Source organism: Psychrobacter sp. M4 (assembly GCF_055699795.1).
In genome coordinates this window covers 3114262-3344947 of the sequence record NZ_CM146740.1, presented here as the reverse complement: position 1 = coordinate 3344947, position 230686 = coordinate 3114262, and the positions used below count along the sequence as shown (strand labels likewise).

Sequence of the window (230686 nt, the reverse complement as noted above, 5' to 3'; positions counted from 1 at the left end):
TAACCTTTGGTAAGCATACCCAGCCACTGTTTGTAGCGGCCTACTAGTACTATATCGTTTTTAGCTTTACCTTCTAAGAATTTAATCTGATGAGTTATTAAATCTTGCCATGATAGATATGCAGCGCTCTGGCTATGCAAATTTTTATTGGCGCTATGCATGTTTTTATTAACACTATCAATCTGAGCTATTAAATCCGGACGGGTAACCGCGCCGCGCCCCAGCATCAGATGCTCTGTGCCTGCTTGCATCATACAGTCCCGCGCTTGCTCGTTATTCCAAATCTCACCATTAGCAATGACGGGTATCTTAAGACTATTAAAGCTTTGAATTTTGTCCCAGTAAGCAGGCGGTTTATAGCCTTGGGTTTTGGTGCGCGCATGGATGGTTAGCCAATCAGCACCGCTATCTGCGATAGCATTGCGAATATCGTCCATCTTTGCGGTATCGGTATAACCCAAACGAATCTTGGCCGAGACCGGAATATCAGCGGGCACGGAATAGCGTACTGCGCTGATGATTTCGTACATAACTTCTGGTTCATCAAGCAGTACGGAACCACCGCGATGGTTATTCACAGTCTTGGCAGGACAGCCAAAGTTAATATCAATAGCAGGAGCACCAAGCGTGCAAGCAAAAGCGGCGTTTTCTGCCATAAGCTTCGCATTACTACCCAGAAGCTGCACGTGGATAGGTGTACCCGAGGCAGTTTTGGCATCGTGATGCAGCTCTGGCACGTATTTATAAAACACATGCGCAGGCAAGACGGTTTGAGTCACCCGAATAAACTCACTAACTGACCAATCATAAGGCCGTCCCAAATCGTCAGCAATGTGGGTCAAAATCTGCCGCATCAAAGGATCGGTTAAGCCTTCCATCGGAGCGAGGAGGCGGACGGGATTGTTAAACAGCTGCTGTATCATAGGTATTGTTTGCTGAATACTATTATTTATTTATAAAGAGTGATTTGTAAAAGCTATATAGAAGAATAAAAGTTTATGGATAATAGGTATTTATTGAAAAAGTTACTTAAAAAGTTAGGACCCATAAATCACTTTCTTACCTGTCTGCAATCCTGATATCAGTGGCAAGATATTATGAATATCAAGATTGGCCTGCGCGCGAGTACAGGCGACATAGAGCAGGCGCAGCTCTTCGGGGCTAATCTTAATACCGTTAGTGGTAATATCATAATAAAAATCATCGTCCAGCTGCACGCGGCTCCATTCCAATCCTTTAGCCTTGTGGGCGGTGGAAATCACATAATCGGCATTTTCGATACGGGTCAAGCTATTGACGGCTTGGCTTAGTACTTTAGTACCATGATCATCTACCAGTTTGACCAAAGTTTTCAGATCGCTGCCCTCATTAGTTTCAGAGTACTCTTGCACGTCCGCCCAATTATAAAAGTAAGCCAGCTCAGGCACCCCATAAGCAGATTTACCGTTTTTTAGATTTTCGGCAGCTTGGCAGAATTTAAGCATGCGCTCAGTATCGGCTTGCAAAGCGACGCGGTGGCCAAGCTTAAGTCCTGTCAATAATTGCGACATGGCAGCAGCATTAGTACGGCATAAAATGGCGTCCTTTTTACTATGCACCATCCCTTTCTCTGTCGATGAGCGTTTATCGGGATTACCTTTTAACGGCACGTCTTCTTGTAAGGCTTTGAGCAAAGTATTAGCAATATCAGCGATAGGATCACCGAAACGAAACGACTGCGTCAATAGGGTTTGTGGTAGCGGCAATTTTTTCATCGCATTGACCGCACCGCGCCATTCATAAATTTGTTGATGCGCGTCGCCGACGTAAATCACTTGTTTTGATTGCTGCGTTAAAATACCCATCATAAGCGGGTCAGCGTCTTGTGCCTCATCAAATAAAATAAAATCAGCCGGGATGCTGGGTTTAGATAATGCCCATAATTTAAGGTAAATGTCATGACCAATACCAGCCGGATGACGTGCATCAATTGACTGTAACCAGCGCTGCTCAACAGCAGGGTAGAGCATCTCACGTAGCTGCTCAGAATCAGACTCATCAAGCCAACTTGGAAATGTTAAGTGCCTTGGTGCCGGATAACTAGCATGGGTACTACAAAAGTTACTGACCGCATCACTGACAAAGCGCGACAAGCGTGCTGGAGTTAATGTAATATATTTATTTATCCCATCCATCTGCCGACGCACTTGTACGGGCTGTAGTCCTAAATCATCACCCAGACGTTTGGGCGAAAAGCGCGGTAGCGAAAGCTTGGCGGTGATATCACGTGATACGTGCCGATAAGCTAGCGAATGAAAAGTGCGGCAATCGACATGAGATGGAAACTTTGCACGCGCATCGTTGGCAATGGCTTTGTTAAAAGCTAGATATAAACCGCGCCCACGTAGCCGCTCACCGATTAGCTTGAGCGTCGTTGTTTTGCCTGCACCTGCATAAGCTACCACTTTAAATGACTTTTGATCCATAGCCATGTTAAGGGCATTGAGCTGCTCATCAGTAGGATGACTCATATAAGCGGGCATTGATGCGGACATAAAAAGGCTACCTAACTGGTTAGATCACTGAAAACATAACTTATATGAAAATGTAATAAAAGTTGTGAGGCTAAAAAAAGCCACTGCATATACAATGGCTATTTAGCGGGTAGTGATTACTATAACGATTGCTAAAACTAAATAATAATTGCTAAAACTAAGTATTAAAATCCCAGTAAACCCGTGATCAAAAATCTCATCTATTTCTCGAACAACCTTGTTTAAGCGAGCTAAACCAATAGATTCATTAATTATCTGCAGACTCATTGGCAGCTAAAGCGTTCTCTGTTTTTTCTTTGATTAATACTTTAGCTAGTAACAAGCCCAGCTCAAACAATAGCCACATGGGAATGGCTAGCATCAACATCGAAACCCCATCAGGAGGGGTGACTACGGCGGCAATGGCAAAACAGCCGACAATAATATAACGGCGTTTATCTTCAAGGCTCTTGATGGAGACAATACCGACCAATATCAATAAGAAGGTAACTACTGGAATCTCAAAGGTGATGCCAAATACCATAAACAGCTTTAGAGCAAAACTTAAGTAACTGTCAATATCAGTCATCGGTAACACGTTTTGCGGCGCAAACATTATAAAAAACTTCAATACGCCTTTGAGGACGATAAAGTAAGCAAAGGCGACGCCGGCGTAAAACAAAATGATAGAAGATAGCAACACAGGAATGGCAATTTTCTTCTCTTTTTTGTACAGACCTGGCGCTACAAACGACCATACTTGATACAAAATATAAGGCATCGCAAAAAAGGCGGCAACGAATATGGTCAATCGAATGGGCGCCATGAAGTTGGATGTAATATCGGTCGCGATCATGGTGGAATTGGCGGGTAACTGTGCTACCAAAGGATCTGACAAAAAGTCATAAAGCTCGCGCGAAAAACCAACCAGCGCCAAAAATATAACCAATACAGCTAAAGATATCTTGATCAAATGCGAACGCAGCTCAATGAGATGCTCGGTGATGGGCATATCACTTAGCGTATCTAATATGCTATCAGCTTGAGTGTCTGCGCTACTATCTACAAAGGTCTCAGTATCTGCGTCCGCTATCTTTTCTTGACGGCTTTTTTGTCGTTTGAACAAACTCATTTGTCCTCTCCATCTTTATTTAACGAGAAGGAGGAGTTAGACGATTTATTTTGAGCATGGGTATGGTTAGAGTCAGTAGAGAATGTCGCCAAAGAGCTGTTGTCTACTGCCAGATCCTCTAAAGGTTCAAACTCTAATTCGTCAGCTTCGATAGCAGGCATCTTGGCGTCCAAATCAGGCTGTACAAAGCCGTTGTAGAGTAACGCATCGGCTTTATAATTGGGCAGAAGTGGCGGCGGTGGTAAGCGGCGAGCTTTGTCATAGGCACCCAGACGAAACCACATATTCTCCCATGGTCTAGTCAGTGCAGGCGCTATAGTGGTGCTGGCGGTAGCTAAGGTAGAGATAGTTTCTTTGCTGTTATCGTTATTGGCATAAAGCGTATCATCACCCTCGTCAGTACAAATATAACCTTCAGAGAATTCGTCAAAGTATTCTTCGTCTTTTTCTATCTCTTCATTAGATCCATAACTATAATCAGAAGTAGCAACATTCGGCTTTGATTGGTACCGTAAATGGTCTTTTTCATCTTCATCATACTGGGTAGGCGCTTTTTGATTGGCACGTAGACCCTCGTTTTGAGAAGATTCAAACTCTTTAAGACTACCGCGCATCTCGGCCATCTCACGTTTCATGTCAGCTTCGGTTTGCCGAATTTTAGCAAGCTCTTGCTGCATTTGTTGCCGAGTTTCAGCCAAATCAAGCTCAGCCTCTATTTCAGATTGCAATGTGGAAACAGTACGCCGCAGTTTGCCATACCATTGCCCAGCAGTACGCGCTGCCTGAGGCAGTTTTTCTGGCCCTAAAACGATTAGAGCAATGACACCAAATAGGAGTAATTCAGAAAATCCAATATCAAACATAATGGTTAAACATCACTATTTAAACGCTACACATATCATACTTTGTGCTTGTCTTCTGAAGAAGTAGAGGTAATGTCAACATCATCAATCTTTGTGCTTGTCTGTGGATTTGCCGCTTTATCTGATTGACGCACTTGGGTATCTGCAGGACGTACGCCAGCATCATGATCGAGAACGCGGTGCTTTCTTGCGTTTTCAGCTTCTTCATCTTTGACTGCTTCTTTAAAGCCTTTAACCGCGCCGCCTAAATCTTTACCAGCATTTTTAAGCTTGGAGGTACCAAATACTACGACTACCACCACTAATAAAATTAACCAATGCGTAATGGAAAAACTGCCCATAACGTTATCCTTATGTCTTGATGAAACCGGTGTTTATCTTGACACCATTATAACGTGCTCGAATGGAAAAAGGGAAAAACAACAGTAATTTAACAAACCAGATAGTCGAGATGGCAATTAAGACGAGCGAGCTGCTTTTTCATCAATACCCGAGAGTCCAAAACGGCGGGCCAGCTCATCTAAAATGGCGTCTGATTCAATGTCGAACCATGACAAACCCACTAGAGTATGAAACCAAACGTCGGCTACCTCATAAATAAGCTCGCGCCGCGCTGCATCATACTGAGATTTGTCTGTATGAAGATCGCATTGAGCAAGGTCTTTGGCAGCAATGATACTCTCTATAGCTTCTTCACCCACTTTTTCTAAAATTTTATTTAGGCCACGAGCGTATAAGCTAGCAACGTATGAGCTATCAGCATCAGCTTTTTTGCGCTCTATTAACACCTGATCGAGCTGCGACAGTATCTGTGTATGCAGGTTGTTAGTAGTCTTTTGATTGTTATTTTGGTTACTAGTATCTTGCCTAGTTTGTTCATCTTCTTTAGAGATAATATCTTGATAAGCGCTAGCAGATGTTTTATTTAAATCTTTATTGTAGGTATCGTGTTGCACTAAGCTGTGTGGTTTTGTGTGATAGATATCAGCTGGATCTTTAATAATTTTATCAACCGTTTGCCATACCGGCTCTGATCCTGATAAGTCTAAACGCTGATAAAAGCAAGATTCACGGCCAGTATGACAAGCGATACCGCCAACTTGAGTTACGCTCAGTACCAGCACATCAGCATCACAATCTAGGCGGATATCATGTATGTGCTGCGTATGACCTGAAGTTTCTCCTTTGTGCCAAAGTTGATGACGCGAACGCGAAAAGTACACCGCTGTCTGCGTATCTATAGTTAACTTTAACGATTCAGCGTTCATCCATGCCATCATCAAAATACGGCCAGTCTCATAATCCTGCGCTATCGCAGGAATCAGACCATCAGCGTTGAAATTTATAGCAGTTAGCCAAGCGGGTACAGTCATAATGGGTCATCTTATATAGTCGATATACTTTAAAGAGAATATAGTGCTGCTAGGATACTTTCTTTTAGAACATGGGTTACGCAGCCTCGAGAAAAACTTATGTAAACAACCAGCAAAAAAAATTTATACCAGCAGCATATTTAGATATATATACTAGTTTTGTTTTCAGCTGACTATGAAGAGGTCAATAGGATAAAAAATGATAGCAAAGGCTTATAGTAGTAAGCAATTTGATAATAATCAATTTAACACAAATCAATCCATATCAAGTGGGTTTTGATCTAGCACTCTTCTGACTGCATTATTAAAAGCTATAATCTTGTTTGAGCGATAATCAAATTGTACAAAACGCTTACTTGCCATAGCTACTAATGATCGATCAAACATACGTGTCACTTTGATAGCCATGTTACCACTTTTGTCAGAGATCTGCTCTATGCCTACTTCAAACAATAAAGTCTCTCTTGCTCGTACACGACTAACCACATTTAATTGCAAATTATCAACGATTAGTCCATGGTAATCTGCATCAATGTCTTTGATACCTTTAGAATATAAAAATCGGGTTCGTGCTTCGGCTAGCAGCGCAGTAAGGGACTCTATGGTTAAATACTGACCAACATCAATCTCAATGTTACGAACACGCATAACTGTTTCAAAAACAAATACAGCATCATCAAATTCTAGTTCTTGGTTCGTCAACGTCTTCTCCTATAGTAATTATTGGACGTCCCAAACGTCATTTTTATCAATAAAACACAACTTAGGTCGACATTCAACAAATTTAGGAGTAGGCGGTCGTATTATACAACTGACTGTAAATTTTTCTACAAACCTCTACTTAACTCTGTTGCTAAGTAATTAATAACACTCTATTTTTAATAACAATCTAAATTACTAGCTATAGAATATTTAAATACTAAATATTTGCGCATTAATAATAAGTAACTGGTACAAAAAAGATAAAAATAGAACATAGAAGCATTGTTGATATAATTTTTGCAACTAAAGGAATAAAACAAGTAAGAAATAGATATAAAGATGTAGGTAAAAATGTTCTTACTTAATAGATAGGGTAGGACAGATACTCTGAATCAAAACTTTGCTTGGCAATACGATAGTATTTCTGCTAAAATATCGCCTCCCACCTCAAGGCAAACCAAGAATAAGCTGTTGTTTGAAAAAACAGCTGCTATGAGGTTTGACAACCAGGTTCTAACAAAGATAAAGAGGCAAATCATCATGAAAGTTAAGATGAAAACTAAAAGCGGCGCTGCCAAACGCTTCAAGAAAACAGCGAATGGCTTTAAGCGTAAGCAAGCATTCAAAAGCCATATATTGACCAAGAAATCACCTAAGCGTATTCGCCAGTTGCGTGGTCTAAAGATGGTACATAAGTCTGACGAAGCTGCAGTTCGTCGTATGTGCCCTTATATCTAATTGATCTTTACAACCTAATATTGCTTAATATATTTAGAAAATCTTGGAGTAAATTATGGCTCGTGTAAAACGTGGTGTACAGGCAAATCGCCGTCACAAAAAAATCTTAAAGCGTGCAAAAGGCTACTACGGTGCCCGTTCACGTGTCTATCGCGTAGCAGTACAGGCAGTGACCAAAGCCGGTCAATATGCTTATCGTGATCGTCGCAACAAAAAACGCTCTTTTCGTCGTCTTTGGATTGCTCGTATCAATGCTGGCGCGCGCTTAAATGGCTTAAGCTATAGTCGTTTTATTAATGGTATCAAAAAAGCCAATATCGAAATTGATCGTCGTGTATTAGCAGACATTGCTATGCATGATGCTGCTGCTTTTAGCGCACTGGTTGAAAAAGCAAAAGCGGAATTAGCCTAACTATTAAATAGCTCTTAAATAGCTCTTTGACGGTCAACCGATCAGTTTAGGTCGGTTGCTAATTAAAGAATAGAGATAATATCGATTAATAAAAAGCTACCGCTAGTCGGTGGCTTTTTTTATAACAGTTATTTCTTGATCGGCTATAATGAATGATTAGCCGATCTTGAGCTCACTTATTATAGTAGAGCAGTGTTATACCAATGATAGCTTACGCTATTCAAAAAATTTGCAATATTTGCTTAAACCCTTACAATTACCAGATTGTTTAAATCAGGAATACTGTGTCTTATGACTACCCCTGCTGTCACCAACGATTTGCTACCAACTCTACCATCCCAGTTGAGTGAGCTTAATGAAGCCCAATTAAACGATTTTGCAACCGCTGCAGAGACTTCTATTGCCCAAGCCTTAGACATGACCACACTCCAAAGCTTACGAGTACAGCTTACGGGCAAAAAAAGCTTCTTAACAGGCTGGTCGAAACAGTTGGGTAAGCTTGATAGTCATGATAAAAAAACTTACGGCGGCTGGCTACATCAAGTGCGTAGCCGTATTCAAGAAGCCCTGACCTCCCAGCAGCAGCACTTAGAAGCCAAAGCGCTACAAACTAAGCTGGAAGCAGAGCGCATTGATATTACTTTGCCTGCGCGCGGTGCCCAAAAAGGTCATCTGCATCCTGTTACTATGATTACTCAGCGCATGCAGCAGTTTTTTGTACAGGCTGGTTTTAACGTAGCGACGGGGCCTGAGGTAGAAAGCGATTACTATAATTTTGAGGCGTTGAATATTCCCTCGCATCATCCTGCGCGCGCTATGCACGATACTTTCTATTTTGATGCTCATTATCTGCTACGTACTCATACCAGTCCGGTACAGATTCGTACCATGGAGCAAAATGCGCCGCCGATTCGGATTATCTGTCCAGGCCGTGTCTATCGTAATGATTCAGACCAAACGCATTCGCCCATGTTTCATCAACTAGAGGGACTTATGGTGACCGAATCGAGCACCTTCGCAGAGCTAAAAGGTTTGATCAATGAGTTTTTGCAAGCTTTTTTCGGCAAAGCGTTGACGGTACGCTTTCGTCCTTCGTTTTTTCCGTTTACGGAACCCTCCGCTGAGGTTGATATTTTGGATGACAACGGCAACTGGCTTGAGGTCATGGGCTGCGGTATGGTACATCCACAAGTATTGACTAACTGCGGTATTGATGCAGATAAATACACAGGCTTTGCTTTTGGTATGGGTATTGAACGCTTTGCGATGCTTTATTATGGTATCGACGATTTGCGTTTGTTCTTCCAAAATGATTTGCGCTTTTTAAAGCAGTTCAGCTAACGTCCATCTAAAAAAGTGTGGTTATTAGAAATATAAGCCTGCTGGCAAAGAACACTGATAAATACCAGTTACTTAGTGCTTAATCTTACTTTTTTACTTTGACATTTTTTGATACCTTTTTTGATACCTTGATCCGAGATATTTATGAAAATTAGTGAACAGTGGCTACGTCAATGGGCAAATCCGGCTAATACTAGTAAACAATTGGCAGAACAGTTGACTATGGCAGGGCTTGAGATTGACGATCGCTACGCCGTTGCCCGACCTTTTAACAATGTAGTAGTGGGAGAGGTCGTAAGCGTCCAGCCGCATCCTGATGCTGATAAGCTGCGTGTGACCAAAGTTGATATCGGCGCAGATGAACCTGTACAAATCGTTTGCGGGGCACCTAACGTCTATGTTGGTATGAAAGCACCAGTAGCAACTGTTGGCGCGGTACTGCCCAGCGAAGATGGGGCAGGCTTTAAAATCAAAAAAAGTAAATTGCGCGGTGTGGATTCTAACGGCATGCTGTGCGGCGCTTCTGAGATTGATCTTAGTGATGCGATAGATGGTTTGCTTGAGCTACCGAACGATGCGCCTGTAGGCAAAGATATTCGTGAGTACTTGGGACTGGATAATCAAATATTTGATATTTCTATCACCCCTAATCGTGGCGACTGTTTTAGTGTACGTGGTATCGCACGCGAGATTGCAGTTATCAATGATTTGCCAGTACAGACACCAGACCTTGATATTAGTACACCAACAACTGATGACTTTACCGCTACTGATTATCCTACTCCTTCAGTAATGGTTCAAGCAGTAGCCGCCTGTCCCCGTTACTTACTACAGTCCATTAGCGCGATTGATCGTAGTATTGAGACACCTAAATGGATGGTTGACGCTCTGATTCACTCAGGTCTGCGTACGCATAATTTCTTAGTTGATGTTACCAATTACATGCTATTAGAGCTTGGTCAGCCGCTACATGCGTTCGATGCCGACACCATCGTCGGTGATATCGTCGTACGTTTGGCTACGCCAGATGAAACCCTTACTTTATTAAATGATCAAACCATCAGCCTTACTGGCGATGAATTGGTCATTGCTGATGATCAAGGTGTGCTGGCATTGGCGGGTATTATGGGTGGTAAGCGTAGTAGTGTGACACCAAGTACTACTAATATCTTGCTAGAGAGTGCGTTTTTTAGCCCAATCGTTATTGCTGGGCGAGCACGTCGCTTTGGTCTGCATACAGACGCCTCACAGCGTTTCGAGCGCGGAGTAGATTTTGAGCTGCCAGCATTAGCTCTTGCGCGCGCTAGTGCTTTGATTGCTAGCATCACAGGCGGCCAAGCAGGGCAGCTTATCAAGATTGAAAATAGCGCTGAGCTACCTAAGCGTACCCCAATTAATTTGCCCATTGTTAAAGTTCGCGAAGTGCTTGGCATCGATATTGCACCTAATACCATGGTACGTATTTTGACCCAGCTAGGGTTTATGGTAGAAGAGGGCGCTGATAGTCTTCTTTGTACGCCACCCTCTTATCGTTTTGATATGAGTATTAAGGAAGATCTGATTGAGGAGATCGCTCGTATTTATGGTTATGAGAATATTCCTAGCACTTTACCATATCTACAAGTCAGTATGGACTACGATGATACAGCAGATCTGACTTACGAGATGAAGCTGGCTTTGGTTAACATCGGTTATATGGAAGCGATCAGCTTTAGTTTTAGTGATGCCAAACTTGAGGGCTTGCTAGATGATGACGCTTTAGGAGCAGTATTAGCACTTGCTAACCCAATATCAAGCGATCTGGCAGTCATGCGCCGTACTTTGTTATCAAGCTTACTACCATGTGTGCAGTATAATTTGAATCGTCAGCAGGCGCGTGTGCGTTTTTTTGAGACAGGTTTGAGCTTTGTAGGTCATAGTATTGCTGATTTGGTACAAACGCCAAGTATAGCTTTGGTTGCAGTTGGTGATATTTGGGATGAACAAGCTTATCAGAATCGCGCCATAGACTTTTATGATATAAAGCATGACATTGAGCAGTTGTTACCAGCACAGATCAATAGTGCCAGACTACGCTACGAGCGTAGTGAGCTTAGTTTTTTGCATCCTGGTCAAAGCGCAAAGCTGTATGTTGATGACCACTATATAGGCTGGCTTGGTCAACTGCACCCCTCTATAGCTAAGCAGCTTGATCTACCAACAACGTGGGTGGCGCAGTTAGATCTGGCGCCTTTGTTAAATTTAGCTCGTGAACAACAGCCTATTGCAACACCAAGTAAGTTCCCGCAAGTACGCCGTGATATCGCTATTTTAGTCGATAGCGATATTAGTTTGCAAACATTGCAAGCAGCTATACGTAGCGCGGCCGGAGAGCTTCTAACTGATTTGTGGTTGTTTGATGTTTATCAAGGTGAGAATGTACCAGCAGGTCAGCGCTCATTAGCTTTTACGCTGGTCTGGCAAGATAGCACCAAAACCTTAGCAGATGAAACAATAAAAGCATCAGCTGAAAACGTTATTGGAGTTCTAACTGAACAGTATGGTGCACAGCTACGTGATAGCTAACCTGCTTTGTAACTAATTTTGATTTATAGCTAATTTCGCTTCACGAAAAATAGTATAAGTTGGAATTTAACTAACAGGTTGTTAATGAAGGTTTTTTTGATTATCCTATGAATAAGTGAAAGCCCTTTGTAATAACGAGAATTATTTATTGTAAGAGGTTAAACGATAAATATCATATTAATATAGGAAGCATACTGTGAGTACTCTGACTAAATCTGACATGATTGAGCATTTGATGAGCCGCCTTAATCTGACACGTCAAGAAGGACGTTGTCTGGTAGAGAATTTCTTTGATGAATTATCAGAGAGCTTAATTGAGGGTAAAGAAGTCAAACTCTCAGGTTTTGGTAATTTTGAGCTCAAAGATAAAAGTAGTCGTCCAGGCCGCAATCCAAAGACAGGTGAACCAGTAGATGTATCTGCACGCCGGGTCGTTACTTTTAAAACTGGTCAGAAGTTCCGTCAAAAAGTTGATGAGCACATACTAGATATATAATCTAGTATATCCCTCTAATTTAGTATCAACTATAGCTATACTTCAAGTCTAATGAGTTAGAATTATTAAATGTACTTAGTGACGACTTTTCAAAAGTCGTTACGCCATTTCTTTATAAAACTGTTATATGAGCTGTACAAAGGCCAAATATTAATAAACATGTTCTCTATTTATATGAGCTTGTTTATTAATATTTGGCCTTTGTGTTTTCTGTTATAAGCTATTTGTACTTTAACTAATAGTTTTTGCACTCTGGCATACTCCTTGCACTAAACAAATATAGCCAGCTCACTATATTAGATAGATTCCTCTTAAAAATATTTGCAATCAGGTAGTTGAGCTGTTTTATATCTAAAGTATAAAACTATCTATATAGCCTATCTTTGCTTTAAGCTTCTGCAGTGGATTCTAAAATGAATAATAATGATATATACCAAAAAATGGAGCAAGTGCACTACCATCTCAAACTACCCAATCTCAAAGTAACCAATTTAATAGGTCTCAAATAGATAGCGAAGCTGAATTTGAAAAAACGTTTAACAATAAACAAGCGGATAATTCAGTGAGCTCAGCAGCCAACACTTCCAAACGCCTACAACCTGATGTTAACTATGAGACGCTAAAGTCAAGTCTAGCAACCTTTATTGAGAAAAATGCACCTCCGGAAGACGCTTGGGGATATTTGCTTGATCTAGAGCAGTGTAGTGAGACCTCACAACTACTAGCATTAGCAAAAAATATTCAAGGCTCTAGCAGCGGCAGTTTATCTCGCAGTATGGAAGATTTTCTTAGCAAGCATAACCGTCAATTCTGACATCATTTTGAACATCCTTAACGTAGCTATTGATTAGCTGCACGTTTAAACACAACTTGGCCTACAAATCATTGAATGTTGTGAGATTGAGCAGCGCCGTTGGAATAAATGGTCAATGAAATACTTGATTCCTAGCGATGAGAATAAAGGCTTAGCCCTTAAATATTCAACTGGTACTCAGTTTAACCCTTATTTGATGAGTGCCAATCAAATTATAATGTTGGTTGATACCATGGCAAAACTTCAAGAGCGTGAACAGGAAGAAAAAGAAAGTCCTAAAAAGAAAAAATCTTGGTTTTCAATGGGCTAATGCTAATAGTATTTAACAAATTTATATAAGAGACAGAATATGACACAATCAACTGCAGACGCTCACATTTTGGTCAGCATGACCTACGCTAGCCGTGCCAACCCAGATGTATCAGCCAAAGATTTCAATGAGATTTTAAAGCAAGCCCAAGAAAACAATACAGCAAACGGTATTACTGGCATGCTAATTTTTAATAAAAACTATTTTCTACAAACTATTGAAGGACCAAGAGCGCAAATTAATCGCCTACTTTATAGCCTACTAGCTGACCAGCGCCACCATGATTTACAAGTTATTGATACACATGAAATTACAAGTCGAAAATGGGCTAAATGGTCGATGAACTATGCTTCACCGACTCAAGATAACGCGGCTATCTATCTTAAATACTCTACCACCGTTGATTTCAACCCATATTTACTAAATGCTGGCTCTTCATCTGACTTGATGCGTGAGCTAAGTAGCCAAAAAGGTTAATCAGTAGAATCCTAAGTCGACATAGATATAGCGTGTTATCAAAATTTAAACATAAAAAAAGAGAGCATAGGCTCTCTTTTTTTATGTATTTTATAAACTTATAGCGTATGAACAATTCATACTTACTGAGCTGGTTCTTCAACAACGATAACTTCGTCAGCAGCAGCAACTGCATCAGGATTAGCAGGATCAGTTTCGCTAGCCATATCCATGCTGGTAGTTGTACCATCAACAGGAAATTCAGCGTCCATCTCGTCAGTAGCTGTAGCAGCTTGTGCTTCAGCAATATCAGCTTCAGCAGCAGCAACAGCAGCATCAGCGTCAGCAGGAACTACTTCACCGTCATCAACAGCTTCGTTTAATTCTTCTTGCGCGTCTTGCACTTCTTCTTGCGCATCAGATAAATCTTCAGCAGCATTCTCTGTATTACTATCACAAGCAGTTAAGCCCATAGAGGCAGTCATAATACCAGCTAAAGCAAGTAGTCTAAGTTTCATAGGTAATCTCCAAAAAAATGAAATGAGCAGCAGCTGTGTCAAAAGATTAGATCTTCAAATTGCTATGAAGATCAGACGCACTTGATCACAGCTACTCAGCTTCCACGCATTCTATATCTTTTCTTTTCAAATAAAAAGAGCCTGTACAATTGAATAACAATAAAAATATGAATGCCAATTGTAAAACTATATGTAACGCACGTTCTTCTAGAGCTTTAAGAAGTGGAATAATTATAATGAAGAAAATATACTTAACCAAGAGATAACTTATAAAAACACAAACGGTAAGATTATCGTTGCAAATAGTTTTAACAATCTACATGAGCGACAGTCTAGTGATAGTAATAAGCATTTAGTGGTCGTATATATCAAAAAAATATAAATCATTTTAGATTCTATATCAAAAAGAAAATTTACAAAAGTTTTTGGCTTTGGATGAGGTTTTTAATAAAGACTATATAATTAAATTATCTATTATTTGCTTTTATAAATATTTTTAAACCGATGAATAGTAAGTGAAAGAGGTTGAAAACAATGCAAGTTAAAAATTTAGATTCAACTTAAAGTTTGATTTGATAGCCTACTTCAATAGTGAACTGTTTGAAAATGAAAATAAAGTTTAGTAAATAAGTAGTCAAATAGAGGACTGATGTTTATAATCTATTAAAATTATGAACTTACAACAATTATTATTACAGATCTGAGGATAGACACATGAAATGGCGAGGTAGAAGAGGCAGTACTAACGTCCGTACCAGTAGCGGTGGCGGTAAAATGATTGGTGGCGGTATTGGCGGCATTATTATTGCTGGCATACTATGGTTAGTATTTGGTGTTAACCCTATGACCGCGCTACAAACAGGTCAAATGGTGACTGGAGGCGGTAGTACTTCTACAGCAACAGAGCCTGCAACAGGTGACGATCGCGATACTCAGTTTGTTAAAGTCGTGTTAGCTGATACCGAAGCGGTTTGGAACCAGATATTTAGTGAAGGAGGGCAAACTTATCGAGAGCCTATGCTTATATTATTTAGCGGACAAATCGGTTCGGCCTGTGGTAGTGCAACTTCAGCTACCGGACCTTTTTATTGTCCTGCTGATCAAACGGTTTATCTAGATACCTCGTTTTTTGCAGAAATGCGCCAAAATTTAGGAATTGCAGGCGATCAGCAGGGGTCAGGTGATCGCGAAAACCAAGGCAGAGCAGGCGATTTTGCCCAAGCCTACGTGATTGCTCACGAAGTAGGTCACCATGTGCAGACCTTATTAGGTATTACCCAGCAAATAAACGAAGCCAGCCGCCAAGTCAGTCAAACACAGGCCAATAAGCTGTCTGTATTACAAGAGCTGCAAGCAGACTGCTTCGCTGGTGTATGGGCCAATCGTAACCAGCAGCGCGTACAGTTTTTGGAGCCAGGCGATATAGACGAAGCACTCAATGCTGCTAGTCAAATTGGTGATGATCGTTTGGCGCGTGCTAGTGGCGGCGCAGTAGTACCTGATAATTTTACTCATGGTACTAGTCAGCAGCGCGTAGAGTGGTTCACCCGTGGTTTGGAGAGTGGTAACGTCCAGTCGTGCGATACCTTTAGCGGTGCGTTGTAACTTAATAGCTACTTAAAGATAAACTTTGGCTAGTAGACACTCCTCAACAAACAGACATAAAAAGAAGCCTACAATTAGATTGTAGGCTTCTTTTTTAAATTAAAACTCTAAACTAAGTTTAGGTTATAACAATAGAGGTTTAGTTCTTTTTGTTATTATCAAGAATATAAGCACCAGCGCCACCAACAGCAGCACCAGCTAAAGCGCCACGTGCGATATCTTTACTATCGCCGCCACTTCTAATAAGGGCACCTGCCGCTGCACCAGCTGCTGTACCTTTGGCCGTATTGCTAAGGCCACTATTGTAACCACCATAGCCACCAGTCGAATTACAACCAGTCATGATTAAAGCTGAGCTTGCAATAGCAGTCATTGCGATAGATTTAGCGAATTTCATATTATCACCTTTTAAATTATCAAATAAGTTATCAAAGTTAACATAGAACATCCTGTTGTAGTTTTCGCAACCACATTAAAGATATTATATTAAAGAACTATAATTAACACCTCAATATATAGCATCATATACTAATGTATAAAATCATCTTTTTGGAGATTTATAAGCTTAGATAGCTATAGACTACATTCGATTATAACTCATCAAATGTTAGCCATCTGTAGTAGAAACACTAGACTTTATAACCAAGCTGTAAACGATGTTGCTTCTATATATCATAGGTAGAGGTTTTGCTAGGTAGTCTTGTATTAACTATCTTAATACGCTAACTGTGCTGTGAGCCTTGTGCTTAAACTAGCTCTCGCTTCATGTGTAAAGTGTCTTTTTACATGAGAGGACACTCCTTGTTAGTATACTAAAAGTTATTAGTTACTAACAGCTCAATCAAACTAAAAAGCTAAGTCCGACTCTTAACAGCCTTTATTGTTAGTAGATATTATAGCTAGCGGATCTTTTAAAACATAGCAAAAAAACCGAACAAAAGCGATCTTTTACACTAGTAAATGAGAAAAATTAATTTTGTGATTTACGTTTCATCTGTTCAAAGAACTCATCATTGGTTTTAGCTTCTTTGAGACGATCAAGCAAGAATTCAGTCGCTTGTACCCCGTCCATAGGCTGTAGCAGCTTACGCAGTATCCAGATTTTACGCAGCTTATCTTCATCAAGTAAGCGCTCTTCGCGGCGCGTACCAGATTTTTTAATGTTGATCGCTGGAAAAACTCGTTTTTCAGCCAAATCGCGCTCAAGAATGATTTCTTGGTTGCCTGTCCCTTTGAATTCTTCAAAGATGACGTTGTCCATTTTGCTACCCGTATCAATAAGAGCAGTTGAGATGATAGTCAAACTTCCACCTTCCTCAACGTTACGCGCGGCACCAAAAAAACGTTTCGGTCGTTCAAGTGCGTTGGCATCAAGGCCACCAGTTAGTACTTTGCCCGATGATGGAATAACGGTGTTGTAAGCACGAGCAAGACGAGTAATGGAATCAAGTAAAATAACGACGTCTTGTTTATGTTCAACTAAGCGCTTAGCTTTTTCGATCACCATATCAGCCACTTGGACATGACGCTGCGGCGGTTCATCGAAAGTCGAGGCGACCACTTCGCCGCGTACCGTACGTACCATCTCGGTAACTTCTTCTGGACGCTCATCAATAAGTAGTACGATCAGATAACACTCAGGATTGTTGCGAGTAATAGACTGAGCGATAGTTTGCAGCAGTACAGTTTTACCGGCTTTTGGCGGGGCTACAATAATAGAGCGTTGCCCTTTACCAATAGGAGCCATCAGATCAATAATGCGACCCGTTAGATCTTCACTGGTGCCATTACCAAGCTCAAGTTTGAGCTGTTCAGTTGGAAATAATGGAGTTAAGTTTTCAAAAATGAGCTTGTGACGTGAACGATCAGGGGTATCAAAATTGATCTCGCCAACTTTTAGTAGCGCAAAGTAACGTTCAGAGTCTTTTGGCGGGCGAATAGTACCAGCAATACTATCGCCTGTCTTCAGACTAAAGCGTCTTATCTGACTGGGGCTGACATAAATATCGTCAGGTCCTGCCAAATACGAGCCTTCTGATGAACGCAAAAAGCCAAAACCATCAGGTAGCACTTCAAGTACGCCATCACCATAAATGGCTTCGCCATTACGTGCATGGGTCTTTAAAATAGCGAAAATAATGTCTTGTCTACGGCTACGCGCCATATTATCAAGACCCATTTCTTTGGCAATAGCCAATAGCTCAGCGATTGTTTTTTTCTTTAATTCAGTTAAATTCATAGATAGGTCATTAGCAATTTATCGAGCGAGAGATGCCATTAGCAGCACAACCTACATTGATTATAAAAGCGGTAGCGTTGCGATAGGATGTGTGCCCAAAGTTTAGTTTTGTATGATGCTGACTTTTATACATAAAATTATCAGCTGCATGAATCAATTGCAGAATGACAAAAAACAAATATAAGAAAAGCCAGATAAGAGTCTGGAATAAGAGCTCAGTATCAATAATTAAATTTAGTAGTTTTTAGTAGTTTCGTTCAGTAACTGTTTTAATAATAGCAACTGTTAACAGTAGCAACAGTGTTTTGTGTTGATAAACACTAGGAGAACAGCGACAAGACGCTTAGGAAAAATGTTATGTTTTTCTTGTCAGCAGACTATACGATTTTAAACTTAGCCTTGTCAATTATTTTTACTTAAAAAACTGTATAATTCACTTATTTAATGAAAAAACATAAGAAAGCCATCATCTTGTACAGATAATGGCCGATTTTGGTGAGTTATAAAAGCTTATTAATAATGTTAAAGATGATTTTACAGATGTTTATCAAGAACTTTAGCCAATTCAGCTTTTGGCTGTAATCCCATAACTGAGTCTACTTTTTCGCCATCTTTAAAAACAAAAAGTGTAGGGATGTTACGAATACCAAAACGGCTAGCCGCTTGTGGGTTATTATCGACATCGACTTTAACGATTTTGACTTTGCCTTGGTATTCAGTAGATAAATCTTCTAAGATAGGCGCGATGGCTTTACAAGGTCCACACCAAGCTGCCCAGAAGTCTACCAAAACCGGAGTATCGGCTTGAAGAACGTCCTGATCAAAGTTGGCATCAGTGGTATTAACGATAAGGTCTGACATAGTCTTTCTCTCTTATTTTATTCTCTCTATCTTCGCCTATTAATATATAGTTTGTCCTAAAAATAAGCTTTTTAAAAAGTTTACTTAGGCGCTCAAAATATATCAGCTCAGACAAAGAGTGGTGGAGTAGTGGTAAATATGTGTCATCATACTAACATGTTTGCCAAGTCATGGTAGACCGATACCGGTTGAAATGCTTAACAATTAGTATTAGTACAATAAATCGACACACAATTCAACATTCTTTGTATTGGCTCAAGCTTACTGCCTGCTTGTTTTTGTAACCATAGATAACTAACGATATGAAAGCTGATAGTATTTCTTTTTTATTAGTTGTCTAAACCAACCCCCTATTATAAGTCGCTATCTCTATGCTTTTTACTGATGATGCTATAACCGCTCTAAACGAACAGGAAACTCAATACTCAGATGGGTTTTTTACAGACTTTGCACAGCAAATCACAATCTATGAGGATGACGATATTTGGGTAGTCGATAAACCCGCAGGGCTGCTTAGTGTCGATGGTAAAACGCTAAAGGTCAGTTTGCTGGGGCGACTTGAACGTGCTAATCCACAGGTTAAGCTGATTCATAGGCTTGATATGGATACCTCAGGGCTACTTATATTTGCCAAAAACGCTGCCGCACAAACGCATATTAGTAAGCAGTTTATTGAGCGGCTACCACAAAAAGTGTACCAAGCAAGAGTATTTGGAGAGTGGAAAGCAGTAGGTATTACGGGTAAAATATCAGTGCCAGTACGCTATGAGCCGACCTTAAAACCGCGCCATATCGTTGATCCCAACTGGAGCAAAAACGCTCTAACTTTGTATGAAGTGCTCGGTTACGAAACATGCAGTGATCAGGTAGTCACACGTGTGGCGCTAAAACCAGTGACAGGGCGTAGTCATCAGCTGCGTGTCCATATGGTGCATGCTGGTCATGTCATTATAGGCGATCCTATTTATGCCGAAGGTCTGGCTTTAGATATGGCACCGCGATTAAACCTGCATTCACAGTACTTACGGCTCAAGCATCCAGTACTCGGCGCTTGGATGGATTGGGAGAGTCCCGTACCTTTTTAAGCTGATGGCTATTATTTAAGCTAGCGGCACTGCACCTGTTTTAAAGTGTCTTAACTATAGTGTACACCTGTGAACAGTGAAGTCAGATATTCTTTACTCAATGATTATTTATTGTCCTACTATTAGTGATTATATGGCTAATTACAAGAGGACGGCACCATGATAGGTATCAGATCTGCCAAAAAAAGACTCCAAAACCGTTTTACTCGTTCATCAGTACAGACGCCGCCTGCTGATTATGAGATGTTGATTATTGGTGCGGGTATTGCTGGTATTGGCATGGCGTGTCGTCTGCAACAACAAAAAGGCAATAAGTTTTTTGCCTCAGCAGGTGCTAGCAAACCACAGTATAAACATAAAACAAAACCTTCTAAAGGCTTCTTAATCGTAGAAAAACGTGCTGATCTAGGGGGCACTTGGGATCTGTTTAAGTATCCAGGTATTCGCTCAGACTCAGACGCACTAACCTTTGGCTATAGTTTTAGGCCGTGGCTGGATAATAGAATGCTGGCAGATGGTGAGAGCATTAAAAGCTATATTGCTGACACCGCTCGTGAGTTTAATGTGACAGAGCATATTCGCTATCGTCATGAAGTCCAGCAGCTATCTTGGTCAAGCACTACTCAGCAGTGGACAGCGATGATCAAAAATCATAGTAGTGGTGAGGTGTTTACTTTGAGCGCAAACTTTGTCGTTGGTGCGACAGGTTACTATGATTATGATCAAGGTTATCGACCGCATTTCGCAGGTGAAGAGCAGTTTGAGGGCCGTATTGTGCATCCGCAGCACTGGGTAGATGTCGATTATGACGACAAAAAGATTGTTATTATCGGTAGCGGGGCTACGGCAATGACGCTCCTGCCAGCTTTGGTCGATGAAGATAGCGATCAGTGTGCCGGTCATGTCACTATGCTTCAGCGCTCACCAACTTATGTGGCCAGCGTGCCTGGCGATGATCCTGCCCTTGATTGGCTGTCAGGTAAATTCTCACCCCTGTCTAAACAGCAAGCCTATACGCTGCTACGTACGCGTAATGTATTGATGCAGCAAGGGGTTTATCAAGCGGCGACCCATGCGCCAAAAATGGTAAAAGCCTTGTTAAAACATGGGGTTAAAAAAGAGCTAAAAGGTAGCGGCGTTGATGTGGCGCACTTTATGCCGTCTTATAATCCATGGGATGAGCGTCTGTGCGCGGTACCCGATAGCGATTTATTTACCGCGCTGCATAGCAAGCGTGCCGATGTTATCACCGATCAAATCAGCCACTTTACCAAAACCGGTATTCAGCTGCACTCCGGTAATCATATTGAGGCTGATATTATCGTAACGGCGACCGGTCTTAAATTGCAGATGCTAGGCGGTGCCGATTTATATATTGATGGCAAAAGCATTGATGTAGGGGCGCTTATGACTTACAAAGCGGTGATGCTTGAGGGCGTGCCCAATATGGCAGTGCTATTTGGCTACACCAATGCGTCTTGGACGCTAAAGATTGATCTGGCCTGTCAATACGTGATCAGACTGCTAAGCTATATGAAAAAGCATAAATACAGCGTCGTTTGTGCGCAGTCCAAAACGGAGCAAGGGCAAGTACAAACGCAGCCAGATACGGTGCTAGGATCTTTGAGTGCAGGGTATGTCAAGCGTGCCAAAGATGAGCTACCCAAACAGGGTGATCGCTATCCATGGCAAGTGACAAACAATTATTTAAGCGATCGGATAATGCTTAAACATCGTAAAATTGCTGATAACTGGCTGCGCTTTACTCACTAAAAACTATGCCCAGTTATTTTTAATCCCAGTTATTTTTAATCCCAGTTATTTTCAATCCTAGCTATTTTCAATAAAGTCAGAGACTTGGCGGCTTAAAATCTGCCATAATGTTTTTTGCGCGCTCTCGCTACCCCAAGCATTGTGCGGGCTAAAGATAACCCGAGGATGGTCTTTGATATCTAATAAGGGATCATCATGGGTAATAGGTTCTTGTTCAAAAACGTCGCTGGCATAGCCTAAGATTTGCTCGTTATTGACAGCGGTGACGAGCGCTGCACTATCAACAATACCGCCGCGAGCGACATTCACAAGTAGCGGCTGTTTGTCCATTTTGGCCAGCGTGTCTTTGTTAATTAGATGCTTAGTGTCTTCATTTAATGGACAGTGCAGACTAATGACATTAGCTTTTGCTAGCACTTCATCAAAAGCAGTATAGTCATCACTGCGCGGCGTGCGTCCTTGATGCTCAGCCCACAATACTTGCATTCCAAAGGCACGCGCGATGTCAGTGACACGCTTACCGATAGTACCAACACCAATAATACCTAGTGTCTTATCTTCTAAATCTATCAATGGCTTATCTAACAGGCAAAAATTACCATTATTATTCCATGATCCATCAATGACCTTTTGATGATAATGAAAGCTTGCGCGCATAGCATTTAACATAAGCATAAAGGTATGTTCAGGCACGCTTTTGACCGCGTAACCGGCCACATTGTACAGCGTGACATCATGCTGCGCGCAGGCGTCTTGATCGACGTTATTCATACCCGTAGCGGTGAGCTGAATGAGCTTTAATTTAGGTAAGCTGCTGATAACCTCGCTATTGATTTGCACTTTATTAGTAAAGATAATATCAGCGTCTTGACAGCGCTCGATAATGATTTTTGCGTCGGCGGGCGTGTCATCAAAGGTTACGTAATCGTCGATACCGGCCGGAGCTGGTAAATCTATACCTTCTGAGAAGGTACCTCGGTCTAAAAATACTGCTTTCATAAGGGTGCCTTTTATAGTCAATTGCTTTATTTATAATTCGCTACTTTGTTTATAGTCATAGATGTCAATAGTTATTGGTATCGGTAGTTATTAATGTTGGTAGTTGTCAATAAACGAGTTCACTTGCTCTCTGACAATCTCCCACAGTTTATGCTGAGAGTTCTTACTGTTGGCAGCCACATGCGGGCTAAAGACAACGTGAGGATGCTGCTGCTCGGCAAGTTTAAGTAAAGGATCATCTTTTGCTATAGGCTCTTCTTCAAAAACATCGGTAGCGTAGCCTAATACTTGCTCGTTTTGTACTGCTTCAGCCATGGCTTTGGATTCTACCACAGCGCCGCGTGCCACATTAACGATCAAGGGTTGTTTGCTCATCTTAGCAAGCGTGTCGCCATTGATCAGATGGCGGGTGTCCTCAGTTAATGGACAATGTAAGCTGATAATATCGGAGGCGGCCAACACGGTGTCAAAGTCAGTATAATCCTCACTGCGCGGTGTTTTGCCTTGATGCTCAGCCCACAATACGGTCATACCAAAAGCACGCGCGATTTCGGTGACCCGCTTGCCAATAGTCCCTACGCCGATGATTCCTAAGGTTTGATCTTCAATATCTATGGTAGGTAAAGTTTTGGTCTTAGCGCTTCCATCTTTACGCCAACTGCCGTCAACCACCGTATTATGATAATGAACGCCGGAGCGCATAGCGCTGAGCATGAGCATAAAGGTATGTTCAGGTACGCTTTTTGCAGCAAACTCAGGCACGTTTAACAGCTCGACGTTATTATCTTTACAAGCCTTATGATCCACCGCGTTCATACCGCTTGAGGTCAACTGAATGAGCTTTAACTGGGGTAAGGACTCTATAATGTCGCGCCCGATTTTAAGAGAGCCACTAATAATAATATCTGCGTCTCGGCAGCGCTCAATGATCACTTTTTGGTCATTTGGCGTTCTTTTGAAGGTAACGTATTGGCTCACGCGCTCAGGCATAGGCAGCTCAAGGCCCTCTAAAAATCTTGCTTCATCTAACAGTACTGCTTTCATAGGTGCTCCTTATTTAGCGTTTTCAATAAAGCTTAATGTAGCATGACTGGCATGAAACAAAAAACCTATAGAGCAGGGGGTCAGCTTTACTAAGTTTTATTTCTAATTTTATAATTATAAGTGTTGTAAAGAACTATCCAATCTATCCTCAGTTTTCAAGACGAATATACTCTTGAAAACTTAAGCTACCGCACGCATCTAACGGCTACTGTCTCTTGTGTTACTTGGCTCACAGGTTTAAAAATCTACCAAAAAACATACAAGACATTTGCTAAACTACGGTCCCCGCTTAACAAGGTAACAACGTTGCTATGTTAAGGTTGTTAGAACTCGTTTATTAGTATTTACCGCTTGTCTCCTTAACAATTGAGTATAAAAGATATTGCCCTATGACTATTTCTGCCGCTGCACTGCACAGTTCCGAATTCGCTGTTGGCCAACGCTATCTATCTGATACTGAGTCCGAGCTTGGCTTGGGCGTGGTTATCGATGTCGATGAACGCTGCGTCCATATTTTGTTTCCACAAAGCGAAGAGACCCGTGTCTATGCTAAAAGCTCTGCACCATTGTCTCGCGTAGTGTTTAAAGTTGGCGACAGCGTCTATGATCAAGAAGGCCATAACTACAATATCACTAGTGTCGACGAGGTGATGGGTGTTCTTAAATATGGCGTTGAAAATAACAATGATAATGGCGCTGCTAATAAAAGCATTATGGAAACCCGCTTGGCGGCCAATATTACGCTTGCCAAGCCGCTTGAACGTCTGCTTGCCGGAAGGGTGGAGCGTAGTGATTGGTATGAGCTGCGCCAAGATATCTTGCGTATGCAATCAGCAATCTCCGGTCATCCGCTAAGAGGGCTTATGGGTGCGCGCGTCGATATCATTGAGCATCAGCTGTATATCGCGCACGAAGTCGGTAAACGTATTGCGCCGCGTGTACTACTTGCTGATGAAGTGGGCCTTGGCAAAACCATTGAGGCAGGTTTGATTATCCATCAGCAGCTGCTCACGGGTAAAGCAAACCGGGTGCTGATATTAGTGCCTGATAGCTTGCAGTATCAGTGGATGATTGAGCTGCGTCGCCGCTTTAATCTAAACTTTGCGCTGTTTGATTTGGTGCGTACCGCCGCTATTAAAGAGCACGATCCTGAGCAAAACGTGTTTGCTACCGAGCAGTGTATTATTGCGGGTATGGATCTGCTGCTTGACCATCCTGATTTGCATGAGCAAGCGTTGGATGCCGGTTTTGATCTTTTAGTCGTCGATGAGGCGCATCATTTGCACTGGGATGAGGCCAATGGGGGTAACGAGAAATACGACTTAGTTGCAGACTTCGCTGAAGAAACCCCTGGCGTAATGCTGCTGACTGCGACTCCTGAACAATTAGGTATTCAAAGTCACTTTGCCCGGTTGCGCTTGCTGGATTCAGATCGTTTTGATGATTTGGACGAATTTATTGCTGGTCAAGAAGCTTTTGAACAAACAGCAGCTGTAGCGGGCGTATTAATTGAAGACCAAGCACTCAGCGCCAGCCAAATCACCGCATTGACTGAACTGCTAGGTTTAAGCGCGGATGAGCTTGCGACCATCAACGAAGATGACAAGCTGCGTACTTATGCGCTAAATGAGTTACTGGATCGGCATGGCACCGGACGAGTACTGTTTCGTAATACTCGCGAGAGCGTCAAAGGTTTTTATGGGCGTAGCAGCCAGCCCCATCCATTGCCACTACCTGAGGCGTGGGAAAACAGTTATCAGTCCATAGGTAAGCTGCGCGATCAGCTTTGGGGCGAGGAGAATCAGCCCGATGGCAGCTGGCTTGAGGACGATCCACGTGTGCCTTGGCTCATTAATATTTTAAAAAGTGATTTAAAACAACAAAAGGTATTGCTCATTGCGCGTAGTGGGGCAACGGTTGAGAGCCTAGAAGCAGTACTGCGTCTACATGCTGGTATCAAGACGGCTATCTTTACCGAGCAGATGACTTTGCTTGAACGCGATCAAGCCGCGGCGTTCTTCGCTGATAGTGAAGGGGCGCAGATACTGCTGTGCTCGGAGATTGGCTCTGAGGGACGCAATTTTCAATTTGCCAGCCAGCTAATCCTGTGGGATCTGCCAGCCAATCCGGACACTTTAGAGCAGCGCATTGGCCGCCTTGATCGTATAGGCCAGACGCAGCAAATTACTTTGCACGTCCCCTATGTACAAGGTACTGCGCAAGAGCGTCTCTATCATTGGTACGACAGCGCGCTGAACATGTTTAATCAGATCTCACCGACCGCTCAAAGCGTACAAGAGCAATACATTCAAACGCTCAAACCACTGCTTGAAGGTCCTGATACTGCTGACAATCGTGATGGTTTACAAGCGCTCATTAAAGAGGCAAAGCAGATGCGTTTGGCGTTAGAGGCGCAGCTACAAGCGGGCCGTGATCGTCTGCTTGAGTACAACTCTTGCCGTCCGCGCGTCGCGAGCCGTATTGCAGATGCGATGCGTGATTTTGATAGTAACAATATTTTGCCGCAGTTTATGGATCGCTTCTTAGCATCAGCCAACGTCGATTATAGTATCCAGCGCGATGGATCTTGGGTACTTGCGCCGCTTGATAGTACCGAGGTCAGTGAGTATATCGAAGGTTTGCCGCTCGGTGATGATGAAGAGGGCATGACGTTGACCTTTGAGCGCGAGCAAGCTTTGCAGCGTGAAGATATTGAGTTTATAACGCACGAGCATCCGCTGATGCGCTCAATCTATGAGCTGGCTAGTACCAGCACCTTCGGTAATACTACCGTTGCCATGCTTAAAAGCAACGCCATTCCTCAAGGTATGATTATGCTTGAGGTCAACTTTAGAGTTGAAGCTATTGCACCAAAAGTGCTTAACTTGCCAGCGACGCTACCGACGCAAAGTATTCGCGTGTTTATTAGTGAACAGGGCAGTGATTTATCTGCGCGTATCAGCAGCGACATGATCAAACCCTACATCACTCGTTTAGATAAGACCCGCGCAAGGCAAGTGGTCAAAGTGCGCGGAGCTGTGATTGAAGAGCGTTACTATGAAGCCGAAGCCATTGCACGCGAGCAGTTAGACGATATTGGCAAACAAGCAAGTAGCCGCTTTAGCCAGCAGTGGTCACGTGAAATCAAACGACTTAAACATCTGCAAACTATCAATCCAAACGTACGACCTGAAGAGATTGAGCGCTTAGAGCAGCTGCAAACGCAAGGTGAGCAAGCGCTAGCAAATCTCTCTTTGGTGCCAGATTCTATTCGCGTACTGGTAGCGGTAAAACCTTAAACCTTACCAGTAAAAGTATGTAAAGAGGTGCAAAATAGCGCCTCTTTTTGTTTAAGGTTCACTTTATTATTGCTATGTTGTGCAGAAATTTACTACAGCCTGGTAATAAAAATCTAACCTAAGTAGTCAAATTAATGACGGCAAGCTGACTGTTGAGCGCTGGTCAAAACTACTGATGTTAAGTAAGATATTCACTTTTGTAGGTGATTACTATTTATCTAATTATCTAACAGTGCTCGTCCTGTTTTAGTATTCGCTCGTATCAGAATCGATGTGATCGCTGCTGATGATTTTACCAATAAGGAGACTTACCGTCATGTCTGATTACCCACAACTGATCGATGAGCTACTCGCTACGGTAGCGCTTATCGAAGTCAGTCCTGATGTATTTGAAGGTAAAAGTCATGACTATGTAGGTGCACGTATCTTTGGCGGGCAAGTGCTTGCGCAGGCCATGATGGCGGCAGCGCATACTCTTAATGAAGATAAACCTTGTCATTCGCTACACGGCTATTTTTTGCGCGGCGGTGATATTACCCAGCCGGTTATCTATCAAGTGCGCCGTCTGCGTGATGGTCGTAGCTTGTCAGCGCGTGAAGTGACCGCTATTCAGTATAAACAAGTACGCGGTAAGCCGCCCGTCGAAGAGGTTATCTTTTCGATGATAGCCTCGTTCTCACCGATAGAAGACGGACTGGAATATCAACAAGATATGCCAGTTTACCCACCGCCCGAAGACCTGCTGACTGAGCAAGAGCTCAAAGAAAAGTACGTCGGCAAAGTACCAGAGGCACTAAAAGCACGCTTTATGCGTCGGCGGCATGTGGAGATTAAACCGATTAAACCGCGTGATCCGATACATCCAGAACCCATGAAACCCAAGCAGGCCAACTGGTTGCGCATTCGCGAACTTGGCGCGCAGCCGGTGGCTATCCAGCAGGCGCTATTAGCATTTTCATCGGATTTTTACTTAGTAGGCACGGGGCTGATGTCGCATGGTATTAGCTTTATGACCAGTGGTTTACAAGCCGCCAGTATTGATCATTCCATGCACTTTCATCGTCCGTTCGATCTTAATGACTGGCTACTTTACGATATGTGGAGTGATACCACCTCCAGCGCTAAAGGGCTCAATCATGGTCAGTTTTGGCAACATGGTAGATTGGTCGCTACGGTACAACAAGAGGGATTGATGCGACTTCGGGTACCGAAGTCTTAAGTTGTTTATAAAGTTTGTTTCTAAAGTACATCTAAATTTCTAAAACCTTTATCATAGCGCGCGGTAGTCCTAGACTATCTTGCGCTTTTTGCTTATCTAGCCATTTAAAATCTATATCCGCAGCATTTAACTTATTGTTTAATTCTAAAATCTGCTCACTATCAATAACCAAGCTTTGCGGCTGTAAATACCAATGAAAATGAGTCAGTGAGTGCTTAATAGGCGCATCATCAAGTAGCGTATTGCTTACAGGCTTGGCAGTTAAATTATTTTCTGTTAGCCAGTCATTAATAATTTGCTCAGCAGTGGTAAATTCTGTTTCATATACTTTTTCATTGCTACGTACGTCAAGCTTTTGCTTATCTGTCTTAACTTCATTATTCTGCTTATGCGTTCCTACATTACTATTAGTTTTACCATCGACTTTTTCTACGAATTGTAGCGGTAAGCTCCATAACCCGCCCCAAATCCCATTATCAGGGCGCTGTAGCCACAATATCTCATCCTCAGAATTTTCTATCATCAGCGCATTGCTAAGTTTACTCGGTTTGGGTTTTTTCTTGGCTTTGACCGGATACTCGGTTTCATTGCCCCGAGCATGAGCGATACAATCCTCTCGTAGCGGACATGAATGGCAAGCCGGGCTACGGCGCACGCATAAAGTTGCGCCCATATCCATCATCGCTTGCGCGAATAGTCCTGAATTCTCGATAGGCGTCAAGCGCTCTGCCAATGCCCAAAGCTCTTTATTAGTCACAGATTTAGTGATATCGCCATCGATAGCTGCCCAGCGCGTCAGTACCCGTTTGACATTACCATCGCAGATCACCCCATATTTATGCAAGCCCATTGCCATAATTGCGCCAGCCGTTGATGGGCCAACGCCTGATATCGCTTCCCAACCTGCTAGAGTTTGCGGAAAATCGCCAGTCTTGTTTATAATTTCGACCAATTGCTTCGCACCTTTATGCAAATTCCGCGCGCGCGCGTAGTAACCCATACCTGCCCAATGTTCGGCGATGGTATCCCAATCTGCTGCGGCTAAATCCTGCACGGTAGGAAACGAGTCCATAAAGCGCGCAAAGTAGGGCAGTACGGTAGTCACTTGCGTTTGTTGCAGCATGACTTCTGATAGCCAAACGATATAAGGGTTGGGGGTGTCCGTTTGGTGCTGTTGCCAAGGTAAGTCATGACGACCGTCAGTTTCGAACCAAGCGAGGAGGCGCGGGGCGAAGGTGTTTAGGGCTTGGGTAGAGTGAGAAAAGTTTTCTTCTGAATTTTCGATTTTTAGGCTAGCATTTTTTTGGCTCATAGATTTGGTCTTGGCAGTAGGGTGCGTCCCGCGCACCGATTATAAAATAGTAAATGATCATCGTAGAAATTCTTGTTTAAAAGATTATGCCTAGTTTTTACAGTTTCTAGGTGCGCTGGGCGCAACCTACGCGAGCTTTCCTAAGTATTAATGAGCTTTGAGGTCTAGGGCTGAGAGTAAACCAAGATGCTCTACAAAAGGATTAAAATCTTTGTCACTAAAGAGTAGAGGCATTTGGCTGTCAATACAAAACCCAGCAGTCATAACATCATTGGATTTACGAATAGTTATGCCTTTTTTGCGCAGTTGTCGATAATAAGACACATAACGAATAGCATTATCCTTACCTAAGATATCGTAACAAAAGAGCGTATTTAGCGCTGAAAACGCCTGCGAGTAATGCTTATCTTCTTTAAATCCTTGTAGAACTTCCATCAAAATAACGTCTGTAATACCGATTTTTGCTTGCGACAATAGGGTATCTAGGCGGTCGGTATGCGGCGTTACGATACCGTTAAAGTAATCTATCCACACACTCGAATCTACGATAATCGTAGGGATGATATTCAGTTTCATGCAGAAGGCTCAGTCGTATCGATACCTTTACGCATCTGGTCTAAATCACCCTCCCACTGTAGTTTGCCCCGTAGCTGCTTGATGCTCTGTTGTTCATGCATCTGCACCAGTAGCTTTAGTCCTTGCTCAACGGCTTCTTTTTTAGTTTTTGCGCCAGATAGACGCTGAGCGTCAGACATCAGATTATCATCAATATGTATATTAGTACGCATAAGAATAATCCTTAGATGAGTGTGTATAATATTTATATATTATACACCTAAATAGATGTTTTTGATTAAACTAGGCAGAATACTTTTGTGAAATTGAAAGAGGTAGCGACTGTTAGCGACTGGACGTTATCTATTCTTTTTGAGTAAGCAATATAAGGATTGGGCGTTTCAGTTTGGTGCTGTTGCCAAGGCAGATCGTGGCGACCGCTGGTTTCGAACCAAGCGAGTAGGCGCGGGGCGAAGGAGTCTAGGGCTGAATCAGGCTGAGGCAATGGGATAGGCAAGCGTATTCCTTGTAAATTAGTAAAAAATATCAGAATATAGAAGACTAGCTCCGTTCATGGGGTGAAATTCGCCGCTATGCAATAGTTTGTACTACTGATCAGCGCAATTGCTCATCGTTTTTATAATAGTGAAGATTGATTAGGGTAGTAGTTTTATAATTGGTTGAATAAAAAATATAAGTAGATCGAGTGTTATCATTAATAGTTTAGGAGAGAATATATTGCCAGCACAAACTTTTTTTGTCTGGGATATCCAGCAAGTTGCTTGTACACCAAGTAAAGACAGTTCATGGGAGCAAGCAACACAAGACTTTGAAGCTTTGAGCCAGCAGCCAGTGGATGAGATCAGTCCAAACATTATTGAGTTGGCAGATCGTCTCGTGGACGAAGCTAGCACCTTGGATTATTCAGAAGTTTTTTATGAAACCTACGCAAATACAAATTTAGAGATGAAAACGCATCCTAAGATCGCTTGCGTAGCCATACCCACACCTGAAGCACTGCACGGTGAAGCGTTAGATGTTATCGCTCCTCTATGTGAAGAGTTAGGGCTAGTGTTTTACGACACTCGGGGTATGGTTGCCTATCCAGATCATACGATCTATCCGCCTAACATCGCACGAGGGATGACAGTGCTAAAAGAAAAGCGGGCGCTTGCAAAACAGTCTGCCGACATCTATAAGCCAGAGGCAGACATTCCCAGGGATAGAGAAGATTTCGAAAAAATACTGCACCCATTTATGCATGACTGTCTAAAACGTTATAGTTACCAGCGTAGCCAAGTAACAAGCGCTAATGTTATTGACTCTCTCAACGTTGATGGTTGTACCAAAGCCATGCCTTATGGCCATGTGCGGCTAACTGGAGGAGCAGAAGGTAAGAACGGCTATTTTAGATTAAAAATTCATGCTTATTTTGTGTCACCAGCTTTTGCGAATATTTATGACAAAGTATCGCCGCCAACTGAGCTTAGACAGCAGTTTCCTTATTTAAAGCTAGATTACATTAATGTATGCGATAAAAACTTTGCAGACAAGCAAAAACAGATTCCTGAATTTATTAATACTGAGTTTGCCAGTAAACTGGATGAAGTAGATAAAATAGACAGCTACAATCAGCTTTTTTTGTTACTGCATGATAAGATTGCAAGAGGGCACAGCCATGGTGAAAGAGTGGATAAACAACTTATTCTAGCCAAACTTGCAGGTCGAGAGGACTATGATGATTTGATCATACAGTATCGTGAACTTATTGATAACTCACCAAACGACTATGTTAAGAATAGAATGAATGAGCGCTGGGATAGGCTTTTAGAGATTTTATCTACCGTAGAGCCATTGGAGTAGCTGATTATGACTGAATACGCTTTGTTTTATGTTTGGGATGCAAGTTTGGGTGATGGTGATGAGTATCTACCAGACTCATATGATAGCGCTGGTGTATTACTACCGCAGCTGTTAGAGTTAGAAGTCAGTACTCATAGCCAAAACATATTAAAATTTGCCACTGAGCTACAGCAACTGGCTCATGAAGGTGATTTATCATTCAACCTGTCATTAACATTTGGCGTAACGGTCGCTCATGTGCAGTTGCAAAATACATTTGCTGTCTCTCTGCCGCTGCCAGATAGTAATATGCAAGAAGCTGCTAGAGTAATTGCACCATTGGCAAAGAAACATGGGTTGGTATTTTATTATTTGCTAGGGTTGGTTTCTTTGCCTGATGGGCAGGTTTTTACTACTAAGTAATTTATTTTAAAAGTCACCAAACCGACTCTTTTAATCTACTTCCGATTCTTCCTTGCCCGCTTTTTACGCAGTCTTTTTTCCTCAAGTTTCGCCTCTTTTTTAGCTTCAGCCGCGAGCCTTTGTTCAGCGACGACGGCTTCCTCTGCCGCTACCATTTCAGGCTTCTCTAGCGTGATGCGACCTAGCGTACCACTGCGTAGCTCATTAATCAGGATCTCAGACATTCGGTAAGTATCAACGATGCCGCCTTTTTTTAGTAGGCCGCGATTACGTCCAGCCACTTCGAAGAATTCCCAATCTGTTTGCGGCAAATCGTCAATTTTATAGCGCTCTTTAAGAAGCTCAGGATAGGCTTTGATTAAATACTCAGCGGTATAGCCTGCGACATCGGCAAAGTCAAAAGCGGTATCACGAATACCGCCGGTCGCTGCTAAGCGATAGCCAGAATTAGCATTCTCGACCTTTGGCCAGAGCATGCCGGGGGTGTCATAAAGCATAATATCGTTATCAATCTTGATCAGTTGCTGCGACTTAGTGACCGCAGGCTCATCGCCAGTTTTTGCCACTGCGCGTCCTGCTAAGGTGTTAATCAAAGTGGACTTACCAACGTTAGGAATACCCATAATCATGGCTTTGATTTGCCGTCCGGTGCCGACTTTATTAGGCACTAGGTTTTTACATAATTGCACGATGCGCTGTACGTCATCCGCTTTATTGTTGTCGCAAGCAATAGCTTTTACGCCATTTTGCGCCTCCAAATAATCCATCCATGCTTGCGTCAATTCAGGATCGGCAAGGTCGGCTTTATTAAGGATTTTAATCACCGGTTTTTGTCCGCGAAGCGCAGCGACCATCGGATTTTCGCTACTATAAGGAATACGCGCGTCGATGACTTCAATGACCACATCCATCTCTGGCATGATCTCTTTAACTTCATTGCGGGCTTTATTCATATGCCCGGGGAACCACTGAATACTGGTTTGACTCATTGCTACTGCTACCTTTTATTTAATATTGTGCAAAAGCAAAATGCTGGACGCTTGCTTTTAATAAGCTCAGTTTACTACACAATTAAAGATTGCATAAATCTAAAGTAAGTTTATTGAATGGCTCTAAAAGTTAGAACATAACTATAGTTGATTAACTTTAAAAGTGTTACAATTTAGTGCTGCTGGTATTGATTTTGCGCAGCCTCTGTCAGCGTAGACACAGCACGCAAGTAAAATTAATACCAGTAGCACGTGGCTAAATATGTCAGTTTTATTTGGGATTGACTATAATAAAGGTTTTGCACACAAAAAAGCAGAGCATGACACGCATACTCTGCTTTAGGTTTATTCTAAATATCTTTAAAAGCTAAAATTAACCCAAACTAGCCTAAATTAGCTTTCATAAAGTCCATCATTTTATCCCAGCTCTCTTTAGCCGCTTTTTCATTGTAGCCTAGATCGATATCATTTTTGGCAGCACGCTCATCAGCTTGTGGATTACTAAAGCCGTGCTTGGCGTTGTCATAAACATCAACAGTATAGTCAACGCCGGCATTGTCCATCTCTTTTTTGAAGTCTTCAACGGCGTCCATTGATACCATTGAATCATCGCGGCCATGAGCGACTAATACTTTGGCCGAGAAGTTGTTGTCAGCAGGCTGCTTGGGAGCAAGCGTACCGTGGAAGCTGGCAACCGCTTTTAGTGGCATACCTTCGCGTGCCATATCAAGGACGACTTTGCCGCCGAAGCAAAAGCCAATCGCGCCGATGTTATCACCATTAACAGCGAGCTGATCGCTAAAGTCGTTAAGTACCAAGCGCGCGCGTGCCATCAGCATATCTTGATCTTCAAGGACTTGCTGCATCCACATTTGCGCCATTTCAGCATCACCAGTGAGCTTACCTTCACCATAAGCATCCATAACTACTGCTGCATAGCCGGCTTTCGCTAGTTTTTCGGCGACGTTTTTGGGATACTCGACCACGCCCCACCATTCAGGGGCAACAAAAATACCGGGTACTGGATTAGTATCAGAGGCATTCTCTGGTAGGGCCACGTAGCTGATTAGCTCAACGCCGTTTTCAGTAGTGCTAATAAGCTCAAAGCTTTTAATTGACATAGTATCGTCCTTTTTATGTTAGGGGTTTTACAAATCGTTTATAAATAATAAAAAAGCCCCATTATAGGCTATTTGTTTTAGAGTAAAACGATTATAGCATTGCGTTTCGATTACTCGCTCTACCTTACCGTTCATGGCGCTCAAAAACAGCTATAATACTGTAACGCTGTTTATCAAAATGCTACCATTTATCGGACTATTATTATAATTAGACGAGCATTGTCAGAATTAACAAAATCTTAAGAGGTTAAACTTGTCACAGCAATTATCATCAACATTGATTACTGATACCACATCGATAAATTCAAAGCCGGCGCTAAGACCGCAATTTTGGTCGCGTTTTAAACTGTCTGAACTCAATCACAGTGAGTGGGAAGCCTTATGCGATGGCTGTGGTTGTTGCTGCTTGATTAAATATATGGACGACGATGACAGCGAGGTAGAAGACGTTGAATATACTGATGTCGCCTGCAAGCTGATGGATTGTGCCACTGGTTACTGCCAGCATTATGATGTCCGTCAACACTATGTACCAGACTGTATTCAGCTCACGCCTGACAAGCTGCCTAGTATGATGTGGCTACCCGCGCACTGCGCTTATAAACGTCTGTATAAAGGGCAGTCGCTACCGAGTTGGCATCTGCTCCTGACCGAAGACGCGGTGCTTACTCAGCAGCAAATGCGTGCCGCTAATATTGGCGTGGCAGGGCGTTGTATTTCCGAGACTGGCATCACTGATGAAGAGATGGAGACGCGCGTGGTCAATTGGGTGACACCTTAGAGAATTAATTTTAACAGACATCAATCCTCAGAAGCTCTAGCCGCAGACTGCGCCTTCGCTTCGGCCTCTCTTTTAGAATCAGCTAACGGCGGAATAGGAATGCCTTGACGAATTTGAGCCGAGAACTCGCGGCTATTAACGTCAGCATTTACGCTCGCCTCATTATCAAAGCCTTGAGTCTTGGGATTGATATGAGTGCGCTCATACCACATGTCCATCGACCACGGTTGGCCGCTCTGTCGCTCTTTATTTAACTGAGGATTAGCATCGAGCATACCTACATCATATAGGTAATTGGGCAACCAGCCGGAAACCCAAATCCGATAATCCCAAGGCAGCCGATCACCGCTGACGATTCGTGCCATATAAAAAATAATATTGGTACAGTTGCTGACCAAGGTGTTGTACCAAGCCGGTTTAGCATTCAGCTCATCAGCGGCTATTAAATAAGACTCAAATAGCGCCTTGACCTCAGACTTTTGTAAATGACTGATGGGAAACAGATAAACCTGCTCGCCGCGCGCATTACTACGCGTATAAATAATATCGCGCTCCTCAGCACCAATAAGGCTGAGCTCATAACGGCGAAAGAATCCTGCTAGCGCTGAGAACGATTCGCCTTCCTCCTTACGAATCTCAAACGAGAAGGCAAGCGGCCTGTCATCTTCAAAGCGAAAGCTCACTAGAGTATGAGCAATCAGCGGTCCCATCCAGTAAGAGTTGCTGACATCGACACCAGATAATTTGGACATATCAATCGTACGCGTGTCCCAGCGCTCATCTGCTTCATCAGGGGTATGCCAATCAAAGTTACGTACGTTGCTAAAGGTAATCAGATCAGGATTATTGGCATCCCGCTCGTAGGTTATCACTTGACTAACCTCTGGTTGCCAGTTGCGATCTTGTTTAGCTTCGATAGAGAAAAACCAACCAAGACCTGCCAGCCAAATAAAAGCATAACCGCCAGTAAGCCATCTACTAAGTTTTTTATTACTGATCTTTTTATTAGACAGCTTATCGTCAATCTTATTTGCAAGTTTTGTACGGTATGTTGCAGATAATAAAGGTATTAACAGACCTATAATGACTATTGTGGTAAGCCAAGTTATAAAACTGGTAGCGCCAAACTGATACCAAATAGCTAATAGTAACCAGATGGCCGATAATATTAACGTCACTATGATGAAAAAACGCATAAGACGATGCTTCCAAGATTGAGAGTAGGGGCTATCGTTTTGGTTTTGAGTCAGTTGCTGGTTATTATCGTTACGTGAGGATAGTAGCTTGGAGAAAAAAGAGCGAGGCGACATAAGAGGGAGTCATGTTAATAAAGAAGTTGACCATAGCAAAGTTTATAACACACTGACAATACAATTTGCATAAATTTGTCGTTGAATGTCTGTAGGGCTTACGATAAAGTGAAACTAAATTAGAGTGGTATATTAATTGCTAAGCAATGACTAGGCCGTATTTAGTCATTGTTTTTAATCTTTATATGGCATTTCGATAGTTGCTTAATGATAGTTGCTTGAACGGTTACTTCAATTTTTATTCATTCGTTTTATTAATTAAGATTTTTCTTAACTAAAGAGGTTAAACCACATTACCATGTCTGACGACACCCCTAGCCCGAGTAGTTGGTCGATGCGCGGCTTAAAACGCTGGCTATCGACTGCCCCTGAAACCCGTGATGAGCTCATTCGCTTGGTGCAAGATTCACGTCAATTCCTAGAGCCTGATACTGTTGATATGCTAGAGGGTGTGCTTGATCTGCCAGCCACCCAAGTGCGTGAAATCATGACGCCGCGCCCGCAAGTCATTGGTCTACATGAAAGCACCAGCCTCATTGAGGTGATGGATATTATCCTTGATACCACGCATTCACGTTATCCAGTATTTGATAGTCAAGACGATGATGCTGTTATCGGTATTTTGCTCGCCAAGGACTTGATTCCTATTTTGGTGCATATGGTGCGTGGCCAAGAAGAAAAGATTGGTAGCAAACGCCTAAAAGACTTAGTACGCCAGCCCTTATATATTAGTGAGTCCGCGCGTTCTGATACTTTGCTACGCTCATTGCAGCAGACTCAAGTGCATATGGCTATTGTCGTTGATGAGTTTGGAAATTTTGGCGGCGTGGTTACTATGGAGGATTTGCTCGAGGAGATCGTCGGTGACATCGTTGATGAGCATGATGACTTCGATGAAGACAGTGACATTAATAACATCGTTGCTCATCCAGAGAAACCTAATACTTGGCAGGTGCAAGCATCTACTGTGATTGAAGATTGTAATGACGAGCTCGGTTCCCATTTTGATGACACCGATGTCGATACGATGGGCGGTTTAGTTATGCAGACTCTAGGCTACGTGGGCGATCTTGAAGGAGAGAGCGTGCAGATAGATGATTGGGAGATCAAAGTGGTTGACGTAGAAGGACGCTTTATTCAAAAGCTAGAGCTGACCAAAACTACTCCTGAGCAGCGTTTATTAATAGGTAGCCACTAGACTAGAGACGCGTTAAATAACATTGATGTTATAATTATTGCTAAATAAGCTCAATAAAAAACACGATTGCGGTCGTGTTTTTTTGTTTTTTAGGAATGGTATTTTTGGTACGCAAATTTACCCATTAAACGGCATAGACTGGTATCATATGCGCATTTGAATAGGCGAATTTAATTTTGGGCGCTATTATTTAAGCACTATTAATAGCACTATTACCTCATAGTAAGTGTTTCTATTTTACTCTGAATCATTTTTACTTGGAATGGAATAAAAGTGGGCCTCAAAGTTAACGCTTTACATCATAAGATTTTGGATAATTGCTATGCGCCTGTCTACTCATGATTTACAAAAGCGTTTAAACCCTGCTAAGCCTAAACGTTTACCCCTTATATTGACTATTTTGATCGCTTGGCTTGCTGGTGCCATATTTTTATTCGCTCTTGCGCCTTATGGTTTCTGGCCTCTTGCAGTAGTATCGCCTGCTATCTTGTATGCGCTACTATTGCCAAAAATGAGTGGCAAGCGTGCGTTTATCATCGGTGAAGCTTACGGCGCAGGGCTATGGTGCGTGGGTGCGTTTTGGTTATACACCTCTATCCATACTTATGGTGGTACTCCAGCATGGCTGGCACTACTTATGATTGCCATTATGGGGTTAGGAATGGGGCTGTTTCATGGTTTTTTAGCCTTAATCTTTAATAAGCTAGTAGGGCGGCAGCCGTTTGCGTTTGCAGCGCTGTGGATACTCCAAGAGTGGCTAAAAACTTGGCTATTTACCGGTTTTCCGTGGTTGTTCGTCGGATACGCATTTACTGAACAGTATTGGCTATCCTCCTTAGCGCCCGTCGCTGGCGTGTTTGCTGTATCATTTGTGGCAGTGTTAACAGCTGCAAGTTTAATAGAGCTGTTACGCCGACGTGTAGGTTATGCTATTGCCTCAGGTGTGCTGTTAACCATTAGCGTAGCGCTGTGGCTAATCAATCCGCAGTGGACCAAACCGAAAGGTACGCCTGATTTATCCGTGTCTTTGATTCAAGGTAATATTCCACAAGATCTAAAATGGCTAACTGAATATCAGGTAGAGACGCTAAAGATATATGCAACTCTAACCCGTAGCGAATGGGGTCGTGATATCGTGGTCTGGCCTGAATCGTCGATCCCTATGTTTCAGACCGAAGCGCTGGGTTTTATTAATGAGATGGTGAAAATGGCTGAGGAGACCGATACCACATGGGTGACTGGTATTCCTTATAAAGATGAAGCGGCATTTGACCCTGGTACCGATAAATATCCGCCGTTTTATAACAGTGTCATTGCTTTAGGTAGCGAGGCTGAAGGCTTGTATAAAAAGCAGCGTTTGGTGCCGTTTGGTGAATACATTCCCTTTGAAGGCGTGCTCGATATTTTGCCAAATTTAGCTGGTAGCCAAGATATTATGAGCTACAGTCAAGGTAGCGATCAGCAATTGCCATTACGGGTGCGTGGTCATAATCTGGGCTCAGCGATTTGTTACGAGGTAGCCTATCCTAATACAACACGTAAAAACGCTATCGGTACGGACTTTTTATTGACCATCTCCAATGATGCTTGGTTTGGCACCTCGGCAGGTCCGCTGCAGCATTTACAAATGGTACAAATGCGCGCATTAGAGAACGGTCGTTGGTTTATGCGCGCCACCAATACTGGCGTGACCGCGATCATTGATCATAAGGGTCGTATCGTCAAGCGTGCGCCGCAGTTTGAGCGTACGGTACTGCGCGGTGAGCTTCAAGCTCGGGTTGGCAATACGCCCTTTATGCGTTTCGGTCATTATCCGCTGCTAGTCATCATTGCTCTGTTATTATTGCTAAGCTATTTAGGTAAGCGTGAAAGTACTGCAAATACTGTAAAACATTCAAGTAAAGCGGCAGGCAAAAGAGGCAGATAAAAAATGCCAACAATAAGCCCTTTAAATCGTTAAGGGTTTTCACAAATTGAGATAAATTGCGATATAATAGGTTAAATTTCTAAATATTCTTGTGCAAGGTGGGTAGGGTATGTCAGAACATGTTGTCGAAAATAATCCAAAAAAAGAGTTGCTATTTGCCTTGGGCGGCGTTGCCTTATTTTTAGGTATCGTCTTACTTATTGGTATTTCAGCTTTTTTACGCCCAGCTGGTGAACATATTACCGCTGAGACTACAGAAGCGTCGGCAGCAGCTGAGCAAGCAGAAGATGTTGTAGCAGAGGACGTTGTAGTAGAAGATGCTGCTCCAGCTACAGACACTACTTCCGATACTACTGAAGCTGCTACAGTTGGTGCCACAAGTACTGATACGGCCGCTGATGCGACCGTTACCCCTGCTCCTGAGACAGGTGATGCAGTAGTAGCTACCGGTTCAGCGACTGCAACTGCCGATGGCACGGTTGATCAGGCAGCTGTCGATGAAACTGAATTGAGCGCTGAGCAGGCAGATGGTGATGCCGAAGGCACTGAACCCGCTACTACTCAGTAATAACAACTACAGGTTAAAATGTCTTCTTATTTGACCTGCAGTTAATGTTATTTTCTAAAATGACAGACTGTTAGTATTACTAGTCATAGCATCAACTTATTATTTTTAATAGTTGGTGCTTTTTTTTGTCCGTTTTTACAGTTGAGCTGTAATGAATGAACCGTGTTTCTCTTTACTTGTATTTAATCTAATGAAACAATAATGCGCTTATATGACTGTCTATCCTCATAATTGACGACTTAGTCGCATTTATATTGACGTAATTAAACAACTTTGAAAAACAAGCAGTCTTGAATAAAGGAATAAGTCTATGAGCACAGAACCAAAAGCGCAGGCGAGTGCCGCTGAGATTGAAGCATTAGATAATGGGTTTATGGGACATCCTAAACCACTACGTCCATTGTTTTTTACCGAGATGTGGGAGCGGTTTTCTTATTATAGTATTCGTCCCCTATTAGTACTATTTATGGTTGCAGCCGTGGCAGATGGTGGTTTTGGGTTTACCGAAACCAAAGCTTCAGCCATCTATGGTATCTTTGCAGGGTCATTATATTTGGCGGCTGTTCCCGGCGGCTGGCTGGCGGACAATTGGCTTGGCCAAGAGCGGGCACTGTGGTGGGGTAGTATCATTATTGCGCTTGGCCACCTTTGCATTGCACTCTCTGCGATATTTGGCATGACGCTATTTTTCGTAGGTCTTATGTGTATTGTCATGGGCTCAGGGCTCTTTAAAACCTGTATCTCAGTGATGGTCGGCGCGCTGTATCCTGAAGGTGACGTACGCCGCGATAGTGGTTTTACGATATTTTATATGGGTATCAATATCGGCGCGTTATTAGCAGCGCTTATTGTGGGCGTGTTCAAAGAACAAGGCATGTGGCATATCGGCTTTGGGGTCGGTGGTTTGGGTATGCTAGTGTCGCTGCTTATTTATCGCTTCTCAGCTCAAAAGACGCTAACGCATTATGCCCAAACCAAAAATATCACGCCTGAGTGGGAGCACGCCAATGACAATCATACAAATATAGGTCGCTGGGTTACTGGATTCTTAGCTTTGCTGGCTGCCGTAGTTATCTTGGTTGCCGCTGGTATTATGCCGTTTAATCCTGAGATCGTGGTGACGTATATGACTTACATCATCGCCGCTGTGGTTGTCCTGTATTTTGCCATATTGTTTGTCTTACCGAGGTTTGATAAGACAGATAAGCTGCGTTTGTTAACTTGTTTCATACTAATCATCGGCTCGACGCTGTTTTGGTCAAGCTTTGAGCAGCAGCCTACCTCTTTTAATTTATTTGCCGATAATTATACCGATCTAGATGTTTTGGGTTTTCAAGTCCCTAGCATTTGGTTCCAATCGCTAAACCCTTTATTTATTTTAATACTCGCGCCAATTGTCAGTATTATATGGGTGAAGCTTGGCAATAGAGGAATTGAGCCCAATAGCATGGTCAAGTTTGCTTTGGGTATGCTCTTGGCAGCAGCAGGTTTTGGCCTGATGATTTTTGCCTCAAAAAGTATCCTAACCAATGATGGGGGCTTGGCTTCTCCTCTATGGCTAGTCGGTAGTCTTTTATTATTGACATTGGGTGAGCTGGCGCTTAGTCCTGTTGGCTTGTCGTCAATGACTAAGCTTGCTCCAAAAGGGATGCAAGGACAGATGATGGGGCTATTTTTCGCTTCAATCGCGATGGGTAATTTAGTTGCCGCTTTTTTTGGCGGTTTTGTGTCAGCGGACAAGATTGAAGCATTACCCGGTTTATTTACCACTATGATGCTCTTCTTGGTTGGTACGGCTGTAGTGTTATTAGTTTTGGCAAAACCCATCAACAGTATGCTTAAAAAGAGTGAACATGCAGATCAAAGCACTTAAAAATAACCCGCTTAGATATAAGTCTTACCAGTACTGCACAACGAAACGTATTGCCAATTACTGTTGGTAATACGTTATAGTCCAAAATAATCCAAAAAGATATTTTATGACTTTGTTGAAAGCTCATCATCTACCCCTAATAACACTCTAATAGCATTCAATTCACCCTATTTATCAAGGTAATTAATATCAAGTCAAAGTTGTCTGCTTTGACAGACCTCAGTAAAACAGCTCTAAATATAAAAGGAATAATATAATGAATAAACAAATCATTCATGAGCGTATCGAGCGCTTACGCCAAGCACTAGCTACACAAGATTTAACAGCGATTATTGTGCCTTCTGCTGATCCGCATTTATCTGAGTATCTTCCAGAGTATTGGCAAGCGCGCTTATGGTTATCAGGGTTTACCGGTTCAGTGGGTACTTTAGTGGTTACCGCTGATTTCGCTGGACTGTGGACGGATAGCCGTTATTGGGTGCATGCCGGTGAGCAATTAGCAGATACAGGTATTGACCTGCAAAAGCTAGCTCCGGGCAAGCCCAATCACATTGATTGGTTAAGTGAGCATTTAAGCGAGGGCGATAGCGTAGCGGTCGATGGCAATGTATTGTCTATCGCTGAACAAGATCGTCTGTTAGATGCTTTTGATGAGAATGATATTACTTTGATCACTGATCGTGATGTTTTGACGGATATCTGGAACGATCGCCCTGAATTACCAACGGCTACGTTGTATGAACACGACGACAAGTTTGTGTCGCAATCTGCGGCATCGAAGCTCAAAGCGGTGCGCGAAGGTATGGCGGAGGCAGGCGCCACGCATCATCTGTTATCGAGCCTAGATGATATTGCTTGGTTGACTAATTTGCGCGGTGCAGACGTTGATTATAACCCGATATTTTTAGCACATATGCTGATCGATAATGATAAAGCAATGTTGTTTGTCGATAATGATAAAGTCAGTCGTGATATTGAGCAAAGTCTAAAAGACAGTGGCATTACGCTTGCTGATTACGACGCGGTACAGGATGCTTTAGGAGAGCTTACACCTGAGGATATACTATTATTAGACCCAAATAAGGTAGCAGTTGGTACCCTATCAAAAATGGCTGATGACGTTGGTTTTATTGAGCAAATAGCCCCTAGCACTTTGTTAAAATCAGTCAAATCTGAGACTGATATTGAGCACGTGCGTGAAGCTATGCGTCAAGACGGGGCGGCGTTAAGTGAGTTTTTTGCTGAGTTTGAAAAGCGCTTAGCCGATGGTGAGCGTTTGAGCGAGCTGGACGTTGATAGTATGCTCATTGAAGTACGCAGTCAGCAACCAAACTATATCTCGCCAAGTTTTCCAACCATTGCAGGCTTTAATGCAAATGGTGCATTGCCGCATTATCGTGCTACTCCAGAGAAGTTTAGTTATTTAGAAGTTAGAAATGGCGACGGCGGGCTATTGCTTATTGATTCAGGCGCTCAGTATCAAAATGGTACGACTGATATCACTCGTGTCGTTGGTATTGGACAAGTCACAGCGGAGCAAAAACGCGATTTTACTACGGTGCTAAAAGCTCATATTGCGCTGGCCCGTGCCAACTTCCCTGACGGTATTGCCTCACCTTTAATTGATGCCATTTGCCGTGCACCGTTGTGGCAGGCACAAATGGACTATGGTCACGGTACCGGCCACGGCGTGGGTTACTTCTTGAATGTTCATGAAGGACCGCAAGTGATTGCTTATAGTGCCAGCACTCCCAAAGAGCGGGCGATGAAAGAAGGTATGATCTCAAGCAATGAGCCAGGACTATACCGCGAAGGTAGATGGGGTGTCCGTATTGAAAACTTAGTGGTGAACCAGCCTGTTGTTAATCCAAGTGAGACGGAGTTTGGTGATTATCTGTACTTTGAGACCGTCACTTATTGCCCTATCGATACCCGTTTAATTGATAAGACGTTACTGAACCAAGTCGAGATTGACTGGCTAAACGATTATCATGGTAAAGTATATGACGAGCTAAATGATCGCGTTGAAGGGGCTGCGCTTGAGTGGCTCACTGAGCGTACACAAGCCATCTAAACCTATTTGTATAGCTATCGGTATAACGCAAAAAGTCCAGTAAAACAATTTTACTGGACTTTTTTAGTGGCTTTTAGCAAAGTATTTATTGGTAATATTATTTACGACTTTTTGGCATTATCATCAGCAGCTTTATTTTTTGCCGCTGACTCATTGAGTTGCCGACTCACCTCAGCGCGTAGCCATGATTTTAAGTCTTCAGATATCTGCATCATCTGCTCACTTAAATAATCGTCGACATGCATCTCAAGCTCGTGAATCAAGTCTTCATGAGCGGCGTTTACCACTGGATCTTTAAGAGATAGGTCAATCGCTGCGCCCTTTTTGGGTTTAACAATTGTGGTTTCAGAAGCACGATCTGCCGTATCAGTAGTAGCTCTAGCGCTGTCATCGACTTGGTTTTTGCTATCATCGTCAGCTTTACTGTCTATATTAGCTGCATCAGTTGTTTCCGCTACCGTGTCACTAATGCTGTCTCTCTCTTTTTGCGCTGCGGTCTCTTTTTCTTGTTGTGCTTTTTCCTCTTGCCGCTGCGCCTCGGCCTTGGCACGTGCCTCTTTTTCAGCAGCTAGCTTTTCTTCAGCTTGTTGTTTCTCGGCTGCTATCCGTAGAGCGGCTTGTTTATCAGCAATCTCTTTAGCAGCAGCTTGTTGCTTCTGATAAGCAGCATAAAGATCGTCAAGATGGGCATCTAAGTCATGGGTACTAAAGACGAACTCCTCAAAAGGGGTGTCCGTCTGTAGTAAGGTAGTAATATCCGTCAATTCTTGCACAATAGCGGCACGTACTGGTTCTGGCGCCTGTGTCCAACGCTGATAAAATTGATGCGAAAAAGAATAGCTTGACATAGAATTTTCCATAAAGGTTCTAAAAATTACCCCTTATCATACGCAAATACGATAAGGGGCTGCAAGGGGACAAGCCTATTTAAGCTAATATTAATACCAAGCTAATAGCTTTTGTATGACTTTATAAGTTAACCAGTCAGCCTTGATTTATTGTGACCAGCGCGCAAATACTAATGAGCCGTTGGTACCACCAAAGCCAAAACTATTTGATATGGCATAATTTAAGTCGTCAACCTGACGCGATTCGTTAGCGACATAATCTAGATTGCAGTCATCTTCAACATTATCCAGATTTATCGTTGGCGGTACATGTTGATGCTGTAGAGCCAACACCGTAAAGATGGCCTCAATACCGCCTGCGGCTCCCATTAAATGCCCAGTCATAGATTTGGTGGAGCTGACTAAAATTCTATCTTTAATAGAGTCAAATAAAGTTTCAATCGCTATTGATTCTGCGACATCGCCTGCCGGCGTACTAGTACCATGCGCATTGACATAACCGACGGCAGAGGGATCAATACCCGCATCATCCAGAGCATTTTTCATGGCTCGCAGCGCACCGTTACCATCTTTTGGCGGCGCAGTAATGTGACCAGCATCAGCGCTCATACCAAAGCCTACCAGCTCCGCTATAATTTTTGCCCCGCGCGCTTTAGCATGGGCTAAGCTCTCAAGTACAATCACGCCAGCACCATCACCTAATACAAAACCATCGCGATCTTTATCAAAGGGACGCGACGCTTTGGTCGGCTCCTCGTTACGCGTAGACAGCGCGTGCATAGAGCCAAACCCTGCTAAGCCTAGTGGACTTGAGCCTTTTTCAGTACCACCAGCCAACATAACATCAGCATCGCCATAAGCGATGAGTCGTGCAGCTAGACCAATAGCATGGGTCCCTGTGGTACAAGCTGTAGCAGCGGTCAAATTAGGACCTTTGATATCGTGTTTGATCGCCACCAAACCAGCTGCCATATTAGCAATAGAGCCTGGCACGACAAATGGCGATACTTTTTTAGCACCCTGCTCGCGTAAGGTTGCATTATTGTCTTCAATAGTTTGGATACCGCCGATACCTGAGCCTAAAATAACGCCAATGCGTTCGGAGTCTACATGTTGTACAGGCGCATCAGCGGCGCTCACCTCTTCAGTAAACCCTGCGTCACAGAGCGCCATTGAAGCTGCCGCCAACCCGTAATGAATAAACTCATCATAACGACGTACCTCTTTGGCACTCATGTATTGCTTGGCATCAAAGTCTTTAACCACCCCAGCAATTTGGGCACGGTAGTCGCTAGCATCGAAGTGGGAAATGGGAGCGATGCCACTTTCGCCATTTAGCAGTCGGGTCCATGTAGTCTCGACATCTAGCCCTAATGGAGTAACGGCGCCCATACCAGTAACGACTACACGCATCTCATCAGAGCGCTCATTATGAGGAGGTTTACGATGCTGTTTTGGCGTAGTTTGAGTATTCGTCGATGTCGGCGCACTACTATTTTGGCTCATGAAATATATCCTATACTTGCGGCCCTGAACAAATGGGCGTGCTGATGTTGTATCACTATAATTCAATCGTGTCGTCTTCTTTATAGCGTTATATTGCTATTTTAGCAACTATTATAAAACACATAAGTATACGTCTGTAAACTTAATAGCCATCTATAATGATGGTGTTATAATAAAGTAAGCACAATCAAGAACTTATTCTAAGTTTACGATAATTGCTGGTAATAAATTTGAGCCTACAAGCATCTAAAACTAACGGTAAAGATTGAGTTTAGAGATATAAAAGTATAAATAACTTAAACCTAATAGCAGTTAAGCAAAACAAACTTGTCCTAATACTACGTTTTTACTCGCCCCAGTTACCGCCGGTAAGTTGCCAGATGCACCCATCAGCGTTTGCCGCGCCAACCATGCAAAAGCTGCGGCTTCTACCCAAGTAGGCGCAAGTCCCAGCTCAGCCGTACTTGCTATCGTACGATGCGGCAGATGGGCTTGCAGGCGAGTCATCAAATAATCATTAAGCGCTCCGCCACCGCAAACATAAATGCTACTATCTTCACCGTGTTCGATAAATTTGTTAATTTGATCGCAGGCACTGATTGCTGTCAGCTCAGTTAAAGTCGCTTGCAGGTCAGCTGATGAGTAGCGAGTATTAGGGGCTGTTTGATCAAACGCTTGTAGCTCGTCTTGGAGCCAAGCTAGATTAAAATCTTCACGTCCAGTGCTTTTAGGATAGGGCCTAGTGAAAAACGGATGAGCTAATAACTGATTGAGTAGCGGTTCAATGACCTGTCCTGACTGCGCCCATGCGCCCCCCGCATCATAATCTTTACCCGTGTGTAGCGCTGACCAAGCATCTAACAATAGATTGGCAGGACCAGTATCGTAACCGATGACTTCATCGCTCGTGGCTGGCAATACCGTAATATTGGCAATACCGCCCAAATTTAACAATATACGCGTGCTATTAGGCGTAGCAAACAGCGCTCGATGAAAAGCGGGCACCAAAGGTGCGCCTTGACCACCAACGGCCATATCGCGGCGACGAAAATCACTGACTACACTAATACCAGTACGCTCAGCGATAATGTTAGGGTCGAGGAGTTGCAAGGTAAAACCCATTTGCGGACGATGGCGTAAGGTTTGACCATGGCAACCAATGGCTAATATTGACTCAGCATCGGTATTGGACTGCTGCAATAAACTATTGACCACTGTACTAGCAAACTCACTGTACGCGTGACTTGCCCAACCCAGCCAGTCAAGTTCGCTATTTAGATCACTATTTGGCCGGCTATCTGGTTCATTGTTTTGGGCAATTAAATCATTGACACCGTTGGGGTGACACAAGGCTAATAACACTTCACGCAGACGTGGCGGGAAGTCTTGGCTATAGGTTGCCAGTAGTTGCATCGGTGTGGATAGGTTGCTAGCACTGAACTGGCACAGCACAGCGTCCATACCATCCAGACTCGTTCCTGACATCATGCCGATATATATGCCATCATCGAAGCTTTCAAACATAGTCTGTTCAAGGGCATCGGACAATGCAGCGTAATCCAACTCACTGTCAGTGCCATCTTGGGTAGCATGATTGAGGAAGTCAGTATTGTCGTTATTAGTAGTCGATGTAGGGTTACTCATGGCAATTTACCTTAAAAAACGCTAGTATATCTGCCAAATTCTAACACTTTTATACACCTGCAAGGTTCTAAACCTGTAAAGGTATTTATCATTTAATCAAGACGAAGAGACCGACATGACTGAGCAATCATTAACCCTAGAAGAGCAGCTGGCCCTCATTCAGCGCGGCACTCAAGAGATCTTATCTGAAGATGATTTGGTGGCTAAGCTGAAGCTTAAGCGCCCGCTTAAAATCAAGGCAGGTTTTGATCCGACAGCCCCCGATCTACATTTGGGCCATACCGTCCTGATCAATAAGCTCAAACACTTCCAAGACTTAGGTCATGAGATTTACTTTTTAATTGGCGATTATACCGCCAAAATCGGCGATCCTTCGGGCAAAAACTCTACCCGTCCCCCGTTAACAGTCGAGCAGATCAAAGCCAACGCTGAAACTTACGCCGAACAAGTCTTTAAGATTTTAGATAAAGACAAAACCCGCGTGGTCTTTAATTCCGAATGGTTTAATAGCATGTCAGCGGCGGATATGATCCAGCTTGCCAGCCAGCAAACGGTCTCGCGTATGCTTGAGCGTGATGACTTCTCCAAACGCTACGCCGCACAGACGCCGATCTCTATTCATGAATTCCTCTATCCACTCGTGCAAGGTTATGATTCTATCGCGCTCAAAGCGGATATTGAGCTTGGCGGTACCGATCAGACTTTTAACTTACTTATGGGTCGCACTTTGCAAGGTCGTTACGGACAAGAGCCTCAGGTATGTATCACCGTACCGATTTTAGAAGGTTTAGATGGCGTTAATAAGATGTCCAAATCCTTGGGTAACTATGTGGCTATCTATGATGCTCCTGGCATGATGTATCAAAAAATCCTTTCTATGCCCGATACGCTTATTCGTCGCTACTTTGAGTTTTTAAGCTTTAAGCCGATGGAGGAGGTTGAGGGTTTAATGACAGAGATGGAAAACGGCCGTAACCCACAAGAGATTAAACGCATTCTTGCCGAAGAGTTAATCGAACGCTTCCATGACGCCAATGCTGCTGCCAACGCGCACAAATCAGCAGGCAATGTCCTAGCTGATGGCGAGTTGCCTGTCGATCTGCCTGAAGTGACTTTAGATTTAGAAGGGCAGGACGCGCTATTTATTACTCAGATATTAAATCAGTCCGAGCTTGCTAAAAACAATTCTGCAGCTAAAGACATGGTCAAACGCGGCGCGGTAAAAGTAGATGGCGAAGTGGTCGATGGTAGTTTTAGCTTAACCTCAGGGCAAACGGTAGTTATTCAGGCGGGTAAAAAGGGCTATGCTAGGGTGACGGTGGAGTAGTTTTTATTCATGAGTAATGATAATAAAGTCGATACTTATATAGTCGTAGTCGACTTTATTTATTTGAAGCAGTTAAAAGTTATTCCTCAAAAAAAGAGTTTTATCATGACAAAAAATCCCATCCCCCAAGGCATCTACCGTCACTACAAAGGCAATCTCTACCAAGTTTTGCATACTGCTCATCATTCCGAAACCGAAGAGGCACTCGTCGTTTACCGTTGTCTTTATGGCGAATATGGCGTTTGGGTGCGACCGCTTGCGATGTTTGCTGCAACAGTCATGATCGATGACAAAGAAGTGCCAAGATTTGAGCTGATAAAGACTTTAAAGGATTGATAATTAAAATACCTTTCCAATATCCCAAATAAAAGCGACCCCTCAAGGTCGCTTTTATTGTCTACATAAAAACAGAAGTCTATCAGCTATCTAGAAACTTAATAAGCGCTTCGTTAAATTCTTTGGCATGCGTGACATTGATACCATGCGGGCCACCTTTGACCACGTGCAGTTGACTATCATTAATCATTTCGTGCGAGCGTTGACCACTAGCTTCAAGTGGCACGATTTGATCGGCATCGCCATGAATGACTAAGGTTGGTACATCGAATTTTTCAAGATCATCACGGAAGTCGGTGTAGGCAAAGGATTTAACGCAATCATAAGTCGCTTTCGCTGAAGCAAACGCCGCAATGTCTCGATTATATAAGCGCATGGGTTTGCTCACTAACAGCTTGCCATCTGCTGGCGTGAAGAAGTTTTTGGTAAAGTCGTTTAAGAAGGCAATACGATCACCGCTGACCCCATCTAAGAATTCTTGAATGTCAGCTTCTTCTAATGCACCATCGGGATTATCATCAGCTTTGAACAAATAAGGGGGAACGGCGGAAGCCAGCACCGCTTTACTAACCCGCTCTGAACCAAATTTGCCTAAATAGCGAGCGACTTCACCGCCGCCCATAGAGAAGCCGACGATAGCCGCGTCTTGTAGATTAAGCTCATCCATCAGTGCTTTTAAATCTTGCGCTAAGGTATCGTAATCATAACCTTCCCAAGGTTTAGACGATTGCCCAAAGCCGCGCCTATCATAAGTGATGACTTGATAACCGGCTTCAACCAGCGCAAACAATTGCGACTCCCAAGCCCGCCCACTCAGTGGCCAACCGTGGATGAGAACGACAGGCTTGCCGCTGCCTTGGACTTCATAATATAAACTAACGGGCTGATCGTCTTGCTGTGCAACCGTAACGTAGGGCATAGTCTTATCCTTTTGAATTACTATTAAGAGTTGACACTGTAGTTATTAGCATCAGCTTTTTAGTATAAAAGCAGAAAAAGTGGATTGCTATATTAGGTTGTAAGGTATCGTGTTAGTTGCAAGCTTATTATGTAAAGCGCTCTGATCTTTTCTAAAAAGCATTTAACTCTAAAGACATTTAATCTTGAAAGAATCCTTTCAATACCCGATAAAACCTTACTGGTTCATCCATCGGTACCGCGTGACCTGAGTGTGGTAAGATAATCTCGCTGGCATTAGGCAATATCTGAGTCACTTTCTGCTGCCATTTTGGATCGTAAAGTTTAGAGCGACCGCCGATGAAATTGACTACCGGAATAGTAACCTTTTCTAAAACCCCTCGAAAGTCATAAGGCAGCTGCAAGTAAGCCTGCAAACACTGCCTTTTATGATGCCAAGTACTGTGATCGTAAAGCGCAAGTTTAGAATCGTTTTTATAAGTCATCACTTGTATAAAAGCTTTTGAGCGCGTGCGATTGACTGACAGTAGTGAAAACAGGCGCTCGACATCGGTAGCGCGGCGTTTAAGCGTAAAGGGAAGATGAGTAAAGCTACCAATATCAGCATAAGGTAAAGTTCTATCGATTACATCGTGAAAGATATCGAACACTTCTTGCTGGCGTACTCCAAACAGTCCCCCTTGCCAATCAGACTGGTTATGAATAGCAGGGTTTTGATCAATGTTTAGATAGCGACTGACCTTTGCGGTTCCATACTTCTCAAAGTATGCCCACATCACTTGGGCGCCCATCGAGATGGCAGCAATAGGTAACGCCTCTATTTTATGGCTCTTACAAACTTGATCGATAATTACGCTAAGATCATCAGCATACTGACGCACAAAATCAAATTGAGTCAAAATGATCTCTTGCGCCTCACCAAAACCCCTAAAATGCGGTAAGTAAAAAGTATACCGACCAGCCAGTGGCAAGATAAATGGTAAAAACTCGCGTGCATCCATTCCGTAAGCATGCAGCATAAGTACGGGCGGGCCATTACCCACTATTGAGACCGGTAGTGAACTGTCATCAGCACCATCAATATTGATGGTTTTTATTTGATAGGACGTAGATATTCTAAGTATTTTATTGATCATATGTCGGTACCGCGTTAGCTTTACTAAGAGGTTCTAATTAAAAGAATGTAAAATTAATCCTAATATAAAAGTTATCTGATCGTTCAAGTTAAAGGTACAATAGAGAGGTATAAAGGATTATTGATGATAAAAACCAAAAAGGATAGGCGTTTATGAGTAGAGCCACGTTACCAGCGTTAGACAGTAGCCTCTACCCGCAAATTTGGGACCAGCATATCTTTAAAGATGCGCAAAGTTTATTGCTAGCGCTGCTGACTACTAGCTTTACCTTAGAGCCAAAGGCTTTTACTAAGCAGCTTCTAGCCAACGATATTTATCAAGAGTGGATCAATGCTACTGTATTTGGACGTTATATCCAGCGTAGTTTTGCCGCTTTTTATCAGCAGGGTGAGGACAGCTTCAATATGGATATGCCAACCCTATTTCGTCATGAGCTTATGCGTCATGCTCAGTACTTGCCAGTTGAGCAAATCCTATTTGTCGCAGGCGATATGCCCAAAAGTGCGCGTCAAGAAAAACTATTTACTAGCACTGTAAATCCCGCTACCGCTGTGTTGGGTGCGCAAAAGATAAATCAAAATGCACTGAAATCAGGGCGAGCAAATAATCAAACCTTAATCTTAAATCAGATACGAGTCGTCGGTAAACAAGTAGTAGGATTTCCAATACGTCACAACAAACGCACCAGCGAGAGCACTCGTAATGAGGTGCTTATTTTAGATTTTCATGATTTGCGTTTGGTTAATGAAACTTATATTGAGAAGAATGGTATTAAAACAAATAGTAGTGAGCAAAGCAGTTTCGATAGCCCTACTTTGCTGCGCCACTACGACCTACGTTAATAGATTAATTTCTATTTTACCTTGTACTCTAAGTCTCGTCGTCTTTAGCGATCGTCAAACCATTATAGGTTTGCGCAACGGGCATAACTTCCATACGATTGACATTGATGTGCGCAGGTAATTCAATAAGCCATAGTAAAATATCACCAACATCTTCACCGCTCATGGTTTTAAAGCCTGCATAAACTTGTGCCGCTTTTTGTTCATCACCATCATAACGCACAGTTGAGAACTCTGTACCCGCTACATTTCCCGGCTCCAAGTTAGTTACGCGCACCTGCGTACCGATCAAATCAGCCCGTAGATTTAAACTAAATTGCTGCACAAACGCCTTGGTCGCGCCATAAACATTGCCACCATAATAAGGCCAGCTACCAGCGATTGAGCCAAGATTAATGATATAACCACTATCACGTGCAACCATCGCCGGCAAGACGGCATGAGTCAGCGCCATTAAACCCTTAACGTTGGTATCGACCATCTGCATCCAGTCGCCCAAGTCTGTATCTTGTGCAGGCTCAGTGCCCAGTGCCAATCCTGCGTTATTGACCAACACATCAATTTGCTTAAAATCATTGGGTAAGTCAGCGATGATTTGTGCAATGGATGCGGTATCGCTCACATCCATCTCTACCGGCAAAAACAAATTGCCCAGCTTATCTTGTATAGCGTTTAGCTTATCGAGACGTCTAGCACAGCCAATGACGCGGTGACCTTTTGCTACTAGACGCTCAGCTAAAGCTTTACCGAATCCAGCACTGGCTCCTGTGATTAATACGTTCATGATTCATCCTTGTTTTTTACCAAAACCATCACTAGTTATTGTTATTCAAGTCGCTTATTTAGATCTATGTTTAGGTTACTGTTTGCCAAATATCTTGTCACCCGCATCACCAAGTCCTGGAATGATATAACCGTGCTCATCTAAGTGGCTATCGAGTGCAGCGGTGTAAATGGTTACATCGGGGTGGGCTTCGTTGACCAAACGTACGCCTTCAGGAGCGGCAACTAGTACTAAGGCTTTGATATTTTTGCAACCATGACGTTTTAGCATATCAATGGTTGCAACCATGGAGCCGCCCGTTGCCAGCATAGGATCAACGATAAGCGCAGGTCGTTTATCCATATGACTGACGAATTTTTCAAAAAAAGGTACCGGCTGCAAAGTCTCTTCATCGCGCTGCAAACCAACAACAGATATCTTTGCCGTTGGAATCAAATCAAGTACCCCGTCAAGCATACCCAGACCTGCGCGCAAGATAGGCACGACGGTTGCGGTTTTACCAACGATTTGCTCCCCTTCAATCTCGCCGCACCAGCCTTGCATAGGAAAAGTTTCAATCTCAAAATCGTGGCTTGCTTCATAAGCCATCAAACGAGCAAGCTCTTTGGTCAAAGTACGAAATTTATAAGTGCTACAGTCTTTTTCGCGCATAAGACTAAGTTTGTGGCGTACCAATGGATGATCGATTACGGTAATATTTAAGTCACTCATAAGTACTCTCTTATTTATTAGGCTTGGCTCGTTGGTTATAGCGCATAGCCTTAGTTCTTGGTTTCGATTTTTCATCGTATGCTATGATAACAAAAAAACCCTTTTTCTATTGAAGAATATTATGACTATTAAACAATCCAATACCCAAAATGATAATAATAAAGCGACTAACATTACTGACATAAGTGCTTCTAAAACAACGACTCGTGAAGTGGAAACTCATCCGTTTGCACCTGTGCTACCTCCAAATGCAACTGTGATGATGATGGGCACCTTTCCACCCACCTCAGATAAATGGGCGATGCGCTTTCACTATCCTAACTTTTATAATGATATGTGGCGCATCTATGGTGGGGTATTCTTTAATGATGTGAATCATTTTAGAGTCGGGGACGAAAAGCGCTTTGATCCCGAGCGTATTCGCGACTTTTTGTTTGAACGTGGCATCGCGTCATGTCCAACGGTCAGGCAAGCAGTTCGTGAGACCGGTAACGCTTCCGACAAAAACTTAACCGTAGTAACGACGGTTGATCTAGATAACATCTTGCCACAAGTGCCTGATGTTAGTGCACTGTTTACGACGGGCGGTAAAGCAACAGAGGTTTTACTCAATTTATTAGAAGAACCCCCTGCTAAGTCAAAATACCCAAAGACCAATCAAAGCATTGACTATCCTTATCAATGGCAAAATGACTTAACCTTATATAGATTGCCTTCTACCTCACGCGCTTATCCTTTAGCACTAGATAAAAAGATAGCGGCTTATAAAGCATTCTTTGAAAAGATGGGTAAGCTGTAAACAAGGCGCGAGTAGGGTGCGCCCCGCGCACCAAACAAACTAATTCAAAATAAATTCAAAACAGAGCTTGACGGATAAACTAAACCACGTATAATGCCACCCAGTCGAAAGGGAAGGCGGATTGAGAATAAGTTATCATTCTAAAAATCAAAGCCTACTAAATTAATTTTAAAATAAAATAATTTAATCCTTGACTTACCAATTAAAGCGTCTATAATACGCACCTCACTAAGGGATAGAGACAGATTAAAGCTAACAAATTTAGCGAAATCAGAATCTTAACTTACTGAAACAAATGATAAAAAAGCTTGACAGAACATCAAACTATGATATGATAGTCAGCTCGCTAGACAGAACCACCCGTAAGGGATGGGGAGAATTTAGCAAATAGAATACAAGATATACTTACATACTGGACGACAGATGTAGGACACTATTTAAAAGCGAAACTAAAGAACAACTTGTGTGGATTTTTGCTGAGACAGAATGCTAAACATAAAGTTGACTATCTTCTCTTTTCGGGGAGGTAATTAACTATAAAAATTATCATTTAATCAGTAAAGAAACTCGAAGTTAATTCATTACGAACATATACGAAGAGCGTAATTGCCAGATTAGATGAGCCAAGTTTAGTAACCTCTTTAAAGGGTTACATAGCAAGATTAAACTGAAGAGTTTGATCATGGCTCAGATTGAACGCTGGCGGCAGGCTTAACACATGCAAGTCGAGCGGTAACATTTCTAGCTTGCTAGAAGATGACGAGCGGCGGACGGGTGAGTAATACTTAGGAATCTACCTAGTAGTGGGGGATAGCTCGGGGAAACTCGAATTAATACCGCATACGACCTACGGGAGAAAGGGGGCAACTTGTTGCTCTCGCTATTAGATGAGCCTAAGTCGGATTAGCTAGATGGTGGGGTAAAGGCCTACCATGGCGACGATCTGTAGCTGGTCTGAGAGGATGATCAGCCACACCGGAACTGAGACACGGTCCGGACTCCTACGGGAGGCAGCAGTGGGGAATATTGGACAATGGGGGCAACCCTGATCCAGCCATGCCGCGTGTGTGAAGAAGGCCTTTTGGTTGTAAAGCACTTTAAGCAGTGAAGAAGACTCAATGGTTAATACCCATTGACGATGACATTAGCTGCAGAATAAGCACCGGCTAACTCTGTGCCAGCAGCCGCGGTAATACAGAGGGTGCAAGCGTTAATCGGAATTACTGGGCGTAAAGCGAGCGTAGGTGGCTTGATAAGTCAGATGTGAAATCCCCGGGCTTAACCTGGGAACTGCATCTGATACTGTTAAGCTAGAGTAGGTGAGAGGAAGGTAGAATTCCAGGTGTAGCGGTGAAATGCGTAGAGATCTGGAGGAATACCGATGGCGAAGGCAGCCTTCTGGCATCATACTGACACTGAGGTTCGAAAGCGTGGGTAGCAAACAGGATTAGATACCCTGGTAGTCCACGCCGTAAACGATGTCTACTAGTCGTTGGGTCCCTTGAGGACTTAGTGACGCAGCTAACGCAATAAGTAGACCGCCTGGGGAGTACGGCCGCAAGGTTAAAACTCAAATGAATTGACGGGGGCCCGCACAAGCGGTGGAGCATGTGGTTTAATTCGATGCAACGCGAAGAACCTTACCTGGTCTTGACATACAGAGAATCCTGCAGAGATGCGGGAGTGCCTTCGGGAATTCTGATACAGGTGCTGCATGGCTGTCGTCAGCTCGTGTCGTGAGATGTTGGGTTAAGTCCCGCAACGAGCGCAACCCCTATCCTTAGTTACCAGCGGTTTGGCCGGGAACTCTAGGGACACTGCCAGTGACAAACTGGAGGAAGGCGGGGACGACGTCAAGTCATCATGGCCCTTACGACCAGGGCTACACACGTGCTACAATGGTAGGTACAGAGGGCAGCTACACAGCGATGTGATGCGAATCTCAAAAAGCCTATCGTAGTCCAGATTGGAGTCTGCAACTCGACTCCATGAAGTAGGAATCGCTAGTAATCGCGGATCAGAATGCCGCGGTGAATACGTTCCCGGGCCTTGTACACACCGCCCGTCACACCATGGGAGTTGATTGCACCAGAAGTGGATAGCCTAACCTTTTAGGGAGGCGTTCACCACGGTGTGGTTGATGACTGGGGTGAAGTCGTAACAAGGTAGCCGTAGGGGAACCTGCGGCTGGATCACCTCCTTATAGACGGCATTCGCTCAGCAAGAATTCACAACAAGTTGTTCTTTAGTTTAGTTTAAGAAGATATGGGTCTGTAGCTCAGCTGGTTAGAGCACCGTGTTGATAACGCGGGGGTCAGTGGTTCAAGTCCACTTAGACCCACCATTATCTGGGTAAGGCACAAACCAGCAAATCCCCTTTAAGGGATTTACTCTTGCGCTCGGGATGAAGCAGTGCTTCATCTATATCCTCGCTCAGGGGCCATAGCTCAGTTGGTAGAGCGCCTGCCTTGCACGCAGGAGGTCAGGAGTTCGACTCTCCTTGGCTCCACCACTTAAACGAAAAGCTTTTATAGGTTAATACAGAATTAAGTGATCGTAGATGATTATTTAGTTCTGTTTTATACGGAAACCTATACTCTGACGAAGAGATAGGAACTATTTAAAAACATAGATATGAGTCTGGGTTAGGAAGAGCGTGTTCACGCGCACTTTCTAACCTTAATAACTCACCTCTTAACGACATTGTTGTTATCCCAGGGGTGGGTTATTAAAAAAGTAAAGAGAACTGAATCAAGCGTAAACATAGGTGATATCGTTATAATTGCGAGACCAACCTGTTAAGTATTAGATTTATGCATTGGTTAAAACACCTCGGATTACTTCGAGGTTGTCTTTAACCAATAGTAAAACGAAACTTAGCAATTAACCAAGACTACTTGGGGTTGTATGGTCAAGTAATTAAGCGCACATGGTGGATGCCTTGGCAGTCAGAGGCGAAGAAAGACGTGACAGCCTGCGATAAGCTTCGGGGAGGCGGCAATATCCTGAGATCCGGAGATTTCTGAATGGGGAAACCCACTTAGCATAAGCTAGGTATCATATACTTTGTATATGAGGCGAACGAGGGGAAGTGAAACATCTCAGTACCCTTAGGAAAAGACATCAAATGAGATTCCCCAAGTAGCGGCGAGCGAACGGGGAGGAGCCGATTGATACTAGAATAGAAGAACAGATTGGGAAGTCTGGCCATAGTGGGTGATAGCCCCGTATTTTAAATTCTAGTATTAACATATTAAGTAGAGCGGGACACGAGAAATCCTGTTTGAAGATGGGGGGACCATCCTCCAAGGCTAAATACTCCTGACTGACCGATAGTGAACCAGTACCGTGAGGGAAAGGCGAAAAGAACCCCTGTGAGGGGAGTGAAATAGAACCTGAAACCGTGTGCGTACAAGCAGTGGGAGCGAGCTATCTACTTGTAGATAGTCTTGTGACCGCGTACCTTTTGTATAATGGGTCAGCGACTTATATTCTGTAGCGAGGTTAACCGTTTTGGGGAGCCGTAGGGAAACCGAGTCTTAATAGGGCGATGAGTTGCAGGGTATAGACCCGAAACCGAGTGATCTATCCATGAGCAGGTTGAAAGTGCCGTAACAGGCACCGGAGGACCGAACCCACTGTCGTTGAAAAGCCAGGGGATGACTTGTGGATAGGGGTGAAAGGCTAATCAAACTCGGTGATAGCTGGTTCTCCCCGAAAGCTATTTAGGTAGCGCCTCGGACGAACACCATTGGGGGTAGAGCACTGTTTCGGCTAGGGGGTCATACCGACTTACCAAACCGATGCAAACTCCGAATACCGATGAGTGATATCCGGGAGACACACAGTGGGTGCTAACGTCCATTGTGGAGAGGGAAACAACCCAGACCGCCAGCTAAGGCCCCAAATTCCTAGTTAAGTGGGAAACGAGGTGGGAAGGCATAGACAGCTAGGAGGTTGGCTTAGAAGCAGCCATCCTTTAAAGAAAGCGTAATAGCTCACTAGTCGAGTCGGCCCGCGCGGAAGATGTAACGGGGCTCAAACTAGGAGCCGAAGCTGCGGATTTGAATTTGTTTTCAAGTGGTAGGGGAGCGTTGTGTAAGCCTGAGAAGGTGCATTGTAAAGTGTGCTGGAGGTATCACAAGAGCGAATGCTGACGTGAGTAACGATAATGGGTGTGAAAAGCATCCACGCCGGAAGATCAAGGGTTCCAGTCCAACGTTAATCGGGGCTGGGTGAGTCGACCCCTAAGGCGAGGCCGAAAGGCGTAGTCGATGGGAAATCGGTTAATATTCCGATACTTGTTTATGATGCGATGGAGGGACGGAGAAGGTTATGCCAGCCTGGCGATGGTTGTCCAGGTGAAAGGATGTAGGTTTATAGCTTAGGTAAATCCGGGCTATTTTATACCGAGATCTGATAGCAAGCGGTACTTGTACCGTGAAGTGGTAAATACCATGCTTCCAGGAAAAGCTTCTAAGCGATAGTCATAAACGAATCGTACCCTAAACCGACACAGGTGATCAGGTAGAGAATACCAAGGCGCTTGAGAGAACTCTGCTGAAGGAACTAGGCAAAATGGTACCGTAACTTCGGGAGAAGGTACGCTGCTGGAGGTGAAGGACTTGCTCCGTAAGCTTCTAGCAGTCGCAGATACCAGGCTGCTGCAACTGTTTATTAAAAACACAGCACTCTGCAAACACGAAAGTGGACGTATAGGGTGTGATGTCTGCCCGGTGCTGGAAGGTTAATTGATGGGCTTAGCGAATGCGAAGGTCTTGATCGAAGCCCCAGTAAACGGCGGCCGTAACTATAACGGTCCTAAGGTAGCGAAATTCCTTGTCGGGTAAGTTCCGACCTGCACGAATGACATAATGATGGCAGCGCTGTCTCCAGCAGAGACTCAGTGAAATCGAAATCGCAGTGAAGATGCTGTGTACCCGCGGCTAGACGGAAAGACCCCGTGAACCTTTACTACAGCTTTACATTGAACTTTGACCTGACTTGTGCAGGATAGGTGGGAGGCTATGAAACCGAGACGCTAGTCTTGGTGGAGCCAATCTTGAAATACCACCCTGGTCATGTTGGGGTTCTAACTCAGGTATAACAGTACCGAGGACAATGTATGGTGGGTAGTTTGACTGGGGCGGTCTCCTCCTAAAGAGTAACGGAGGAGTACGAAGGTGCGCTCAGAACGGTCGGAAATCGTTCAAAGAGTATAAAGGCAAAAGCGCGCTTAACTGCGAGACCCACAAGTCGAGCAGGTACGAAAGTAGGTCTTAGTGATCCGGTGGTTCTGTATGGAAGGGCCATCGCTCAACGGATAAAAGGTACTCTGGGGATAACAGGCTGATACCGCCCAAGAGTTCATATCGACGGCGGTGTTTGGCACCTCGATGTCGGCTCATCTCATCCTAGGGCTGAAGCAGGTCCTAAGGGTATGGCTGTTCGCCATTTAAAGAGGTACGCGAGCTGGGTTTAGAACGTCGTGAGACAGTTCGGTCCCTATCTACCGTGGGCGTTGGAAATTTGAGAGGAGCTGCTCCTAGTACGAGAGGACCAGAGTGGACGAACCACTGGTGTTCGGGTTGTCATGCCAATGGCATTGCCCGGTAGCTACGTTCGGATGGGATAACCGCTGAAAGCATCTAAGCGGGAAGCCCACCTCAAGATAAGATTTCCCTAAAGAGCCGTTCAAGACTAGGACGTTGATAGGCAGGGTGTGGAAGCGCAGCGATGCGTGTAGCTAACCTGTACTAATTGCTCGTTTGGCTTGACCATACAACACCCAAGTGGTTTGTATCAAGCATTATATCGATATCACCTTTATCCTTGATTCAGTTAGGATAAGTGATACTTAGTCAAATAAGTAAAACAAACACAGACTCATATCTAACCCCCTTTGCTGACGACAATAGCACGATGGCACCACCTGATCCCTTCCCGAACTCAGCAGTGAAACATCGTAGCGCCAATGGTAGTGTGGCTCCGGCCATGTGAGAGTAGGTCATCGTCAGCTCTCTATACCCTAAAAGCCCCCTTTGCTAATGCAGAGGGGGCTTTTTTTATGTCTGCTTGAACTTAAATTTGTTATTCTATAAAATCACAAATAAGGTGTTATGCTGATAAATTTATTATAAAATGATTTGACAGTTATCATTATAGCTGCTAATTTCAGGTAGTAATTTTTAATTCTAAACAGTAATTTGATTTTATATTATTTATTAAATTTATAAACAATTTTAGAGTTATTTATTAAGATTATTTAGATTGATTCAAAGGATACTGAATCAGTAGATTTGAAAATTCTTGAAAATATTAATAAATGCTCTTTTACTTAACTATGGTTATCAAAAGGAATTGATAATGAAGTCAGTCCCGCTTCTCTCTATTAGTGCGTTAGCAATTATTAGTCTACTAGGTTGTTCTAGTCCCTCTGATAATAATGAAAATGCTTCTGCTACTACTGAAACACAAGAAACTACTACCCTACGATTCTCACATTTTTGGCCAGCGACTTCTTCTATTAGTAAAGAGGTATTTGAACCTTGGGCTAAAAAAATAGAAGAGGAATCTAATGGTCGTTTAAATGTAGAACTTTATCCTTCAGCGGGTCTTGCTAAAGCCGATGTTACCTATGAAGCAGCTGCTAAAGGTACCATTGATATTGGTTCGCAAGCACACGGCTATACCAACGGCCGTTTCCCCTTGACCCAGATTGCTGAGTTACCTGGCTTATCTAATTCAGCGAGTCAGATGGGCTGTATGCTACAAACACTTTATGACGATGGTACTCTTGCTAGCGAATATGAAGATTCGCATCTATTATTTATGTATGGTGCTGGACCTGGTTCACTACATACTACTGATAAATTAATTCGTACGCCTGAAGATATGAAAGGCATGCGTATTCGTCGTCCCTCAGCAGTCGCTGGCGATATCATTGAGAGTGCAGGAGCATCACCTGTTGGTCTGCCCGCTAATGACATGTATACCTCTTTACAGCGCGGCGTCGTTGATGGGTTGAGCTTTCCTTGGGAAGCGGTTACTGCTTTTAAAATCGATGAGATAACAAAGTATCATACTAACATTCCTTTTTATAGCTCCGCTTTGATGGTGACGATGAACAAGGACAAGTATGAAAGTCTGCCTGATGATCTAAAACAAGTCTTGGACAATAACTCAGGAATGGCACTTGCAGAAAAAGTTGGTGAAGTGTTTGATAAACACGATCAGATGGCTATCCAAGCAGCTAAGGATAAGGGTGATGAAATCGTTGAAATACCCGATCCTCTAAACGACCCCGACTGGAAAGGTCCTCTATTAGACGGTACTAAAAAATATTTGGCTGACGTCAACGCTCTAGGGTTAGATGCCGATGGCGTTTATGAAAAAGCCCAAGCCGCGAGCGCCGCCTGCAAAGTCTAACTTATTAGAGGAACCCCTTATGAGCGCTATGGTTAGCCTCAGCACCCTCATCTCCCGAGTGTGTCAATTCATCGGCGGCATCAGTCTGGTTATCATTGTCTTGGTCACCATTCTTGATGTTGTCGCCCGTTACATCTTCAAGCTTACCGGCGGCGAGATTGGCTTTACCGTCAAAGGTAGCGTTGAGATCGTCTCCTACTTCATGCTTTTTGCCCTACTTGCCGCCTTTGCCGCCTACGTCGAGCGCTCGCAAATCATCGTCGACGTCTTTACTCAAAAGATGTCCAAAGCCGTCAAAGGCTACATGATGGGCGTCTTCATGATCGGTTTTTTCTTACTTGGCCTTGTTTTTGCGTGGGGTCTGTATGAAAGTGCCATAGACGCCATGGAATTTGGCAAAGTTACCCAAGATTTGCGCATCTCCATGATGCCCATCTATCTTATCAGTTCAGTACTGAGCGTTTTGCTTGCCATTCGCTCTTTGATCGAATCCATCAACATCTTTAAAACAGGCGAATTCTATGACGCCGAGGAGACCGGCGCATGAGTCCAGAAATTATCGGAGCCATTGGCCTATTGGTCATGATTATACTCGTCGTGGTTCGCGTCCCAGTGGCGCTTGCCATGCTTAGCGTCGGTCTAGTGGGTTTTGGTGCCGTCACCACCCCTGATGGCGCCCTGCAAATGCTCAAAGACATCCCCGTAGATGTCCTTGCCAAATATGACTTTAGTGCCATACCTTTATTTATTTTGATGGGGGTGTTTGCCACCCACTCCGGTATGGCCGGTAAACTGTTTGACTCCACCCGTACCATCTTTGGCGGGGTCAGAGGCAGCTTGGGGATTGCCGGTATTGGCTCCTCCGGTATCTTTGCCTCCATCTCAGGGTCGTCCTTAGCCACCGCCTCAACTATGACAAGGGTAGCCTTGCCGCAGATGGAGAAGTACGGCTACAAGCCCGGCTTCGCCTGCGGTATCTTAGCCGCGGGTGGTACTTTGGGTATTATGATCCCGCCTAGTATTGCCCTACTGGTCTATGCCATCTTAACCGAGCAGTCGGTGGGCGATATGTTTATCGCCGGCTTCTTGCCCGGTATCCTTGGCATGGTCATGTACTCTTTAACCGTGATGATCATGGTGCGCTGGAAGCCGCATTTGGCGCAGCGCGGTGAGAAAACCTCGTGGAAAGCGAAGATACTATCTTTGACCGGTCTGATTCCCTTTGGTTTTATCTTTGTGATTATCATCGCTGGTATCTTCTTTGGTCTGTTTACTCCAACCGAAGGCGCAGCAGTGGGTGCGTTTGCCTCATGGGCGTATGCCGCAGCCAAAGGGATGCGCCTGCAAGGTTTAAAGCAGTCGTTGGTTGAGACCTTGGCGTTGTCAGCGGTGGTGTTCTTTATGCTGTTAGGTGCTGAGGCGCTGGGCTACTTTATCTCGGTGTCGCGTCTGTCGTATTCCCTAGCGTCCTGGATTGGGGGATTGGCGGTCAGTCCGATGGTGGTGCTACTGGCAATCTTGCTGATGTACTTCCTTTTGGGTTTGTTTATGGATGCCTTAGCAATGCTGGTGATTACCATTCCGGTGGTGTTCCCTATTATTCTTGCCTTAGGGTTTGATCCGGTCTGGTTTGGGATTGTGGCGGTATTGACGGTGGAGCTGGGACTGATTACGCCGCCGATGGGGATGAATATCTTTGTGATTAAGGCGGTGGCGCCGCATATTAAGCTTAGTGAGATGTTTCGGGGGGTGGCACCGTTCATTGTCTCGGACTTTATACGGCTGGCTATTCTAGTCGCTTTCCCAGCGATCTCACTGACGTTGCTTGGGTAGGTTATAAGGGCTAAATATCCATAGTAGAAAGAAAATCGTTTGAAATTTTCAACCACACTGTTCATAAGACGGTGTGGTTTTTACTGTTTAGGACGTTATAAACTATGGATTGGCACCATAAACTATGATGAGCTGATTATGTTTGGTCACATGGTTTCTTATTTTTGTTGATATATGTAGTAAACTAAGCACGAACTATTCATTTATTTTTTATTGCAAACTATACAAGTAGAGGACTATGGCAGTTGATTTTAGTAATACACTTATAGTTGCCATTTCTGCAACTGCTTTATTTGATTTATCTGAATCTGAAAACCATTTGCTACAACTCTTACAGCATAGTCCTGATAGTGCCGTTAAAGAATTTCGCGACTATATGGCAGAGCGTGAGGATAAGCCCCTTAGTATAGGTGCAGGTTATCCGCTGATTAAAGCTTTACTTAATCTCAATAACTACTGTAATGACTGCGGTGTAACCTATTCAGATATCGAAACGCCTTTAGTTGAAGTGGTTATAGTATCTAAAAGTAGCCCGGATACGGGTATCCAAGTATTAAATGCTATACGCGTACATGAACTCAATATTTCGCGTTCAGCCTTTATCTCTGGAAGCTCGATAGCTCCTTATATTGCTGATTTTGGCGTTGATCTGTTTTTGACAACCAATCGTGATGATGCTCAGCAAGTTACAGATGCTAATATTTGCGCCTGTGCGATACTAGATGCTACGCCTGTCAATACTTATGAGCTTGACACCGAGCAATTACGTATTGCTTTTGATGGTGACGCCGTATTATTTGACGACTCAGGAGAGCTATTATACAAACAAAAAGGGCTACGTGCTTTTCACGAACGTGAAGCACAAATGCGAGACTCTCCTATCAAAAAGGGCCCTTATGCTGAGTTGCTAATTAAATTTTCAAAGTTGCAAGAGCGCCTGCCTGCACGGTTACAATATAGCCCAATAAAAATTGCTTTAGTGACCGCTCGTAATGCACCAGCTGATCTGCGAGCTATCAAGACGCTACGTGCTTGGGGAGTGGATGTGGATATGGCGTTTTTTCTGGGTGGTCTTGAAAAAACAGCAATACTGAAAACTTTTGCCCCGCATATCTTTTTTGATGATTCAATTAAACATATCGATGCTGCGCGTAGCTTTGTTCCGACAGCTTTAGTACCTTATCACTCCAAATCTCTACTGTATGCCGATAGCTATTTAAATACTGATGAAGATACTACTACGTTATCGTTTAAGCCCGTGCTTCGTCCAGCTTTACTATTGGATACTGATTGAGGCTTTATCTAGAGATAAAGAGTAGATCTTCAATCCAAACTAAGATTTAATAAATAGCAAACTTTATAGAGACGAGGCAGGATATGAACGGGAAGCAGCTACTAAGCCTAACCTTGGTACGTTTAAAACAAGTTGTGGGGCTATATGCTTTCGTATTCATACCAATGTGGGGTATGTTTTATCTCAATAAGATTGCGCTGTTTGGGCTGTGGAATATTTTTGGGATTGTACCACGCACGTTAGATGTAGGTAGCCTCATTGGCGTGTTTGCGTCATGGACCATGCATGGTAACTTTGCGCATTTGATGGGTAATACGTTGACGTTGATACAGATTTTATTCGTATTTGGCCTGTTTGAAAATAATGCTTATCGTACAACGTTAAAACTTATTGTAGCCTCAGGAGCAGTAACTTGGCTGATTGGGTCACCATTATCTATTCATATCGGCGCATCAGGGCTTTGTTTCGCAATGCTTGGGTTTATGATAGGCGGCGCATTATTTGCACGGCGCTGGGGCTATCTGCTTGCCTGTATCGTTATGGGAGCGGGTTATTGGTTGATCATTAAGCAAGGGTTGATGCCGCAGCAAGGCATCTCGTTTGCAGCACATTTTGGCGGTTTATGCGCCGGATTATTGGTAGGAGCAAATTCAAAACATCGCTATGCAGAAACAGTTGTATAGTTAGAATCTCAAAAACCTATTGTTATGATTATGTTTTAAATTATTTTAGTAAGATGTCCTATCAGTATTTTATTATATTTGTGCGATTTGATTTCGACAAATACTAATGAATAAGGGATCATTCACGGTTAAAGGGTACCATTTGGTTGTTTGTCCAACATGCTCTTCAATAGTAAGCTGACTATTCTTGTCTGGTATGACATAGTCTGCGCGTGCAGGAGCACTGCAATCTATAACTTGTGGAACCTGTTGTATACTTCTGCGTCTCTCAAACAAATATAGATTGGTCAGATAGATATTTTTATTATTGGCATTAGCATGAGCGTTCCTGCTATCTACTGCCATAAAGCGCAATGTTTGTGGTTTGACATACGACCAAGGACGAAACCAAGTACTCTCTTCAACTTTTTTGATAACAGTAAGATCTTGTGGAAGCTGAGCCACTTGTTGATTGAACCAGTTATATTCTTGATGAATTTGAAAACCAAAAATTCCTAAAGCGCCAAACAAAGGGATAAGCCACTTTGGTGCCCGTCTACCTGCCAATTTACTAAGGTGGGTTATAACCAGTGCTACCCCCGCTAAGCCAAACCCGGCAGCTATGGTCGCGATAAACTCAAAAAGCATAATATCTATCCTTGATACGATAAAAACATTTAATAGCCCAGCAGACAGTTATACCACTGCTAGATAACCATTGTAGAATAAAAAACACTCACAAGCAGCTGCTGCCTGTGAGTGATGTAATACATAATATACAAGGGAAATTAGTGATCTATAGCGCCGCCAGCTCCGCGCGGAGAGCGTACGCTTTCAACCAACTCTTGGATATGTGCTGGTGGCGCTTTAGTAGCATAAGATACAACAAAAGCTACAATGAAATTAATTAATGCACCAACCGCACCGAATGATAACGGTGAGATGCCAAATAACCAGTATTCTTCAGTATCTGGGAAGTTGGCAGTACCACTGATAAAGAACCAACCTTTGAATACGAAGATATAAAGTAGAATACTAATTAAACCAGCTAACATACCGCAAATAGCACCAATATTATTAATACGCTTCGAGAAAATACCCATCATTAGCACTGGGAACAAGGAAGCGCCAGCAATACCAAAGGCTAAGGCAACGACCTGTGCTGCAAACCCTGGCGGGTTGATACCTAACCATGTCGCTACCACAATCGCAATACCCATAGTAATACGGGCTACTTTTAGCTCACCTGCATCAGAGATATTCGGATTCAGGTTACGTTTAATTAAATCATGGCTAATAGCTGATGAGATAGCTAGCAGTAGACCAGCGGCTGTAGACAATGCTGCGGCTAGACCACCGGCGGCAATAAGACCGATAACCCATGGTGGAAGGTTTGCAATCTCTGGGTTAGCCAGTACTAAAATATCAGCGTTGACATCAAGCTCGTTACCAGCCCAGCCTGCATTCGCAAAGCGACCATCAACTTCCATATCATGAGCAGTACGTGCTTCTGCAACAGCAGCTGTTGCTTCTGCAACATCGCTGCCCTCTGCTTCTGCAGTATTTAGAGCAAGCTGCGCGGCACCCAGTCCACTATCGTTGTATAACTGAATACGACCGTCGTTATTTAGATCGTTGTATTTGATAAGTCCAGTGTCTTCCCATGTACGCATCCAATCAGGACGCTGCTCGTAGGGAAGGGCAGGCGCTTCAACACCTTGTGGGTAGATAGTATCAATTAGGTTTAAACGTGCCATAGCACCTACTGCAGGAGCAGTAAAGTACAGTAATGAGATAAACACCAGCGTCCAACCAGCGGTCCAGCGTGCATCGGCCACTTTAGGCACGGTGAAAAAGCGAATAATAACGTGAGGAAGACCAGCTGTACCTATCATAAGTGATAAGGTAAATAGCACCATATTGAGCTTATTAGGGACATCAGCAGTATAAGCAGTAAAGCCTAAGTCAGTTACAACCTGATTAAGCTTGGTTAATATAGGAACACCTGACTCTACATGGGTTGAAAATAAACCCAAACCTGGAATCGGGTTACCTGTTAATTCAAGTGAAATAAAGACTGCTGGGATGGTATAAGCAATCATTAGAACTACATACTGCGCAACCTGCGTGTAAGTGATCCCTTTCATACCACCTAATACAGCATAGAAGAATACCACAACAGCGGCGATAATAAGACCAGTAGTATTTTCAACTTCCAAGAAACGTGAGAAAGCTACACCAGCACCAGTCATCTGACCAATGACATAAGTGGTTGAAGCGATAATCAAACAGACCACGGCAATCATAGCAGCGGTCTTAGAATAAAAGCGATCGCCGATAAAGTCAGGCACCGTAAACTTACCAAACTTACGTAAGTAAGGAGCCAGTAGCATAGCGAGCAAAACATAACCACCTGTCCAGCCCATTAAGTAGGAGGATGCACCATAACCACCAGCTGCAATCAAACCTGCCATAGAGATAAACGAGGCCGCACTCATCCAGTCAGCAGCTGTTGCCATACCGTTGACTACCGGATGGACACCGCCGCCTGCAACATAAAACTCACTGGTAGAACCAGCACGTGCCCAAATCGCAATGCCAAAGTAAAGTGCGAAGGATAGTCCTACGAAAATAATATTAATTACAAATTGACTCATGGGGCTATTCCTCGTCTACGCCATATTGTTTATCTAACTTATTCATTCGCCATGCGTAAAAGAAAATTAAGATAATAAATACCCCAATAGACCCTTGCTGAGCGAACCAAAAGCCCAAATCGGTACCACCAATTTTGATACCTGCTATTAGGGGGCGTAGTAATATTGCAAATCCGTAAGAACATAAAGCCCAGATGAATAGGCTACCTAAAATGAGACGTATATTGGCGCGCCAATAACCGGATGGATCGTTGCGATTCTCCATAGGACAACTCCTTTTGTCTAATACAAAATAAAGAGGCGGGTTTAAAGCTAGTAAACTACTATAACCTAGCAAGTGTCTTTTAAATTAAAAGGTTCATACCATAGTCATAAAATTTCTTTCATAAAGTACAACTATTCGCTAGTCTGATCATATTAATTACATTTATGCCAATAAGTATATAATTAGATAACTTTAAAGCTAATAGGAATATATACAAAAAACATGTAATTAACAATAAAAAGTTCAACTTAGTATGTGTAACAAAATATTTTTTACAGAATAAATATACTCATTAAATAAGAAATTTTATGACAATTTAACTATAAATCCATATTAGCATCAATGATATAACAAGTATAAGTCCTATACTTAAAAAAATTAGTTATTACATTGATCTAAAAAGCACTTTTACAAATAATTTTGCTCGAAATAAGGATTCAATAACTAATAATGGCCAGACGAGATTTTTTTGAGTGAGTATCATTGAATCAAAAACATAAATGTTGTCGGATACGTTTGCAGTATAAACAATAATGTTCGAGTAATGTAATATGTGCAGCACTAAAGATACAGAAAGAAGGGGAGCAGTATGGGTGATGGGGTAGTAAGTTGGTTCAATAGCTTCGTTAATTACGGTGTTAGTATCATTTGGGGTAACGATGACTGGTTAATTGCAAGCAACCCGTGGTATGGCTTGCTTATGTTTTTGCTTATCGGTGCCGGTATCTATTTTACTATCGTGACGCGTTTTATACAGTTTCGACACTTTGGACATATGTGGTCATTACTACGAGCATCCAACCAAGGGCGTAAAGACGGAGGTATCAGCTCGTTTGAAGCTTTGATGACCTCTCTAGCCGCTCGCGTCGGTACGGGGAACTTAGCTGGGGTAGCGATTGCTATTTATTTAGGAGGACCAGGCGCGGTATTTTGGATGTGGATGACTGCGCTGGTTGGGATGTCGACCAGTTTTATTGAGTCTACTTTAGCACAAGCTTATAAAGTGCCTCACGATGATAATGTTTATCGCGGCGGTCCTGCCTACTACATCGAAAAAGGTCTTGGTAGCCGCTGGATGGCGGTGTTTTTCTCAATTTGTTTGCTTATTGCGTTTGGTCTAGCATTTAATGGGGTACAGTCAAATACCATCGCTCAAGCTACCAATGAAGCTTTTGGTATTCCTACTTGGATGACTGGAGTGGTGTTAGTAGTATTAGTAGCGCCAGTAGTGTTCGGTGGCCTACGTTCGGTCGCGCGTATTGCAGGCAAGATTGTCCCTGTAATGGCTATTTTGTATATCTTGTTGGCGCTGTTTGTTATCATAACTAACTTTAGCGAGTTTCCAGCGGCGATTGCACTTATTGTAAAGTCAGCCTTTGGCTTTGAACAAGCGGTCGGCGGGGTTATCGGTTATGGTATTGCACAAGCCATAATTAATGGTATCAAGCGCGGTTTGTTTTCGAACGAGGCGGGCATGGGTTCAGCGCCAAACGCTGCGGCAACGGCGCAAACTCATCCCGATCATCCTGCGGTACAAGGGTTTATGCAAATGCTAGGCGTATTTATAGATACGCTAGTCATCTGTACGGCGACCGCTTCTATAATTATTCTATCCGGCGTGATCGATCCCAATGTCGAACAAGAAGGCATTCAGTTGACTCAGCTAGCTTTATCTCGCTACGTGGGTGATCTAGGGGTTATCTTTGTCGCCGTAGCTATTTTCTTTTTCTCCTTTACTTCTATCATTGCCAACTACAGCTATGGCGAATCAAATCTTGAATTCATCTCCGGCAGCAAAAACGCTAAAATGATGATCATGATCTTTCGTTTTATGGTATTAGCTATGGTGTTCGTTGGCGCTATTGCAAGTTTACCTGCGATTTGGAACTTTGCTGATCTATCAATGGGCCTTATGGCATTGACTAACTTAATCGCTATTTTGATACTATCTCCAGTTGCGTTAAGGATATTGCGAGATTATGAGCGCCAAATTAAAGAAGGCAAAACAGGGGATCAAATCACTTTTCATCCTGATGACTTCGTTAAGCTAAAAGATGAAGCCAACCGTGATTCTTGGTCGGACTAGTGTTTGAGTGGGTAGTATTTGAGCATCTAAGTATTCAAAGTAAAATTGTTTTTATCTTATTAACCAGCCAATAAAAAACCTCGTTCAATTATGAACGAGGTTTTTTAGTGCGAGTACTTACTTTACATGTCTTTTATTTTACATGTTCGGGTAGTTGGGACCACCGCCGCCCTCTGGTGTTACCCAAGTAATGTTTTGTGAAGGATCTTTGATATCACAAGTTTTACAATGCACACAGTTTTGAGCATTGATGACAAACTTGGCACCTTCAGCGTCTTTAACCACTTCATAGACACCAGCTGGACAGTATAATCGGGCAGGTTCTGCATACAACGGCAAATTGATAGAAATAGGTACCGTAGGATCAGTTAGCTTCAAATGCGTTGGCTGGTCTTCAGCATGGTTAGTATTAGATATAAAGACTGATGATAACTTATCAAATACCAGCTTGCCATCAGGTTTTGGATATTCTGGCTGATAAGCAAGTGCCGCCCGCTCTAGCTGATCATGATCTTTTAAATTATCATGAATGGTCAATGGCATTTTGCCGCCAAGTAGGTTTTGCTCAATAAAGTTGAACGCGCCGCCCATCCATTGTCCCATACGGTGCATCGCAGGAGAAAAGTTGCGGGCTTCATAATTGTCTTGATAGAGCCATGATTCTTTGTACATGGTGCTATAAGCCACAACATCGTCATGCTGACGTCCAGCTTGTAGCGCCTCAAAAATAGCTTCGGCGGCTAGCATACCTGATTTCATTGAGGTATGGGTGCCTTTAATTTTAGCTGGATTTAAGAATCCTGCATCATCACCGACCAATACCCCGCCTGGGAAAGTAAATTTTGGTAAGGAGTTTAGACCACCTTTAGTTAAAGCGCGAGCTCCATAAGAGATGCGCTTACCACCTTCTAAAATATTACGAATAAGCGGATGCAGTTTTAAGCGCTGTAATTCATCAAATGGTGACATATAGGGATTAGAGTAAGACAGATCGATAACCATACCAAAACTAACTTGGTTGTTTTCATCAAAGTACAACCACCAACCGCCACTTGAGCCGGTGTCTTTCAACGGCCAACCTGAGCCATGCATCACTACGCCTTGCTCATGTTTTTCTGGATCGACTTCCCATAGCTCTTTGAGACCAATACCATAATGCTGGGGGTCACTGTCTTTATCCAAACTAAAGCGGCTAATCAAACGCTTACCTAGGTGACCACGGCTACCTTCAGCAAAGACGGTATACTTAGCCAATAGCTCGTAACCGGGCTCATAGCTGGGTTTTTCTTCACCATTGGCAGCAACGCCCATATCGCCTGTCAAAATACCTTTCACCGAACCGTCATCGTTGTATAAGATATCGGCTGCAGGGAAACCTGGAAACATCATTATATCCAGCTCTTCTGCTTGTTCAGCCAGCCAGCGCACCACATTGGCAAGCGATACTATGTAGTTGCCCTCATTATGCATGCTCTCAGGCACGATTGAATCCATAAGTTTGGTTGACTTGGTGGCAGAGCCTAGCATGTATACCCGATCTTCAATTGCTGGCACGTTTAGAGGTGCGCCTTTTTCTTTCCAATCAGGAATCAGCTCATTCAAAGCGCGAGGTTCAATCACAGCGCCTGATAGAATATGCGCGCCAAACTCAGACCCTTTTTCAACCACACAAACCATAAACTCATCATTGCCAGCATCATTCGCCAATTGCTTTAAACGGATAGCAGCTGATAAGCCAGAAGGTCCACCGCCGACAACAATAACGTCGAATTCCATTGACTCACGTTCGACTTCCGGCTCAACCTCTGGTTCTGGTTCTGGTTCTGGTTCTGGTTCTGGTTCTGGTTCTGGTTCAACCTCTGTCTCTTCTACGGCTTCAGATGCAGCCGCTTCATCATCGGATTCTACGGTATCAACTGTCTCAGTTTCTGCTGCGTCGTTCTTTGTCATATCAATTTCTGATTCTTTAGTATCCACTATCTCGGCTTTATCGGTATCAACTGCTACCGCTGTGGTGTCAGGATCGGTTTTGGTCGTAGCTGATGTTTCAGTATCTGTTTTTTCAGTGGTTATAGGCGTATCAGTGTCTATAGTCTCATCAACGACCGGCGTTTGCTTATCTTGTTCTTGCATACCTACTCCTAAATTCTTAGTGGCTTATCTATGACATAGCTATGGACGTTGCAATAAATAATAAGGCTTGCAACCGTGATGGGTCTTAGATAGAGGGCTACCTGATAAAAACTGTCTTTGTGGTAAAAATGGACACATTATTGCTGCCGCTACTGTCTTTAATGATAAGTAAAATAATTTAAACAATACTTATATAACTGATCAGATAAAAAATTCGTTACTTATTATAAAAGAAAAGTCTCATAAACACGATACGCATTTATAGGTATCAGTGTTAAGGTAAAATTAATATAGTGATTCTACAATAACGAGCTGACTTTATCATGTTTAAAACCGAAAATTATAGTAATACTAAACATAGCAAACTTTAATTAATATCTGGGAAGGTGTATGATGACTGATAGTAATAACACTAATCGCAAAGTAAATGGCACTGACCCTGCTAAAACTCTACCGTCAGACTTAAAAGATATGGAGGCGCTGAGTCAATACTTAAAGTCAACTACTGGTAACAGTCAAAAGCGTAGCTTACCACCTCTTGAAGACTGGCAGCCGGAGCAAACGGTTGATATGGATCTAGTAATCAAAGCTAATGGGGAATGGTGGCACGAAGGTAGACCTTTGACTAGGCAGTCATTGGTTGATCTTTTTGCAACCGTCTTATGGAGAGAAGAGCGCAATAATGAGATTGAGTATTTTCTAAAGACCCCGGTACAAAAACTGCGTATCAGCGTTGAAGATGTGCCCCTGCTTATCAACGATGTGGGAATTGTAGAAGAAAAAGGCGACAGCTGGTTAGAATTTACAACGACGACAGGAGATGTGGTACGTTTAGATGCCGCGCATCCGATTACACTACGTACTTACTTGCCTAAAAATGATGCTCAAGATAGTGATGAGCAGGATAAAGACGCTGTAGAGCAAGAGCAGATTCGTCCTTATATGCCTGTTCGCAATGGTCTAACCGCCCTTATTGGACGTAATACTTTCTATCATTTGACCGAAATTGGTAAGCTGACAGAAGAAAACGGCAGCACTATACTAACCTTACGTAGCGGCGGGCAGGATTATCAGTTGTTTATGCCAAACCACTAGTGTCTTGAAATCAGTTTTAGGATTTAGTATAAAGCTGTGAGTATACACCGTAAATTAAACAGTAAAATCTATAGAGTCAATAATTTGTAGAATCAATAACTTGTAGAGTCGATATAGTAATGACAGTATTTTTAATATGAGAACTATAAGCCACCAAGCCTATGTAAATAGTATTGAAAAAAATGACGGTAGTGAAAATAATATTATTCAGTGTCAGGTACAAAACATGGAGGCCAGTTATAAGAATAACGCTCCAATAGGACTGTTCGATTCAGGGGTAGGTGGTCTGTCAGTATATCTGCACTTAGCGCAGCAAATGCCTGCTGAGCGCTATGTGTACTATGCTGATACTCTACATGTACCCTATGGGAATAGGGATAGCGAAGAGATTGAAGCTTTAACATTAACAGCAGTAAAATGGTTATACCAACAAGGCTGCAAACTTATCGTTATTGCCTGCAATAGCGCTTCTGCCTACGCTTTGGAAACAGCAAGACGCTGCTATCCACAATTGCCTATTGTAGGATTAGTGCCGGCTTTAAAGCCTGCTGTAGGAGCAAGTAAGAGTGGTCATGTAGCCGTTTTAGCTACTAAAGCGACGCTCAACGGAGCACTGCTAAATCAAGTGATTGAAGATATTGCCTCGCCAAGCGGTACTAAGGTAACTAAATACTTTGATCCACAATTGGTACCGTGGGTAGAATCTGGCATGTCAGAGACATCTGATGCTGCTCAGCGCTTACGAGAACAAATTCAGAGCTTTGCTCTTGCTGGTGTAGATTATTTAGTATTAGGCTGTACGCATTATCCCTTTTTTAAGGATTTTTTGATTGATGAGATTGCGGCTCAGCAATTATCAATAAAGGTAGTAGATTCAGGACAAGCTATTGCAGCTCGTGTACATTCTTTGCTGACTGAGCGAAGTATATTAGCTCAATCGATTGAAAATTATGAAATACATCCTTTGGTTTTTTATGCCAGTAAGTATGATGAGAGTTTATATACAGTAGTGGCTCGCTTACTGAGTACAGAGATAAAGATTAGGTATCTTTATTGATATCTAACGTCTTTGTACGGATCGTAATTGCAGTCGTCAAATACTTATTATTTTTAGCAACATCAAAACGAAAAATTACAAGTTACTTATATTCTGCTAGAATCATGTTTATACTCATCACGAGTAAATTAATTGTATAATTAAAACTATCGCTAACCGTGCTGTTGCTATAGAGGTTATATTGTCAAGTCATCGCTATCACGCTCATATAATATGTGTAGCCCATAATCAACCGCGAGTTTTGGATAGTGTAGCGATATTTTTTCAGACGCGTGCTTTTTTGACCTATGATGTGGCAACTGAACTACCCCAAGCCTTTTTGTATGGTCGCCAGTGTATTGAAGCTTGTGATTATACGATCGTTGTCGTAGGCGACAGTTATGGTGTAGGTACTGCTCAAAATATGGGTGTCAGTCAAATGCATTTGAGCTATCTGAGTGCTAGAGCTAAGCTCAAACCTATGTTAGTTTTGATCAAGAGTCATAAAGCAAAAGGGTTTGAAGTCAGTCGGCAACTACAAGAGTTTACTCATCTGATCGAGCAACAAGTTACTAATATCCATTATTATGATGATACTACTAATATAAATCAGCTACTTAGTAAAGCATATCAAGACATGACTGCAAGTTGTGAGCTAAGAGCAAGCTGGGTAAAATCTGTTGAGAGTAACTCAAATCCTTTAATTTCAAAACGTACCTTTCAATACGCTAATTCTGGAGAGCCAACTCTTTCTACTGATACAGCAGGTCAGTCCTCTAAAAACCCTATAACTAAGCGTTCTAATAACCAAAATTTTGAGCATTTAGCCTCTGATCAACACGTAGATGACGACAATAACGACATGTTTCAGGTTCTTAGTCTCACAGAGAGCTTCGTTATCAAGTATAGCGCTCATGCATATGAAGGTGGCAATTTGACTGATATCACTATGACTATGGAGATAACTTGGTTAGAGGTTTTGCAAGCACTAGCAAAAATGCCAGCAGCTTCTTCAAGTTATGGTCTACAAAGTTGTCTCAATCGTTTGATTGCTCCTAGAGCTGAGCACGATATTAAACAAAAAATGCCAAATGTTCATGCCGTTGCACGCTGTCAAATAGCACAAAATGATCTGTATCATTTGCAGCGTTCAATAATTGTGGCCAACTGGATTGAATTGACGAAGTCTAGTGTTAATGCCTCGCAGCAAATGTGGAAACTTACTTCCTATGCCAAAAAGATATATCGAGCAAATAAAAGCTAAGATACAAGCTTGAGCGCCCAAATCTCTCTTGACGTTTTGTAATACAAAGTATACGTGTGAACCGTTGTTAATTGAGTATGGACTAGAGATAATGAGATATCAATTAATCGCATAAGTTGTTCATAATATTGATTAAAATCAAGAATATCTTAATATAGTTTTTAAATTTTTTTACTTCCTAATGGCTATAAATGTTAAAATGAATGTATTGAATGATTAAGGAGAATATGATGAGTGATTCTAAAAGTGACAACCTAAAGCATGAAATTGATGGCTTAGAAAAAGCCATGTATGATGCTGATCAGTTTCGCACGCTAGAAGAGCAGGTTGCAGATATGAAGCGTCGCGGCGTTGACCCCAGTAAGGCTTATAAAGATCTAGATAGAAAGGCAGAAGACGAAGATTGGGGCGACGATACTTGGAAAGAAAACGGTAAATGGCGACCTAAAACACCAGCTGATCTTGATGAGAAAGCACGTGAGAATTGGGGTGGTGACAATGGTGATCTTGATCCACCGCCGATAGTTTAGGTTTTTGCTAACCATTTACTATTATATTACTAAGTACCTGTATTAAACTAAAAGCCACACTATCCGTAGTGTGGCTTTTGCTTTGTTTGGCCTGTCATTTCTTAGCTGTAACAACAGCTAAGAGCATTTAATTATGAATAATATCTATACATAATTAAGTTTATGAGCCTTCATCGATACGTACTAAACGAATATTGCCATTGGCGTCGGTAATTCGGCGGTAGCGAACACGATTGGTGGTCGATGGTTCTACTGCTTGCCCTGTAGCTTGATCGGTAAACTTATTAGAACGGCTTGGGGTAATGGTTGTTTGCTGCTCAATCAGTTGTCCCATACGATCAGCAGGCGCTGATGTTGAAGGTTGGTTTTGACTGTTAACTGGTTGACTATACTGAGTCGGACGGCTTATTGTATTGCCTTGCACGCCACCTTGGGTGATCAAACGATAAAATCTCTGACCCGCGCGGCCATCGGCTGGGAACACCCCACGACTGGTTTGGTACTGCTGAATTGCAGTACGCGTGTTGTCGCCGATAATGCCGTCTACCTCGCCGATGTCGTAGCCTGCATTTAATAGACCTTGCTGAATGTCGCGAGCTTGCTGACGACTGATACCCGGGTCATCTGTTGGCCAAGCAGTGATAAAGTCGGTTTTGCTACTATCCTCGCGGGTGATCAGATCAGATAAATGAGCAATAGCTAAAGCGTAATTCTCTGAGGCATTGTAAGAGTAGAAGGTATCAAAGTTTTTGCCAACCAAAAAGGCAGGACCGTTACTACCAGCGGGTAATAGCAAACCAGCACTATCCAAATTGGAGGGCAGGGGACTGCCATTAGCCAGCGTTAACCCTTGGCCTCGCCAATAACTCATCGATTTCTTATTTTTGCGATCAGACGCTGCTGAATAGCCGCTGGGAAGCTTAACCTCGTAGCCCCAAGGCTCGCCAGTACGATAACCACGCTTATCCAAAAAGTTAGCCGTCGAGGCTAATGCATCCGGTACGCTATTGACAAGGTCGCGGCGACCGTCGCCATCAAAATCTACAGCTAACTCTAAGAAGGTGCTTGGCATAAACTGGGTTTGTCCAAACGCGCCGGCCCATGAGCCAGTCATATCACTGGGTGCGATATCGCCGTTTTGCACGATTTTGAGCGCATTGGCGAACTCACCTTGAAAGTAGCTTTGACGACGATCAAAACAAGATAACGTCGCAAGCGATTCAAATAACGGCTTTTTGCCCAAAGTCTGACCGAAGTTAGACTCCACGCCCCAAACGCCTAAAACGTGCTCAGGCTTGACGCCATAACGCGATTCGATCTGGCGCAAGGTATCACCCCACTGGCGTTTGGCGCGGATACCATCTTCAACGCGCTCCTTGTCCACTAACGCTGATAAATAATCCCAAACATCTTTTTGAAATTCAGGCTGATAATTCAAGGATTGAATCACGCTTGGATCAGGCTGGCTGGGACGATAATTATTAAAGGTATAGCTGTCCACACCGCTAAATTTACTAGAGTTTTTAAGTCCATCAAGGCACTGCTGAAACTCACTGTTGGATAAATCTGGTGCAGGCGGGCGGGCCGCTTGAGCAGTGCTGGCGAGACTGAGGCCGATAGCTGCGGTCAATAATGAAACAGAGGAGAGTTTATTCAAACGCATGAGATATCCTATAAAAGTCAAAGGGGCAATAGATAAAAGCACAGTCAAAAACGGTTAACAAGACCAACAAAAAATATGATATGACAATAGTGCATTATAATAACAGGTTTTAGAGCAACCAATCTAAATCTTCAAGAAAAGGTGTTGGGGTATGTGGTTAGTATTGTTTTGGGGGAGAGAGTAGAAGCTTGGATTAGGTAGGGGTTGTTACTCATAAGCTTTATAGCTTAGGTATACAGTTTGCTTCTTTTTGCGACTCAATAGGCTTGCAGTAGGGCATGCTATCTACATATTCAAATACGGTTCCATAGCGATGTATACCGTCAGTTAATGGTGTTAAGTAAATATTGCCCATATCAATAGTAACGAGAGTTTTTAGGTCAGTACTTTTAGATGGTACTATGTCATCAATTGCGAACAGACGTCGCTGATAGCTTTGCGTATCGATCATAATATTAGCGTCTTTAACTATAGCTTTAAAATAATCTGCGCCCATCTCATCTGTATCTATCTTTTGCATAACAGGTAGCTCAAAGCGACCTTTGTTATCAGAGGTGTCTTGAATGTCACCGGTTAAGTAAACCGTAATATTGCTCAGGGGCTGGTCGGTTTGTCTATCAATGAGTTGACCCTTTATAGAGGGCGTCACATAGAGCACTTCAGGCTCTTGCGCAGTACAAGAAGTGGTTACCAACGCTGTCAGACAAACGATACTGAACAAATTGATTTTATTAAAGATATTCACGATTTACTCCGTCTGGCACAGGAATGCAATTCACGTCTTTTTGTGACTCATTGGGCTGACAAAACGTCATATCCTCTATATATTCTTCATACTTATAACTATCTTCTATTTTTACGTGACTTGGCAATGGCGCTAAATACACTCTACCCATATGTATATATTCAGGTACTCTAGATGCGCTTACTACTTTTATTCTTGAGATACCAAAATTCGAGTATGTTTTACCTTTATAGTTTTCTTTATTGATGACAATATCCATTTCACTTAACTCTCCGCTATCAGCAGTATGTCCATCGCTAGTAATCGCAGGAAGTCTAAAATAACCTTCTTTATCAGTCGTCGTATAGGTATTACTAGTATAGAGAACGTTAGCATTGCTAATCGGTTGATCATTGCGACTATCTAATACTTGTCCGGTAACAATGGGCGTCAGGTAATACTTGGTAGTAGGCTCTGCTTGACACGCAGTGAATGAAATAGTTAGTAAACATATTCCTGCTAATGATAGTTTCATAGCTAACCTCTACTGACTAATGGCACAATTTTAATCATTGACAACCATAAAAAACTTCGCACATCTTCTTCACTAGCCACAGCTTTATCATAGAGGTCTAATGGACTTTTTTCAGCGTATTTCATTAGATTGTATTCATTGCCTGTATATTGATAGACACCATTAACTTTTTGCGTGACAACAGTAGAAGAACCTTTATGTCCTTTTGAATAACTATGACCACCATAAGCTAACAATATGTCATGACCTAATTCATGGGAAAATGTCTTTTTAAACATTCTATATGCTCTAGATTTGCTAACATAGCCCCATCAATCAGAAAATTTGATATATCCTACATTGTAATATACGATTCGAGATAACTCCCAATTCCTAGAGCGTGCGAAATTAGTATTGGTATTAAATTTAATGTCAACTTCATGAAGATTGTTATTTTCACTTATTTCACAAGTTGTGAATACCTCATATTTATCACCATTTATGTTAATACCTAGTGGGTAACTTGGGATGACTGTTAAATTGTTACTGTTACGGCTCCAGTATCTACTGACACTTTGTTTTACTAAGGCTTCAATCTCTTGATTCGTTATATTTATTTTTTCTATCATAGGTTTATTATTATTAACTTTAATCACATTTGGAGGTACCAGAGGCACTAGTCTCCTTTTTTCAACATGTACTTTACTAATTTTCGAAATAGCAACGCGCAGATTGACATCTATTTTTTTGGTTCTTCTATTGACTTTTATATCTAGCCAGTCACATTGCTTATACTCAAATTTATGTTGACTACTGTGTTTGTCTTGACCTCCTTTGCTGTTCGTTCCTATAACCGTAAACTCAACTTTGTCATTATTAAACCAGGTACTATCGTATTTATCATTAATAAAACCATCCCACACTACCTCAATAGAATCACCAGCTTTAAAACTACCCGTCTTTGTAGCTATTTCCATGTTAGACATTAAGATTACTAATTTAGTGTAGCTACCTTCAGCTATATTGACCTTTAATTTAATCTTATCATTAACTACTTTAGAATCGTAACTGGATGCTTTAAGAGGAGCGAATTCGTTGTTATGCATCATTTCAACACGTCCCATCCTAATTACAGATATCTCATCAGCTTTAGGAACAAAACTCGCAAACACCGCCTCAGGATCCGACTTGGGAAAAACCAAAGGCGCGGGTTGTTCAAACATTGGCTCAGGCTGCTCAACCCCAAACCCCTCAAAGTCCGACTCCGCAAACGACTGTTGATTAGCAATCAGCTTTGCGCCGCAGCTGCTAATATCACCGCCGCGGGCAATCGGTGCGCCGTCCACAATAAATGAAGGATCGCCTGTGAGAATGGTAGTGACTTTTTTACATTTTTTGCAAACGACTTTGTCGTCTTTACGCGAGACGTGGACGCCATTGTGCGTGGTATGCGGCGAACCAGTGATCACTGTTCCGCCGTGAGTGGTGGTTGCTCCCACCGTAATATAAGCTGCCATAATGCTACCTTGCTTGAATTTATATACTTTAAGGTTCTACCTAAAAATTATCATTTGTTCAGCATTATAGATTGCCATCATAAAAAATATCCAACTTAAGTTTGTTAGAGAATACAAGTTAGTAGGTAAGAAACGCAATTCTATATAATGAATTAGACTACGCTAAGTAAAGCCTAACCTTCCATCTCACTAGTCAACCACGCAGACACATCATCAATATGCGCCGTCAAATCAGGATGCGCTTTGCCCAGCTCAGCAAACTTAGCTTTCACCTCATGTCTATCATATTTAATATCAGTCAACGTCTCTATTAATAGATCAATTAATTCAACGTTTAGCGCATCAGAGAAGATGACCACTTCGCTAATCACTGCGTGCTTCACATCAAGATGCAAATCAATAATGCCCCAATCAAAGCGTGTCTCAACGTGATGGGTAAATTCAGGTGTCTTGCCAAAACGCCAATCCCAATCTGCCATTTGCTGATAGTATTTGTTCAGGTTAGGCTGCTTGGCGAGACTGGCTTCATCCAGCTCTTCTACTGGCGCAATATCCCCATAAAATTCACAAAATGCCTCGATAATCGCATTAGATAAGGTCTCGTGATTGATGTCTGCATTAAATTCAACCAAATTGGCGACGCGCGCACGTACCGATTTAATGCCTTTGGCTTGCAACTTGAGTGGGTGCGGATTGAGATAATCGCCCAGCTTTTGCATGTTGGCGTTGACCAGTAATGTGCCATGATGAAAGCTACGATCCGCCGCATGTTTAAAGGCACTACCTGATATTTTTTTATCACCGACTTGCATATCGTTACGTCCGGACTGCTCAGCGTCTATACCCAATTTTTTTAGCGCATTGATGATAATGGTAAAGTTCGCTTCTTGATCGTAGTCGTCTTTGGGCGATAAAAAGGTAAAGTTGGTATTGCCCAAATCATGAAACACTGCGCCACCGCCACTTTGACGCCGTGCTAAAAACACGTCGTCTTCTTCCATCTTATCGATTTTGCATTCTACCCATGGGTTTTGTGAGCGCCCAATGACCACGGTCTCGCTATTACGCCATAAGAATAGCGTGTGCGAGTCTGCGTCGAGCGTATTAAATATCCAATCCTCGGTGGCGAGGTTAAACCACGGGTTGGTAACGCTTGATTTTAAGATACGTAGTTTCATTATTTGTCCTTTTTTTATGGAGACTATTGTTAGAAGCTACTCTTATTGTTGCTGATGTGGGGCTTTAATTCAATGGGGGTGTGGTGGGGGAGTTTGGTTTAAACTTTTAACGAAACATACAATGATAAAAATTCGATCAAAGTTCAATCTCTTCTGATGATTTTGTTGTAAACTCAAACAAGTACATGTCGTCTTTACTATACTATTTTAATTGAGAGGATATAAATTATGGTTTCTGGTTTACTTCAACCGATAAAGATACTAATGATAACGTTTACTGTAAGTAGTATAAGTGCGTGCTCTAATCAAAATGAAATCTTTTCAACCCCTGCTAGTACACTTGCTACCGGCGACTCAATCTATAATCAATCAAGTTCAAATGAGACTAATAAAAATATAAACATATCATTCTTGGACAAAGACGCTAGCATTAAACTATTGGCAACCGAAGATGAGTATATTCAGGCGTTAAGCCCTTTTGATTGGCAAGCAAAGTTTAAAAGTGGGCGTAAATTGTCACCAAAGGAGCTAGAAGGTTATTACTCAAAAGCAGCGATAAACTGGGACACTGAGTCTAAAGAAAAGGTGCTGACTGCAGTTAAGTTACTACAAGATAAAATCTCCAAATTGAATATCAATGCCCCAAAAAATATAAAGTTTGTCCTAACCAATGGTTTGGTTGAATCGGGTGCTGCGTATACTAGAGAGGATTATATTGTATTGACTCCAGAGCTTTTAGAAGATTCGCAGTCGGAGATAAACGCTCTTGTGGCCCACGAATTTTTTCATGTCTACTCGCGGTATAATCAAGCGCATCGTGACAAACTATACTCAACAGTGAATTTCAAAAAAATAGCGCCACTAGTCTTGCCTAATGAGATAGATGCTTTGAGGATTACCAATCCTGATTCGCCAAAAATGGGATATGCTATCGATCTGGATTACCAAGGTCAGCAGCTAACTTTTTTACCTTTATTAAAAGCTTTTAGCAAGTACGACATGGCAAGTAACCTGTCTTTTTTCGCTTATTTACAAGATGGTCTACTGGCTGTGCAATCTGATAAAGGTATCACGCGACCCCTTTTAATAGAAAACAAACCTCTATTTATACCAAAGACTGAGACCAACTACGATGCTGTCGTGTTGCCAAATGCAGAATATCTAAATCACCCTGAAGAAGTTTTAGCTAGCAATTTTGCACTTTGGGTTACTGATGCAGCAATAGAACATGAAGCGCCTGTTGAGAAGCTTATTATGGTCATGAAAAGTATTTGATGAATGCGTAGAGTGCCGACTTCAAGATAGGAGTACTAGACCTACTCCTATCTTGAGCACAATTTATCGAATAGACTCAGCTTGTACTTGTTCAGCGATAAGCTCAGTGACAATCCGAGCAAAAGCGCTCATACGCTGCTTGATACGCTCTTCGCCCAACGCTTGTGTTAATACCGCTTCGTTATCCACATCTGGGTTATGCCAAGAATAGCCACCTGGAATATCAGGGTTATCCGTTTGCGTATAGCCATCAAAATCTGGGCCCAAGCTCCAGTTAGTCGCCTCAAAAGCGACTACAGGCATGATACTATCAAACGATTCTTGATCGCTACAACAGCCAACACCAAGAGGTTTATAAGGCTCATCTGCATCCGGAGGGATGATAGCTGGGTTCACTTGCAGACCAATATTAAGCTTGTCTGCAATACGTAGCGCCGCCTCACGTAGCGTTACGTTAGCTGCGATCTCATTGCCATCATCGTCGTAACTATTATCCCCCGCATTGGCATACATATTATCGCCTGTAAGCAGGCTATCTAAATTAATCATACCGATAGCATTGTCGATCTCATCCTGACTTAAGCTCTCCACAAACGCTTTAGAACCTTGCAGTCCGCCTTCTTCAGAACCAAACGCCACAAATTTAATCGTATCTACGGTATCCACTCCTCTAAAATGATAAACCAACTCACTCAATACGCCAGAACCCGAGGCATTGTCATCTAATCCCTCAAGATCAATATAATTGGGATACTGCGTCGCCGAATCATAATGCGCTCCCACGTATAAGGTTCGTCCGGTATTTTCTGTACCTTCATGAGTGACGACTACATTTTGACTGGTAATTGATTGCTCTGCAAATGGCCCTCTAGACGGCACAAAGGTAAAAGGCTCTAGTATCGCCTCATTGCTATTGTCGCCAAAGGTCATACGCTGTTTCATATATTGGGCAGCGGCAAGCTCGGTACTTGAGCCCATATAACGCCCCGGATAATCACGCGCTAAGGTCAGTGCGGTATCAATACCATACTCCCCGTATGTGATGACAGGGGTAATGATCGTCTCGCTATCGTCATCATTACATGCGGTCACGCCTGCTAGCATAATGGCTACAGCTAAAACTTTTATCGTTTGTTTCGGTGCTTGTTTCGCTATGGTCTGTAACATTGTAAGTACCCCTGATTCAGTTATCGTAAAAGGCCTAATCAATAATATAAAACGTTTTTACAACTAAGTGTAAATAGTTTTATAGAGATATTGTCGTAGGTTGTTTTTTTATGAAGGTGGGGGATAGGGGGTGAGTGGTGACTGTGAGGAGTTGTCTATTTAGGTATCAACAAAGCTTGGACTTGGTTTTAAGTTTGGCGTAAGGTGGGTTAGCGAATGCGTAACCCACCGAATAATCATCGACTGCGCTATGATTTTAGAATGAAGCTTAAAGAGACTGCCAGTGATAAATTAGCCGACATAGTAACTCAGATTTTGACTTGTGTCTTTTTCAAGGGGGCTATTCTTTAATTCTATTTTTTCGCATTCAAGAACTATTTCTGTATCACCTAATAAAAATAGTGAATGTACAATATTATTATCAGGCGTTACGTCTACTTCATGTGCCATTATGGTGATTGGTAATATGCAGCAATTGATATTAACATTTACAATATCTGAATAGATGATTTCTATTAAATCTTTGCCATATCTTTGCTCGATCTTCAGCGATATTCTATCATTTTCTAAATCATAATAAATCGTCTTAATTATGCCTCTATTAAGCGTCTTCTTTATATCATCTATTCCGTTTAAATCACTTGATAAAATCTGGCTTAAATCTTTCCTACTTTTAAGTATCTCAGGTACTACTTCATCATAGTAGTACCTAAAATCCCAATTATAGTCTCCAAGAGAATTTACAGAGTGTTTGATATATTTCATTATAACTATCCTTACAGCATATATTGTGGTAGCTTGTAGGGTGGGTTAGCGAAGGCGTAACCCACCGAATGATTGCCTAATTTCAACGGAGGGTTACGCCTTGTCTTTATTCTCTACGAGAAATCGACAAGTCTAACGCCACCCTACGGCAAAATACATAAGTTAAGTAAACTTTGCGAAAAAAGTTTTTAAGTATGCGTGGGGTGGGCGAATGCGTAATTCACCTTCTAACTAATTTTTAAGAGCTCTTTTCATACAGTCAAATCCTAAAACCCAAAACCCTACCCAAAATCTTCCCTTAAAATCCTCGCCATATTACGTTCAGCAAGTCCGGTAATAAACACATACGGATTGACGCCTGCGCTGCCGGGTATTAACGCGCCATCTTGCACGTAGATATTGTTATGGCCTTTGACGCGGCCAACCTCATCGGTCGCTTTGCCAAGTACGCAGCCGCCAAGTGGGTGATAACAAAAGTCGTCACCAAAACCATTATTGAATAAGAGACGCGCTTTAGTGCCGCCATTGGACTCGCCAAGCTTGTCTAGTAGCTCTTGGGCGGCGTTTACCGAGTACTCATTTTGCTCGCGATTCCAGTTGAGTTTGACCGTTTGCGAGTCCTTATCGTAGTAATAATTACCGCGTTCTGGATTATCCGTGATGGCAAGATAGAGCGTCGTCCATGTCTCAAGTCCTAGTGGCAATGGCGCGAGTTCGGCAAAGATTTTGTACTTTGAACCGCCTCTATCGCCATCCCACATGTTAATGCCTTTGACCGGAATGGTAGATTGAGTAGTGCCAGCGGCGTGGACAAAATTGCGCCCAGTCATGATGTTGCCGTTTGGCCCCCAATGCTGTCCGATGTGCTCGTTTAGATGGTTTAGTTTGCCCTCGGCTTGACTTTTAAGCAGTAGTTCTGAGGTGCCTGTACTGCCTGCATTTAGAAACAGTTTGTCGCAAGTATAATGCTCGATACTAGCAATTTTATCGATGCCGCCTGTGGTATTGAGGACGTGAACTTCTAATCTAAGTTGATCATTATCGAGCGCTTGTATACTATTTACTTTGCGCAGGGTTTTTACCGTAACGTTACCCGTCGCTTCAGCATCTTTTAGGTAGGTTAGATCAAGTGAGAACTTGCCAGCGTTATTACCGTAGATGACTTCGCCTCCAAGGCCTGATTGGTAGACTTCGCCGCGAGCTTCTTTTTGCATATAATCAAAGTCGTAGCTGTTGGCGAAAAATTCTGTTTTTAGTCCCGCTCGCTCGGCTTGACGTTCAGCCGCTCGAGTGAATTCATAATATTCGGTGTCATTAAAGAAGTCCTCAGGGATTTGGCTGACTTTTAACTCCTTCATCGCGCGCGGAAAGTAGGTGTCGTACATCTCATCACTATCAATCCACGGAAAGACGGCTTCGAAATGCGAGCGTCTAGGCTGGATAGCAATTGCGCCGTTGACGATAGAGCCGCCGCCATAAGCGCGTCCGGCGAAGACTTTCATCTCGTCATATTCAACTAAATCTAAAACGCCGGGATATTTTCTGATAGGGATGGGAATCGGGATAGGGGCGTTGGGTCTGTTGCTAAACCAGCTAGAGCGTTTATCGGCGCTAATCATCTTACAAAAGGTATCGTGCTCAGGCGTTCTATCCCAGCGCATGCCCATCTCTAATATCAATACTTTATGACCTTGCTCGCTCAGTCTGAGTGCAGATACCGCGCCGCCGTAACCACTACCGACGATAATATTAGGAAAATGTCCAACTTGAGTGATGGTCGTAGGCAGTTTTGGCTGCTTGGCGAGGGTTTGGCAACCACTCATCGCCGCGGATGTACTGACTGCCGCTACACCTAAGCCCATTGATTTAATAAACTGTCGTCGTTGCATATGTTTTCCGATTTTGTAGCTGATTTTGGGATGAATTTTTTATAAGCAACACTTTAACGAACATAAGTTTCTTTATTATTACGCTGACAGAATTTATTTGACACTTGTTAGTCATTTAACAATACCAAACCTCAAATCGCAATCTTCTCTCCAATATCAGGCAACAATTCATTAATTTGATGCTGACTAAATACCTTAGCACCGCGGGACACGGTTGCAATACCGACACCTAGCTTTGCACTAATCTCTCTTTGCGTGACGCCTTGCTGTAGTAGGCCAAATATGGTTAAGCGATTGGCCAGCTCTGTTTGCTCTTTTTCTGTCATGAGCGCATCGAATATCGCTGATAGACGTTCTGTATTATCAGTTTCAACCAGTAGCTTTAGTAGATAATCATAAGCTTCGCTCGTCTGATTATTCGCTTTCTGGGTTTCTTTTGACATGTTTACTCCTTCTAATAGTTTCATCTCACTCTCAATTTAGTATGGACTATCGTAGGGTGCATTCCATACACCATTACTACAACGTTTGACTGGTGCTTAAAAAGCACCCTACGCCGATGATTTTGGATAGTTAAGAGTGGGATAAGTTTGCTATAAATACTTTCAGATCAATTCTAGTTATTGACCTTAAACAGGACTTAACTTAAAATACGTTTCAGTGTACTAGAACATAGATACAATGGCCTTATTATAACGCCGCAAAAATAATTTGCTTGGATAATTTTTCAAATACTAAAACTTCAAATACTAAAATTTCACATACTAAAATTTCAAATATTAGGGTTTAACGATGACAACAGAAAATACGACAGACAGCTATGGCCTACATCAATCTATTTTGCCGAGTAGCGAGGGATTATATGGCGAGTTCGGTGGCAAAATAGGCCATCCAGAGCTTGCCAAAGCTATGGAAGAAATCGAAGTAGGGTTTCGCGAGATTATCAAAGACGAAGATTTTATCGCTGAGATGAAGCGTTTGCGCGAGACTTACGTCGGCAGACCAAGCCCGATATTTCATGCCAGACGCTTAAGCGAACATTGCGGTGGGGCACAGATTTATTTTAAGCGTGAAGACTTGAATCATACTGGCGCGCACAAGATTAATCACTGTTTGGGTGAAGTGTTACTAGCGAAGAAGCTCGGCAAAACCAAGGTCATCGCCGAAACGGGCGCAGGGCAACATGGTGTGGCATTAGCAACCGCAGCGGCATTGATGGGTCTTGAGTGTGAGATTCATATGGGCGTGGTCGATATCGAAAAAGAACATCCAAATGTCAGCCGTATGAAAATTTTAGGCGCTAATATTGTCCCTGTATCACGTGGGGCAGGCACGCTAAAAGAAGCGGTCGACAGCGCTTTTGAGACCTATCTTAACGAGCTTGATAGCAGTATGTTCGCCATTGGCTCAGCTCTTGGCCCTGCACCATATCCCGAAATCGTCAGCTATTTTCAGTCTGTCGTTGGACGTGAAGCGCGTGTACAGTTTTTAGATACCACTGGTAAATTGCCTAATAAAGTGGTCGCCTGCGTCGGTGGCGGCTCTAATGCTATCGGTATATTCAGTGGTTTTTTGGGCGATGAGAGCGTTGAAAAAGTAGGGGTGGAGCCTGCTGGTGAGGGTTTAGATACACCCAATCATGCGGCAACGATGACATTGGGTGTGAAAGGTGAGATTCATGGCTTTAAATGTTATGTCTTGCTAGATAAAGATGGCGAGCCAGCCCCTGTACACTCGATTGCCTCTGGTTTGGACTATCCTGGCGTTGGCCCGCAGCATTCGCTGTTACGTGATATGCAGATGGCGACTTATGAGTCGGCGACAGATGCAGAGTGTTTAGAGGCCTTTATGGCGCTATCACGTTTAGAAGGTATCATTCCCGCTTTAGAAACCGCCCATGCCATCGCCTATGCGATGAGAGTTGCCAAAGATATGTCACCTGATGAGACGATTTTGGTTAATTTATCAGGGCGCGGCGATAAGGATATTGATTTTATTTTGGATAAGGTTGATTTGTAATTAGTATAGTTAGTTGAAAATAAAACTGTTATATGCATTTAATTATGCTACTGGTATAAATTTTCCTTGCTGGCTGTTTACATGAATTTCTTTCGATGCTACGCAACCTATGTTTTAAAAAAAGCATTCCAGCAGCACTATATTCTTTTTAGATTGCATCGACTGCAGCACGGTTTAGGAAAAAAGAGGCTATTACTGATCGATTAATTCACTCTTTTTCCGTTTCTTTTGGTGCTTTTTGGTTAATGTCTTGGTCTATGCAGGTAATGCTGCTTAAGCAGTCCTTATTATCATAAGAGTCCCAAGGAGATGGTATTGCCAACGCTTCTTTTAATTGATAGTAAGGAGTTTTTGATTCGTCTCTATTGTTTTTATTGCCGTTCTCGTTCTCATTATTCTCTGTTTTAGGCATTGGGTACTGTTGCTGGCGCTCACGATCAGACATCCTCATAAACTCTAGAAAAACTCGTGCGTTCTCTGCCAGCCTGCTGTTCTGGCGTTTAAGCAGTTGTCTTAGCAGCAGACTGTATTCTGGTTCAAGAAAATTATGAAAAGCATCATCTGTCCACTGCGTATTTTCAGAACCAAAAAACAATAAAAAACGATACCTATTAAATAAGCGCTCAGCGTCTTTAATAAAATAACTGTCGGGATACTGTTTTATATATTCTTCCCAAAATACAGCCCGTTTAATCAACGGGTAATATGAGATAGCAATTGCTGCATCGTTCCAAAAAATATCTTGATTGTCCTTTGCCATACGCTGAATAAATACAGCTTGATCTTCTGGCAGATAAGGGGTGAATAGATCCGCCATGGCTTGCAAATCATGGTGAAAGGCATATATACCTTCACCTAGATATATTACACTCACATCCGCTTTACTTCTTACCAAACTAATAAGGTAAAGTATTCGAGGGTTTACCTGCCTCAGTTGGGGCACAGTTATCGTTTTACCTTGTTCAATGGTACTCATGACGTCATAAAACGCCTCATCATTCCAATCACTATCCGATCCCAAAAAACGTCTGTACATCGCTTGATAGTCTGCCAACCACTGCAGTATCTGAGCATTGTCCGCCGTTGGTAAACAAGCTTTTAGCTGGTGCTGAACGTCATGAATATTTTTAATCTCACTTGTATTACCTACGGCATTGATAGTAGCCGTCAACTTGGAACAAACCAGCTGGTCTTTTAGTTTCTTCTCAGACATATCCACGAGGGCAGTAGTCAACTGCCTTGGGTTTTTTGCATCTTTTAAGGACTGAGTGCTTGAAGGCTCTTCGGTTTGCTTGGACTGTGAGGGAGCAGGGTGATCTGACGGCGGCTGGCAAGCGCTTAGCACCAATAATGCGCTAGTCATCATAAGTGCTAAGGAGGTTTTGGGCATAGTTATTATTTATTACCTCTATAAGTACAATAGTAAGTGCAATTAACAAAGCTATGTTAAATAATTTTATCTAGCATATCTCCAAAAGCAAAAGTTATTGTATCGTCACTGGTTTGCACAAAGCTTACTGGCTTCTTGCGCTTTAGCATAAATGGCTCTGGCATCGGCACCAGTGTCATCCACAGAACTAAGATATTTATCAACCCCTGCTTGCAAGGGTTTTTCCCAAAGTGGGTCACTAAAAGGGTCTGGGATATCGACTATCTCATCACCAGCATCAATGGCTTCTTGCAGTGCGGCTTGATAGTATTCATCTTGCACTCTACCAGCGAGCGAAGACAGCGCCATACCTGAATTATCATCTATGACTTTTTTTAGATCATCAGGCAGACTTTCATAGGTGTCCTTATTCATGGTTAGGAGCAGTCCTGATGAATAAAAAGGTAGATTAGTATGCTTTTTGGCAACTTCATTGATCTTAAAAGCTTTGAATGGATCCCAAGGGAAGCTGACCCCATCGACGACCCCGCGCTGAATAGAGGTATAAATATCAGGCGCTGGTAATCCTACGGGCGAGGCGCCCATGCTTTCAAGTAAGTCTCCAGCGACAGCAGAGGGCCGACGGATTCTCATGCCCTTTAAATCATCAGGCGTGGTAATCAGTTTATCCTTGGTGTGGATAGAGGCAGGCCCGGTGCCAAACACCCCCAACAGATGAGAGTCTTGGTACTCATCAGCAATGGTGCCATTATCATAAAGCGTTTGAATCATACAGCTCATCTGCACAGCAGAGTTTGATAATCCTGGCAACTCTGCAATTTGTGATAATGGAAAACGTCCAGCGCTATAACCATGAGCTTGCGACCCAATATCAACAGTCCCTTTAACCGCAGCATCGTAGGTAACATCAGCTTTACTTAACTGCGCTGAGGGATATATCTCTATATCTAGTCGTCCCTGTGATTCTTCTTCGATTTTTGTGGCCCAAGGCTCAAATACATCCACATGCATAAAAGAGTTTGCTGGCCAAAAATGAGATAGTCGTAATACTTTAGTTTCAACATCCCCTTCTTGGTTTGCAGATTGTGACCCTTCCTGATTGTTACTACATCCTGTAATAGCAAGCGCAGCAGCTACTGATAAAGCTAGTGGAGAAAAAAAATGTTTAAAAGTTGACATACCAGTTCCTTCTGTTATGAATAATATTTAATACGCTTTGATTCCGTTTTTCTCAAATAATTAGTAATGATTTCAATCATTATAAAACTAGCTTTGTAACCTATTTTTTATGAACACTTTTTATAAATATTTCTTACTAATGTTTTTCGATTATCCATCAAATCAGTCTGGCTTGCAACCCATATAGTTTGCTGATATGCTCATATTAATCTTTAGTATGCAAACTATATCTATTGAAAATTCAAGACTTTTTTATATGGTTTGTATAGCAATCATAAGATCATTAATAATGGCTAGTCATTAATTGCTAGCTGTTTTTTAATTACTTTAATAACTCAGTTACGCTGACAACATTGGATGTTGCAACTTAAGAAAAGGGATTTTCTTTATGAGTTCACAAGATGTATTCACCCCGCATGACAACCCTGTCTACGATTATGTCCAATCAGAAGAACAAAAGTCTGGGAACGCGCAAACTCACGATGTCGTGATTGTAGGGGCAGGTCCTATGGGACTAGCTATGGCCTTAGACTGTGCCAATCGCGGTATTCACTGTGTCATTCTTGACGATAATAATACGGTTAGCGTAGGTTCTAGGGCCCTGTGCTTTAGTAAACGCTCACTTGAGATTATGAATCGGTTGGGGGTAGCTGATCGAATTTTAGATAAAGGCGTTAAATGGCAAGTCGGTAAAAACTACTTTAAAGAAGCCTTGTGCTATGAATTTAACTTGTTACCAGAAGAGGGGCATCAGATGCCTGCTATGGTAAATATTCAACAGTATTATGTTGAAGAGTTTATGGTAGATGCCTGTAACGAGTCTGAATTTGTAGATTTGCGCTGGAAGCACCGAGTTGAGCATGTAGAGCAGCATGCAGACCATGTCACCTTAACTATTACCACGCCAGATGGCGAATTTAAGACCAACGCTAAATGGTTAATCGCCTGTGATGGCGCCAGTAGCAGTATGCGTGGGCACGTAAATGCTCAATTTGATGGCCGAGTATTTGATGATCAGTTTTTGATTGCTGATATCATTATGAAAAACGAGTTTCCTAAAGAGCGTTGGTTTTGGTTTGACCCGCCCTTTCATCCTGGTCAGTCCGTCTTATTACATAAAGCCCCTCATGATATGTGGCGTATTGATTTCCAGCTCGGTAGTGACGCTGATACTGAGTACTGGAAAAATCCTGAGAATGTGAGACCTCTGCTAAAGTCTATGCTGGGTGAGGACATTGAATTTACGTTTGAGTGGCTCTCTGTTTATCGTTTTGCTTGCCGGCGTATGGAGAAGTTTTGTCATAATCGTATTATTTTTGCAGGTGATTCGGCCCATCAGGTGTCACCGTTTGGTGCTCGCGGTGCCAACACAGGTCTGCAAGATATAGATAATTTAGGTTGGAAATTACAGCTGGTATTACAAGGTAAGGCTCCTGAGAGCTTAGTAAATAGCTATGATGATGAACGTATATTTGCCGCTGACATCAATATCATGAATTCTACTCGCTCTACTGATTTTTTAACCCCTAAGTCAAAGACCAGTAAGATTATGAGAGATGCGGTACTATCCTTAGCGGGAGATTATGAGTTCGCTAGACCTTTGGTGAACAGCGGTCGACTATCTGTGCATACCAACTATGAGCAATCTATCCTGAACACGGACGACGACGGCAGTTTTGTAGGCGACAATTCGCACCTTACCGCGCCTGGCGCTTTATGCCCTGATGCCGAAATTAAGAGAGATGGCAAACCTGCATGGCTACTTGAACAATTAGGTCAAGACTTTGTAGCCCTTATATTTGCAAATGATACGGACTCTGATAAATATCACAGTCCTTTGAATGTCGATGGTATTGTAGTCAAACCTTTAGTCATTAATAGAGATATTAAAGATGAGAAAGGTTATTTAAAGCAAAGGTTTGATGATCAGGAGGGGTCTGTTTATCTGATCCGTCCAGATCAACATATCGCTGGTCGCTGGCGCGAGTACAATAAAGAGGTGTTAAGTAAAGCAGTCAAACGGGCTACTGCAAACGTGTAGAAAAAGGATATAAGAATGCCAACAGATACCTATAGTAAACTTAACTTGTCACCTAATATAGACGATCCAGACACCTTTTATGCTGAGCTTATAAATATGCAGGTAGGTTTATCTGAAGAAGAAGCTCAAAGTGCCCTCAGTAAATTATTACTCATCCTTGCCAATCAAATTGGTGATGATGAGGTTTTATTAGAAGCTATTAAAACCGCTAGAGAGCATACGTTAGATCAAAAACAGTCTTAGACTAAAATACAAGCGTGTACTTCGTCACTCAGAGTTAGTAAAACTAAATTTTTGACTTTGAGTATTTTATTTAAATATATTTATAAATCATGCATCATCAATAACTAAGGATAACTATTATGAGTAAGATACCATTTGCATCATCAGCTGATTTGGGTGAAAAAACCGAAACGCTCGAAGTCCTAGCAGAAGGCGTTTATGCTTTGACCGCTGAGGGCGACCCAAACATTGGTGCTATCGAAGCTGAAGATTTCATCATTGCCTTTGAGGCACGTGCCACCCCAGTCGCGGCTAAAGAGTGGTTGGATAAACTACGTGAACACACGCAAAAACCAATTAGATATCTTGTGTTGTCACATTATCATGCGGTTCGTGTGTTAGGTGCCTCTGCTTTTGATGCTGAATCTATTATTGCTCATGAGCAAACGAAAAAGCTGATCGATGAGCGCGGTAAGCAGGACTGGGACAGCGAATTCGGTCGTATGCCGCGCTTATTTAAAGAGCCTGAGAGTATTCCTGGTCTGACGCATCCTGATATTATATTTAATGATCGCTTAGAGATTCCACTTGGCGGTGATCGCGGTAATTTGATATTGCAATATATGGGACGTGGTCATACCGCAGGCGATATCGTCGCTTGGCTACCTAAGCATAAGATTTTATTTACCGGCGATCTAGTTGAAGCTCAAGCAGCTTTATATACTGGTGATGCTTTTCATATGGACTGGGCCGCTGATACTTTAGATAATATTAAAGCTCTTGAGGCTGAGGTTTTGATTGGTGGTCGCGGCGCGGTAGTGCGCGGACGTGATGAAGTAGACGCTGCTATTGCTCAAACTCGCGGGTTTTTAGAGGGTATGATCGAAAAAGTAGGAGAGGTTCATAAGCGCGGCGGTACGGTAAAAGAAGCTTTTGAAGCCACTCATGCTCATCTAGAGCCTAAGTTTGGGGCATGGCCTATCTTTGAGCATTGCCTGCCTTTTGATGTACAGCGCCTGTGGGATGAGTTCGATGGTATTGATTGGCCGCGTATTTGGACCGATGAGCGCGACCGCGAAGTTTGGGATAAGCTGCAAGACTAGTTATCGCTAATAATTTAGCTTAATAGTCATCTACAAGCCCTTGAGATTGAGATCTCAGGGGCTTTTTTAGTTTTCTGAAGATAGATTATTTTCGTTTTGATGTTTTCGTTTGTAAGTCTTAGTTGAATAAATGGCGTTGCTCCTTATAAAGGAGTTGGTTATAAAATAACTGACTATTTGTATTGATGAAATCCCTTATTGTTTTTGTAAGATAACACTTTCAAAGCGATGGTTTAACAGTTAAAACAATAGTTTAATAATAAATCTAACGAAATTATATTTAATTTTTGACAAGGCATATTATGGCATATGATAACTTATTTGAACCCATCAAAATGGGCACTCAAACCCTAAAAAATCGCATCATTATGGCACCGCTCACGCGTTTACGTGCGGTAGAGCCAGGCGATATTCCAACAGTGCTGGCAGGTGAATATTACTCGCAGCGGGCAGCTGGTGCAGGCTTGGCTATTGCTGAAGCTACGCAAATCTCGTTTCAAGCTAAAGGCTATGCTGGCGCGCCTGGTATCCATACTAAGGATCAGACTACGGCTTGGAAAGTCATCGTTGATAACGTCCATGCCAAAGGCGGCAAAATCGTTGTTCAGCTTTGGCACACAGGGTTGGTGGCGCATGAGAGTCTACAACCTGATAGTAAGGCGCCAATCTCAGCCTCTGATGTCGATGTGGGCGTGCGCACCTCCTTACGCGATAGAGATAATCAAGTGATCCGAGTTGACGCTACTCCGCCGCGTCCAGCAACTGCTGATGAGATTAAGCAGGTAATCGCCGATTTTGCTCATGCAACTGAATGCGCAATGGAAGCAGGTTTTGATGGCGTAGAAGTACATGGCGCGCATGGGTATCTATTGCATCAATTTTGGGCTGAGCATACCAACAAGCGTGATGATGAGTACGGCGGTAGCAAAGAGAACCGCGCGCGCCTAATACTAGAAGTCGTTGATGCATGTGTAAATACTTGGGATAAGGATCACGTTGGTATTCGTCTATCACCTCAAGGTACCTTTAATGGTGTAGAGGCAGGCTACGAGGAAGACGATAATATCTGGCTAATTGAGCAGATTAATAAGCGCGATCTTATGTATTTACATCTATCTGAGCCTGACTGGGCAGGCGGTACCCCTTATAGTGATGAGTTTCGTCAGAAAATTCGCGATGCTTTTGACAATATGATCATTGCAGCAGGTGGTTATACCGCTGAAAAAGCGGAGAAAAACATCAAAGCGGGTTATATTGATGCGGTCGCTTTTGGCCGTGACTATATTGCCAATCCTGATCTGCCTGAGCGTATCCGTCAAGGCGCACCGCTTAATGATCAGCATCCAGAAACCTTTTATGGCGGCGGTGTGGAAGGTTATACCGACTATCCTTATTTAGAGCAAAAACAAGCTTAAATAAGAAAGCAGAGTGATAAAAATTTAGTTTTTAAAACTAGCCCCGATAGCGTAATGCGATCGGGGCTTTTGTTGTGCGTTGGATTGAAACCTCTTTTTAAACCACTTCCCCGCAAACAAAACCGCTCGCCCACGCCCACTGAAAATTATAACCGCCAAGCCAGCCTGTCACATCGAGCACCTCGCCAATAAAATATAGTCCCTGTTGCAATTTACTTTGCATGGCTTTCGATGATACCTCATCAGTCTTTATACCGCCGCGGGTGACCTCAGCGGTGCGATAGCCTTCGGTGCCGGAAGGTTTAAGCTGCCAGCCGTTAATAGTTTGTCCAATCTGTGTCAAACGCTCATCTTTTATATTCGCCAGCTCCGTGTCCTTAACATCTTCCCAAAGCATGGTCTGTAGCGTAGCGAGCAGCTTTTTGGGCAAAGCGTTATTGGTATTCTCTGTGAGCACGGTACGAATCAGTTGTTTAGGATGCATCTTTTTATGCGTAAGCAGCAGCTCAGTGATATCCGTTTCGGGCAAGAGATTAATTTCAATGGTTTCGCCTATATGCCAATAATTAGACAGCTGAAGCATGGCAGGACCAGATAGGCCGCGATGGGTGAATAGTAGCGGCAACTTAAACGAGGTGCGCGTATTGCTAGCAACGACCGGCAAGCTAATACCCGCCAAGGCTTTTAGTAATTCCCCGGTTTTATCAGTAAAGGTGAAAGGAACTAGGCTTGGATCAGTAGGGGTAAGCGTATGTCCAAACTGTTGCGCCAGCTCATAACCAAGACCGCTTGCACCCATAGTGGGAATGGATAAGCCGCCAGTGGCAACGACCAAGGATGCACAACTATAAAGGGTCGGCGCGGTCTTTATAGCACTGTCTAGCTCTTTCTTACCCAGCTTTTTAGTAGTGGCTACTTTAAAGCGTTTATGCTCGTCGCCTTCATTAATCGTCACGTTATCGATTTGCGTATTGATCCGTACTTGCACCCCGACAGCTGCGCATTCATCGAGTAGCATAGCGACGATATCTTTGGCAGAGTCATCACAAAATAGCTGGCCGTGCTCGCGTTCATGATAGGCAATCTTGTGTTTTTCTACCATGGCGATAAATTCCCAACTGGGATAACGGCTCAGCGCTGATTTACAAAAGTGCTGATTATCACCAATGAAATGCTCAGGCTCCACGAAGTAATTGGTAAAGTTGCAGCGTCCGCCACCTGACATAAGGATCTTTTTGCCAACTTTATTGGCATGGTCGAGCACCAATACGCGCCGACCACGGCGACCTGCGGTCAGTGCACAATACAGTCCTGACGCGCCTGCACCGATAATGATGACATCATAGTGAGTAGCATTGTTGTCCATGAGATATCCGGTTATAAGGGGTGGCTTATTATAAAAGATATTACCAATAAAAGGGCTGATAGCAGCGCTCATTCATAAGATATAAGGGGTTTTTATGCTTATCAATAGCCGCTACCTCTTAAGTATACAAGTGTGCAGCGAAATTGTTGTCATTGATGGTTGATGTCTTGCATCGGTAAGGCTTATTTGTCAAACTAGATAAGCGTCATGCATTATGGAAGATAACTCTTGAACCGTTATAAGTTCTTATTATTGATAAATATCATTGAAGATAATTTATATCGGTCATAATAACTAAAAAGGAAGCTCTCATGACTCAAAAATCATTCCCCATTACTGCTGAGTTTATCGCCGCTGCTAACACCACAGCTGAGCAATATATCAACGACTATAACAGATCTATTGAATCTCCAGAAGCTACTGATGCTTTTTGGGCTGAGCGCGCTGAATGGATCGACTGGATCAAAAAGCCGACCAAGATCAGTGATGTTAGCTACGATTTAGATGATTTTCATATCAAATGGTTTGAAGACGGTGAGCTCAATATCTCAGTTAATTGTCTAGATCGTCATCTTAAAGACAACCCCTATAAGCCTGCCATTATTTGGGAGGGCGATCATCCCTCACTGCATAAGATTATCTCATTCAAAGAGCTGCACGCCGATGTATGCCGCCTTGGTAACGCCATGCGTAAGCTTGGCATCAAAAAGGGCGACCGTGTCACGCTGTATATGCCGATGATACCTGAGGCGATGATCGCTATGCTGGCCTGTACACGTATCGGTGCGGTACATTCGGTGGTGTTTGGCGGATTTTCAGCAGAGAGTCTTGGCAATCGTATTGTTGATAGTCAATCAAAGCTGGTGATTACCGCTGATGAAGGTCTGCGCGGTAATAAGCATACACCGCTTAAAGTCAATGTGGATCGCGCGCTTGACATGGATGGTACCCAAAGCGTTAAGAACGTCATCGTCGTCCACCGTACGGGCAATTCAGTGCCAATGAGCGGACGCCGAGATGTCTGGTATCATACGCTAGTAGGCGGCGAAAAAGTGCAGTGCGAGCCTGAGGTTATGAATGCAGAAGATCCCTTGTTTCTGCTTTATACGTCAGGTTCGACTGGCAAGCCTAAAGGTGTACTGCATACGACTGGTGGCTATATTACTTACGCGCTGTCAACCTTTCGCGATGTCTTTGATATTAAAGAAGATGACGTTTATTGGTGTACTGCTGATGTTGGGTGGGTTACCGGACATACTTACTCAACCTACGCCCCGCTTGCCAATGGTACAACAACGGTGATGTTTGAGGGCGTACCGGAGTACCCGACTTGGGCGCGGGTTGGTCATATCATCGATAAGCATAATATTAGCGTACTTTATACGGCTCCTACCGCTATTCGGGCTATGATGAAAGAGGGTGATGCGTTCGTTCGTGAATCGGATCGCTCAAGTTTGCGTTTACTTGGAACGGTCGGCGAACCTATCAATCCTGAAGCATGGGATTGGTATTATCATGTCGTGGGTAGCAGCAGATGCCCGATCGTCGATACGTGGTGGCAGACTGAAACAGGCGGTATATTGCTAGCTCCAATTCCGGGTACGGTAGCGCTCAAACCAGGCGCTGCGATGAACCCTTTTTATGGTATAAAGCCTGTCATCATTGACGATGACGAAGTTGAGTTTGAAGGTCCTGCTGAGGGTTATCTGGTCATTAGTAACAGCTGGCCGGGACAGATGCGTACCATTTACAATGACCACGAGCGCTTTTTGGAGACTTACTTTAGTCAGTATCCAGGCTACTATTTTACCGGAGACGGTGCTCAGCGCGATGAAGACGGTCACTACTGGATCACCGGACGCGTCGATGATGTACTCAACGTCTCAGGACATCGTTTGGGCACCGCAGAGATCGAAAGCTCGGTTGTCGCCCATCCTGCAACGGCGGAGGCGGCGATCGTTGGTATGCCGCACGAGATACGCGGGGTGGGGATTGCCGCTTTTGTTATTCTAAAATCCAATGAAACCGCAAGCGAGCAGCTAAAGTCTGAGCTCAATCGGCACGTACGTAAGGAGATTGGTCCGATTGCCAACTTGGATGCCATTTACATCGTCGATGCTTTACCCAAAACCCGCTCGGGTAAAATTATGCGCCGTATACTGCGTAGCCTAGCGGCCGGACAGTATGACGGTTTGGGCGATCTATCTACCTTAGCGGACAGCTCGGTCATCGATAAACTTATTGAAGTAGTCAAAGCTGAGCGCCGAGTTTGGTAAAAGGTTTAAAGAAGGGTTTTAACTAAGTCATGTTGTTATAGGCAGCATGACTTTTTATCATTAACAAAGCGCTGTAAATAAACCCGCTAAATTTTTTGACATCCATACATAATCTATAAGGTCTATGTCATTATGACTGCTAACGCTTCATCTGCTCAAAGCACCACCAATCAAGCCACTGCTAAAACCGCTGCTCCTAAAATAGCGATTATCGGTGGCGGATTGACCGGTTTATTTACCGCAGCCCTATTAGAAAAACAATGGGCAGAACGTGAATCTGGTCAAATCAAAGATCAATCAAAAATGCCACAAATTACTATTTTTGAGAAATCTCGTAGTGTTGGCCGTCTTGCCACACGTTATCGTAGCGCTGCGTCAGAGGACAAACAATGGCAGTGGGCATTTGGCGCGCAATTCTTTACGGCTAAAACAGAGGACTTTGCAAACTTTATCCAGCCTTGGTTGGCTAATGGCTTACTACAACCGTGGCTTGCAAAAGTCGTGGATCTAACGCCTGCTGATAGTAGCGGGCAGACGCCTGATCTCAATTTTAAAGAGCAATGGGACACCAACCATGCGCGTTATATCAGCACGCCAAAGATGACCAGCTGGGGTCGAGCGCTTGCAGATAATTTACAGTGTACAACTATTAATTTTAAAACTCGCGTTGCGCCTTTGGCTCAATATGCACAGCTTGCAGCTAACAAACCCACTGAACTGTTCGATGACAGTGGCGTCAGTTTGGGTGCTTTTGATTGGGTCATTTGTACCACGCCAAATGTTCAAGCTATGGATTTAATGGTGGATAGCGGCTTTAGTCAGCAAAACAAGATTCTTCAGCCTACCATGCTCGCTTGCTACACGCTAATGCTCGGCTGGGATGACGTTGCAAACTTACCAAAGACTTTGAGTAGCAAAGTTGGGTCGTCGTGGGATGTGGCTTATCTGTATAACTCTCCATTAGCTAAAATTTTTATTGAACATCAAAAGCCTGGCCGCAATGAGCTACTACCTAGCGTCACCATTCATGCGCGTAATAACTGGTCAGAGCAGCATGTTGATGACGATGTTGAGATAATAAAGGCGCAATTATTAGTCGCAGCAAAACAGGCGTTAAATTGGCACAAGGATACCGCGCCAAGCCAAGTTGATTGTCATCGCTGGCGTTATGCGGCAACCGTTATTGATAAAAACAATGAACCTTTAGGAATACTAGTAGATGAACAGTATCAATGGATTGTAAGCGGTGATTGGTGCGGGCAAGGTAATATCGAAAGCTGTTATCAGATGGCAGCGAAGACAGTGGAGGCAATAATGGTGACTACAAATGATTAAAGTGGTTAATAGTTGTATTCTACAGACAAAAAAAAGCCCACAGAGGAGGAAACTGTGGGCTGAGGAAAACAGGTATAGCTAAGAGCGTTGGTAACAGCTGCTTATTGTTATTCTTACTGCTACTAAATAACTACTAACTATAGATAAGACTTATATTCTGCATATTCAATATACATTCACATCTACTTACAATTCTTAGTGTACATGTGTTTTTTGCTGTATATTCATATTACCGGAATCATTAGTATTTTACTTCACTCAGTTACACGACATTACGTTTAAAGAAATACTAATACATTGTCACAATTTGAAATAATTTAGCTATATTAATGATTTCTGTGTAGTCCTTTATACACAGAGGTTACAACAATAGTAGTTATAAAAATCTATGACATGAATGGATTTTTTATTTTTCTTGAAGTAATTACCTTAAAGGTACTTAATAATTTAATTTGTGTTTTACTATTACTACCAATGCATATCGAGAGATGGCATGACGATTTACCTGAAAAATGCTAAGCTAGCAGCCATTATACTGTCTATATAAAACTGGGTTTGCCATGACCGAGAGCACACACCTGCATACGCAGCAGCCACAAAACGAAAAAAGTATTTTTAATCTGCCCAATAATCTAACCATTGCGCGTATTTTGATGATTCCATTATTTGTAGCGATTGCTTACTGGCCACCAGCCATGGGCATTGGTATGCCTGCTATTTCAGATAATGTCATCGCGCAGGTAGGGATGAGTGAATTCAGCGACAGCTTGCTGCGGCATTTATTGCTAACGGGTGTATTTATCATCGCTGCAATTACCGACTGGCTTGATGGTTATTTTGCGCGCAAGATGAACGTGATGTCCGCCTTTGGACGTTTTTTAGATCCGGTTGCTGACAAGCTAATGGTGGCGGCGGCCCTGATTATTTTAGTACAGTGGCATCCCAACATCATTATGGCGATTGCTGCCATTGTTATTATTTCACGAGAGATTGCTGTATCGGCACTGCGCGAATGGATGGCAGAGCTTGGCAACCGTACCAGTGTCGCCGTCTCTTATGTCGGCAAGCTTAAAACCACGTTTCAGATGGTCGCTATTACCGTGCTACTGCTTAATTGGGAATCGCTTGAAATGATTGGCTATATGTTGATGGTGGCGGCAGTCGTTTTAACCTTGTGGTCTATGTTTATTTATCTAAAAGCCGCTTGGCCTTATTTGAAAAAAAGTGGCTGAGATTAATAAATAATGATTAACAAATAACGATCAATAAACAACTTAAAAAAACGCCAGTTGCATAGTGCTTCTGGCGTTATTGCTATTTATGACTACTGTTGTAATTACCAGAAAAAACTATAGCTCTACTGAAAAGACCTCTCCTAAACCTTTATCAATCTCAGCATCAGTAACTGCAGCTGCGCCAATTTTAACCATGTTAGCGATAGCGTTACCATTATCCCAGTATTCAGCGCCATGTGGTACGATTTTTATAAGCTGTACTTTGGGATCTTCTTTACCTTTCTCAAAAAAAGCGTTGTACATGGGTGACCAAAGCTCATTGAGTTTTTCTTCGTCCTCAACCAACTCAGCAGTACCGGTGATGGATAAATACTGCTTATTGTCTTTACTGGTATAAGAGAGATTAACCTCTGGGTTTTTCTTCATATTATCGACAGGGTCCGATGGATTATGACCAATGAGCCAAATCTCTTTTGCCCCGATACTAGTCTCAACCGTATTCATAGGACAAGAATGCAGATGATTATCACTGGTACGAGTCGTTAGCATTGTATAGGTCACATCTTTTACCATATCCTGAATTTTATCTATTTTCTCTTGTTTGCTCATCATACCTATCCTTGTGTTAAGTCGAATTATTTTAATGGAAATTCTAAATCTAGAGTTTCTTAGTTTAAGTCTTACTTCTAGATTTTATTTACCATAGCAAAGTTTTTTAAGTCTAAGCTATAGAGCACCTGTAATAGGTTGTGAGCATTTGTAAATTGCGAGGCTATGGGCTAGCTATCAATTTAGCTATCAGAAAGTTTATCAAAGTCCATAAAAAAACGTCAGCAAATAGAGATTCACTGACGTTCAAAATAGATACTTTTATTCTAAGCTAGCGTTATAAAGATACTATTACAAAGAAACGTTGAATTGCTCACCGATGTCTTCGGCGGTTTTGCCCTCTTGTACTGCCGCTACCGCCATTTTAAACATATTAACCGTAGAGCTACCACTCAACCAGCATTCTGCACCGTGCGGTACCACTTTGATCAGTTGTACCTCTTGATCTTCTTTGCCGTGGGCAAAAAAGGAGTTGTAAACCGGTGACCACAGCTCATCTAACTTATCTTTGTTGTCTGATAGCTCAGCATTACCACTAATAGAGACGTAATTTTTTTCATCTTGCGTGGCGTAGCTCAAACCGACTTTTTTGTTATTTTGGAGGTCTTTTACTACATCTGATGTTTTATCGCCAATAAACCAAATCTCTTTAGCACCAAGGCTAGTCTCGCTAGTCGTCATCGGCCACGCGTGTAGATCGCCTTCTTTATTGACAGTTGTCATCATGGCAAACTTAACGTCTTTGATGACTTCTTGAATTTTATCGATTTTGTCTTGTTTACTCATACTCATAGTATATCCTTATGGAATTAAAATTATAGCGAATGGTCGTTGTAGTTAATCGTTTTAATTATTAGCTAGTTGTAGAATAACGACAGACGACCAAACATTTATATAGTCTGCCCGTAATGCGATGTGAGCGTTTGTAAAACATATAAGTGTTAAGTAAAGTAGACAGCGCTCTTGTGGTAAAAAGAGGGTGATTGCTATAAAACGCATTGAGTAAAAACTTGTTTTAAACAGTAGGCTCACCGATAGATAAACGATAAAGAATTTATCATACTTTGTACCTGCTTATTAGATGCCTTCTTGTTATAATGCGCAGACCCTCTATTTTGTATGGCAGTGATGCCACTCTTTGCTTATCTTCGCCTATATACCTTTGCCTATATATCAGGAATATGCCTTTATGATGACCATCGCCGGACAGACTTTTTTAACCGATTTTCAAACCCAGCAGCTCATTAATCAGTTCCAGCAAAAAACTGATCTACACGTGACTCAAATCTGTACGCAGCAGGTTTATGTGTTGTCACGTGAACTCGAAGGCGACGAGCTGAGAAAGGGTTTGGATTTATTGGGTGTTAATAAAGAGATTGAGCTAAAAAAACCAGAGCAAAACCAAATTCAAGTCACTGTGAGCCCACGCTTTGGTACCATCTCGCCGTGGGCGAGTAAAGCCACCGATATCTTTAACAACTGTGAGCTGAAGATCAATCGTATTGAGCGCGTCATTGTCTATACGCTGACGCTAGACGCTAATCTCCAAGAAAAATTACCAACGGCGGCAGAGCGTTTATTATTTGACCGCATGACCCAAAGCTTGGTTTATGATTTAAATGAAGTGAATAAACTATTTGATGATGAGCCACCAGCACCATTGAATCACATTGATGTCATAGGTGCAGGACGAGAAGCATTAGAAGCGGCGAATACTAAATTTGGCTTTGCGTTATCAAGTGACGATATTGACTATCTACTGCATGCCTACGTTAATGATTTGCAGCGCAATCCAACCGACGTTGAGCTAATGATGTTTGCCCAAGCCAACTCTGAGCATTGCCGTCATAAGATCTTTAATGCCGAGTGGACGGCTGACGGTGAAGTGCAGCCAAAATCCCTGTTTCAGATGATTAAAAATACCTATCAAGCCAGTCCGCAAGGTATCCTCTCCGCTTATAAAGACAACGCGGCGGTGATGGCAGGCGCTGAAGGGCTGCGCTATTACTCGGTTCCTGAGAATCCACAAGACAGCAACTCTGCGCATATTTATGACTTCCATCAAGAAGCTATCGATATCCTCATGAAAGTCGAAACTCATAACCATCCCACGGCGATTGCTCCTTATGCGGGCGCAGCGACGGGGGCGGGCGGTGAGATTCGTGACGAAGGCGCAACCGGTCGCGGCGGCAAACCAAAAGCCGGTCTGACGGGTTTTCACGTCTCGCATTTGCACATTCCTGAAATGCCGGAGAAGTGGGAGCAGTCGGGACAAGTCAGCACGCGGGACTATGGTACGCCGGAGCGTATGGCGACTAGCCTCGAGATTATGACGGAAGCGCCACTTGGGTCAGCTAATTTTTCTAACGAGTTTGGTCGTCCCAATCTATGCGGATATTTCCGTAGCTTCCAATTAGATATGTCAGACGCTAAAGACGGCAGTGAGATGCGCGGCTATCATAAGCCGATCATGCTGGCAGGTGGTTATGGCAATATTAAACGTAACCTAATAGAAAAAAATCCCATTCGTGAAGGCGATTTGCTTATCGTCCTTGGCGGCCCTGCGATGCAAATCGGTCTCGGCGGCGGCGCAGCGTCTTCGGTCGATAGTGGCTCGCTCGATGAAGGCTTAGACTTTGCCTCCGTGCAGCGCGATAACGCCGAGATGGAACGCCGTTGTCAAGAGGTCATTGATCGCTGCTGGGCGCTAGCTGGTAATGATATAGATAAAAGCAACAGTTCTGATGAAAACGCTTCAGACGGCAATCCTATCGTTTCCTTACACGATGTCGGTGCTGGTGGTCTATCCAATGCCATGCCAGAGCTGGTCAATGACCATGAAATGGGCGCGGTGCTCAACTTGCGTCATATTCCGTCATTAGAGGCGGGCATGTCACCAATGGCGATCTGGTCAAATGAAGCGCAAGAGCGTTATGTCTTAGCGATTCGTCCTGAAAGTAAAGATCAGTTCGATGCCATCTGCGCGCGTGAGCGTTGCCCGTATGCCATCTTAGGCACCGCTACTAAAGTACGTCAGCTTGCGGTTAATGATGAGCTACTTGGCGAGCAGCCGGTCGATATGCCGATGCAAGTTCTGCTTGGTGGTACACCAAAGATGCAGCGTAGCTTTGATGTACAAGCAAAAGAGCTGCCACCACTTGAGCTCAATAATTTTGATTTAGTGCAGTCGATTAAAGACGTGCTGCGTCATCCTACCGTCGCCAGCAAATCATTTTTGATTAGCATTGGTGACCGCTCAATCACAGGTATGGTGGTGCGCGACCAGTATGTCGGGCGCTATCAAGTGCCCGTTGCTGATTGCGCGATTACCGCTTCAGGCCTGCTTAATCTTGACGGTCAACCGATGACAGGCGAGGCGATGAGTATTGGTGAAAGAACCCCGGTGGCATTGATTGATCCCAAATCTTCCGCGCGGTTAGCCGTTGGTGAAGCGATTACCAATATCGCGGGCGCACGAATCGCCCAGTTATCAGACATCACCATGTCAGCGAACTGGATGGCAGCGTGCGGCGATGACGCGGAAGATGCGGCACTATTTGATGCTGTACATACGGTTGGTGAAGAGTTATGTCCTGCGCTCGGTATCGCCATTCCTGTGGGCAAAGACTCGTTATCGATGCGTGCCAATTGGACGGACGACGACCAAGATAAATCCGTGGTTTCGCCGATGAGTCTGGTGATCACCGCGTTTGCCCCGGTCGTCAATGTCGCTAAGACTTTAACGCCAGAGCTTATTAACGGTGATAGTGCTTTTTACCGGATTGATTTATCAAAAGGCAAACTACGCCTTGGCGGCTCTATCCTCGCACAAACCGCAAGCCAGCTTGGTAACGAATGCCCCGATCTTGACAAGCCCAGCGACCTAGTAGACTTCTTTAACTTTATTCAAGCGGGTAATGAACAAGGCATCATTAGTGCCTATCACGATATCGGTGATGGCGGCTTGCTTGCGACTATTGCAGAGATGCAATTTACCAGTCGTCAAGGCATCAAGCTATCACTCAACGATGATAATTTGCTGGGACTACTGTTTAGTGAAGAGCTGGGCTCGGTCATCCAAGTCTTACCTGAAAACGTTACAGCTTTGCTGGAGCTGGCAGAAGAATACAACGTCAGCGATATGCTGAGCCTCGTTGGTCAAAGCTGTGATGAAGACAGCCTTATTATCCAAACGCCTTTGCATCAAGGTGAGGATACTTTGCGCTTTAGCCGTTCTGAGCTGCAACAAGAGTGGAGCCAAGTCAGCTATCAAATCGCGCGCCGTCGTGATAACCCGGCTTGCGTACAGCAAGAGTATGACCTCATTAGCGATAGCACTCATAAAGGCCTTATCGCCGCGCCAAACTTTGACCTTAATCAAAAGATTGAGACGCCCTACTTAAATAGCCGCGACACGAAGCCTAAAGTCGCCATCCTCCGCGAACAAGGCGTTAACGGTCAGACTGAGATGGCAGCTGGCTTCACGCAAGCGGGTTTTGAGGCGCTCGATGTACATATGAGCGACTTGCTTGAAGGTCGTATTGATTTGCGCGACTTTGAAGGCCTCGTTACTTGCGGCGGCTTTAGCTATGGCGACGTACTCGGCGCAGGCTCAGGCTGGGCAAACTCCATCTTGTTCCATGACGAATTGCGCATGCAGTTTGTGCGCTTCTTCGCGCGTCCCAATACGTTTTCCTTAGGCGTCTGTAACGGTTGTCAGATGATGGCGCAGCTCAAAGATTTAATCCCCGGTGCAGAAAATTTCCCCCGCTTCATCGCCAACCAGTCCGCGCGTTTTGAAGCCCGTACCGTCAACGTCAAAGTCGAGCGTACCAAATCTATTCTGTTTAAAGGTATGCAAGACAGCATCCTACCTATTGCGGTGGCGCACGGTGAAGGTTTGGCAACTCTAAACACCACCGAAATTGACGGTATGGCGCGGCATGGTCAGCTCGCTATGCGTTATGTCGATAGCCAAGGTCATCCAACCGAGACTTATCCGCTTAACCCCAACGGTTCAGTTGGCGGCGTTACCGGACTGTGCAGCACTGATGGTCGCGTCACCATCATGATGCCGCACCCTGAGCGTAACCTGCGAGCCTATAATCATAGCTGGAAACCCGAGCAGTGGGATGAAGACGGCGCGTGGATGCGTATGTTCCGTAATGCGCGGGCTTGGTTGCGATAGGTTTTATTTGGTTTTTGAAGTTTGTTTTAGATAGAAAAGGTGGGCTTCGGCTCACCTTTTTTGTTTGGTTTTATGTGGAGCATTTCCCGCTTTTCGTTTATATAGTTGAATCACTATAAAACTGATACAGGGCTACTGGGATGAATTTTACGCAGCCTCTGCAACGCAGGCAGCATCCAGCCAGAAAAATTTATACCAGTAGCACTGGCAATATTAACGTATCAATTTTATTTCGAACTCACTATATCTGCCAGTCTGGGCGCGGCGGTGACACGAGCTGAGAGGTTGCTGTTGCTTCGACACAAGAGAAAATCTACGATTTTCTGTGTTAACTATCGTGGTTCAAGAAGATACATTAAAAGTTTGGTAGGGTGGATTAGCGATAGCGTAGCCCACCATTTATATGAGAAAATCCAAATGGTGGGCTACGTTTCACTGTCATTCTCTACGAGAATCTGTTAAAACTAATCTACCCTACGCGCTTTGCAAAAGATCTCGGTTTCGATAAGCCTGCGCGGCTTGGGTGTCGCCTCGCGCCGACCAGAAGGCCTTACGCGATCGTTAGCCCACCAGATCAATACCCTTAGGGAGTTCGAACATGATCCTCAAACTTAACGTCAAACTTCATTATCGGCTCCCTGCGCCGATGGACCTTTTGCTTCAGATCGAAGCCGCCGATCTTGTGGATCAGCGGGTGCGTTCGACCGAGATTTGGACATCAGACGTTGCGCATTTTTCACGGGTCGCCGCCGATGATGGCATAGGAGAGCGGATTTGGATCCGTGCCGAAGGGGATTTTAGCTGCACTTACATGGCAGAAATTGCCGTTGATCGTCCTGTCTTAGATATATCGGCAATACCTCAAACGCCACTCCATCTTTTGCCCGCAGAGACGATCAAGCATTTGATGCCGTCTCGCTATTGCCCGTCAGACCAGTTCGAAGCCTTCGTGGATGCCGATTTTGGCGATCTCGCTGGCGGCGCACGGATTGCCGCAATGCGCGATTGGATTGAGTCGGCGTTTAGCTATGTGTCCGGATCGAGCCACGCACAAACCACCGCGCTTGATAGCTTTGTCCAACGTCAGGGCGTATGCCGCGACTTCGCGCATGTTCTCGTGACCCTAGCGCGCGCATCGTCGATACCGGCCAGGTTCGCGAGTGTTTATGCGCCCGAGGTGAGACCACAGGACTTTCATGCCGTGGCCGAGGTCTATCTAGGAGGAAGCTGGCACCTCATTGATCCGACTGGCATGGCAGATGCCGACACGATGGCCCGCATCGGTGTTGGAGCTGACGCGTCCAGTGTCGCGTTCTTAACCGCGTTCGGATCCATGGAATTCGTCAACCAATCGGTATCTGTGACCAGACAAGATTAGGGTTCTGACCATAGACCATAGACATGCAAGCCTGCTTAAGACAATGACCGCCGCCATAACAGGCGACGGCAGTGGTCTCGCTCAATCGGTTACGCGCTCTTCACGTTCTTCACCCTGGGGATCAAGGTCTTTTTTCATCACTCCCAGCTCAAAATCACCTTACCGCATTGCCCACTTTCCATGATATCGAAGCCTTCTTGGAAGTCATCAATGGGCAGGCGATGGGTAATGATTGGCGACAAATCAATACCGCTAATCAGCATTTGCTCCATCTGATACCAAGTCTCCCACATCTCACGCCCATAAATCCCTTTTAAGGTTAACGCCTTAAAAATAATCTTGCTCCAATCCACCGTCGTGGTGTTGGGCAAAATGCCGAGCAGAGAGATTTTAGAGCCGTTATACATATTACTAATCATCGAATCAAAGGCCTGAGGCGAGCCTGACATCTCAAGCCCAATATCAAAGCCGTGCATGTTTAAGGCATCGATGGCATCTTCGATGGTTTCACCTTTAGCTGGATTGACGGTCATAGTCGCGCCCATTTTTTTGGCAAGATCCAAGCGATAATCACTGATATCACTCGCCACAATATTACGCGCGCCTGCAAAGCGGCAAATCGCTGTAGCCATTGAGCCGATCAGCCCCGCACCCGTAATCAGCACATCCTCACCAAGTACCGGAAAGGATAGGGCGGTATGGGTGGCATTGCCAAAGGGGTCCATAATGGCTGCCATCTCATCGCTGATACGCTCATCGAGCTTTATGGCATTGTCAGCCGGTATCACCAAATATTCAGCCATTGCGCCATCGCGATTCACGCCCACGCCTATCGTGTTTTCGCACACATGGAGCTTGCCACGGCGGCAGTTGCGACAATGCCCGCAAGCGATATGTCCCTCTCCTGTGACGCGGTCGCCCACTGCGAAATGCTGCACCCCATCACCCACTTCACTAATGATACCGACGTATTCGTGTCCGATAACCATCGGTGTTTTTATCGTTTTTTGTGACCACTCATCCCACTTATAAATGTGCAAATCCGTACCACAAATAGCGGTTTTTTTGATTTTTATTTTAATATCATTGATGCCAACCTTTGGTTCTGGCACGTCTTGCATCCAGATGCCTTTTTCGCTATGAGCTTTAACCAGTGCTTTCATACTTTTCTCCTGTTTTAGCTATCAGCAGTGTCTACTGGTGAATTATTAAATACCGTTGTGAATTATCAAATACCGCCTTAAGCAATCACTTCCATTTGCTTGGCGACTTTGATAAAAGCGGCAATACACTGGTCAAGCTGCTCCCTAGTATGAGCAGCAGAGAGCTGAACCCGAATGCGCGCCTCGTCTTTGGGCACCACAGGATAGAAGAAGCCAATCACATAAATACCCTCGTCAAGCAGCGCCTCTGCCATTTGTTGGGCGATGTTGGCATCATAAGTCATCACCGCACAAATTGCCGATTCGGTGGGCTTGATATCGAAGCCTGCATCACGCATTTGCTGAACAAAATAAGCCGTATTTTCATGCAATTTATCTTGCAGGGTATTGTCCTTCGCTAGCATCTCAAACGCTTTGATCCCGGCTGCTGCCACCACTGGAGGAATGGAGTTTGAAAACAGATACGGGCGTGAGCGTTGACGCAGCATCTCGATCATCTCTTTTTTACCCGTCGTAAAGCCGCCAATAGCACCGCCAAACGCCTTACCTAAAGTGCCCGTGATCAGCTCAATATCACCGCGCAGATCAAACAATTCAGTCACACCGCCGCCAGTCTTACCGACGACGCCTGCTGAATGACACTCGTCAATCATAATCATGGCATCATACTTTTGAGCCAACGCATAAATCTCATCCATTGGCGCCACATTACCATCCATTGAAAACACGGCATCGGTGACAATTAAGCGAAAACGCTGTGCTTGCGCTGCCTGCAATTGCGCCTCTAAATCTTGCATATCGGCATTGGCATAGCGATAGCGTACTGCCTTGCACAGGCGCACCCCATCGATGATTGAGGCGTGATTTAATGAATCAGAAATAATAGCATCCTCGCCAGTTAACAGAGGCTCAAAAGCACCGCCATTAGCATCAAAACAGGCCGCATAAAGAATGGTATCTTCGGTATTAAAAAACTTAGAAATCGTGGCCTCTAATTGCTTATGCAAATCTTGCGTACCACAAATAAAACGCACCGATGACATACCATATCCTGAGTCTTCAATGGCTTGGGTAGCCACCTTTTTAATCTCAGGGTGGTCAGACAATCCAAGGTAATTATTGGCACAGAAGTTCAGCACCTCACGACCATCGGCGATCTTGATAAGCGCATCTTGCGGGGAGGTGATAACGCGCTCGGTTTTATACAGTCCTGCCGCACGTATATCGTCGATTTCTTGCTGTAGATGGGTTTGAAAGGCTTGATACATAACAATTCCTTTTTTTAATATTACGAGTATTGGTTTAATGTAGTGATACTATCTATAACTCTGTAAGCGGTAACTTTATCATTAGCCTATCGCAATAAATAGCGGAGGGATAGAATTATTTTTGAATCTATATAGGGTTGATGAGCTTATATATAAGTGGTCAAACTGCGGGTTGGGGGTGAGGATGACGCATGGATGCGGATGCTGCGTAATGTGTGGGTTTGGTTGCGATAGGTTTTGTTTGATGTTTGTTTTAGATAACTGTTTTATATAGAAAAGGTGGGCTTAGACTCACCTTTTTTTGTTTAAAGTTTTATGGTCTAGAGTAGGTTGGCGTGGAGCTTGCAACACATAATGATTTTAGGGGAGCTATTCCTGAGAAGCGTTAAAAAATTGCACTGCAATTTTAGCTTCGCAAGTGAAAATTCCTTAAAGGGAATTTTCTGTTTCGCTTATATCCGCTACGAAATTTGCGAAAATGCAAATTCCCTTGCGCTTGGACGAAGCAGTGCTTCGTTATTTCCTCGCTCAGGGCTAGCGGCGGCATCGTGTTCTTGCAGATATTCGTCGTGGTTCGGGTTTAGAGATTAAAAGGTCGGTAGGGTGGGCGATAGCGTAACCTGAAAGCCGTAAAAACGAAGTACTGCTTCGTTAGGCTTGCAAGGAAAATCCTTTAAATAGGATTTTTTATCAGTGGCAAACTATTCTAAATGGTGGGTTACGTTTTACTGTCATTCTCTACGAGAATTCTGTAAAACTAACCCGCCCTTGTATCTCGACTAGATGATAACTTGCCTTACACGATATTCACATTAATATCGTCGTATAATTCTTTTTAATACTGTTCTGAAGATTAAGCATATAACAATGAGCCACTTAGTAAATGATAACGAAAATATATTTATTACTCTGACACCAAACTCTAAAGATGAGTTTGGTGTCATGTGTGACTTGAAGATCGAAACGGAACTAATATGTTTTGATTTTAAAAGTGTAAGTGAAAATAATAGGTATATGTCTCATGAAAACATAAACTATTTAAGCAAAGAGGTTTTAAAGCTTAAAGATCTATCTAAGTATAGAGAGGAGGATGAACTGATTACATCTATTTATCCAATCGATATGTTCTTTACGATGGATGTTTTTAAAGCAAATGACGATTTATTATTTATCGAATTAAGTATACCTATTGGTATTTATTCAAACTCTACTATATCAGGCTATAGTTTCGGTTTAGATTTTTTCGTCAACGCCGTGTCTTTAATACAGTTTTTCGAGAGCTTTATTATAAGTTGTGAGAGAGATAGTTTGTAGACTAAGTTAAGGTTGAGAAACCTAAATATTATGGTTTGGTAAAGTATTATTTACAAGCTAACCCAAGAAGTAAAAGAGGTATATAACTATGAGCAATGAATTTTATGATGATTTATCGACGTCATTGAATCAGGCATTAGCGATTGCCAAAGGGGAGGCTAAGCCTAGTCACCAGTTTAGTCATGAAGTTCCTGATATCAAGTCGATCCGTACTAAAACAGGGCTATCGCAACAGCAGTTCGCTGATAAGCTCAATATCAGTTCGCGTACGTTACAAAACTGGGAACAAGGCACTAGAAACCCGACAGGAGCGGCGATTACGCTAGTGCGTTTGTTAGATAAATAGCCTGATTTGATTGCCGAGGCTTGGTGAGTAATTTTAAGAGTCAAAACTATCACTATTATTTGAAGTTTCTACAGGAGAGTAAATGGAATGAAAAGTAACTTTAAAACCTTATTTGTGGCAGTGATGGTTGTATCGATAACAGCCTGTACTGGGAGTAATATAGAGCAAGAAAACATTGCTGTAGATGAAAACGTTACGCAAGTTGAAGCTCCTGAGTACAATATCTTAGAAGATACTGCTAAAAGTAATATTAAGCGTACCGTAGAAGTTGAATTACCTGAACGTTTAGACGAAGTAGAACTAAAAAGACTAGCAAAACATATTAAAGGTCTTTCAAATAAAGACGTAGAACGAACCTTTATAGGTTATAGAATTGCTGGTAATGACCCAAAACAAGCTTATTGGGCAACAACGCACTATAACCCAAATCTTGAAGTTAATATTATGGGTGAGAGCGCCACTAGTTATGAAAATATGAAGGGTAAAAGCTTACCAGAAGGTGAGGTTATAGGTAGTTGGATGGTCGAACGTGGTCTTGAATATAGAATGACAGCATATAATAAAGATGGACGAACCTATCTACAAAGCGCATATGGTGATGGCACTTCTTCGGATGATTTGTATGTCCTTGCGGAGACAGACAGAGGTACTAAACTTGAAGAAGAGGACAGTGGGTTTGGAGAATATTTTATTATTAATTCAGAAGGAGAATTAGAGTTTTGGAGTGATAATGGTAATTACTATACAGCCAAAAAATCTAATTTAAGGTGATGTTTCTAAACTATTTAAAAATACCTTCTCTTACTACTTAACACAGTAGGAGAAGGGTATTGTTTAATGTTAGTCTGTAGTTGCAGACGTTTGGGAACGATCGTAACAACTAAAGAAGCTTAAGTCTAGGCTTAGTATTGTCACTAATCAAATTAAATGTTATATCATCTAAAATTTGATAACCAAAATCAAGATTCTCATAAAAACTTCTACCTTCTTTTTCTAGAAGAACTTTAATTATTTTATTTAAAAGAATAGGCTTTTCACGCTCAATTGAATCAGGCTCTGATTTGGTATAACCTCGCTTACTAAACTCGATACAATTCGAACGATAAAGCCAATCAGTCAACAACTCATGTTCATGAAGGTTGTAGTTAATAGCTGCAAGTGATACCTTCCAGTACTTTTTATAACTTATCAAATTTACTAAATTTAGATTATTTGGTGCCATAGCAATAAATGCTTCTTTTGGCATTAAAAAGTTAGATGCAAATCTATCAGCTTCATGCTCTTTATCTTTCATGTTTTCAAGCACATTTTTATCATCACTATGAAGGACTAAGTGACCAAGCTCATGAGCAGCATCGAAGCGCATTCTTTCTGCTGATTTAGCTGTATTTAAAAATACTATAGGTCGCCCATCATGATAAAAAGAAAATGCATCAACTTCTTTTACTTCCAAGGGTAAACGGAATACCGCAATACCATGTGATTCAAGCAAAGCGATGATATTTTTAATCGGTAATACACCTAATTGCCAATCACCACGAAGCGTTAAAGCAGCTTTCTCAGGCTCGTTAACTAATGTATCAATATCAAAACCTTGAAAAACAGGAAGATTAGAAATCTTTTTATCGAAATATTCTAAGGTTTGAATTGCGAATTCACTATAAGCACGTGCTGAATTCCTATATTGAGCTTTTATACGGCTATATGACCGAAAGAAAATTTGCTCATCCACTACCTGTGTTTCAAAAGTGGAGTTAAAGAAATTAAAGGGTAGGTTTAATGATTCGCTTAAAGTCACTATTTTTTCAAAATCAGGTACTGAAGGTTTTTTTTCATTCAAGTAGTTTGAAATAGTAACCTCAGTACATGACAAAATTTTTGCTAAATCCTTGTTAGTTTTACCCTTTAAATCTTTTGCTATTTTTAAACGATGCTTATTAAATTCAAAGTTACTCGTCATCACTCGCATTTTTATACCCAATTTCAAACGAGTCTTCATTTACTGATTCATCAGCAAACTCACTCACATATGACTGAACATTACCTTCTGACGTAAACATTAATCGACAATCATGATCAGTTGGAAATATTTTCCCACTTTTTTTAATTTCATAGGAGGTTGGACGCGCTAGCTCACAAATTAAATTTGGATTGTCTTCTTCATAAAGACTGTGATTTCTTGAAGGATAATATAGAATCCAAGTCTCTAATTTACTAGAATTAATATTTCTGTATTTATTAATATCAATTTTATTTTTAGTTTCAATACCTTTTACACAGTTAGAGGAAATAGGTAAATCTATATTTCCCACAGCAGCATTACCCGACATTATAATGATTTGAATGTTGCTGTCAGTAATAAATAATGTTGGCTGCCCTTTATCGCGACTGTATACGACACCTTTAGGCATAAGTTGTAAAGCAATATATTCACCAACATCACCCCAGCGAGCCATACCACTACCACAGTTTAATTTGGTTTTAAGATTGAAGTTATCATCAGCTTTATTAATAGCATCAAAAAGAATTTGTGGTTCGAAGCCAAATTTTTCCTTCAATATATCTATAGCTTCGTCATTAGTTATAAGTTCGCCATCTTTGTTACGACTATCTAAATCGCTAAACATTTCATACTGAGGTGCGTGATACATATTTATTCCATCCATTATCATTTTTATAAATTATAACATCATTAGAGGTGGTAAAAAATAAAAATATTAGGGTAAATCAAATTTTTGTAGGTTACTTACTCATTTAAATCATTTTTTCTAGTCTCTCTCCGAGCCTCAGCAATCAACTTCCGAACCCTAGCACTCTCCCTCAACACACAAGCCTCATATTCAGTAAGCGCTTCAGCTTCCTGTTTCTGCTGACTTTCCTGCTCTTGCTCCTGCTTAGCCTTTTCTTCCAAGTATTGTTCAAGCGCTTGTTGTTCATCTTGTTGTGAATCACTCATAACTTCCTCCTCATACTATCATTTTCTGCTTGCTGCTATCCGATTGAGCATAGCGCCTAATCGTTCATTATTCTCTTCAATATATTTATCGCCTAGCGCTAGTATCTCAGCGGGTGATTGTACCGTTTCAGGGTAGTCTTCAAGGCCACTTTGGATAGCGGCATTACCATTCGATACCATCTTAGCGAGGCTCTCTTTAGTCACTTCAAAGTGACATTGCCAAGCCAATACCCAAGTGTCTAGCTTTTCATGCTTTGGGGTTTGATAGATAAAGCCTTGATTTGCCCAAGCTTCTGTTGAAGCGATAATACTCGCGCCTTTGGGACAGTCAAAACCCTCACCATGCCAGTGAAATACCGTAAAGTCTTTAGACAGGTCTTGTAATAAAGGGTGCGCTTGTCCGGCTTCAGTCAATTGCATTGGTAACCAAGCGATTTCTTTGACTCCAGACGGCTGAACATTCGCGCCTAAACAATGAGCGATAAGCTGCGAGCCTAAGCAAATACCGATGACGGTTTTGCCCGCGTCAATGGTTTGGGTAATCAATTCTTTTTCTGCGATGAGCCAAGGGTGCTTTTCTTCATCATACACGCTCATTGGCCCGCCCATGACGATCAGCCAATCAAAGCTGTCGGGCGTTGGCAGGGCGTGATTATCGTAAGAACGACTGACCGTAATCGGATGATTATGAGCGTTTGCCCACTGTTTGATAAAGCTTAGATCCGCATAATCGGTATGAAATAGAGCATGAATACGTAATGTCATAAGTTACCTCTTTAAATCTTGCGTATAAACAGTCAAGCCAATTCTGCAAAACCCTATAGGCATCAATCGCTAACCACAAATAGCCAGATACTGGCGTACGACGTTATCCATACCTTGCTCTAATGACTCAACGGTGAAGGCATGACCAATCGACACTTCGGTGACATCGCCAAGGCTGAGCAGATCGGCTAAATTATCTAAATTTAAATCGTGTCCGGCGTTGACGCGTACGCCGTTTTGAGTGGCAAGTTTAATACAGTCGCTAAATCTTTGTTTTACTTCGTCAAACTTATCATTATGACCATTCTCATAAGCGCGCGCCCATTCTTCGGTATAGATCTCAACCGTTTTTACGCCACTGTCTATTACCGCCTCAATTTGTTTGATATCTGGATCGACAAATACCGCGCAGCGCGTGCCAAAGGCTTGCATCTCTGCCGTTAATTTGGACAACATGTCTTTGTGGTTGATGATATCGTAACCATGATCGGAGGTGAGCTGATCTACGCTATCGGGTACCAGCGTACATTGATGCGGTTTTACTTCTTGAATAAGTTCTAAAAAGCGCTCGTTGGGATTGCCTTCGATATTGAACTCGATGTCTTTATAGTCTTGTAGAAACTCGCTGATATCATAGACGTCTTGATATCTGATATGACGCTCATCAGGTCTAGGATGCACAGTAAAGCCTTTCACGCCGAGATCAATCAGCTTTTTTACAAAGTACAATAGATTAGGATAATCGGTACCGCGCGAGTTACGGATTAAGGCCAGTTTGTTTAAATTGACGCTAAATAATGTGCTCATAAGATATCCTTTCGATAGTGTTGGTTATAATTATAGATAAGGTTAATAAAAATTCTCTGTACCAGCATACTTCTTATTGAGCGCTTTTAAAATAGCATAAGTCTCTACGTCCATCACCCCGGTTGGGTTTTGCGGCCTAAAGTGCAATTGAAACGCATAAATGACATCACGGCTTGGCTTGTCCCAGACGTCTGTGTCATTAATCTGATAGCCATATTCACGAAACTCGTTTTTAATCTCCGCTATCGTCGGCACTGCTACCTGAACTTGAGCCATAAAGTAGCGTTTATCCGCCTCATCATACCAAGCGCCAATACCATATTGCTCATACAACTGCTGCCAGGGGAACTTAGCGCCGGGGTCAATTTTACGCGAGGGCGCAAGGTCAGAGTGGCCAATGATATTTTTGGGTGCAATGTCATACTTAAGAGTCAAATCTCGTACGAGCTGTGCGACCTTTTTAATCTGCAATTCATTAAAGGCGACAAAATGCTCGTAAGGATGATATTTGAGCTTACCATCTCTTAGTGCGCCTCTATACTCAGGCTGAATTCCCGCATTGACGATCTCAATGCCGATAGAGGTGTCATTCAAGATAGTCCGACCAGCAAAGCTGCCATCGCCGGCGTGCCAAGCGCGCTCGCTCTCTGGTACTAAGTTATAAATCTTATCATCGTTGTGATCTAAAATAAGATAATGCGCGCTGACTTTGCCTTCGGTTAATAGCTTGATGGAGCGCTCATTATCGCTGACCGTATAGTGCAAAACGATCGTTTTAATGCGCTCACTTTTACCCGTTGCCTGATAAGTGTCGCTATCGATAATGTAGCGCGGTTGGGTAGTGACGCAGCTGATCAAAGGTAGGGTCAATAAAGAAGCTAAAATTAAAGCAGTAAAGTTTTTTGTCATGAATATTCTATATAAAGTAAAGGATACGCTAAATTTAGTTAAGATTGACTATAGTACTATTTGCCAAGCATCTTATTAGATAAATTACTATCTACCTCACTTGATGTTACTACGATCTTTTTGTAACCAATTACCCCTAAAACAATAAATACTGCCAATAGTATATAAGCGTTTAGCGACAATGCTGCAGGTGAGAAGGGTAGTAGCAGTAAGGATATAAAGACAATACTAATGAGTACCGATAAATAATTTAAAATGCCTGCCTGATTTTTCCGGCGCTCGTTAAGTAGGTCAGCCATGGTCACATAAGCGAAGCCCACGGTAATCCCTAAAGAGGCCATACTGACGATATCGAGTAAATAGTTGCGACCCAGCCAAGGCGAGAATAAGCAAACTACAGCGATCAATACCACGGTTTTGGTTTTACTAAAGCGCTGGTTTTTATCGGTAAAAACGCTCGGTAATAATGACGAGTCGCCCATAGATTCTAATAGCTTGACTGACGATAATATAAAGCCGTTGATACCGCTGAGTATCGAGCCGATCATAGCGATGGACAGTAGTGCAATGCCAATGCTACCGATACGATTATCTACGCCTTCACCTGTTGCCCAGTTGCTACTTTCAATGGCCTCGTAATCAAAGTTCATATTCAGCGCGGTAAAGTAGTTGATCAAAAAGTAAAATAACACGCCTGCGACGAGTGAGATCAAGATAATACTTTTAGTTTTGGTTTTTGAGTCACTGATAGATTTGGAGATCTGCGGTGTGGTCTCAAAACCGACATACGCCCACGGCATTACCGCCAAAATAGGCAGCCAAACAAGGCTGGTGATAGAGCTACTTTGCATATCGGTAGGTAAAAAAGTCTCAGTAGAAGGGACGGCCCAAAGCGAGCCAAAGAACAGCGCCGTCACCGAGACAATCATAAATAGCGCAATATATAGCTGGATTTTTGCCCCGACCTGCACGCCTCTGAGGTTAATATAGCTAAATAAAATAATTGCCGCGCTACACAAGAATACCTCGCTGGCATATACCTCCCAGCCCGCGATAGTGTAGAGATAGCCAAGTTGTAAGCTATCCGGCAATAGATATCTTAATAATAAAGCTACGGCTGATATATTCAGCGCCACGATAGAGATATAACCTATCGCCACGCCCCAGCCATAAACGTAAGCGTGTTTGCGATTGATATATTTTTCAATCCAATAGATGCCGCCTGATTCGTTCTCAGGCGTTTGGGTGAGTAGATTGATATAAGCACGTGCGACCATGTAAATGGCCCAAGTACCGATAATAATAGCGACGGATGAGCCTAATAGCTGCGAGCGCGGCAAAAATAAATCGCCTGGCATCACATAAGCGCCCCAGCCGATAATTGCGCCAACGCTAATGGCTATGGCTTGTAGATAGCTGATATTCTCAGTTTTTTTTGTGGTTGTTTTTTTCGTGCTCATTGGATTCCCCCTGAGCACAAAAGGTAAAAGCGAGTTTTTTTAGAGTGAGTTTGGTACATAGAGGCCTTTTGTTGTGACTTAAATTTTGAATAAAAAAGTAGTATTAAGATAAAAAGTATAATTAACACACTTTAAAATAGGTATAGTGCTGCTGGTATCAATTTCGCGCAGCCTCTGTCTGCGTAGGCACAGCACGCAAGGGAAATTGATACTAGCAGCACGTGGCATAGAGCGTGCCAATTTTATTTAGGATTGACCATAGCGTTAAGATATTTTGCTTAAAACTGTTGTTTAATCCTTACGAATCTTCTTTTGTAGCACTTGTTTCCAGCTGTCCTCCAAGCACTCAATAGCAAGCCACGGCTCAATCTGCTCAGCAGCAAATTTCTCTTTGCTATTGGCCAGCTGCCAAAGCTTCTCAAGGGTGGCAAATGGATAAGGACGTTCGATCAAATATACGGGCAGATCAGCGTCAATCATGCCATCGCGTACCACCTCGAAGTACCAGCCAGCGATACCTTGTTTGCTGACCCAAGCGGCGATGTTAGGGACTTTGGTAAACTGACCAATTTGATCGTTGATTTTGTAGCAGGGACGACGCGGCTGTACGATGCGTAATTGCACGCTGTCGCTATCCTCAACGTTGCCATAGTGAAAAACATCACCAATACAAACGGTACGCTCATCCATCTCCAGCAGACCATCTATAGCTTCGGTGGTGAGGTTTTCACCTAAGGTACCGATGCGTACTTTTAGATTAAACTCGTTATTAATTTTGTCATAAGTCGCTGCTGGCAGCTGATGCACGGCTTTTAACGGGCCACCATGATGACGGCGATCGGCTTGCTCATCGGTGCTGAGACCCATAAAGTTGACAGCGACAGGCGCTTTAATTGGTGCTTTATCAATAGCGCTCATCTGTTCACGGGCAAATGGCATAGCTTTGCCAGCACGGACCTCGGTTAGATTAGCAATATGAAGAGGAAGGGGATGATTGAAGTCGGTCTTGGCTGGCGGTTCGCCCGCTGTTGTATATTCTGCGTTCATTGAACGTCCTATGGAATATTATATCAATAAGTAAGTCTTAGATAAGAGGATTATCTTAGCGCAATTAATATGGTTTTTCATACTATTAATTGCGCCGGTTACCACTTAATCGCGCTAAGATTGTCACTAATACGTCCAATAAACTTAAGATAAAAAAAGACCAGACAAGCTACATGAGCTATCTAGTCTCTTTGAATTTGCGTCGGTTTTATTGAACGCTTTTATCTTTTAATTACGTCGTCCCGCTTTCTTCTCGCGCGGGGTGGCGACCAGCTCAGCCAAGCTTTCAGGTGACGACCATAGACCTTCTAAGTCATAAAACTCACGCGCTTGTGGCATCATCATATGCACGACAACAGCGCCTAAGTCAATCAATGTCCAGTCAGAATCGTTGCCACCTTCGCGGCCAAGTGGCATAAACCCCGCTTGCTTAGCATCAGCGCCCAAGTTGTCTGCCATTGCGCGTACGTGGCGCTTGGAGGTGCCATCAGCGATAACGATACGCTCCATCACATCGGTCAAATCTTCTACATCCAAAACCGTTATGTTCTTGGCTTTCATATCGGTTAAAGATGTTTTAACTAAGGCTAAGCATTGTTCTAAGCGTTCATTAGTCATGGTATTGGTCATAAATGTTAATCTCTTGAATCAATAATAAAAGTATAAAGTAATAGTAGTATAAGTAATCATTAAGGCTACTAAAAAATGAGTATAGACAAAACGATGTCAATAGAGTGATTTTAACGGAATTACGCCGCAGAATATAGCTGATGCGCAATAATATAACGATAAACTGCAGGATTGAGCAGTTTTATGAATGCAGTAGAGGGATTACTTATCAATTCAGTGCTTGTTAATTTAGTATTAAATAGGGGCTGGCTAAGCTGCTTACGGATAAGGGTACTCGATATGGTAGCAATCGGATAAGGATCTAGATAAATGCGTCCTTGGCGCTCATTGTTCAAGGGCTGGGGGTTTGTTTGTTGGATTGACAATGGTTGATTTGGCGCTTGCTTGACTGGTAAAAATAAAGTATTGATCGGCTGCGTAAGATTTGCCGGGATATCAGTAATTTGTTTTTTTAGTTCAATAGGCATTTGGATACTAGCTACTTGACTATCAGGTACTTGACTAACAGGCACTTGGGTCTCTGGCGTGTTGGTGACTACTGATTGATCTGCTTGCACCGGATTGGTATTAGCAAAGCGCTCAAAGACCCATAGATGGACATAGTCGGTAAGCTTTAAACCGTCTTTCCATTTATCCAAACTAGATAAGCTATCCATGCCCATAATAAATATCAAGCTATCGTTTGGATAGTGCTGCTTTAATTTACGAACACTATCAATGCTATATACAGGTGGAGACTGCCAAAGCTCAAGCTCACTGATTTGCAGGGGAGTATCTTTGGTAGCCAGTTTGAGCATAGCCAATCGGTGTTCAGGGGCAATAGTTTTTTGTTTAAACGGTGAGCGTGCATTGGGTAATAGCGACACATATAATGAGCGCTGCTCCTCTTTAGCTATGGGCAACAGCTTATTATACACTTGCATGGCCATCTGGATATGACCGTTATGGACGGGATTAAATGAGCCACCAAGATAAGCACGGATAGCTGAGGTGGCAGGATGAGCAGAAGTAGGTTGTGTATTCATGGTGTCATTGTAATAAAAGATAATGATAATAAAAAACCGCTTACCATAAACTTATGATAAGCGGCGACTAAGCTTATTTTATATCGCTAAACTAAATCAAATCGCTATAAGCTTGAATAGCGGTCAAAGCGATAGTGTACACAATATCATCGACCAGCGCGCCGCGTGATAGATCGTTTACTGGTTTATTCAATCCTTGTAGCATCGGACCGACACTGATGACATTGGCACTGCGCTGCACCGCTTTATAAGTAGTGTTACCGGTGTTGAGATCAGGGAAGATAAACACATTGGCTTGACCGGCAACTTTGGAATCCGGCGCTTTTTGTTTGCCAACACTCATGACCGAGGCGGCGTCATACTGCAAAGGCCCATCAACTGCTAATTCAGGGGCACGCTCGCGGACGATTTCGGTTGCCCGCGTGACCTTTTCAACGTCAGCGCCGCTACCTGAAGCTCCCGTTGAATAGCTGATCATCGCAACCTTTGGCTCAATACCGAAAGCCGCCGCAGACTGCGCTGACTGAATAGCAATCTCGGCAAGCTCTTCAGCGTTTGGATTCGGATTAATCGCGCAGTCGCCATAAACCACGACTTGCTCCGGCAATAGCATAAAGAAAACTGATGAGACTAAAGAGTACTGCGGCGCGGTTTTGATAAGTTGAAACGCTGGACGTACGGTATTGGCTGTGGTATGAATGGCACCAGAGACGAGGCCGTCCACTTCATCCATCTGTAGCATGATCGTACCTAAAAACACTAGGTCTTTTAACTGCTCGGTAGCTCTTACTTCCGTGGTTTTGCCTTTACGGCGTTCAACGACGGCGTTGATATACTTATTCATATCTAAGCTGTCAGGATCAAGGATCTCTAAACCTTCTGGCAAGATTAGATTACGGTTTTTGGCCACTTGCTCGACCTCGCTACGCTTAGCAAGGAGTACGCAATCAGCGATACCGCGGCTTTGACAGATACATGCCGCCTCCACCGTGCGCGGTTCAGAGCCTTCTGGTAGCACGATACGTTTTTTGGCTTGCTGCGCTTTTTTGACCACCTGATGGCGAAAAGCGGCAGGCGATAGGCGCGGTTTATGATTACCGCTAAACTGCTCTTTTATCCAAGCCAGATCTAAATGTGCGGCTACGTAGCGGGTGACGTCTTTGGCACGATCAATATCATCACTTGGAATCTCGGCGCTCATATGCATCAGATTCTGCACCGTCTCATAGCTGTCCGTTTCAACGCTCATGATCGGGATGCCTGTTTTGAGCGCCGACTGCCATAACTCTGTAACGGTCTCATTAGGCATGACGCCGCCTGTCAACACTAAACCTGCTAGTGGCACGCCGTTGATACAAGCTAGCGCAGCCGCTAGTAGCAGATCATCACGATCACCCGGTACGACGATGAGCGTCCCGCGATTGAACACTTCATCAACGCGAGCAACAGAACGCGCGGTTAGGCTGATATGATTGATACGGCGAGCTTTGGCATCGCCAACGTTGAGCCAAGTGGCATCAAGCTCGGCGGCGATATCCCAAGTACGCGGTACCGATAAAGTATCGCTAAAGGGCACCACGCCGATCAAACGAAACTGTTCGGTATCAAAATGCGGGGATAGGCGCTGCACTTCTTGGATGAAGCTATCATCAAGTTTAAAGACCGCCTCGCCTGGAGCTACAGGCTGATTCTCAAAGGTATTGGGCACATCGACCCGCATCAAGATGCAGCCAAGCGTACGCTCGCTGGCGATACCGCCAAACGCGCGCGCGTGCATATCGAGCTTATCAGCGAGGTGAGCAGGATCGTTGATATCAGCGTTACTGACAAAGATGATTTTGGCATCAAGAGCGTGGGCAATAGCAAGGTTGATTTGCGCGGCATAAGAGGCTTCGGTAGTTGAAACTAGACCTTCACAAATGATGACATCTTGATCGCCCTCGATAGTGTGAAAATTGACGACCACCTCTTCCATCAAATCATCAAGGTTGCCATCACCAATCATGCGTACGGCGCGCTGGCGGTTGATAGACTCAGGAGGTTTGAGGCCAAATGCCTGCATAGTTAGGGCGCTTGAGCTGTCCAAGCTGTTTTGTTTATCGAGCGTATCGTCTTGCAAAAATGGCTTCATAAAGCCCGCTTTGATACCGTTGTAATCCAGCGCACGGATGAGGCCAAGTGCAGCTGAGGTCACCCCAATACCGCGGCTAATAGGGACAAGTAAAATGGTTTGCATAGCGTATCCTACGGTTCGTTATATCCTTGAGTGATTTTGACTGTACTTAAAACAGCTTTTGAAAATGAATTATTAAATAACTACAAAAGCTTTACTACAGCCCGACTTCTGTAATGCTTGTCTTATAAACGCAGTGCTTAATTTATAGCTCAAAACTTATAGCACCAATGTTTTATAGCGCCAATGATCTATAGTCCCAATATTTTATAGACCTAATGTTTGGCGCGTCTCTTTAGCAATTTGGCGCTCTTCATCAGTTGGAATGACCCACAGCTCAACAGGGCTATCGTCATCTTGGAAGCTGCCTTCGCTGCCGCCAACTAGCGCTTTATTCTTATCGGCACTAAACTTAACACCAAAATGGCGCATCACATCCAAGATACGCGCGCGCGTGGTGGCTGAGTTCTCACCAATGCCGCCAGTAAAAATAATACCCGTAAATACAGGCAGAGCGCAGCTAAGGCTTGCCAGATATTTGCCCACGCGGTAGCTAAACATCTCAATGGCAAGCTGTGCGTCTTTATGACCTTCATTCGCCGCTTGTTCAACCGTACGCAAATCGTTGGATAAGCCTGAGATGCCAAGCAAACCACTTTCACTATTGAGCATTTTGTCGATCTCCTCTAGACTCATACCGAGCAGACGCTTTAGATGAATATGCAGACCGGGATCAACATCGCCGCTACGCGTACCCATCATCAAGCCCTCAAGCGGGGTTAGCCCCATACTGGTGTCTAAACTCTCACCGTCATAGATAGCAGTAGCTGAGCAGCCATTACCTAAATGCGCAGTCAGCCAACCATGCGGACCTTTGGTATCGGTGATCTGACTGGCACGCTCCGAGACGTAAGCGTGTGAGGTACCATGAAAGCCGTAGCGGCGAATTTTTTCTTCTTCATATAGCACGTTTGGAATGGGGTAACGATAGGCAACGGGCGGCATGGTTTGGTGAAAGGCGGTATCAAAAACGACAACTTGCGGAATATCAGGATAAATAGCTTGCACCGCCTCGATACCCAAAGCATTAGCAGGATTATGTAGCGGCGCTAGAATTTTTAGGCGCTTAACCTCTGATAAGACATGCTCATCGACACGCACCGCTTTTGAATATTCGCGGCCGCCATGTACCACGCGATGTCCTACCGCAACGAACTGATACTGCTCAAGCAGCTCAAGGATTTTTTTTAGCGCTAGTTCGTGACGACCTCCTGGAATAGTGATTTCAAGCTTTTCACCCTCTAAAGTCGTGTATTTGATACGAGCTGTATCGAGACCTAAGTTTTCGGCAAGTCCAGTAATACGCGTAGACTTATCTTCACTGATTAAGGCGTACTTGATCGAAGATGAACCGCAGTTTAAGACCAAGGTGGGATTGGTTAGTTGGGTGTGCTCAGCACTTTGATCACTAGCATTTACAGGGGTTGCGTCACTCATACTCTATCCTTAGATGATGTTTGGTTAACTCAAGGGTTAAATAATAAAAACCAGCTTCGTCCCCGTTAACATAAATAAAGCGCTATATGTCAAACTAAAACGTTGCTGATGGTTTATGCTTTTTTGCTGTAGCATGTTAAAAGACGTATCAAAAACTCAATAACGATTTTTGATAGTTAAAAATAATAGTTATTCTGCTTATAATGTAACATATTTTTGGAGTTATACCATGACAACTATAAGGTTTAATATAAGGCTTAACAAGTACGTTCGTCAAGACACTAGCACAGTTGTTTACTGAATATATCCCTCTTATATAAACAGCTTCTATATAAAATAATATAAAGAAAAATTTTTGTAAAAATTCGTCTAACACATTTAAAAATCAGTTTGAAACAAAAAATCAATGCAATCTTTGCTCAATTAAATTCAAAGCACGCAGAGCTTTACTGAATAATGTATTATTAGAATTTACAAAATTCATATCAGCGCTTTTTCATCTTTACTGCTTTTTCACTGCTTTAAGGTTATTTCTCCTATGTTTATTATCCGCCGCGCGTCAAACAGTGACTGCCGTTATCCTCCGTCTGTTAGTCCCAGTCGTTATGCCGTCTATGTATGTTGTGCACTGATTATTAGCAGTGCTGGTCTAGCAAGCTGCGGACAAAAGGGCGAGCTATATATTGCAGAGCCCAGCCAAACGAGTGACCAAATGATAGTCACAGAAACCGCTTCAGAGGCGCTAGATAGTACCCGTCAGCCACAAGACGCCGCTTTTGCTACTATTGACGACGATGGGTACGATAAAACGCGCTACTTAGAGCAAAAGCAGGTAATGCCTGCGGTGAGTAATGATCCTAACGACTATTAACGCGCAAGTAATTCACCAGATTAAGGCCAAAAGATTAGTAATCATTGCGCTCCACCTTTTTAACTTCAACAGCTGATTAGAGACTAATATGAGTAATCCTGCACCGCAAGCCAATACAACTGCCAGTCATGACGATGTTGCTGTTCAAACGCAGCAAGGACTGTATATCGACGCTACTGCTTTGAGCCTACATCTACCTGCTTTAGAGTATCGTAATAATGCTTTATATTTAGAGGACGTAAGTATTAATGAGCTGGCTGAGCATTATGATACGCCCTGTTATGTCTATTCAAAACAGGCAATATTAGACGTTTATCAGGCCTATGCCGATAGTTTTGCTACGCTTGATCATCAAATTTGTTACGCGGTAAAAGCCAACTCTAACCTTGCAGTACTAGGGGTACTGGCAGAGGCGGGCGCTGGGTTTGATATCGTCTCACGCGGCGAGCTGATGCGTGTATTAGCCGCAGGTGGTAAGGCCAGCCGAGTGGTATTCTCAGGCGTTGGTAAAGCTTATGAAGATATTGAATATGCATTAAACCAAGGCATTGCTTGCTTTAATGTTGAGTCGATCAGTGAGCTGATTTTGATCAATGAGGTGGCCCAAAAGCTTGATAAACAGGCACCGATCTCGCTACGGGTCAATCCAGATGTCGATGCCAAAACGCATCCTTATATTTCAACCGGTCTTAAAGACAACAAATTTGGGATCGCTCACGAGCAGGCTTTGGCGGTTTATGAGCAAGCCGCTGGTTTATCAAACATCGATATCGTCGGTATTGATTGCCATATCGGTTCGCAATTGACAGAAGTTGCACCTTTCATCGCTGCTATGAATAAGGTCATTGAACTGATTCACAGCTTGCAAGAAAAAGGCATTGAGCTCCAGCATATCGATCTAGGTGGTGGTTTAGGGGTGCGCTATATCGATGAGTCGCCTGTGTCCATTGAGGATTTTGCCCAAGCCTTATTACCGAAGCTGACAGAGCTTGGTTTAACCGTGTTTTTTGAGCCAGGACGCAGTATCGTTGCCAATGCTGGTATTTTACTGACTCGCGTTGAGGTGTTAAAGCCGACCAAACACAAGAATTTTGCTATTGTTGATGCGGCGATGAATGATTTGATTCGTCCTGCGCTTTATCAAGCACAGATGGCCGTTATTCCTAATCATTTACCTGCTAAAGGCCTTGACACTGACGACATGCAGCCATGGGATATCGTCGGTGCTATTTGTGAGACGGGTGACTTTTTAGCCAAAGATCGTTTGTTGGCGCTTACAACGAACGATATCTTGGCAATAACAGGCGCAGGAGCCTATGGTTTTGTTATGAGCAGCAACTATAACTCGCGTCCGCGCAGCGCTGAGATCATGGTCTCAGGCGATCGCCATCAGCTTATACGTAAGCGTGAAACTATCGAAGACCTATACAATGATGAGGTCTTGTGGCAAAACTAAAAGCGTTAATCATCTAATCATATCTTTTATTGAGTATCGGGTCAGTTAAATTGGACTATTGTGTAGAGTTGTATTATTATTAAGACTCAATTTATGTTTTTAAGTAGCTTGTCATCAAGCATAAATGAGTGGATAGTTTAATCACAATAGCTTAATCACATAATTGGTTCTATTTTAATTGACGCGAAGACAAAACAGATATGAAACAACTGATAGGTGTATATGGTGCCAGTGGCTTTGGCGAAGAAGTAATGCCCTTAGTAAGGTCACAATATTCTAAATTGGATAATCAGCAATTTGTATTTATCGATGATTATAGTCAATCAACAGAATCATGCTTTTACCAGATACTGAGTTATCAAAAGTTTTTAGCACATCCGGCGACTGATAAACAGATAATAATAGCTATTGCCGATAGCAAGATTCGTGAATCAATCGCTAAGAAACTGGCGCAAGACAATATTACTAATCTCTCAATATCCGCCGACAGCTCAACGATATTGGGCAATGTTGAGTTAGGAGAAGGTAGTATTTTGTGTGGTAATACGTACCTGACGTCCAGAATTAAAATTGGTAAGTTTTTTCATGCCAATATTTATAGTTATGTTGCTCATGACTGTGTAATCGGTGATTATGTGACTTTCGCTCCTAGAGTGAGCTGTAATGGCAACGTCCATATCCACGACCATGCTTATATTGGAACTGGTGCCGTCATTAAGCAAGGCACGCCCAATAAGCCACTTGTGATCGGCAAAGGCGCTATTGTAGGTATGGGCGCGGTGGTCACCAAAGATGTACCAGCGGGCGCGGTGGTCATAGGTAACCCCGCCCGACCTTTAGTCAGACAAGAGTATCAAACGAACAACTATCTAAATGAGTATCAAGCTTCATAATTTCTAATATAGTTAATGATATAATTACTGGTATAGTTACTAATGTCGATCATTCAAATATGACCCATTGCTTGATAGTAGTGGGTTTTTTTGTGGCAGATCGTTATTACAGATAACTCGCTACTCGTAACGGTGATGGTTATCTTTGTATCTGGCAGCATGCTAAGATAACGGGTACATAAAAATAGAATAGGACACAAGGATATGTTAATAGAATTTACTAAAATGCATGGTCTGGGTAATGATTTTATGGTCATTGATTTGGTGACTCAGCGCTTAGACTTAACGACTGAATTAGTGCAACTATTGGGTGATCGTCATCTAGGTGTGGGTTTTGATCAGTTGCTGATCGTTGAGCCGCCTATGCGTCCGGATGTGGATTTTAGTTATCGTATTTTTAATACTGATGGTAGTGAGGTTGAGCAGTGCGGTAATGGGGCACGCTGTTTTGCTCGTTTCGTTCAAGCGCGCAAGCTGTCATTTAAACAGCGCCTGCGTGTGGAGACCGCAAGTGGTGTTATCGCTCTGACCACGGATCGTTACGGTTGGGTAGAGGTGGATATGGGTAAACCTAAGTTTGAACCGAACGAGATTCCCTTTACCCCCAAAGCCACCACCAAAATACAAAATGCTTATCATCTAGACGTCTCAGGCACGCCCGTACAGCTGTTTGTAGCCAACATGGGCAACCCTCATGCGGTTATCAAAGTTGATGACGTGCTCGATGCTGATGTCGAGAATTTAGGTAAAGCGATTGAGTCGCATCCAGCGTTCCCGGATAAGGTCAATGTAGGCTTTATGGAGGTGATGAATCAGCGTCACATTCGTCTGCGCGTTTATGAGCGCGGCGTTGGAGAAACTCAAGCTTGTGGTACGGGTGCTTGTGCAGCGGTTGCCATAGGTATACGTGAAGGCTGGCTTGATGAAGGGGAGGAGATTCGCGCGCAGCTTTATGGTGGTAGTATGATTATCCGCTGGCAGCCGGGTTATTCTGTCATGATGACAGGCCCCACCGCTTTTGTTTATGAGGGCGTGTTTAGTCCAGATGGTCTGATGGCGCAGGCGGGTATCAAGCCAAGTCCCACTGCTTAATAGAGCCATTTTTTAGTATGAGGCCAGTTTATGTCTAATACAGAATATGCCGATAAGCAGATCCAAGCTACTGAACTCGATGAGCCGCTGCGCAAACTTTTAGAGCCTGTACAGCGCTGGCTACAGATGTTAGCTGTGCGTAACCACTCCAAGCATACGCTAAGCGCTTACTTTGCAGGGGTGCATCAGCTAGCACTGTTCTTGCGCGGTAAACAGCTGACATGGACGCGCTGCGATAAAAGACAATTGGCACAGCATATTAGCCAGCGCTTAGACGAAGATAAGTTAGCGCTTGCCAGCGTACAACAAGAGCTATCGGCTATTCGTCACTTTTATGGTTGGTTGCTTGAAGAGGGGCTGGCTCGTATCAATCCGACGACAGGCTATCAGCTTAAACGTAGTCCAAGGCCTCTGCCTGCTATTGCCGATGTGGATTTGTTGACGCAGTTGCTTGACCAGCCTACGCCCGAGACACCAGAACAAGCAAGACTTTGGCTACGCGACAAAGCCATGTTTGAATTGCTATATAGCAGTGGTTTGCGCGTAGGGGAGCTAGTAGCGCTTGATATGACAGATCTCGATTTGTCTGCTCTGCGCGTCCGCGTAACTGGTAAGGGCAATAAAACGCGTCTAGTACCCTTGGGAGCCAAAGCCGCCGCTGCTATTAACCGCTATTTGCCGCATCGAGATCTATGGGTTGAGCAACAAGACCGTGCACTATTTATCAGTGAAAAGCTCGGTACACGGTTATCAACGCGAGCAGTACAGCAGCGCTTAAAAGTAGCGGCAACCCGTGCTGGCATTGCTCAAAATCTGTATCCGCATCTACTACGTCACTGCTTCGCCTCTCATATGCTGTCAGGTAGTGGCGATCTGCGCGCCATCCAAGAGATGTTAGGGCACAGTGATATCAGTACTACGCAGATCTATACTCACGTTGATTTTGCCAAGCTCACTCAAGTCTATGACCGCGCTCATCCGCGCGCCACTCACAGTCAAAATGAGGAAAATTGAGCGCTGCCCTAAACCTGTATGAGTCCTCTATTAAGCCAAACGATGGCACTGAAAAATAGGCAGCTTTTGTCGCCCTTGCTGCTGCGCTTGTGTGTCTAAGTTAGCAAAAACTAAGGCGTATTTTTGCTCTTCATCCGGCTTGGCAAGAGCGCTATTATCATAGCTGTCTATCACTGTACCATCAAAAGCAGTAATTGCCGTATGCCCCCATGTCTGACGAACCTTGCCATTTTTATAGTAATGATCGCCGCCTTGCGCCGCACCAATAACCATACATTGACTGTCCAAAGCGCGCGCTTGCAATAGCAAAGACCAGTGCGCCTGTCCTGTCAGATAAGTAAAAGCGGAAGGCGCGCTTAGTAGATCTGCGCCTGCTTGGCGCAAACGCTGCGCAAGAGCTGGAAAGCGTAAATCAAAGCATACCATCATACCAATATTATATACCTTGTCGCTTGCTTCAATTTTCGCTACTACCGTCTGCATCCCCGGCTCAAAAGTTGCCGCTTCGTTGTAGCTACCCTGATTATCAGCAACAGTCGCGGTGAACAGATGAATCTTATCATAGCGTGCCACTTGCGTGCCGTCAGGAGCAAATAATTGACTAACCTGACGCAGACGTCCATCAGGTACGATAACCCCGTCAGGACGGTACGAGCAAGGTAGCGAACCTACAAGTACGTGAATATCATGATCTTGCGCATAATTTGCTAAGGTAGTAGATAAGGAGTCAAAGCGCTCGGCGGTAGCCGCTTGCCTACCCATACTACAGCAGTTCTCAGGCAGTACTACCAGCTGTGCTCCTTGTCGGCTGGCATCAGCAATAGCGGATTTAATAGCGGCCAAGTTTGCTTCGATATCTTGCTGACTATTCATCTGTACTGCTGCAATGGTAAAATCACTATTGTTTTCAACGCTGCTTTTAAAATGCTTGGTCATCTCATTCTCAATTATAGTCTTAAAAAGTAGATATTTTGCTATCATACCCTGCTCAATTGCTGTAGGTTGATGCTTTGATGTTTAATCGTAATCCTAGACAAGCAAAAGCATGCCTTTACTACTTTATCAAAGTTACAAAGCAGATAAACGGCAAAGTAAGTCAGATAAGATGTAAATTATCATAGCAAAATTACTATAAAAAGTGCTATTGTCATAATTTGGTAAGGTTATAGTCGGCTGTCAAGTTTTGTTATAAAAGCATGCTAAAGATTATTTTTCAAACTTACTACCTAATTTTTAGAAATAGTATAAGCTTACAAAAAGCGCCAACATAAAAGCGCTATTGATTATTAACTGTTGTTCTATATTTTTAAGATTATTATATTGGAGTGGAATATACCTGTTATGAGTATGTCGTTTGGACTGGCGGCCACGCTAAATAACTCCCAAAAACTAACTCCGCAGATGCAGCAAGCTATCAAATTGCTGCAGCTCTCTAGTCTTGAGCTGGCACAAGAGGTTCAGGCAAAGCTTGATAGTAACCCGCTACTTGAACGCGTCGACGACGAAGAGGAGTTGTATGGAGACAGTAGTGATGAGCGCGCAGATGAACCTGAATCACTAACGCTTGAGATGTGGAATGCCAATACCGCAGCCGATACCAATGATGGTTCATACGACGATGCATCGAATAGCGATAGCTCTGATGGTAACGATAGCTTTGATAGTAATGATAGCTTCGACGATGGCTATAATAATGTTGATTCATTCGATGACAGCTTTGACGATAGCTTCGACAAATTACAACAAGCAGGTATTGACGATAGTGCTATGGATAGCGGTGATATCAATTATGATCACGACTATCAAGATATGGCAAGTGACTTTTCTGGTTCAACAAGCTCAGACATTAGTAGCATTGATACGGGTAATTATGCATCCGCTGCCACTGGCAAAGGGGGTGGTTATGAAGACCTTGATGACTATCAAGGGAGTACCAGCGCTAGTATCCAGGATCATGTACGCTGGCAGCTTAACTTCAAACATCTCTCAGATACGGATATTGTAATAGCCGAATATCTAATGGACTCAATGGACGATATGGGTTTTATACAGCTTGATATTAATGAGCTGCTACAAAGCCTAAGTACCATGGCAAGCTTTTATCAGTGGGATACTCATATTGAGCGTGATGAGATCGAGATGGTGCTACGGGTCATTCAGTCTTGCGATCCACTAGGCGTAGGCGCGCGTAATCTTAGCGAATGCTTAGCTATTCAATTGGCCAAACTTGACCCTGATACCAGCTATCTAAAACACGCTCAAGTGTTACTATCTGCCAGTGAATATCTGGTCAGCAATAATATCAGAGCATTGACCGAAACCACAGGTCTGTCCTCTGAGCACATAGCTCCAGCAATTGCGTTACTACGCACCTTGAACCCCTCTCCAGGTCTATTGTTTCAAAGCCGGCAACCTGAGTATACGCAGGCTCCTGAAAGCTACGACATACCAGATGTGTTAGTAACACCGCTACGCCGCAACAAAGCAAATAGTGCAGCACAAGACGAAGCTTGGCATGTGCGTCTTAATCCAGAAACACTGCCTAAGCTACGCGTCAATCAAGAGTACGCCAACTTAGTCAAGCGCGGCGACGATAGTCCTGACAATCAGTATTTACGCGAAAACTTGACTGACGCCAGACTGTTTATTCGCAGCATTGAGGAGCGCAATCAAAACCTTCTTAAAGTCGCCACTAGTATCGTACGTCGCCAGCAAGAATTTTTGCGTTACGGCGCTACCGCTATGCAGCCTCTTATTTTAAAAGATGTGGCAGAAGAAGTTGAATTACATGAATCTACCGTTTCACGCCTGACTACCAGTAAGACGATCTTGACCCCGCAAGGTCTGTTTTCACTCAAGCACTTCTTCTCCTCTCATGTCAGTAGCAATGATGGTGATATCTCCTCAACTGCTATCAGCGCCATGATCAAACAGCTCATTACCAACGAGAACCCTAAGAAACCTTTATCAGATAGTCGTATTCAAGCTCAGCTACTCGAAGATGGGATTGACATTGCACGGCGTACTGTTGCCAAATATAGAGAAGCGATGAATATCGGTTCCTCTACTCAGCGTAAACAAAAGTATTAGTCCTTTGATACTCAACCTGTATTTATAAATTGCTCATGCTATAGCTATAGCTGCATCTTTGACAGCTGCCTTCATATTACTCTAAAAATTTTAGACAATCTAAAAACAAAATGTTCTGATTATATATAAATAATAGAATAACAAAAGCTATGATTACATTTAATTACATTATAGCGCCTTGCTACTAGCTAGTTTTCATGACAAATTAGAGGTGTATTAACAATAAAGATTAAGTAGCGTTTCTGTACAAATATTGAGCAGTTTATACTTTTTTAGTATGACCGTAAGATAAAAGGAGAATACAAAACACGCTATCAAATAAAATTGTTAATACTATTGATAAGGTTATTATCAATAAAGTAAGACGTGAGGACACAGATGTCAGCTCGTCTATTGATCGTAAATGATAAATATAAGGATAAAATATATGAATGTTTCTATTAGTGGTCACCACATTAGCGTTACTGATGCCATGGACACAGCTGTACGTGAAAAGATGACCAAAATTGAGCGTCATTTTGATCAAATCCAAAGTGTACAAGTCATTTTATCGTTGGATAATAGTAATAGTGGTAAAAAGAGCCATAAGGCTGAAGCCATTATGCGCGTATCGGGTCAGGAGATGTTCGTACAAGCCTTTGAAGATGATATGTATAAGGCTATCAATGAGATGGCGGATAAACTTGACAGACAAGTACGTAAATATAAAACCCGTCAAGAGCGTAAGAAGACTCAAGGTGCTGGACGCAGTGGACGCTATGCTGATAGTGAAGTTACTACAGAGACAGTACCAACTGTATAGAAGCTAGTAGTTAAGTAGTTAGATAAAACTAAAAGCGAGGATTTGTTAGCAACTTATTGACTTAGCCATTTATCAAATGAGTAACTTATTAAAACAGTATCTATGATTACCTAAGAATATAACTGTCTAATAAATACATAATATAACCATTACTTAACTTTGCCAAAATGAGTCTACAATAAAAATAACCTCAAACATGAGATATGTTTGAGGTTATTTTATAACTCATATTTTTTATAACTAATCTACTTTGGTTAGCTATCACTAGCTTGTACTACTTCGATAGTCATACCATCAACGATGCGGAGCTGATTGAGCTCACCTTCAGGAATGATTAACCCATCAACTTCGACAGCGTAACGACCAGCGCTTAATCCAAGCTCATTAACCACCAATTGCACGGTTTGATGCGTGGTTTGTAATTTTCTTCCATTAACCATTATATCGCTCATGATAACCGTTCCTTATATAGCCTGCGACACTGATGAATTAAAACAATGATAACCTTATTATTCTATCTCATTATTCGTGAGGCGTTAATTTTGGCTTAGTTGCTGACCCGAAAAGCCGTTACCGCCAGCCATACCCAGCCTGCTATCATGAGTACACCACCGATGGGCGTAATAGCGCCAAACCAGCGCGGCGCGCCTAATGTCATAGCGTATAAGCTACCAGCAAAGATAATAACGCCAATTTGTAATAACCAAGCCGTAGTCTGCGTGGCATAGTTTAAGCGTAGCAACAGGCCAACGACTAACAAACCTAAAGCATGGATAAATAGATAAAGAGTTGCTGTATGCCACCATTCAAGCTGCTGGGTACTGGCTATTCTTTTGAGTCCATGTGCTCCAAACGCCCCTAAAGTAACCGCAATAGCAAGATTAATTGCTGCCACACCTATCCAGTTGACCATTATTTAGCCTTAAAATATCAAACTGCAAAGCTTACGACTTATTATAAAAATGACTAATACTTTAACGAGCTAATAACTCACCTATTAGCTACTGGATATCATCCGGTAAAATAACACTATCAATGGACATGGCATCACGAATCTTATCCATCGCGTTTTTCTCAATCTGACGTACACGTTCTGCTGAAATCGAGTACACCGCTGCCAGTTCGTGTAAGGTGGACTTTTGCTCAGTAAGCCAGCGCTGCTCGACGATATCACGCGAACGATCATCTAAGGTATCCATAGCCGCAATCAGTGCTGAGGAATTATTCTCTTCCCAATCGGATTCTTCTACCATCTCGGCAGGATCAATACCGTCCTCTAAAAACAGCTGCGGAGCGTAGCGACCGTCGTCATCATCACTTGATTGGGTCTCAAACGAAGCATCATAGGAGGTGAGGCGTGATTCCATCTCCAGCACTTGCTTGCGCGTGACATTGAGATCATTGGCGATAGCATCCGCCTCCTCAAGAGTGAGCTGGTTATTGGTCTTTTTTAGGCTACGCAAATTAAAAAACAACTTGCGATGGGCTTTGGTGGTAGCAACCTTGACAATACGCCAGTTACGAATCACAAATTCGTGGATCTCAGCTTTAATCCAATGTACTGCAAACGATACTAATCGTACCCCTTTATTGGGATCAAAGCGTTTAACCGCTTTCATCAATCCCAAATTACCTTCTTGTATTAAGTCAGCTTGTGGCAATCCATAACCTGAGTAGCTACGGGCAATATGGATGACAAAACGCAAGTGCGACATTACAAGCAAACGCGCAGCTTCAACATCACCCTCGTCATAGTAACGATGGGCAAGCTCTTGTTCTTGCGTCGGGGTTAAAATGGGAATTTGATGCACTGTATTAATATACGCGCCCAGATTAACACCAGGGGCAGACAAATGAGTGGGCATCGCTGGCACTAAATCGCGCGTACTGGTGTTTTCTAATGCACTGGCATCATAAGGAGGACGCTGAGCTGCTGCCTTGAGCGCCGCTTCACGTGCGACATTTTTTTCAGTGTCAGCACTGTTCTGCGTCTTTTTAGTGATGGACGAGTCAGTAGAACGAGTAGCCATATTCTTGACCTTGATTCAATAAGTAAGCAAATATTCAAAAAACGTTGATGTCTTAATTGTAAAGGATAGCAGCGCTTAGATACTATCGGTTTTAGTAATTATGAAGTGAAATATTGTATCGGACGGTGTAGGTAAAGTGCTATCGTTACTTTGTTGTTCACTGGTTTGGTTAACCGCTAATAACAACTGCTCGCTAGCATGAGCTTGTCTGGTCTGTTGACAAAAAGCGGCAATATCAGCTTGAGAGTTGGGATCAGTGGCAACAACATATAAAGATTCACCGTTTGCTACCCCGCGTAGCGCCACTTTTGTCTTTAATAATGGCATGGGACAAGCTAGATTCCGTCCATCTACTATATCCTTTATATTAATAACCGTTTGCTCTGTATCTTTAACGTCTTTTTTTGTAGTTTCAACTGTTTGAATATCATTGATGACATTAGGAGGTAATAAGCGCAGTAAAGACGTTATTGTATGCTGCTTGGCACCAGCTAGTGTCGATGGTAAATAGATAGCATAAGAGGGAGAAGAATTCATACTTTGATGATTAACAGACATAAATAAATCCTTAAAACTGCAATACCCAGATGTTAATTATGCTAAATGAAGGTTAATATTTGAGTACATTATATAAATAATGGCTGCTATGTTAAGCTTCTATACCCGTTGTCTATCCAAACTCTCAACTGTTACTAAAGGGCTAAGGGTTATCTTTAGCAGATACTATTATAACAAATTGTTGGCATGCAATTGCAGTTGAATATAATCATCATCACGTTTAGTCCAATAGAATCACGTCACCATGTTGCACAAGGGTGACAGCCCGCTAGATATTAGTAGCCAACATTGCTCTATAATTGACGTAAAGCTAGCAACCTCGTATAGTCAAAAACAAGATATGATCGACAGTATAGGACACGCCTTTGAACTATTTTATCAGTGCTTCATCTATTCAGCCTCCAGCAGGTAACCGTGATGGTAATGAGATCAATAAGCGGTTATTTAGATCATCTAAGATAATGGCTCACTTGCAACCGCGTGTAGCTTTAAAGCTATCGATATTAAAGCGATCAAGGCTATTTATGCTGTTGGCAGTACTTGCAAACCCGCTTGTTATTAACGTCAGCTTCGCAGCGCCGCTACTGGTTCAGCAAAACGCAGCACCATCGGCTTTGACAACAAATCCTGCCTATGGTTCATGGCAACCCTCAGCCTTTAGCGACACTAATGCTTTAGAGCTGCCAAACTTGCAAGGGCAGGGGCTAAGTTTCGATGATCAATATCAGAATAAACGCATAGGTGAGTGGTCCTTACAGAACATTAATGGCCGCGTGAAGATGGAACATGATCCTTGGATTCAAGAAACTATCAAAGATATGACATGGCGCCTCAATGCACAGGTACGTCAGCAAGCACCAATGGCAGTAGTCCTGCTCGACAACCCTAGTATCAACGCCTTTGCCGCTCCAGGCGGTGTTATAGGTATTAATACCGGTACGATACTTGCCGCCAGTAGCATGGATGAGCTGGCAAGTGTCGTGGCGCATGAGGTTGCGCATATTAGTCAGCGCCATTACGAAAGCGGAGCTGATGAGAAGCGAAAAGCTCTACTTATGCAAATAGGCGGTATGCTGGCGGCTATTGCAGCCTCAGCCGCGGATGGTGGCGGTGATGCGGCGGCGGCAGTAATGATGGGTAGTCAGACTGCAGCTATGAATAGTAGTATGGCTTTTAGCCGTAATAATGAGCGTGAAGCGGATCGGGTAGGGATGAAAATTATGACGCAGGCAGGTTATGATCCACGAGCCATGCCAAGTTTCTTCGCTACTATGAATCAAAAAACTCAGCTCAATCAAACTGCCAATCGGTTTTTACCAAGTTTTGTACGTTCGCATCCCTTGAGTAATGAGCGTTTAAGTGATGCCCAAAGCCGAGCTCAGCGTTATCCCACCTTATCTCTCAACCAGCAGCAGCGCCATCAAGCCTTGTTTGATCTGCTTTACTGGCGCGTACAAAGCACCGGCAAGCATTTATCAGAAACCGCCCTTACAACCGCTGCTAACAATAGCGTGGGTGCAAAGCTAGCATTGATGCACTGGTATGGTGAGCAGCAGCGCTTTAATGACGCTGATCAAATTATGGCTGAGCTTACCGCGCTCCCACTTGCTAAGCGTCAGGCCTTAGAGCCGCTATTGTCTATCAGCCACAGTCAACTTCTTAGCGAACAAAACCGATGGTCGCAGGCCGCAGAGGTGTTAGCGCGTCAGCAGCGCTTGTATCCTGAGCGCCGCGATCTGCGTCTTTATTTAGCAGAGGCTTTGACCAATAGCGGTAATCCTACCCAAGCACAGACCCTGTTAAAGCCGCTCACTCAGCAGCAACCAAGCGATCGTTATGCTTGGCAAAGCTTGCAATTAGCAAATGAAAAGCTTGCCAAGACCTCCACATCACCAGCGCTGGCACGTATAGCGACGATCAATGGCCTGCGTTATCGCAGTCACGATCAGTTGTGGAATGGACGTTATGATGCAGCCCTTACCTCGCTTACGCAGGCCAAGCAAATCACCGAGCAGATGCAAGCGAATCAAAACAGCAGCGCTCGTCCTTTATTAGCGACGATTAACCAAGAGATTACCAACGTAAAAGCCGCCAAAGACTTTGAGCCTTAGGCGGTTATTTTGATACCCTATAAAAATCGATATTCTATAAAAAGCTATAGGACATAGCTTGATCAAGGCTTAGGTAAATTAGCTCTAGCCTTGTAACGCCTGTTTGACTAGTTGCGAGATTATGGCAGGATCAGCTCGGCCCGCTGTTTTATTCTTAAGTGCACCCATCACACTACCCATGTCGCGCATTGAGGTCGCTCCTTGCTCAGCGATTTCTGCATTTACTAATGCGGCAAGCTCGCTTGCATCCATTTGCTTGGGCATAAACTCATTGATGACATCAATCTCGAACTGCTCTTTTTTTGCCAAGTCATCACGGCTATTTTCAGTAAAGATGGCTAATGACTCTTGACGCTGTTTGAGCTGTTTTTGTAGCACCTCTAGTACTTCTACATCATCAAGATCACTTCGACGATCAATCTCAATTTGTTTGATAACGGCTTGAACATTACGTAAGACCTTGACCCGCTCAAGCTCACGTGCTTTCATTGAAGTTTTGATGCTATCTGATAAGTTTTGTTTAAGTTGGCTCATGATTGTTATTCTTCCTTATACTATTGAAAATGTGGGGTTAAAAAAGCGCTCACAATAAAAGTGTTTACAATAACAGTGCCAAAAATTGTAGCATAAAAAACGCCACTGATATCATTAGATAGCAGTGGCGTTATTATATATAGGTTCTAACACTTTGAGTATCTGTTGTCTAAATTAGACTATCAAGATTAAGTACCTAAATTAGTAATACTCAGGTTAGTAAGCAATTAGTACATACGCGTAGTACGAATAGTTTCGCGTTGTAGTTTTTTCTTATAACGCTTTACGGCAGCCGCTTTTTTGCGCTTACGCTCTTGCGTTGGCTTTTCATAAAATTCACGTTTACGTACATCTGATAAAACCCCAGCTTTTTCGCAAGCACGCTTGAAACGGCGGATAGCGATATCAACGGGTTCGTTTTCTTTAACCTTAACTGCAGGCATGAAGACTCCTTTTAGGAACGAGATATAAGGGCATTAGTTTGGCTGTGTATTAGTATTTAGCCGCGATATCTCAAGATCGCAGGCATCAGCTCAAACTAGGATAAGGGTATACTAGCCTTGTGCTTTACGCGCAAGGGCGACGATTATAGCAAAAAATGTCAGTAAAGTCAAAGTCTTCAGCTTGATAGGCGAAAATAACTAAAAAAGGCCACTAGACTTGACAACGAGTCATGATACAGCTGAATTGTGTTGTCCTACTACCTATTACACAACTACTTACAGTTATTAACTCACAAGGTTTACTTAATGCTAACTATACCCTTTAAATGCTGCTTATAAAGTTAAATTCAAGCTTTTATGATCATAAACCCCCCACTATACAAGTCACAAAAAACAGATAAAACCCCTTACTGTCTATAACGGTTTGGTTTGAATTTATGCTATGATAATGCCAACAATTTAATAGACCCTTTACGCTTTTATATCAATTTTATTGAGGATGTTGGGATGAGAAAGACGGTACTAAACACAGCATTGTGGACAGCGCTGGTAGTCAGCTTGGGTGTGAGCGTTAGCGCCTGTAGTGGAGGCGAGGGTTCACACGAAGTCTTAGCCGTTGATCGAGTCGAAGAAGCGGCTGAGCTTGCTCGTACCAATGCTCCTGAAGCTGAAGATTTTGAATTTGCTGAAACAGAGTCTATGTTGACGACAATGGTCGTTCCTGAAGCTGGTGCTACTGATGTGGAAGGAGCAGAGGCGGTAGAAGGGGGCGAAACTGAAGATCTAGCCGTCAATGTAGGTGCTCAATTATACGACACTCAATGTATGGCTTGTCATGCAAATGGTTTATTAGGTGCCCCTACATATGGTGATGCCGCTGCTTGGGCACCGCGTATAGAGAAAGGTTTAGATACCTTGACGGATCACTCAGCTAACGGCTTTAACCAAATGCCAGCGCAGGCGGTTAATGGTGTTACTGTAGAGCAGATTCGTTCGGCAGTTGAATACATGGTTGATGCAGCAAGCTAAAAGCTTAAAAGGCAGATGACATGAATAACCAATCCAAAAGTTATTTTTTAAAACCAGTAGTAACTGCTCTTAGTCTAGGCCTACTACTAACCCTTAGTGCTTGTAGTGGTAATAATCCAACGGAGGAAACTGCTACTGAAGCAGAACCGGTAGTCGAAGAGCAAGTAGCGGCGGTAAAGGTTGAAGAGGAAATAATAGCGCCAGCAGATAAGGCTGATATGTCTACAGCAACGTCAATAGATAACGTTGAAGCTACTGAAATAGCTAGTGCAGAACCTGAATTGCTAGCTGCTGATGCAGGTGCCAAACTCTATGAAGCTCAGTGCAAAGTCTGTCACGAAAATGGTTTGCTCAACGCACCAAAATACGGTGATAGTGCGGCGTGGAGCGTGGCTCTCGCTAAAGACAAAGAAACGTTATATATGCATTCTGCACAAGGCTTTAATAAAATGCCAGCGCAGGCGGTAAACGGTGTTACCGAAGCACAAGTTAAAGCTGCGGTTGATTATATGTTGGCCGCTGTCAGCTAAGAGCCTAAAAGCTTAAAAGCGCCCAGCGATTGAAATTTGCTGAAAGAGCCGTCATTGTAAGGTCAGTGACGGCTTTTTAGTGGATAACAAAGCTGTCTTTATGAGTCATAAAAACGATAGCGTATAGCTTAAAGGTAACGGTATGAAAGTATTGGGTCTAGAAACCTCTTGTGATGAAACCGGTCTGGCGATCTTTGATAGCGAGCATAATGGTTTGCTTGGGCAAGTGTTGTATTCACAAATAGAGCTGCATGCGCTGTATGGCGGCGTGGTGCCTGAGCTTGCCAGCCGCGACCATATTCGTAAATTAGTGCCACTATTAGATGAGCTATTAGAGCAATGCGATATCTCAAAAGATGAGATTGACGCGATTGCTTACACCAAAGGTCCGGGACTTATTGGCGCGCTCATGACGGGTGCTTTATTTGGGCGCAGCTTAGCTTATGGATTGGATATTCCAGCGATTGGTGTGCATCACATGGAGGGGCATTTATTGGCACCTTTAATGGGCGCAAACCCGCCAGCATTTCCTTTTGTGTCACTCCTCGTATCAGGTGGACACACTTTGCTGATTGCCGCGCATGGTATTGGCGAGTACGAGATATTGGGCGAGTCAATAGATGACGCCGCTGGTGAGTGTTTTGATAAAGCTGCAAAAATGCTGGGTTTGCCGTATCCAGGCGGTCCTAATATTGCAAAGCTTGCAGAAAACGGCAATCCAAACGCTTATGAGCTACCGCGTCCGATGCTGCATCGGGGTTTGGACTTTTCGTTTAGTGGTATGAAAACGGCGGTACATAACCTTATAAAAGATACTCCTCATTCAGGAAGTGGCTCTGATGGTGATCCACAAGTACGCGCTGATATTGCGGCGAGTTTTCAACATGCAATGGTCGATACCTTAGTGAAAAAGTGCGTCAAAGCACTAAAACAGGCCGATATGAGCCGCTTGGTTATCGCAGGCGGCGTCAGTGCCAATACGCATCTACGTGAGACTTTGGAGGCTGAGCTTGCCAAAATACAGGCCACGGTTTATTACGCGCCGCCCGCACTATGTACCGATAATGGGGCAATGATTGCTTATGCTGGCTTTGAGCGCTTGCAAGCTGGACAAGCCGATGATTTGGCGGTGAGCTGCGTACCGCGCTGGCCGATGACGGAATTGCCAGCGCTTTAAGTTTGATCAAAAAGCTGTTTCTATTCAATTCCAAGTAAAATTGACATGTTAGCTACGTGCTGCTGGTATTAATTTTGCGCAGCCTCTGGCTGCAACGACACAGCACGCAAGTAAAATTAATACCAGCAGCACTGAACTGTAATACTTTTAAAGTGACTCAACTATATATGCTCTTATCGCTGCTACCAAATAAAAGGACAACACCATGCAATGGCTAGCTATTGGTTTGGGTGCGGCAATCGGTGCGTGCTTGAGGGCGTGGCTGACACGCTTTAATCCGCTGCATAGTTGGATACCGCTTGGCACGCTGAGCGCTAATATTTTAGGTGGATTGTTAATCGGTCTGGCGCTGGTCTGGTTTGAGCGAATGGGTAGCGGATTATCTGATAACGTTCGCGTATTTGTCATTACTGGATTTTGTGGCGGGCTAACCACTTTTAGTACCTTTAGCGCGGAAGTCTTTGGTTTTATTCATGATGGGCGCGTGCTGGCGGGTTTAAGTCTGGTGGGTTTGCATGTGGGGCTGACTTTATTGGCTACTGCTGCTGGGTTTTACTTTTTTAAGTTGGTTTTATAACCGTTGATAGATATTACTCGCTTGATAGTCTGGTTTAAATAGTTACTTTATAGCAGTCTGTTTTGAGTAGGCTGTTTATTGATTAACCGGTCGGTTTTAGTGGTTTCAGTGAGGTATAGCCTATGTGCTTCTTGGTGCAAACATAATAATAGCCATGCCTATAAGTGCCACTGAGGTACCTAATATGTCCCATGTCGTTGGTCGAATACCATCAACAGCCCATAACCATAGAATTGCCATCGTTACATACACACCACCATAAGCGGCATAAACTCTGCCAACAGCGGTTGGATGTAAAGTCAGTAACCATACAAAAGCAACCAAACTAAGCGCACTGGGGACAAGAAGCCATATTGACTTACCCTCTCTCAGCCATAAATATGGCAAATAGCAACCTATAATCTCTGCTAATGCAGTAATGGCAAAAAGCCCAACTGTTTTTAATTCAGACAAAAAACTTACCCCTTTAGTCATTTATAATGCAGCGTTTGAGTTTATCATGCCACTATAAAAAACATCTCAAAAGGGAACTATTTTTTCATGTTAGAAATACTATTATTGGCGTTAGCACTCGCTGCGGATGCGTTTGCTGCTTCAATTGGTCTTGGCTCAACTCACAAAAGTGATGTTAAGCCACAATTTACAAAAATGGCATTACTCATTGGTTTATATTTCGGGGTTGCTCAGGGGGTAATGCCACTGATTGGTTATGCGCTGGGCTCTACCATGCTAGGTTGGTTTGCTGAAGGGGCTGCTTGGATTGCTTTTGTCATACTGGTAGCGCTTGGGATTAAGATGCTCTATGGGTCACGTTCCGTTAACGATGATGATACTCGGATCAATTTGAGTCATAAGACATTGCTATCGTTAGCTATAGCCACCAGCCTTGATGCGATGGGCGCAGGTTTTACTTTGAATCTATTATCCGTTAATACTTATTTAGCATGTTTCATCATTGCACTGACGACCGCTATTCTAAGTATTTTAGGGACTTATATAGGACGCCAATCAGGGACATGGCTCGGCAGTTGGGCAGAAGCGCTAGGTGGTTTGGTGTTGATCGCTATTGGCGTGAATATGGTGGTTTAAAGGCGATCTTACATTTAAGAATTTTTAGGGACTAATCAAAAGATAAAAATACGATTGCTTCATGTTGAAAGGTACACTGCTATGTACAGTGAGCTACTATGAATAATGTAGGATACTATTATTAGTAGCCTACAGCCAAAGATTTAAGTCCTAACTAGGAAACCATCAGTTACTATGACATAAGCAGTAACACAAGAAGGTAAGCAATATTCTATAACTAAAAAATGGTGCCTTAAAATGGCTTAACTATCTCTTCCAACAAATTTGTAAATCCCTGCATATAAGCCATGTTTTCGCTTGAAGTACGCGTCGCCGCATAAAGCTGGCAGTGCACGCCGTCGCCCAATGGACGCGAGACCACCCAGCCTTTTTTCTCATATTCTGCTACCACCCAATCAGGCAGCGCCGCCACACCGCGCTCGCTGGCAACCAGTTGAATAAGCATCGCCGTCAGCTCAGTAGTGCGAATGTTCTGAAAACTGACCTCGCTTGGCGTCATAAAATTGGCGATAATATCAAGGCGCTTGGCTTCTACCGGATACGCAATCAAGGTCTCATCCGTTAAATCTTCAGGACGAATAAAATCCTGCTCTGCTAAAGCATGAGTTGGCGACAGTACCAATCGGCTCTCGTACTCAAATAACGGCTGATAGCTGATGCCGTCTAATGGCAAATTACTGGTAGTAATCAGCAGATCAATATCACCCTCCATCAATAAATGATGCGGCTCCGGCTCAAAGCCAGTGGCAAAGTCCAGCTCCACATCTGACCACTCGCGGCGATACTGATTGAGTATTGGCATGAGCCAATCAAAACAGCTATGACACTCAGACGCTAGGCGCAGTCTACCTGCTTGCCCGTGAGCCAGACGCTTAAGATTGGTCTTGGTACGCGTCACTTGCGGCATGATACTATCAGCGAGCGCCAGTACTGTCTTGCCAGCTGGGGTAAAAGTTAATGGGCGCGTGCGACGATTAACGAGGCTGATATCGTAGTAGTTCTCCAGCTCTTTTAGCTGATGCGATACCGCAGAGGCCGTCACATGCAGCTCATCAGCCGCCGCTGCTAGTGAGCCATGTGCTCGTAGCGCGGTTAAAGTATTAAGATGACGCAGCTCTAACATAATATAATCGAATGAATAGAATGAGTGAAATTCATTATACTTAATAGAGTAGTGAGTTTCATTCAAAATTTAATAATGATGACTTCTTTAATTACTAGCTAATTAGCGTAGGCTGCGGCTTTAGCCCTGAGAAGCGTTAAAAAATTGTGCTGCAATTTTAGCTTTGCAAGGGAAATTCTTTAAATAGAATTTCCAAGAAGGTTTTGTAAAATTTCAAAGCTAGTCTAAAAGCGCCAGCCTACAACAGTTCATATTAAATTAAGAGTGGCATATTTATATTACTACCTTAGCGTCGACGTAATAAGAGCTGCGAGATAATGACCAGCACCAAGGACGCTGCCAGCAACAAGGTTCCAACAGCATTAACCTCGGGCTTAAGACCCACACGCACCATCGAATAAATACGTAGCGGCAGGATCTCATAGCTAGGACCCGTAACAAAGGTCGAGACCACCACATCATCAAGCGACAAGGTAAAAGCAAGTAGCCAACCCGCCATTACCGCAGGCAATATTACCGGAATTAAAACTGTGCGTACCATGGTTGATTCATTAGCGCCCAAATCTCTTGCCGCCTCCATCAAGCGCTCATCTAAACTGCTCAATCGCGCAAAAACAGTAATGACCACAAAGGGCAGACAAAAGGTGATATGGGCTAGTAATAGAGATACAAATCCAAGCTGCAGCCCGATCAATAAGAATAACGCGAGCAAAGATATGGCAAGGACAATCTCAGGCGACATCATCAGTACAAATAACAAGCCATTTAGCAGTCCTTTGCCGCGAAAATTGTAGCGATGTAGCGCTAGGGCAGTCAAAGTACCAATTAAGGTAGAAACGGTCGCTGCGACCAAGCCCAAGACGATAGAATGCCAAAAAGCATCGAGCATGGCTTGATTATTAAACAGCGACTCATACCATTTCAGACTAAAGCCGCCCCAGTTGTAGCCAATTTTTGACTTGTTAAAGGACATGACTACAAGGACGATAATAGGCAAATAGAGTAGGGCGTAGATCAGTCCTAGATAGCCTTTGGCAGCGATACGGCCTATATTGGTTTTACTTGACATCAGGCCACCTCATTAAAGTCAGTCTTGCCAATGCGGCGACTACTGGCTCGATAAGCGAGTAATAGTACCGCCATTGCAAGCGTTAATAATACGCTAGCTGCCGCGCCAAAGGGCCAATCACGGGCATCCAAAAACTGATTTTTAATGATATTACCCACGAGCAGGTTACGGGAGCCGCCTAGGATATCAGCCACGTAGAACATACCCATGGCTGGTAGTAGCACCAAAAGGACGCCAGAGATGATACCCGGCGTGGTGAGCGGCAGTACCACATGCCAAAAGGTTTGCGTTTTTGAAGCGCCCAAGTCCTGTGAAGCCAACAGCATGTCATCACGCAAATCGGTAAATACGGCGTATAGCGGCAGTACCATAAAGGGAAATAACAGATAAGTTAGACCTGCTATTACCGCGCCTTGAGTATATAAAATATCGATAGGTTTATCGATAATACCTATAGTTAGTAGCGCTTTATTAATCAAGCCATTATTAGCAAATAATAGTTTGAGCGCGTAAGTTCGTACCAATGAGTTGGTCCAAAAGGGCAAGATGAGCAGCATCATAAGTAGCGGCTGCCAACGCGTTTTAGCTTTGGACACCAGCCAAGCAAATGGATAACCGAGCAGCAAACAGATAACGGTAGTGATCCCTGCCATCCACAACGAGTGCATGAATACATCGAAGTACAGCGGATCGATCAGGCGAATATAGCTTTCGATAGTGACCGGCAGACTGATAAAGTCGCTGCTATCGCGTGTCAAAAAGCTGACCGCGATAACTAATAGGTTCGGCAATAGCGCAAAGATGAGTAGCCAGCCCCAAATCAGCCATAATGTAGCCGTTCGAAACGGACTCTTACTGCTAAGCTTGCTCATTAGTTTGTTGCTTGGCTTCTGACTGTCGTGGTTACGCGCCATTAATTGGCATCCTTTTGAACCATAGCGGGAGCGCCCATAACTGAGTCAGAATCCGCTGAATCTTCATGGGGTAACACCCACTCCCAGCCATCAACCCAAGTAACTTTGACAGCCTCATCTATTTTGTAATCAAAGCTTGGATCATCCTCATCGAAGAATTCTGAGGCTTTAATAATATGACCGTTATCCAATTTGATAATAGAATCAAGTGTACTGCCTTTATAATTACTCTCAATCACGCGCCCAAGCAGTCCGGCATGCTCCTTATCATTAGGATCATAAATACGCAAATCCTCAGGACGTAGCAGTAAGCTGACCATATCACCGACTTTGATATCACGAGCAAAATCCGGACGCCGCAAATTACGCCGCGTCGTCAATCCATCTTGCACTTGCGCCTCGCACACCTCGACCTCAATACGCCCATTAGTGACTTGTCCATTGAGGTCGGGATGATTGGGATGGACGGCTTTGACCTCAGCTTTGAACAAATTAGTCTCACCAATAAACTTAGCTGTAAACAAATTGGTAGGCGTTTCGTAAATTTCAATAGGTGTGCCGATCTGCTGGAAGCGGCCGTCTTTCATGACCGCAATACGATCTGACATTGACAATGCCTCTTCTTGATCATGGGTCACAAAGACAAAGGTAATACCCAGCTCGCGTTGCAAGCGTTTTAGCTCCGACTGCATCTGCAAACGTAGTTTATGATCCAGTGCTGAGAGCGGCTCATCAAGCAAAAGTAGTTTGGGACGATTGATAACCGCGCGCGCAATCGCCACGCGCTGCTGTTGACCACCGGATAGATCTTGCGGTCGACGATTGGCTAGATGCTCTAATTGCACCATGTTCAATGCTTCTTGCACCCGCTTTTGAATCTCATCTTTGGGTACTTTTTTGAGCTTTAAGCCATAAGCGACATTTTGTGCCACGCTCATGTGCGGAAATAAAGCATATTGCTGAAACACTGTATTGACCGGCCGCTTGTCAGCAGGTAGCCCTGCCATCTGTATCCCATCTAGGACGATCGCCCCTGCTGTTGGTTGCTCAAAGCCTGCAATAAGGCGCAGCAAGGTAGTCTTACCGCAGCCTGATGGGCCAAGCAAAGTGATAAACTCGCCATGCTTGATATCAAGATTGATATCTGTCAATACTTCGGTTTGATCATAAGATTTTTTAATGCCTTTAAGCTGCAACAGCGTATTAGTAGACGCAGACTGTTTGGCAAGTGGGTCAGTCATGATATTATTCCTAAAACATCAAGTCTCTACTTCTACAAGCTAGTAGTAAACAGAGATTTGGTATTATCATAATCGGGGGCTGGTTGCTGCGTATTATAACAAATCAGTACTATAAATTAGGGCAATCTTAGGATCAGTTATGTAGGCTATATCATTTATATCCCTTAAAATAAGAATAAGCCAATTTGTAGTTAGTACGAGCAGCTAATGTAGTGATAAGCAGCTCATAGTCATGAAAACAATTATAGAAGCGGTTATAAAAGCTACTGAAAAATTTACTGAGAAAAAGTGCTATTGGTTTTGAAAAAAAGTGCATAGACCAATCCATCAAAGCACTTATGATAAGACAAATTTTTTATTATTTTAATCGCGATTACTATACAATTATTATTGCTAAAACTTATTTCGCCCATCAATTATTTATTATAAAAATTGTTTACTATAAATAGTATAAAACGCTACTAAGTAAGCTGACCTAAGGATATCTTATGCCCAACAACCCACGCCCAAATACTGGCCAAGATGTACTGGAACTTCTAAAAGAGGGTAACGCTCGCTATATTGATAGTCTGACCAGTACCGATCCTATGACCCGAAAACGCCCAGAGCTGGTGAGTGATCAAGACCCTTTGGCTATTATTTTGGGCTGCTCGGATGCACGCGTGCCCGTAGAGATTGTGTTTGATCAAGACTTAGGGGAGCTGTTTGTGATTCGCGTAGCAGGTAATGTAGTTGCACCCTCACAGATCGGTTCGATTGAGTTTGCAGCCGAGAAGTTTGATACCAAGCTGGTCGTCGTGCTTGGGCATTCGCACTGTGGTGCAGTAACGGCTTGTGTGGAGGCTATGATCAATCCTGAGCAGTATTATTCGCCCAATCTGCAATCTATCGTCGATCGTATTCGTCCTAGTGTTTATAATCTACATGAGCTGGCTACCGCCAATGGTCAAGATGTCGATGCTGATGAGTTGGTAAAGCGCTCTATACGCGCCAATGTGCGTATGTCAGTCAGTCAGCTCAAATACGGCTCACGCGCGCTGGAAGATTTGACCAGCAGCGGTCAGTTGCTTATCGTTGGTGCCGAGTATGACTTGGAAACTGGTAAAGTCAGTTTTTTAGACACTTGATGACAAATGCCTTTTAAATATTTAAAAGGAGTAATTTTAGAGGCCTAATAGTAGTAGTCACCCATATGGATACGTCTTGATTTTTAGGCGCTATGCTCCTATAACTGTTAAAAGCATATCTTTTGAAAAATTACTCGCAACTTAACTCAAATAAATATAAGGATAAATAATGTCTAATTTAGATGACTCTAAGCATAACCAGTTAATGATTGAACAGCCCAACAATAGCATAAAGACAGATGGCGTTCAGCCTATTGCAATGACGACTGAAGGCTTTACCTTTAATCATACTATGCTACGCGTAAAAGACCCTGCCAAATCTCTAGCTTTTTATACCGGCGTACTTGGTATGACTTTATTGGCGGTAAAAAAATTCCCAGAAATGGAATTTGATCTGTATTTTTTAGCCAAGCTTACCGAAGACGAGCGCAACAATCTGCCCGCAGGTGATGATTTAGCGATTTATACCTTTCGCCAACGCGGTATTTTAGAGCTCACACATAACTATGGGACTGAGACCCAAGACGACTTTAGCTACCACGATGGTAATGCCCAGCCCCAAGGATTTGGTCATATCTGCTTTAGCGTCCCTGATCTAGATGCTGCTATCGCTTGGTTTGATGAAAATAAAGTTGACTTCAAAAAGCGTCCAGAAGAGGGCAACATGAACAATATTGCCTTTATTAAAGATGTAGATGGTTATTGGATTGAGATTGTACAAGCAGGTTTAATGCAATAGCGCAGGTTTGATGACGCCGTATTAATCGTGCTTTTAATAAGCTAGCTCAATAGCCTCTAATCACTGGGAATAAACACTTTATGGCAACCGCCGAGACCACTTCACTAAGCACAGCTGCAACTGAAAACGCAACCGATATCATGACTTACAAAACCATTGCTGATACCGCCAATGAGCTATTAATGAGTTTTGTTGAGCGTATTCCATACTTTATAGCTGCTCTAGCAGTGATGCTTGTTTTTTGGCTGCTATCTATTATTTTTAAAAAGCTAGTACATAAAATACTAGGTAGTCACAGCCGGCATCAAAATTTGGTTAAGGTGTTCCAAAGAGTAGGTAGTGCGTTAATATTCTTTGTTGGCTTTATGATTGCGATGGTGGTCGCTATTCCTGGGTTTACTCCTGCCAAACTTATCGGTGCCCTAGGTATCGGTTCGGTAGCTATTGGCTTTGCCTTTAAAGATATTTTCCAAAACTTGTTATCTGGTATTTTACTATTGCTCTCAGAACCCTTTCGTATTGGTGATCAGATTGTCTCAGGCGACTATGAAGGCACCGTTGAAGACATTAAGATTCGAGCAACGACCATTAGAACATATGATGGTAGGCAAGTAGTCATTCCCAACTCCGACTTATATACCTCAGCGCTGACTGTCAATACCGCTTATAAGCAGCGCCGTCTACAAGTAGCGGTAGGTATCGGTTACGAGGATGATATTGAGACGGCAAAGATGGAGATTTTGCAGGCTTTAAACAGAGCCGATACGGTATCAAAAAAAGCTGAGCCTAGTGTGATTGCAACAGGTTTTGGTGGCTCATCCATGGATTTGACCGTGCGCTGGTTTATCGATAACGGTACGCAAGCTAATAAAGTTGCCTCTATTCATCAAGTTATCGTAGAGGTCAAAAAAGCCTTGGACAACGCTGATATCAATATCCCTTTTCCTATACGTACGCTTGATCTAAGTGATCCTTCGGTAAAGTCCATCGTCAGCAGTCTGGATGAACATTCAGCTGTGATTAGCAATAAAAAAGTAGTGGAGTAGTTAGTTTACTCTAAACCCTTCGCTTTGGTTAAAGTATCCAATTATGAATGAGCGAGATATCACTCTTGGTATTATGAAGCTCAGTGTAGCTGGACAACAAAACACTGATACATTTGATACATTGAATGAGCTGACCGAAGCGGCTGGGATGGAATTCAAGCGGGTTATCGGCGAAAAGCTAGATATTGAGGTGGTATCGTTTCCCTTTACAGGACCTAGTCTCACCCCTGACGAGAACGGTTATCACGCGCTTGATTTTATACAGATCGGTATCAATGAGAAGACCGAGCGTAAGCTTGCTTTCTTGCTTATTATAACCGACATAGAAATCGCTGCGGCATCAATGTCCTATTTACTTGCGCTTCCCTCCCAGCTCACCAACGTAGCTGTAATATCCACGCGCCGCTTAGTCACATATGAAGAAGACAAGCTCTTACAAAAAGCGCTCCGTACCGAACGATTGACGACCCTGATGTTGCACTGCTTTGGACGGCTGCTAAATCTGGACTATGTCAAAGAGACAGCCAATTATTTAGCTCATGTGCAAATGGTAAGCGATCTTGACCGTATGCAGCACTTTACCAAAGCTCAGTACCAACAAATGATCAAAAATTTGCCACGAGAAGCTAACGACCGCTACTCCAAAGGCAGCAATAAGAGCAGCAAACTTAGCTTTGTCATACGCCATACCTTAAACAATTTGCCGCGTATCTTTCGCGGAGCTATTCGTGCCAATCCATTACGCATTGCCACCAAAATGCCAACTATGATTGCAACCGCACTCTCAGTGATTATCGTCCTCATCTTTGGCGGGGAGACGTGGGATTTTGCAGCTTCAGTTTCTTATGGACAGTTGGCTATCTTTGTAGTTGCCAGTTTTTTAGCTGCTAACTTTGTGCTCTATCGAGCCTTCTCATTTCGACTAATTTCTACGCGGCAAGGCCAGACCTCAGAGAGCTCGGTAGTTACGGCTGCAGCTACTTACTTGGCACTGGTATTAACCCTCATTTGCTTGTTCTTGATGTTCGGCGTGCTGATGTATGGGGTGGTGGTCTTTGTATTCCCAGATCCTTTAATGAGTACGTGGACTTCTGATCAAGATGGTGCTTCTTTAGGAGCCCACATGCGTCTAGTGGCGTTTTTGGCCTCTGTAGGGGTACTCTCAGGCTCGCTTGGCGGATCGGTAGATTCGCGCTCAGTGGTGCGTAACGTATTGTTTGCCGCTGATGAAACCTAGAGTGGATGTTGAGCTGTTAACCATAAAAAACCACTATATGTAACATATAGTGGTTTTTTGTACTGTCATAAACTCTATTCTATAAACAATAAAACTAGTCTTTTTTCACTCTAAAATCAGTATGGCAAGATTTGCAGCTGGCACCGACTTCTTTAAAGGCAGGCTGAACGTCGCTAATACCAGTTGCTCCTTGCGCGGCAACATCAAGCTGAGCGGTAACCTGTTGAAAATTATCTGATTCGGCACGGAAACTATCAACATCTACCCAAACGGCTTCGGTCGCATTACCAACAGCTTCTTGATCTTCAAAGTGACTCCAAGGGTTAGTAGCATCCTCTGCCAAAAACGCCGCTTGCTCCCTAAATAAATCAGCATCAAAAGTATTTGGAGCTTCAATCATATCGCCCATAATACCCATAGCATCGCCCCAGCTTTTCATACTGTCTTGACGAGCTTTGACATCAGGATTGGGACTACTACAGGCACTCAAACCAAGCGCAGCAGCGAGTAGGGTTATACCAAACATCGATTTGAAAGATTTAACAGGTAACATATTTTTATATCCTCTATATATGGCTAGCAAAAAAGTACGGTTATGCAAGATTGTATCTTATAAATTTACACTTTGTAGACTGGCTAATTGAAACGTCCATGATTAATACAAGTGGCTGCTTATTGATCGATTATTCATTAATGCTGCGTAAATATCTACATCAAGTACAGTTATACTTTACTATATTTCCACTATATTTTTGATATAGTACTTTGAATATAACTCAAGCCATTAACAAGATGGTAAAATGGTGAATAAATTACGTGACATTTTGTAAAGATGATCTATGTTGTAACGTCCAAACTGACTATTAGACATCCAAAAAAAGCCAGCTATATAAGCTGGCTACTATAAGTTGTTATAATATAAAATAATACTAAGACGATAACGCCAACCAATCACGTGGTTTTAGATAGTAATCGGTCAATTCAAACTCTGCGGTGCCAGGTTCAGGTTCGAACCGATAATGCCAACTGGCAAGCGGCGGCATACTGACTAAAATAGATTCAATACGCCCGTTGCTTTGCAAACCAAACAGAGTACCACGATCGTAAACGAGGTTGTATTCAACATAGCGGCCACGGCGGTAAAGCTGAAACTCGCGCTGAGTATCAGTATAAACCGTATCTTTACGCTGCTCAAAGATAGGTATAATACCCTCAAGATAACCATTGCCAACCGCTTTCATAAATTCAAAACAGGTTTCAAAGTCCCAACCGCGACTTTCAGTATTAACATCATCATAAAACAGACCACCAATGCCGCGTTGTTCATCGCGGTGGCGCAGATGAAAGTACTCATCGCACCATTGTTTGAAGTCTGCATAGACACTGTCACCGAACGGTGCACAAAGGTCATGACACACTTGGTGCCAATGCACACAGTCTGCTAGTACCGGATAAAACGGCGTTAAATCAAAACCACCACCAAACCACCAAATAGGTTCTTCATTGGGTGCTTCTGCGACAAAAAGACGCACGTTAGCGTGACTGGTAGGCACATTAGGGTTTTTGGGGTGCACCACCAACGAGACCCCCATAGCTTGCGCTTTACGGCCAGCAATATTAGGATGACGAGCGGTTGCTGAGGCGGGTAGGTTATGGACATGAATATGACTAAACATAACCCCAGCTTTTTCAATAACCTTGCCATCAGCTAAGATACATGAGCGGCCGCCGCCGCCCTCAGGACGCTCCCAATCATCGGGAACAAAAGTAGCGCTTCCGCCACCATCGCGTTCTTGAGCCTCCAAAGCTTGACAAATACGCGCTTGCAGATCTACCAAAAATTCGCGTACTCGCATGATATCGTGTTCAGTGGGTACCGTAACTGTAGAGTTAGGAGTGTTATCTGAGTTTGAGATGCTCATAAAAATATCTATTATTGTCTATTATAATTAAGGGTAATGATAAAAGTATTTATTTATTAAGATGGGCTGCGGTATAAATCTCTTGATCAAGCAGATGACCCATACGGTCACGTTTGGTCGCCAAATAGTCGGCATTGATATCGTTGACGCCAACGACTGAGGGTACCCGCTCAACCACATTGATACCGTGTTCCTTCAAGTAAGCCACCTTGTCAGGATTATTAGTGATGAGTCGTACCTCATTTACGTCAACATGGGCCAGCATAGGCTTACACATATCGTAAACTCGAGCGTCAGCTGGCAACCCTAACATTAAGTTGGCATCAAGGGTATCATGGCCTTGGTCTTGCAAGGCATATGCGCGAATCTTATTAGTAAGACCAATGCCGCGCCCTTCTTGACGTAAGTATAAGATGGCGCCGCATCCCGTTTTCTGTATGGCTTGCATGGCAGAGTCGAGCTGCGGCCCGCAATCACATTTAAGAGAACCAAAGGCATCACCAGTTAGGCATTCAGAATGAATACGTACTAGTGGAATAGCATCTTGTGACGATTTTGTAGTGCTGCTATCTGTTGATGGTACCTTTTTTGCTTCTAGGGCAACTTTAGGTAAACCAACAGTAAGCATTACGTGCTCTTGACCGTCTTGGTTTTCAAACACATGAATATCAAACTCGCCATGACGAGTTGGTAATGTAGCACTAGTGATGAATTGATATGACATTAATGTCCTGCAGTGGTCGATTATCGGGACGCTAAATGGCGTCAAATAAGTTAATAGCCATAGCTATATCGTGATAACTGAGTCAATAAACAAGTATAAGTTAGTAATTACATGCTAAGCTTTGAAGTTATACTAACGGTACTACGATAATTATCTGTACTGGATTAATCGTTTATGTTGAGTTGATTATTTATTTTGGGCTAACTGTTTATTCCAGCTGCGTAGAGCAGTGCTTTTTTTAACCCACGTATCGTCGTTAGATAAAATACCGTTATTTAGTTATTATTTTATGCTATTGACTATACCTCATGATGGGGTTGGTGAGAAAAACACACAAAGTTCACAGACTACCCACGATGATTGAAGCGATTGTCTAAAAAAAATGCTATTATGCCATACTATTTTAATGGATACAGTGACAAGTGTTTGTCCTTGCATTACGATATCGTCATTTACGTACTGTCGCTCTTACCTCATTATTGTACTAACATAATAGTTGTGTTCTTGAATAAAGTGCTCATATAAGCACAATATAGTGACATGCGCATGTTGGATCTTAATTTGTAGCCAATGGCAGTACAGTTATTGATATTTGAATATGTAATACGATATTAATGAACCACGCAATTAATAAGCCGCAAATAGTAATAGACCGTGATTAATAGACTATGCTTAATTGGTAGGCATGATCTAACGGTACAAGTATGAACACGTTGTCAGCAGATCGGTAGGTATAGTAAGATTTATGCAGCAGTCATCTCATTCTTCACAGTCTCAATCAGTAGCTGTATCAAAATCTATGCTATCAGCTCCTGATACTACTGCATGTCTACCTGACTTGCAGCAGACATTTGTGCGTATTCCGCGTACTCGTCCTGATACGCCGCTACTCAACGCTATCGATGTGCCATCAGATCTTAAAAAGCTTACTAAAGATCAGCTTGTAACCTTGGCTGATGAGCTGCGTCTATTTTTATTATATTCAGCAGGGCAAAGCGGTGGGCATTTCGGTGCAAATTTGGGGGTAGTTGAGCTAACTATTGCTTTGCACTATCTGTTAGATGCGCCAAACGATCAGATTGTTTGGGATGTGGGGCACCAAGCTTATGCACACAAAGCTTTGACGGGTCGCCGCGATAGACTGGGTAGTATTCGTAGCAAAGATGGTTTAACTGCTTTTCCTGAGCGCGGCGAATCTGTCTATGATACCTTTGGTGTTGGACATTCTTCGACCTCTATTTCAGCAGGGTTAGGGATGAGTCTGGCGCTACGCTATCAAGGACGTCCGCAGACCGTTGCCTGTGTAATCGGCGATGGCGCAATGACCGGCGGTATGGCTTTTGAGGCTATGAACGACGCCGTACAACAAGACGCTGATTTACTGGTTATCTTGAACGATAACGACATGTCGATATCGTGCTCCATCGGCGGCTTCTCACGCCATTTAGCCATGCTATGGGAATCAGGTTATCAAGTCGATATTACTGATACAGGTGAGCCGGTACTGCGTCATCGTCCTAATATGCAAGCGTTCGATAGACGTAAACGGCACAAAGAACATCGTGATGTGCCCAAGATAGAAGATAATCTGTTCAAAGCGATTGGCTTTACCTATTTTGGTCCTTTTGATGGGCATAACATTCCAGAGCTACTGCGGGTATTGGCTTTAGCCAAACAGGTACGTGGGCCTGTACTGGTGCATATTTATACGATCAAAGGTAAAGGTTTTGCACCTGCCGAAGCTGATCCTGTAGGTTACCATGCGATTAGCAAATTACCTGCCGAAGACGCGGCAATCAGCCTCTTGGCAAAGGATAAAGCAGTCGTTCAAAACCGCGTCCCTAGACTAAAGTACTCGCAAGTATTTGGACAGTTCTTATGTGATAAAGCGGCGCAGGATGACAAGCTTTTGGCGATTACGCCGGCGATGGAGGAAGGCTCGGGCATGATTGAGTTTGCTCGTAGTTTCCCAGAGCGCTTCTTTGATGTAGCAATTGCTGAGCAGCATGCGGTTACACTGGCAGGCGGTATGGCAACGCAAGGAGTCAAACCAATCGTCGCGATCTATTCGACCTTTTTGCAGCGTGGTTATGATCAGCTGATTCACGATATTGCTCTGCAAAACCTTGATGTGACTTTTGCTATTGATCGCGCCGGTCTGGTTGGTGAAGACGGGGCTACTCATGCTGGTATTTTTGATTTTGCTTTTTTGCGCTGTGTCCCTAATATGCTTATTGCCGCGCCCAAAGATGAGAACGAATGCTACCAGCTACTTAATACTTGCTACAACTATCAAGGTTGTACCGCGGTTCGCTATCCACGTGGTAGCGGTATCGGGGCATCTATCAGTTTGCCTGCGCAAGATTATAAAATAGGTCAAGGTGAAGTAGATGCGGTATTAGGGCCTGATAGCGCGACCAAAAAGCTTGCCTTGCTAGCCTTTGGCACTATGGTAGCAACTGCCAAGCAAGCCGCTGAATTACTTGTATCTGATAAAGATCATGCTGATTGTCAGGTGCAAGTCGTTAATATGCGCTGGGTGAAGCCTTTAGATACGGACTTGATTGAAAGTTTAATAATGCAAGGCGTCACGCACATCGCAACGATAGAAGAACACGTCATTATGGGCGGGGCAGGTAGTGCCGTAAACGAATATCTACTCAATACCTCGCCAGCTTTTATGAGCTGCCGTCCCACAATTCATAACATTGGTATCGCTGATAGTTTTGCAGCACATGGCTCCCAAGCTGAGCAGCTAGCGGCATGTGGCCTTGATACGCCAGGCATAGTCAAACAGATTCAGCAGCTATTGTCTTAGGATGTACCCAAAAATCTATTGTTACTAGGCAACAGGGCTTCTTAAATGCTTTATTTTCAAGCTATTTTTATTTAAACTTCTGCAGCAAATTTAATCCGTTATATTCATTTACTCTATTTTCAACTACTATTTATTAACTAGGTTATTTATGGAACCCATGGTCGTCATCGCCGCACGTACTGCCGAAAAAGTTGGCAAAGAAATCCTACATGCGCATCAAAACCGTCACAAAATTGAATTAGATATTGAGTCAAAGGGCCTTGAAGGTCTAGTAACCCGTATTGATCGTTTCAGCGAAGAGCTGACCATTGCTACACTTAAAAACAGTTACCCTGATCATTCGTTTTTGGGTGAAGAGTTTGGTATGCAGGAAGGCCGCGGCGAAGATGCTGATTGGTGCTGGATCATCGATCCACTAGATGGCACCAAAAACTTTGTTCATGGTATACCGCAGTTCTGTGTCTCGATCGCCGTGCAGCACAAAGGGGTGACCCAGCACGGGGTGGTCTACGATCCGGTACGTGATGAGATGTTCTCTGCCAGTCGCGGCAAAGGCGCGCGTCTAAACCAGCGCCGTATCAATGTCAGTGAACGTAAAACTCTAGAAGGCGGCCTATTTACGACCGGTCATCCACTAGAGCGCAAGCGCGGTGGTGAAGTAGTCTCTTATGCCAAAGAGCACTTTGAAAGCTTGCAAAAGGTAACAGAAGCCGGTGGTCAGGTTCGCCGTTTAGGTTCAGCAGCTCTTGATTTGTGCTACGTGGCGGCTGGTCGTTTCGATGGTTATTTTGAGATGTCTATCAAACCTTGGGATATCGCAGCAGGCGAGCTTATAGTCTCAGAGGCACGCGGAGTAGTGGTTGATCATACTGGTGCCCACAATTCTATGCAGTCAGGATCCATCTTTGCTTGTAACGTAAAACTGCTCAAACCACTGATGCAGATAGTAGTGCCTACTTGGCGCGATGTGGTGTAGCTTGGGTATTCATTAGATACTTTGAATAGTAAAGCTATAAGTCGTTAACTATAAATTATCATCAGTAAAAAGCTGATCGTTAACCTCTATAACGGTCAGCTTTTTATTTTATCTATATGCTATCAGTCTATTCACGTAGGCCCAAGCGCTTTTCTTCAACAACAGTTTCTAATACGCCAATCTCCTCTTCTATTAGCGTCAGCATATCTTGAACATGAGGTAGCGCTTTACTACAAGCGGTAATACAAAACTCAATTTTATCTAGATAAGTAGCAAAGGTGATGTTCATCGCCTGCCCATCTACTATAATTGAGGCCGGATAAAGGGCCTTGAGTGGCGCGCCATTCCAATATAAAGGTTTTTTGGCACCAGGCACATTGGAGATAATAAGGTTAAAGGCTTGTTTTTTGGGAAACAAACCGGTCAAGACGTTAATGCCCTCCCAAGCATAAGCGATGGCGCTATAATTAATGACCTGCGCTTGATTCATCCGCCGAAAGCGGCGTTTGCCGCTATTCATAGTTTTATGAATCAAACTTAATCGGCGCATGGGATCATGCAGATGGGTACCCAAATTGGCCAATAAAAAAGAGACCTGATTACCATTAGAGCTATCATCACGGCGCAAAGAGATAGGTACAAAAGCTATGAGCGGCTTACTAGGTAGAGCGTCAAGCTGCAACAAATAACGGCGCAGCGCTCCTGAGCAAACCGCTAAAATCACATCATTGGTATTCATGTCAAGATCATCAGCGATAGTACGAAAACGTGTCATATCATAAGACTGGGCGGCTATGCGCCGTGAGGCTGATATTCGACAATTAAGCACACTCATTGGTGCATCAAACGTACCGACATAATCCTCGTCGCCATGATGTTTGATATTATCCAGCAGTTCTGTCACCACCGGTTTAACTGTAGATAGCTGCTCTTTTATGATACGAGTAATAGAGCGGTTTTTGGGTATCAGAGCATCAACTTGGTTGCGATGGCGGGTCATCAATGACCATACAGGCAAAGTCATAGGCTCATTAGCGGATTGTGATAACGACTTTTGTACCAAGCGCATGGCTGCGATACCGTCGACTAAAGAGTGGTGGATTTTAAAATATAAAGCAAAACGCTCAGGACTGGTTTCAGTTTCAGGTGCGATACCTTCGATCACATGACACTCCCACAGAGGCATAGCGCGATCAAGTAGGCGTCCATGCTCTTTGGAGATATACATCAGTAGCTCACGCACCCGCCCAGGTCTTGGCAGAGCTACATGGCGAAAATGATGCTCGACATGAAAATCCTCATCTTTTTTCCAAAATAATAAATGCTCAAGCACTTGATTAAAAGGAAAGCTTGGCGGTACGGTGGAGGTTATCATTTGTTGTACCAGCTGATAAACAAAATCACTGTCCTCGCCTTGATCCTCTGTCGGTAGCTCAAACAAAAACAAGCCACCCACATGCATCGGCTGTTTGCGAGATTCAAGAAGTAAGAATAGTTGATCAACTGCCGTCAACAATCGCATGATATATCCTTTAAGATTAATAAGCTGAGCCTAATAAGTGGCCTAATGGCACAACAATATGAACAGCGGTTGCATTGAGTATAAAACAAAATGTTACTATTTAGAACAAAATGTTATTATAACAAACTCATAAGTAGTTACTTACACTCTTTGCTCATTTTGATATCAGTCTATTAACTGGCATCAGTTCGTTATCAATGACTTGTTATTAATCATCTCGTTATTCACGATTAGGTCCTCATTATAATGCAATTACCATACAGTTTTGCCAAACGTCATCAGCTACTAGCTATTACTGCTATCGATCCGGCACTACCGCCTACGCTAGTATTAACCAAGTCTACACCACTTGCAGCTATCAACGAGGCCGTCAGGTTCTTGCAGCAGCAAGGAGTGCACGGGGTGCCCAGTTATGATAGCGTTAGTAGCGACGAGTTTGAAAAGCGTCTAAACGCCGCTTATGCTGGTAATACTGGAGAGTCGCAGCATATCGCTGCGGGTCTTGAGGATCATCCTGATCTTGATAGTTTGGCAGATAGCGTTCCTGAAACCGAAGACTTGATGGATCAGCAAGATGATGCGCCTATTATCCGGCTAATTAATGCGCTGTTGTCCGAGGCCATTCGTCTTAACGCCTCAGATATTCACATTGAAACCTTTGAGAAGCGCTTAGTGGTACGTTTTCGTGTTGATGGTCAGCTCAAAGAGATTATCACCCCCAAACGCCAATTGGCCTCATTATTGGTCTCACGGATCAAAGTTATGGCCAAGCTTGATATCGCTGAGAAGCGCGTGCCGCAAGATGGCCGTATTAGCCTACGCTTGGCTGGACGTGAAGTGGATGTGCGGGTATCTACGTTGCCCTCAAACTTTGGAGAGCGCGTTGTCATGCGTTTATTAGACAAGCAAGCAGGTCGCCTTAATATGACTTATCTAGGGCTACTTGATAAAGATTATAGCGAGCTTAAGCGCTTGATCCATCGCCCTCACGGTATTATCTTAGTGACAGGGCCAACGGGTTCTGGTAAAACGACCACTCTTTATGCCGCTTTAACTGATCTGAATGATCAAACGCGCAATATATTAACCGCCGAGGATCCGATCGAATTTCAGCTTGATGGTATTGGGCAGACGCAAGTGAATAATAAAGTGGACATGACTTTTGCCAAAAGCCTGCGAGCTATGCTGCGCCAAGATCCTGATGTGGTAATGGTTGGTGAGATTCGAGATATCGAAACCGCCGAGATTGCTGTACAAGCGTCGTTGACCGGACACTTGGTGTTATCAACTTTGCACACCAATACTGCCATTGGTGCGGTGACGCGTCTGCAAGATATGGGCGTAGAGCCGTTTTTATTATCATCATCGCTCATTGGTGTGGTGGCGCAGCGTCTGGTACGCACGCTTTGCTCTCACTGTCATACATGGCAAACTGCTGATAGCGAACAAGCCAAATTATTTACAGAGATTGGTATCGAGGCCAGTACGAATAGTTTAATCGATGAACCGATTAATCTGCCCAAGCCTGTGGGTTGTGACAAATGCAGTCAATCAGGTTTTAAAGGACGTACTGCCATTTATGAAGTAGTGCCTATCGATGATAATTTAAGACGTATGATTCATAGCAACACAGCAGAGTATGAGCTAGAGGCTTACGCACGGCAAAAAACTCAATCTATTCGCGCTGATGGTCTACATAAAGTAATTGAAGGCAAGACAACGTTAGAGGAGGTACTGCGAGTTACCAAAGAGAGCGCCATACTAGATGACGCTTTGATCGGCTAAATTTTATAAATAGGGTAGGGATTTAATTAAACGTCCCTATCTTGTAAATGTGTCTATTTCGCTGCCGTGCATTCGATCTCAACACTAGCATTAGCGGCCAAATCTGCAACGCCAAAAGCGGAGCGCACAGGATAAGGCTTAGCAAGCTCCGTTTTATAAACCTCGTTAAAGTCGTTAAAATCATCCATATCAGTGAGCATAGCCATGCATTTGACCAAGTCTGACTTCTGATAGCCGTACTGTAGCAGCACCCCATTAATATTATCTAGTGCTTGCTTGGTTTCAGCTTTGATACCGCCTGCGACCAGATTGCCGTCTTTAAAGCCGATCTGACCTGACATGTATAAGGTGTCTCCAACGCGTACTGCGCTTGAGAATGGATATTCGCCGCCATCACCCAAAAATATCGGAGCTGATTTAGTTAAAGCCGCGCTGCTAGGAGCTGTTGCTGTGGCTGCACCAGCAGTGACAGCGAGTCCTAGTGAGCAGGCACCTACCAGTAGGGCTTTAGATAGGCTAGCAGTAAGTTTAGACATAATGAATTCCTTATTATTAATGGTTGATTACGTGATTTTTACGTAGTTGACTACTGACGATCAGGGTTTGACGTCTCAGTAGTGGGTTGATCGTTTGCTGGAGTTGCGGCCGCTGATTTAGAGTCTCTACCTTCGCGCCGCGCCTCCAATTCAGATTTGAGTACCCAAGCCCAAGTCATCTCAACGACGATGGGGTCACGCTCACTATCAGATTCGCGATCATCAATGACGCAAGGTATGACCATCTCACCTTTTGGCGTATTAAGAATATCTAAGCGCTGCTCATCACTCAAAGTGGCGATGGCTGCAACCTGTCCTTTTTTGAGCGGACGATAAAAATTAACCGAGTATGATTTGATCAATAGCACGCGATCAGAGGGTAGGTTTAATCCTAAAATGAACCCCGTTGCCGTCTCAGCCAATAGAGTAACAGCAACCGCATGGATAGAACCAATGTGATTTTGTACCGACTTGTTATTATTTAAGCTAACCACTACTTTATTAGGTTCAACCATCTCATAATAGACGCCTGTGGTACCAACATACGGGACAACTTTACCAAAGGCTTTAGATAAAATAGTTGCACGCGCGCCAGCAGGCAGGTACTTAGTAATGGATAACAGTTTGGTAAACTGATTGCTTACGGGTCTAAGTGTACTACTTGGCGCTTCTATTGTAGAAGTTGACAAGCTAGTAGGGTCGGCGGTTTGGGACGATGATTTAAGTTTGATGGGTAGTTTTTTTAGTAATCCTGACATAGAGAAATCCTTAAATTTAGCGGTATATATAAGACTAGCGGAATAAATTCGTTTGAACAAGATGATTTGGATAACCTAAAGATGCACTGACTATGTTAACTTGACTTATATGTGATTTTGACCTATAGACGTACGTAAATAAAACAAGACTTGTCCCTATTACGACTTATCAAAACTACAAACGCTAGGCGCATTATGCACAATACTGAGAGTAATACAGATACTGATATTAATACTACAAAAAACATTATTTATACCGGTGTGGCAGGTACGGGCAAAACATATCGTTTGCTCCAAATTGCTAAACGCTACACTTATTATTCGTCAATTACTGATAGAAGTGAATTACTAGCACAACTGTTGTATGAGCGCAGCTGGCGCGAAGTTTTGTGTCTTATTTTTTTAGATCTAAAAGCAAAATCTCAAGATTTGGTCAAAGTGCCTGAGCTATTGGCACATGAGTTTTTTCTAGCCAAAGCGGCACAAAACGAGCGCGATAAAAATCTGAGTAATACTGCTTGGTTAGAATTAAGAAGACATAGCCCGATAGACTCAAAAACAGTAAGCTGCGAAAATCGTGCTAGCCAAGCCTACTTCGATAAAGATGCCAGCGGCGCTTGGTATTTATTGCCTAGTAGTTTAGTACTGCTAAACGAGCTTACCCAGCAACTGACTGATTTTAAAGAAGCACAGCGCAACGATCAGCCTCTCAAAAACCAGTGTTACAGTATGGTCAGTTTCCATCAAGCCTATGGTTATGAAGAGTTTGTCGAAGGCATACGACCTGTCATGAGTGGTCATATACCGAGCGAACAGGCGAGTCGGCACGATAGCGCTGGTCAAATGCGCTACGATATCCAAGATGGGGCATTCTTGCAACTGTGCCAGCGCGCGGCTCGCGACCCTGAGCAGCGTTATGCCATACTCATTGATGAGATCAACCGTGCCAATGTAGCGCGGGTTTTTGGCGAGCTACTAAGTCTTATTGAACCGGACAAGCGCGCAGGGCAACCGAACGAGATGCAGGCAAATTTGGCTTATTCTGGACGCTCTTTTAGTGTGCCTAGCAACGTGGATATCTATGCGACGATGAATACGCAAGATCATTCTTTAGCGCCGCTTGATATAGCGCTGCGGCGCCGCTTTCGTTTTATCCATTGTCCACCGCAGCCTGAGCTACTACCTACTATTGATGTTTTGGAGGCGGGACAAAATAAAGTAGAAAGCGACAAGTCATCAGCAACTATAGACTTAGCAAAGCTGCTAGCTGGTTTGAATCAGCGTATCAGTCAAACTTTAGGCGCAGAGGCGCAATTAGGGCATGCTTTTTTGTGGTCGGTACACAGTATTGTAGAGCTACAAACAGCATTAGTAGAACAGATCATTCCACAATTAGCCCAAGCGGCAGGCGGTCAAGTGGCATTGTTACAATACATATTTCATGATAATGAGCAGCCTACTGATGCACAATTTATCCATGACCATCAAGCACATTTAGCGCAGCAGCCGTCGCAACATGGCACAACGGCGCAAGACTCCGTGTTTGGCGGACAAACTGCTTTTTTGGGATCAGCTATGCCAGCAGGCGATTACACGATTAACCCAGATCTTATCGCCGATACGGGCAAGTTTGCGCAAGCTTTCATTTATCAGCGTTTATATCTATGACACATTATAATCGTAACCTTGCCAGCACGTTTGAGGCTACCCTAACCACCTCTAATAGCCTAACAACTCCTAAGCATACGGTTATGAGCGTCTTTGAGCATCAGCGTTTAACGGTTTATGACTTTGTACAAAAAACCGATTTTGCATGGCTGTTAGCTCAGGAGTTTGCGGTATTCACTATTAGGCGCCAACGCGGACAATGGCAGCTTAAAGTTGGCCATTATATCGGTGTTATTATTCTGCCTAGTGGTATCGCGCTTGAGATACTCCCTAAAGCCGTCGCTGGCGTGCAAAAAACTGAATCGCAGATAGCACAGATGATAACGACTAATACCTTACGACACGATGAGGTGCAGCAGACGCGGCAGTGGGTACAGCGAATGTTGTCAGACTTGACCCATTTATCTGCTGCCAATAAGCAAAGATCGCCGCATACAAAAAACTTAGGTCAGCTTAGTCAACACCTTACGCCTTTATCCATGCAAACGCTACCGTTGTCACAGTGGCTTGTGCTACAGTTTTTACGATTACTCGCTGATTATCAACCCAGTCAAAGTTATCAGACCCAAACCAGTCATCAAGTAGCACTACAAGGTAAATTGCTAATAAAAGAGCAGCTGCTACGTAACCACCATCAACCGCATAAGTTTGCTTGTGAGATAAGCCAATTAAGCCCAGAGACCCTAGCCAATCGGCTCATAAAAAGTGCTCTGAAGCTTATTGAGCCGCTAATCAATACTTATCAAAGCCATGATTCACACGCGCTGCTAGCAAGATCTAAGCTTATCTTTTGGCGACAAATCACTGCTTTTACTCGTCATGAGCATCAAAGGCTTGCGCCCCTATATCTACAAGCAAAGCAGCAACTTATCTTGCAGCCTATGAGTCGTCAACAATGCTACGCCGCTCAGCAGTTACTAGATTTGGCTTACTGGCTATTACGTATGCAGCAATCAACCATACCCACTGGCAACGGTATCGACCCGCAAAGATCTCAACTGCGCCTGTGCTTACTAATCAATATGAATCAAGCTTTTGAGCAATGGGCAAGCTTGCGCGTGGCGGCTTGGTTTGAGGGGCTTGGCAATGAGCCGCTCAATCTTTATAGTAAAGACAGTTATCATAACAAGGACAATCAGCTCCCTGTAAGCTATCAAACTTTGTATCAACCAAAGCAGGTATGGCTCAAGGATAAGTCGGGGCAAACTTGTCTTACTATTCGTCCTGATCTGCTAGTAAACAGAGTTGAGAACAACACTCGCTCTTGTAGCCATGTGATTGATATTAAATGGAAATATCTGGCACATGCGCGTGATATTAGTGCCAGTGACGCCTATCAGTTGACCAGTTATGCGCAGGCTTATCAGGCTGAGCAAATATGGCTGGTTTATCCGGTGACGGATGCTGCATGCCAGCCTGTTGCCTTACGCCAGTATAGTCAATCCAATTGTACTGATCATGCAACGCTATGGCTTATGCCGTTCAATGTCACTACAGCAAGTCTTAATAGCTGGCCTGAATAGTACTGTAAATCCCTTTAAACGCTTGACAATAAATGTCCCATTTAATGTTTTGCAGTGTATTTTTAAAATAGTTGAAAATAGGTATTGACACTATAGGCGTTAGCTCTTATTATATGCACCTCGATAGCGATGATAATTAGCAAGGTAGCAGCAACGCCAACCGTTAATTATGATACTATAGTAATAGACAATATCGGAGTGTGGCGCAGTTTGGTAGCGCATCTGGTTTGGGACCAGAGGGTCGTAGGTTCGAATCCTATCACTCCGACCATCTATTTAAGAGCCTTACAGGCTTTTTTTTATGTATAATGGTTTAATATCTGATATATTAAACTTATCTGAACACATAAAGAGCCCTTAAGAGCGCCTGTAGCTCAGTTGGATAGAGCACCTGCCTTCTAAGTAGGTGGTCGCAGGTTCGAGCCCTGCCAGGCGCACCATTTAGCCTGCAATTTTTTTGCCAGTCCTTGGCAGTGATTATGGCGGTTGTAGCTCAGTTGGTAGAGCCCCGGGTTGTGATCTCGGTTGTCGTGGGTTCGAGTCCCATCAGTCGCCCCAATTTTTATCTTCATTCCTATCAGTCTTTTAAGTTCCTTCCTTACGTAAAATTAAAGTTCAATCGACACTTGCCTTTATTGGCAATTTTTTGCGTTCGGATTTTGAATTTGTGTCCTCCTATACTGTCTACTTTTATCGATTAAATATTTATTTTCGACTTTATCAAACTACTCTTTTCTTGGCATATAGCATCATATTGTTTATAGATTGATATTAAATTATTGATCTTTAGAGGTAGTATCATATCTTTTAAATAATTTGTTGCTTTGTTATTACAATACGTCTTCTATTTTGTATTGAATGGAGTGTTTTTAATGTTATTAGCTTTAATTAGCGGTACTTTGACTTTTTTGGGTGTAAGCTAATAGCTACTAATAAACTATACTTAACTTATTAGTTATTTTAACTAATGTTGGTTACTAAAGTTAGTAACACTAGTATTTAAAACCGAAGTTTTTACAAATATAGGCAGTTCTGCGAGAAGTACAGACAAAAGTTGTATAGCAATATATAGATCAGAGCATCTATATCGTTATTAATAGTCTAATTTATAAATCGTCTTATTTTCTATTGTTTAAGTCCATGATGTGTGCAGCGTATGTATCTTTTTAATTACAGTCCACGATGAGATATTTATCTTGTTTAATATCTATTAGATGGTTATTTTGCATAAGCTGGCCTATAGGCTATAAAGTTGTTAAGGAATAAATTGATGGACGCACTCAGCGTATTATTAGAAGATGTGCAGTTATTTGAGACAAAATATTGCTATATAAAGGGCTTTGGCGATTGGTCTTATACCATAAATAGACAGGACACCATTTTATTTTATTTGGTATTATCTGGCAGTTTTTGTATTAATGTGGGTAGTGAGATAAGAGAGGCACATACTGGTGACACCATTATGATCTCTAACGCTTATCAGCATGTCTGTTATGCTACCGGTCATGATGGTAGTAATGCTGTACCGCTTGATACTGAATTGGTTAATTACAAAGACTCTAGCATTGTTCTTAACAAAGAAAGCAACGACGCACAAAATGCATCCTTAATATTGATCGAATGTCGTTATGAGAGAGATATGATGCAGCCACTTTTAACGGTATTACCGACGATACTACCTGAGCTTAGCAGGATGGCGGATGGCCGCTTTGATGTTATCGATGTAGAAGTCAAACTATTGACCTTGGAGTCTGAGCACGAACGCATGGGTAAGACGGCTGTGATCAATCATTGGGCTAGCATCATGATGATTGAATGCTTACGTACTTATGTGGAGAGTCTACCTGAAGCAACTGACAATTGGCTTATGGCGCTCAAAGATCCATATTTGGCTAAGGCGTTAGCAGCAATGCATGACGCACCAGAGCGCAACTGGACGATTCATAAATTGGCAGAGGTCGCAGGTATGTCGCGATCCAGCTTTGCACAGCGCTTCAAAGACGTGGTTGGGGTACCGCCACTGACTTACTTGATCGACTACCGCTTGCGCCTTTCAGCTCGTTATCTGCGCCGTCAACAGCACAGTATTAGCCGTATTAGTGAGCTGGTCGGTTATGCCTCAGACTCTACTTTTAGCCAAGCGTTCAAGCGTGTATATCACGTATCACCAAAAGCTTACCGTCAGCAGTTCCAGTAAGGTGTTATGATTTAGCACTGTTTAATTACTTTTATAAGAGTAAGAGCCACAGGCCCAAAAAACAAAAAAGCATTGAGATTAGTGTATTGATCTTAGTGCTTTTTTTTGGCTGATAGAAGTCATTTGATCATTTGTTCAATACTGTATTTGACTTTAGTAAGGCTGACAACAAGCGTCAATTCAGGTACTATAAGACTACAAGTTGATGGCATAAGCTGGCCTGTTGTTATAACACGTGTTATACGAGTGCAGCGGTGTTCTTACAACCTTTATTTTTATTGATGATGGTATTTATGACCCAACCGACTTTTGAGCACAGCTTTGACTCTACGGCTATAAACAAAAACAGTAACTTTGATCATACCAGTGATGATGACAGCGATAATAACCAGACCGTACAGTCGCCCCAAACACTAGGTACAAGTAAAGCTGATCTGATAGCTCTGTTTGTTCTACCTTCATCTAATACATTGTCTTCTCAAGCCGTCCCAGCAGATGATATCTCAGAGCTAAGTGTGGCCGAGCAGCGTTTGGCACTTTACAAAGCGCAGTATGAGCGTACACGTCTGCTTTATCTAGCGCCAGCAGGAACGCGCCCCACTTATTTGGTACAAACTCTTAAAACTCAGTTTGTCGAATACCAACAATACAAGCTGTCGCAGCAGCTTGATAATCGCGGCTTGCATGATACTGATACGCTTGAGCGTTTATGGCAGCAATTGCATATCGTCGATGATATTATCGCTGATATCGTACGCCATATGCCTGCGCAGAAGCCTGCAGGTTGGCAGCTGACGGCACAAGATGGTCATAATCCTCTACGTCTGGCAACCGTTGGCAAGCTCAAACACGCCAAACCTATTAGTGATCAAGCCAGTCTCAACAGTTATGTATTGGGACATTTTGGTGTCAGTAGCTTTACCTATGATCGGACTTATTATATTGGTCATGTGATGGGTTACTTATTCAGCTGTTACTTTTGCGCGCATCTGTCTATTAGCTATGGTGTTACTGCGCTTGGCGAGCATGTTGTTGAGGACTATGACTATGCCAGTTTAGAGACGCCCTATATGGTGCGTTTATTGCAGGGCTTGGACAGTTATTGTAAAAAGCGTATTTATCAGCTTGCAGTAATTTGCGCGCGCTTAAGTGTCTATGCATCCGACAAGCGTATTGAGAAAATGCTTATCGCTGAGGTCAATGACTTTGATAAAAAATTACAGCAGCAGCATCTAGATATTTTGCTATTACAAGGCATAATGCCTGATAGTAGCGATTCAACGCCGCTTTTTTAATGTTTTATGTCATGGTTGACTCATGAATGTTCTTAGTAACTTTTGACTATAGTCAATTTTAAGTAAAACAAATACGTTGTATTTCAACGCGGAACTGGTATAAATTTTTCTGGCGTGCTGTGTCTACGCTGACAGAGGCTGCAAAAAATTCATTCCAGTCCCGCTGTATCGTTTTTATACTGAACTCACTATAGCAATGTTCGACATGTTTCACTTATTATCTTATAACTTATCGCCTCAGGATCTTTGCTGTTATGCCAGCTTTCCATTACAAAGCGCTTGATGATCAAGGCGGTATCAAAAAAGGACTGCTTGAGGGCGACTCGGCGCGGCAAGTGCGCCAACAGCTGCGTGACAAGGACTGGACGCCGGTAGAGATCAGCGCGGTCAATGACAGGCAAAGCCGGCATAAAAGCCGCTACAAAAAACCTTCAGCCTATGAGCTGGCGCTACTTACTCGTCAGCTATCTGTACTGCTAGCTGCTGGTATTCCGCTAGAAGAAACTTTAGCTGCGGTTGCCAAGCAATCACCCAAAACCCATATCAAATCTCTAATGCTAGCGGTGCGCTCGCATGTTTTGGAGGGTTTGAGTCTGGCGCGTGCGCTGCAACAAGCTTCTAGCTTTCCGCCTTTATATATCGCCACCATCGCTGCCGGAGAGAAATCTGGTCATCTAGATCTGATTTTAAACCAGCTCGCCGACTATACCGAGAACCGCTTTGCCCTACAAAAGAAAATTCAAGGGGCAATGGTCTATCCAATCGTACTTATGGTGATGGCGGTTGGAGTAATTATGGGGCTGATGAGCTTTGTGGTACCCAAAATCGTCAAGGTGTTTGAGCAATCCGAGCAGGCGCTGCCCCTGATCACCCAAATCGTGCTCACTTTATCCAACGTTATTACCCAGTGGTGGTGGCTGATACTGCTGGTATTGGCAGGTACCGCTTTACTGTTTTACCGTTTTGCAAAAACGCAAGCCGGTAAACTTGCTATCGATAGCATCGTCCTGCGCTTGCCTATACTAGCAAGGCTGTCAAAAGGTCTCAATGCGGCGCGTTTTGCCAGTACGCTCGCGATACTCGTGCGCTCAGGGGTACCGCTTATCGAGGCGCTACACATTGGCGCAGCAGTTACCACCAATCTGCATATCCAGCAGACTATTATCACGGCGGCAGATAGAGTGACAGAGGGTGCCAGCTTATCAAGTCAGCTGGAGAAAACCGCTTATTTTCCGCCGATGATGGTACAGATGATCAAAAGTGGTGAGAATTCAGGCGAGCTTGAAAATATGCTCAGCCGCGCCGCTACCATGCAAGAAGCAGAAGCTACTAACTTTATTAGTACCTTGCTGTCGCTATTAGAACCTTTGATGTTAGTCTTGATGGGAGTGATCGTGATGATCATCGTAATGGCGGTGATGCTACCTATCGTAAACATGAATGATTTGGCAGGCTAGTTTTATCTCTTATATCTTACTTAACCTTATTATAGGTTTCCTGATTTTAACTTACTGTTAGATAATGATAAATAACAAATAAATAAACTGTTGTTCGATAAATGATTGAGCTATAGTGGATAAATACAAAATCCTAGTCTATAGTGATCCTTGTTTTAAGATATATTTTAACTTGCCCTAATATGTTCCATTGATAAAAGCTGTAATTATGATTGATAACGCCCAAACAAACGTGACCAAGCACTACCTTATGAAAAATATTAAATATCCTATGAATGCTAATTTTGAAGCTGTTAATGAACTCAAAGTGAATAGCCGCCGCGCAGCGCTTCGCCAAAGAACTCACAGCCAGTTACTGCGTAGCCAGTCAGGCTTTACCTTAATTGAGATTATGGTCGTGATCGTCATCTTAGCTATTTTGGCCGGATTGGTCGTCCCAAAAGTTGTAGGACAAAGCGATAAAGCTCGCGTAAAAACGACCGAGACCGCACTTGCCACCGTATCTAACACTTTAGATATGTACAAAGTCGACAACTCGCGCTATCCAACGACAGCGCAAGGCTTGGAGGCGCTGAGTACGCCGCCCGCTGACGCCAAAAATTACCCTGAGGGCGGCTATATCAAGGGCGGCTATCCTACTGATGGCTGGGAGAATGAGCTACAGTATGTGTCTCCAGGTAGTGAAGGACGTCCATACGATTTGTTCTCTTTAGGCGCTGATGGACAACAAGGCGGCGAGGGCCAAGACGCTGACATTTATGCGCAATTATAAAAGCAATGCTTCTAAAAAACTGCTTGGTAAACCAGTTATACAATACCTTATGATATAATAAGCTTTGATAAAGCTTAGCAAAGGACAGTTAAGCCATAAAATATCAATCGATAAGCGTTTATTGGTTGATATTTTTTATGGTGCCTTATTTTGTAGATCCCTATGTTGCAAACAAGCGCCATCAATACTTTAGTACAAGCAGATAAAGTAAAAATAGGTAGTCTTCCATGTCTAGTAAAAAATTAGTGTCTAGCAAAAAAACAGTCGCTCTAAATCGTTCATTGGCCAATAAGCCTTGTACCTTAGCATTGGTGTTAGCTAGTGTACCGCTAAGCATCGCTTTGATTAGTGCTCCTACCACCAGCCACGCTGCAAGTTTGGGCGATTTGTTTAATAGTGATAGCAGTAAGCCATCAAAGTTCTTACCAGTCGACAAAGCCTTTCAAGTCGTTAGTAACACCAAAGCTACGCCTAGCGGCACACGCCTAACGATTAATTTTGATATTACGCCAGGTCATTACGTCTATAAAGACCAGCTCACCTTAACTTTTCCTAAAGGGGTGAGCGCCGCGCCGTTTACCTTTAGTCAGAAGCCCGTTTCTATTGATGATCCAACCTTTGGCCGGGTGCCGGTATTTACGCAAAGAAATATGGTGGCCACCACAACCTTGACCACTAACAATGGTAAGGGCGCAAAGAATGCACCATTGGTTATCGGCTGGCAAGGCTGCGCCAAAGCAGGCTTGTGTTATCCGCCAGAAAAGATCAAAACCAAGGTAGATATTGCTACGCCGCGTAAATAGTTAGGGAAAAGGTAATCTTTTATGTTCAGCAAAATGCGGCAAATTCCTTGCAAATCGCCTGCAAACCATAAGTTTTGTATTAAATCTTACGCGTTGGCATTAGCTTTGGGTAGCTGTTTGCTAACAGGACTGACGGCGACTACGACTGCGCAAGCGGTTAGCTTGGGTGATCTGTTTGGTAGCAACAAAAGCGCTGAACAACCAAAATTTTTGCCTGTAAACGAGGCTTTTCAGGTCACTTATAGCACCACACCTGTTGCCACAGGTACGCGCCTAGCCATTAATTTTGATATTACGCCTGAGCATTACGTTTACAAAGATCAGATCAAGTTGACATTGCCGGATGGGATAAATGCCGCGCCTTTTACCTTTAATCAGACGCCTGTCTCTATTGATGATCCTACCTTTGGTCAAGTGCCCGTATTTGATCAAGCCAATCTGATCGCGACTACCACTTTGAGTAGTGCTAATAATAAAAGTATAGACAATGCCGCCTTTACTATAGGCTGGCAAGGCTGCGCTAAGGCAGGATTGTGTTATCCACCAGAAAAGATTAAAACCAACGTTAGTATAGCTGCCGCGCCCCAACTATCTGCTACAGCAGTTAGCCCTAACGATCAAGCGTCTGTCGCAGCAGAACAGTCAGTACTAGAGGACGCTACTGCTGCTGATGCTAATGTCGTCGACTATGATGACCCAAATAGCGTTTTAGATGACGAAGCTTTAGATTATGACACTCTAGATTACGATACCTTAGATGGCGGTGATAGTGCGACCAATACCCTCTCTGGCGCAGATACCAATATTGTAGGTGCTGCTAATAGTAGCAATAGCGCTGATAACGATGCCGTTAACGATGTAGTTAACAATGCTATTGATAATAATACAGTGGGCATCGATAGTTTGGGGGAAAACGATCCTTTTGGTCTAGCAACGCATCCATGGTTAGCATTTGGATTGTTGTTTTTAGCAGGTTTGGGACTGGCGTTGACGCCTTGCGTGCTCCCGATGCTGCCTATCGTCGCCAATATCGTCGCCCGCCAACAAAACCCTACAGTCAAAAAAGGCGTTATCTTAACCACCAGCTATGCCATTGGCGTGGCCACAGCTTATGGTCTTTTGGGCGCTCTCATCGCAGTGTTTGGAGAATCCTTAGGCATTATCGGCTGGCTACAAAACCCCATTATTTTACTCAGCTTTGCCGTTGTTTTTGTACTGCTAGCCCTATACATGCTAGGAGTTTTTACTGTGCGCCTGCCTTATGCGCTCAGTAATAAGATGCAAGGTCTAAGTCAAGCCGGGGACAGTAAGCTTGGTAGTACGGGCGGCAGCTTGCTCGCTGGATTCTTATCGGCGCTCGTCGTCTCGCCTTGTGTCTCCGCTCCGTTATTTGGTGCTCTGCTCGCTGTCTCTACGATTGGTAGCCCGCTACTAGGTTTTGCTGCCTTATTTATGCTAGGATTCGGACTATCTGCGCCGCTTATTTTGATTGGGGCCACCCAAGGCAAGATTATGCCCAGAGCAGGCGCGTGGATGAATTGGGTCAAGCAAGGTTTTGCTTTATTACTATTCGCTGTAGCTTTGCTGCTTATCGAGCGCGTCTTTATCTCATCGGTCATGCTGCTAGTATGGGCGCTTTGGTTTATGGTGGTGGCAACTTGGGCTTGGAGCTGGATAGGTAAAGCTCGTATGTTGACCCAAGCGCTTGGTTTAGTAGTCGGTATTTGGGCTACGGTATTGATTATTGGTGCCGCTTTAGGTAACGATGACAGCTTGCATCCGCTAGCGTCATTAAGTGCCCCTATGCTGTCAACTGGCGCTCAAATGTCAACAAATACAACAGAAGGTAATAGTCCAGCCAGCAACAGTAGCGCCTCCGATATACGCATCACTACGCTCGCTGAGCTGGATGCCATTACTGCGGCCAACTCTAAAGTATTGGTTGATTTGACCGCTGATTGGTGTGTTGAATGCCGCATTATGGATAAAAGTTTATTCCATAACCCGCCTGTACAGATGCAAGATTGGCAATTAGTCAGATTAGATATCACCGATACGACCGAAGATTCCAAAGCGATTTTGGCACGTTATAAATTGTTTGGACCACCGACGCTGCTTTATTATCAAGACAATCAATTGGTCAAAAAACAGGTAGGCGAGATCGGACGCCAAGAGTTTGAACAAACGCTAACGGCTCTAAATGAGTAGTGGACAGTTAAAAGTCTTAGGTTCATATTGCAGAGATGAGTCAGTAGAATGTTAATACCTACTACACAGTTGCTGACTTGTTTGTTTTTTTACTTAACGGATTAATTAACATTTTATTAGATATTTTTGATAAAATAAACAAATTTACAAAGTTTACTAAGAAATTAGTCATGTTAAATGGGCTGCGATGGTAGAGCAAGGTAGCTTTTATCGACCCTCAATATTGCTAGTATAATTTGCATAATTTGATTACACTATTTAATTACACTAAGGCAACAATATATAGCCTTCAACGGTAATAAGACGATAGTTGTCGTCTATGGTGCTGATAGTTTTTATTCGTAATTTATCTTTTCAGCTTTTATTTAACTATCCAGATAATCTGTTGGCACTATATTAAGTAGGCCAATTAGAAAGGACCTCCATGTTTGCTCATAATATCTTTCAGCATCAGGTACAGCGTAACCAACCCAAATCATTAGGATTCCAAAAGTTTCAGACCCATCTAAGCTTTGCTATTGGTATAGTGTTAAGCGGCGTAGCGATACAAGGTCACGCTGCTAATAATGGGCAAGTTTATAATGAGCTGCCAGTCGAAGATGTGTTGGTTGAAACCGACAATAATAGCTCAGCTGCGATGGCTTATAGTAGTACAAACCTGACTGCTAATGCTGCTAGTATACCTAGCAACAATGCAGCTATTAACGCGTCTATCGAAAATCAAACTTATTCTAACGATTATGCAGCAAGACCAGAAGAGCTGTTCCTTGAATGTACAGAAGTACAAACTAGTGCTGCGCGCCTGGCTTGTTATGACAAGGTTGCCCAGCAAGGTAGAACGCCTACTTATACCATGACCAAACAGCCGGTAGATCTAGCAAAAACGCTTAAAAAGACCATTACAGGTGATCCGCAGCTTGTTCTTGCACAAGAAGATGATGCTACGACTGTAGATAGCGAGCCTGCTGCTAAGTCATCCAAATCCAACCAGCGCTTAGACACTATTGGTCTTACCAAAAGAGAAGCAGAGGTTTTAGAGCAAGCAGGGGTCACCCAAAGCGATGTTGAGAAGTATTCTGTACTAAGCTTAGCTTATGATCTTGATCAAAATAGCGAGCGTGGTACGTGGACGGCAAGACCGCACAACCCCAACTATATACTGCCCCTGTTTTATAGCTTTGATCCTAATCTAAGCCCGACCTCTAGTGATCCAGATATCCCAAGAGAAGAGTACAGCTCTAATGATATTCGCAATACAGAATTAAAGTTCCAGCTGTCGTTAAAAACTAAGGTTGCCGAAGATTTATTCGATACCAGCGCTGATCTATGGTTTGGCTATACCCAGCAAGCGCATTGGCAGGTTTATAACGAAGACAACTCTAGACCGTTTCGGGGTACCGATTATCAGCCGGAGATTTTTTTGACCCAGCCAGTAACTGCCAACTTGCCTTTTGGTGGACGTTTGCGTATGTTGGGGGTAGGGGCGGTACACCATTCAAACGGTCGCTCTGATCCTATATCACGCTCATGGAACCGAGCTTATTTAATGGGCGGCGCTGAATGGGGCAAACTGACTGTGATACCGCGGGTTTGGGCTCGAATTAAAAATGAAAACGACGATGCCGATGACAATCCAGATATTACAGACTATATGGGTTATGGCGATCTGACTTTATTATATGGTCTGCCGAATCAGCAGAGCATCAGTAGTACTCTGCGCTACAATCCCAACACCAATAAAGGCGCGGCACAAATTGATTATACTTATCCATTGACCAAGAACGTCAACGGCTTTGTGCAGTTGTTCCAAGGTTATGGCGAGTCGCTCATTGACTACAATTATGAAAACACTGCTATTGGTTTTGGTATTGTCCTCAACGACTGGAAAGGGTTTTAGAACCATCCTATAGCGCATAATCATAAATGCAGCGTCTAGCGCCTTATCAAACCGGACTGTGGCTGGCAGAGTATATTAATATGCGCTGCCAGCTTTGTTATGTCTACCAAAGCGACGCGCAAGTCGCTACCTCTACTTCGTCTACCCACACATGGCGTAGCCGCCTCCATCATAAATTTAATAAAGGGCTGCTATGCACGCATTGTCATCGAAGCGTGACGTGGCTACCTACGCCTTTTAACATCGATATCGCTGCTGGTACTATTATAGGTACTAGTACTGTGCTACCTATTCAAGCAGCCACTTACTACGACTATCCGCTTCGCCAAGCCATTCGCGCTTTTAAGCATTCAGAGGACATGACCAAGCTGCCTTTATTGGTACATGTTCTGCGTCAACTGCCAAGGCCAGCTGGTTGTCACAGTCGCAATAGCGTGATCCTCCCCATGCCGACTACTGCTAGCCGCTTAAGTCGGCGCGGCTTTGATCCGGTAACGATATTATCCGCCTACCTCTCTCGGCACTGGGGTATACCTGTTTGGCGCGGCGTACAACGTATCGATCATACTATTAGCCAGCAAGGTTTGAGTCGCGCCGAGCGCTTAACCAATCTAAATGATGCCTTTACTCTCAGTGAGCCGCCGCCAGTCAAACGTATTTTACTGTTCGATGATGTCGCTACCACTGGCGCTAGTCTGCAAGCTTTGGCTCGTAGTCTACTGATTGATCCTGCTACTGCTACACCCAACTTCTCTAACGAAACCCGCTCTACAGAATATACCTCCAATCTCTATTATCTATCCGCTTATGCCCTCGCGCATGGCAGCGCTAGCCGCTAATCTTATATAACCTCATATCATACTCTGTGTTCCAACGCTCTATACCCTGACATATGAACACTTACGCTTCTAATACAAGTGGAACGAATATTGCATAACAATGCATAACAGTGCTAAGCGTAAGTACTAATAGTAATGCCAAAACCATAGTAAGGCTACAGATACTGTAATCGTACTCGCTGTCATTTTATGTGGTCAATAGGATACTGATGTGAACGTTCCTTTATATAGCTCGTCGTATCGTAATCTCCGTAGCAGCGCAGGGTTTACCCTGATTGAGCTGATGGTCACTATTGCTGTGCTCGCAATCATCGTCAGCATCGCTGCGCCCAATATCAGTAACCAGCTGGCCAATCAGCGCGTAAAGTCAACGGTCTCTAGCATAGAGAGCGCGCTTAAAGAGGCCAAGGCCGAAAGCATTATTCGCAGGCAAGACATCACGGTCGTTTATAGTAATGCTGATAACACTATTAAGTTGAAAGATGATAGTAACACGGACTTAGCGACCTATAATGTCGCCTCTCAAAGCACCATCAATCAGGTAATCACACCAACTACGGTCACCGAGGTAACTTTTCAGCCCAATAAAGTCATGTTTGGCGGTGCCAGCGTGATCTATACCGTCTGTGATAGTGCTTCTACCAACGAAACCCCAAGGCAAGTGAGTCTTAACAGTATCGCTAATATCAATACGACGACGGTTGGGAGCTGCTAATGAAAACGCAAGTGACTCAAGCTGGTGTGGGATTGATTGAGGTGATGGTGGCGCTGCTGCTGCTTACCGTGGCGGTACTTGGGTTTAGCGCTATGCAAATGAGCGCTATAAAAGCGACTGATGAGAGCCTGATGCGTACGCGTTCTATATCTACTATGAAAACCTTGTCAGAGAGTATGCGCATACTACCTAATAGCAGTCCGCTATACAGGACGCAGGTAAACAACATTTTTAAAAGTAGTAAAAAAGAAAATACCGATTATGACATAAGTGCCTATTGCGCAGATGTCAAAACTTATAGTGCCGCAGCGTCTGATTGCAACACAGGCAACTGTAGTGTAAATGAGATGGTCACTCACAATGTTGGCATCATCCTAAGCTCCGCTTGCGAAAAAGAGATTGCGCTGAATATGGAGGTTTGTACCGGTACTGCTGATATGAATGAGCGTCAGTGTATCATCGCTGCGTGGAGTCAGACCAAACCGACTATGAACGATGAGAAGTACTCCTGTACAGATGCCAATGGTACTTACAAACCTGGTGCTTCGTGTTTTATCATGGAGGCTTACTAATGTCTACTCTGCCTTATATTTCCTTCAACAAACCTACCAATCCGCTATCTATAAACCAGCAAGGTTTTACCTTGGTGGAATTGATGATCTCCTTAGTCTTAGGACTACTAATATCAGCCGCGGTAATACAAGTCTATATTACCAACGTCAGAGCAGTAACTTTGCAAGAAGCAGGCTCAAGTATTATTGATTCTAACGTCTTTGGTATACCAGTGCTAGAAGAACACATTCGACTGGCTAACTTGGGGCTTGCCGATACTATAAATGATACCAGTGCTGGGGCAGGGGTAGTGTTAACCCAAACTGGCAATCTAAAAGACATAAAGCTGACGGGTGATGAAGATGTGCCTCTCACCCTGCTCACCAATACCGGTGATGTAACAACTAAAGGTACAGGTAACCAGTGGTCAGCAAAGACTGCGACCAACACTGCAAGCGGGCAGCTCACCATTCAGTTTAGAGCGCCGCAAGATATGTTCGACTGTGAAGGTAGGCATGCCTTGGGTCCAAGAGCAGTTAACATCAACAAAGTCAAAAAGGTGATCGACGGTCAAATCGTTATAGAGCGTTACTATTTAAATGCTCAAGACGCCTCTAAACCCAATCAGCTCTCTTTGTACTGTGATGCTGGCAAATATATTACCGAATTTATGGATGACTATTCAGAGCAAGGGGACACCGACAAACCCGCTTCCGTGTTGACTGCCAAGGACCGAATAAAAGACTTCGGTGACAAAGGCGTCGTCGTTGTTCAAAACATGGATTATTTCGATATCTTGCTCGGAACCAAAAAGGCTAATGACATACGCTATTACACAGTCAAACAGTACATGGATCTGACGGACAAACCAGATGTCATATCGGTAAAAGTGGGCGGCATCGTACGCTCCAATAATGTCGTTCAAACCTCAGAGCTATCTAATAAGTTCTCCGTTTTGGGTAATAATATAGCTTTAAAGACTGATGCCACAGACGTAGAAAAAAAGTACTTACGCTTCGCTTTTCAAAATGAAATAGCGCTGCGCAATGCCAGACCGAAACCCTCTATATAAGGCGAAATATCATGAAAAAGCATATCTCTATGCCTACTCATCAGCAAGGTGTCGCCTTGATTGTGGTTTTATTATTTTTGGTCCTTATTACGCTTGCAGGCGCTATAGCGGTGAGAAGCAGTACGACCGACTTAAAACTTGCCACCAGCGAGCAAGCAGATGCTTTGCTACTAAATACCGCAGACAATAATAATAAAAGTATCGAGCAGCTGATCAATGTCGATCCCACTGACGCCGCTGCCGTCACTCAAAAAAATCTAGCGCTCAGCTCAGCTGGCATGTTCGGCTATTTTATGAATATCGGCGCAGATGAGAACCGCGGCGATCAAATTGTGTTTTGTTATCGCCCGCGCGCTGACTACTTTTTTAGAATGAATGAAGCAACTGTCATTGATCCAAGCGGCGGCAGCAAACTCACTACAGGCTCATCAAGTACAGGCGGGTTTTGCAGGGTTAGTAAAGCTGAAGACTTTAGTAGCGCTCGTAACAACGTAATGACGCAGGTAGCGGTCACGCGGCCCAGTAGCGATATGGTAGCGGCAGCACCTTTTGAATACGTACCGTTAGAGCAGACCATAACCACCAGCAACGTCACCAGCAGCTCACCCAATTTTCGTCTGTTTAGTAGCTCGTTTCTACCCGGACTGACGCAGGCCAAAGAAAGTGACATCTTAGAGTGTCTAAAAAAGCCCAATCAAAACGCAGGGGACTTTGGTTATAGCGCTAAAGACGATGACGATAACGACATTACTAAATACTACGATGAGACGTTGACCGGGTGCCTTGCGCGTATCGGTGTCCCTACTACGACACTGGTTGAGGACGTCAAGCTTGAGAACATACTAACCTCCAAAAAATGCTTAGATTACGGCAAAGGTAGTGCTAGCAACGCATTCAGTGATGCTTGTCAAAAGATATTAAATGTTACCGCCTCCGGTGTACCCAAAGCCGCTAGCGCTGCTGGTTCAAAAAACTAATCTCAATAGCCCTACGCTGTCTGGTATTAATACTTATTACTCCAAGGAGTACCATATGAAAAATCTTAACTCACTAGCAGTGCAGCAATGTACTCCTCAGACACTATTTAAAGTGTCTGCACTTGCGCTGGCAGTATCTACCATTGGTATGGTCACAACGGCTAAAGCTGCGGTTAGTTACGATGCCAAAGGGGTTGCAAGCTATAACTCTTTGGGTGATCTATCGATCTATCAGCCACCTGTAGGCGAGATTCAGCCGACGGTTATGCTGATGCTCGATAAGTCAGGCAGTATGGGGAACTTTACCCAAGGTCGCCAACGTATCGATAGCTTATGGGAGGACTACGGTAGCGCGGACTATCAAAAAAAGCCTTACATTATTTCAGAGAAAAAAGAGACAGTGAGAACTGAGCGTGTCTGTGTCAGCTCCTTTTTTGGTTATTGTTTTAGATATGAAGATAGAGAAGTTATCGTTGTAGAAACGGTAGAAAAAAAATATGATTATCATACACCTAATTTAACAGGTAAAGATAATAGACCTTGTTACTACAGTAATGATAGCAAAACAACGGTACAAAACGCTTTAAGTAGAGGGTCTTATCCTAATGATTTTAAAGAAAACTTTATTAGTCAGACTCGTACAGACGATGGTGAGAGCTATCCTATTACCTACTGTATCGATACCAGTAGCCAAGATACTCGTAGCGCCGCAGAGAAAACGGCTAAGGATGTACCAACCAACTGGCGGCTAGATAGGATGAGTGCGCTAAAAGCTGCGGTATTCAAACTGCTACGTAACCCCAGAATGGACGATAACGTCAGCGTAGGCGCAGGGTCTTATGGTCATGGTGGACGATATGGCAAAATCGGTGTTGCTGCCAAGCCTCTAGATAATGATCAAAAAGACGATATCAGAGACTACGTGGCAGACTTAGACCCTTATGGCGGTACGCCAACTGCCAAAGCTTACGCGGAAGCGGGCGCTTATGTTTTGGGTAGCTCTACAGCAGGCGGCGGTTCTGACTATAGTGGTTTTTTGAATATTAATAATGATGGCGTGATACGTAACAACAATAACTATATCAAACCTGAAAGCTCACAGTGTGCCGGTACTGGTATATACCTGCTAACAGATGGTGAGCCTAACAGTGGCGGCTCCTACACCCAGTACATAATGGGTCAGACTTTAGATAATAGTAGCTTTAAGTGTAATGGCTCATTGAGTAACACAGGCGCGGCTGGCGGAGATGACGCCAGGTGGGACTGTACTGGCGACTATGCTCAGGCTTTAAATGACAAAGGCATCAAAACCGCTATGGTAGGTTTTGGTAGTAGCTTTAATGCTTTTAATAATTCTAGTAACTATCAGTCTATACAAGCTGCTCTGTCCGATGGCACGCCTTATGAGAAAAAGTACTACCGCTGTGACCTCTTAACCAATAAAGACGCACAGAACTCATGCAACCTCGGTATGGAGTCAGAAGATACTAAGACAGGTTTTGCAGGGTATCCGGGCGTTGGTGGTTTTGGTGAGGGTGGCTTTTATTATGCCAAAGACTCAAAAGATATCGTTAATAGCGTGCTATCTTTTATTACCAAGCTTGATAATGATTTAGCCAGCATACCCTCCGGCACCATTACTATTCCTCAAGATCCACTAAGTGCACAAAATATACAGCCCTTTGCCTATCTACCTATGCTTGAGCCAAAAGTGGGCTCTAATCTTATGATATGGCCGGGTAACCTAAAGAAGTATGAAGTCAATCAAGGTACTTTATATGGCAGGTCAGCGACAGGAACCAATGCCGATACGCGCCTATACGTCAATATCGATAAAGACGGCAGAATTGATACCACAGGGAAAAAATTCCCAGCGGATCTAAATCCAAATGCGCGTGATCTTTGGAGCACTAAAAACTACCAAAGTGTTGATAGTAATGGTAATACGATCAACGTCAATGATCGCATAACCGCAGGTGGTTTTTATGCGCGTCTCAAGTCGCCAACTGCAGCCAACAATACTACTCGCGCCGTCTACGTCGAGAGTGACACTGGTCTCAAAAAATTAGCCGTGACCGCTGGTAAGTTAGTAGGCTTTAACGAGCTAGATAGCAGTTATGGCGCGGCAGAAAAGCTGTATCTGCTTAGCTTTTTGGGCTATGACATCAACATCGATACCGCTTTGATCAACAAGATAAAAGCAGCAAGTAACCAAGAGACTGAGCTTGCCAAACTAATCACTTCTCCCAGCGGCGAGGTCAAAGTACTCGGCGGTGTACTACATTCAGAGCCCACCGTAGTTAGCTATGGCGGCAAAATTAACTCACCTGAAAAAGATGCCAATAGTGATGACATTATAGATGCTGATGCTGGACAAGTCTCAACCGATCCCAGTGACCGTAGTGACTACGTCATGTTTGGTTCTATGGAGGGCGCTCTACATTTAGCAAAATCTGAAACGGGTGAAGAAGCCCTTGCTTTTGTGCCAAAGACATTGATAAAAAATCAACTAAAAGCCCTAAAAGACACCGCTGTGAATACCGATGCGACGATGCAAACGCCAGTGTTCGGCGTTGATGCGCCATGGACATCAGCGGGCAGTTACAAATATACGTTCGCTAGCGATGGCAGTGGTTCTGTCGCTGCCAGTAGCATGAATGTCTATGGCGGCTTGAGTAAAGGCGGAACAGGGCTGTATGGACTAAATGTAAGCACGATTACTGATCCCAAAAGGCTGTTTGCCATTGACAGCGGTACAACGGGTTATAGCCGTATGGGTATGATTATGGCAAAGCCTGTCGTCGGTAAGATCAAGATCGGCACCGGTGATAATGCGGTCAAGGACGTCCTTATCTTTGGCGGCGGCTATGACAAATGCTATGAAGACCCTACCTTTAAGCTGGGCTCTACGACTAACAATATTAGCGGCTGTAGTAGTGTTGCTCAGGCAAAAGGTAATGCGGTATATATTGCTGATGCCAATACAGGTACGCTGATCGCCTCGATATCAGGCGCGACTGCAGGCGGCAAAAACGTCAGCGTATCCTCCATGAAGCATAGCATTGTCAGTGAAATTACCACCCTAGATCGTGACAATGATGGACTCATCGATCACTTATACTTTGGTGATTTAGGCGGGCAATTATACCGTGTCGATCTACAAAACGGTCAGAGCTTAGGCTCAAGCACCGGTCTCAATACCTTTGTGCGCCGCGTCGCTAGAGTATTAAATACCAGCGGTGATGGTACCAGTGACGCGACCTCTAAGGCTTTGGCTAATAAAGGCCTGCAATATCGGTTTTATACTCAGCCCTCAGTAAGCTTTTTTCAACCTGATGGTGCTAACACTCCGCGTGTTGCTGTCGTAAACATAGCCTCAGGCGATCGTAGCAGTCCACTATCACGTCACCGTAATAGTTTAACCGAAGCCAATAGAGTCTTTGGTATCATAGATAGAGACATCGTTCAACAAAACCTATATGGCGACCCAACTACCCTAACCGTGAGCGAGCTGACGCTAGACGCTCTAGCTTCCCTGCCTTTTGATAAGGTAACGACGCCTACAGGTGCTCCAGCCGTCGCCAAAACCAAGGCTGGCGTAATCACTGCTCTAAAAAACGGCGTCTTTCAGGGCTGGAGCTATCCGCTGACTTATTTTGATGGCTACTCAAACATCAAGCATGTCAAGAGCATGGGTGATGGCCTAGCTATGGGCGGTATCTATTATATGACCGCTTATAGCCCTGAGATGCAGTATGACACGACCGTCAATACTTGCTCGGCGCAAGTGGTTGGCGGCTCAGAGCGTCAATTGTACTGCCTGCCATGGGGCGTTTGTGAGGCAGAAACTTCCAAAAACGGTACCGGCGGGTTTGTACGTGCAGGTAAGGGCATACAAGAGCTGGCACTAGGCGCTTTTAGTAAAGACTTTACCAATGTGCAAGTACTTGTAGGCAATCAAACGTTCTCCGAGCAGACGGTCGATAAAAACCGTAGCGGCTACGATGGGAGAAACTTTTCAGACACCATACCCGATATTTTATCTCACAGTTTCAACGGTAGCGGCAAGCCCTCCGATAAGGATGGTATGGGGTCAGCAGGTATATTTAGTAATACCAGCGGCTATGTGCTTGACACCCAGCGCTGGTATCGCAAGTCCTCTGACTAGGATAAAAAGATTATGAATCATAACTATATCCTACGGACCTATAGCGGTACTCAGTCCGCTCGCAATCAAGGCTTTACGCTGATTGAGCTGATGATTGTAGTGATGATCATTGGGATATTAGCTGCGATTGCTGTACCCTCTTATCGTCAATATGTCGTATACAATGCCGAGCTAGAAGTACAGTCGCAGATGAAGCGCTTGGAGATAGAGCTTAATCGCTGGCGAGCCTCGGCATTAACTTACAAGGGCTTTGTCCCCAAAAAGAGTATCAATGCTGCTGGCGAGGCGACCTACGGTTTTGATGAATCCGATAATAAGACTATCTATCTGCCCAAGAACAGCAATGCTACCAACTATAAATACAAAATTAGTCTGGTCGATGGCACTGATACCACCAAAAGCCTGGTTGCGACCGAAACGGGTGGCAACGTGAGCAATGCCGTTGGCCGCTCTTGGAAAATGATGGCGGAGCCTAGTCCTAGTAGCAGCTACGCGTCCGCTGACAAAATAGTATTAGCTAGCAACGGTCTACAGTGTAAAACTAAAAATAATGATAGTAGTGTAACCCTAGCCTCTAGTGACTGCGGCGGCTATTCGGAGAGTTGGTAATGCAAAGCATAAAAGGTATAAAGGGTATAGAGAAGCAAAGAGGTTTTACCCTGATTGAGTTAATGATTGTCGTTGCTATCCTCGGCATACTCGCAGCTATTGCTTTTCCTAGTTATCAAGGTTACGTCGTCAAGACCAAGCGCGTAGATATGATGAATGAGATGCAAAATATCGCCTCCGAGATTGAGAGTCGTAAGCTGGCACAAGGTAGATATAGTAATGAGCTGACGACAAATCTGGGCGGCAGTTATCCCAAACAAGGTACTGCGCTATATACTGTAGGCTTTACGCCCAGTCCCCTTACTGAGAAATGGACAATTACAGCTACCCCTGTTGCAGGGAATCAGATGGCAAACGATGGCCCACTGACCTTGAACTATCAAAATGTGAAATGTCGGGGTAGTGGCAGCGATAAAAAATGTGGTATTAGTAATGAATGGCAATAAAACCAGCCGCCAAATTTAATAGCTACTTTCTATCGCTTTATAGCTTACTTTTTAGTCAACGTTGACAATAACTGTCATTTTTCTTAACAAATTTTCTATGAGGGTGACAATTCAAAGCAAGCATCTAGCAATAATATCCTTCTGACAAAAATGGTCATTCCTCATAAAAAGCACCGATTGGCCGTTTATCTACCAAATATTTTCATACTGTAATAAAAAATACCACTCATCTTCTAAAAATAAACTTCCATACTTATATCGAATAAATTTTAATCTATTTTTAATAAATAGCTGTTAAATGAATATTTTATCCTTGGACACTCGACTGACAATATTGAGTCATTAGACTCAAAAACTAGCTGTAGGCCTTACTGATAAAGCAAATAATACACTCCTCTAAAAAGTTGGCACACTACCTGCAACAGTTATTATAAGAAAGCTATTAAGACAATAGGGCGCTAATCTTAGCGTATATCTATATCACTGACGACAGGTCTCTACGCCTAACTAAGACATGGCAAGCTGTCATTATATTATCCAAAGGAGTTCTTATGAACGCTCAAAAAGGTTTTACCCTAATCGAACTAATGATCGTTGTTGCTATTATCGGTATCTTGGCGGCGGTTGCTATTCCTCAGTATCAGAACTATGTGACTAAGTCACAAGTAACGCGTGTCGTTGGAGAAACAGGTTCATTACGTACCTTAGTTGATCTATGTCTAACTGATGGTAACGAGTGTAATTTTAGTGTGCCAAAATCTAGCCTCTTAGGTGCAGAGACTACAGTTACAGTAGGTTCTGTTGAGGCTTCTCAGCCTGTAGTAACTATGAATCGAGCAACTGGTGAAAGTTCTATCGTTGCTAAGTTTGGAGCTTCAGCAGCTGGTACGTTATCAACTAAAACTGTTACCTGGAGTCGTGCAACATCCGCAACTGGCGGCGCATGGACTTGTGCTAGTACTGTTAGTAACAAATATACGCCAACAAGCTGCACTGGTGCTACAGAATAAACATCATAAAGTTAAATAAATATTTACATATTTTTAATGAAAAGAGACTTTGAAAGTCTCTTTTTTTTACTTCAAAATATAATATATTGAGCAATTATGTTGAAAAATATAAAGAGAAATGACTTTCTGATCATTGTTGGTCTATTATTAATTGCGCTAGTGTTTGTCTATTACTACGTTAATTCTCTTGCTCGTAATAAATTATGGTTAAAAACCTATCTAGTACGCGCTGAATTATCAGTTCAGAAAACAAATTGTAGTGACGATAGTCCCACGTGGCTAGCAGATATCTTAAATCATCAAACTCGTCATAATAATGCGCCAGCCAATCAAATTGCTTATATCGATCAGCAGGACAACTTGCACCATTGTGAGAACGGTTATGTCGGGCAGTATCCGCTTTTATCTGATCCTACAACGCAGCAGACACGTTTTCGTTATGCCAGTGTGACCAAACTGTGGACAGCTGACACTATTTTGTTACTGATTAAAGAGGGCAAGTTATCATTAGATACTAAGCTATCTGATATTATTACTGAAATTGATAAACCAAAAGATCCAAACGTAAACGAGATTACAATACGTGAGCTTTTATTGCATCGTGCCGGTTTTGATCGTTATAGCATGTTCGGTCAGGATATGTTTGGCATTGGCAAACCAATTTGCCCTGATAATCTACAAGGTCTCAATGATATTAAATTAGGATTCATTCCTGATAGCAAGACCAGCTATTCTAACCTGGGCTACTGTCTACTTGGTGAAGTCATTAGTCGCTTAAACGACGATAGATCTTATAAAAATGTCATAGCTCAGCAATATAATTTTGCAAATAGCACTTTACAGTTTGTTTCAGATGCAGCGCTACCGGATGAAGTGTCTTACAACTATGTTGAGACAGGTTTGACCGGACACGCTAATATTTATACCGCGTTTAATTATGATGGTTTAGCCTCAGCGGCAGGCTTATCCGGTAACGCCATTGACCTTGCAAAGCAAGTTAAAGCGATGGCAGCCAAACCTGCGCCAAATATATTATCAGTAGATAGTAAAGTCGCCTGCGATAAAGCTCAGATTCAAGAGTGCTACGGTTATGCGATGATTCCTTATCAACCTGACGACCAAGCGACTACCGTATACTTTCGAGACGGTAGTTTATTAGGATTATCTTCATTAGCTGCCGTAGACGACCGAGGCGGAGTAGTAGCACTACTTAGTAATGGCACACCGAGTAATGGCGCTCAAGGTAATAATAAAGTCAAAATGATGATATATCAGCATCTTGCAGCTGCTCAGTAGAGTTATTATGGCGTCTAAAAATGGTTATGGCATAAATCATGCTTAATGAAGTTACCATTTTTAGAACATTATAAACGATGCATACTTATCGTACACAGTCCGGTTTTACCCTTATTGAAGTCGCTATAGTCGTCGCTATTATTGGCGTGCTCGCAGCCATTGCTATTCCGCAGTATCAAATCTACGTGGGTAAAGCACAAACCACTAGATTAATAGGTGAGTTAGGCGAATTAAGACTATCCGTAGAGAGCTGTCTACAAACGGGAGTTACTGAGATTGGACTTGATACCGACGAATGTGATCCTAGAGCTTCTGCATCTAACCTTATATTAGGCAGCTCGCAAGTAGGCGTAACCTTAGCCAATAATATGGGTGTGGCTCAATTAAGTAATCCGCTGACCGCGACCGCTAGCATTACCGCTGTCGTCTCCAACCAAGTTATACCAAATCTGGCTGGCAAAAAGATAGAGTGGCTCCGTACTAGCAGTGGTTCATGGGATTGTCGTAGTAATATTGCTTATACTTATCTACCTAACTCTTGTGCTCATGATGCTAGCTTGTAGTTGGCGTAGGCTGGGTTTTTAACCCAGCTTTTTTATTCTGCAAGTTTACAATGCTGGGTTAAAAACCCAGCCTACAAAAAATCCTACTCAATATCTCAAAAAGCCAAACGTTATGTTCGGCTTTTTTCGTTCATCCCACCCTACCAAGAATAGTGTAAACTCTGCATAATCGCTCACCACTATAATGAGTCCGCTTATGCAAAAAAAGGTCTTGGGAATCTGTTTGGTCATCGCGCTGCTTGAGGGCTTTGCTGGTCTCGGTATCGAGATTTATGCTATTCGCATATCAGCGACTTATATCGGCTCCTCCATCTCTATCACCGGCGTCATCCTCGCGATGGTATTGATCGCTATCGCGCTCGGCTACTGGTACGGCGGGCGTTTGTCACAAGCCGCGCGTACCCCGAGGCAAGCATTATTGCAGGCAGGCTATGTCTTATCACTGTCTGCTATTTCTCACGCTATCGCCTGTATTGTACAATTGCCCCTACTAGCCGTCATGACCGCAAGTACCGACAGCCCGATTATCGCCGCTATCGGTGTCGGGCTGCTATTTGGAGTAGGGCTAGCGTTTGGTTCGACCTCTATTCCGCTGATTACCCAGTTTTTATCGTTAAAGTATGAGAACCTGGAAGGCGTCGATGCCGGTAAAAACGCAGGGATGATGGTAGCGATCACCACTGTGGGTAGTGTGCTCGGCTCCACGGTGACACCGATTTTGCTATTGCCTTATATTGGCTTGATGAGTAGCTTAGCGTTATTTATCGTATCGCTGGCGATAAGCGCTTGGTTATGTACCAAACTTGCCACTCAAATGCATAGCGAGGAGCCAATCGGTCAGTCGAATCATTTGACCAACTATATGCTGTCGATGTCAGCGCTAGTGATGACCGTGGCCTTTATCATGATGAATAGAGTCGATACTGGCTTTCAGACCGCGACGGGCGCTTGGTTTATCAACTACATCAACTATGATGGGCAAATGGCGGCGACCATTACTGACAAACCCGGCAAAGCCACCAGCAGCTGCTGGATTTACCAATCGCAAAAGAACTGTCATTGGTACGGCGAGATCACCATCAAGGGTATAGAACAAACCAACTCTGAGAATTTAGTGTTTTTAGGCGGCGCGGGTATGGGTATCCCCAGCGAAGTGGCGCATCATAACCCTGATATGGACGTCACCGTCATCGATATTGATAAAGACTTACCGGACATTATCGAAGCGCACTTTTTGCAAGCGCCGATCGCGAGCAACATTGACTTTGTCGGCGACGATGCTAGAGGTTATCTGAACCGTAATCGTGACGCTAATTATGATTTTATGCTTATCGACGCCTTTCAAGGTCAGTACGTGGCGGGTAACCTATATACCCTTGAAGCCCTTGAGCGCTTTCAAGATACCAGCAAATACATCATGGCGAATCTGATTGGTATGCCGCACAAAGAACACGGCTATACTCAAACCTTATTTAAAAACTGGTTGGAAGTATTTGGCGACTCCGCCTACGTGCTCACCAAAAACGATACCGCGAACCTGCAAAATATCATGCTGTGCAATTTTGCCTGCCCCGGCAGTCAGAAGCTTGCGCAAATGGATTATCTAAATCCTAGCCAGCAGGTGCATACCGACGATATACCTCGACTGGATAGATATTATTATCGGGCGATTGAGAGGTTGTAAGATGATGGATGCAAATTATAGGGTGGTAAGAGGGGTAGGATGCGTTCCACGCACCTAGAAGTTGCAGAAAGTTTTAATGGTGCGTGGAACGTACCCTACGGTTACTTAAATATTCGTTTTCATTTTTTGGTTTAAGTAGCCGCATTTAAAAGCTTTTGTCACTTAGGCGTATAAGGATAGTCAAATTCACGATGAAAATATACGTTTTCTTCTTCTTTATCGTCTATTCCTCCAATTCCAACTACTACAGATTGTGTTTTAAAAGGTCTAAAAATTCTTTGTTTTAAGTTTGGATTATCGGTGTCCAAACAGATCTTTTGTCCTTTTTCTATAATATAATATTTTTCATCTATAGGAGCTATAGTCAGCATTGTACGACTTTGATCGTCAGGAACATCGTAATTATATATTTCTAAGCTGCTCATTTTTATATACTTTATTTGTATAGGCTGATCATGTAATACTGTTGTTGCAAATAAAGGTTCAAAACACAAACCACCCTTATCATTGGTTGATATTTCAATATCACCTTCTATTGCAGAAGAAGGATGAGGAGTTTTAAAACAGCCAGAAATACCTACTATCAGTAACGAACAGATAGGTAATACAAGACAAGATACAAATGGCTTCGACAGATCACCTATAAACATTCAGAATCCTTTTAACAACATCGGTAAAGTAGTCAGTACAGTAAGAATGACTTCTACCATACTTTTGGACTAGGCTTTTTAAAATTATCACCTATGACATTTTCGTAGTCTTGTAAACTAGGTCTACTGCTATTAGTAGCATAAATTGGAACATTAAGTTTTTCACGTATGGCATAATAATCTCCAATGATAGCAGCCTGTTGCTCTAACCCGTAATCACTTAAGTCTCTACGATTAGTTATGGCTCCCGAGATATAGAGTTTGTAGATATAAGGATCTCCTACAGCAGCTAATACTCCTAAGGTAAGTCCGCGAGTTTTTACAGCTTTGCCATGTTGATGTTGCCAAACATGGGTCATTTCATGTATAAAAGTGCGTCTGTTTTCATCGGAAGCACTTGAAAAATCTTCCTTATAAGCAGTACCAGGGAAATATATGTTGCCATTCGGTGCCATAGCTCTATTGTCTGGTTGAACAGGCTTCCATTTCCCATTATAAATACCTATACCATTTCCTTCTCCTTTTCCTTTTCCTCCAAAATTGATAGCATCTCCAAATACGCTTTCAGCGATTCTTAATTCACCTGATGTCATATCACGTCTTATAGGTTGTGGTTGATACTGCTCTATTTGGTTTCCGGGACCTGCTGTCAAGCTAGCAAACAAAGCCTCAGGATCAGACTTAGGAAATACCAAAGGCTCAGGTTGTTCCATTCTAGGCTCAGGCTGCTCAACCCCAAATACCTCAAAGTCTGACTCGGCAAACGACTGCTGAATAGCTATGAGCTTGGCGCCGCAGCTGGTAATGTCACCTTCGCGAGCAATCGGTGCGCCGTCCACAATAAATGAAGGGTCACCGGTAAGAATGGTCGTGACTTTTTTACATTTTTTGCAGAGGACTTTATCGCCTTTACGCGAGACTTGCACGCCATTGTGTGTCGTATAGGGTGATCCGGTAATGACTTCACCGCCGTGAGTGGTTTTTGCGCCCACTGTGATATAAGCTGCCATGGTATTTTCCGAAAAAAGTGTTTTCCAAAAAGCATATTGAATGTTTAACAAACGATTTAAGATGCTAATTTACGTTAAAAAGTATCTTATAATTTATAGCAGAAAAGAACAAAAGTATATTAATATTAGGTATTAGTATGGCATTCAACAACAATTAGATAAGACAGCTTTAGATAAAACAGCTAAGGCAAAAGAGCTAGGCAAGGAAAGATATAGCTCGCCGTAATGTAAGGGATAGCCGTGTGTAAGAGGTGCGCTACGATGTATTAACCGTACTGATTGTTAGGTGTAATGAACAAAAAAAAGACCATGACAATAGTCACAGTCTTATTCACAAAGCGGTATTTGTAGCAGTATTATGTCCAGTATTCAATCATGGACAGATCACTACTTCTCTAAATACTGAATCTTACCCTCAACCCCATCCCACTTCTCAGCGTCTGGCAACGGCTCTTTCATCTGTGTAATATTCGGCCATTTTTTTGCCAGCTCTGCGTTAAGTTGCATAAATATTTGTTGATCTTGTGGAACCTCGTCATCTGCATATATCGCATCGACAGGACATTCAGGCACGCATAAGGCGCAGTCGATACACTCATCAGGATCAATAGCTAAGAAGTTTGGCCCTTCATAAAAGCAGTCCACAGGGCAGACCTCCACACAGTCCGTGTATTTGCAAAGGATGCAGTTCTCTGTAACGACAAAGGTCATAACGAGCTACCTGTTATTAAAAAGCTGATAAATAATGAGCGGGTCGCGCCCTATAACTCAATAAAATAAACAATAAAAAACCATCTAACCGTATGATACCGTTAAATGGTTTTGAATATCTAAAAAACGTCTATTTAAAAGGCTACTTCTCTAAATACTGAATCTTGCCTTCAACCCCGTCCCATTTTTCAGCATCGGGCATAGGTTCTTTCATCTCTGTGATATTGGGCCACTTTTGTGCCAGCTCTTCGTTGAGCTGAATAAATATTTCTTGGCCTTTGGGCACCTCATCTTCTGAGAAGATCGCGTTGGCGGGGCACTCAGGCTCGCATAGGGCGCAGTCGATACACTCATCAGGATCGATAACTAAGAAGTTTGGGCCTTCATAAAAGCAGTCCACAGGGCAGACTTCCACACAGTCAGTATGTTTACAAAGAATACAATTATCTGCAACGACAAAGGTCATAACGATGGCTACCTGTTATTGGTTCGGCTAATAAGTTGATTTGGCTAATGCCTGAATAGATAAAAATAAGACATATTTTAGCGCTTTTGCACGATTTTAACAAACCCCTTTAACGACTAATAAGTTGCTTGAGCTCATAGAGCAAGTCATGCGCCTGTTTGGGGCTTAAGCTATCAGGATTAACAGTTTCTAGCTTATCATACAAGCTAAGTAACTGTTTTTGCTCACGATTATCAGTGGCGTAGCTGACCTGTACATCAGCGGCTACCTTTACTGCATCCCCATAGTCAGCATAGCTGTTTTGAGCTTGAGCGTTTAGCGACTTAGCTAATTCAGTTTTATCATGATTAAGGTTATCGATAAGGTAGCGCTTGGCGTCGCTGAGCACTTGCGCTGGAATGCCGGCCATCTTCGCCACGTGTAGCCCAAAGCTGGAGCTTGCCGCGCCTTCGCGTATTTGATGCAGGAGTAATAATTGCCCATCGACCTCGCTTGCGGCCACGTGGACGTTACGAATGCCATTATTGGCAGTTGCCAATTGCGTCAGCTCAAAGTAATGGGTGGCAAATAGCGTCAGGCAACCGATCTCCAGCAGCCTATTGACACAAGCATGGGCGATCGCAAGGCCGTCAGTAGTTGCTGTACCGCGGCCGACCTCATCCATCAATACCAAGGATTTATCGGTCGCTTGATTGAGGATATTGCCGGTTTCGATCATCTCCACCATAAAGGTGGACTTGCCGCCCGCTAGATCATCGGCAGAACCGATACGAGTAAAGATACGGTCAATATCGCCGATATGCGCACTTGTAGCGGGGACAAAGCTGCCGCAGTGCGCCAGCAAAACGATAAGCGCGGTTTGGCGCATATAAGTCGATTTACCGCCCATGTTCGGACCAGTGATTACTAATAATCGTTCAGGGTGCGCATCGTTGCCAAGCACGCAGTCATTGGCTACAAAGCGACTATTATGCTCCGCGTTTGCTCCAGTTGCGGGATTTAGCGCGGCCTCAACGACGACGTGGCGACCTTGTTTGATATCGATACAAGTAGTTAGGCTTTGCGGCTGACTAGAATTGTGGTTAGAATCTTGAGCAGAGGTAAAGCTGTGCAGAGCAAGCTGCTGCTTACTAGTATGATTAGTTGCCAAACTGCTAGTCATCACTGGACGTTGCCATTTATTATTAAGGGCTAGCTGCGCCCAATTACTTAGCACGTCAAGCTGGGCGATAGCGCCGCTAAAGTGCTGTAATTCAGTTAGATGCTCGCCAAGAGCGATAAGTAATTGTTGATATAGCTGTTTTTCGCGGGCCAGTGCCAGTGTTTGCGCGCTTAGATATTCAGTTTCGAGCGTTTTTAACTCTTCAGTGATAAAACGCTCGGCGTTCTTCAATGTTTGCCGGCGGATAAAGTGGGCAGGGGCGTTTTGAGCTTGCATTTTAGGCAATTCAAAATAAAAGCCGCTGACTTTGTTAAAGCCAACTTTTAGGCTGGGCAGCTGGTGGTCTTGCCGCGCGCGCTCGGCCATCTCATCAAGGGTGACTTGAATATTGTCATGCAAATGGGTTAGGCGATCAAATTCGGCATCAAACCCTGCCGCTAGCATACCGCCATCACGAATATGCGCAGGCGGCTCCAAAACAATAGCTTGCTCAATTAAATCGGCAACGCTTTGTATAGCTGGCAACTGCTCGGGCAATTGCTGCATCAGCACTGATAATAGGCCTGTTTGTTCAGCGCTTGTTTGTTCAGCGCTTGTTTGTTTAGCATTGATCCCAGCATCCTTGAGTAATACCTCTAGCTGCTGGCTACTTATAATGCCTTCGGCAAGCTTACGCAGATCGCGCGGTTTGGCACTCATAAGACCGATACGGCTACTGATACGTTCGATATCGCCAATGGCGTTTAGGGTCTGACGTAGACTGACGATCAAGGAGGAGGGCGCCTCGTTGTTATTGTTGCTATTGCTACTAGCTAGCAGCGTACTTATAGCATCTAAACGCTGATTAATACGCTTGTGCTGACGTAGTGGGCGCTTCATTTGCTGTACCAGCAGACGCCGTCCCATCGGGGTTTTGCAGTGGTTAAGTACTGATATCAGCGCCGTGCCATTGCTGCTAACTGGTGTAAATAGCTCCAGGTTTTGCTGACTACCCGCATCAATAATTAGATAGTCGTCGCTGTGCTCTACGATAAGCTGATTGACCTGCGGCACCTGGCGCTGCTGGGTTTGTCTGGCATAATGAATGAGCGCCGCGCAGCTGGACTGGGCAAGAGGCGCGTCACTGATACCAAGTCCCTCTAAGCGCTGTACGCCGAACTGCTGACATAAAGTGTCAGCGGCATGCGCGCGATGAAAGTCGTTGCCAGCGACCTCGATAATAGGGCAGTCCAGATGCGAGCGTAACCACAGTAGCCAATCCTCGCTGCCATCTTTATTAAGGGTCTCACTAACGATACATTCGCTGGGGGCGAAGCGCGCCAGCACAGTAAGCATTTGCGCTTGTAAGCTTTTGCTATCATTGTTAGCAGCGCCGAGCACCTGCGTAGTCAACGTCCCTGCGGCCAAGTCCATTTGACTGACGGCGGCTTGTAGAGGCTGATTGCTATTGGACTTAGGGGTAGCAATGTCGATAGCGACTACGGTTGGTGTATGGTTTGGCGCGATTAATGCATCATCGGTAATAGTGCCTGCGGTGAGGGTCTTGACCACTTCGCGGCGCATAATGCCGCTTTTACTTGGGTCCTTTTTTTGTTTTTCGGCCAGCGCTGGTATGTTGTTAGACGATTCATCGATTTGCTCACAAACGACGACGGTTTCACCAGCCGCGATCAACCGTGCCATATAGCTGTCGGCGGCGTGAAAGGGCACTCCTGCCATAGCGATAGTATTACCCGCTTTGTCAGTGCCGCGGCGGGTTAGGGTGATATCTAGTATCTTTGCGGCACGCTTGGCATCATCAAAAAACAGCTCATAAAAGTCGCCCATGCGATAGAGCAATAGCGCCTGAGGGTACTTAGCTTTCATAGTCAAGTACTGCACCATCATTGGCGTATGATGCGCCAGATCAAAAACGCTATTGCCTACCTGTAGTGGCTCTTGTAAAGCCTCAGTGGTAGCGCTGTTCGCATTTACAGTATGGTTTGAGGCACTATCTGAAGCATTGTTTGTAGAGTTGTTTGAAGCACTATTTGATGAATGACGAGTGCGACTAGGGGAGTTACTAAAAGGCTTAACAGTCATGCAAGGTCTCTTATACTATAAAACAGATTATGCTATAAAACAGACAATAAATAAGACGAGATAATAGCGTTGTAAGCGCTATTTTAACATGGCAAGCCTTGTTTAGTAGGAGCAAATATCTGCCTATTACCCTTGTATCCATCGCCGCCATAACCATATATAATGACGGCACAATTAATTGGCGTGGCCTTATTAGCAAGTACTTAGTCGGATTATGACAAGTTTAATAATGAAAAAATACAGGGTTTAGTTATAACTACGCACGCTAATTATCGAATATTTCCATAGGTTAAAAATTATGTTATCAAAGATTGTAGGCAGTGTGGTTGGTACCAAAAACGACCGTGAACTTAAGCGCATGCGCCGAGTGGTTACCAAGATCAACGCACAAGAGGCTAATATCCAAGCCTTGTCTGATGAGCAGTTGCAACAAAAAACCGCAGAGTTCAAAGCCCGCTTTCAAAAAGGCGAGAGCTTGGATGCGCTATTGCCGGAGGCTTTTGCCGTTTGTCGCGAGGCCTCCTTACGCATTACGGGTATGCGTCATTATGATGTGCAGCTGATCGGTGGTATCACTTTGCACGAAGGCAAGATCGCCGAGATGAAAACCGGTGAGGGTAAAACCTTAATGGCGACGCTGGCTATTTATCTAAACGCTATCAGTAGCAAAGGCGTGCATGTGGTTACGGTCAACGATTACTTGGCCGCGCGTGATGCTGATTTAAACCGTCCGCTGTTTAACTTTTTGGGTTTAAACGTTGGGGTTATCTACTCGCAGCAGCCCCCGCAAGAGAAGGTCGATGCTTATCAAGCGGATATCACTTACGGTACTAATAACGAATACGGCTTTGACTATCTGCGCGACAACATGGTCTTTAGCTTAGGCGAGAAAAAGCAGCGTCCGCTAAACTTTTGTATCATTGATGAGATTGACTCCATCTTGATTGATGAGGCTCGTACGCCGCTGATTATCTCGGGTCAAGCCGAAGATTCGTCGCGCATGTACGCGCTGATCAATACCATTATTCCGCTACTTATACGTTCAAAAGACGAAGAAGCCAATAAAAACAATGAAGACGAAGATTTTTGGATCGATGAGAAAAACCGTCAGATCGAGATCAGCGAAAAAGGCTATGAGAAGATTGAGAGCTTCTTAGTTGAGGTCGGCGAGCTTGGCGAAAACGAGAGCTTATACAGCCCAAGCCGTTTGCCGTTGCTCGCGCACGTACAAGCAGCCATTCGCGCGCACCATATCTTTGTCAAAAACGTCCATTATATCGTTGATGACGGCGAGGTGGTTATCGTCGATGAAAATACGGGTCGTACTATGCCGGGTCGGCGCTGGTCAGAGGGCTTACATCAAGCGGTAGAGGCCAAAGAAGGCGTGGAGATTCAGGCGGAGAACCAAACGCTGGCGACCACCACCTTCCAGAACTTCTTCCGTCTTTATGACAAGTTATCGGGTATGACGGGTACCGCTGATACTGAAGCGGCAGAATTTAAATCGACCTATGATTTAGATGTTATCGTCATTCCAACCCATATGCCGATCGCTCGTGTTGACTTGGATGATCAGATCTTTTTGACTAAACTGGGTAAATACAAAGGCATTATCCGCGAGATCAAAGAGATTCAGGCCAAAGGCGCGCCCGTGCTAGTCGGTACCGCGACGATTGAGGCAAGTGAGGAGCTGTCATACTTGCTTGATCAAGAAGGTGTCAAACATAATGTGCTAAACGCCAAACAGCACGAACGCGAGGCGGAGATCATCGCGCAGGCGGGTAGCCCAAAAGCGGTCACCATTGCCACTAACATGGCCGGCCGTGGTACCGATATTATCTTGGGTGGTAATTGGCAGTCATTTATTGAGGACATCGACGCGGTCAGTCCGGAGGAGATGCAGCGCCTAAAAGCTCAGTGGCAAGTCAAGCACGATCAGGTAGTTGCCGCAGGCGGCCTACATATCATTGGCTCTGAGCGTCACGAATCACGCCGTATTGATAACCAGCTGCGTGGTCGGGCAGGCCGTCAAGGTGACCCGGGTATGTCGCGCTTTTTCTTATCGCTTGAAGATGATTTGATGCGTATCTTTGCAGGCGACCGCGTGGTCAATATGATGCGCGCGATGGGCCTTAAAGAAGATGAAGCTATTGAGCATAAAATGGTCTCAAAATCGATTGAGAACGCGCAAGGTAAGGTTGAGAGCCGCGACTTTGATGCTCGTAAAAACCTACTCAAATATGATGACGTCGCTAACGAGCAGCGTAAAGTAATCTACTCGCAGCGTGATGATCTGCTTGCTGAAACTGATTTGCTCGACGCCATCAAAGTCATGCATCATGAAGTTTATAACGCCATGATTAACCAGTTCATACCGCCAGGCTCTATCGATGATCAATGGAATATCGATGGGCTTGAGGATGAACTTGAAGATGAGTTTAAGCTCTACATGCCACTTAATGACTGGCTCGATGAAGATCGCCGTCTTGATGAAGAGGGACTACGTGCCAAGATTATTGATACCGCCCTTGCGCGTTATGATGAACGCCGTGAGCAGATGGGCGAGCAAAACGCCGCCCAACTGGAGCGTCATTTTATGCTGCAAAGCCTTGATAAGCACTGGAAAGAGCACTTAACGCAAATGGATCAGCTGCGTAAAGGCATTCATCTGCGCGGTTATGCGCAAAAGAATCCTGAGCAAGAATACAAGCGTGAATCTTTTGAGCTGTTCCAGATGATGCTTGGCGCTATCAAATCTGAAACCGTGCAAGATCTGTCACGTGTCCATGTGCCAACCAAGGAAGAGCTTGAAGCCTTGGAGGCGCAGAAGCGAGCGGATGCAGAACGTATGCAGATGCAGTTTGAGCACAAGGACATGGATAACTTGTCGGAGGATACGCCAGCGTCAGCCGCGCGCGCGCAGAATCAAGGCGCACGCGTCAGTAACAATCGAGGTCAGATGCAGGTAAATCTTGGCGGCGCTGTAGCAATGTCTGGTATGCAGGGGAATATAACTGATAGTGATGTTGCAGAGGCTGAACCCAATCCCTATGCGGGTATGAATATTAGCCGTAATGCGCCTTGTCCTTGTGGCTCTAGTCTTAAGTACAAACAGTGTCATGGTAAAATATAGCGACAATAACAAATCATAAATAAACCTCCAATGCCTATAACTACAAGTAGTTATAGGCATTTTAGTATTTCAACAGTCATTAACTGCTTATTATTTACAAATTCCACATAGGCGTAAATAGCTGAGCGCGCTATAGTGTTTGACATATTAATTTAGGAGCGCACGATGAATTTAGGATCATTAAAACAACTAAAACCTTCTATCCTTATTACCGCTTTACTAGCAAGTGTTATGACTATGAGTGCCTGTCAGCAGCAGGAGCCTGAGCAAAGCTTAGAAGAGGATATCGCAGCTGAGCAAGAAGTAGTACCTATGTCAGCTGAGCCTGCTGATGCAGGCGACACTCCGGTAGTAGCCGATGATGCAACGTTAAACGAAGTAGAGAATGATACCGTTGCTACTGTCAATGACGGTATCATGCAATTTACCTATCTATGTTCGCCTGAACTAAGAGTGGAGGCAACTTACAAAGATGAAACTAACCAAGTGGTGCTCGGTACTGATAAGGGTACTTTGACATTAACTAAGACTAATGAGGGTGCCAACCCTGAGGTGTTTGAAGTCGATACCGCTATGGATGGGGGTACAGGTTTCACCCAGTGGCGTGTTGCTCATGAAGAGCGCGAGACTGGACTTATGCGTACGGCTAATGCTGGCGACAGTGATCCTGATACTTACGAGTGTAAAAGAACTCAAGACAGCTAAAACAGCTCTTTATTTTAAGCATAAAAAAAGCAACGTAACGTTGCTTTTTTTTGGTCGGTTTTTTATGCTTCATAGAAGCATTTATTAGAAGAATTATGTTTTAGGAGCGCGTGTGTCTCCGTGCTCTAAAAACCCTTCCTCAGAGACATCTAATTCTTCGTGCTTGAGCTCAACTTGAATACTATCGGTATGCGTATGTACAGTTTTGTTGATCTCAACCTCTTGAATAGCATAAGTATCTTTAGTAATTGTTGCAACTTGACGAGAAAGTACAATCTCAACAGGTTCATCGCCTATCTCAATTTGATTGCCATTTATCGTAACGACTGCTTTACTATCCAAAGAGGGTTCAACATGCCGCAAAATATCTTTGTCGTCATAGTTACCTGATAGAAGATCTTGACTCTCAGCATCATTGTATTCAGTGCGAATAGTGACATACTCTTCTACAAGCTCAATGGGCACATCAATAGTCTTGGTGCGAGCATGTTTAGTGACGGTAACCTTGCCAACATCTAAACGCTCTTTATTGATAACTGGACGCTCCTCCAATAGTTCTAAATGTCCACCGCCTCTATTAACGTTGATATTAGCAGCGCTATGAGTGTTGTCAATGTCGTCAGGCATTGGTAACTTATTGTCAGCAGTATGATCAGCGATTTTGGTAGTGTCATTTTGATCAGCTAAATTGTTAGCAGTGTGAGTGTCATTAATATTATTGGTATTATCGGTACTCATGGTCATGTTCCTTGTCATAAAAACTATCTACGATGGATTATACATAGTTTATAAAATAATGAAGTTTCTATTTAATATCTATAGTTTACTTTGACACAAAAAAAGACCAGAGACGAGCTCTGGCCTTAATTTACTGAGTTTAGAATCTCAGTTGCTTACTGTTATCACTACTATGCTGATATACACATAGTATAATTTAACAACAGATTAGCTTATTACATACCACGAGCGCGGCGTACGTCATCAGCAGTAACATCATCACGATCTACAATATTACCTTCACGATCAACAACATTACCATCACGATCAATGTCTAACTCTTCACGCTGAATGGTCTCAACGATTGTTTCAGTATGACGCTCAGCTGTTTTGCCGACGTTTACTTCTTCGGTTACGTAAGTTTCTTTACCAACGCGAGCACGTTCTGCTTCAAGCTCAACTTCTACAGTTTCTGTAGCATTAGCATCACCGATACGGCGATCTGTTGGGCGATCTACATTGGTACGTTCGATATGAGCACGTTCTTCTTCAAGCTCTACCTCTACGTTACGCTCTTCAGTAACTACATGCTTACCAACTTTTACAAGACCTGCAACAATACGATCTTTATTAACAGTCAGACGCTCTTCTAATAGTTCTAAAGTATTAGGCGCATCGTAAGAAGTCTCATCAATCTCTACATGTTCTTCAGTAGGTACTGTGTCAGCTACGAATGCTTGACGATCTTTTTCATATTGCTCTTTGTAGCTATACTGATAGTCATGGTCATACTCTTCCATAGCTTCAACTTGAGATTTTGTTAGGCTATCAAAGAATACATCATCACCAACGATACGAGCTAGACCTGCTGGTACCAACACTTCTTTCGAGCTGAACCAACCACCTGCATCAACGATCAAATAGCGGATACGACCAGTAGTATCTTCTACTAGAGCACCTTCAATTTTACCGATCTTTTCTTCATTGACGCCATAGGCATTTTTGCCAGTTGGGTCATAATAATCATCACCAATTAGGTCACGATGAGTAGCTTGGATATCTTGTAAACGAATTAGTTGGCTCATTATTGTCTTCCTTTTATATGAGTAAATGAATGTACAGAATTTTAACATCTCAAAACAATGATGCCAAAATGACATCTATTGTAAGTTTATCGTTAAGCAATCGATAGTAATTTAATTTTTGCGAACTATTTTTACCTTACTATCTAAGTTCTTTACTAAAGAATCTTATAAATTGAGCAGCAGTATCTATACTAGAACAGCTAGGATACAGAATATACTGACGTGCTCTATCCAAAGATGTCTTATCAACTTGTGATTATCATAGCACTCAGTTGTTGGGTAAGATACATAAACGAGGTAGCAAAATGTGCAATTGACGTAATTGCGTGTAATAGGCTGTAAGTGCTATAACATCGCCTAGTTATAAAGTAACGTTTTTTTACATTAGTAGGCTCTTTTTGGCTATTTGTAATGTTAAATATGCTCTCTTACCGCAAAAATATAAAAAAACCGCATTGTTAATAAACAATACGGTTTAATCATTATTAAATCCAAGCCTTAACTCAAGTTGATAATTAAGACATTTCAATGGCAACTGCTACTGCTTCACCACCACCAATACATAAGGTTGCAATGCCTTTTTTACCACCTGTACGCTGTAATGAATTAATGAGCGTTACTAAAATACGCGCGCCAGAACAACCAACAGGATGGCCTAGAGCACAAGCGCCGCCTTCGATATTGACCTTATCATGATCAAGATCAAACGCATCCATCGCCGCCATAGTGACCATAGCAAACGCTTCGTTAATCTCCCAAAGATCGACATCATCGACGCTCCAGCCAGCATTAGCAAGTACCTTCTCGATAGCGCCAATAGGAGCTATCGTAAACTCGCTTGGATGACGAGAGTTTGAGGCGGTAGCTATGATACGCGCTTGGTAGTCTAAACCTTCAGACTGCGCCTGTGATTCTTTCATTAAGACGACAGCAGCGGCGCCATCTGAGATGGAGCTGGCGTTAGCAGCAGTAATAGTACCGTCTTTAGCAAAAGCAGGACGCAAAGTAGGGATACGCTCCGCATTGGATAGCCCTGGTTCTTCATCGGTATCTACGGTTTCTTCACCTTTACGAGTCTCAAAAGTAACTGGTGTGATCTCATTTTTGAAATGACCTTCTTCGATAGCTGTCAGCGCACGATTAAGCGATTCGATGGCAAACTCATCCATCTGCTCTCGAGTATAGCCTTTTTCATCAGCCATATCTTGTCCAAACGTACCCATGAGCCTGCCAGTTTCAGCATCTTCTAAACCGTCTAAAAACATATGATCTTTGACTTCTTTATGTCCCATACGGTAGCCTGCACGCGCACCTGGTAAAAGGTACGGAGCATTAGTCATCGATTCCATACCACCTGCGACAGCGACGTTAATGCTACCTGCTTTGATACCATCATGTGCTTGCATGACGGCTTTTAGACCGGAACCACAAAGCTTATTAATGGTGATGGCACCAGTAGCATCAGATAAACCAGCTTTTCGCATTGCTTGACGAGCAGGAGCTTGACCTAAACCTGCACTTAAAATGCAGCCCATGATCACCTCATCAACGCTATCAGTACTGATTCCTGAACGCTGAACCGCCGCTTCAATAGCAGCAGCGCCTAAATCCACAGCACTCACTTCTTTAAAGACACCTTGAAAGCTGCCCATCGGGGTACGTGCCCCATTGAGAATTACAATTGCATCGTTTGACATTTTCGTTTTCCATATTGGCATGTTTATATTAAAAATCAGCGCTCTAAATTGACGCCAGTTTATACACATTGTGATAAATGATGATTAGTATAATGAGCATGCATCAAAGAAAAATCAAGTCAGATGACGGTACGGTATTGTAAGTACCGCAGTGGATGTCAATATTTCCTATTAAGCCAATTCATCTAAGCGAATACGGACTACTTTATCACTGACAGACGTCAGCTTTTCGATCTTCTCAATCGCTAGATTCATCTGGCTCTCAACGACAGGTAGCGTTAATATAATAACAGGTACTTGTCCTAATTTATGAGCAGGCTTTTGCAAAATAGCATCAATGTTGATGCCAGCATCGCTTAAGATACGCGTGATGTCTGCCAGTACGCCCGGATTATCGTACGCATGCACACGCAGATAATAGCCGCTCATCATCTGTTCGGCAGTTAATATTGGGGTGTCTGACAACTGCTCAGGGATAAAAGCCAGATGCGGTACATGGTGGCCATTATCGCCTTGATCTGTGCTATTCAAAACGCGTACCAAATCCATGACATCGGCCATCACCGCTGAGGCCGTAGCTCCAGCGCCTGCGCCATCTCCATAATACAGCGTTTGTCCCAGCGGATGCGAGTTGACCAATACGGCGTTTTTAACGCCATTAACATTGGCAAGCAAAGTATCCTGCGGAATTAGCGTTGGATGTACACGCAGCTCAATGCCTTCATCACCTTTATCACTAACACGGCGAACAGCAAAGCCCACATGTTTGATACGGTAACCAAGCTCTTCTGCATAATCGACATCTTGTAAAGTAATGCTGGTAATACCTTCACAATAAACCTTATCAAACTGTAGTGGAATACCAAAAGCAATAGAAGCAAGCAGCGCTAATTTGTGCGCCGCATCAATACCTTCGACATCAAAAGTAGGGTCAGCTTCTGCGTAACCAAGTTCTTGTGCTTCTACTAAGACATCTGCAAAGGGACGACCTTTATCGCGCATCTCAGTCATAATAAAGTTACCAGTACCATTAATGATACCTGCTAGCCAATCGATTTTATTGGCAGCGAGGGCTTCACGTATGACCTTAATGATAGGGATGCCGCCTGCAACAGCCGCTTCATAAGCGACGTGTACATTGTGCGCCTCAGCTAAAGTGAATATCTCATTACCGTGCTCGGCAAGTAGGGCTTTATTAGCTGTGACGACATGTTTGCCATGAGTGATAGCCTGCATAATAATGTCTTTGGCTAGAGTAGTACCACCAATAACTTCAATAACAATATCTACATTGTCACTAGCAGCAATAGCCATCAGATCGTCGTTTTGGACAATGCTGGAGTCAATATCATCACGCTGGCGACGCGTACCTACTTCGGTAATAATAATGTCACGGCCACTGCGGCGCTTAAGCTCGTCTAAGTTATCATTGATTAGGTTGACCACACCGGTGCCGACAGTACCTAGGCCAAGTATTGCTAGTTTGATGGATTTACTCACAGTATCCTCAGAAAGTTAAATAAATAGATTAAAAATGACTACAAAAAATAAGTGATAATTTTGCTGACACCACTGCACTTACTGCAATAGCATTTTATCGTATCATACCGACAAGCACTTGCTGCGTCTACACTGAGCTTATCAAAACTATGCTTATCAAAGTTAGTTTGCTTATAGCAATACATTTTTTATAAGCGCAGCCCATCAGTTTATACTGGCAGCTTGAGCCAGTTGCGCGGCAGGTAGATAGCCACCGATTTGTTGACCAGATTCAGTAAATATAGCCGGGGTACCGCGTACACCAAGGCTTGCACCTAGCGCCATCTGCTGTGCTACTGGGCTACTACAATCAGGCCCTGAGACATTAGCGCCCATTTTTGCTTGATCCATCGCAGCAGTACGATCTTCACTACACCATATAGCTTCCATTTTGGGAATGGACTCTTCACTGCGCGGCCAAGCCAGATAGCGCACCTCAATACCGCGTGCATTGATATCTGCCATCTCTTCGTGCAACTGACGACAATAACCACAGTCGGCATCGGTAAAAGCGTAAAGAACAGATTCAGTTTTGCCTTTAGCCGGATAAATAATCATATCTTTTTTATCGACCGCTTTGAGAGCATCTTGAGCTGTACGCGCTACTAAAGCACCACTAATATCGATAGGTTCGGCCGCCCCTACAGCTATAATCTGACCTTGAATGATGTGTTTACCTGACTTGTCGGTAAAAAAAGCGGGTAGCCCCTCGACCGTTACCCAGTAAATGTTATCCATATCTGTTGGTACCGCTGATATTACTTTTTCTTCAATACCAGAAGCGTTCAGATTAGCTTGTAAGGCGGCAACGACTGACTGATCATTGTCCGCTGACACGCTAGCTGTAGGGGAGGCGGTAGTATTATTACTGGTTTGCGTACTACTTGCTACACCACTAGTATCAGGGACATTATTCGAGCAGCCTGCAACTCCTATAGCGACAGCTACTAGCAAAGTACTCATAATGGCACCAGTGCGTTTGTTATCGATAGATGTTTTGATAGATGATGGAGAAAATACGGATGAAAGCATAGGGTGTTTCCTGTAGGCAGATGCGCCTAACCTTAATTTAAAGATATACGTTTGCCACAATAGAAGGCGTTACAAAGGACTTAGTTTACAAAAACTTTGCTATAGGAGTGTCAAGATATGGCATGGTAAGCGTGATAATAACCTATAATGGTGCTGGTTTTAAAAAATAAGCTATAATGCATCATATTAACATATTTTTACAACTGACTACCAAAACCTGATAAGAGGCTTATGTAAAGTATTATTTGGTATGACTCAGTTGTGAGACGTTGGCCTTTTAATATGAAAGATAACGTTATATTCAATTAAGCAATTACGCTAAGGAGCGCGCATGGCAGGTGCCAGTTTACTAACCTTACTCGATGACATCAGTGTAATACTAGATGATGTCTCTGTAATGACCAAGGTTGCAGCCAAAAAAACTACAGGAGTGTTGGCTGATGATTTAGCGCTTAATGCAGAACAGGTTACTGGAGTTAAAGCCAATCGAGAGTTGCCTGTCGTTTGGGCAGTGGCTAAAGGCTCTTTTATAAACAAGCTTATTTTAGTACCAGCGGCGCTGCTCATCAGTACTATTTATCCGCCGTTAGTGACTTTTTTACTGATGTGCGGCGGTCTGTATTTATCTTATGAAGGCGCGGAAAAAGTCATTCATCGATTTTGGCCGCATCTGCTACCTCATGATGAGGAGCAAAGCGCACGTTTACAAGCCAATGCTGATAATGTTGATCTGGTAGCTCTTGAGAAAAATAAGATCAAAGGGGCGGTACGTACAGACTTTATTCTATCCGCTGAGATTATTGTCATTGCGCTCGGGTCAGCTGCAGCATCGGGGGCAACCTTATTAGAGAAAAGCCTAGTACTATCTATAGTGGCCGTTGCAATAACGGTAGGGATCTACGGCTTGGTGGCAGGTATCGTCAAGATAGATGACTTAGGCTTACATCTGATGGAAAAAACAGGTGAGTTTACCCAAAAAGTAGGTAAGATTTTATTTACCTCAGCTCCAAAACTTATGAAGTTTTTGTCAATTGCAGGCACGATTGCTATGTTCTTGGTAGGCGGCGGTATTTTAGTTCATGGTATTGGATTTTTGGATCATGGCGTAGAAGACTTAGCGCATTTAACTGGGATTTTTGAGAGTCTGACCACTATGTTATTGAACGGCGTGGTAGGGTTTGTTATTGGTGCTATAACTGTTGCTATTTTTACTATCCTTGGCAAAATGCGTGGCAATGATGAGTCCGCAGCTCACTAAGTTTTAATATACTCTTGGCAGTTTATATAGAATAAGTAAAACCCCCGAAACATACAAGTCTCGGGGGTTTTTAACATTATACTAATGCTTATTAATAATAAGCGCTATTAGCTTTCACTGTTCGACTCGTCATTATCATTGTCGTTGTTACCATTATTGATATCATTCTCCAGCTTTTCAGCTTGAGTCGGTTTTTTATGCTCAGTCTTGGGCTTACGACTGCGTGCTTTAGGAACCCGCGGCGTAGTCAAATTAAACATGCTGGTCTGTGGTAGCAGCTGCTCTGCCACGTTTTCAATCATGTTTTTATAACTGGCAATAGTCGTTTTTGACTTGCCCGCTTGCATGTCCTCTTTACTAGGCTCAACACTGTCGTTGTCTTCACTACTCTCGTCATCTTTAACAGTACTGTAGGCTTGATCAGCTTCTAGTAAATGCTCGCTCTCAGCACTAACATAACTGGCCTGAGCTTCGTTAGTCAAGGCCGTTGCATCAGTGTCATGAGCTTCGTCATCAAGCTGTGCGTTATCCTCTTGGATATGGACTCCACTAGCATCAGCTTCTGCTGTCTCAAAGGTTTGAGCGGTATCAGTCGCAGGCTCTAATTCCTGTTGTTGCATGACATCCTGATCGGACTGCTCTACTTGCTCACTGGGTAGCGATAACGTAGCGTGCTGTTGTACATCTGACTGATAATCAGGATGTTGACCTCGTGGATCATTGCTTGCTCGTTTGCCAATAGCGCTTGGTACAACCTCTGTTTTGCCTTGAGCTGCTGCAAACTGACTAACCGCTTGGGTCATCTTATCAAAGCGTGCTAGATAATCAGCGTCCAAAGGCTGGTAACCATAGTTGCTAAAGACGAAGTTTTCATCAGTATCATTACCAGAGATAGCGTTATCAGCTACAGCACTATTAGCCTCAACATCAGCACGAGGTTCAAGCTGCTGTGTGTGCGCTTCGATAGCGTCGATAAAGCAGCTGATTATGCCTTTGTTGGCTAGGCGACTTTGGGCGTCTGCCAAGGTTGCATGGATAAAATCTCCAACGCTACCACGGATAGTAGCTGGCGTCTTGGCAGCAGCTTTCTTGTTGCTACTAGCTGCCGATGATAACTGCTGACGACGGACCACACGAGGGTCATTGCTAGCTTGGCCAAACTTTTTAGCCGTCACATAGCGCTTATCAAACAAAGCCTCTTGGGTAAGTACGGCCCCGTTGTCTGTACTGCTATCCGTATCGCTACCATTAGTAGCATCTGGGCTAGTATGAGTATCAATGCTAGCACTAGCCTTATCAGCTTGTAAATTTTCTACTGGAGCACTTTGTTCTATAGGCGCCGTTTCTAACGCTGCTTCTGGCTTTGGCTCTTGAGCCTTGGTTTGAGCTGCAGAGTTCGTAGTCTCTGTTTTAGATGATGTTTGCTTAGATTTGCTGTTATCTAAAGATAAATGCACAACTTCTGGTGTCTTGTACCGAGTAGGTGCTTCATTTACCTGTAGCGTAACCTCATTAGGATCTTGACTGCGCCGAGCATTGTGCTCAGTTTTACCATTAGCAGCATCTGTTGCGGTCTGCTGATTAGCAGCATCATCAGCGGTTAAGGTGTCACCGCGCTCAAGTTTGCCGCGTGAACTACGCTGGCTATGCGGCTTACGCTGAGTACGAGAATGCTCAGCAGCCTTGTCATCTTTAGAATCACCGCCATTACGGCGACTGTCTTGATTGCTATTTTGACGGTTATCCTGATTGTCGTGGCGATTGCGACTATGCTCCTGACTACGCTTATTTTGGCTATTAGACTGAGCCTCGTCACTTGTACTGTCTATGCTGTCATTGTCATGACTTTGATCGCTGTGACTGTCATGACGGGACTCTTTTCTTTGACGCGATTTAGACGATCTTGACTTACGTGATTTACGTTTTCTTTTATCATCGTCGCGGTCTTTTTGGTCATCGTTGTCAGTACCACGTTTTGCTTGCTGGTTATCAGCTTGAGTACTGTTGTTGGTTGTCGATGTTTGCTGGACATTTTGCTTGTGGCTTTCACGAGCTGATGCTGAGCTTTGGGTATTATCCAAAACCGAATGATCAACGTCTCCAAATGTGCCTAAACTCTGAGCGCCAGTATTGACTAGCGCTTCTATGGCCTCAGCAGCATCGCGGCTACTAACACTAGATGCAGTACGTGCTTGCGGCGCTTGGGCAAACAAATTAGATAACCAAGCAACTGCTTGTGGCTGCGCGGCGGTTATGGCTTGATCCGATATGGGATCAGGCTGGTTAGTTTGTACAGAGCGACTGGTCGGCGCGCTGCTAGATGCTGCACGTGTCGATAATACTTGAGCGCTCTCATGAGTGCTATTTTGATCATGATTATCAGAGTTATGACTAGCATTCGGTGCGCTGCTTACACGCTGGTCTGCTTGTTTGTCTTGATTCGTAGTTGTTTTACGCGGTTGGCGTGTTGGCTGCTGCTCTGGACGTTCTTTTTCAGCGGTCTGCCAGTCAACATCATAGCCAAGATCGCTATGCTCTTGCTGCTGAGTATCGGTAATACGCTCATAACTGGTAGGTGCAAAACCATCACGGTTAAAATGCAGCTTGAAGTTAGGCGACTCAAGATGAGCATGTGGCAAGATAGTGATACGCGTACCGCTGTCCTGTTCGAGATAGACTAGACTGTCGCGCTTCTCATTCAATATAAAGGCGGCAATATCAGTAGGAACTTCTGCTTGTACCTCACCTTGACGCTCTTTTAGAGCGATCTGCTCAATTTGGCGCATAATTGATAACGATAGCGAACGCAAGTCGCGAATCATACCGTTACCATGGCAGCGCGGACAGATATAACCGGTAGACTCCTCCAATGACGGACGCAGACGCTGACGGCTCATCTCCATCAAGCCAAACTTTGAGATCTCACCAAACTGCACACGCGCACGGTCGTATTTAGTAGCATCAACTAAGCGTTTTTCAACTTCCTTTTGATGCTTGTTGTCATTCATATCGATAAAGTCGATAACGATCAAACCGCCCATATCACGCAGACGTAGCTGACGTGCAATCTCATCAGCAGCTTCTAAATTGGTATGATAAGCGGTCTCAGCGACATCTGAGCCTTTAGTAGATTTGGCTGAGTTGATATCGATAGACACTAAAGCTTCGGTTTGATCGATGACAATTGAGCCACCAGAGGGTAGGCGTACTTCGCGCTGATAAGCAGTCTCAATCTGCTTCTCGACATTAAAACGAGCAAACATAGGCTCATAATCAGTGTATTTACGCAGCTTGTCTGCCTGTGTTGGCATAACCGCATCAATAAAGCCTGCCGCTTCGATATAAGCGTTTTCGTTATCGATCCAAATCTCGCTAATATCATCACGCAAATAATCGCGAACCGCGCGCGTCACCACGCCTGCTTCTTGATGCACGAGGCGCGGTGAAGGGTATTTTTGGTTTTGTTCTTGAATGGCTTGCCAGATATTGAGCAAGTGGTTGAGATCGTGCTGTAAGTCTTCTTGAGTTTTACCAATACCAGCAGTACGAATAATGACGCTCATGCCTTTAGGTAGATCAAGGTTGCTCAACATGCGTTTCATATCTTCGCGCAGCTTACCGGATATCTGGCGGGAGATACCGCCGCCGCGCGGATTATTGGGCATCAGCACCAAATAGCGACCAGCAAGCGATACATAAGTGGATAGCGCAGCCCCTTTATTGCCGCGCTCTTCTTTTTCGACTTGGACAATCAGCTCATCGCCTTCTTTGATGAGCTTTTTGATGTTCTCATCACGTGGATTACCGCTAAGGTATTCAGCGGATATCTCACGAATAGGTAAAAACCCCTGACGCTGTGAGCCATATTCTACAAACACCGCTTCAAGCGAAGGCTCAACACGGGTGACATGACCTTTATAAATATTGGATTTTTTCTGTTCGCGAGTACGATTTTCTAAGTCGAAATCGTAAAGATGATTGCCCTTACATAGAGCAACACGAATCTCTTCGTTTTGGGTGGCGTTAATTAATATGCGTTTCATACTGATATCCTATGAGTACGCATAACCACGACAAGAGGGTTTTTTATATGAAAGTTGTACTAAAAACTTCGTTGCTAATTGGCTTTATGATAAAAGCACTAACGCTTTATTTAATATCATACTGGCCGCAATCAATATAAAACAACCAAAGCAATTGTGACATTAAGAGTCATAACAAGTGGCGCTAATAAAAGTTAGCGAATATCAGATGTATGCGAGCGTAGTGCTCATATAAAAGACAAACTAAATGGCAGTAATATATAGTATACAACGGCACACTTGTTAATCGCTTACTGCCAAACTAAAATTGTTTTAGTGGCGGATAAGCATTCTAAACTAATTTGGCAAGTAGAATAATACAGGGTGTAAGTCTATATCTTTTTATCTACTGCTGTACTTTTAGTACAGGGTATAAATAGGTATGAGATAATGAATCAGCCTTAACATACTTTGTAAGAGTGTATTTAAGCTTTTACTACTCATGTTTTATTCGCTAAATGGCGAACCTCTTAATATTCGTTCAAATTAATCTAGTCGTTTTATCTATTATTTTTCGTACAACATCTATATATTTTAGTCGTTTACGTTATGAGTGCCACTGCGCTGCAATTCAGCGGGGCGTACTTGGCAAACAGAATAAGTGACTGACGCATCGGCTCAGTTGCATATTTGTCTCGTTTAACCTTTCATCTCTGTTTGACCGCCAGTATTCAGGCAGCTCTAAACTCTTAACCGTAAATCTCTGTTACTCGCTTGACTACGCGATGTCAAAACAATTGCAAAATCGAGTCGTGGTCATGCATTAAATGAGTAATGGCGTGACCTATCGGATGCTACACTAAATGCTTACGTGTATTGCACCCTAAAAATTTGATGAAGCGTACCATTTTAGCATAGTAAATGTTTTACGCCTCATTACTAGTCAGTAAAGATGACGTCAGATATCTAAGGCAATAAGGATTATTGCTGCAATCTATGCTTAGTTGGTGCTCAACATGCTAAACTATAACAAATCTTTGTATAAATACCTAACTAAAAATGACAAATTCTATTAATACCGATCCTATATTCAACAGCAAGACCCGCCCACAAAGCGCTGACGATGAAATTAGTAACTTTGACAAAGTCAATTATTTGGAAGTGACGCGTCATCAGCATGAACAGCGTTTGGATAATTTTTTACTTAATCGTCTAAAAGGTTTACCAAAAGCGCATATCTACAAGATGATTCGCTCAGATGAGGTGCGTGTCAATAATAAGCGCTGTAAAGCGCATGATAGAGTGCACCGTGAAGATGTGGTACGCATTGCCCCTGTTAAACTTGCGACGCGCGAAAAACCTATTATCAGTACCGAATTTGCCAAAAGCTTGCTTGCCCGTGTGGTCTTTGAAGACGACGGACTAATTGTACTTAACAAACCCTCAGGTATTGCCGTACACGGGGGTAGTGGTTTGGACTTTGGCGTGATCGAAGCGATGCGTGAGGTAACTGGTAAAAAATACTTAGAGCTGGTGCACCGTATTGATAAAGACACCTCAGGACTGTTAATGATCTCCAAAAAACGCTCAACGCTCAAAGTATTGCAGCAGCATTTGGTAGATAAAACCATTCAAAAACATTATTTATGCTTAGCAAAAGGGCAACCTGCACTTAATGAGCAGCGTATTGATGCGCCGTTGCTGCGCTTTACTCTAGCAAGCGGCGAGCGCCGTGTTAAAGTCGAAGCCAGCGCTGCACAAAATCAGGATCCGCAAGCTAAAGAAAGCCAGACTGATATCGTGGTACATAGTCGTTTCATGCTGGCAAATCTACCAGTGAGCCTGATTGAAGCAAAACCATTAACCGGACGCACGCATCAAATTCGTGTACATCTGGCGCATATCGGTCATCCTATACTAGGTGATGAAAAATATAACCCGCAGGATAAATCAGGGGTTCATCGTTTGTGTTTACATGCGTGGCGCTTGGATATTCCTGATTACGAGGTGATTACAGCACCACTACCAGAGGATATGGCTGCTTTATTACCTACGTCAACTGAGCTACCAAAAGTATAAGTGTCTATCCAGCAGCAAGGAAAAACAGAATAAAAGAGGGATTTATGGCTATTGGCATAAATCCTTTTTATTTGAGGTCGTTAAGTATTCAAATGTCAATGTCACTTTTATCAGTATCAGTATCAGTATCAGTATCAGTATCAGTATCAGTATCAGTATCAGTATCAGTATCAGTTTGAGCTTTTTCTTCTAAAGCTCCTTTGCCATTAAGTTTATACTGATACCAGTCTCCCATTACCCCTGCCAGCTCATCAATACCTTCTTTTTTAAGTGCTGAAAATAGCTGAATCGTACAAGGTAGCTCTAATTTTTTAAGGGCCTGACGGGTATTCAGCAAAGCATTCTTGGCGGCACCATATTTGAGTTTATCTGCTTTGGTCAACAAAATATGAACAGGCAGCTCGCCGTCTTTGGCCCAATGCAGCATTTGCTCATCAAAGAACTTTAGCGGATGACGAATATCGGTAAGTAACACTAAACCTGCAAGGCTTGAGCGTGACACCAGGTATTCTTCTAGCTCTACCTGCCACTCTTTTTTCATCTCAAGCGGCACCGCCGCATAACCGTAACCTGGTAAATCAACCAATCTGGTATCGGTATCTCCAATACTAAAAAAGTTGATCATCTGCGTGCGTCCAGGGGTTTTTGATGATCGTGCTAGCTGGCGCTGATTGGTAAGCGCGTTAATCGCTGAGGATTTACCAGCGTTTGAGCGCCCAGCAAAAGCTACTTCCAAACCCTCGTCAGGCGGACATAGCCGAAAGGTAGGTGCTGATAGCATAAACTCAGTTTGTTGTATACGCTGACGGACTTTAGTATTAAATGCTGCATGATTCGCAGCCTTGTCTTTAGTAGGGGTGTTCATAAATCACTCATTGACCATAACGAAACGTAGTTTAAATCAAAAACAAAAAAGCTAATAGCAAATCAGCACTAAAAATATAATAAAGCGCTACCGGCTAGGTTGCAGCAGTAACTACCTCTACTTGTTGAAATACAGGCTATTAGCATTATATAGATAACAGCATAACATTAATTTGAATGACGACTTAATAAAAGTCCTAAAGCCTTTTTTTCATGCTTGCTTTTCTGCGTTTATTTTAACAATACTAAACGTAATTCGACTATCTTAGTCTGACATATAAAGTTACAATATTAGCATAATAGGCCTATTCGTAGTCTACTAACCAAAGGAGATGTCTTATGCGCTTTATAACTATAAATTCTGCCAAAATAGGTCAAGCTTTGGGTAGCAGCGTAGCAGCACTTATACTAAGTATCGCTATGACCAATGGCGCTATAGCTGCTGATACCGCCACGCTTTATGATAACTCCTGTGCCGCTTGTCATGATAGTGGCGCTTTAGGAGCGCTCAAAAAGGGCGATAGCGCCGCTTGGCAACAACTGATAAAGCAAAAAGGTATGCCAGCTCTAGTTAAGTCTGTCAAAGGTGGATTATTGCAAATGCCAGCAGGTGGCTTGTGTGACAGCTGCAGTGATGACGATTATCGTAAACTTATTGATTATATGAGTAAATAGCTCATTGAGTAATAAATCATCTAAGTAAGTAATAAACTATTTAAGTAATATAGTATAAATTTTTAAAAACCTACTATTCAATGTTTTTATACGGCTATAAAACTTTAGGTGCTGCGATTAAGTAGGCAAATTTTGCAAAGTCTTGCTATAATAATTACAAATAAACCCTGATGTTAGCCAATACGTTTAGGCAGATTTTGGTTAAGACTCTAAAATACCCAAATCATCTTTTAAACAGCAAGTAGTCCTAACAAGTATTGTGTTAACCTTGTTAGCATAGCCGCTTTGAATTATAATCAATAACTTATAATTATCCAATCATAGCTACTTAGTTATAGCCACCCTAAACAACGTTTACGTCGAGTTAGTAGGATTTCTATCAATGAAAAAGTTAATCGCTGCCGCCAGCTTATGTGTTGCAAGTTTCAGCGTACAAGCTGCTATTATTGTCCCTGAGCATGACGTCAATGCTGGTAAACAAATCGCTGAAGCAGTGTGCGCTGCTTGTCACGGGGTTGATGGTGTAAGCCCTATCCCCTCCCAGCCTAACCTTGGCGGTCAAAACGTAAAGTATTTGTATAAGCAATTGGTCAACTTCAAGTCTGGACTGCGCAAAAACGGTATTATGCAGTCGCAAGTGGCCAATTTATCTCAGCAAGATATGGCCGATGTAGCAGGTTACTATGCCAGCCAAGCACCTTGGAGTGTAGCGCTTGCCAACCCTGCAACTAAAGAAGAGGCGAGCAAGCTTTTCTTAGGCGGCAACAAGTCGCGCGGCGTTATTGGCTGCGCTGGTTGTCATAGCCCAACTGGTGCTGGTAATGACTGGGCAGCATTTCCACGCTTAGGTGGCCAACATGCTGAATATATTGCCACTCAGCTCAAAATGTTCCGTGCTGCTGGCCGTGAAGATGACGTCGATAGTGCTGACCAGATGCGCTACAACGACGCGGAAAAAGAAGGCGAAAAAGGCATGATGCAGACAGTAGCTTCTAGATTGTCAGATCGTGATATTCGTATTCTATCAGACTATCTGAGCGCCGTTCACTAAACAAGTATGGCCAACGTATGTTGTACTGGTATATAAAGTAGTAAAGTATTTGTTGTTTTAGTACTATAGCTTTTAGATCATAATATGTTATTAAACCCCGTTCTCGGGGTTTTTTTATAACTGTAAGTCCTCTATATTATAAAAAACCATACAGTAGCCTGTCATCGCTCTGTATACTCACCTGTTGTCATTATTTAATTGATTGTTTGGATTGAAATTACTATGGTACGCTTCGCTTCTTATTTTATGGCAGCGCTATTGCCACTCTTGTTGTTTCGCTGGTTTGCTCCTGCAGCGATTGGTGAAATAGACTTTTGGTTACTATGGTTATTAGCTATGGTGGTAGTGTCTTTACCTGTCGTTTATGCCGAGATCGCGCTGGCTTATCGTAGTGTTGATGCACCTTTAGCAGGTATGCAAAAGCTGACTCGTGAAGCAGACGCCAGTCCGCTATGGCGCAGCTTTGGTTGGCTTGCAGCTCTAGTGGCGATTATCATTGCAGCCCTTGTGATATCAGGAGCCAGCAGTGGTATGTTGTCAGCATTGTCTGAGCTTAATAGTGCGCCTGACTTACCTATCTTTGCTATTGCTGGTGGTCTAATGGTTATCACGGTACTGCTAAGCTTACTTGGGGTAGCTCCATTGCCCATAGGTTTAGGTCTTATGGTCGCAGGCTTAGTTATGGGCATAATCAATGGTTTGCCGCATATCAACTTTGCCATGACTGGTATTAGCTTGGGGGAGTGGGGGCGAGCAGTTGCTCTAGCATTGGTCAGCGTTGGTGCTGGTACGGGTCTTTATTGGTTCGGTCAGCATCTACTTAATAGACAAACTACGAGCGCAGTAGAGGTGAGTAAGCAATACGCATCAGGTATGCAGCGCTCAGTCTCGTCTCATACGTATCGCGCTAGCAAATTGGTGCTACCTATATGGGCACTACAGCTAGTGGTTGGCGTTGTAGCTCTATTTATTAGTGGTCTAACCCTGCCACCTATCGGACAGTTATTGTACTGGTTGGGCGTGCTGTTTGTAGCCAGTTATTTATTGCACTATAGCGCCCAACAACTGGCGTACAAGTTTGGCCTTGTAGTCAGCTTAGTCATAACGTTGGCACTTGGTTTATTCTTGGTAATAGCAATACCGACGACTTGGCTAGTAGGACTGCTCGTTATCATTAGTAGTATAGCCGTACTACTACTATCCATATTTGCAGGCTGGCGTATGAAAATAAGTCATTTACGCAAATCATTGAACTTTGGTAGCGAAGCCTTATATAACTTATGGCGCGTAGCTATTCGTCTGCTTGTACCATTGGCGCTAGTTTTAGCTCTGATAGGTTGGGTGCTGCAATGGTCGAGCTAGGCGCAATATCTGCGTCCAAGCAAGCTTCTATTACTGTGTACTTAGCTTATGCAGAAGAGGCGCAGTGTCAACACTATATGACACTGCAAGTTGCTGATGGTACAACTTTATACGAGGCGCTAGCGCAAGCCGGCTGGCTCACGCAGTTTCCTAAGCTAGCAGAGTGGTGCAAGCAGGTAGTAGATATTACTAGGCCTACAGCCAAACTTTGGCACGTCGGCATCTATGCACAAAAACAGCCGCTTAGCTACCGTTTGCAAGCACTTGATCGTGTTGAGATCTATAGAAGTCTTAGCGCTGATCCTATGTCTCAGCGCAAAAACAAAAGTAAATAACCTTTCTTGTTTAAGTGTTAAATTTATAGGTTATTGTTACTCTACAGGTAGCGTCTCCATTCCTTCTATACGATTAACCAAACCATTGGCATCAAAATAAACAATTAGATGTTGGCTTGCGTCTTTAACATCAGCGATACCTTTACGAGTACCCTCTGTACCCGCTTGATAATCATAAACGTAGTCCCAGCGATTAGGCTCTAACGTGTCTTTGATAGCTGGACTGCCCAGTATATACAATACTTGGTTTTTATTCATACCCACCTGTAGCTTTTGGGCTTGGTCCTGAGTAATTGGCGTGCCCTGCGGTAAGTCGATCTTATAAACGCTAAATAATGAGCAGCCCGATAGCGCAACAGACGCGCCTAGAACTGCTGTCATCATAAGGTTGCGCAGACTATCCGTGTAGCTGGTCGATTGAAGTTTAGATGGAAGATAATTCAATAGCTTTATCATGGTAAGATGGCTCACAAAAATGGGTTAAGCGCGGCTAAAGGCAACTGCCTAGGTTATAGCGGTAGGTCCTGCCGGCAATCTTGGACAAATGATACGTTATTTACTTGCAATTGCCTACCACTTACGACATTATTTATCAAACACTACTTAATACTGTTTATCATTTATAGTGTAGATTTATAGGCTTGCAGTAATATTGCTAAATAACCATAAGCAGTAGCTATTGGTGTGCAATACCACTTTATTATTTTAAACAGACAGCTGTTTTAGATCGATAGCGGCTAGTTATTTACAGTAATTATAAGCTATATTTTTATAGGTTATCTTTAAGTTTTATTTGCAAAGACTTTAACAGTCAAAAGGAATATTATGGCTACTTTTACCAATCAAGATCTGCGTAAAGCAGGACTAAAAGTAACACTGCCGCGTATAAAGATTTTGGAGCTGCTTGAACGAGCGGAGCTTCATCATATGAGTGCAGAAGAGGTATATAAAGCACTGATAGAGCAAGGCGAAGATGTCGGATTGGCAACAGTATATCGGGTGCTGACCCAATTTGAACAAGCGGGTATCGTTGAGCGGCACAATTTTGAAAACAACTTATCCGTATTTGAGATTACTCAAGACGAACATCATGACCATCTAGTGTGTGATGTTTGCGGTAAAATTATTGAGTTCCATAATGAGACGATCGAAGAGGAGCAGCTAAAAGTTGCCGCAGAGCACGGTTTCAAGCTATCTGGACATTCGCTAGTACTATACGGTATTTGTGACAATCAAGAGTGTAAAGATAGTGTTAGATAAAATCAGATAATTCTCAAGAATAGAATGAAAAACAGCTCCCGTAATGAGAGCTGTTTTTTTAGTCTAAAAGTTTTACTTTTATCAACTATGAGGTGCAAAAATTTTACTAGCCTACATTTAGAGACAAGCTACTGGTACTCTCTTCAATATTTTGATTACCGTTTTTACTGTTTAGCTTAATCTTTAAGCGTAAGTCGTTTGGTGAATCGGCATGTTTAATAGCATCTTGGTAAGTAATCTCACCGTTTTCGTGCAAGTCAAACAAGGCTTGATCAAAGGTTTGCATACCGCTATCACGTGAGCGCGTCATAACTTCTTTAATCTCATTGATCTCACCCTTACGGATATAATCACTGATAAGTTGAGAATTTAACAAGACTTCGATAGCGGCGCGGTAGCCTTTACCATCTGGGGTTGGGATAAGCTGCTGAGCAATAATAGCTTGCAAGTTAAGCGATAAATCCATAAATAGCTGATTGTGACGATCGGCTTCAAAAAAATGAATAATACGGTCAATGGCTTGGTTAGCGTTATTGGCATGTAAGGTTGCAAAGACTAGATGTCCAGTTTCAGCGTATTGAATGGCGTAGTCCATCACTTCGCGATTACGAATCTCACCAATCAAGATAACGTCAGGGGCTTGGCGCAGCGTATTTTTTAGACCCGCTTCAAAAGATAAAGTATCGACACCGACCTCACGCTGAGTGATAATGCAGCCTTTGTGCTGATGTACAAATTCAATCGGATCTTCAATGGTAATGATATGGCCGTGCGAGTTTTGGTTACGATGACCGATCATGGAGGCAAGCGTGGTTGATTTACCAGTACCGGTTGCGCCTACTAGGAGGATGATGCCGCGCTTTTTCATCGCCAGCTCTTTTAAGGAGGGCGGCAAGCGCAGCTCTTCAACCGTTGGAATCTTGTTTTCAATTTTTCGTAGCACCATGCCTGCCATATCGCGCTGCATAAAAGCGCTAACACGAAAACGTGCCAGTTGCGACTTGTCAGCGATAGCAAACTGACACTCATTAGTGTCTTCAAACTCTTTTTGCTGATTATAAGTCATAAGACTTTTGACCAAATGCAGCGTCTGCTCACCCGTTAACGGCGCTTGGCCTACTGGACAAATAGTACCGTTGATCTTCATAGAAGGCGGCACGTCAGCAGTGATAAATAGGTCAGAGCCGTTTTTTTTAATCATCAGTTGTAATAATTTATCGAAGTCCATGATATATCCAAATTAAAAGTAAGTGATAAAAATAAAGTAAAAATTTTGTCCAACATAAACAAGTGAAATATTGATGCTATATTTTATATAAATGCTTCAGGCTGCTTGGCATAAGGCCTAGCAATTTCTTTACTAATAGTCCCTTTCGTCACTAAATTTTTGAGCGTTTGGTCAAGGGTGATCATACCGTCACCAGCGCCAGTCTGGATAGCGGAGTACATCTGGGCAATTTTGTTCTCGCGTATTAAGTTGCGAATAGCGGGCGTACCCAGCATAATTTCATGAGCTGCTACGCGTCCGCCGGTTTGTCTGCGCAGTAGCGTTTGTGATATGACCGCTTGTAGCGATTCAGATAACATAGCGCGAATCATGTCTTTTTCGGCGGCAGGAAAGACATCAATCACGCGGTCAATCGTTTTAGCCGCTGAGCTGGTATGCAGAGTGCCAAATACTAAGTGCCCGGTTTCAGCAGCGGTTAATGCCAGACGTATGGTTTCAAGATCACGCAGCTCACCGACCAAGATAACATCTGGATCTTCACGTAGTGCTGAGCGCAGTGCGGGCTCAAACCCCAGAGTATCACGATGCACTTCACGCTGATTGATCAAGCTTTTTTTGGATTCGTGCACAAATTCGATAGGATCCTCAATGGTTAAAATGTGCTCTTTACGCGTATCGTTGATATAATCAATCATGGCAGCAAGGGTGGTTGATTTACCAGAGCCAGTAGGTCCGGTTACTAACACCACGCCGCGTTTAAAATCTGAGACGCGTTTAAATACGTCGCCCATTCCCAAGTCCTCTAAAGTTAGAACCTCTGATGGAATAGTACGAAATACTGCGCCAGCACCGCGGTTTTGATTAAAGGCGTTTACCCGAAAACGCGCCAAATTTGGAATCTCAAAAGAAAAATCCGTTTCATAGAACTCTTCGAAGTCAGCACGTTGTTTGTCATTCATGATATCGTAGATCAGCTGATGCACAGCCTGATGAGTCATCGCTGGCATATTAATCCGCGTCATCTCACCATCCACGCGAATGACCGCTGGCATGCCAGCAGAAAGATGTAAGTCCGAAGCCTTATGCTTGACTGTAAATCGCAGGAGATCTTCAATACTTAAAGTGCTTTTTTCAGCCATGTCCGAATATTCCTATCAATCGATATCGGTAAAATAATCTTGCAATAATACTGTTTGTAACAGTAGAGTTTAGAGCTTTTTACTAACATACTAGTTTAAAGTTAGTAGACAAAATACCATTGTAAATATAAATACTAGAACTCTGTTTTTACATACTTTGCTATTTTTAGCATTATAAGTTAACTAAAGTAACAATATAATAACAATAATACCTAATTATAATCATAAACGAAACAGATTAAATGTAAAAACAGACGACTAGCGGTTCATTTTTTATGAATCTCATACTTAAGTAATTTGTGTATACCCTGATCTATATAGAAGAATGGACACTTTTCCACTACTAGTGTCTTTAATATAAAAGTTTTATTCATCGAAGTAGCGAGTGTAATATGGATAAGAGCAGTTTGATAACCAATTGGCAGCAGGTTAGTCGACAAGTAATAGAAGCTTGTAGACAAACGGTATCTCAGGACAAGGACTCTCAAAAAGTAGTCCCTTCAAAAGTGACCCTACTTGCTGTCTCAAAAACTAAGCCTATAGAGATGATTGTAGCTTTAGCCGAGCAAGGTCAGCGAGATTTTGGCGAGAATTATTTACAAGAAGCCATTGAGAAGATTACTGCTATGCAAGAGCTGTCTGAGAACGATAGTTCCAAGAGTAATAGTATCGTTTGGCACTATATTGGACATATTCAGCGCAACAAGACCCGTGATATCGCTGAGCATTTTGACTGGGTACAAACGCTTGAGCGCGATATCATTGCTAAGCGCTTAAATGACCAACGACCAGATGAGTTGCCGCCGCTTAACGTTTTGGTTCAGATCAATATAGATGATGAAGAGAGCAAATCAGGTTGTCAGCCCAAAGAGTTACCGAGTTTGATTGAAGCTATTAAAGGCTATGAGCGTTTGCGCCTGCGTGGTTTGATGATTATTCCTGCCAAAGCCAACACCGATGCCTTTGCACGTACTCAGCAGTTATTTAATGAGGTTAAGCAGGCGCATCCAGAGCTTACCCACTGGGATACATTGAGTATGGGGATGAGTGATGATATGGAAGCTGCTATTGCTAGCGGCTCAACCATGGTGCGTGTTGGTACAGCGATATTTGGTACACGCGATTAATCAAGTAAAAGTGGAAGCATGAAACAATGACTCAATCAATTCCTGCAACTTTGGTGACCAGCAGCTGGTTTATTTTCAAATTATTGGTGCCGAGTATCTCAAAACGATAACTGGCGTATTCTATAGTATCTGTCTTTTTGGGAATTTTGCGCAGCATGTACATCATAAACCCGCTTATAGTCTCATAGTTTTGGCTGTAAGGCAGATCGACAATATCAAGCGCGCGAATAACATCCTCAATCGGCGTCATACCATCTATCAGCCAAGAGTTATCAGTACGTTGAACAATGAGCTGCTCCTCTAAAGTGACCAGCTCACCCATCACAATACTCATAACATCTTTTAGAGTAATAACGCCGACGACTAGGGCATACTCATTAACAATAACCGCAAAATCAGCACCGTTTGATTTAAAAGTCTCTAGCACTTCAAACAGTGACAAGGTATCTGGAATAAAAAGAGCAGGGGTCAATAAAGTATTATCAGTTAAGCATATTTGCTGCTTCTCAAGTACTGCTGCCAAAAAGGTACGCGATTCAACGTAACCAACGATTTTCTCTAAATCATCATCACGACATATCAAAAATTTATTGTGCGGCTGGGCAATCATGACCGCAACTATCTGTTCAGTAGTGGCTTTGATATCAAAATAAACGATATGTTCACGCGGGTTCATGACCGAGGTAACGGTACGCTCTTGCATCTCAAATATATTTTCTATTAAGTGATGTTCGTGCTTTTTGAGGACACCTGCTTCAGCGCCAGCATCCATCACTGCGTAAATATCTTCTGGAGTCATATCATCTTGACGTATTGTCGATATACCTATTGATTTAAAAATTAAGTTTGCTGCCCCATCAAACACCCAAATCAGCGGTCTTAGTATAAAAATTAAAAAGATCATAGGTCTAACCAGACGGACCGCGATACGCTCCGAGTCTGACATAGCAAGGCGTCTTGGCATCAAATCGGCAAACAGTATAAATAAGCTAGTGACTAGGACGAAGGATACGATGGAGGCCAGCGCCTCATGATTAAGTAAAAGCTCCAAATAAGCGCTAATTGCTGATTCGCCGACCGCCCCCGCTAAAATAGCGACGGCATTGAGCACCACTTGGACGACGGTAATAAAGCTACCAGGCTTTTCCTGCATCTTTAGGACATCCAGCGCGCGGACGTCACCCTCTTTGGCCATTACTTGTAGTTTGATTTTACGGGCTGAGGCAATAGCCAGCTCAGAGCTAGAAACTAGTGCAGCAAGCACGATTAATAAGAAAATAAATACACTAGCACTTAGCAAGCTCATGAAATACTCAAATAAGAACAGATAGAATGGGTTTGTTGAAATTTTTAGTAAAAAGCGTTCTATGTATAATAGGTATAAATAGTTATGTATACACATTAAAAAAGCTGGGCAAGCACCCAGCTAATAATAAATATAATAGTTTTTATTAGTGCATCATAAAAGTCTAGCCTTGTACAGACCATTTATTCACTAATGGGTAGCGGCGCTCACGGCCAAAAGCTTTGTGACTAATCTTAGTGCCGATTGGGGCCTGTAAGCGCTTGTATTCGCTGTTGTCTACCATCTTAATGATCTTGGTAACCATGTCAGCATCGAAGCCTTTATCTATGATCTCTTGATAGCCCATATCTTCATCAATATAGGCTGCCAAAATATCATCTAATATCTCATAATCTGGTAGGCTATCTTGGTCTTTTTGATCAGGACGTAGCTCGGCTGATGGCGGACGCGTAATGACGCGCTCAGGAATAACTGGCGTATCCTCTAAACGGTTACGGTAATTGGCCAAATTATAAACTTGTGATTTATAGACATCTTTTAAGACATCAAAACCTCCCGCCATATCGCCATATAACGTTGAGTAGCCTACTGCCAGCTCAGACTTGTTGCCGGTAGTGATAACCAGATGACCAAATTTATTGGATAGCGCCATCAAAATAACGCCGCGTGCACGCGCTTGAATGTTCTCTTCGGTCGTATCCGCAGGCGACTGATTAAATAATGGCGCAAGGGTGTGGCGAATGCCTTCTACCGCATCAAAGATTGGGCAGACCGTATAAGAGACATTTAGGCGACGAGCCTGCGCTTGTGCGTCTTCCAGACTAATCTTTGAGGTGTACTCATAAGGCATCATAACCGCATAGACTTTATCTGCGCCCAAAGCATCAACGGCAATACACAAGGTCAAGGCTGAATCGATACCGCCCGATAAACCAACGATTACTCCACTAAAGCCTGAATGATAAACATAATCACGCAGTCCTACGACCAGCGCTTGGTACATCTCCGACTCACGGCTCAAAGACAACGGCGCTTTGGTTTGAGTATCAAAGGTAGCCGTTTTGGTATCCAAAGTTGCTAGCAGCAACTGATCTACAAAGCGTGACGCTTCATGAGCAATGCTACCATCCGCTTGTACCGCGATAGAACCGCCATCGAATACCAAGTCATCTTGACCACCGACTGCGTTGATATAAAGAATAGGCAGTTTGTGCTCGCTGCTACGCTCGGTTAACATGGCTTTACGGGTATCTTGTTTATCGACTTCAAACGGTGATGCATTTAAGCTTACGACTATATCTGCACCTTGCTGTTTAAGATCTGCAATCGGTGTTTTTTCCCATAAATCTTCACAAATAAGCAGGCCAATAGTAATCCCTTTATAATCAAATAAAACTTGATTACGACCTTTGTCGAAGTAGCGGCGCTCATCGAACACTCCATAGTTTGGCAAAATTTGCTTGTGATAAAAGCCTTTTTGGTGACCATTGTGCAAAATAGCAGCGGAATTAAAGGTGCCATGATGGTCAACGTGAGGGTAGCCGACGATCATGACTATATCGTCGATATCACTCAACGATGACAAGGCGTTTTTAACACGCCCAGACAAACTAGGTCTTAGTAATAAGTCCTGCGGCGGATAGCCAAGCAAGCCAAGCTCTGGAAAAATGATAATATCAGCACCTTGATCGCGTGCTTGCAAGGCAAGCTTACGCATTTTTTCAGCATTAGCAGTGATATCACCTACTAAAAAATGGGACTGTGCTAAGGCAAAAGTAACGGTATTGGGCGACATCGTCTTACTGGCAGTATGGTCTGTTGTTGAATTAGAAGTATCAGTGTCTTTTGACATTATTGTTGTTCCTATAAATATAGCAATTAAAATTTGGTGAATTATTATTGATCCAAATAAGGTATCAAAAAGCTAAGATTTCAAAAAGCTATGGTTTCAAAAACTAAAGTTTTAAGGATTATGATTTTTACGACTATTTATACAAGAGGCTACTTGAAAAATTTATGTAGCATTTCTCAAAATCAAAATAATAGCTTTAGTATAACATCAATTTTGTAGGCTACGAGAACGTAGCAAGGATTTAGCCTGCAGATGACTGCTTAGTTAGAGAAAATCTACAGAA

The 230686-nt window shown here is 43.3% G+C and carries 195 protein-coding genes, 5 tRNA genes and 3 rRNA genes (1 of these 203 cut by a window edge); 108 read left to right on the top strand and 95 right to left on the bottom strand.

The window, feature by feature from the left end; translation table 11 throughout:
• From ACR63N_RS14015 to ACR63N_RS13985, 7 genes are all read right to left on the bottom strand, one after another.
• On the bottom strand, positions 1-923 hold the 5' portion of the coding sequence (locus tag ACR63N_RS14015; protein WP_472782195.1) for a tRNA dihydrouridine synthase. 91 nt of this gene lie to the left of the window's left edge; the window shows 923 of its 1014 coding nt (coding positions 1-923); it begins with the start codon at positions 921-923; its stop codon lies off the left edge, out of view.
• Positions 924-1037: 114 nt separating this feature from the next.
• The gene (locus ACR63N_RS14010; protein WP_367110738.1) at positions 1038-2534 is read right to left on the bottom strand and encodes a UvrD-helicase domain-containing protein; all 1497 of its coding nucleotides are present in this window, start codon (positions 2532-2534) and stop codon (positions 1038-1040) included.
• Positions 2535-2781: 247 nt separating this feature from the next.
• The gene (tatC, locus tag ACR63N_RS14005; RefSeq protein ID WP_472782756.1) at positions 2782-3525 is read right to left on the bottom strand and encodes a twin-arginine translocase subunit TatC; all 744 of its coding nucleotides are present in this window, start codon (positions 3523-3525) and stop codon (positions 2782-2784) included.
• A gap of 116 nt (positions 3526-3641) precedes the next feature.
• A complete protein-coding gene (gene tatB, locus ACR63N_RS14000; protein WP_367105484.1) occupies positions 3642-4508 on the bottom strand; it encodes a Sec-independent protein translocase protein TatB in 867 nt (288 codons plus the stop codon).
• Between the two features lie 35 nt (positions 4509-4543).
• Entirely contained in the window at positions 4544-4849 is a 306-nt protein-coding gene (gene tatA, locus ACR63N_RS13995; RefSeq protein ID WP_367105485.1) for a Sec-independent protein translocase subunit TatA, read from the bottom strand.
• A 117-nt stretch (positions 4850-4966) separates the two neighbouring features.
• Positions 4967-5881, bottom strand: a complete 915-nt coding sequence (gene hisI, locus ACR63N_RS13990; protein ID WP_472782194.1) for a phosphoribosyl-AMP cyclohydrolase — start codon at positions 5879-5881, stop codon at positions 4967-4969.
• A 255-nt stretch (positions 5882-6136) separates the two neighbouring features.
• A complete protein-coding gene (locus tag ACR63N_RS13985) occupies positions 6137-6583 on the bottom strand; it encodes a thioesterase family protein (protein ID WP_367109279.1) in 447 nt (148 codons plus the stop codon).
• 540 nt (positions 6584-7123) lie between these two features.
• Here ACR63N_RS13985 and rpmI point away from each other — a divergent pair.
• From rpmI to ACR63N_RS13945, 8 genes are all read left to right on the top strand, one after another.
• Positions 7124-7321 (top strand): 50S ribosomal protein L35, encoded by a 198-nt coding sequence (gene rpmI, locus ACR63N_RS13980; protein ID WP_367105488.1) that lies wholly within the window; start codon positions 7124-7126, stop codon positions 7319-7321.
• Positions 7322-7376: 55 nt separating this feature from the next.
• Positions 7377-7733, top strand: coding sequence for a 50S ribosomal protein L20 (gene rplT, locus ACR63N_RS13975; protein ID WP_367105489.1), 357 nt, complete (start codon positions 7377-7379; stop codon positions 7731-7733).
• Between the two features lie 291 nt (positions 7734-8024).
• Positions 8025-9074: a phenylalanine--tRNA ligase subunit alpha gene (gene pheS / locus ACR63N_RS13970; RefSeq protein WP_472782193.1), complete on the top strand. Its 1050-nt coding sequence runs from the start codon at positions 8025-8027 to the stop codon at positions 9072-9074.
• 144 nt (positions 9075-9218) lie between these two features.
• Positions 9219-11639, top strand: a complete 2421-nt coding sequence (pheT, locus tag ACR63N_RS13965) for a phenylalanine--tRNA ligase subunit beta (protein ID WP_472782192.1) — start codon at positions 9219-9221, stop codon at positions 11637-11639.
• Positions 11640-11835: 196 nt separating this feature from the next.
• Complete coding sequence (locus ACR63N_RS13960; protein WP_367105492.1) at positions 11836-12135, top strand: integration host factor subunit alpha; 300 nt, start codon at positions 11836-11838, stop codon at positions 12133-12135.
• 562 nt (positions 12136-12697) lie between these two features.
• The gene (locus tag ACR63N_RS13955) at positions 12698-12949 is read left to right on the top strand and encodes a hypothetical protein (protein ID WP_472782191.1); all 252 of its coding nucleotides are present in this window, start codon (positions 12698-12700) and stop codon (positions 12947-12949) included.
• Between the two features lie 115 nt (positions 12950-13064).
• On the top strand, positions 13065-13259 hold the full coding sequence (locus ACR63N_RS13950) for a hypothetical protein (RefSeq protein WP_472782190.1): 195 nt from the start codon (positions 13065-13067) through the stop codon (positions 13257-13259).
• A gap of 39 nt (positions 13260-13298) precedes the next feature.
• A complete protein-coding gene (locus tag ACR63N_RS13945) occupies positions 13299-13736 on the top strand; it encodes a BLUF domain-containing protein (RefSeq protein ID WP_367107288.1) in 438 nt (145 codons plus the stop codon).
• A gap of 122 nt (positions 13737-13858) precedes the next feature.
• On the opposite strand, the gene ACR63N_RS13940 is transcribed toward ACR63N_RS13945, so the two are convergent.
• Entirely contained in the window at positions 13859-14233 is a 375-nt protein-coding gene (locus ACR63N_RS13940) for a hypothetical protein (protein WP_472782189.1), read from the bottom strand.
• A gap of 714 nt (positions 14234-14947) precedes the next feature.
• Between ACR63N_RS13940 and ypfJ the strand changes: the two genes are divergently transcribed.
• Positions 14948-15838: a KPN_02809 family neutral zinc metallopeptidase gene (gene ypfJ / locus ACR63N_RS13935; RefSeq protein ID WP_367105497.1), complete on the top strand. Its 891-nt coding sequence runs from the start codon at positions 14948-14950 to the stop codon at positions 15836-15838.
• A 139-nt stretch (positions 15839-15977) separates the two neighbouring features.
• Here the strand turns inward: ypfJ and ACR63N_RS13930 are convergent, their stop codons facing one another.
• From ACR63N_RS13930 to trxA, 3 genes are all read right to left on the bottom strand, one after another.
• Positions 15978-16235: a hypothetical protein gene (locus ACR63N_RS13930; RefSeq protein WP_367105498.1), complete on the bottom strand. Its 258-nt coding sequence runs from the start codon at positions 16233-16235 to the stop codon at positions 15978-15980.
• A 573-nt stretch (positions 16236-16808) separates the two neighbouring features.
• Positions 16809-18077: a transcription termination factor Rho gene (gene rho / locus ACR63N_RS13925; RefSeq protein WP_367105499.1), complete on the bottom strand. Its 1269-nt coding sequence runs from the start codon at positions 18075-18077 to the stop codon at positions 16809-16811.
• A 534-nt stretch (positions 18078-18611) separates the two neighbouring features.
• Positions 18612-18938, bottom strand: coding sequence for a thioredoxin (gene trxA, locus ACR63N_RS13920; protein ID WP_367105500.1), 327 nt, complete (start codon positions 18936-18938; stop codon positions 18612-18614).
• A gap of 371 nt (positions 18939-19309) precedes the next feature.
• Here trxA and ACR63N_RS13915 point away from each other — a divergent pair, with 371 nt between their 5' ends.
• Both ACR63N_RS13915 and ACR63N_RS13910 read left to right on the top strand, forming a co-directional pair.
• Positions 19310-20023 carry an RluA family pseudouridine synthase gene (locus ACR63N_RS13915; protein WP_472782188.1) on the top strand — a complete coding sequence of 238 codons (714 nt, stop codon included), beginning with the start codon at positions 19310-19312 and terminating at the stop codon, positions 20021-20023.
• Positions 20024-20266: 243 nt separating this feature from the next.
• On the top strand, positions 20267-21796 hold the full coding sequence (locus ACR63N_RS13910) for a flavin-containing monooxygenase (RefSeq protein ID WP_472782755.1): 1530 nt from the start codon (positions 20267-20269) through the stop codon (positions 21794-21796).
• Between the two features lie 57 nt (positions 21797-21853).
• Here the strand turns inward: ACR63N_RS13910 and ACR63N_RS13905 are convergent, their stop codons facing one another.
• Both ACR63N_RS13905 and ACR63N_RS13900 read right to left on the bottom strand, forming a co-directional pair.
• Entirely contained in the window at positions 21854-22795 is a 942-nt protein-coding gene (locus ACR63N_RS13905) for a D-2-hydroxyacid dehydrogenase (RefSeq protein ID WP_472782187.1), read from the bottom strand.
• Positions 22796-22885: 90 nt separating this feature from the next.
• The gene (locus tag ACR63N_RS13900) at positions 22886-23839 is read right to left on the bottom strand and encodes an NAD(P)-dependent oxidoreductase (RefSeq protein ID WP_367107284.1); all 954 of its coding nucleotides are present in this window, start codon (positions 23837-23839) and stop codon (positions 22886-22888) included.
• Positions 23840-24228: 389 nt separating this feature from the next.
• Here ACR63N_RS13900 and rapA point away from each other — a divergent pair, with 389 nt between their 5' ends.
• Positions 24229-27138 (top strand): RNA polymerase-associated protein RapA, encoded by a 2910-nt coding sequence (gene rapA, locus ACR63N_RS13895; protein ID WP_472782186.1) that lies wholly within the window; start codon positions 24229-24231, stop codon positions 27136-27138.
• 316 nt (positions 27139-27454) lie between these two features.
• Positions 27455-28357 (top strand): acyl-CoA thioesterase, encoded by a 903-nt coding sequence (locus ACR63N_RS13890; RefSeq protein WP_472782185.1) that lies wholly within the window; start codon positions 27455-27457, stop codon positions 28355-28357.
• 31 nt (positions 28358-28388) lie between these two features.
• Here the strand turns inward: ACR63N_RS13890 and mutY are convergent, their stop codons facing one another.
• The 4 genes from mutY to ACR63N_RS13870 form a co-directional block, all read right to left on the bottom strand.
• Entirely contained in the window at positions 28389-29669 is a 1281-nt protein-coding gene (mutY, locus tag ACR63N_RS13885; protein WP_472782184.1) for an A/G-specific adenine glycosylase, read from the bottom strand.
• A 147-nt stretch (positions 29670-29816) separates the two neighbouring features.
• Positions 29817-30245 carry a type II toxin-antitoxin system VapC family toxin gene (gene vapC / locus ACR63N_RS13880; RefSeq protein ID WP_367107280.1) on the bottom strand — a complete coding sequence of 143 codons (429 nt, stop codon included), beginning with the start codon at positions 30243-30245 and terminating at the stop codon, positions 29817-29819.
• On the bottom strand, positions 30242-30457 hold the full coding sequence (locus tag ACR63N_RS13875; protein ID WP_367105509.1) for a type II toxin-antitoxin system VapB family antitoxin: 216 nt from the start codon (positions 30455-30457) through the stop codon (positions 30242-30244). Before ACR63N_RS13875 ends, vapC begins: the two co-directional genes overlap by 4 nt.
• A 65-nt stretch (positions 30458-30522) precedes the next feature.
• Complete coding sequence (locus tag ACR63N_RS13870; protein ID WP_367107279.1) at positions 30523-30741, bottom strand: hypothetical protein; 219 nt, start codon at positions 30739-30741, stop codon at positions 30523-30525.
• 221 nt (positions 30742-30962) lie between these two features.
• On the opposite strand from ACR63N_RS13870, the gene ACR63N_RS13865 reads away from it, so the two are divergent.
• The gene (locus ACR63N_RS13865) at positions 30963-32087 is read left to right on the top strand and encodes a hypothetical protein (RefSeq protein WP_367107278.1); all 1125 of its coding nucleotides are present in this window, start codon (positions 30963-30965) and stop codon (positions 32085-32087) included.
• A 6-nt stretch (positions 32088-32093) separates the two neighbouring features.
• Positions 32094-32489 (top strand): hypothetical protein, encoded by a 396-nt coding sequence (locus tag ACR63N_RS13860; RefSeq protein WP_367107277.1) that lies wholly within the window; start codon positions 32094-32096, stop codon positions 32487-32489.
• Between the two features lie 35 nt (positions 32490-32524).
• Here ACR63N_RS13860 and ylqF read toward each other — a convergent pair whose 3' ends face one another.
• Both ylqF and ACR63N_RS13850 read right to left on the bottom strand, forming a co-directional pair.
• The gene (gene ylqF, locus ACR63N_RS13855; RefSeq protein ID WP_367107276.1) at positions 32525-33478 is read right to left on the bottom strand and encodes a ribosome biogenesis GTPase YlqF; all 954 of its coding nucleotides are present in this window, start codon (positions 33476-33478) and stop codon (positions 32525-32527) included.
• 383 nt (positions 33479-33861) lie between these two features.
• The gene (locus ACR63N_RS13850) at positions 33862-34599 is read right to left on the bottom strand and encodes a dienelactone hydrolase family protein (RefSeq protein ID WP_367105512.1); all 738 of its coding nucleotides are present in this window, start codon (positions 34597-34599) and stop codon (positions 33862-33864) included.
• Between the two features lie 298 nt (positions 34600-34897).
• Here ACR63N_RS13850 and ACR63N_RS13845 point away from each other — a divergent pair, with 298 nt between their 5' ends.
• Positions 34898-35380, top strand: coding sequence for a YcgN family cysteine cluster protein (locus ACR63N_RS13845; RefSeq protein WP_472782754.1), 483 nt, complete (start codon positions 34898-34900; stop codon positions 35378-35380).
• A 20-nt stretch (positions 35381-35400) separates the two neighbouring features.
• Here the strand turns inward: ACR63N_RS13845 and ACR63N_RS13840 are convergent, their stop codons facing one another.
• Positions 35401-36690, bottom strand: coding sequence for an Lnb N-terminal periplasmic domain-containing protein (locus ACR63N_RS13840; RefSeq protein ID WP_472782183.1), 1290 nt, complete (start codon positions 36688-36690; stop codon positions 35401-35403).
• 298 nt (positions 36691-36988) lie between these two features.
• Here ACR63N_RS13840 and ACR63N_RS13835 point away from each other — a divergent pair, with 298 nt between their 5' ends.
• The 5 genes from ACR63N_RS13835 (at position 36989) to ACR63N_RS13815 (ending at position 44330) form a co-directional block, all read left to right on the top strand.
• Complete coding sequence (locus ACR63N_RS13835; protein WP_472782182.1) at positions 36989-37888, top strand: transporter associated domain-containing protein; 900 nt, start codon at positions 36989-36991, stop codon at positions 37886-37888.
• Positions 37889-38210: 322 nt separating this feature from the next.
• Positions 38211-39815: an apolipoprotein N-acyltransferase gene (lnt, locus tag ACR63N_RS13830; RefSeq protein WP_472782181.1), complete on the top strand. Its 1605-nt coding sequence runs from the start codon at positions 38211-38213 to the stop codon at positions 39813-39815.
• A 109-nt stretch (positions 39816-39924) separates the two neighbouring features.
• Complete coding sequence (locus tag ACR63N_RS13825; RefSeq protein WP_367107273.1) at positions 39925-40383, top strand: hypothetical protein; 459 nt, start codon at positions 39925-39927, stop codon at positions 40381-40383.
• A gap of 310 nt (positions 40384-40693) precedes the next feature.
• Positions 40694-42256, top strand: coding sequence for a peptide MFS transporter (locus ACR63N_RS13820; protein ID WP_367107272.1), 1563 nt, complete (start codon positions 40694-40696; stop codon positions 42254-42256).
• A gap of 256 nt (positions 42257-42512) precedes the next feature.
• Entirely contained in the window at positions 42513-44330 is a 1818-nt protein-coding gene (locus tag ACR63N_RS13815) for an aminopeptidase P family protein (RefSeq protein ID WP_472782180.1), read from the top strand.
• 101 nt (positions 44331-44431) lie between these two features.
• On the opposite strand, the gene ACR63N_RS13810 is transcribed toward ACR63N_RS13815, so the two are convergent.
• From ACR63N_RS13810 to ACR63N_RS13800, 3 genes are all read right to left on the bottom strand, one after another.
• A complete protein-coding gene (locus ACR63N_RS13810) occupies positions 44432-45178 on the bottom strand; it encodes a hypothetical protein (protein ID WP_367105519.1) in 747 nt (248 codons plus the stop codon).
• A 147-nt stretch (positions 45179-45325) separates the two neighbouring features.
• Positions 45326-46684, bottom strand: a complete 1359-nt coding sequence (fabF, locus tag ACR63N_RS13805; RefSeq protein ID WP_472782179.1) for a beta-ketoacyl-ACP synthase II — start codon at positions 46682-46684, stop codon at positions 45326-45328.
• A gap of 312 nt (positions 46685-46996) precedes the next feature.
• Complete coding sequence (locus ACR63N_RS13800; RefSeq protein WP_472782178.1) at positions 46997-48328, bottom strand: anhydro-N-acetylmuramic acid kinase; 1332 nt, start codon at positions 48326-48328, stop codon at positions 46997-46999.
• 115 nt (positions 48329-48443) lie between these two features.
• Between ACR63N_RS13800 and tyrS the strand changes: the two genes are divergently transcribed.
• Both tyrS and ACR63N_RS13790 read left to right on the top strand, forming a co-directional pair.
• Entirely contained in the window at positions 48444-49655 is a 1212-nt protein-coding gene (gene tyrS / locus ACR63N_RS13795; protein ID WP_367105521.1) for a tyrosine--tRNA ligase, read from the top strand.
• A 105-nt stretch (positions 49656-49760) separates the two neighbouring features.
• On the top strand, positions 49761-49991 hold the full coding sequence (locus ACR63N_RS13790) for a DUF1653 domain-containing protein (RefSeq protein WP_367105533.1): 231 nt from the start codon (positions 49761-49763) through the stop codon (positions 49989-49991).
• An 82-nt stretch (positions 49992-50073) separates the two neighbouring features.
• Here ACR63N_RS13790 and ACR63N_RS13785 read toward each other — a convergent pair whose 3' ends face one another.
• A complete protein-coding gene (locus tag ACR63N_RS13785) occupies positions 50074-50910 on the bottom strand; it encodes an alpha/beta fold hydrolase (RefSeq protein WP_367105522.1) in 837 nt (278 codons plus the stop codon).
• A 178-nt stretch (positions 50911-51088) separates the two neighbouring features.
• Positions 51089-52045, bottom strand: coding sequence for an alpha/beta fold hydrolase (locus ACR63N_RS13780; RefSeq protein WP_367107270.1), 957 nt, complete (start codon positions 52043-52045; stop codon positions 51089-51091).
• Between the two features lie 152 nt (positions 52046-52197).
• On the opposite strand from ACR63N_RS13780, the gene ACR63N_RS13775 reads away from it, so the two are divergent.
• Positions 52198-52887: a hypothetical protein gene (locus ACR63N_RS13775; protein ID WP_367107269.1), complete on the top strand. Its 690-nt coding sequence runs from the start codon at positions 52198-52200 to the stop codon at positions 52885-52887.
• A gap of 28 nt (positions 52888-52915) precedes the next feature.
• Here ACR63N_RS13775 and ACR63N_RS13770 read toward each other — a convergent pair whose 3' ends face one another.
• Both ACR63N_RS13770 and upp read right to left on the bottom strand, forming a co-directional pair.
• Positions 52916-53671, bottom strand: a complete 756-nt coding sequence (locus ACR63N_RS13770) for an SDR family NAD(P)-dependent oxidoreductase (RefSeq protein ID WP_367107268.1) — start codon at positions 53669-53671, stop codon at positions 52916-52918.
• A gap of 75 nt (positions 53672-53746) precedes the next feature.
• Positions 53747-54382, bottom strand: a complete 636-nt coding sequence (gene upp / locus ACR63N_RS13765) for a uracil phosphoribosyltransferase (RefSeq protein ID WP_367105526.1) — start codon at positions 54380-54382, stop codon at positions 53747-53749.
• A 121-nt stretch (positions 54383-54503) separates the two neighbouring features.
• Here upp and ACR63N_RS13760 point away from each other — a divergent pair, with 121 nt between their 5' ends.
• The 11 genes from ACR63N_RS13760 to ACR63N_RS13710 all read left to right on the top strand — a co-directional run bounded on the left by ACR63N_RS13760 (position 54504) and on the right by ACR63N_RS13710 (position 66419).
• Complete coding sequence (locus tag ACR63N_RS13760) at positions 54504-55181, top strand: DNA glycosylase (RefSeq protein ID WP_367107267.1); 678 nt, start codon at positions 54504-54506, stop codon at positions 55179-55181.
• Positions 55182-55845: 664 nt separating this feature from the next.
• Positions 55846-57384 (top strand): 16S ribosomal RNA (locus tag ACR63N_RS13755).
• A 64-nt stretch (positions 57385-57448) separates the two neighbouring features.
• Positions 57449-57525, top strand: a tRNA-Ile gene (locus tag ACR63N_RS13750).
• Between the two features lie 92 nt (positions 57526-57617).
• Positions 57618-57693: transfer RNA gene (locus ACR63N_RS13745), tRNA-Ala, on the top strand.
• Positions 57694-58090: 397 nt separating this feature from the next.
• Positions 58091-60962: ribosomal RNA gene (locus tag ACR63N_RS13740) — 23S ribosomal RNA — on the top strand.
• A 123-nt stretch (positions 60963-61085) separates the two neighbouring features.
• Positions 61086-61200: ribosomal RNA gene (gene rrf, locus ACR63N_RS13735) — 5S ribosomal RNA — on the top strand.
• Together the 16S, 23S and 5S rRNA genes with 2 tRNA genes alongside form the textbook arrangement of a ribosomal RNA operon.
• Positions 61201-61547: 347 nt before the next feature.
• Positions 61548-62609, top strand: a complete 1062-nt coding sequence (locus tag ACR63N_RS13730) for a TRAP transporter substrate-binding protein (RefSeq protein ID WP_367107553.1) — start codon at positions 61548-61550, stop codon at positions 62607-62609.
• Between the two features lie 19 nt (positions 62610-62628).
• Positions 62629-63156 carry a TRAP transporter small permease gene (locus tag ACR63N_RS13725; RefSeq protein WP_367109592.1) on the top strand — a complete coding sequence of 176 codons (528 nt, stop codon included), beginning with the start codon at positions 62629-62631 and terminating at the stop codon, positions 63154-63156.
• The gene (locus ACR63N_RS13720) at positions 63153-64442 is read left to right on the top strand and encodes a TRAP transporter large permease (protein ID WP_298523247.1); all 1290 of its coding nucleotides are present in this window, start codon (positions 63153-63155) and stop codon (positions 64440-64442) included. The genes ACR63N_RS13725 and ACR63N_RS13720 overlap by 4 nt, the downstream gene beginning before the upstream one ends.
• A gap of 238 nt (positions 64443-64680) precedes the next feature.
• The gene (locus tag ACR63N_RS13715) at positions 64681-65736 is read left to right on the top strand and encodes a 5'-nucleotidase (RefSeq protein WP_367106442.1); all 1056 of its coding nucleotides are present in this window, start codon (positions 64681-64683) and stop codon (positions 65734-65736) included.
• A gap of 83 nt (positions 65737-65819) precedes the next feature.
• Positions 65820-66419 (top strand): rhomboid family intramembrane serine protease, encoded by a 600-nt coding sequence (locus tag ACR63N_RS13710; protein WP_367105897.1) that lies wholly within the window; start codon positions 65820-65822, stop codon positions 66417-66419.
• A 72-nt stretch (positions 66420-66491) separates the two neighbouring features.
• Here the strand turns inward: ACR63N_RS13710 and ACR63N_RS13705 are convergent, their stop codons facing one another.
• From ACR63N_RS13705 to ACR63N_RS13695, 3 genes are all read right to left on the bottom strand, one after another.
• Positions 66492-67046, bottom strand: coding sequence for a hypothetical protein (locus ACR63N_RS13705; protein ID WP_367105896.1), 555 nt, complete (start codon positions 67044-67046; stop codon positions 66492-66494).
• A gap of 140 nt (positions 67047-67186) precedes the next feature.
• Entirely contained in the window at positions 67187-69055 is a 1869-nt protein-coding gene (locus tag ACR63N_RS13700; protein ID WP_367105895.1) for a sodium:solute symporter family protein, read from the bottom strand.
• 4 nt (positions 69056-69059) lie between these two features.
• The gene (locus ACR63N_RS13695) at positions 69060-69320 is read right to left on the bottom strand and encodes a DUF4212 domain-containing protein (protein WP_367105894.1); all 261 of its coding nucleotides are present in this window, start codon (positions 69318-69320) and stop codon (positions 69060-69062) included.
• A gap of 589 nt (positions 69321-69909) precedes the next feature.
• Between ACR63N_RS13695 and ACR63N_RS13690 the strand changes: the two genes are divergently transcribed.
• Entirely contained in the window at positions 69910-71406 is a 1497-nt protein-coding gene (locus ACR63N_RS13690; RefSeq protein WP_367105893.1) for an alanine/glycine:cation symporter family protein, read from the top strand.
• Positions 71407-71544: 138 nt separating this feature from the next.
• On the opposite strand, the gene ACR63N_RS13685 is transcribed toward ACR63N_RS13690, so the two are convergent.
• A complete protein-coding gene (locus ACR63N_RS13685) occupies positions 71545-73182 on the bottom strand; it encodes an electron transfer flavoprotein-ubiquinone oxidoreductase (protein WP_367106601.1) in 1638 nt (545 codons plus the stop codon).
• A 750-nt stretch (positions 73183-73932) separates the two neighbouring features.
• Here ACR63N_RS13685 and ACR63N_RS13680 point away from each other — a divergent pair.
• The 4 genes from ACR63N_RS13680 to ACR63N_RS13665 all read left to right on the top strand — a co-directional run bounded on the left by ACR63N_RS13680 (position 73933) and on the right by ACR63N_RS13665 (position 77464).
• On the top strand, positions 73933-74634 hold the full coding sequence (locus ACR63N_RS13680; protein WP_472782753.1) for a DUF1285 domain-containing protein: 702 nt from the start codon (positions 73933-73935) through the stop codon (positions 74632-74634).
• Between the two features lie 226 nt (positions 74635-74860).
• The gene (murI, locus tag ACR63N_RS13675; protein ID WP_367106603.1) at positions 74861-75691 is read left to right on the top strand and encodes a glutamate racemase; all 831 of its coding nucleotides are present in this window, start codon (positions 74861-74863) and stop codon (positions 75689-75691) included.
• Positions 75692-75983: 292 nt separating this feature from the next.
• Positions 75984-76934, top strand: coding sequence for a DUF4062 domain-containing protein (locus ACR63N_RS13670; protein ID WP_367106444.1), 951 nt, complete (start codon positions 75984-75986; stop codon positions 76932-76934).
• 230 nt (positions 76935-77164) lie between these two features.
• Entirely contained in the window at positions 77165-77464 is a 300-nt protein-coding gene (locus ACR63N_RS13665) for a hypothetical protein (RefSeq protein WP_367105891.1), read from the top strand.
• Positions 77465-77624: 160 nt separating this feature from the next.
• Here the strand turns inward: ACR63N_RS13665 and ACR63N_RS13660 are convergent, their stop codons facing one another.
• The 6 genes from ACR63N_RS13660 to ACR63N_RS13635 all read right to left on the bottom strand — a co-directional run bounded on the left by ACR63N_RS13660 (position 77625) and on the right by ACR63N_RS13635 (position 83060).
• Entirely contained in the window at positions 77625-79127 is a 1503-nt protein-coding gene (locus tag ACR63N_RS13660; RefSeq protein WP_367106445.1) for a lytic murein transglycosylase, read from the bottom strand.
• 220 nt (positions 79128-79347) lie between these two features.
• A complete protein-coding gene (locus ACR63N_RS13655; protein WP_472782177.1) occupies positions 79348-79872 on the bottom strand; it encodes a hypothetical protein in 525 nt (174 codons plus the stop codon).
• The gene (locus ACR63N_RS13650) at positions 79859-80386 is read right to left on the bottom strand and encodes a carboxypeptidase regulatory-like domain-containing protein (RefSeq protein WP_472782176.1); all 528 of its coding nucleotides are present in this window, start codon (positions 80384-80386) and stop codon (positions 79859-79861) included. The genes ACR63N_RS13655 and ACR63N_RS13650 overlap by 14 nt, the downstream gene beginning before the upstream one ends.
• 2 nt (positions 80387-80388) lie before the next feature.
• The gene (locus ACR63N_RS13645) at positions 80389-80664 is read right to left on the bottom strand and encodes a hypothetical protein (protein ID WP_472782175.1); all 276 of its coding nucleotides are present in this window, start codon (positions 80662-80664) and stop codon (positions 80389-80391) included.
• Between the two features lie 33 nt (positions 80665-80697).
• Entirely contained in the window at positions 80698-81882 is a 1185-nt protein-coding gene (locus ACR63N_RS13640) for a PAAR domain-containing protein (RefSeq protein ID WP_472782174.1), read from the bottom strand.
• 173 nt (positions 81883-82055) lie between these two features.
• Positions 82056-83060 carry a lipoate--protein ligase gene (locus ACR63N_RS13635; RefSeq protein ID WP_472782173.1) on the bottom strand — a complete coding sequence of 335 codons (1005 nt, stop codon included), beginning with the start codon at positions 83058-83060 and terminating at the stop codon, positions 82056-82058.
• A gap of 411 nt (positions 83061-83471) precedes the next feature.
• Here ACR63N_RS13635 and ACR63N_RS13630 point away from each other — a divergent pair, with 411 nt between their 5' ends.
• A complete protein-coding gene (locus ACR63N_RS13630; RefSeq protein ID WP_472782172.1) occupies positions 83472-84335 on the top strand; it encodes a hypothetical protein in 864 nt (287 codons plus the stop codon).
• Between the two features lie 63 nt (positions 84336-84398).
• Here the strand turns inward: ACR63N_RS13630 and ACR63N_RS13625 are convergent, their stop codons facing one another.
• The 4 genes from ACR63N_RS13625 to ACR63N_RS13610 form a co-directional block, all read right to left on the bottom strand.
• On the bottom strand, positions 84399-85502 hold the full coding sequence (locus ACR63N_RS13625; protein ID WP_367106450.1) for a M28 family peptidase: 1104 nt from the start codon (positions 85500-85502) through the stop codon (positions 84399-84401).
• 291 nt (positions 85503-85793) lie between these two features.
• Positions 85794-86267, bottom strand: a complete 474-nt coding sequence (locus tag ACR63N_RS13620) for a hypothetical protein (RefSeq protein ID WP_367106451.1) — start codon at positions 86265-86267, stop codon at positions 85794-85796.
• Between the two features lie 281 nt (positions 86268-86548).
• On the bottom strand, positions 86549-88156 hold the full coding sequence (locus tag ACR63N_RS13615) for a GMC oxidoreductase (protein WP_367106452.1): 1608 nt from the start codon (positions 88154-88156) through the stop codon (positions 86549-86551).
• Positions 88157-88287: 131 nt separating this feature from the next.
• On the bottom strand, positions 88288-88599 hold the full coding sequence (locus ACR63N_RS13610; RefSeq protein WP_367106453.1) for a Trp family transcriptional regulator: 312 nt from the start codon (positions 88597-88599) through the stop codon (positions 88288-88290).
• Positions 88600-88948: 349 nt separating this feature from the next.
• Here ACR63N_RS13610 and trpB point away from each other — a divergent pair, with 349 nt between their 5' ends.
• Positions 88949-90175: a tryptophan synthase subunit beta gene (gene trpB / locus ACR63N_RS13605; protein ID WP_367106454.1), complete on the top strand. Its 1227-nt coding sequence runs from the start codon at positions 88949-88951 to the stop codon at positions 90173-90175.
• Between the two features lie 208 nt (positions 90176-90383).
• Here the strand turns inward: trpB and ACR63N_RS13600 are convergent, their stop codons facing one another.
• Positions 90384-91565 (bottom strand): hypothetical protein, encoded by a 1182-nt coding sequence (locus ACR63N_RS13600; RefSeq protein ID WP_367105826.1) that lies wholly within the window; start codon positions 91563-91565, stop codon positions 90384-90386.
• 105 nt (positions 91566-91670) lie between these two features.
• Positions 91671-92744 (bottom strand): TRAP transporter substrate-binding protein, encoded by a 1074-nt coding sequence (locus tag ACR63N_RS13595; protein WP_472782171.1) that lies wholly within the window; start codon positions 92742-92744, stop codon positions 91671-91673.
• Positions 92745-93132: 388 nt separating this feature from the next.
• Between ACR63N_RS13595 and ACR63N_RS13590 the strand changes: the two genes are divergently transcribed.
• The 4 genes from ACR63N_RS13590 to nemA all read left to right on the top strand — a co-directional run bounded on the left by ACR63N_RS13590 (position 93133) and on the right by nemA (position 97525).
• On the top strand, positions 93133-94785 hold the full coding sequence (locus ACR63N_RS13590; RefSeq protein ID WP_472782170.1) for an FAD-dependent oxidoreductase: 1653 nt from the start codon (positions 93133-93135) through the stop codon (positions 94783-94785).
• Between the two features lie 15 nt (positions 94786-94800).
• Positions 94801-95028 carry a DUF2783 domain-containing protein gene (locus tag ACR63N_RS13585; RefSeq protein WP_472782169.1) on the top strand — a complete coding sequence of 76 codons (228 nt, stop codon included), beginning with the start codon at positions 94801-94803 and terminating at the stop codon, positions 95026-95028.
• A gap of 119 nt (positions 95029-95147) precedes the next feature.
• Positions 95148-96110, top strand: a complete 963-nt coding sequence (locus ACR63N_RS13580; RefSeq protein ID WP_367105822.1) for an MBL fold metallo-hydrolase — start codon at positions 95148-95150, stop codon at positions 96108-96110.
• 302 nt (positions 96111-96412) lie between these two features.
• Positions 96413-97525: an alkene reductase gene (gene nemA, locus ACR63N_RS13575; RefSeq protein ID WP_367110363.1), complete on the top strand. Its 1113-nt coding sequence runs from the start codon at positions 96413-96415 to the stop codon at positions 97523-97525.
• A gap of 97 nt (positions 97526-97622) precedes the next feature.
• Here the strand turns inward: nemA and ACR63N_RS13570 are convergent, their stop codons facing one another.
• A complete protein-coding gene (locus tag ACR63N_RS13570) occupies positions 97623-98891 on the bottom strand; it encodes a BaiN/RdsA family NAD(P)/FAD-dependent oxidoreductase (RefSeq protein WP_367108552.1) in 1269 nt (422 codons plus the stop codon).
• 311 nt (positions 98892-99202) lie between these two features.
• Between ACR63N_RS13570 and acs the strand changes: the two genes are divergently transcribed.
• From acs to pgsA, 3 genes are all read left to right on the top strand, one after another.
• Complete coding sequence (gene acs, locus ACR63N_RS13565) at positions 99203-101167, top strand: acetate--CoA ligase (protein WP_367106458.1); 1965 nt, start codon at positions 99203-99205, stop codon at positions 101165-101167.
• Between the two features lie 132 nt (positions 101168-101299).
• Positions 101300-102502, top strand: a complete 1203-nt coding sequence (locus ACR63N_RS13560; RefSeq protein WP_472782168.1) for an NAD(P)/FAD-dependent oxidoreductase — start codon at positions 101300-101302, stop codon at positions 102500-102502.
• 560 nt (positions 102503-103062) lie between these two features.
• Entirely contained in the window at positions 103063-103734 is a 672-nt protein-coding gene (pgsA, locus tag ACR63N_RS13555) for a CDP-diacylglycerol--glycerol-3-phosphate 3-phosphatidyltransferase (protein WP_367110366.1), read from the top strand.
• Positions 103735-103851: 117 nt separating this feature from the next.
• Here the strand turns inward: pgsA and ACR63N_RS13550 are convergent, their stop codons facing one another.
• Together ACR63N_RS13550 and ACR63N_RS13545 are read right to left on the bottom strand one after the other, a co-directional pair.
• On the bottom strand, positions 103852-104349 hold the full coding sequence (locus ACR63N_RS13550; protein WP_367105816.1) for a pyridoxamine 5'-phosphate oxidase family protein: 498 nt from the start codon (positions 104347-104349) through the stop codon (positions 103852-103854).
• A gap of 288 nt (positions 104350-104637) precedes the next feature.
• Positions 104638-105138, bottom strand: a complete 501-nt coding sequence (locus ACR63N_RS13545; protein ID WP_367106461.1) for a pyridoxamine 5'-phosphate oxidase family protein — start codon at positions 105136-105138, stop codon at positions 104638-104640.
• A 397-nt stretch (positions 105139-105535) separates the two neighbouring features.
• On the opposite strand from ACR63N_RS13545, the gene purL reads away from it, so the two are divergent.
• Both purL and ACR63N_RS13535 read left to right on the top strand, forming a co-directional pair.
• Positions 105536-109534, top strand: a complete 3999-nt coding sequence (gene purL, locus ACR63N_RS13540) for a phosphoribosylformylglycinamidine synthase (RefSeq protein WP_472782167.1) — start codon at positions 105536-105538, stop codon at positions 109532-109534.
• 598 nt (positions 109535-110132) lie between these two features.
• Positions 110133-110912, top strand: coding sequence for a transglutaminase-like domain-containing protein (locus ACR63N_RS13535; RefSeq protein WP_367110368.1), 780 nt, complete (start codon positions 110133-110135; stop codon positions 110910-110912).
• A 137-nt stretch (positions 110913-111049) separates the two neighbouring features.
• Here the strand turns inward: ACR63N_RS13535 and tdh are convergent, their stop codons facing one another.
• Both tdh and kbl read right to left on the bottom strand, forming a co-directional pair.
• Complete coding sequence (gene tdh, locus ACR63N_RS13530) at positions 111050-112075, bottom strand: L-threonine 3-dehydrogenase (protein WP_472782166.1); 1026 nt, start codon at positions 112073-112075, stop codon at positions 111050-111052.
• 77 nt (positions 112076-112152) lie between these two features.
• Entirely contained in the window at positions 112153-113343 is a 1191-nt protein-coding gene (gene kbl, locus ACR63N_RS13525; protein WP_472782165.1) for a glycine C-acetyltransferase, read from the bottom strand.
• A gap of 867 nt (positions 113344-114210) precedes the next feature.
• On the opposite strand from kbl, the gene ACR63N_RS13520 reads away from it, so the two are divergent.
• The 3 genes from ACR63N_RS13520 (at position 114211) to ACR63N_RS13510 (ending at position 115774) form a co-directional block, all read left to right on the top strand.
• On the top strand, positions 114211-114657 hold the full coding sequence (locus ACR63N_RS13520) for a hypothetical protein (RefSeq protein WP_367110371.1): 447 nt from the start codon (positions 114211-114213) through the stop codon (positions 114655-114657).
• Between the two features lie 88 nt (positions 114658-114745).
• A complete protein-coding gene (gene nadS / locus ACR63N_RS13515; RefSeq protein ID WP_367110372.1) occupies positions 114746-115003 on the top strand; it encodes a NadS family protein in 258 nt (85 codons plus the stop codon).
• Positions 115004-115090: 87 nt separating this feature from the next.
• Complete coding sequence (locus ACR63N_RS13510; RefSeq protein ID WP_367110373.1) at positions 115091-115774, top strand: hypothetical protein; 684 nt, start codon at positions 115091-115093, stop codon at positions 115772-115774.
• A 109-nt stretch (positions 115775-115883) separates the two neighbouring features.
• Here ACR63N_RS13510 and ACR63N_RS13505 read toward each other — a convergent pair whose 3' ends face one another.
• From ACR63N_RS13505 to ACR63N_RS13450, 12 genes are all read right to left on the bottom strand, one after another.
• On the bottom strand, positions 115884-117002 hold the full coding sequence (locus ACR63N_RS13505; RefSeq protein WP_472782164.1) for an XRE family transcriptional regulator: 1119 nt from the start codon (positions 117000-117002) through the stop codon (positions 115884-115886).
• Positions 116953-117654 (bottom strand): hypothetical protein, encoded by a 702-nt coding sequence (locus ACR63N_RS13500; RefSeq protein WP_472782163.1) that lies wholly within the window; start codon positions 117652-117654, stop codon positions 116953-116955. The genes ACR63N_RS13505 and ACR63N_RS13500 overlap by 50 nt, the downstream gene beginning before the upstream one ends.
• Positions 117655-117749: 95 nt before the next feature.
• Complete coding sequence (locus ACR63N_RS13495; RefSeq protein WP_367110376.1) at positions 117750-117959, bottom strand: hypothetical protein; 210 nt, start codon at positions 117957-117959, stop codon at positions 117750-117752.
• 18 nt (positions 117960-117977) lie between these two features.
• Positions 117978-118724: a type 1 glutamine amidotransferase gene (locus ACR63N_RS13490; protein WP_472782162.1), complete on the bottom strand. Its 747-nt coding sequence runs from the start codon at positions 118722-118724 to the stop codon at positions 117978-117980.
• A 69-nt stretch (positions 118725-118793) separates the two neighbouring features.
• Positions 118794-119531: a pyridoxine 5'-phosphate synthase gene (locus ACR63N_RS13485; protein ID WP_472782161.1), complete on the bottom strand. Its 738-nt coding sequence runs from the start codon at positions 119529-119531 to the stop codon at positions 118794-118796.
• Positions 119532-119573: 42 nt separating this feature from the next.
• Entirely contained in the window at positions 119574-120440 is an 867-nt protein-coding gene (locus ACR63N_RS13480) for an N-acetylmuramoyl-L-alanine amidase (protein ID WP_367110379.1), read from the bottom strand.
• A gap of 56 nt (positions 120441-120496) precedes the next feature.
• Positions 120497-121900, bottom strand: a complete 1404-nt coding sequence (locus tag ACR63N_RS13475) for an APC family permease (protein ID WP_472782160.1) — start codon at positions 121898-121900, stop codon at positions 120497-120499.
• 291 nt (positions 121901-122191) lie between these two features.
• Positions 122192-122947 carry an MOSC domain-containing protein gene (locus ACR63N_RS13470; protein ID WP_472782159.1) on the bottom strand — a complete coding sequence of 252 codons (756 nt, stop codon included), beginning with the start codon at positions 122945-122947 and terminating at the stop codon, positions 122192-122194.
• Between the two features lie 228 nt (positions 122948-123175).
• The gene (gene rsfS / locus ACR63N_RS13465; RefSeq protein WP_367105800.1) at positions 123176-123577 is read right to left on the bottom strand and encodes a ribosome silencing factor; all 402 of its coding nucleotides are present in this window, start codon (positions 123575-123577) and stop codon (positions 123176-123178) included.
• A gap of 119 nt (positions 123578-123696) precedes the next feature.
• Positions 123697-124602, bottom strand: a complete 906-nt coding sequence (locus tag ACR63N_RS13460) for a nicotinate-nicotinamide nucleotide adenylyltransferase (RefSeq protein ID WP_367110382.1) — start codon at positions 124600-124602, stop codon at positions 123697-123699.
• Positions 124603-124693: 91 nt separating this feature from the next.
• Complete coding sequence (gene pta / locus ACR63N_RS13455; protein ID WP_367105798.1) at positions 124694-126838, bottom strand: phosphate acetyltransferase; 2145 nt, start codon at positions 126836-126838, stop codon at positions 124694-124696.
• Positions 126839-127042: 204 nt separating this feature from the next.
• Positions 127043-128272 (bottom strand): acetate/propionate family kinase, encoded by a 1230-nt coding sequence (locus tag ACR63N_RS13450; protein ID WP_367105797.1) that lies wholly within the window; start codon positions 128270-128272, stop codon positions 127043-127045.
• Between the two features lie 538 nt (positions 128273-128810).
• Here ACR63N_RS13450 and ACR63N_RS13445 point away from each other — a divergent pair.
• From ACR63N_RS13445 to ACR63N_RS13425, 5 genes are all read left to right on the top strand, one after another.
• Positions 128811-129143 (top strand): LptM family lipoprotein, encoded by a 333-nt coding sequence (locus ACR63N_RS13445; protein WP_367110384.1) that lies wholly within the window; start codon positions 128811-128813, stop codon positions 129141-129143.
• 88 nt (positions 129144-129231) lie between these two features.
• Positions 129232-130599, top strand: coding sequence for a diaminopimelate decarboxylase (lysA, locus tag ACR63N_RS13440; RefSeq protein WP_367105795.1), 1368 nt, complete (start codon positions 129232-129234; stop codon positions 130597-130599).
• Positions 130600-130799: 200 nt separating this feature from the next.
• The gene (locus ACR63N_RS13435) at positions 130800-131492 is read left to right on the top strand and encodes an acetyltransferase (protein ID WP_367105794.1); all 693 of its coding nucleotides are present in this window, start codon (positions 130800-130802) and stop codon (positions 131490-131492) included.
• 204 nt (positions 131493-131696) lie between these two features.
• Positions 131697-132584, top strand: coding sequence for a diaminopimelate epimerase (gene dapF / locus ACR63N_RS13430; RefSeq protein WP_367105793.1), 888 nt, complete (start codon positions 131697-131699; stop codon positions 132582-132584).
• A 30-nt stretch (positions 132585-132614) separates the two neighbouring features.
• Positions 132615-133598 (top strand): tyrosine recombinase XerC, encoded by a 984-nt coding sequence (locus ACR63N_RS13425; RefSeq protein ID WP_367105792.1) that lies wholly within the window; start codon positions 132615-132617, stop codon positions 133596-133598.
• Between the two features lie 30 nt (positions 133599-133628).
• Here the strand turns inward: ACR63N_RS13425 and ACR63N_RS13420 are convergent, their stop codons facing one another.
• A complete protein-coding gene (locus tag ACR63N_RS13420) occupies positions 133629-134534 on the bottom strand; it encodes a nitrilase-related carbon-nitrogen hydrolase (protein WP_367105791.1) in 906 nt (301 codons plus the stop codon).
• Between the two features lie 405 nt (positions 134535-134939).
• Here ACR63N_RS13420 and rpoN point away from each other — a divergent pair, with 405 nt between their 5' ends.
• On the top strand, positions 134940-136688 hold the full coding sequence (rpoN, locus tag ACR63N_RS13415; RefSeq protein WP_472782158.1) for an RNA polymerase factor sigma-54: 1749 nt from the start codon (positions 134940-134942) through the stop codon (positions 136686-136688).
• Between the two features lie 427 nt (positions 136689-137115).
• On the top strand, positions 137116-137490 hold the full coding sequence (gene hpf / locus ACR63N_RS13410; protein ID WP_367105789.1) for a ribosome hibernation-promoting factor, HPF/YfiA family: 375 nt from the start codon (positions 137116-137118) through the stop codon (positions 137488-137490).
• A gap of 254 nt (positions 137491-137744) precedes the next feature.
• Here hpf and thiS read toward each other — a convergent pair whose 3' ends face one another.
• The 4 genes from thiS to ACR63N_RS13390 all read right to left on the bottom strand — a co-directional run bounded on the left by thiS (position 137745) and on the right by ACR63N_RS13390 (position 140078).
• Positions 137745-137942: a sulfur carrier protein ThiS gene (gene thiS / locus ACR63N_RS13405; RefSeq protein WP_367105788.1), complete on the bottom strand. Its 198-nt coding sequence runs from the start codon at positions 137940-137942 to the stop codon at positions 137745-137747.
• A 95-nt stretch (positions 137943-138037) separates the two neighbouring features.
• Complete coding sequence (locus ACR63N_RS13400; RefSeq protein ID WP_367105787.1) at positions 138038-138403, bottom strand: DUF423 domain-containing protein; 366 nt, start codon at positions 138401-138403, stop codon at positions 138038-138040.
• Positions 138404-138491: 88 nt separating this feature from the next.
• Complete coding sequence (gene rpoH, locus ACR63N_RS13395; RefSeq protein ID WP_367105834.1) at positions 138492-139355, bottom strand: RNA polymerase sigma factor RpoH; 864 nt, start codon at positions 139353-139355, stop codon at positions 138492-138494.
• Between the two features lie 240 nt (positions 139356-139595).
• The gene (locus ACR63N_RS13390; RefSeq protein WP_367111297.1) at positions 139596-140078 is read right to left on the bottom strand and encodes a sulfurtransferase TusA family protein; all 483 of its coding nucleotides are present in this window, start codon (positions 140076-140078) and stop codon (positions 139596-139598) included.
• A 365-nt stretch (positions 140079-140443) separates the two neighbouring features.
• Here ACR63N_RS13390 and ACR63N_RS13385 point away from each other — a divergent pair, with 365 nt between their 5' ends.
• Positions 140444-142189, top strand: a complete 1746-nt coding sequence (locus ACR63N_RS13385; RefSeq protein ID WP_367110392.1) for a M48 family metalloprotease — start codon at positions 140444-140446, stop codon at positions 142187-142189.
• Positions 142190-142273: 84 nt separating this feature from the next.
• On the opposite strand, the gene ACR63N_RS13380 is transcribed toward ACR63N_RS13385, so the two are convergent.
• Together ACR63N_RS13380 and rpsU are read right to left on the bottom strand one after the other, a co-directional pair.
• A complete protein-coding gene (locus ACR63N_RS13380; protein ID WP_367105784.1) occupies positions 142274-142723 on the bottom strand; it encodes a GatB/YqeY domain-containing protein in 450 nt (149 codons plus the stop codon).
• 227 nt (positions 142724-142950) lie between these two features.
• Positions 142951-143166 (bottom strand): 30S ribosomal protein S21, encoded by a 216-nt coding sequence (rpsU, locus tag ACR63N_RS13375; RefSeq protein ID WP_025651930.1) that lies wholly within the window; start codon positions 143164-143166, stop codon positions 142951-142953.
• Positions 143167-143673: 507 nt separating this feature from the next.
• Here rpsU and ACR63N_RS13370 point away from each other — a divergent pair.
• The 4 genes from ACR63N_RS13370 (at position 143674) to crcB (ending at position 146479) form a co-directional block, all read left to right on the top strand.
• Complete coding sequence (locus ACR63N_RS13370; protein WP_367105783.1) at positions 143674-144195, top strand: cytochrome c5 family protein; 522 nt, start codon at positions 143674-143676, stop codon at positions 144193-144195.
• A gap of 20 nt (positions 144196-144215) precedes the next feature.
• Positions 144216-144725, top strand: a complete 510-nt coding sequence (locus ACR63N_RS13365) for a c-type cytochrome (protein WP_472782157.1) — start codon at positions 144216-144218, stop codon at positions 144723-144725.
• A 142-nt stretch (positions 144726-144867) separates the two neighbouring features.
• Complete coding sequence (gene tsaD, locus ACR63N_RS13360) at positions 144868-145902, top strand: tRNA (adenosine(37)-N6)-threonylcarbamoyltransferase complex transferase subunit TsaD (protein ID WP_472782156.1); 1035 nt, start codon at positions 144868-144870, stop codon at positions 145900-145902.
• A 205-nt stretch (positions 145903-146107) separates the two neighbouring features.
• The gene (gene crcB / locus ACR63N_RS13355; protein ID WP_472782155.1) at positions 146108-146479 is read left to right on the top strand and encodes a fluoride efflux transporter CrcB; all 372 of its coding nucleotides are present in this window, start codon (positions 146108-146110) and stop codon (positions 146477-146479) included.
• 120 nt (positions 146480-146599) lie between these two features.
• On the opposite strand, the gene ACR63N_RS13350 is transcribed toward crcB, so the two are convergent.
• Positions 146600-146932 carry a YnfA family protein gene (locus ACR63N_RS13350; RefSeq protein ID WP_472782752.1) on the bottom strand — a complete coding sequence of 111 codons (333 nt, stop codon included), beginning with the start codon at positions 146930-146932 and terminating at the stop codon, positions 146600-146602.
• 87 nt (positions 146933-147019) lie between these two features.
• Between ACR63N_RS13350 and ACR63N_RS13345 the strand changes: the two genes are divergently transcribed.
• Positions 147020-147568: a manganese efflux pump MntP gene (locus tag ACR63N_RS13345; RefSeq protein WP_367105778.1), complete on the top strand. Its 549-nt coding sequence runs from the start codon at positions 147020-147022 to the stop codon at positions 147566-147568.
• Positions 147569-147800: 232 nt separating this feature from the next.
• Here the strand turns inward: ACR63N_RS13345 and ACR63N_RS13340 are convergent, their stop codons facing one another.
• From ACR63N_RS13340 to potA, 4 genes are all read right to left on the bottom strand, one after another.
• Positions 147801-148691, bottom strand: coding sequence for a LysR family transcriptional regulator (locus ACR63N_RS13340; protein ID WP_367111299.1), 891 nt, complete (start codon positions 148689-148691; stop codon positions 147801-147803).
• A 286-nt stretch (positions 148692-148977) separates the two neighbouring features.
• On the bottom strand, positions 148978-149760 hold the full coding sequence (gene potC / locus ACR63N_RS13335) for a spermidine/putrescine ABC transporter permease PotC (protein ID WP_367105776.1): 783 nt from the start codon (positions 149758-149760) through the stop codon (positions 148978-148980).
• Positions 149760-150674, bottom strand: coding sequence for a spermidine/putrescine ABC transporter permease PotB (gene potB / locus ACR63N_RS13330; RefSeq protein ID WP_472782154.1), 915 nt, complete (start codon positions 150672-150674; stop codon positions 149760-149762). Before potB ends, potC begins: the two co-directional genes overlap by 1 nt.
• A complete protein-coding gene (gene potA / locus ACR63N_RS13325) occupies positions 150674-151915 on the bottom strand; it encodes a spermidine/putrescine ABC transporter ATP-binding protein PotA (RefSeq protein WP_367105775.1) in 1242 nt (413 codons plus the stop codon). The genes potB and potA overlap by 1 nt, the downstream gene beginning before the upstream one ends.
• A 488-nt stretch (positions 151916-152403) precedes the next feature.
• Between potA and ACR63N_RS13320 the strand changes: the two genes are divergently transcribed.
• The 4 genes from ACR63N_RS13320 to ACR63N_RS13305 all read left to right on the top strand — a co-directional run bounded on the left by ACR63N_RS13320 (position 152404) and on the right by ACR63N_RS13305 (position 156064).
• The gene (locus tag ACR63N_RS13320; RefSeq protein ID WP_367105774.1) at positions 152404-153042 is read left to right on the top strand and encodes a carbonic anhydrase; all 639 of its coding nucleotides are present in this window, start codon (positions 152404-152406) and stop codon (positions 153040-153042) included.
• Between the two features lie 169 nt (positions 153043-153211).
• The gene (gene gloA / locus ACR63N_RS13315; RefSeq protein WP_367105773.1) at positions 153212-153781 is read left to right on the top strand and encodes a lactoylglutathione lyase; all 570 of its coding nucleotides are present in this window, start codon (positions 153212-153214) and stop codon (positions 153779-153781) included.
• Positions 153782-153861: 80 nt separating this feature from the next.
• The gene (locus tag ACR63N_RS13310; RefSeq protein WP_367108528.1) at positions 153862-154827 is read left to right on the top strand and encodes a mechanosensitive ion channel family protein; all 966 of its coding nucleotides are present in this window, start codon (positions 153862-153864) and stop codon (positions 154825-154827) included.
• A 43-nt stretch (positions 154828-154870) separates the two neighbouring features.
• Positions 154871-156064 (top strand): hypothetical protein, encoded by a 1194-nt coding sequence (locus ACR63N_RS13305; protein ID WP_367110398.1) that lies wholly within the window; start codon positions 154871-154873, stop codon positions 156062-156064.
• A 94-nt stretch (positions 156065-156158) separates the two neighbouring features.
• Here the strand turns inward: ACR63N_RS13305 and ACR63N_RS13300 are convergent, their stop codons facing one another.
• The 3 genes from ACR63N_RS13300 to ribA form a co-directional block, all read right to left on the bottom strand.
• Entirely contained in the window at positions 156159-156617 is a 459-nt protein-coding gene (locus tag ACR63N_RS13300; RefSeq protein WP_472782153.1) for a c-type cytochrome, read from the bottom strand.
• Between the two features lie 376 nt (positions 156618-156993).
• Complete coding sequence (gene hemF / locus ACR63N_RS13295; RefSeq protein WP_367110400.1) at positions 156994-157986, bottom strand: oxygen-dependent coproporphyrinogen oxidase; 993 nt, start codon at positions 157984-157986, stop codon at positions 156994-156996.
• Between the two features lie 49 nt (positions 157987-158035).
• Entirely contained in the window at positions 158036-158710 is a 675-nt protein-coding gene (gene ribA / locus ACR63N_RS13290; protein ID WP_367104482.1) for a GTP cyclohydrolase II, read from the bottom strand.
• A gap of 745 nt (positions 158711-159455) precedes the next feature.
• Between ribA and dxs the strand changes: the two genes are divergently transcribed.
• Both dxs and ACR63N_RS13280 read left to right on the top strand, forming a co-directional pair.
• Positions 159456-161528, top strand: a complete 2073-nt coding sequence (gene dxs / locus ACR63N_RS13285) for a 1-deoxy-D-xylulose-5-phosphate synthase (RefSeq protein ID WP_472782152.1) — start codon at positions 159456-159458, stop codon at positions 161526-161528.
• A gap of 148 nt (positions 161529-161676) precedes the next feature.
• Entirely contained in the window at positions 161677-162504 is an 828-nt protein-coding gene (locus tag ACR63N_RS13280; RefSeq protein WP_367104484.1) for an inositol monophosphatase family protein, read from the top strand.
• A gap of 127 nt (positions 162505-162631) precedes the next feature.
• Here ACR63N_RS13280 and ACR63N_RS13275 read toward each other — a convergent pair whose 3' ends face one another.
• Positions 162632-164026: a WS/DGAT/MGAT family O-acyltransferase gene (locus ACR63N_RS13275; protein WP_367104485.1), complete on the bottom strand. Its 1395-nt coding sequence runs from the start codon at positions 164024-164026 to the stop codon at positions 162632-162634.
• A gap of 246 nt (positions 164027-164272) precedes the next feature.
• Between ACR63N_RS13275 and gspE the strand changes: the two genes are divergently transcribed.
• Positions 164273-165811, top strand: coding sequence for a type II secretion system ATPase GspE (gspE, locus tag ACR63N_RS13270; RefSeq protein WP_367104486.1), 1539 nt, complete (start codon positions 164273-164275; stop codon positions 165809-165811).
• 53 nt (positions 165812-165864) lie between these two features.
• Here gspE and ACR63N_RS13265 read toward each other — a convergent pair whose 3' ends face one another.
• Both ACR63N_RS13265 and ACR63N_RS13260 read right to left on the bottom strand, forming a co-directional pair.
• Positions 165865-166347, bottom strand: coding sequence for a RidA family protein (locus tag ACR63N_RS13265; RefSeq protein ID WP_367106490.1), 483 nt, complete (start codon positions 166345-166347; stop codon positions 165865-165867).
• Between the two features lie 50 nt (positions 166348-166397).
• Positions 166398-167105, bottom strand: a complete 708-nt coding sequence (locus ACR63N_RS13260) for a DUF4442 domain-containing protein (protein WP_367104488.1) — start codon at positions 167103-167105, stop codon at positions 166398-166400.
• 195 nt (positions 167106-167300) lie between these two features.
• Between ACR63N_RS13260 and ACR63N_RS13255 the strand changes: the two genes are divergently transcribed.
• From ACR63N_RS13255 to ACR63N_RS13140, 24 genes are all read left to right on the top strand, one after another.
• Positions 167301-168773 (top strand): McrB family protein, encoded by a 1473-nt coding sequence (locus tag ACR63N_RS13255; protein WP_367108526.1) that lies wholly within the window; start codon positions 167301-167303, stop codon positions 168771-168773.
• Complete coding sequence (locus tag ACR63N_RS13250; RefSeq protein WP_472782151.1) at positions 168770-170296, top strand: McrC family protein; 1527 nt, start codon at positions 168770-168772, stop codon at positions 170294-170296. Before ACR63N_RS13255 ends, ACR63N_RS13250 begins: the two co-directional genes overlap by 4 nt.
• Before the next feature lie 194 nt (positions 170297-170490).
• Positions 170491-170567: transfer RNA gene (locus ACR63N_RS13245), tRNA-Pro, on the top strand.
• A 92-nt stretch (positions 170568-170659) separates the two neighbouring features.
• Positions 170660-170736, top strand: a tRNA-Arg gene (locus tag ACR63N_RS13240).
• A 42-nt stretch (positions 170737-170778) separates the two neighbouring features.
• Positions 170779-170854: transfer RNA gene (locus ACR63N_RS13235), tRNA-His, on the top strand.
• Positions 170855-171566: 712 nt separating this feature from the next.
• A complete protein-coding gene (locus ACR63N_RS13230; protein ID WP_367108524.1) occupies positions 171567-172493 on the top strand; it encodes a helix-turn-helix domain-containing protein in 927 nt (308 codons plus the stop codon).
• A 293-nt stretch (positions 172494-172786) separates the two neighbouring features.
• Positions 172787-173788, top strand: a complete 1002-nt coding sequence (locus ACR63N_RS13225) for a hypothetical protein (RefSeq protein WP_367108523.1) — start codon at positions 172787-172789, stop codon at positions 173786-173788.
• Between the two features lie 254 nt (positions 173789-174042).
• Positions 174043-175245, top strand: a complete 1203-nt coding sequence (gene gspF, locus ACR63N_RS13220; RefSeq protein ID WP_367106495.1) for a type II secretion system inner membrane protein GspF — start codon at positions 174043-174045, stop codon at positions 175243-175245.
• Positions 175246-175636: 391 nt separating this feature from the next.
• A complete protein-coding gene (gene gspG, locus ACR63N_RS13215) occupies positions 175637-176017 on the top strand; it encodes a type II secretion system major pseudopilin GspG (protein ID WP_472782751.1) in 381 nt (126 codons plus the stop codon).
• A 227-nt stretch (positions 176018-176244) separates the two neighbouring features.
• The gene (locus ACR63N_RS13210; protein ID WP_367111301.1) at positions 176245-176820 is read left to right on the top strand and encodes a protein-disulfide reductase DsbD domain-containing protein; all 576 of its coding nucleotides are present in this window, start codon (positions 176245-176247) and stop codon (positions 176818-176820) included.
• A 21-nt stretch (positions 176821-176841) separates the two neighbouring features.
• On the top strand, positions 176842-179028 hold the full coding sequence (locus ACR63N_RS13205; protein ID WP_472782150.1) for a cytochrome c biogenesis protein CcdA: 2187 nt from the start codon (positions 176842-176844) through the stop codon (positions 179026-179028).
• Between the two features lie 424 nt (positions 179029-179452).
• Entirely contained in the window at positions 179453-180925 is a 1473-nt protein-coding gene (locus ACR63N_RS13200; protein WP_367104496.1) for a phospholipase A, read from the top strand.
• A gap of 26 nt (positions 180926-180951) precedes the next feature.
• Entirely contained in the window at positions 180952-181764 is an 813-nt protein-coding gene (locus ACR63N_RS13195; RefSeq protein WP_472782149.1) for a ComF family protein, read from the top strand.
• Between the two features lie 211 nt (positions 181765-181975).
• A complete protein-coding gene (locus tag ACR63N_RS13190; protein WP_472782148.1) occupies positions 181976-182479 on the top strand; it encodes a pilus assembly FimT family protein in 504 nt (167 codons plus the stop codon).
• Positions 182479-183051, top strand: a complete 573-nt coding sequence (pilV, locus tag ACR63N_RS13185; protein ID WP_472782147.1) for a type IV pilus modification protein PilV — start codon at positions 182479-182481, stop codon at positions 183049-183051. Before ACR63N_RS13190 ends, pilV begins: the two co-directional genes overlap by 1 nt.
• Positions 183051-184103, top strand: coding sequence for a prepilin-type N-terminal cleavage/methylation domain-containing protein (locus ACR63N_RS13180; RefSeq protein WP_472782146.1), 1053 nt, complete (start codon positions 183051-183053; stop codon positions 184101-184103). Before pilV ends, ACR63N_RS13180 begins: the two co-directional genes overlap by 1 nt.
• An 11-nt stretch (positions 184104-184114) precedes the next feature.
• A complete protein-coding gene (locus ACR63N_RS13175; protein ID WP_472782145.1) occupies positions 184115-185080 on the top strand; it encodes a hypothetical protein in 966 nt (321 codons plus the stop codon).
• Between the two features lie 55 nt (positions 185081-185135).
• A complete protein-coding gene (locus tag ACR63N_RS13170) occupies positions 185136-189248 on the top strand; it encodes a pilus assembly protein (RefSeq protein ID WP_472782144.1) in 4113 nt (1370 codons plus the stop codon).
• 12 nt (positions 189249-189260) lie between these two features.
• The gene (locus ACR63N_RS13165) at positions 189261-189857 is read left to right on the top strand and encodes a type IV pilin protein (RefSeq protein WP_472782143.1); all 597 of its coding nucleotides are present in this window, start codon (positions 189261-189263) and stop codon (positions 189855-189857) included.
• Complete coding sequence (locus ACR63N_RS13160) at positions 189857-190303, top strand: type IV pilin protein (protein WP_472782142.1); 447 nt, start codon at positions 189857-189859, stop codon at positions 190301-190303. The genes ACR63N_RS13165 and ACR63N_RS13160 overlap by 1 nt, the downstream gene beginning before the upstream one ends.
• Positions 190304-190854: 551 nt before the next feature.
• Positions 190855-191313, top strand: a complete 459-nt coding sequence (locus tag ACR63N_RS13155) for a pilin (protein WP_472782141.1) — start codon at positions 190855-190857, stop codon at positions 191311-191313.
• 96 nt (positions 191314-191409) lie between these two features.
• The gene (locus ACR63N_RS13150) at positions 191410-192609 is read left to right on the top strand and encodes a serine hydrolase domain-containing protein (RefSeq protein ID WP_472782140.1); all 1200 of its coding nucleotides are present in this window, start codon (positions 191410-191412) and stop codon (positions 192607-192609) included.
• Positions 192610-192686: 77 nt separating this feature from the next.
• A complete protein-coding gene (locus ACR63N_RS13145) occupies positions 192687-193172 on the top strand; it encodes a pilin (RefSeq protein WP_472782139.1) in 486 nt (161 codons plus the stop codon).
• 196 nt (positions 193173-193368) lie between these two features.
• Positions 193369-194856 (top strand): fused MFS/spermidine synthase, encoded by a 1488-nt coding sequence (locus ACR63N_RS13140; protein WP_472782138.1) that lies wholly within the window; start codon positions 193369-193371, stop codon positions 194854-194856.
• A gap of 158 nt (positions 194857-195014) precedes the next feature.
• Here ACR63N_RS13140 and ACR63N_RS13135 read toward each other — a convergent pair whose 3' ends face one another.
• From ACR63N_RS13135 to mutS, 5 genes are all read right to left on the bottom strand, one after another.
• Positions 195015-195506, bottom strand: a complete 492-nt coding sequence (locus ACR63N_RS13135; protein ID WP_472782137.1) for a hypothetical protein — start codon at positions 195504-195506, stop codon at positions 195015-195017.
• 53 nt (positions 195507-195559) lie between these two features.
• Complete coding sequence (locus tag ACR63N_RS13130) at positions 195560-196516, bottom strand: PAAR domain-containing protein (protein ID WP_472782136.1); 957 nt, start codon at positions 196514-196516, stop codon at positions 195560-195562.
• 387 nt (positions 196517-196903) lie between these two features.
• Positions 196904-197227, bottom strand: coding sequence for a ferredoxin FdxA (gene fdxA / locus ACR63N_RS13125; RefSeq protein WP_472782135.1), 324 nt, complete (start codon positions 197225-197227; stop codon positions 196904-196906).
• Between the two features lie 142 nt (positions 197228-197369).
• Complete coding sequence (fdxA, locus tag ACR63N_RS13120) at positions 197370-197693, bottom strand: ferredoxin FdxA (protein WP_367104512.1); 324 nt, start codon at positions 197691-197693, stop codon at positions 197370-197372.
• Positions 197694-197802: 109 nt separating this feature from the next.
• The gene (mutS, locus tag ACR63N_RS13115; RefSeq protein ID WP_472782750.1) at positions 197803-200742 is read right to left on the bottom strand and encodes a DNA mismatch repair protein MutS; all 2940 of its coding nucleotides are present in this window, start codon (positions 200740-200742) and stop codon (positions 197803-197805) included.
• 493 nt (positions 200743-201235) lie between these two features.
• On the opposite strand from mutS, the gene secA reads away from it, so the two are divergent.
• Positions 201236-204070: a preprotein translocase subunit SecA gene (secA, locus tag ACR63N_RS13110; protein ID WP_367106508.1), complete on the top strand. Its 2835-nt coding sequence runs from the start codon at positions 201236-201238 to the stop codon at positions 204068-204070.
• A gap of 165 nt (positions 204071-204235) precedes the next feature.
• On the top strand, positions 204236-204775 hold the full coding sequence (locus tag ACR63N_RS13105) for a hypothetical protein (RefSeq protein ID WP_367104514.1): 540 nt from the start codon (positions 204236-204238) through the stop codon (positions 204773-204775).
• Between the two features lie 93 nt (positions 204776-204868).
• Here ACR63N_RS13105 and ACR63N_RS13100 read toward each other — a convergent pair whose 3' ends face one another.
• The 5 genes from ACR63N_RS13100 to ACR63N_RS13080 form a co-directional block, all read right to left on the bottom strand.
• A complete protein-coding gene (locus ACR63N_RS13100; protein ID WP_367104515.1) occupies positions 204869-205513 on the bottom strand; it encodes a YsnF/AvaK domain-containing protein in 645 nt (214 codons plus the stop codon).
• A 215-nt stretch (positions 205514-205728) separates the two neighbouring features.
• Positions 205729-206577 carry a DUF2382 domain-containing protein gene (locus ACR63N_RS13095; protein ID WP_367108515.1) on the bottom strand — a complete coding sequence of 283 codons (849 nt, stop codon included), beginning with the start codon at positions 206575-206577 and terminating at the stop codon, positions 205729-205731.
• A gap of 515 nt (positions 206578-207092) precedes the next feature.
• Entirely contained in the window at positions 207093-208274 is a 1182-nt protein-coding gene (locus tag ACR63N_RS13090) for a thiolase family protein (RefSeq protein ID WP_472782134.1), read from the bottom strand.
• 171 nt (positions 208275-208445) lie between these two features.
• Entirely contained in the window at positions 208446-209774 is a 1329-nt protein-coding gene (locus tag ACR63N_RS13085; protein ID WP_367110421.1) for a homoserine dehydrogenase, read from the bottom strand.
• Between the two features lie 204 nt (positions 209775-209978).
• A complete protein-coding gene (locus tag ACR63N_RS13080; RefSeq protein ID WP_472782133.1) occupies positions 209979-210845 on the bottom strand; it encodes a DsbC family protein in 867 nt (288 codons plus the stop codon).
• Positions 210846-211176: 331 nt separating this feature from the next.
• Here ACR63N_RS13080 and ACR63N_RS13075 point away from each other — a divergent pair, with 331 nt between their 5' ends.
• Entirely contained in the window at positions 211177-212103 is a 927-nt protein-coding gene (locus ACR63N_RS13075) for a DUF808 domain-containing protein (protein ID WP_472782132.1), read from the top strand.
• 107 nt (positions 212104-212210) lie between these two features.
• On the opposite strand, the gene ACR63N_RS13070 is transcribed toward ACR63N_RS13075, so the two are convergent.
• Positions 212211-216146, bottom strand: a complete 3936-nt coding sequence (locus ACR63N_RS13070; RefSeq protein WP_472782131.1) for an Rne/Rng family ribonuclease — start codon at positions 216144-216146, stop codon at positions 212211-212213.
• A gap of 1038 nt (positions 216147-217184) precedes the next feature.
• Between ACR63N_RS13070 and ACR63N_RS13065 the strand changes: the two genes are divergently transcribed.
• Positions 217185-218204: an RluA family pseudouridine synthase gene (locus ACR63N_RS13065; protein ID WP_472782130.1), complete on the top strand. Its 1020-nt coding sequence runs from the start codon at positions 217185-217187 to the stop codon at positions 218202-218204.
• An 88-nt stretch (positions 218205-218292) separates the two neighbouring features.
• On the opposite strand, the gene yihA is transcribed toward ACR63N_RS13065, so the two are convergent.
• The gene (gene yihA, locus ACR63N_RS13060) at positions 218293-219069 is read right to left on the bottom strand and encodes a ribosome biogenesis GTP-binding protein YihA/YsxC (protein WP_472782129.1); all 777 of its coding nucleotides are present in this window, start codon (positions 219067-219069) and stop codon (positions 218293-218295) included.
• 338 nt (positions 219070-219407) lie between these two features.
• Here yihA and ACR63N_RS13055 point away from each other — a divergent pair, with 338 nt between their 5' ends.
• The 4 genes from ACR63N_RS13055 to ACR63N_RS13040 all read left to right on the top strand — a co-directional run bounded on the left by ACR63N_RS13055 (position 219408) and on the right by ACR63N_RS13040 (position 222491).
• Positions 219408-219743: a c-type cytochrome gene (locus ACR63N_RS13055; RefSeq protein WP_367104524.1), complete on the top strand. Its 336-nt coding sequence runs from the start codon at positions 219408-219410 to the stop codon at positions 219741-219743.
• Between the two features lie 382 nt (positions 219744-220125).
• Positions 220126-220794, top strand: coding sequence for a c-type cytochrome (locus ACR63N_RS13050; RefSeq protein ID WP_367104525.1), 669 nt, complete (start codon positions 220126-220128; stop codon positions 220792-220794).
• A gap of 222 nt (positions 220795-221016) precedes the next feature.
• Positions 221017-222156 carry a hypothetical protein gene (locus ACR63N_RS13045; RefSeq protein WP_472782128.1) on the top strand — a complete coding sequence of 380 codons (1140 nt, stop codon included), beginning with the start codon at positions 221017-221019 and terminating at the stop codon, positions 222154-222156.
• Positions 222144-222491, top strand: coding sequence for an RnfH family protein (locus ACR63N_RS13040; protein WP_367110425.1), 348 nt, complete (start codon positions 222144-222146; stop codon positions 222489-222491). The genes ACR63N_RS13045 and ACR63N_RS13040 overlap by 13 nt, the downstream gene beginning before the upstream one ends.
• A gap of 36 nt (positions 222492-222527) precedes the next feature.
• Here the strand turns inward: ACR63N_RS13040 and ACR63N_RS13035 are convergent, their stop codons facing one another.
• Positions 222528-222962 (bottom strand): outer membrane protein assembly factor BamE, encoded by a 435-nt coding sequence (locus ACR63N_RS13035; RefSeq protein ID WP_367104528.1) that lies wholly within the window; start codon positions 222960-222962, stop codon positions 222528-222530.
• 354 nt (positions 222963-223316) lie between these two features.
• Here ACR63N_RS13035 and fur point away from each other — a divergent pair, with 354 nt between their 5' ends.
• Positions 223317-223751 carry a ferric iron uptake transcriptional regulator gene (gene fur, locus ACR63N_RS13030; protein ID WP_367104529.1) on the top strand — a complete coding sequence of 145 codons (435 nt, stop codon included), beginning with the start codon at positions 223317-223319 and terminating at the stop codon, positions 223749-223751.
• Positions 223752-223857: 106 nt separating this feature from the next.
• Here the strand turns inward: fur and ACR63N_RS13025 are convergent, their stop codons facing one another.
• Together ACR63N_RS13025 and ACR63N_RS13020 are read right to left on the bottom strand one after the other, a co-directional pair.
• Complete coding sequence (locus tag ACR63N_RS13025; protein WP_367104530.1) at positions 223858-224979, bottom strand: PilT/PilU family type 4a pilus ATPase; 1122 nt, start codon at positions 224977-224979, stop codon at positions 223858-223860.
• Between the two features lie 83 nt (positions 224980-225062).
• Entirely contained in the window at positions 225063-226118 is a 1056-nt protein-coding gene (locus ACR63N_RS13020; RefSeq protein ID WP_367104531.1) for a type IV pilus twitching motility protein PilT, read from the bottom strand.
• A 392-nt stretch (positions 226119-226510) separates the two neighbouring features.
• Here ACR63N_RS13020 and ACR63N_RS13015 point away from each other — a divergent pair, with 392 nt between their 5' ends.
• On the top strand, positions 226511-227245 hold the full coding sequence (locus ACR63N_RS13015) for a YggS family pyridoxal phosphate-dependent enzyme (protein WP_367106519.1): 735 nt from the start codon (positions 226511-226513) through the stop codon (positions 227243-227245).
• A gap of 31 nt (positions 227246-227276) precedes the next feature.
• Here the strand turns inward: ACR63N_RS13015 and paeA are convergent, their stop codons facing one another.
• Both paeA and ACR63N_RS13005 read right to left on the bottom strand, forming a co-directional pair.
• A complete protein-coding gene (paeA, locus tag ACR63N_RS13010) occupies positions 227277-228551 on the bottom strand; it encodes a polyamine export protein PaeA (RefSeq protein ID WP_367106520.1) in 1275 nt (424 codons plus the stop codon).
• A 163-nt stretch (positions 228552-228714) separates the two neighbouring features.
• Positions 228715-230403 (bottom strand): NAD+ synthase, encoded by a 1689-nt coding sequence (locus tag ACR63N_RS13005; RefSeq protein WP_472782127.1) that lies wholly within the window; start codon positions 230401-230403, stop codon positions 228715-228717.
• Between the last annotated feature and the right edge of the window lie 283 nt (positions 230404-230686).

Excerpts from the sequence above, each read along its gene's own strand:
- ACR63N_RS13450 (WP_367105797.1), bottom strand. The coding sequence starts at position 128,272 with ATGAGTGACGCAACCCCTGTAAATGCTAGTGATCAAAGTGCTGAGCAC.
- ACR63N_RS13020 (WP_367104531.1), bottom strand. The coding sequence starts at position 226,118 with ATGGCTGAAAAAAGCACTTTAAGTATTGAAGATCTCCTGCGATTTACA.
- gspE (WP_367104486.1), top strand. The coding sequence starts at position 164,273 with ATGCAATTACCATACAGTTTTGCCAAACGTCATCAGCTACTAGCTATT.
- ACR63N_RS13225 (WP_367108523.1), top strand. The coding sequence starts at position 172,787 with ATGACCCAACCGACTTTTGAGCACAGCTTTGACTCTACGGCTATAAAC.
- ACR63N_RS13770 (WP_367107268.1), bottom strand. The coding sequence starts at position 53,671 with ATGAACGTATTAATCACAGGAGCCAGTGCTGGATTCGGTAAAGCTTTA.
- lysA (WP_367105795.1), top strand. The coding sequence starts at position 129,232 with ATGAGTAATCCTGCACCGCAAGCCAATACAACTGCCAGTCATGACGAT.
- ACR63N_RS13775 (WP_367107269.1), top strand. The coding sequence starts at position 52,198 with ATGAGTAGAGCCACGTTACCAGCGTTAGACAGTAGCCTCTACCCGCAA.
- secA (WP_367106508.1), top strand. The coding sequence starts at position 201,236 with ATGTTATCAAAGATTGTAGGCAGTGTGGTTGGTACCAAAAACGACCGT.
- ACR63N_RS13380 (WP_367105784.1), bottom strand. The coding sequence starts at position 142,723 with ATGAGCCAACTTAAACAAAACTTATCAGATAGCATCAAAACTTCAATG.
- ACR63N_RS13080 (WP_472782133.1), bottom strand. The coding sequence starts at position 210,845 with ATGCTTTCATCCGTATTTTCTCCATCATCTATCAAAACATCTATCGAT.
- ACR63N_RS13045 (WP_472782128.1), top strand. The coding sequence starts at position 221,017 with ATGGTACGCTTCGCTTCTTATTTTATGGCAGCGCTATTGCCACTCTTG.
- upp (WP_367105526.1), bottom strand. The coding sequence starts at position 54,382 with ATGAGTGACTTAAATATTACCGTAATCGATCATCCATTGGTACGCCAC.
- ACR63N_RS13095 (WP_367108515.1), bottom strand. The coding sequence starts at position 206,577 with ATGAGCCAACTAATTCGTTTACAAGATATCCAAGCTACTCATCGTGAC.
- ACR63N_RS13390 (WP_367111297.1), bottom strand. The coding sequence starts at position 140,078 with ATGTCTGTTAATCATCAAAGTATGAATTCTTCTCCCTCTTATGCTATC.
- ACR63N_RS13480 (WP_367110379.1), bottom strand. The coding sequence starts at position 120,440 with ATGACAAAAAACTTTACTGCTTTAATTTTAGCTTCTTTATTGACCCTA.
- ACR63N_RS13140 (WP_472782138.1), top strand. The coding sequence starts at position 193,369 with ATGCAAAAAAAGGTCTTGGGAATCTGTTTGGTCATCGCGCTGCTTGAG.
- potC (WP_367105776.1), bottom strand. The coding sequence starts at position 149,760 with ATGTCAAGTAAAACCAATATAGGCCGTATCGCTGCCAAAGGCTATCTA.
- ACR63N_RS13700 (WP_367105895.1), bottom strand. The coding sequence starts at position 69,055 with ATGAGTCAATTTGTAATTAATATTATTTTCGTAGGACTATCCTTCGCA.
- ypfJ (WP_367105497.1), top strand. The coding sequence starts at position 14,948 with ATGAAATGGCGAGGTAGAAGAGGCAGTACTAACGTCCGTACCAGTAGC.
- lnt (WP_472782181.1), top strand. The coding sequence starts at position 38,211 with ATGCGCCTGTCTACTCATGATTTACAAAAGCGTTTAAACCCTGCTAAG.
- ACR63N_RS13505 (WP_472782164.1), bottom strand. The coding sequence starts at position 117,002 with ATGAAGACTCGTTTGAAATTGGGTATAAAAATGCGAGTGATGACGAGT.
- ACR63N_RS13305 (WP_367110398.1), top strand. The coding sequence starts at position 154,871 with ATGAATGAGCGAGATATCACTCTTGGTATTATGAAGCTCAGTGTAGCT.
- ACR63N_RS13105 (WP_367104514.1), top strand. The coding sequence starts at position 204,236 with ATGAATTTAGGATCATTAAAACAACTAAAACCTTCTATCCTTATTACC.
- pheT (WP_472782192.1), top strand. The coding sequence starts at position 9,219 with ATGAAAATTAGTGAACAGTGGCTACGTCAATGGGCAAATCCGGCTAAT.
- ACR63N_RS13180 (WP_472782146.1), top strand. The coding sequence starts at position 183,051 with ATGTCTACTCTGCCTTATATTTCCTTCAACAAACCTACCAATCCGCTA.
- ACR63N_RS13680 (WP_472782753.1), top strand. The coding sequence starts at position 73,933 with ATGACTGATAGTAATAACACTAATCGCAAAGTAAATGGCACTGACCCT.
- kbl (WP_472782165.1), bottom strand. The coding sequence starts at position 113,343 with ATGTATCAAGCCTTTCAAACCCATCTACAGCAAGAAATCGACGATATA.
- ACR63N_RS13785 (WP_367105522.1), bottom strand. The coding sequence starts at position 50,910 with ATGCCCTACGTTACGGTTGCACAGCAAGACGATCAGCCCGTTAGTTTA.
- ACR63N_RS13820 (WP_367107272.1), top strand. The coding sequence starts at position 40,694 with ATGAGCACAGAACCAAAAGCGCAGGCGAGTGCCGCTGAGATTGAAGCA.
- ACR63N_RS13720 (WP_298523247.1), top strand. The coding sequence starts at position 63,153 with ATGAGTCCAGAAATTATCGGAGCCATTGGCCTATTGGTCATGATTATA.
- ACR63N_RS13715 (WP_367106442.1), top strand. The coding sequence starts at position 64,681 with ATGGCAGTTGATTTTAGTAATACACTTATAGTTGCCATTTCTGCAACT.
- ACR63N_RS13635 (WP_472782173.1), bottom strand. The coding sequence starts at position 83,060 with ATGAAACTACGTATCTTAAAATCAAGCGTTACCAACCCGTGGTTTAAC.
- ACR63N_RS13645 (WP_472782175.1), bottom strand. The coding sequence starts at position 80,664 with ATGTTTAAAAAGACATTTTCCCATGAATTAGGTCATGACATATTGTTA.
- hpf (WP_367105789.1), top strand. The coding sequence starts at position 137,116 with ATGAATGTTTCTATTAGTGGTCACCACATTAGCGTTACTGATGCCATG.
- nemA (WP_367110363.1), top strand. The coding sequence starts at position 96,413 with ATGGCATATGATAACTTATTTGAACCCATCAAAATGGGCACTCAAACC.
- ACR63N_RS13930 (WP_367105498.1), bottom strand. The coding sequence starts at position 16,235 with ATGAAATTCGCTAAATCTATCGCAATGACTGCTATTGCAAGCTCAGCT.
- gspG (WP_472782751.1), top strand. The coding sequence starts at position 175,637 with ATGGTCGTGATCGTCATCTTAGCTATTTTGGCCGGATTGGTCGTCCCA.
- fabF (WP_472782179.1), bottom strand. The coding sequence starts at position 46,684 with ATGAGCCAAAATAGTAGTGCGCCGACATCGACGAATACTCAAACTACG.
- ACR63N_RS13545 (WP_367106461.1), bottom strand. The coding sequence starts at position 105,138 with ATGAGTATGAGTAAACAAGACAAAATCGATAAAATTCAAGAAGTCATC.
- ACR63N_RS13475 (WP_472782160.1), bottom strand. The coding sequence starts at position 121,900 with ATGAGCACGAAAAAAACAACCACAAAAAAAACTGAGAATATCAGCTAT.
- ACR63N_RS13850 (WP_367105512.1), bottom strand. The coding sequence starts at position 34,599 with ATGTCAATTAAAAGCTTTGAGCTTATTAGCACTACTGAAAACGGCGTT.
- ACR63N_RS13730 (WP_367107553.1), top strand. The coding sequence starts at position 61,548 with ATGAAGTCAGTCCCGCTTCTCTCTATTAGTGCGTTAGCAATTATTAGT.
- ACR63N_RS13580 (WP_367105822.1), top strand. The coding sequence starts at position 95,148 with ATGAGTAAGATACCATTTGCATCATCAGCTGATTTGGGTGAAAAAACC.
- ACR63N_RS14010 (WP_367110738.1), bottom strand. The coding sequence starts at position 2,534 with ATGTCCGCATCAATGCCCGCTTATATGAGTCATCCTACTGATGAGCAG.
- ACR63N_RS13660 (WP_367106445.1), bottom strand. The coding sequence starts at position 79,127 with ATGCGTTTGAATAAACTCTCCTCTGTTTCATTATTGACCGCAGCTATC.
- ACR63N_RS13940 (WP_472782189.1), bottom strand. The coding sequence starts at position 14,233 with ATGAAACTTAGACTACTTGCTTTAGCTGGTATTATGACTGCCTCTATG.
- ACR63N_RS13640 (WP_472782174.1), bottom strand. The coding sequence starts at position 81,882 with ATGGCAGCTTATATTACGGTGGGAGCAACCACCACTCACGGCGGAACA.
- ACR63N_RS13370 (WP_367105783.1), top strand. The coding sequence starts at position 143,674 with ATGAGAAAGACGGTACTAAACACAGCATTGTGGACAGCGCTGGTAGTC.
- ACR63N_RS13420 (WP_367105791.1), bottom strand. The coding sequence starts at position 134,534 with ATGACCAAGCATTTTAAAAGCAGCGTTGAAAACAATAGTGATTTTACC.
- ACR63N_RS13425 (WP_367105792.1), top strand. The coding sequence starts at position 132,615 with ATGTCTAATACAGAATATGCCGATAAGCAGATCCAAGCTACTGAACTC.
- ACR63N_RS13510 (WP_367110373.1), top strand. The coding sequence starts at position 115,091 with ATGAAAAGTAACTTTAAAACCTTATTTGTGGCAGTGATGGTTGTATCG.
- ACR63N_RS13945 (WP_367107288.1), top strand. The coding sequence starts at position 13,299 with ATGACACAATCAACTGCAGACGCTCACATTTTGGTCAGCATGACCTAC.
- ACR63N_RS13890 (WP_472782185.1), top strand. The coding sequence starts at position 27,455 with ATGTCTGATTACCCACAACTGATCGATGAGCTACTCGCTACGGTAGCG.
- ACR63N_RS13710 (WP_367105897.1), top strand. The coding sequence starts at position 65,820 with ATGAACGGGAAGCAGCTACTAAGCCTAACCTTGGTACGTTTAAAACAA.
- rsfS (WP_367105800.1), bottom strand. The coding sequence starts at position 123,577 with ATGACCAATACCATGACTAATGAACGCTTAGAACAATGCTTAGCCTTA.
- rpsU (WP_025651930.1), bottom strand. The coding sequence starts at position 143,166 with ATGCCTGCAGTTAAGGTTAAAGAAAACGAACCCGTTGATATCGCTATC.
- acs (WP_367106458.1), top strand. The coding sequence starts at position 99,203 with ATGACTCAAAAATCATTCCCCATTACTGCTGAGTTTATCGCCGCTGCT.
- yihA (WP_472782129.1), bottom strand. The coding sequence starts at position 219,069 with ATGAACACCCCTACTAAAGACAAGGCTGCGAATCATGCAGCATTTAAT.
- ACR63N_RS13695 (WP_367105894.1), bottom strand. The coding sequence starts at position 69,320 with ATGGAGAATCGCAACGATCCATCCGGTTATTGGCGCGCCAATATACGT.
- tyrS (WP_367105521.1), top strand. The coding sequence starts at position 48,444 with ATGACTGAGCAATCATTAACCCTAGAAGAGCAGCTGGCCCTCATTCAG.
- ACR63N_RS13595 (WP_472782171.1), bottom strand. The coding sequence starts at position 92,744 with ATGTCAACTTTTAAACATTTTTTTTCTCCACTAGCTTTATCAGTAGCT.
- rpoN (WP_472782158.1), top strand. The coding sequence starts at position 134,940 with ATGAGTATGTCGTTTGGACTGGCGGCCACGCTAAATAACTCCCAAAAA.
- potA (WP_367105775.1), bottom strand. The coding sequence starts at position 151,915 with ATGACTGACCCACTTGCCAAACAGTCTGCGTCTACTAATACGCTGTTG.
- ACR63N_RS13760 (WP_367107267.1), top strand. The coding sequence starts at position 54,504 with ATGACTATTAAACAATCCAATACCCAAAATGATAATAATAAAGCGACT.
- ACR63N_RS13560 (WP_472782168.1), top strand. The coding sequence starts at position 101,300 with ATGACTGCTAACGCTTCATCTGCTCAAAGCACCACCAATCAAGCCACT.
- tatA (WP_367105485.1), bottom strand. The coding sequence starts at position 4,849 with ATGGGCAGTTTTTCCATTACGCATTGGTTAATTTTATTAGTGGTGGTA.
- ACR63N_RS13165 (WP_472782143.1), top strand. The coding sequence starts at position 189,261 with ATGAATCATAACTATATCCTACGGACCTATAGCGGTACTCAGTCCGCT.
- ACR63N_RS13025 (WP_367104530.1), bottom strand. The coding sequence starts at position 224,979 with ATGGACTTCGATAAATTATTACAACTGATGATTAAAAAAAACGGCTCT.
- paeA (WP_367106520.1), bottom strand. The coding sequence starts at position 228,551 with ATGAGCTTGCTAAGTGCTAGTGTATTTATTTTCTTATTAATCGTGCTT.
- ACR63N_RS13590 (WP_472782170.1), top strand. The coding sequence starts at position 93,133 with ATGAGTTCACAAGATGTATTCACCCCGCATGACAACCCTGTCTACGAT.
- ACR63N_RS13435 (WP_367105794.1), top strand. The coding sequence starts at position 130,800 with ATGAAACAACTGATAGGTGTATATGGTGCCAGTGGCTTTGGCGAAGAA.
- pgsA (WP_367110366.1), top strand. The coding sequence starts at position 103,063 with ATGACCGAGAGCACACACCTGCATACGCAGCAGCCACAAAACGAAAAA.
- ACR63N_RS13650 (WP_472782176.1), bottom strand. The coding sequence starts at position 80,386 with ATGAAACTATCATTAGCAGGAATATGTTTACTAACTATTTCATTCACT.
- crcB (WP_472782155.1), top strand. The coding sequence starts at position 146,108 with ATGCAATGGCTAGCTATTGGTTTGGGTGCGGCAATCGGTGCGTGCTTG.
- fdxA (WP_472782135.1), bottom strand. The coding sequence starts at position 197,227 with ATGACCTTTGTCGTTACAGAGAACTGCATCCTTTGCAAATACACGGAC.
- pheS (WP_472782193.1), top strand. The coding sequence starts at position 8,025 with ATGACTACCCCTGCTGTCACCAACGATTTGCTACCAACTCTACCATCC.
- ACR63N_RS13075 (WP_472782132.1), top strand. The coding sequence starts at position 211,177 with ATGGCAGGTGCCAGTTTACTAACCTTACTCGATGACATCAGTGTAATA.
- ACR63N_RS13725 (WP_367109592.1), top strand. The coding sequence starts at position 62,629 with ATGAGCGCTATGGTTAGCCTCAGCACCCTCATCTCCCGAGTGTGTCAA.
- ACR63N_RS13840 (WP_472782183.1), bottom strand. The coding sequence starts at position 36,690 with ATGTCGCCTCGCTCTTTTTTCTCCAAGCTACTATCCTCACGTAACGAT.
- ACR63N_RS13705 (WP_367105896.1), bottom strand. The coding sequence starts at position 67,046 with ATGCTTTTTGAGTTTATCGCGACCATAGCTGCCGGGTTTGGCTTAGCG.
- ACR63N_RS13310 (WP_367108528.1), top strand. The coding sequence starts at position 153,862 with ATGGCAACCGCCGAGACCACTTCACTAAGCACAGCTGCAACTGAAAAC.
- ACR63N_RS13470 (WP_472782159.1), bottom strand. The coding sequence starts at position 122,947 with ATGAACGCAGAATATACAACAGCGGGCGAACCGCCAGCCAAGACCGAC.
- ACR63N_RS13875 (WP_367105509.1), bottom strand. The coding sequence starts at position 30,457 with ATGCGTACTAATATACATATTGATGATAATCTGATGTCTGACGCTCAG.
- purL (WP_472782167.1), top strand. The coding sequence starts at position 105,536 with ATGATGACCATCGCCGGACAGACTTTTTTAACCGATTTTCAAACCCAG.
- ACR63N_RS13860 (WP_367107277.1), top strand. The coding sequence starts at position 32,094 with ATGACTGAATACGCTTTGTTTTATGTTTGGGATGCAAGTTTGGGTGAT.
- ACR63N_RS13205 (WP_472782150.1), top strand. The coding sequence starts at position 176,842 with ATGTTCAGCAAAATGCGGCAAATTCCTTGCAAATCGCCTGCAAACCAT.
- ribA (WP_367104482.1), bottom strand. The coding sequence starts at position 158,710 with ATGTCATATCAATTCATCACTAGTGCTACATTACCAACTCGTCATGGC.
- tatC (WP_472782756.1), bottom strand. The coding sequence starts at position 3,525 with ATGCCCATCACCGAGCATCTCATTGAGCTGCGTTCGCATTTGATCAAG.
- potB (WP_472782154.1), bottom strand. The coding sequence starts at position 150,674 with ATGGCGCGTAACCACGACAGTCAGAAGCCAAGCAACAAACTAATGAGC.
- ACR63N_RS13170 (WP_472782144.1), top strand. The coding sequence starts at position 185,136 with ATGAAAAATCTTAACTCACTAGCAGTGCAGCAATGTACTCCTCAGACA.
- ACR63N_RS13485 (WP_472782161.1), bottom strand. The coding sequence starts at position 119,531 with ATGAGCACATTATTTAGCGTCAATTTAAACAAACTGGCCTTAATCCGT.
- ACR63N_RS13135 (WP_472782137.1), bottom strand. The coding sequence starts at position 195,506 with ATGTTTATAGGTGATCTGTCGAAGCCATTTGTATCTTGTCTTGTATTA.
- ACR63N_RS13050 (WP_367104525.1), top strand. The coding sequence starts at position 220,126 with ATGAAAAAGTTAATCGCTGCCGCCAGCTTATGTGTTGCAAGTTTCAGC.
- rpmI (WP_367105488.1), top strand. The coding sequence starts at position 7,124 with ATGAAAGTTAAGATGAAAACTAAAAGCGGCGCTGCCAAACGCTTCAAG.
- ACR63N_RS13550 (WP_367105816.1), bottom strand. The coding sequence starts at position 104,349 with ATGATGAGCAAACAAGAGAAAATAGATAAAATTCAGGATATGGTAAAA.
- ACR63N_RS13610 (WP_367106453.1), bottom strand. The coding sequence starts at position 88,599 with ATGTCAAAAGAAACCCAGAAAGCGAATAATCAGACGAGCGAAGCTTAT.
- ACR63N_RS13340 (WP_367111299.1), bottom strand. The coding sequence starts at position 148,691 with ATGTTAGAGCTGCGTCATCTTAATACTTTAACCGCGCTACGAGCACAT.
- ACR63N_RS13500 (WP_472782163.1), bottom strand. The coding sequence starts at position 117,654 with ATGTATCACGCACCTCAGTATGAAATGTTTAGCGATTTAGATAGTCGT.
- ACR63N_RS13320 (WP_367105774.1), top strand. The coding sequence starts at position 152,404 with ATGCCCAACAACCCACGCCCAAATACTGGCCAAGATGTACTGGAACTT.
- ACR63N_RS13815 (WP_472782180.1), top strand. The coding sequence starts at position 42,513 with ATGAATAAACAAATCATTCATGAGCGTATCGAGCGCTTACGCCAAGCA.
- ACR63N_RS13570 (WP_367108552.1), bottom strand. The coding sequence starts at position 98,891 with ATGGACAACAATGCTACTCACTATGATGTCATCATTATCGGTGCAGGC.
- fur (WP_367104529.1), top strand. The coding sequence starts at position 223,317 with ATGGCTACTTTTACCAATCAAGATCTGCGTAAAGCAGGACTAAAAGTA.
- ACR63N_RS13090 (WP_472782134.1), bottom strand. The coding sequence starts at position 208,274 with ATGTCAAACGATGCAATTGTAATTCTCAATGGGGCACGTACCCCGATG.
- ACR63N_RS13905 (WP_472782187.1), bottom strand. The coding sequence starts at position 22,795 with ATGAAAGCAGTATTTTTAGACCGAGGTACCTTCTCAGAAGGTATAGAT.
- ACR63N_RS13250 (WP_472782151.1), top strand. The coding sequence starts at position 168,770 with ATGACACATTATAATCGTAACCTTGCCAGCACGTTTGAGGCTACCCTA.
- ACR63N_RS13130 (WP_472782136.1), bottom strand. The coding sequence starts at position 196,516 with ATGGCAGCTTATATCACAGTGGGCGCAAAAACCACTCACGGCGGTGAA.
- ACR63N_RS13835 (WP_472782182.1), top strand. The coding sequence starts at position 36,989 with ATGTCTGACGACACCCCTAGCCCGAGTAGTTGGTCGATGCGCGGCTTA.
- gspF (WP_367106495.1), top strand. The coding sequence starts at position 174,043 with ATGCCAGCTTTCCATTACAAAGCGCTTGATGATCAAGGCGGTATCAAA.
- ACR63N_RS13005 (WP_472782127.1), bottom strand. The coding sequence starts at position 230,403 with ATGTCAAAAGACACTGATACTTCTAATTCAACAACAGACCATACTGCC.
- ACR63N_RS13625 (WP_367106450.1), bottom strand. The coding sequence starts at position 85,502 with ATGTTACAGACCATAGCGAAACAAGCACCGAAACAAACGATAAAAGTT.
- ACR63N_RS13345 (WP_367105778.1), top strand. The coding sequence starts at position 147,020 with ATGTTAGAAATACTATTATTGGCGTTAGCACTCGCTGCGGATGCGTTT.
- ACR63N_RS13600 (WP_367105826.1), bottom strand. The coding sequence starts at position 91,565 with ATGCCCAAAACCTCCTTAGCACTTATGATGACTAGCGCATTATTGGTG.
- ACR63N_RS13040 (WP_367110425.1), top strand. The coding sequence starts at position 222,144 with ATGGTCGAGCTAGGCGCAATATCTGCGTCCAAGCAAGCTTCTATTACT.
- rapA (WP_472782186.1), top strand. The coding sequence starts at position 24,229 with ATGACTATTTCTGCCGCTGCACTGCACAGTTCCGAATTCGCTGTTGGC.
- ACR63N_RS13275 (WP_367104485.1), bottom strand. The coding sequence starts at position 164,026 with ATGCGATTGTTGACGGCAGTTGATCAACTATTCTTACTTCTTGAATCT.
- ACR63N_RS13195 (WP_472782149.1), top strand. The coding sequence starts at position 180,952 with ATGCAGCGTCTAGCGCCTTATCAAACCGGACTGTGGCTGGCAGAGTAT.
- ACR63N_RS13810 (WP_367105519.1), bottom strand. The coding sequence starts at position 45,178 with ATGTCAAGCTATTCTTTTTCGCATCAATTTTATCAGCGTTGGACACAG.
- ACR63N_RS13685 (WP_367106601.1), bottom strand. The coding sequence starts at position 73,182 with ATGGAATTCGACGTTATTGTTGTCGGCGGTGGACCTTCTGGCTTATCA.
- pta (WP_367105798.1), bottom strand. The coding sequence starts at position 126,838 with ATGCAAACCATTTTACTTGTCCCTATTAGCCGCGGTATTGGGGTGACC.
- ACR63N_RS13825 (WP_367107273.1), top strand. The coding sequence starts at position 39,925 with ATGTCAGAACATGTTGTCGAAAATAATCCAAAAAAAGAGTTGCTATTT.
- ACR63N_RS13280 (WP_367104484.1), top strand. The coding sequence starts at position 161,677 with ATGGAACCCATGGTCGTCATCGCCGCACGTACTGCCGAAAAAGTTGGC.
- ACR63N_RS13230 (WP_367108524.1), top strand. The coding sequence starts at position 171,567 with ATGGACGCACTCAGCGTATTATTAGAAGATGTGCAGTTATTTGAGACA.
- ACR63N_RS13015 (WP_367106519.1), top strand. The coding sequence starts at position 226,511 with ATGGATAAGAGCAGTTTGATAACCAATTGGCAGCAGGTTAGTCGACAA.
- ACR63N_RS13155 (WP_472782141.1), top strand. The coding sequence starts at position 190,855 with ATGAACGCTCAAAAAGGTTTTACCCTAATCGAACTAATGATCGTTGTT.
- pilV (WP_472782147.1), top strand. The coding sequence starts at position 182,479 with ATGAAAACGCAAGTGACTCAAGCTGGTGTGGGATTGATTGAGGTGATG.
- murI (WP_367106603.1), top strand. The coding sequence starts at position 74,861 with ATGGAGGCCAGTTATAAGAATAACGCTCCAATAGGACTGTTCGATTCA.
- ACR63N_RS13255 (WP_367108526.1), top strand. The coding sequence starts at position 167,301 with ATGCACAATACTGAGAGTAATACAGATACTGATATTAATACTACAAAA.
- ACR63N_RS13200 (WP_367104496.1), top strand. The coding sequence starts at position 179,453 with ATGTTTGCTCATAATATCTTTCAGCATCAGGTACAGCGTAACCAACCC.
- ACR63N_RS13520 (WP_367110371.1), top strand. The coding sequence starts at position 114,211 with ATGAGCCACTTAGTAAATGATAACGAAAATATATTTATTACTCTGACA.
- ACR63N_RS13300 (WP_472782153.1), bottom strand. The coding sequence starts at position 156,617 with ATGTTACCTGTTAAATCTTTCAAATCGATGTTTGGTATAACCCTACTC.
- ACR63N_RS13585 (WP_472782169.1), top strand. The coding sequence starts at position 94,801 with ATGCCAACAGATACCTATAGTAAACTTAACTTGTCACCTAATATAGAC.
- ACR63N_RS13790 (WP_367105533.1), top strand. The coding sequence starts at position 49,761 with ATGACAAAAAATCCCATCCCCCAAGGCATCTACCGTCACTACAAAGGC.
- hemF (WP_367110400.1), bottom strand. The coding sequence starts at position 157,986 with ATGAGCATCTCAAACTCAGATAACACTCCTAACTCTACAGTTACGGTA.
- ACR63N_RS13400 (WP_367105787.1), bottom strand. The coding sequence starts at position 138,403 with ATGGTCAACTGGATAGGTGTGGCAGCAATTAATCTTGCTATTGCGGTT.
- rho (WP_367105499.1), bottom strand. The coding sequence starts at position 18,077 with ATGAATTTAACTGAATTAAAGAAAAAAACAATCGCTGAGCTATTGGCT.
- ACR63N_RS13070 (WP_472782131.1), bottom strand. The coding sequence starts at position 216,146 with ATGAAACGCATATTAATTAACGCCACCCAAAACGAAGAGATTCGTGTT.
- ACR63N_RS13445 (WP_367110384.1), top strand. The coding sequence starts at position 128,811 with ATGTTTATTATCCGCCGCGCGTCAAACAGTGACTGCCGTTATCCTCCG.
- thiS (WP_367105788.1), bottom strand. The coding sequence starts at position 137,942 with ATGAGCGATATAATGGTTAATGGAAGAAAATTACAAACCACGCATCAA.
- ACR63N_RS13100 (WP_367104515.1), bottom strand. The coding sequence starts at position 205,513 with ATGAGTACCGATAATACCAATAATATTAATGACACTCACACTGCTAAC.
- ylqF (WP_367107276.1), bottom strand. The coding sequence starts at position 33,478 with ATGAGTCAAACCAGTATTCAGTGGTTCCCCGGGCATATGAATAAAGCC.
- ACR63N_RS13915 (WP_472782188.1), top strand. The coding sequence starts at position 19,310 with ATGCTTTTTACTGATGATGCTATAACCGCTCTAAACGAACAGGAAACT.
- ACR63N_RS13950 (WP_472782190.1), top strand. The coding sequence starts at position 13,065 with ATGAAATACTTGATTCCTAGCGATGAGAATAAAGGCTTAGCCCTTAAA.
- ACR63N_RS13160 (WP_472782142.1), top strand. The coding sequence starts at position 189,857 with ATGCAAAGCATAAAAGGTATAAAGGGTATAGAGAAGCAAAGAGGTTTT.
- ACR63N_RS13690 (WP_367105893.1), top strand. The coding sequence starts at position 69,910 with ATGGGTGATGGGGTAGTAAGTTGGTTCAATAGCTTCGTTAATTACGGT.
- trpB (WP_367106454.1), top strand. The coding sequence starts at position 88,949 with ATGACAACAGAAAATACGACAGACAGCTATGGCCTACATCAATCTATT.
- mutY (WP_472782184.1), bottom strand. The coding sequence starts at position 29,669 with ATGAGCCAAAAAAATGCTAGCCTAAAAATCGAAAATTCAGAAGAAAAC.
- ACR63N_RS13615 (WP_367106452.1), bottom strand. The coding sequence starts at position 88,156 with ATGCAACGACGACAGTTTATTAAATCAATGGGCTTAGGTGTAGCGGCA.
- ACR63N_RS13490 (WP_472782162.1), bottom strand. The coding sequence starts at position 118,724 with ATGACATTACGTATTCATGCTCTATTTCATACCGATTATGCGGATCTA.
- mutS (WP_472782750.1), bottom strand. The coding sequence starts at position 200,742 with ATGATGGTGCAGTACTTGACTATGAAAGCTAAGTACCCTCAGGCGCTA.
- ACR63N_RS13900 (WP_367107284.1), bottom strand. The coding sequence starts at position 23,839 with ATGAAAGCAGTACTGTTAGATGAAGCAAGATTTTTAGAGGGCCTTGAG.
- rpoH (WP_367105834.1), bottom strand. The coding sequence starts at position 139,355 with ATGCCCACTCATTTGTCTGCCCCTGGTGTTAATCTGGGCGCGTATATT.
- ACR63N_RS13665 (WP_367105891.1), top strand. The coding sequence starts at position 77,165 with ATGAGTGATTCTAAAAGTGACAACCTAAAGCATGAAATTGATGGCTTA.
- ACR63N_RS13535 (WP_367110368.1), top strand. The coding sequence starts at position 110,133 with ATGATCCTCAAACTTAACGTCAAACTTCATTATCGGCTCCCTGCGCCG.
- ACR63N_RS13460 (WP_367110382.1), bottom strand. The coding sequence starts at position 124,602 with ATGAATACACAACCTACTTCTGCTCATCCTGCCACCTCAGCTATCCGT.
- tatB (WP_367105484.1), bottom strand. The coding sequence starts at position 4,508 with ATGTTTGATATTGGATTTTCTGAATTACTCCTATTTGGTGTCATTGCT.
- fdxA (WP_367104512.1), bottom strand. The coding sequence starts at position 197,693 with ATGACCTTTGTCGTTGCAGATAATTGTATTCTTTGTAAACATACTGAC.
- ACR63N_RS13145 (WP_472782139.1), top strand. The coding sequence starts at position 192,687 with ATGCATACTTATCGTACACAGTCCGGTTTTACCCTTATTGAAGTCGCT.
- ACR63N_RS13260 (WP_367104488.1), bottom strand. The coding sequence starts at position 167,105 with ATGTCAGGATTACTAAAAAAACTACCCATCAAACTTAAATCATCGTCC.
- ACR63N_RS13910 (WP_472782755.1), top strand. The coding sequence starts at position 20,267 with ATGTTGATTATTGGTGCGGGTATTGCTGGTATTGGCATGGCGTGTCGT.
- ACR63N_RS13495 (WP_367110376.1), bottom strand. The coding sequence starts at position 117,959 with ATGAGTGATTCACAACAAGATGAACAACAAGCGCTTGAACAATACTTG.
- ACR63N_RS13800 (WP_472782178.1), bottom strand. The coding sequence starts at position 48,328 with ATGAGTAACCCTACATCGACTACTAATAACGACAATACTGACTTCCTC.
- ACR63N_RS13175 (WP_472782145.1), top strand. The coding sequence starts at position 184,115 with ATGAAAAAGCATATCTCTATGCCTACTCATCAGCAAGGTGTCGCCTTG.
- ACR63N_RS13265 (WP_367106490.1), bottom strand. The coding sequence starts at position 166,347 with ATGTCTAAACTTACTGCTAGCCTATCTAAAGCCCTACTGGTAGGTGCC.
- nadS (WP_367110372.1), top strand. The coding sequence starts at position 114,746 with ATGAGCAATGAATTTTATGATGATTTATCGACGTCATTGAATCAGGCA.
- ACR63N_RS13365 (WP_472782157.1), top strand. The coding sequence starts at position 144,216 with ATGAATAACCAATCCAAAAGTTATTTTTTAAAACCAGTAGTAACTGCT.
- ACR63N_RS13055 (WP_367104524.1), top strand. The coding sequence starts at position 219,408 with ATGCGCTTTATAACTATAAATTCTGCCAAAATAGGTCAAGCTTTGGGT.
- hisI (WP_472782194.1), bottom strand. The coding sequence starts at position 5,881 with ATGACTGTACCCGCTTGGCTAACTGCTATAAATTTCAACGCTGATGGT.
- ACR63N_RS13620 (WP_367106451.1), bottom strand. The coding sequence starts at position 86,267 with ATGAAATATATCAAACACTCTGTAAATTCTCTTGGAGACTATAATTGG.
- rplT (WP_367105489.1), top strand. The coding sequence starts at position 7,377 with ATGGCTCGTGTAAAACGTGGTGTACAGGCAAATCGCCGTCACAAAAAA.
- dapF (WP_367105793.1), top strand. The coding sequence starts at position 131,697 with ATGTTAATAGAATTTACTAAAATGCATGGTCTGGGTAATGATTTTATG.
- gloA (WP_367105773.1), top strand. The coding sequence starts at position 153,212 with ATGTCTAATTTAGATGACTCTAAGCATAACCAGTTAATGATTGAACAG.
- trxA (WP_367105500.1), bottom strand. The coding sequence starts at position 18,938 with ATGTCAGACCTTATCGTTAATACCACTGATGCCAACTTTGATCAGGAC.
- vapC (WP_367107280.1), bottom strand. The coding sequence starts at position 30,245 with ATGAAACTGAATATCATCCCTACGATTATCGTAGATTCGAGTGTGTGG.
- ACR63N_RS13150 (WP_472782140.1), top strand. The coding sequence starts at position 191,410 with ATGTTGAAAAATATAAAGAGAAATGACTTTCTGATCATTGTTGGTCTA.
- tsaD (WP_472782156.1), top strand. The coding sequence starts at position 144,868 with ATGAAAGTATTGGGTCTAGAAACCTCTTGTGATGAAACCGGTCTGGCG.
- tdh (WP_472782166.1), bottom strand. The coding sequence starts at position 112,075 with ATGAAAGCACTGGTTAAAGCTCATAGCGAAAAAGGCATCTGGATGCAA.
- dxs (WP_472782152.1), top strand. The coding sequence starts at position 159,456 with ATGCAGCAGTCATCTCATTCTTCACAGTCTCAATCAGTAGCTGTATCA.
- ACR63N_RS13780 (WP_367107270.1), bottom strand. The coding sequence starts at position 52,045 with ATGATCAATAAAATACTTAGAATATCTACGTCCTATCAAATAAAAACC.
- ACR63N_RS13065 (WP_472782130.1), top strand. The coding sequence starts at position 217,185 with ATGACAAATTCTATTAATACCGATCCTATATTCAACAGCAAGACCCGC.
- ACR63N_RS13210 (WP_367111301.1), top strand. The coding sequence starts at position 176,245 with ATGTCTAGTAAAAAATTAGTGTCTAGCAAAAAAACAGTCGCTCTAAAT.